Here is a 230686-nt window from a genome sequence, read left to right as displayed (position 1 = left end):
CAACTGCAGGAACATCTTCTTCCGTTTTCATCAATGTCACCATTTGTCGCTCTGCACGTCTTGTAATCGTACGCGCAATATGAAGGGTTGCCGCTGCTGGTGTTCCACCGGGTAAGATGAAGCGTTCTAGTAACGGGCCTTCTTCTACCAGCACATCAATACGTTTTTCCATCGCTTCAATTGGTTCGTCCGTCATTTTATACACTCGACGATTGGATACGTTTGCTAAATCTCCACCGCAGTCGAATAATTCGTGTTGAATCGTTTCTAAATCTGCTAACATATCCGCGAAGATGGCTGGATCTAGTTCGGTCACTGCTTTTCCGATAAATGAATTTACTTCATCAATCGTTCCGTACGTTTCTACGCGAATATCATCTTTGTCTGTTCTTCCACCTATTAATCCTGTTTGCCCTTTGTCACCCGTTTTTGTGTAAATCTTCATTCCAATCATCTCCCTTTATCGTTTGTGGAATTCCGTACCAAATCCGTGTTACATGGTCTGCCCTTGTAAAAAGCTTTTGATAAAATCTTCCGACGTCATCTCGCAATTTGCGCGTGCTTGCTTCCATGGGGACTATGCCACGACCAATTTCTGTTGCAATGACTATTACTTCTACTGTTTTGTTCCACTGTTCTAATTGTTCATGTAACTTACTGAGAGCTGGTTCCAAAAGGTTCTCCACTCCAAAAACAACGATTACTTCCGTTGCTGGCAATAAAACAACGGCATCTGCTGCAGCATCAACCCACTGCACGCTTCGCCTCCGAACATACTTTTCTACATACGCTCGTTTTCCATTAAATGCTCCACCGAAAATGACGTGCACCGTTTCCCCTCCAGTACGTCTTTTTTATCTGCCCATTGCAGCTTGTAGCTACTACCATGGGGAACTTCCCAATCCCAAAAATTCTTTTCAATAGGTGCAAATTTTGTTAATAAAAAGCGAATGGGTCCACCATGTGTAACCATAATTGGCTGTTCAAAATCTTTCACCACATCATAAAAAGCCTGTAATACTCGCTCTTCCATGTCGACTAGTGACTCTCCGTTTGGAGGTACCACTGCTCGAAAGTCATTTAGCCATTCCTTATATAAAGGAACTTCTTTTAATTCATTATATGTTTTTTCTTCCCAATCACCAAAGGAGCATTCTCGCAGTTGTCTATTTGGAAAATAAGGAACCTCTTTGAATATCTGTTTTGCCGTTTGCCTACAACGTAGCAGATCACTGCCGATAACTTGTTTCATTTCCTGTGAAAGGAATTTGGTTTTTATTCCAGAAATGATCGGTTCATCAGTCCAGCCAATATACTTTTTCTCACGATTTCCTTGTGTCGGCAAGTGCCTTATGAGAGTAATAATAAAAGCGTCAGCCATAGTGCCACCTCCGAAACTTCCACACTCGCACCAAGCAGATCACCTGAAACACCACCGAAGTTTTTCATGACCCAATTGCGGAATACACAAATAAATAATACGAAGACGACCGAAAAAGTAAGTGCAATCATCCCATTTGTCAGCCATCCTAGTACGAAGAGACCGACAAATAAATTACATGCAGTTGCTAGTATGACTATGTTCGCATGCATCTTCTGTTTAAAAAAATATGCCAAGCCACTGTCTTTTGCACTTCTAGTTAACCCAAATAGCATTACCAGTGTAGCCCTAGAGAAAAAAGGAATAAGTAATACAAAAACCCAATGAAACGTGTCAGTTGCCAGCACTTCCGCTACAATAATTACTTTACCTACGATTAATAAAACCACTGCCATCACACCAAAAGCTCCAACTCGTGGATCGTCTAAAATTTCAAATCGTTTCACTCGATCTCGGTAGGAAAAGAACGCATCCGATGTATCAATAAACCCATCCATATGAAGACCTCCAGAAAAGAGTATCCCTAGAAGTACAATGCCGAATCCCGTCATTAATGGACTCCATTCGAAGTAGAGCAGTGCACAAGTAATAGCCCCTATGCTAGCACCTATCCATGGAAAAAAACTGTACATGCCTGTAATTTGTCGGTTTTCCATTGGTAAATTTTTATGAACAGGAACGATGGTGAAAAATTGAAGTGCTAGTAAAAGGCTTGTCATTTATTTTCCTCATCGCACTCTAAAATAGCTACTATTTCTTCCCACTTTACGTGCTTTTTAAAATGATTTGCCCAATTATTTATTTGTTCATCGGTGGAAGCTTTAGTATCTTTTGCAACGCCGTCTTCTTCCTCCAGTTCATTCGGAAAGTAAGGGACAACTCCTAATACGTCGACTCCTGTATACGATTCGATGTAGTCAATGCCGTCTTGGAATAGCGAGATATCTCCTTGAAACTTATTAATAATAATCCCCTTCACTCGGTCTCTCTGTGCCTCTGGCAGTAGGGCAAGGGTACCAACGATGGATGCAAACACACCACCATATTCGATATTTGCTACTAATATAACCGGAACATCTGCCAAATCGGCAACCCGCATATTGACTAATTCTCGATCTTTTAAATTCATTTCAACAGGACTGCCTGCACCCTCTAAAATGAGGTATTCATAGGAATCGGATAGCTTCCTTAAACTGCTTATTATAAGCTGTTGGCCTTCTTCAAAAAACTGTTCGCGATAGCGCATTCCATTCATTCTATTTTCTTTTTTCCCAAGGATAATTAGGTCTGTTTCCATATTCCCAGAAGGTTTTAATAATATCGGATTCATGTCCGCTAAATAGGGAGTTTTGGCAGCTCTAGCCTGCAATGCTTGTGAAACACTAACCTCAAAGCCTTCTGCTGTATGAATGCTTAAGCTGGACATATTTTGTGATTTAAAAGGTGCCACACTTTTTTCTTCATTCGCAAGCAGTCGGCAAATAGCCGTACAGACCAAGCTTTTCCCTACACTAGAAGCGGTTCCTTGCACCATTAATCCTTTCACGTATATCCCTCATTTCCACTGATGGCTTATGCCGTATTCCATTTCAAATGCGTAATCTGCTTTTGCCACAAGCTGCTGATGAATTCGGCCAATCCACTTTTGATAGAGTACGACACTTTCATAGGTAGACAATGGTTCATCAAGCACTTCATTCGAAACGATGACGACTACCTTTGCTTTTTCTATTAATTGATCGATTGCATGGTAAAGTTGTTTTTCCACTTCTACCATATTGCTTTCGTAAAGTTCGTTGGCAAGCCATGTAGTAACACAATCCCAAAGGATGCCGTCCCCTTCTTGAATTTGCGAAACGATTTGTTCGAAGTGTCGTGACTGCTCGATCGTCATCCATTCGACCGGATAATTTTCACGATCCTCCTGATGTCTTTCAATTCGTTTCGCCATTTCACCATCTACTGCAACTCCAGAAGCGACATACACATTTCTTCTTGCTTGCTCGTTCATCAAATAATGTTCGGCGAAGCTACTTTTTCCACTCCGCACACCACCCGTTATGAAGACAAGTTTTCCTCGAACCATGCGGTCATCTCCTTTTGCAATTGCTCCATTTGCAGCTTCTCTTTCATGCCAACACGAAACCATTTCCCGTCTAAACCTTTAAAATTTTCGGTATGACGAAGGACACAACCCTTTGCTAATAAATATTCGAAAAACCCTTTCGATCGCGCAGGATTAGGAAGCTGAAAACAAATAAAATTCGTCTGAGATGGAAGAACAGTACAGTTCCACCTTTCAAGAAACACTGTGATTTGCTCTCTCATTTCTTTCGCAAAGGTAATTGTCTGTATTCGATATTCTTCTTCCTTTAAGCAATCGGCACCAATCGTCGTTGCAATAGCATTACTATTCCAGTGCGGCATTCTGCTACGAATTTCTTGAATGATTTGCTCGTCTGCAATAGCATATCCAAGTCGCAAACCAGGAATCGCATACATTTTTGTCATCGAACGTACGACAATGACATTCGGGAAATCCTTTAAATACGGTATAAATGATTCGCTTTCATCAATAAAATCAAGAAACGCTTCGTCTAAAATAACTTCACATTTATATCTTCTTGCATACTCTGCAATTTGTAATATTTCTTCTAATGGAATCAGGTAGCCGGTTGGATTATTCGGTCTGCATATATAAATAACTTCTGCAAATTCTACTTCATCTAACACTTCGTCCAAGGGAAGAGCTTGTGGTGCAATTATTTCTTTTATGTACACATGATAAGGTGCAAGCGTGGCTGCGTATTCCGAAAAAGTTGGGTGAATCAACACAGCCCGCTTGTTTTCATATCGTTTTGCAAGGCTTGCGAATATTTCTGCTGCACCATTTCCAACGATCACCTGATTGACATCCACTTGATGGTATTGTCCAGCTGCAGATAAAAATGGTCCTCCATGCGGATCTGGATATTTAGTTATTAACTCTGCATATGTGGACCATCTTTCATTTACAAATGCAGGCGGCCCTAATGGATTGACATTTTCACTAAAATCAATCACCATTTCTGGTATTTTCATACCTAGACGTTCATATACGTGATGCGCGTTTGCCCCATGATTAGGTAATGACAAATAAAACTCCTCCGATCACCATCATCCAAAGCCAAAATAGAAATACAGCTGTTTTTAGATGGGAGATGGCCCCTAAAATATGGCTAGGATTTAGTGGAACTTCTCCAACTCCCATTAAAGCTCGATTGGATACGATTCCTTTATATGTATTGATTCCACCGAGTTGTATACCTAGCTGATAGGCTGTAGCAGCTTCTAAGTAGCCGCTATTTGGACTTGGGTGCTTTTTCGCATCAAGCCACCAGCCTTTCATTCGCTGTCCAAAAGGTAATACACTTTCTTTCTTGCCCCATAGCATAATAATATAGCCCGTCAAACGGCTCGGAATGTAATTTGCAATGTCATCCAGCTTTGCAGATGCATAGCCAAATTCTTCATATTTCTCGTTTTTGTAGCCAACCATTGAATCGAGCGTGTTAATGGCTTTATAAAGCCACAACCCAGGTGCACCTGCTAAAAGAAATGCATAGAAAAGTGGAGCAGTAATCCCGTCACTAATATTTTCAGATACCGTTTCCACGACACCTCTCGTAATCTCTTTTTCGTCTAGTTTTTCTGTATCTCGTCCAACAATCCACGATAGTTTTTGTCTCGCAGCAGGTAAATCTTTCTTGATTAAAGGTCTATACACATCCATTGCCGCATCCTGTAAGCTTTTTTGAGCAAGTCCTGATGCGATGAGAATACTTTCCACAGCAATTCCAACGCCCATATGAATCGAATAAGCTCCAATTAAAATGGCTAATATAGCGAAAAATGTGATACCGACTACAATAAAAACTAGTAGAAATCCCTTTGATTTCCTTGCTCTTCCTTTATTCAACCGAGCAGTTAGCTTTAAAATAAGCGATCCGATCCATCGGACTGGATGCGGCCAATTCGGCGGGTCTCCGATGATTCGGTCCAGTAATAGGCCAATTGCTATGGCAATAATATGCGGACCCATCCTACACCCAACCTTTTGCTATTTTGTATATTTGAATTGCTTCTACTGTGCACTCATATACGCCTAATCCAATTTTTTTACCGATTTCCGTAATTGGACCAGCGTATGGAATATGCGTTCCTTTTTGAGTCGCAGCAACTAAAACACTATCCGTGGATGTTCCAGTTGCAATTGTACCTGTCCGTGGATCTTTTACTCCTTCAAAAGCTAGCGCTTTCGTTTTTGCTTCCGTTGCAGTAATAACAGACTGGATAAATGCTTCATCGGAAAGTTCTCCGTTGATAATAATCCATGTATTAATCGTACCGATAGCAGGCAACATCTCAACTTCATGTGCTCTTGAAACATCTACCGCATTTCCGACTCCGGCAGTAACCATGATGACAATACTTCCAAATGGCGTGTCATATTCTTTTATTACTGCGTCTTTTGTTTGGACCGCAGTCATCATTCCAATGGTATCTGCTTCCGAAAACCCCTTATCAGCTAAGTACGCTAACATTTCTTCTTGCACATTGTCGCAAGCATAATTAGCATCCACTCTTCGATTGACGAAGTTTCTATACCAGCCACTTCCCGCATTTATTACGGCAGAGGACCATGTTTTTAGCTGCGTTTCCGCTTGAAATACGACCAACTCTCCCGTGACTTGAAAGTTTTCTGTTGTAATGAGTTGTTCATCCTTCAGTTCCTTCACGTCTGGAAGAATTGTAATTTGTGGTTTTGGTCGCTCAGGATGTGGATTTGTGCTAACTCTAGCTTTGTACACAGTTTCAACCTGACTTTTCTTTACTACTTCATGTGGCTCACCGATTGCTTTTATTTCCCCTTGATCCATTAATAACAATCGATCACAGTATAGAGAGGCAAGATTTATATCATGAAAGACACTAATAATCGTGATGCCTTTTTCAATAGCTTGCGTTTTAATCGTATCGAGTAATTGCTTTTGGTGCGCAATGTCTAAATGATTCGTCGGTTCATCTAGCAATAAAATAGGAGCTTGTTGTGCAAGTGCTTGGGCAACAAATACGCGCTGTTGCTCCCCTCCTGACAATAGGTCTAACAACTGATGCTCATATCTTTCTATTGCGGTCAGTTTCATTGCCTCGGCAACTGCCGCTTCATCTTCACCCGACCACGAGGAAAACCAGCCACTTTGATGAGGATACCTCCCGAGTGAAATGGTATCTCTAACTGTATGTGAAAATGCATGACTATGTAATTGTGGAAGAACCGCCATTTTCTTAGCTAGTTCTTTGGAAGAATAAGATTGGAGAGATTTCTCGTCGATCAGAACTTCTCCTGATTTCATCGGTAAAATTCCACTCATCACTTTCAGTAAAGTGGATTTCCCGCTTCCGTTAGGTCCTAGGATGCCTAGCATTTCTCCTTTTTCAACTTCGAAGGAGACGTTTTTAACGATTAGTTGGTGTTCGTAACCACCAGATAGCTCTTTTATTTTCAACATATTAAACGCCTCCTTTTTTCCGTTGTCTAAAGAAAATAAATGCAAAAACTGGTGCACCAATAAATGCTGTTATGACACCAATCGGCAACTCGGTTGGCGAAATAATGGTGCGAGACACTAAATCACAAATGATTAATAACGATGCTCCATTAATGAAACTCAACGGTAACACATGTCTGTTATCTGAACCAAATAAAAGCCTTGTCATATGCGGAACGACAAGTCCCACAAATCCTATTGTTCCAGACACAGCAACCGCCGTTCCCGTTAGCATCGATCCTCCGATTAGTATCATCATTTTTCGCTTTTTCACATCTACTCCTAAATGCTTTGCACGCTCTTCTCCAAATAGCATCGCATTTAATTCTCTTCTGTTCCATGCTAATAAAGCCGAGCCAATCACAACAAACGGTAAAGCCATTTGCACAAAATCCCACCCACGCATCGATACACTACCAAGCAGCCATCCAATAATTTGGCGAAGCTCTTCCCCAGTTAGTGCAATCATCAAGGAAATAACGGAGCCTAAAAAGGAACTAACAATAATCCCAGTTAAAATAATGGTCTCCATCTTCATGGAACGGTCGACTAGTTTAGCAAATGTAATAACAAGGAGCATCGTAAGAAATGCACCAATCATACTAAAAACAGGTAATGTGTATATTCCTAAAAAGGGTACCGAAATACCGAAAAAGAGCGTAGCCACGGCACCTACTGAGGCACCGGACGACACTCCTAACGTATAAGGATCTGCAAGCGGGTTTTTTAATAAACCTTGAAACGCGGCACCTGCAATGGCTAGTGATGCACCAACTAGCCCTGCAAGTACAACCCGTGGCATACGAATTTTCCAAACTATATTGGTCGCGATTTCATCTGCTCCCGTATTCCATAATGTGCTGATCGGTACCTGAACGGATCCGACCGATACACCGAGCCAAATTGCTACTAATAGAGCAGCAATCGACAGGATGTAGCCGATCATGACTTTACTCACCAAATGCCTCTGGATAAATAGCTTTTGCTACTTCTTCTAATCCTTCTGCAAGACGTGGACCTGTACGACTAGTTAAGTTTTCATCTACTTGAACAACTGCATCATTTTTCACAGCAGTAATAGAAGCGAATCCATCACGAGCTTTTACGCTCTCTACAATTCCAGGTACGTAGCTATACATAACAATAATCACATCCGGATTGCGGCTTACAATTTCTTCTGGCTCAATTTTGAACCAACCTTCTTGATCTGCTGCAATATTTTCAGCATTCACCATATCTAAAATCTCTTGCATAAATGTTCCTTTACCAGGTGTGTAAATTTCAGGAACATCCGATGTTTCTACGAATACTGTTTTCTTCGTTTCTACTTTTGCAACTTTCTCTTTTACTTCTTCTACTTTTGCTTTCATATCTTCTACAATTTTTTGTGCTTCTGCTAATTTACCAGTAGCACGACCAATTTGTTCGATTGTTGTATAAGTTTCATTGAAATCTGCTGCATTTTTTACAACGAAAACTTTCACACCAGCGTCACGGATTTGTTGTAATCCTGCTTCGCCCATTCCAAGGCTTGACTCATGTGCGAATACGATGTCCGGATTCATGGATACGATTTTCTCCACATTGAATTCTTGCCCGCCGATTTTCTCTTTTTCAAGTGCTTCTTCTGGATAGTTATCGTAATCATTTACACCAATAATTTCCTCATTTAATCCAAGTGCAAACAAAATTTCTGTATTGCTTGGCATCATTGAAACGATTGTTTTTGGTGCTTCTTCTAGTGTAATATCATTGCCAACTGCATCTGTGATTGTGATCGGGAATTCTGTTTCTTCTACTGCAGTTTCTACTTGTGGACTTTCATTGTTTTCAACAGGTTTTGCTTCTTCTTGTCCACATCCTACTAATAGTAAAACTGCTAATGCGGATGCCATCCATAATTGCCATAACTTCTTCATTTGTCATTCCTCCTAATTCTTTGCAACAAAAAATCTCCCATCCATAGAATGAGAGATAGATATAGGTATAAATCTGCGAGGAAAAAATGGCCAAGCCGATCTACACCAAACCTATCCTCGTAGGCAATGGGTGTAATTTCATAAAGGCAGGTTTTCTGACTCATGATACAACCGTATCATTTACAGTGGCGGGACCGCGCTGGACTTTAACCAGCTTCCCTTTTAACTCAAGTAATCCGTAACTTGAGCACCTCTATGCAATAAAATATGTATTGTGCATTGCACTTATTATACCTTAAATTAATGGTTGTCGACAGAGGTTTTTATATTATTTGACCGATAATTAATACTATTCGACCAAATTGCGATGTTATTCGACCGATTCACATCTATGTTATGGAGAAACTTTTTTATTATAAGCCATCATCGAGAAAAAAAAGGGCTGTCCCTAAAGTCATATAGTGACTGAGAGACTGTCCCTTTTCCAATGTATTGATTCCGTTCCAGACGGACGCTTTCCGCGGGCATGGCTTCAGTCTCCTCGTCGCTTTCGCTCCTGCGGGGCCTTCAGCTCACGCTATTCCCGCTGGAGTCGCCGTCTTCCACTACAATCAATTGCCAACAAAAATAGTAGTTTAATAAAAAGTATACAAAAAACAGGTGTAGAAAAAGACTCGTTTTTCTACACCTGCTTCAATTTATGGGCTTATTGGACAGCTCCTTTAATACTACATATTACATTTTCTCTGGAGCATTTACACCAATTAAACGAAGTGCGTTTGCAATTGTTTGACGAGCAGATGTAACTAATGCAAGACGCGCTTCTGTTAGAGCTACGTTTTCTGCATCTAAAACTTTATCCGCATTATAGAAGCTATGGAATGTTGCAGCTAATTCTTGAATATAAGTTGCTACACGGTGAGGTGCACGAAGTTTTGCAGCATCTGCCACGACTTGTGGGAAATCACCGATTTTTTTCAATAAGTCTAATTCTTTTTCACTTTGTAATAGCTCAAGTGAATCCGTTGAAGCTTTCAACTCTTGTGTTTCAGCAGAACGTAGAATTGAGCAAATACGTGCATGGGCATATTGTGCATAATACACAGGGTTTTCATTTGACTGAGAAACCGCTAAATCTAAATCAAAGTCCATATGTGAATCGCCCGAACGCATACCGAAGAAATAACGAACTGCATCCAGTCCAACTTCCTCTACAAGCTCGCGCATCGTAACAGCTTTCCCTGTACGTTTACTCATTTTCATTTTTTCGCCGTCTTTATACAATTGAACCATTTGAATAACGGATACTTCTAATTTCTCACGCTCGTATCCAAGTGCTTCAATAGCAGCTTTCATACGTGGGATATACCCGTGGTGGTCTGCTCCCCAAATATTGATCAATTGGTCGAAACCACGAACTAATTTATCTTCATGGTAAGCGATGTCTGGTAATAAATAAGTGAAAGAGCCGTCGCCTTTGATCAATACACGGTCTTTGTCATCGCCAAAAGTAGTAGAACGGAACCATGTTGCCCCCTCTTCTTCAAAGATATGACCATTCGCACGCAATTTATTTAATGCTACATCGATTTTACCATCTTCGTATAATGAAGTTTCAGAAAACCAGTTATCAAAGCCAACACGGAAATCCGCTAAGTCTTTTTGTAGCTTCGCAAGCTCAACTTTTAACCCATGTGCACGGAATGCTTTGTAACGCTCTTCATCCGACACTTGAACAAATTTATCGCCATGCTCTTTTACAAGATTTGCTGCGATATCGATAATATCTTGCCCACGGTATCCGTCTTCTGGCATTTCTTTTTCTAAACCTAATGCTTCAAAATAGCGTACTTCAATCGAAACAGCTAAATTGTGGATTTGATTACCAGCATCATTTATATAATATTCACGAGCTACGTCGTATCCAGCAAAGTCCAAGACGTTACATAATGAATCCCCAACAGATGCCCCGCGTGCATGCCCTAAATGTAAATCACCAGTTGGATTGGCAGAAACAAACTCTACTTGAATTTTTTCTCCTTCTCCTGAGTTCGTACGTCCGTATTTTTCTTCTTCTGTTAGTACGGCTTTAATTACTTCTTGTAAATAATCTTTACGAACGGTAATATTCATAAATCCAGGTCCTGCGATGTCAATTTTCTCCATCATTGTTCCTGACATATCAAGGGTTGCTACAATTGCTTCCGCGATTTGACGAGGATTTTTTCTCGCAAGCTTAGTCAGCTGCATCGCAATATTAGTTGCATAGTCACCGTTTGCTTTATCTTTCGGTGTTTCTAAATGGATAGAAGGAATTTGCTCTTCTGTTACAAGTTCCGCCTTTAAAACAGCTTGTTGTAAAGCTGTTTTAATCGATTGTTGTACTTTTTCTACTGCGTTCATTTACTTCGCCTCCGTATAAATTAGTTCTAATGTATATGTACCAGCAACTTCTTCGTTTATAAGCAATTCGTATTCCACTTGAAAATGGCCATCTTCGAATTGCAGTTGCGTTGTATTTGTTGTAATCATCATTGTGCCATATCCCGTGTCATAGCTTCCTGTTTGAAGCTCACCTAGTTGAAATGGCAAACGCATTTTCACTCCACCGCTGCGTAAGATTAAAGCGGAATTATTATCTAACTTTACGGTTGTTCGAACTGCCTTCTCATTTTGCACTTCTTCATAAACTAAATAAGGCTGCTCTCCTTTTAAAGTTAGAACACCTGTCGTTTGCATATCAAATGATTCTTTTGCAATGTCTGGATGTTTTATTGTTGATAATAAACGAACATTGACTGATTTCTTTAGTGGTTGAGACATTGACTTCACCCTTTAGAGCATTTTCATAGTTAATTTACGTCATTAAAAAATAATCGTTAATAATAAACGATTAGTAAGCACTTTTTTATATGGTGCATGAATATATAACAATTTTTCACCGTGTTTTACTATAACCTTCACATTATATCTTAAAGTTTGCTTGTGTGACAACTAATCAAAAAGGAATCTATTATAACATTGCAATCCTCCCCCAGTAAATGGATGGACGAAATGATTTTACTCTTTTTGGTTATTTATAATTTGGAATTATTATACATTATTAGTTAAGATACGTCTTAATGAGACTATTTTTATGCTAACAGAGACCATTTCAATCCTAACCGCAACCATTTTTCGACAAGCGAGACCAATTTCGCCATAACCGAGACCAAATTTCACATTAATAAGTTTACTTGAAGTGAGATACCTTGGTTTTAAGAGTAATTTAGTGCATACGAGAGGAATCTACAGCTATGCGAGAGCATTTAGAGACTATCCTACAGCGGCTTTTCTGACTGGATCCTGAAAAACAAAAAAACGTAATGCCCATTTAAGGACATCACGCTTATTATTTAACCCAACCAAGTATCATTTCTCTAAGCAATTTGCTAGCTGTATTAGCAGTCTGTTCAGATGAATCATAAATTGGTGCAACTTCGACTAAGTCGAAGCCAACAACGTTTACTCCCGAGTTTGCGATTGCATGGATAGAAGCTAGTAGTTCACGGCTTGTAATACCGCCACAGTCTACTGTTCCAGTTCCAGGTGCATGTGCAGGATCTAACACGTCGATGTCGATTGTGACATAAACTGGTCGACCTGCTAGAGTTGGAAGCACTTCTTTCAAAGGCTCCAATACTTCAAATTTGGCAATTTGCATACCGTTTTCTTTTGCCCAGTCAAACTCTTCTTTCATTCCAGAACGAATTCCGAATGAATAGACGTTTTTCGGACCAATGTATTCGGCAATTTTACGAATCGGAGTGGAGTGAGAAAGCGGCTCTCCTTCGTATTCCACGCGTAAATCCGTATGCGCATCCATATGAATAATCGCAAGATCTTTATAGTTGTCTGCCACTGTTTTCATAACAGGCCAAGACACTAAGTGTTCGCCACCCATACCAACAGGAATTTTCCCATCTTGCATCAATTGACGAATAAAATCTGCAATTACATCCAAACTTTTTGATGCATTACCAAAAGGAAGCGGAATATCACCAGCATCAAAATAGTTCACATCATCTAGCTCGCGGTCTAAATACGGGCTATATTCCTCTAAACCAATTGATACTTCACGAATGCGCTGCGGGCCAAAGCGTGAACCTGGACGATAGCTTACTGTCCAGTCCATTGGCATACCGTAAATCACCGCTTGTGCTTCTTCGTAATTTTGCTTGCTTTTAATAAATACATTTCCTGAATAAGCTTCATCAAATCTCATCGGCCTATTCTCCTGCTAAGTCTTTCACAAATTTCGGTAATACGAATGCAGCTTTGTGAAGCTCTTTTGTATAATATTTTGTTTCAATATCAAAGAATTGCTCGTCCGGAACTTGAAGTGGATCGTATTTTTTCGAACCAATCGTGAAGCACCAAAGTCCACTTGGATACGTTGGAATATTAGCCAAGTACATATTTGTAATTGGGAAAATTTCTTTTACGTCCTTTTGTACTTGGCGGATTAAATCTGCTTTGAACCAAGGGTTGTCCGATTGTGCAACGAAGATACCATCTTCTTTTAATGCTTTTGAAATTCCAGCATAGAAACCTTTTGTAAATAAATTCACAGCTGGTCCAACTGGTTCAGTAGAGTCTACCATGATTACATCGTATTCGTTTTCTGACTGTGCGATATGCATGAAGCCGTCGCCAACTTGAACGTCCACACGTGGGTTTTCTAACTCACATGCAATTTCTGGTAAATAAATCTTCGAATACTCGATAACTTTTCCATCTATGTCAACAAGTGTTGCTTTTTTCACTTTTGGATGCTTCATAATCTCACGAATTACTCCACCGTCTCCTCCACCAACAACTAAAACGTTCTCAGGATTTGGATGTGTAAATAAAGGAACGTGCGCAACCATTTCATGGTACACAAACTCATCTTTTTGTGACGTCATTACCATTCCGTCTAAAAAGAGCATATTCCCCCACTCTTCTGTTTCTGCCATTTCTAACAGTTGAAAATCCGTTTGCTCTGTATGAAGTGTACGATTTACCTTCATTGTGATGCCAAAATTCTCGGTTTGTTTTTCCGTAAACCAAAACCCAGCCATGTATCTATCTCCCTTACCAATATGATTTAAGTGTAATGTATCAAAAAATTAAATACAAAGAAAGTATAGAGGTTTTTGACGAAAGTGCAATAGTTTTTTCTTTTTCCGTTTAATTTGAATCTATTGTTCTCATACTAATGAAAACATCAATTAGAACTGGGGAGATATTATGAGGCGCGCACAATACAGAAAAAAAACCACACGATCCAAACGCATGAAAAGGGTTTTTCTACTAAGTATTGTTGCTAGCTGTGCCTTTTTTAGTGCGTTTGTAACGCTTCGCATATATGCACAAATCGTTGGTGCGCCTATTATACAGGTACCCATCTCCTCTGTATTTTTAGATAATCAAGGGAATGTCATCGGTGACCGATTTGAGGAGCAGCGACGCTATTGGGTATCTCTAGACGAAATCTCACCATTCATACCGCAGGCCACAATTGCAGTAGAAGACCAGGAATTTTATGAACATCATGGATTTGATTACACCCGAATCGCTTCTGCACTTTTAAAGGATGTAAAAGCAGGAAAAAAAGTAGAGGGTGCAAGTACAATTACACAGCAATACGCTCGGAATCTATTTTTAACACATGATAAGACTTGGACTCGAAAATTAAATGAAGCATTGTACGCTTACCGGTTAGAAATTTTTTATGAAAAGGAGGAATTACTAGAAGGATATTTAAATACAGTTTACTTCGGACACGGAATGTACGGAGTCGAAGCAGCAAGTAGGTTTTATTATGGTAAGAGCGCGAAATCTCTTACTCTAGCGGAATCAGCATTACTAATGGGAATTCCTAAAGGACCTACTCATTATTCTCCATTAGTGAATGAAGAAAAAGCAAAAAATCGTCAACAATTAATTTTGACATTAATGAACAATCAACAATTTATAACCGCCGAGCAGAAGGAACGTGCAATGGAGGAAAATTTCGTATTAAAAACGGAAGATTCTGTTGTAACGAAAAAAACAGCTCCATATTTTTTAGAAGAGGTATGGAAAGAAGCATCGCAAATCATTAAAGAAAAAGGTCATCGAATTGAAGAAGGTGGTTGGACAATTACCACTACTTTAAATAAAAAGCATCAGCAGGCTGCAGAAGAAACCATTCAAAAATGGATGCCAGAAGGAGAGTTACAAATTGGTTTTATCAGTATGGAACCGAGAACGGGCTATGTGACAGCAATGGTTGGTGGTAGAGATTTCTCTACAAGTCCATTTAATCGTGTGACTCAAGCAAAAAGGCAGCCAGGATCTATCATAAAACCATTGTTATATGGCGCAGCACTGGAAAATGGATTCTCTCCCCTTACGTATTTGAAAAGCGAACGAACTATTTTCACTTATGATAATGGGCGGAGAGAATATGAACCAAAAAATGTAAACGGAGAATTTGCTGAAAATCCGATCTCGATGGCACAAGCCCTTGCAATTTCGGATAATATTTATGCAGTCAAAACATTAGAACATATTGGATACAAACCGTTTCAACAACTCATTGAACGATTTGATATTAAAATGAAAATTGATGATACGCCTGCGACAGCACTTGGCACATCAGAAGTTTCCCTTTTTGACATGACAAAAGCATACAATACGATTTCTGCAAAAGGAATTCAGAAAAAACCAACTTATATTACGAAAATTACAGATAATGACGGCAATACCTTGTATGATGTGCAGAAAGAAAAAGTGAAAGATAAAGTGGTAATGCAGGAACAAGATGCCTTTTTGTTGTCTCATTTGCTTACTGGCATGTTTGATCCAATTTTCAATGACTATTCCCCTTCAACTGGAATTAGTATTCGTGCCAAACAAACACGACCATATGCTGCAAAATCTGGGACTACTATTTCCGATCAATATTTAGTTGGATTCTCTCCTCAGCTGACTGCAGGTGTTTGGAACGGGTATGACCAAGGAAAACAAGTGAGTGATGCGGAAGCAAAGCAAGTGACGAAGCAAGTATGGATTGAATTTATGGAATCTGTTCATCGAGGTTTGCCTGTAGAACCATTTATTGCCCCACCTGGCGTTCGTGGAGTCATTGTCGATATTAAAACAGGTGGAATAGCTACCTCTGCTTGCGAAAAACAGCGTCTAATATATTTAAAAGAAAAAGATGTCCCTACAAAACTGTGCACAGATCCAAGCTTAAAGCAGCACACATTTGAAGAAAGCGATCCCGAAGAAGATAATTGGTCCATTTTCCCGTTCTCGTTCTTTGGAGAATAAATATTGGAAGAATGCGCTTTTCGCGCGGTAAAACTCTCCATTTGCATTCCAATAAATGGATGAATGAGACCAAATTAGCGTCAATCGAGACTAATTCCTTGGAAACCGAGACCAATTCGTCTGAAAGCAAGACCAACTCCCGTCAAACCGAGACCAAATTCAAAAATCAATTTTTTCCATAATATAAAAAGCTTTCTAGTACCTAAATTAGGTAATAGAAAGCTTTTTCTTAGTGTCGCGTTCTGCAAAAAGTATGCAATTATTGGATTGGGTTGTCGCAATTCTTCCACATCTCTACTTACTTGTTTAACTAAGTGTCCTAGCATTACTGTGAAGTAAGCTTTAAGTAAATTGTACTTTCTTTTAAAGATTAATTCAACCACTTAAACAGACTATATTGAGTTATGGCTATTTTTTTATTTAGCATTCAAGTCATTATGTAGCTTCTCGTCGCTTCTAGCCCACATTTCTCGATTATGAGATTGCAGAAAATCACTTAAAATATTTTTAGAACGTTCGTCCATAAAATCAACTAAAATTTGACGCTTCATTGATTTGTCCATTCGATTTACATGATCCGCAAGTATTTTAAAGCCTCGACGTTTTTCTCGATTTACGACCATTTCACAAGCAGTAACGCCCGCATAGTAAGGACCATCTACCTTGTGGTCAATTGTCACCCAAACGAGCCAATAAGGTTTTCCACCTTCTGAATCTTCTCGGTTCGTAGTAAATTTAATGCCACGCTCTGTATCACTTCTTGCATGCATCGCACCAATCTCTACTTTTGCAATACCTTCTTCTATATCAATAATGACTGGAGACACGTTCTCTAGAGATAAAGCTCCAATGCCAAAGCCTTTGTGTCCGTCCGTCGGATCATTTTTTATTATGGTGAATCCCATTTTTTGTTTCGGTTTTTCTTCATTTGTCATTCGATTGTTCCCTCCGTTCTGTTATGATATCTAGTATACAGATAATTTCACTAAAGGAGGAAATGAAATGCCATACGTAACAGTAAAAATGTTAGAAGGCCGTACTGAAGAGCAAAAAAAAGCCTTAGTTGAGAAAGTGACTGCAGCAGTAGTAGAAACGACTAATGCTCCAATTGAAAATGTCGTAGTATTCATCGAAGAAATGCCTAAAAATCATTACGCAGTAGCTGGCACACGTTTCAGTGATAAGTAATATTTGTAAGAAAAGCCACTAATCGCGCACTTTAAGAGCAATACCTGTTTCAGACGTTTCCGGATTGCATTGGAATGGACACTAGCTACACCATCACCGAGCGATTTTTAGGAGAGGAGGATTGTGACTAGTCACGATCCTCCTCTCCTTTTTCGGTAATCTTGTGGCTTTTCCCTTCCGTCGCCCTCCTGCAACTTTAGAAAACAGATTTGTTAGTGCTGTTTTTGATAACGAGAGAATAAATACTTTCTTACTCATGTTGGAGGCTCCCGAAGATGCAACTTCGGGAGCTCTAGTACCGATTTATAAGATAAATGCTATCTATTTTTCTGTCGTTTGCTCTGTTTACAAGTATCATAAACTAGGGAGAAATACTTTTCTTACATGTATTTATACCAACCATAACACTGAGTTCTTAGTAGGCTTTCTTATTTTAAAAAAAGAAAGAGCTGTCCTTATTGGATAGCTCTCAGCTTAACGACAAAAGTATTTTTTTAAACGGTTATGAATAATAATAAATACTCCTAAAGTGGTTGCTTTATATAATTAAAAGTAAGGATAGTGCATATCTATAAGGAATTGTTTATAAGGTAAGGACCACCACGAAGACTCCTGTGGGAACAGCTTGAGCAGAAGACCCCACAGGAACGCACAAAGGATCGAAGGCTAAGAACGCCGCGTCCTGCGGCAACGCCTTCATGACCAACCTCGTGTTGGCCCGAGGCTGAAGCCAAGCCCACGGAAAGCGAAGTGGTGGTCCTTGCCGAATTTACATTCAACTCTATGCACCCAAAATTGAGTTTGTCTACATTCTGAGAGCTGTCCTTATTGGATAGCTCTTTCATTCATTAAATTCATGACAAATAAAAAGGCTTCGTCAATTTCGGACTTTGTAAAATTTAGTTTTCCTTTTACCACATGAAGCTTTTCAATTTGCTCTTCTTTTGGCAAATGGTCGAAATATAACAGTGTCGAAACTAACTCTAAAAAGCGGGAGCTTTTATCTTTCATTTGTTCAATGCACGCTTGTAATGCACGACTTGCCACTGGCACTTGGGCCATCTGCGTAAAATGCTCACCTGCATCTGTCATTTGATATTTATACTGTACATAAGAGCCTTTGTCTTGTCTTTCTTCGTACAAAAAACCCATGCTGCAAAGCTCATCTACTCGCAATGTTAGCTCATGAGAATAAGGACCATAAATATGAAATTCGTATTTTTCTTTATAAGGAAACTGCAACTTTTTTGCGATGTAAACCATTTTTTGTAGTTTTTTTCTTCCGGTGATACCACCGTCAGCTGCTCCAATAAATTGTACAAGTTTTGCATGTTCTTCTAGCAATATAAACCCACCTCTACTATCAAATTCGCTTTGGCATATTTGCCGTCCAGATTTTACTTCCGCTTCACTTCGCTCAGTTCGACAGAAAATAATTGTTCCTTCGCAAGCTCATCGTAGAAAACAGTTAACCTAGCTTGCCAGGTTAACTCCATACAGAATCTGTGACATTTGCCTGAGGCTAGGGCCAACAGGATGTCGGTTACTTAGACGTTGCTGCAGGACGCCTCATACGGAATCAAGTTAACAATTCCAGTATTTGTTTTTTCAATGCTTTCTTTTTGCCGTCTGCTGTTAAGAAATCTTCAGGGAAATACAATTTATGATCAGTTCGGCGTTTTCCAGATATCGCTTCTACTACATCTGATTCTCGTGATAACTCTCTAATTTCTCCGGAAGGCATTTGTAAATGAATTGGGATTCGTTCTCCCTCTTCTCCAGGTCGATAAAAATCGTATGGTAAATCCGATGACGAATCGAACACTAAATAATACTCAGGATCGATACCTGCTCTTTTGAATAATTGTTCGAGTTCTTTCATTTTTACGTAGTCCTTCGCTAAATCGAACTCAATATATTGAAATAATTTACGATTAACAAATCGACTAGATAAATCAGCTAAAATCGGATCTTCTTCAGACATCCAAAGCTGAAAATAGGTCAATAAAACCCCTTCGTCTAAGGCAAGATAATCTTTTAGTGTAAATGTTCCATCAAAAAATCCTAGAAAATGAGTTGGTTGTTGTTCAAAGTGATATCCTATTTCGCTTAATGCTTTCGCACGATGTAAAATTTTTGTTAGGATAACTTCTGCACTGCGCGACACAGGATGGAAATACACCTGCCAATACATTTGGTATCTACTCATAATGTAGTCTTCTACTGCATGCATTCCACTCGATTTAATCACCACTTGATCCTCTAGAGGACGCATAACACGCAATATTCGCTCCATATCAAAATGACCATAGCTAACTCCCGTAAAATAAGCATCTCTTTGTAAATAATCCATGCGATCGGCATCAATTTGACTAGAAATTAAACTTACTACTTGTTTGTTTGGGTACGTTTTTGCGATTACATCCGCTACTTTTTGAGGGAAATCCTTGCTTACCCTTTTTAAGATTTCATTTACTTCCGTTTCCCCAAGTAATATCGCTCTCGTAAATTCTTCATGGTCTAAATCAAATACATTCTCGAAAGCATGTGAAAATGGTCCATGTCCTAAATCATGAAGAAGAGCCGCACATAATACTACTAGTCTCTCTGAAGCATCCCATTGCGGACGCTCCTTAAAACTATCATCTACGATTCGACGAACAATTTCATATACTCCTAACGAGTGATTGAAACGGCTATGTTCTGCACCATGAAAAACTAGATAGGCAGTTCCAAGCTGTTTAATGCGGCGAAGTCGTTGAAATTCTTTTGATCCAATAACATCCCAAATAACTTGATCACGAACATGAATATAACGGTGAACCGGGTCTTTAAACACTTTTTCTTCTGCTAGCTTCTGCGTAGCATAGCTCATTTTCCCACCCCCATAATGTTATAGCTTTAGCTCATTTCAATCTCCAGACAAAGAAGACGCTAAAGCTAAATATAAATTCAACTAAATAGTGTACATTTTATTTTCAGTATAAAGAAAAAAGCCGCTTCTGGAAAGGCGGCATTTTTTTGAAAGATATGCAAGTATAACTTTTCGATCTAGTAACTTTCTAGTCTTCAGAAGTCAGTCGATGAGGTCAAATTTCATCATCTTCGACTGTATTCCTATTAGATGGGCGCCTTGCGCTATTTTTAGTCTTCTAGCTTGGCGCGTACTTTTTCCATTAATTCGTCTTCTGATAAAGCTGCCACTGGACGATTATTAATAAAAGCAAACGTCTTCTTTCGTCCTGGTCCGCAGTATGATTGACATTCTTTTACTTCAATTTCTGCCTCTGGATCAATCGCTTTTAGCTTTGGAATTAATGTTTTTAAATTAACGGCCTGACACTCATCGCAAACTCGAAAATGGTTTGCCATCTGTCCACAACCCTTTCTATAAATAGTAATTGTCTACAGGTCATTGTATCTTAAAGTTTATATTGCTATCAAGTGTATTTTACGTGAATAAAAGAGCGATATGTTGACCATCATGTTAATAGAACAACGAAACTATGAACATGGTAGGAGGACAAACATGGTAAAAATTAGGCAAGATGCATGGATGAATGAAAATGATGAGATGTTAGCAGAAATGGTGCTTAGGCACGTTCGTGAAGGAAGTACCCAGTTAAATGCGTTTGAAGAAGCAGGTGATGAATTAAATCGAACTGCTGCGGCATGTGGCTTTCGATGGAATGCGGTCGTTCGTCATCAATATGAAACAGAATTAAAAGAAGCAAAAAAAGAACGGAAAGAAAAGCTTCGTATACTAGGGAAAGACTATCGTCGAAGAGGAAACGGTATTTATTTAGCCAAGCCTCAAGAAGAAGGAGGAGAACGTACTTCTTCGATCCCTGTTTCAGCATTATCCATTGATATTATTATTGCGTATCTCGTAAGACTACAGCATAGTGATTCCGATATTACTAGGTATCGTCACTTAGCAACGATCTCAACAGAAAAAATTCGTAAATTAGAAAGTGAACTTGCTAAACTAGAAAAAGAAAATGCTGCAATTAAACAAGACTACGAGCAATTTGTGCAGATCATGAACCGTGCAAGACGTCTCGTAACATTAAATGACGAAGATTTACCGACTGTTCCTGTTTTCCAAATGGAGAAGAACGGTAATCTCGTATCTAAAGAACCACCAACCGTCTAATGGATTGGTGGTTTTTTTTTATTTTTCATTTAGCATCTTTTTATTTCTATCTACTACGCGCTGCATATAAAATTGGTAGAGATCCATCTCATCTTGCGTGACAGATTGGGATACTACATTAGTAGACAGCTGTTGCAACAACTGTTGAATGCGTATAACAATATCTTCCACTGCAAAGGAAGCATTTAGCAACTCATTTAAAGAGGCCATTACTTCTGGTTTTATTTCTGGATAGCTAAATTTGGTCTCTTCCCCTTGCACACCGATTTCATAAAACTGACGAATTAATTCTGCTCGCTCACTTCCACTACCCTCCACACATAAATACACCTGCACAGCGATACCTTGTCGAAGTCTGCGTTGCGAAATGCCAGCGAATTTTTTACCGTTAATACTTAAATCATACGAACCTGGGCAGTACGACCCTACAATTTCATAAGCTTCTATTTTCCCTTCCGCTTCTGGGAATAAAAGCTGTATGAAAGCAAGCATCACTTCATATCCTGTTGGAATATCAATAGATTGTTGAATTTCGGACAAAACAATCGATAGATTGAGTACTCCATCATCTAACACAACTGCAAGTCCACCAGAATTTCGCACGATTGGCGTATAGCTTTGTGTACGTAAGAAATCCTGCGCATCTTCTACGAATGGAAGTCGATGATCTTGAATTCCTAATACTATCGTCTGACTATGTACCCAAGTTCGAACGGTTGCGGGAGATTGGCCCTGCCCAACTAACTGGCAAAGCAAGTCATCCGCCGCAAAGGATTCTAATGCTGAACGACTCTTACCACTAAGCGATTGATCCCAAAATCGCCACGTTTCTTGCTGTAATAAAACATCTATATCTGACATGCAATATACTCCTTAGTCTCAGTCTGTCGACAATCCTGAGAATACTCTTTATTCTAACGCTTGTGCAGCTGTAATATAGGAAAGTTTATAGACATCCTCAGCCGAACAGCCACGAGATAAATCATTTACTGGTGCATACAATCCTTGTAAAATTGGGCCAATTGCTTCGAACCCACCTAAGCGTTCTGCAATTTTATAGCCGATATTTCCTGCTTCAAGTGATGGGAACACAAAAACATTGGCATCCCCTTGCACAACTGCTCCAGGTGCCTTCTTTGCAGCAATTGCAGGAACGATACTAGCATCAAATTGGAGTTCCCCTTCAATCGCTATTTCAGGTGATAACTGTTTTGCAAGTTTAGTTGCTTGTACCACTTTTTCTGTTTCCTTTGATTGTGCAGAGCCCTTTGTAGAGAAGGAAAGCATAGAGACTTTTGGTTTTATTCCAAAGGCTGCTGCTGTTTTTGCACTTTCCACTGCTATTTCTGCTAAATCCTCACTAGTTGGAGCGATCGTTATAGCGCAATCTGCAAACACATAGCGAAGTTCATCTTTTACCATAAGAAATGCACCGCTTGTTTTGGAGATACCCGGCTTTGTTTTGATGATTTGTAGTGCAGGTCGAACGGTTTCAGCCGTCGTATGTACTGCTCCGCTTACTAATCCATTTGCTCGCATTGTATACACGAGCATGGTACCAAAATAATTAACATTTTTTAAAATTTCTCTTGCTTCTTCTGATGTTACTTTTCCTTTGCGACGCTCAACAAATGCTTCTACAAGCTCGTCCATTTCTTCAAAAGTCTCGGGATTTATAACAGTCAAATTGCTCGGGACCTCTTTTTCGGATCCAATGACAATCGGTGTAATAATACCTTCTTTTTGGAGTTTTAAAGCAGCTGCAATAATTCTTTCATCGTTGCCTTCTGGTAATACGATGGATATATTCGCACCCCGCAACTTGTCTTTGATTTCTTGAAATAAATCAGCCATTTTGCCGCCACCTATCCTTGTTTTTATTATGTTAAGCATACACGAGTTTGTCACAGATTGTCATGTGTTAATCGTGGCAAAAGGGGAAATATTGGAGGTTGTATGATACACTGAAGATGCGAAATTTTTATTCAAAGGAGTGTCTTATATAATGAATGAAGCAGCAATTACATTAGATGGTTGGTACGTTTTACATGATTTCCGCCAAATGGACTGGGCATCATGGAAGCAAGTCGATCCAGAACTTCGTAAACAAGCAACAGATGAATTCGTAGCATTTTTAGATGAATTACAACAAGCAGACGACGCTAAAACAGGAGCGCATGCTTTTTACACAATCGTTGGTCAAAAAGCAGACTTTATGTTGATGACATTACGTCCAACAATGGATGAGCTTCAAGAATTAGAAGCGAAATTTAATAAATTAACTATTGCAGACTTTACTATTCCTGCTTATTCTTATGTGTCAGTAGTAGAATTATCTAACTACCTAGCTGGTGAATCAAACGAAGATCCATACCAAAACCCACATGTACGTGCTCGTTTATATCCAGAACTTCAACGTTCACAGTACATTTGCTTCTACCCAATGGACAAACGTCGCGATGGAAACGACAACTGGTACATGCTTCCAATGGAAGAGCGTAAGAATTTAATGCGCAGCCATGGTTTAATTGGTCGCAGTTATGCTGGTAAAGTAAAACAAATCATCTCTGGTTCTGTTGGTTTCGACGATTTCGAATGGGGCGTAACTTTATTCTCAGATGATGTTCTTCAATTTAAAAAATTAATTTACGAAATGCGTTTTGACGAAGTTAGCGCACGTTATGCTGAATTCGGTTCTTTCTTCACCGGTACAATCCTTGAAGCTGAGAAACGCGAAACATTTTTTAATATTTAATTTATGAGAAAGGCTACAGCTTATGTAGCCTTTTTTCGAACGCAAAATTTGGCATGATTGGCTATTTATTTGCATAGTGTAATGTAGGAGGTGATGCATTGGCAGTAGTTCGTTCTACGGCAAAAGAATTGGATCCACTTGCAAGGCTAATGCGTGCTGAAGCTGAAGGTGAAGGCGAGCTTGGAATGCTTATGGTGGAATGTTGGTGTGAACCGAGGTCGTGCTGCTTGCTTAGACTTACTTCAATGATATCCTAAATTTGGAACAGATGGTTTTCAAAGCCCCGGTGGATTTGAAGCAACGCAGAAATCGTATTTTTATCAACGCGCACGGGAGGTTGATAAAAGATTAGCAAGGCGGGTTATTAACGGCGAACGCTTTTATCCAGCAACACGCTCATTATGGTTTTTTGACCCATCTGGCGATTGCCCAGCTTAGTGGTATAACCAATGGAACACTGGCCGCTTTAAAGCACATCGCTTCTTCTCCCCTTCAACAGCAGATTGCCCAGAACTCTAAAAAGAAAGGATGTATGAATGGTTCAATATTATTGGTACCCTGGAGGCTATCCACAACAGCAGCTACAACAGCAACAACAAATGACTCCACCACAGATACCCGCAACTGCTCGTCTACAAGAAGAGTCCTACATCGAAAACATTTTAAGAATGAATAAAGGAAAACTAGGCACATTCTATTTTACATTTGAGGCTAGTAAAGTGCATAATTCTGTAATAATTACAGGTTACGTAGAAGCAGCTGGTCGAGATCACATTATTCTGAGTGATCAAAATGGTAAGAGATACTTAATGCTTATGATTTATTTTGATTATGCAACGTTTGATGAAGAGATAAACTATAATATATAAGGAAGAATGGGCTTATTCGATTATGAGGATAGGCCTTTTTTTGTTTGGAAGGGTTTAGGGCTTAGTCGCTTTCAGTCGCATTCTAACTAACAATGTATGAGAAGTCATATTACTATCATTAGTAATATCTCGCGTAGAGAAAGCTCTTTATTATGAGATTTGGTCTCGGTTATGGGGTAATTGGTCTCGGTTTTCGAGAATTGGTTGCGATTCTGGCTGAATTGGTCTCAGTTATGCAGCAACTGGTTGCGGTAAGCCATATTCTAACTATTAATGTATAATAATTCCACCAAACGAACTGGCACTAACCCCACCTTCTGCACAAATCAAAAAAAAAGCCAAATCCTATTAAAGATTTGGCCTCTCCCTTAATTAATTTGCATACTTCACTGTTGCCACGATTAGCATAATCCAGCCTACTAAAAAGGCTACACCACCGATTGGCGTTATTGCTCCTAGAATGCTAATACCCGTTAAACTAAGTACGTACAAGCTTCCTGAGAATATAATAATTCCAGCAAGAATTAAGTACCCTGCTGTATTTAAAGAAGAAACATGTCCCAATAATTTACTGCTCATTAGTATGCCGATTGCCACTAAAGCCAATGCATGAAACATTTGATATTGAACCGCTGTATCCCATGTCGATAAATATTTGTCGGCAATTCTTCCTTCTAGTGCGTGTGCGCCAAATGCACCTAGTGCAACGGCTAGAAATCCATTAATAGCACCTGCTATAATAAAAAATTTCATGTAATTTTCCTACCTTCTATTAAAAATCAAATAATGACTCTCCATTTGCATCGTCTTCCTTCAATGCTATTGGTTGTGCAGGACTAATTTGCACCTTAGACAAATCGCGGCTCACTGGTGCCGGAGATGGTGACGAATCTAATGCAACATCACATAAAGCCCTAATTGCAGCTAATGACTCTCTTACAGATTGTTCATTGTCCATCATTTTTGCTTGATAAAGTTGTTTTTCTATTTGCATCAAGATTTGTTCATTCGATATCATCGATTTGGCCCCTCCTCTTGCTTCGGTTCAAATTTTAAGCATTCCATGCCAGAGGTACGTTTTACCAATGCGGATGGGAGCTCTTTCGTTTTAAACCCGTAAGCCTTACAGCCACGTGGATGACTTGCATCCCATGTAGTATAAAAGTGTCGGCATTTAAAACAGTTAACTGCCATGTATTCTCCCCACTTTCCACTTGTTATCGTAGCATAATCACAAGGAAAAATCGATTGGCTTATCGCCCCACGAGATGAGCTGAGCATTTATTTTGGAATATGGTTTACTTCCGAAAAATCCTCTATGCGCGCTCAACGGACTTGGATGAGGAGCTTGTAAAATCAGATGTTTTGTCGTATCGATTAGTTTCATTTTCGATTGTGCTGGCTTTCCCCAAAGTACAAAAATAACTGGTTTTTCTCGTTCCGATAATTTTTGAATTACTGCATCCGTCAATGTTTCCCAGCCCACCCCTTTATGTGAGTTCGCTTCCCCTGCACGGACCGTTAAAACCGTGTTTAGCAATAAAACCCCTTGCTCTGCCCAGTTTTCTAAATAGCCACTCATTGGAATGGAACAACCAATATCCTCCGCCAATTCCTTAAACATATTGCGTAAGCTTGGTGGAATCGCAACTCCAGGCTTTACAGAAAAGCTCATTCCATGGGCTTGTCCAGGGCCGTGATATGGGTCTTGCCCCAAAATGACCACCTTCACTTCATTAAATGGAGTGAATTGAAATGCACTTCCAATATCATTTCGATCTGGGTATATCGTATGTTTAGCATATTCCATATCTAAAAATGATTGTAGTTCTACAAAATACGGCTTCTTCATTTCTTCGGCTAAAACTTCTTTCCAGCTTGTCAACGCTGTCACTCCTTAAACTCTACTTGCACGTCATAATCGACTAATTGGAACATTTCTTTCACAGATTTTGCTGCATTCTCTTCTGCTAATTGAAGAATACCTTGTCCAGTTGTTTCTTCGATCATCATTTTCTTAGCTGTCTCTGCAAGTTCATACGCTTCCTCGATATCTGCTTTTTCCCGGAACAATCCTTCATATGAAAATACTTCTACTTGATCAAACAGTATCTCTGGCCCACCTAAAAATTGTGGCTTAGGTAATGTTAGCTTAGCAGTTTTATTGTCTTCATCTACTATAATATCTGACTCTGTCACTTGCGAAAAATCTACCCCTGCTTTGACGGATCCAGGTACAACAACTAGTAGCTGTCTTTTTGTCCCTGGTAAATCAACCCCAATTTCTTTTCCGAATAACGTATTATCTTGTCGTTCAATAATTACTTTTGTGTAGGCCTGTGCTGTCGAAAGTTCATTTAAAGCTTGAACTTGTTCAACAAACGAACCTTTCGTTTCTGTAAAAGTACTACCTTTAATTGCCCAAAAAGCGGCAAATGGCAAGGCTGCTATTAATAGAAGAACGACTAATCCAATCACAAGGAAGAATGACTTAGGGCCAAACTTGAATAAAAATAGGGGCAACTTCCAAGAACCGAAGCCTCGTCTAGCGGGACTTTCGACAATTGTTGCAGCTGTTTCATTTTGGGCTTTTAGTTCTTCCAAAAGCTTTTCCAATTCGCGGATTTTGTCATCTTTTCGCATATTATCCCTCTTTTCCTCTCATTCTATTAAGTTAAGAGTAACGAAAAGTTTCGCTATTAACAACTATTCCCTACGTGGTACGATGAAAAAAAGGAGATATGCACAATGGCTGATTTACATTATCGTGAAAAGTTGAGAAGTATTGAAAAAGCAGCTAGTTCAAATCAGGTTTCAGATAAAGCTAAGAACATTGGAATGGGCTGCTTCTCATTAGGGACTCTTATATTCATAGGATTCGTCATTTTTTTAGGTATTTCACTCTTTATAAATGGTCTTATTATTGGTTCTATTTTGTCATTTATTGTCGCCATTTTTTTCATCTTTATTTTAATAAAACTCTTGGCTGCACCAAAGCTTCCTTGATTGAAAATTTGCATCTATCTGATACAATTAGTTGAGATTAATTTCTATATAAAAGGAGATCTTTGAAATGTCTATTAAAAAAACATTAACAATTGCAGGCTCTGATACTTCAGGTGGAGCTGGAATACAAGCAGATTTAAAAACATTCCAAGAACACGGAACTTACGGCATGAATGTTCTTACTGTTGTTGCAACAATGGATCCCGACAATGGTTGGAGCCACGGCGTGTTTTCTTTACCTGTAGATGAGATTAAACGACAAGCTAAAACGGCGTTATCTACCAATGTAGATGCGATTAAAACAGGTATGCTAAGTACAGAAGAAATTATTGAAACTGCAGGTAATATCATTAAAGAGTCTGGAGTTACAAGTGTAGTAATTGACCCTGTTATGGTATGCAAAGGAGAAGATGAAGTACTTAACCCTGGTACAGTAGATGCTATGATTGCTTACTTACTTCCTCGTGCATTAGTCGTTACTCCAAATCTTTTTGAAGCTGGACAACTTTCTGGGCTTGGGGCACTTAAAACAATTGAAGATATGAAGGCTGCTGCTGAAAAAATTCATGCACTTGGTGCTAAAAATGTTGTTATCAAAGGCGGAAAGCAATTAAAACATGAAAAAGCTGTAGATTTATTCTTTGACGGACAAGTACATACCCTACTTGAAACAGAAAAAACAGATACAACTTATAACCACGGTGCTGGTTGTACGTTCGCGGCTGCTGTTACTGCTAACTTAGCTAATGGATTCACAGTGGCTGATTCGGTATTTGAAGCGAAAGAATTTGTTTCCGCTGCAATCGCACACGGATGGAAGTTAAATCAATACGTTGGACCAGTTCTTCACGGAGCAAAAGGAAAATTTGGTGCACCAACAGTAACTACAACAATCGTTTAATAAATATTACATTCAACTTGCAAAGTCAATTCCGACTTTGCGAGTTTTTTTCAATAGTTCAATCATTCGCTTCATGGACTTTTTTTCTTTATACTAATAACAGACAGTATGCTAGGAGGCAATATAAGATGGAACTTGTGAATGTGGAAAGATTACAAGAGCTTTTGAATAACTTTGCAAATGAAGATGTTTATATACATTTAGAGACTACAAATGGAGCTTATGCATCCCACTTTAACGAAAGTGTATTCAATGCCGGAGCCTTTATCCGAAATGTGATGCTACGCTATGAGCTTGGAAAAATAGCAGGAGAAGCTCCACATCGAGTAGGACTTAAGCTCCCACACGGATGGGTATATGCACAAGGCATTACGCATTTTGAATTAGATGAGCACGATCGTTTATTAATGGCTGGTCATGATCAAAGTGGAAAACTTGCAGTTGCACTTCAAATAAGCAAAACACCTTTTACCTATTAAGGAGGAAGAAAAATGACTTTACCAATGGAACGACATGTATTAGTCGTATTCCCTCACCCAGATGATGAGGCTTTCGGTGTTTCTGGCACGATTGCTACTTATATAAAACAAGGAATTCCAGTAACATATGCATGCTTAACATTAGGAGAAATGGGAAGAAATCTAGGAAATCCTCCTTTTGCTACACGCGAGACACTACCTCAAGTTCGTAAACAGGAGTTGCTTGCTTCTGCGGAAGCAATGGGGGTAACCGATCTTCGAATGATGGGCCTTCGCGACAAAACGATTGAATTTGAGGACGACGAAAAAATGGTAGGTATGATGGAACAATTAATAGCAGATACCAATCCATCTCTAGTAATTACCTTTTATCCAAACTATGCGGTACATCCTGACCACGACGCAACTGGCCGTGCTATGATTCGTGCTATTCGTCGCATGCCTGAAGAAACGCGCCCAACTATTTATGCTTTAGCTTTTTCAAATAATTCCAAAACAGATTTGGGAGAGCCAGACGTGGTTCATAATATTAAAGATGCAAAAGAAGAAAAAATGGGCTCTATGCGAGCGCATATATCACAAACTGCATGGATGTTAGAAGAAATGGATAAACGTTTAGCAGATGGTGAACCAGAAGCAGAAAATTGGCTCCATTTTGAACGATTCTACACTTATGATTTCAACAAAGATTTCGAATAATAGAACATAAACTATTGCTATAGACTTCCCTTTCTAATTGAATTATTATGTATCAATATCTCTTGTATACGCATAATTATTCAAATATAGAAAGTTGGTCTTGAACTTGAAAAAGTTTTCCTTATCCACCTGGCTTTTATTCCTCCTACCATCAATAGTAGGAGTTACTCTTTTTATGATCCCAATGCCAATTGCTGGTAGCTCGCAAATTCCAATTGCGTGGTTAGCAAAAGAACTTTCTAAAACACTAGAACCGGTCGTGCAATGGATTTCACTGGCTACATTGCTAATTGCAGCAATTGGTTCACTTGTATACTTATTCATACCTAAAAAGAATACTTTTGTTAACAACTTATTTAAAGTATCAATTTTTTGGACAATTACTCGTGTTGTTGGGGCGACTTTTGCCGTTTTAATTATTTTCCAATTTGGTCCAGAGGCTATTTGGAGTGATAATACAGGGGCATTATTATTAAGCCCAGATGGCTTAGTATCTTCTCTATTTTCACTTTTCTTATTCGCAGGTTTGTTATTACCTCTTTTGTTAAACTTCGGTTTACTTGAGTTTTTTGGAACGATGATGGTCAAAGTAATGCGTCCGTTATTCAAGCTTCCTGGACGTTCTGCTGTAGACGCACTTACCTCTTGGGTTGGTGATGGAACAATCGGAGTACTCCTAACTAGTAGACAGTACGAGGAAGGTTATTACACGAAAAAAGAAGCAGCGATTATTGGTTCTACTTTTTCCGTTGTTTCTATTACCTTCTGTATCGTTGTGCTTGAAGAAGTTGGATTAGGTACATACTTTGTGCCTTATTATTTAACGGTTTTACTTTGTGGGATTGTTCTAGCATTTATTATGCCTAGAATTTATCCACTTGCTAATAAAGAGGACAAGCATATTGACGGTCGTCCATTAGATTTAGACGCAGAAAAATATCCTGAAAACTATAATGCCGTTACACATGGCCTTGAAAAAGCACTTGAAATGGCCGATAAAAACAGATCTGTTTCTAAATTATTCTCAGATGGATTTAAAAATGTGATTGATATGTACATTGGCGTTACACCAGTAGTACTAGCATTTGGAACAATTGCTTTAATGCTTGCAGAATACACTTCTGTCTTTGTCATTTTAGGAAAACCATTTGAACCATTATTAATGTTATTTGGAATTCCAGAAGCTGCTGCTGCGGCTCAAACATTGGTTGTTGGGTTCGCCGACATGTTCTTACCTTCTATTTTAGGTGGGTCCATTGAATCTGAAATGACTCGTTTCTTTATCGCGACAATGTCTGTGACACAGTTGATCTATATGTCGGAAGTTGGTGGATTGTTACTAGGTTCGAAAATCCCGGTAAATATTAAAGATTTAATCATTATTTTCTTGCTACGTACTCTTATTTCCTTCCCAATTATTGCATTGGTTGCACATCTATTATTTTAACTATTGAAAGAAGCCTTCGTCTGAAGGCTTCTTTTTTATGGCAATTTAAGAAAAGCACAAGCGTCCATAATAAATATCCGCTAATTGGATTTAGCACGGCTCTGTTCGCTTTCCGTGGGCGAGCGCCAAGCCACCTCGGGTAAACACGATGTTGGCCATGAAGGCGTTGCCTCAGGACGAGGCGCTCTTAGCCTTCCTTCTCTTTAGCGCTTCGTGCGGGGTCTCGGCTGTCTCGCTTTCCCACAGGAGTCTCACGCCGCCGTGCTAAATCCTATAGTACACAGTATCGTCACATCAAATATTTATCATAAAGAATTCTGTAATAGAGTTTTTCAGTGCCCTCACACGCCTCACTACGGGGTCTCGACAGTCCGTTTTTCCGCAGGAGTCTCGCGCTTGCTTCTTCAAACAATAAAATAGCGACACTTTAAATGAACCTATATAAAAAATAGTAGTTGTGCATTACGGCCATTGTCCACAATCTATTGAAAGTAACTAGGTTATACGAGCTACGTTCAAAGGAATGATAAAAACAGGTCATTCTCATAAAAGAAAAGCGGCACTAGTGGCCGCTTCCAAACAATTATTTTTGATACGCTTTACTCAATTCATTTCGAAGGGTAGCTTTTAAGAATTTCCCTACAGAAGTTTTAGGGATTTCATTTAGGAAGACAACATCGTCTGGTACCCACCATTTTGCAAATTCCCCTTCTAAGTAGGTTAACAAGTCTGCTTTCGTAACTCGATTCTCAAATCCTGGTCGTAATACTACACAAGCTAACGGACGCTCCTGCCACTTCTCATCTGGAATAGCAATTACTGCTGCTTCAGCTACTGCTTCATGTGTCATCAATGAATTCTCTAAGTCGACAGACGAAATCCATTCGCCACCGCTCTTTATCAAATCTTTTGTACGATCTGTAATTTTAAGATAACCATTTTCTGTCATGACAGCAATATCACCTGTATATAGCCAACCGTCTTTGAATGCCTCTTGCGTTCGTTCATCCTTGTAGTATTCACTTGCAATCCAAGGACCTCGAACTGTTAATTCGCCCATCGTCTTGCCATCCCATGGCACCTCACCTTGTTCATTCACAACACGAGTTTCTATACCAGAGACAGTCAGCCCTTGTAGTGCACGCATGTCAATTCGCTCATCCATCGTTAAATTATCCATCGAGGAAGTAAAAGTGGATAAACTCACAATTGGCGTCGTTTCCGTCATGCCATAACCAACAATAAATGGCACATTGTATTTCTCCTCAAAAGCACGAATAAGTCCTTTCGGAGAAGCAGATCCTCCACAAACAATTACGCGTAATGACGATAGATCTCTTGGCCTTTGATCTTGTTCATTCAAAACACCCATCCAAATAGTAGGTACACCAGCAGTGAGCGTCACTTTCTCTTGTTCAATTAAATCGAGCAACAAAGCAGGGTTAAAACCTGGCCCTGGCATTACTTGCGTCGTTCCAAAGTTCACCGCTGCAAAAGGAAGCCCCCATGCATTCACATGGAACATTGGTACTACCGCCATCGCAATATCGCTTTCACGTACTCCAAGCGAATCCGCAAGACCAAGTGCATAACTATGAAGCACGAGTCCACGATGCGTATACACTACACCTTTTGGATTTCCCGTTGTAGCAGATGTGTAGCACATTCCTGCTGCCATATTCTCATCTAAATCCTCTGGGAACTCATACGTATGTGATGCCTCTTTTAACAACTGTTCATATGAATAGACATTTTCTAAACTCGTCTCAGGTAAATCCGTTCCATCCTTCATAATGACATAATGCTTAACAGTTTTTAACATCGGAGCAATCTTCTCTATAAGTGGAAATAAATCCGCATCAACTAGTAAAATCTCATCTTCCGCATGATTTATTATATACACAATATGCTCAGGGGATAATCGAATATTGATCATATGCAGCACAGATCCAGCACAAGGTACTGCAAAATATGCTTCTAAATGGCGATGATGATTCCATGCAAAAGACCCGACTTTCATCCCACGGCTCATCCCAAGTTTTGTGAGTGCATCTGCTAGTTTTCGAGTGCGTTTCACATACTCCTTATAAGGAATGCGATGAATCGAGTTTTCTCCTGTTCTAGAAATAATTAGCTTATTAGGAAAATACCTTTCTGCTCTCTTTAAGAAGTCCGTTAATAAAAGTGGCGTTTGCATCATATCTTCTCATCCTCCAATTAATAATTAGAATTTGTAGAATATTCTTACATTAATATTGTACTTAAGTTTTATTGTAAGAGCTACCAGTATTTTTGTATTAATTTCCAATAAAAAGTCGACTCACCAATTGGTAAGTCGACTTTTATTTAAAATCCTTATTTTGCTTTTAATTTCTCCAACATATCTATCGTCATAGAATCGAGGTCATACTTCGCTTGGAAGCCCCACTCTTCTTTTGCAGCAGTAGCGTCAATAGAATCTGGCCAACTATTTGCAATTGCTTGGCGTACAGGATCCACATCATAGTCTAGTGTAAAGGTTGGAATCACTTTTTTGATAGATGCAGCAATTTGCTCTGGCTCGAAACTCATAGCCGTCACGTTAAATGCATTTCGGTGAATTAATTTTGAAGGATCTGCCTCCATTAAATCTACAATTGCTTGTAGCGCATCTGGCATATACATCATATCCATAAATGTTCCTTCTGCGATGTAAGACGTATATTTTCCTTCTTCTAATGCTTTATAGTAAATATCCACTGCATAATCCGTCGTTCCCCCACCTGGTAATGTTTCATTAGAAATCAAGCCTGGAAAACGTACGCCACGAGTGTCTAAACCAAATTTTTGGAAATAATAATCACAAAGTAATTCTCCAGATACCTTGTTTACACCATACATTGTTGTTGGTCGTTGCAGCGTGTCTTGTGGTGTATTTTTTTTAGGTGTAGAAGGTCCAAAAGCACCAATAGAGCTTGGTGTGAAAAACTGCATACCTAATTCACGGGAAGCTTCTAGTGCATTCACCAATCCACCCATATTTAAATTCCATGCTAATAGCGGTTTTGCTTCTGCAGTCGCCGATAAAAGAGCCGCCATATGTATCATTGTATCTGCTTGAAAATCACTCGCAAGCTGATGCATTTTTTCACCATCCGTTACATCGAGAATCTCAAACGGACCATTTTCTGTTATTGGAGATGAAATATGTCGAATATCTGTTGCTAATACGTTATCTGCACCATACTCTTTTCGAAGTTTCGTGATTAATTCAGATCCTATTTGTCCTAATGCTCCAGTAACCATAATTTTTTTCATGATACCTTCCCCCATCTAAAAACATTTGTATTTTTCAAGAGTACAATTAAAACTTACAAAACGTTGATATAACAATATTTACATTTTTATCATTATACGATGTTCTGTGGTAAAATACAACAATGAGAAGATGGAAGTTTTTGATATAATAGAAAATTAAAGGAGTGTCAAATGAAAATACTTAAATATACAGTTATCTTTATGCTTGGGATAGCGCTAACAATTATTCTATTGTTTTTGGAGGTTCCTTTTTGGCTAATCTATGTAAGCATGCTCTTTGTGTCGCTAGTGTTGTTTGTTGCCCCACATATGTATACTCTCTACAAATCTAATAATCTCAAAAAAATAGAACGCTACTTAGAACAAAATAAACATAAGCCGATACCGGCCTACGCGCTTGCCGTTAAATCTGGTGATCACGATAAAATTATTGAGTCCGTTCAACGCATTTTAACCAAGCATAAACAAGCTTCCATACAAGAAGTGTATAAAACAAATTTAGCTTTATACGAACGTAATGTTTCTAAATTAGAACAGCATGCGAAACAAATTAGTAAGTTGCCCATTCGAACGTATTACATAGCATATGCAGAAGCATTAAAAGGAAACTTCGAGGAAGCCCGTACTTTAACAGGATATCTAACTGTCGACTGGATGCATCATGCAATCGAAGCAATAATTGCTCAAACAAAAGGAGATATGCATACATATCGTAAAGAAGCTGATGCTAGCATCGAACACTCGCGGGGCATTCAGAAGTTCATGAATGTATATGCATTTAAGAATATGGAGAATAACTATACTAAAAAGTCATGAATTTTTAGGTTTTGTAGCTTTTACTGACCACTCTAGCTCTTTTCTATAGTTGAACAATAATAAATTGTTAGCCACTGAAAACTGTTTAGTTTTTTTGAAGTACAACAATTATAGCGAAATCTTGTATTGTAAAAAACATCCAAGCCTCAATGACTTCGGATGTATGAGAGTGTCGACTCCTGCGGGAAAAGCCGGACAGTCGAGACCATGTACTGGACGCCGCGAGGGAAGCGGCTCGGCCCGCGGAAAGCGCCAGCTCGCAGTGGCAATCACCGGTCTGATTTATCTATATTTATTAAAAAAACTGTAGGCCCACTCGAATTTCTTCGAGTGGGCCTACAGTCTAAAACATTCGGAGTCGCAATGACTTCGGATGTTTCTTTATATTATGAAATTACCCCAAGCTCTTTACCAACTTTTTCGTAAATAGCTAGTGCTTCGTCTAGCATTTCTTTTGTGTGGGCTGCTGTTGGCATGTTACGAACGCGGCCAGTTCCTTTTTGTACGGTTGGGAAGACGATGGATTTTGCGTAAACGCCCTCTTCAAATAGTCGTTTAGAGAATTGCTGTGTTAGCTTTTCTTCTCCGATGATACATGGTGTAATTGGTGTTTCCGATGCACCGATGTTAAAGCCTAGTTTGGCAAGTCCAGCTTTCAAATAATCACCATTTTCCCATAGCTTATCGTGAAGCTCTGTTGAGTCGATAATGATCTGAACTGCTGCTGTAATTGCTGCTACATCACCTGGTGGTAGAGCTGTTGAGAATAAAAATGGACGTGAGCGAACTTTTAACCAGTCGATTAAGTCCTTTTTCCCTGCAACGTATCCGCCTACAACACCAATAGCTTTTGATAAAGTACCGATTTGGAAGTCGATTTCTTTTTCCAAGCCAAAGTGTTTCACAGTTCCTTTTCCTTTTCCAGTAACACCTGAACCATGTGCATCATCTACATATGTGATTAAGTCAAATTCTTTTGCGATTTCTACGATTTCAGGAAGCTTAGCAATATCTCCATCCATTGAGAATACGCCATCTGTAATAACCATTACTTTATTATACTGGCCTGATTCTGTTGCTTGTTTTGCTTTAGCACGTAAATCTTCCATATCGGAGTGGTTGAACGGGATAATTTTTGCTTTAGAAAGACGGCACCCATCAATAATAGATGCATGATTTAATTGATCTGATAAAATCGCATCGTTTTTATCCATAACCGCAGAGATTGCTGCCATGTTACAGTTGAATCCGGATTGATAAGAAATGGCAGCTTCTGTTCCTTTAAATTCTGCCAATTTTTCTTCTAGTTTGATATGAAGGTCCAGTGTGCCATTAATCGTACGAACCGCTCCTGCTCCAACTCCGTACTTGTCCACTGCTTCTTTTGCAATACGCTTAAGTTCTGGATTAGTTGCTAGTCCTAAGTAGTTGTTGGAAGATAAATTGATAAGCTCAGAGCCGCGAACATTTATCTTCGCTCCATTTGGTCCTTCCACAGGGTCGATTTCGTTATATAAACCTTGGCTTTTTAATGCATTTAAGTTTTCTGTTAAAAAATTATTTAATATGTTAGACAAAGTCATCTTCCTTTCAAACAAAATAGTCTCCTCTATCTTATCATGAATGGGTCAAAATACGAAAAAAAAAAGCGAGTAGGAGTTTCCCCTACTCACCCTAAAGTTTCGATCATTTTATCGTGCAGCGCACTCCACTCTTCTTCATCTATAGCAGAATCGTAAAGAGTTCTAATCACTTTTGATTCTGCCGCATACGTAGAAAGATAATTTTGAGCAATTTCCATTTCATTGGAATACGCTTCATGTACTTTTGCTATTGCCTCTTCATCCAGCAAAGTCTGATCGATATAAGGAAAGAAATCGACTATTTCATCTCCCTCCCGTTCCGGCTCGTAGACATGCGGACTTGTCGCATCTACTAAACATAATTGTAGCTCCGGAACAACAATGCCATCTACACTATTCGCATCCAATCCGCACCAAATGAAACGAACATCTAAACCATGCGTCTTTGCTTCTTCTCCAAACTTTTTCATAAAGGAAGACTTTCCACTACCAGGTAAGCCTTTTATATAAAGTCTTGATTTCAAATTTTTAGAAATGGAGCTTAGTGTATCCTTTGCTCCATATGGCGTAAGAGAACCCATTAGACGATGCGTCACTTTTGCATTCTTTTGAAGCTGAATGTTGCCTATGTCTTTCTTTTTTAATTCCTCTAATAGCGCATTTATTCCATCCCAATTAATTGCTGGCTGTATCAGCTGTTCCCAATCATCATGAATAACCTTTGCACGAGATAGTGAAAGAAGCCCTTTGGTTAACCAAACATCATTTGCAATTTGCTTATCACGAATTAGAGGACCTATATCTTTCAGTCTATTTTCCTTGTATGCATTATAATAAGGTACCCACTCATGCCCTGCCCCATAATAAGAAGGATCTACTGCGTCCGTCTGTAAATAAAGTGTTTTTGTATCAATAATGTATATTCCCTCTACTACTTCTTCGTGCAGTGGATCATAAAACCATTCCATATTTTTTCCTCTTCGAATCGCTGCGTATCCTATTTCTTTTAATATCTCTGATAATCGATAGGTTGTCGGTCCTTTGAAAAAGTAGACCCTTTTTGCTTCTTGAATGATTTCCTTGTAGAAGTTTTTAACACCTTGACCTGTATACGACTTCCCCATATAGTGCGTAATTGTTCCGTTCAAATTGTCACCCTTTCTATAATTCGTTCAGTGGATAATATATGTGAACGAACACATTTATATGAATCAGGATCTGTTAAACGATTATGCTGTTATCTGCCGAAAATCCGCTCGCTATCCAGGGAAGAACTGCCAAGCCTCTTCGGGCCAACAGATTGTTGGTCACGAATCCCTTGCCACATGGATGTGGCGAACTTAGGATTTGTTCCAATAGCCCCGCTATGGGGTCTTGGCAGCCCGTTTTTCCGCAGGAGTCTCACGGATTTTCGTCATAAAATATATTTTCCTAAAAAACAACAACCTAATTTATTTGAGCATGAAAAAAAGCCCTAAAAATCATTTCTGATTTTCAGCGCTCTTATTTGTAAATGGTAATGAGTACCCACAGATTTTAAATAATAACTTTTGAGCCATGGGCAAAGTGTAATGAACTAATTGTCCTAATAAAACCGCAATAAGTACTGTACCTAATCCTACTGGTCCTCCAAGTGCCCAACCAGCAAGGCCTGCAATAACCTCTATTCCAGTACGAACTTTTTTAATACTCCAACCCTTTTTCTTCATGATTAATAGCATAAGAGAATCACGAGGTCCCGCTCCAACATTCGGTGATACATAGACACCAACCCCAATTGCCGTGACAACAATTCCAAATATGAAACAAATCAATTGACCTAAGAAGCTCGTTACATCCGGCAATAGCCAGTTAAACATATCAATAAAAGATCCAAGGAAAAGTATATTCAACCAAGTACCCAGCTGTGGCAATTTCTTAGTTCCGATTATGGTTACGAGGACAATAACTAAACCTGTTAAAATAGCCCAAGTACCAATGGATAAACCTAAATGACGAAAGAGGCCCACATGTAAAACATCCCACGGTCCTACACCAAAACGTTGCCCTATTATCGTCATGGAAATACCTAAAGACATAGACATAATACCAACTACAAAAAATACCCAGCGCCAAACTAATTGTTTCATTTTTTTATCCTACTTTCTATAACCGAAAAAAATCCATTCGCAACAATGTTGGAATGGAATAAATTCTATTAAGTTCATTATAGCCTGTATGAGCTAAAATGCTAACCATTTTTAAATTTTACTAATAGTAGCAACTTGCCCCTTAGTCATCATAAGTAAATCTGATAAAGAAAGCTTTACCTGAAGTCCTATTCTTCCTCCACTCACAATAATAAAATCAAGATTTTGCGCGCTATCATCCACTATTGTAGGAAATAACTTTTTCATCCCAATAGGAGAGCATCCTCCACGAATATAGCCAGTAGTTGTTAGTAAATCCTTCAGGGGAAGTAATTCTACCTTTTTCTCTCCGATTACTTTTGCAACGTGCTTTAAATTTAATTCGTTACTTACTGGGATAATGCATACACAATATTTATTGGAACCTGCCGTGATTAGTAGTGTTTTATACACAACAGTTACAGAGTAGCCTATTTTTTTCGCTACGGTTACCCCGTCTACTTGATCACCTGTGAGCTCATATTCAATTAATTCAAATGGTATCTTTTGCTGTTCCAACAATCGAACCGCATTGGTTTTTTGCTTTTTCACCATTTATTTATTCTCCTAAGCTATACGGAAGAAGCTAGGTTGTAGGTCGGTAAAACCATAGCGCTTCAAATGTACTTGATATGAATATTTGGCAATCGCTTGTTCTTTTAATCGTCTTTTTTGTAAGTTCTCCATATCTTCTTCTATTGATTTGGGAGATTGAAAATCTGATTGGATCGAGCGATTGAATACAGCTGCTTCATCTTCTATTTGTCTTTTAGCTTCTAATGTAATTTGACGAGATGCTTCTTGATTTAACGTAATTTGAGATTGAACTCTTTGTATTTTTGCAGTTGCACTGGCAGCAACACGCAAGTCTTGTGGAGTTGGTTCTTTTGGTGCAAGTGCAGAACTTCTTACCTTCTCTAAAAGCTCAATCGTTTTTTCGAGCGTTGGCCCACCTAATGTTTGCACAGGAGTGCTAGGTCCTTTTATATCCAACATATTTTGGGGTCTATTATTTTGCTCTATTTGCTGATACTCTCTAACAGCCGCACTTAATTCAGGTGTGTCTTGTTCTTTTTCTTTATTTCCGAGCAGTAGATCTTCTAGTTCACCTAAAGAAGGCATTTTTGGTTGGAAATATTCCGCTTGTTTCCGATATGCTTCTCCAGCATCTTTACGCTGCAGAGCACGCTTCCTTTCCTCGAAGTTCGAAACACTATTGGACATACCGTTGCCTGTAGATTTTACTAAACTCATATCGTTCACCTCCATCTATAAAGTTCTCCTATATATCATTCTATCATTTTGTCAGAATAATCCAACTAACTATAGTCATAAGAAATATGAGAAATAAGATTCAAAATGAGATTTGCATTTCTATGTTTGTAATAGTTCCATATACTCAAAACAATATAAAATGGCGTTCATTAAGATACTGTTGTAACTTAATGAACGCCTGTTAGTTTATTATATCTATCTGAATCAATTTCATAATTAAAAGATTAAATTGGCATAATTTGCTCCATATAATTCTTAATCATTTCTTCATTCATTTCCCCTGTAATTATTTTCTCTATTTTACCTTCAGGGTTAATAAGTAAAGTTGTTGGTAAAGGATTGATATTGTAAGTCTCCATTACACTTTTATTGTCATCAATTAAAACTGGAAAAGTTAAGCCTTTTCGATCGATAAATTTTTGCACAACAAAATCAGATTCACCTACGTTTACAGCTAATATTTGAAGACCTTGGTCTTTATATTCTTGATATTGTTTGTCCATTAGAGGGAATTCTCTTTCACATGGTTTACACCAAGTTCCCCAAAAGTTCAAAAAGACACCTTGTCCTTTATATTCCGATAATTGATGCTTTTCTCCATTCATATCAACAAGTGCAAAGTCAGGAGCATCATCTCCTACCTGCAATATCGCTGTTCTCTCTTTCGTTACATTGGAATAAATAGTGAAGACGATTGCTCCAACCATTATTGCCAAAATGATCAGTCGAATGTAAAAGCGTTTTTTCTTTTTATTATCCACAGCTGCGATTGTCCTTTCTTCCCTAGAAGGAATATTTGAGAAAGTTAAGTTATTTGCGTTTCCAAAGTATCAGCATCATTACTGTAATGAACGTAAATGCGATGAGCGCTAAAAATGGGATTGTTACAAAACCTAACCAGTTAATATATTGGCCTGAGCATGGAACCCCACTCGTACATGAACTGAATTCATGCATGGAAGGAATCTTTTGCAGCGCATAATGATAACTTGAAATACCCATACCGAGCACAGACATCGGTAAAATGTATTTATAAATAGTTCGATCATTTCGATAAAAAGCAATACCTAGGAACATAACAAGTGGATACATCAAAATTCGTTGATACCAACAAAGAGTACATGGAATAAAACCCATTCGCTCGCTAAAAAACAAACTTCCCACCATTGCTATAATAGACGCTATCCACGCAAGGAGAAGGGGTTTATTTACCACTCGTATCCGCCTCTTCCACCATTTTTATCATATCATCCATTGTACTTCCAGTGAATTCTTTTCCACCAATATAGATCGTTGGCGTTGAGTTGACACCAAGATTATTTGCTGTACTCATATCTTTATCCCAAGCTTCCTTCCCTTTACCTTCACCGAAAGCTAGCATAACTTTTTCTGTTTCTTCAGGAGTTGCAACCTCTGATAATACTGCTTTTAAAAATTCCTCTGTCATTAAATTCGCTTGTCCGGATTCCGAATTTTGGTTTGCAAACAATAAGTGATGGAATTCCCAGAACTTTTCATTCCCTAGTTCCTTATAAACTGTTTCCGCAAATTGTGCAGAAGTCGTTGAATCGGGAGCAATAAATGAATAGTTCATAAAGTAAAACTTCGCTTTCCCCGTTTCAACTAATTCCTGGTTGATGATAGGAAAAAGACTGTTGTTGAAATCTCCACAGTGAGGACATTTGTAATCCCCAAATTCAACTATTTCAACAGGTGCTGATTCTTCCCCTAAAAATGGTTGACCTTCGTAATCTATCACTACTGACTCTTCCTTAGCATCGCTTAGCATTACAATTGCAATAAGGGCTACAGCCACAATACCGATTATCCAAAATATTTTCTTAGACAAATAAAACACTCCTATTATCATATTTACCTTGGCGAATTTGTGCTCAGATTTTGTATCCCGCTTGCCGGATAAACTCCTTTACAAAATCTGTACATCCGCCGGAGGCTACAACTTTATTCAGCAGGCTTTGTACTGCTCCTGCGTAAACTCGTCGCAAAAAAATATCTGCTGAATAAAGCTTCAACTACATTATGTAGTGTAATGGAATAAAAAATTTACGCTAGCGCGTAAATAAAAAAGATACAAATTAAGATAAAAATTGCGAACGACAAAAATGCGTCTTTCAATGGAATCTTCCACTGAACATCCGTCAATGGGTTTAACATATATTCAATCCGATAATTTACGGATGTATCCGCAAATGAGGCATAAGCAAAAGGCATTTTTTCTAACTTTCCTACTTTTAACATTTTCAAAAGTGCACTGCCTAAATTCACAGATGTCTCTTGTTTTTCAATTGCAAATTCGTCTGCTAACACTTCCTGAATGATTCTATATTTTTGGTTAAACCACTTCAGAATGGGAATATAGCCCAACGTAGAAGAAAAAAGTGATAACAAAAAGATTTTTAATGGATCCCGATTTACTTTATGATAGTTCTCGTGCGCTATGACCGCATTTAATTCATCTTCCGTTAATAGGCTTATCAAACCAGTTGTTACGATGATTTTAGGATGAATAAAGCCCATAGTTATCGCAAATGTTCCAGGATAGGAAATGACTAAAAAATCCTCATTTTTACTCTCATATGTCTCATTCATTTCGATTGTCAGCACTTTCTCTTTATATTGCTGAAATCGTTTTTTCATTCGTGTAGCATAAATCAATTGAGATACCAGTTTCCATAGTGAAAATAGTAGCGTATAGATGACTAGCGCATCTAGAACATATTCTAGGGATGACAAACCGAATGCTTTTAGCGTACTATGACAAACTTCAACGATGTTAAATTTGACGTTCCAGCCTGCCAACATGGAGATGACGTATAAAGCCATCTGTAGAAAAATTGTTCCTGAAATGACAAGAGAAACAATAAACATTAGCGATGATTGACGTTTTGTCATATGCTACATATCCTTTTTCAATTCTTTTATTTTTTGCTCGAGTTTTGCGACAAGATCATCATCCACGTCTTCAAGCGCATCTAACATATGGCTGACAACAACGTTTCCGAATTCATCCATCAATTCATTTGTCATTTCTTTTGACTGCGCACTCAAAAACTCAGCTCTAGATTGAACTGGTTTATAAAGGGAGGATCTACCTTCTACCCTCTTTTGAAGAATTCCCTTTTCGACTAATCGGTTCATGACGGTCATAACTGTGTTAAAATTCGTCACTTTTTCCAGGTCAAGGACTTGCTGAACATCTTTTATGGTCATTTCCACATCGTTCCATAAGATATCCATAATCTTTGCTTCAAGTGGTCCGAAAAAGCGATTCAATCCACTTTCGTTTATTTTAAATTTTCGAATCAACATGGTTTAATCACCTCACATTACTCATTGTAGTGTGAGTAACTTTTCCAGTCAAGATTTGTTAATCGAAAAATGATGAAATAAACATTTTTTAAAATCTTATAGCTGTATTTTCTTGCATCTCCTGTTACACTACGTAGTGTAGTTTATATGAAAAAGGAGATTTATGCAAATGAAAAACAAACGAATTATTATCGTTGGTATCGTCTTAGTGGTGGTGCTCATCTCACTTTTTTTCCTGTTTAAAAAGAATGTTACAACCTATGAAACATATAACACTGACTCTCCTTCTAGATTGGAAGGAGTACACCTGATTGTTTCTGATCTTGATAAAATCTCTGCATTTTATCAACAAGTAATCGGCTTTGATATTTTAACGGAAGAGCAAAGTAAAGTTACGCTAACTGCTGATGGACATACCCCTTTGCTAGTGTTAGAAGAAGTTGAAGACACAGTGGAAAGACCTTTAGGAACAACTGGTCTCTATCATTTCGCTATTCTGATGCCGGACCATGCCAGTTTAGGGACTATGCTTCTTCATTTGTCTGAAACCAAGTATCCGATGCAAGGAGCAGCAAATCATCAGTATAGCGACGCACTGTATTTAGCTGATCCGGACGGAAATGGAGTGGAAATTTACGCTGATCTCCCTCCTACTAGTTGGGAACGAGACAAGGATGGCGGATATGTAGGTGGTACTAACCCGATTGATTTCGAGAAATTGGTCGAAGAAGCATCCCCTTCATGGATGGGACTTCCGGAGGACACACGTGTTGGTCATATGCATTTGCAAGCCTCTGAACTTGAAATAACCGAACAATTTTACGTAGACGGGCTCGGTTTTGATATTACATCCAAAGGAAATGGAAGCTTGTTTTTATCAAAAGACAGCTACCATCACCACATTGCATTGAACACGTGGGCTGGCACCGGTCTCCCTGCACCTCCATCTAACTCGAGAGGATTAAAGAAATTCACGATTATTTTTACACAAGAGGAATTAGATGAAGCAAAGTTACAACTGAAACGTTTGGAGTTTCCTTTTGATGAAAAAGAAGATTCTATTATCGTTCAAGATCCTTCTGGAAATACCCTTCATATTGTAACCAAGTAATGCAAGGCTGCCACACCCTCGTTTATATCCGATGGTCGGGCAGCTTTCTTTTTAATTTGGCTACATGTCTTTCTACAAAACACTACGATTTATGCTATATTTAATCTCAATGGTTTCCGTGGAAAGGATGTTTTAACATGAAGAAAAGTGTAGTAATTGCAGAAAAACCTTCCGTAGCTCGTGATATCGCACGAGTATTAAATTGTCATAAAAAAGGGAATGGCTTTTTAGAAGGTGACAAATTTATTGTCACATGGGCACTAGGACATCTTGTTACACTAGCTGATCCTGAAGTATATGATACAAAGTATAAAACCTGGAATCTAGATGATTTACCAATGCTTCCAAATGACTTAAAGCTTGTTGTGATTAAGCAAACGAGTAAGCAATATAACGCTGTCAAAAGTCAGTTACTGCGCACGGATGTGAGTGACATTATCATCGCAACTGACGCAGGCCGTGAAGGTGAATTAGTTGCTAGATGGATTATTGAAAAAGCAAAGGTAAATAAGCCAGTAAAACGTCTTTGGATTTCCTCTATTACAGACAAAGCGATTAAGGAAGGCTTTCAAAATTTAAAACCAGGTAAGGCTTATGAAAACCTATATCATGCAGCAGTTGCACGTTCTGAAGCAGACTGGTATATCGGATTAAATGCAACAAGAGCACTTACTAGTAAATTTAATGCTCAGCTGTCATGTGGGCGTGTGCAGACCCCTACTGTTGCTATTATTGCGCAAAGAGAAGATGAAATACGTAATTTTAAACCAAAAACGTATTACGGATTAGAAGCACATACGGACCAAAATTTAAAACTAACATGGATTGACGGCCAAACAAACGATTCTAGAACTTTCTCTAAAGAAAAAGTCCAACAGCTACTTGCAAATGTAGATAAAAAACAAGGCACAATTGTAGATGTTGATAAAAAACAAAAGAAAAGCTTCGCTCCACAGCTTTACGATTTAACGGAATTACAACGGGATGCAAATAAAATATTTGGCTACTCCGCTAAAGAAACACTTAGCATTATGCAAAAATTGTATGAGCAACACAAGGTTTTAACCTATCCTCGTACAGATTCCAGATACATTTCAAGCGATATTGTAGAAACACTTCCAGAGCGCTTAAAAGCCTGTGGAATTGGTCAGTACAGACAGCTTGCGAATAAAGTATTACAAAAGCCTATTAAAGTAACTAAATCCTTTGTAGATGATAGTAAAGTTTCCGATCATCACGCAATCATTCCAACAGAAGAAATTGTTAATCAAGCAAACTTCAATGATAAAGAACGCAAAGTTTATGATTTAGTTATCAAACGATTTTTAGCAGTATTGTTCCCTCCATTTGAATATGAGCAAATTACAGTGAAGGCTTCTATTGGAACGGAAACTTTTGTAGCCAAGGGTAAAACAATTCTTTCATCCGGTTGGAAGGAAGTATATGAAAATCGTTTTGAAGAGGACGAAAACGCGGAAGATATGAAGGAACAAATACTTCCTCGTATTACAAAAGGCGATAAATTATCTATTAGATTAGTGACAGAAACTTCGGGTCAAACAAAAGCACCTGCCAGATTCAATGAAGGTACTTTACTTACAGCAATGGAAAGCCCAGCAAAATACATGGGTACACAAGATAAAGAATTAGCCAAAACACTTGATAAAACGGGTGGCTTAGGTACAGTTGCTACAAGAGCAGACATTATTGAGAAGCTCTTTAATTCATTCCTTATGGAGAAGAAAGGGAAAGACATTTACCTGACATCCAAAGGGAAACAGTTGCTTGATTTAGTTCCGGCAGATTTGAAGACCCCTGCTCTTACTGCGGAATGGGAGCAAAAACTAGAAGCAATTGCAAAAGGCAAGCTGAACAAAAATGTGTTTATTAACGAAATGAAAACTTATACAAAAACAATCGTCCATGATGTAAAAAACAGTGATAAGAAATTTAAACATGATAATATTTCAACGAAAAGCTGTCCTGATTGCGGCAAGCCGATGCTTGAAGTGAACGGCAAAAAAGGGAAAATGCTCGTATGCCAAGACCGTGAATGTGGTCACCGTAAAAATGTCGCAAGAGTGACAAACGCTCGCTGTCCGCAATGTAAGAAAAAGCTAGAGCTTCGTGGTGAAGGAGAAGGACAAATTTTCACTTGTAAATGTGGATATCGTGAAAAACTATCCGCCTTCAACAAACGACGTAAAACGGATTCTGGCGGAAAAGCAGATAAACGCGATGTTCAAAAATATCTAAAAAAACAAGATCAAGAAGAAGAGCCTATGAATAACGCATTAGCAGAAGCTCTGAAGAAGTTGAATTTGGAATAATAAAAGAGTGACGCTAAAACCGTTTATTACGGCTTTAGCGTCACTCTTTTTTTGATGTTGTGATTACCCTTTTTTGAGATGAGCGCTCTCGTTGCGATGCCGGTAGCTCTCGTATAACAACGGCTTCCTCTCGAATAAAATACGTTCTTTCGCAAAGCTTACATTTGAAAATCAACTATTTATTACGAAATAATTAACAACCAAACATACAGACCAACTAACGTGATGAATAACGTCGGGATCGTCAATACTATCCCTACTTTAAAGTAAGTCCCCCACGACACTTTGACCCCTTTATGGGATAAGACATGCAACCACAATAATGTTGCAAGAGAACCAATTGGTGTAATTTTCGGTCCTAAATCAGATCCGATGACATTCGCATAAATTAATGCTTCACGCATCGCCCCTGTTGTAGTTGTCTCCGCTATGGCAAGTGCATCAATCATCACAGTCGGCAAGTTGTTCATGACAGAAGATAGGATGGCTGCGATAAAGCCCATAGAGATTGTCCCTACGAACAGTCCACGATCCGACGCAGCTTGAATAATATCAGCCAAAACAGATGTAAGTCCCACATTTTGAAGACCGTATACTACTACATACATTCCAATAGAGAAAAACACAATATTCCAAGGGGCACCTTTCACAATCTTTGCCGATTGAATAGTCGGACTATCTCTTGTCATCCGTAAAAAGAATAACGCGATAATGCCCACGACAAACGATACAGGTATACCGATAAATTCACTGGAGAAGTATCCCACGAGTAAAAGACCTAACACGAACCAAGAAAGCTTGAACAATTTCATGTCCTTTATGGCATCCATTGGACGTTTTAAATTTGCGGTATCATATTTTTTCGGAATACTTTTACGGAAAAATAAAAACAACACGAGAATACTTGCAACTAATGAAAAAAGATTTGGCACAATCATTCGTGAAGCGTACTCGACAAATCCAATTTCAAAAAAATCGGCTGATACGATATTTACCAAGTTACTAACGATGAATGGCAGCGAAGTTGTATCCGCAATAAAACCACTCGCCATGATAAACGGAAACACCATTTTTTCACTGAAATTCAAATTACGAACCATCGCAAGTACAATTGGCGTCAAAATGAGTGCTGCGCCATCATTGGCAAACAATGCTGCCACCATTGCTCCTAAAATCGATACATAGATAAACATGCGAACACCATTGCCTTTTGCAGCGCGCGCCACATGAAGTGCGGACCATTCGAACAATCCAATTTCATCTAAAATTAGGGAAATAATAATGATTCCAATAAACGCGAGAGTTGCATTCCACACTATGCTCGTTACATCGAGCACATCTTGAAAATCAACTACCCCAACTAATAGTGCAATGACCGCTCCCCCACACGCTGACCACCCGATCGATAAATTTCTCGGCTGTAAAATAACAAGTGCAAGTGTGATAACGAATATTACGATTGCTAATACAGTAGAAACCAAGTGAAGCCCTCCAACACAAACGAATTCTCAAATACTACTACTATATAGGGAATTAATTATTCCGTAAACTGTGCTATTTGTGAATTGGAGTAAATTGATCTCGGTTGTTATTCTGGATATTTGTTACTTCGACTTTCTTGTTACTAGGTTGTGCCAAGACTTCCGGCTTTCCTGCAGGAGTCTGCGCAGATTCTATGCTAAAAAACAACAGTAAAATATAACAGCGCCTTTTAAATAAAGAAAAAAGGATGTCTCCACATTTTATGGGGACATCCTTCTATTAAATAATTAGTGCGTATCGATCGGTTCTTTGCTAAGCGTTTTGCTCATTTCTGCGTATTGTACAAAGACACGTGCTAATTCTCGAAGACGATTATGTACGTCTTCGTCTACTATTATATTATTTTGATCGAAATGGCTAGAATGTGTGTACACATAGTTTGGTGTCACTAGGCATCTGAAGTAGTCTAAAATAGGTTTCAGCTGATTTTCGATTACTAGGTGATGCTGATATGTTCCACCATTTGCAACGATGGACACTGGTTTGTATCGCATTGATTTAGGATGTAAAAAGTCGAACGTGTTTTTTAATACACCAGGAATAGATCCTTGGAAGATTGGCGTCGCAATAATAAAGCCATCTGCTTGATCGAACTTACTCACGAGCAATTTCATATCATCATTATATTGTTGAAATGGTCGGCCATCTACAAATTGATGCTCATAATTAGCAAGCTTAATTATTTCCAAAGTATGCTCTTTATTAATTTCTTCTATATAGTCTTTCACTTTTTCTAATATGACACCTGTTTTTGTGCCGATAATTGTTCCGTCTACAAGTAAAATTTTCATCTAACAGAACCTCCTTTATCCGTTCCTTATTGTATCAAAAAAGCAGCTATATTTAAGAAAAAAAATGTCTGTTTGACAAAGTTCATCCTTAAGGCTGAGAAATTTACTACTCATTAATGTCCATCTCGTCCTTGAAAAATATATAAACAGATTAATGCATTATATGCATCTATATCAGTAACGGCAATTGTTAGGACACTTCATCTTTATCGCTTTTTTTATCTTTGTCTACAAAAATATCTTTCCGTTTCTCCCAATTAAATAGCTCTTCTCTTGGAATCGGTATCTCCTCGTTTACAACACTCGGTTTTACATTTAAAATATCTATCGATTTATACAGATTGAGTTTATTTTTCCTTCCATGGACCGCATAATGATACATGGCAAATGCAAGTTGTTTTCCCTCCATCGAGCGCATTCTTTTGAATGGGCCTACTAAAATAGGATTTATTAACTTAAAAACGCCTTCTGATAGTCGTTCCGCCAATCGAAATTCCCCTCGATTTCCTGTTAATAGGGAGGGACGGAATATAGATAAATAAGGTAGCTTTAACGCGATAAGCTCCTGCTCCATTCTTCCTTTTACACGGCTATAGAAAAAAGGTGAATTTTCATTCGAACCGACTGCTGAAATGACATGAAAATTGGGAATCCCACGTTTTTTAGCTAAGGAAGCTATTTGTAGAGGATATTCTAAATCGACTTTTTCAAAGTTTTCTTTCGTTTTTGCTTTTTTCATGGTCGTTCCTAAACAGCAGAATAAATCATCCGCAATTTCTAAATCGTTCTCTTCTAACTTATCGAAATCTCTTATTTTCACATCTAGTTTTTTATGCGTATATGTAATATCTCTTCTCGCAATAACCGATATAGCTGCGTACTCTTCACTTTCACATAATTGTTTCACTAAATACTGCCCTGTAAATCCTGTTGCACCAACTACTATCGCAGTTCGCCTTACCATATCCATGCCTCCCTAATCGTAGAAAATAATTGTAATTGTAACGAATGTCTCGAACTTAAACGGCATTCCTCTTAGTCTCCTCCTACCACTTTTGTTAAAGAATAAGATAATACAACTCTTCTATAAAGTTACTGTCTAGTAACTAGGTTCCGTCAGCTCGAGGTCAAATGCCAATTTTCCTATTGTCATATACACCTGTCCGTTTCCATACAATAAAAAGATATCTTTGGAAAGGAAGATGATGAAATTGAAAATAGCCTATCTATTAAACACATTTCCACATCGTGGACTATATCCTGCCGCCCGAGCAAAAACGCTTCTCCCAGCGTTGAAAATGGAAGAATACAAAATTTTTGTGCCCAGCTCAAATACAAGCCTCATTCAATATTTAGAAAAAGAACAAATCAAACCAACTTTATTTAGAAATAATGCACATTTACTAGAAGAAATAAAATTATTTAACCCGAATTGTATTATTCATGATAGCGGTAATTCGGAAAAAGATTTAATTCGTCGCTTAAAAACAATCAATTGTCCGCTGATCCATTTCGACGATCATGGAGATGGCGGAATGTTAGCCGATCTTGTTTTCCAAACATTATATGAAAATCCAAAAGATCTTTCAAAAGAGCATTATATATACGATACTATCGGATATATTCCAGCTCATAAAATTGTATTTACAAATAATCACACGTCACATGATACACCGCATATCGTTGTATTCTACCCACATGAAGACCCAGAAAATTTAACTTACCGAACTTTGAGACATCTCGTACAATTGCATATACCTTTGCGTATTAGTGTTTTAGTAGATGAACACTACAAACATGATATAAACGAGCTTAAAAGATTTGCACTTACTCGTAAATCCATTCAAGTTATTTCAACGGGTGAACCTGAATCTATTATCCCTACTAGTGATATCGTCATTACTTCCGGAACTTATATGCCCTTCCTAATTGTACAACTTCAAATTCCTTGCATTATTCTTTGTGCACACGAGGAAGAAGTTAACTACGCATTTGCAACGGAGATGAATGGCTTTGCCAATCTAGGGTTAGGGAGAAAAATTAAACAATCATACTTACAAAATGCCGTAATGGAGATTATTTTACATGAAAATCGAAGAAATGCTTATAAGCATAAACAAAAACACTTCGACTTTAGCTCTAATCTTTCTACAGTAGTAGAACTTATCGAACAAACGATAGCGAATAAAAAAGAGGAAGAAGAAATCGCACACTAGGAAAGATTTTATGCTACAATGAATGCAAAAAGCTGAAGGTGAACATTCATGACAAAACAACAGCTACAAGCGGAAATTGCTGAGTTAAAAATGGACTATATTCGATTACAAGATGACATGGAAAAACTTGAATCCAATGGCCATCCCACTCAAGTAGAAAATGCTGAACGTAGACTAGCCAAAATGGAAGAAGCCCTTGCAGAACTAAACAAACAGCTCGCGGAATTAATATAAGCCGTAGAGCTTTCTTTTTGGAGGAAATAATAGATGAGCTTATTAAACGTAGAAAATTTGGGACACACATTCGGAGATCGTACGCTTTTTAAAGAGGTTTCTTTCCGCTTAGTTGAGGGGGAGCATGTTGGACTTGTAGGAGCAAATGGTGTTGGTAAATCGACATTGATGAACATTCTAACTGGTGAGATTATTTATGATGAAGGTCGTGTAGAATGGCTACCTGGAACACATTATGGATATTTAGATCAGCATACTCGTCTGCAGCAAGGACGCTCGATGTTTGATACGCTTCGAGATGCATTTTTACCTCTTTATAAAAAAGAGGCAGAATTAAATGATATTATTGCAAAAATGGCCGATGCAACTCCGGAAGAATTAGAAGTATTACTGGAGCAAATGGCTGATATTCAAGATACGTTAGATGCTGGTGACTTTTATTCGCTTGATATGAAAGTGGAAGAGGTTGCGCGTGGTCTTGGGCTAGATGCAATCGGTTTAGATCGTCCCGTAGAAGCACTTTCAGGAGGACAACGTACAAAAGTTCTTCTAGCAAAACTATTATTAGAAAAGCCCAAAGTTCTGTTACTAGATGAGCCTACTAACTATTTAGACGAAGAGCATGTAAACTGGCTATCTAACTATCTGAAAAACTATCCACATGCATTTTTATTAATCTCGCATGATACAGAATTTATGAATGGAATTGTAGATGTTATCTTCCACCTAGAATTCTCTAAATTAACTCGCTATACAGCATCATATGATAAGTTTTTAGAGCTTGCCGAGTTAAATAAAAGACAGCATATCGATGCATATGAAAAGCAACAAGACTTTATTAAAAAGCAAGAAGACTTTATTGCCAAAAATAAAGCACGATATTCTACGACTGGACGAGCAAAATCTCGTCAAAAACAACTAGACCGAATCGAACGCATTGATCGCCCTGAAACAGCAGCGAAACCTGAATTTAGCTTCAAGGAATCTCGAAGCTCAGGTCGCTACGTTGTAGAAGCAGACCATTTAGAAATCGGTTATGATAAAGCATTGCTTCCACCATTAACATTTACTATCGAACGCGGTGAAAAAATTGCACTTGTTGGGATGAATGGTATTGGTAAATCAACATTACTTAAAACGATGCTTGGTAAAATTCCTCCACTTGGCGGAAAAGTAATACGTGGGGATTTCTTATACCCTTCTTACTTTGAACAAGAAGTAAAAGCAGGAAATATCACACCAATCGAATCGATTTGGGAAACATACCCAAGCATGGAGCAAAACCAGGTTCGTGGTGCATTAGCTCGTACTGGTTTGAAAAGTGAGCATATCTCCCGTCCACTTTCTAGTTTAAGTGGTGGTGAGCAAGCTAAAGTACGCCTATGTAAATTAATGATGGAAGAAAGTAACTGGTTAATCTTTGATGAACCGACTAACCACTTAGATATACATGCAAAAGAAGAGTTAAAACGTGCGATGAAAGAATTCAAAGGCACGATCGTACTTGTAAGTCATGAGCCTGAATTCTATGAAGGCTTAGTAACAAAAGTATGGAATGTAGAAGAATGGTTCTCTACTGGAAAAGAAGTAATTGAATAAGACGTATGTCAGCCCCCTGCTCAGTTGCGAGGGGCTTTTTTTTATTATAAATTCCTGAACGAGACCAAACGTCTTCGAACCGAGACCATCTCTCAAAGTAAAGAGTTGCCTCTTTGAGAGTATGCTCTACTCACTGTAATTATTTTCTTTTATTAGTTACGAAATGGCTTAACGATACCAATTCATCAGTAACCGAGACCAATCGTCTTCGAACAGAGACCAATTCCCTGTAAACCGCAACCTATTTGCCCTAAACCGAGACCATTTCTCAAAGTAAAGAGTTGGCTCTTTGAGTGAATGCTGACTTTACGCCCAAAATAAAAAAGAGCCATCCAACAATTATTTGTTGGTTAACTCTTTCTTTTTACACTAAAATTAAGGAATCCATTGCTAGCTCATCATTCATAATTAATTCCTTTAAGCGTTGTTTTGCTCTGAATAATCTTGATTTCACTGTCCCAATGGAAACTTTCATCACTTCGGCAATTTCCACTAATGAATATTGGTGAACATAGAAATACATCACTGTCTTTTGATAAATGCCATCTAATTCCGCAACTTTCGAGCGAATAATTTCACCTACATCTTCTTTCTCTAGTTGCTCTTCTACAGTTAACACATCTGCAGCAATTAAATCCAATAAAGAAACATCCAATTGCTCTGGTTGATGCGCCACATACTTACTACGTCTTACTTGTTTACGGTATCGATCACGAAATGTATTCATACAAATTGTTGTTAACCATGCTTTTACATGTTCAACCTCTTTCATATAGGATTCATATCGTACCACTTTCATCCATACCTCTTGCATTAAGTCTTCTGCTTCTACTTGATTTTTAGTTAGCTTTAAACATAAGTAATATATATATCGATTATACTCTTCATAAATATCTTCAATTTTAACTTGCATGTTTTATTCCCCCGGTCGGCTAAACTTTATATTTCTATAATGCCAAACCTAAACCTTACCCTCTATCGTATTCTCTTTCAGAAAAATTACAAACGTGTAAGAAAGAAAAAACGCAAGAGGAAGTATTACTCCTCTTGCGCTTCGTTATTAATACGTTCTTCGTTTTTCGTAATCGTCAATTTTACAATTCGACTACGATCCATTTCATTTACTTCGATCAATAGGTTCTCGTAAGTGAACTGCTCATTTTCTTCTGGAACGTGCCCTAGCTGTTCTAAGACAAATCCACCGATTGTTTCATTTTCATTAATAATAGATATATTAAACAATTGGTTGACTTCTTCAATTTCTAAACGACCTGCGCAAATTAAGCGAATTTCCGTCATTTCATGCACTAATATTTCTTCATTGTCATCTGTTTCATCTTCAATTTCTTGCCCAATCATTTCCTCGATTAAATCTTCATGCGTCACAATCCCAAGTGTTCCACCGTATTCATCTAACACAATGGCCATATGTTTTTTGTGCGTAAGCATTAGTTTAAAGACTTTCTCCACACTTAGTGTTTGAACAACAAACAATGGATCTTTATCAATAATTGTTTCTAATTTAAACGTTGGAGTCATGGACCATTCGATTAATTTCTTCGAATAAAACATCCCGACAATCGTATCCAGACTATCGTCATACACTGGATACCTTGTGTAAAAATGCTCGAGAATGGTATCCCGCACTTCTTCATACGTAGCATCTACTGGAATACCAACAACTTCTGTACGATGTGTTGATAAAACGTCCGATACATCTTTGTTTGGGAAGTCGAGAATACCTTTAATACGCTCTGATTCCTCATCTTCAAATGTACCATCCGTGGAAGCAAGATCTACCATAGAAAGAAGCTCTTCTTTCGTAATCATTGTTTCTTTTACAGCACCCTTCGAGCCAACTCGAATAAGCATATTCGTTAATCCAGCGATGAAAAATGTTAATGGACGCATAATTCCAATAAGCAAACGAACAAGTGGTGCTACTAAATAGACAATTCTTTCTGAAAATGTTGCGGAAATTGTTTTCGGCAAAACTTCGCAAAATAAAATAATAAAAGCTGCTAATATGACAACGGACAAGCCAATATGCCATTTGTAATGCTCTGCAATTAATATTACTAGTAAAGTCATTGTAATATTTGCAATCGTATTCCCTACCAATATGGTTATAATCATTCGGTCCGGCTTCACTAGCTGAGCAAGTAATTTTTCAGCAGCTTTGTCCCCTTGCTCCGCTCTTAGCTGAACCTTCGTCCTATTTACTGTCATTAATGCAGTTTCACTACCCGATAAGAAAAACGAAGCGAGTACAGAAACGGCTAAAAGTACAAATTCTATGTACAATTTTGTATCCTCCTAAAATAAATTCGTGCAATATCTCTTCTTATAACTATAGCATACTGTGATTTTAGTTGTCATAAAACTTATGCTATACTATTTCCAAACACGAAATTATTAGAAAAGAGGGATCCTAGTGGGCCAATTACCTACATTAGACAAATACTTCACAGAAAAAAGAGAAGAACATCTAGAAGAATTAAAACAGTTTCTTCGCATCCCAAGTATTTCATCTTTATCTGAACATAAAGATGATATGCAAAAAGGCGCACAATGGTTAGCTGAATCCTTAACAAGAGCTGGTTTAGAAAACGTAATGGTGGATAAAACTAGCGGCCACCCTGTTGTATATGCTGACTGGCTTCATGCTGAGGGCAAACCAACCATGCTTATTTACGGACATTATGACGTTCAACCAGTGGATCCGTTAAACCTTTGGGAAACAGAACCTTTTGAACCACAAGTTCGCGATAATAAATTATATGCTCGTGGTGCTAGTGATGACAAAGGGCAAGTATTTATGCATGTGAAAGCTATAGAAGCTCTTCTTCAAACAGGGGGGTCCCTACCTGTTAATGTGAAGCTTTTAATTGAAGGCGAAGAAGAAGTAGGCAGTCCTAATTTAGAAGAATATATTGAAAATAATAAAGAAAAACTTGCAGCAGATGTTATCATCATTTCGGATACAGGTATGCAAGGTCCTGGCCAACCAGCAGTTTGCTACGGCTTACGTGGCCTTTGCGGCGTACAAATTGATGTAAAAGGTGCAAAAGGTGACCTTCACTCTGGTCTTTATGGTGGAGGGGTTCAAAACTCGATTCATGCACTCGTTTCCATTTTAGATTCTTTCCGCGATGCAGAGGGTACGATTGAAGTAGAAGGATTCTATGACAATGTCCGCCCTTTATTAGAAGAAGAGAAGCAAGCATACGCTGCACTTGGTTTTGATGAGGAAGAGTTGAAAAAAGAAGTCGGCGTGGACGAACTATTCGGTGAAAAAGGCTATACACATTTAGAACGCACTTGGGTCCGCCCAACTTTAGAAATTAATGGTGTATTCGGAGGATTCTCTGGAGAAGGTATTAAAACTGTTTTACCAAGTGAAGCCGGAGCAAAAATCACTTGTCGTTTAGTACCAGACCAAGACCCAGATGAAATTGTCGCTAAACTAAGAGCACATATCGAAAAGAATAAACCAGTTGGCGTCACGGTAACTTTAACTGAATTCGATAAAGGAAAACCGTTCATCACACCATTTGACCACCCTGCTATTCAAGCAGCTGGTCGTAGCTATGAAAAAGTATATAATGTACCAACTGCATATACGCGCGGTGGCGGATCTATTCCAATCGTTGCAGCATTTGATGAGATCCTTGGATTGCCGGTAGTGTTAATGGGCTTCGGATTATCTACAGAAAACTTCCATGCACCTAACGAGCATTTCCACTTAGAAAACTTTGATCAAGGATTGCGTGTAATCGGCGATTACTACTATGAACTTGCCGAACTTTCTAAGGAAGACTTAAAAAAATAATGTAACTAAAACACATGGGTATTCATACAATCCATGTGTTTTTTTATGTACTACTAGGGCTATCTACCATTGATTTATCTCTATACTATGAGAATTGGTCTCGGTCGTAAGGAAATTGGTCTCGTTTCAGTAGTTTTTGATCTCGGTTAGGAGTAAGTTGGTTGCGATTCTCTATGAATTGGTCTCGCTAAGCCATTTTATAACTAATAAAAGAAAATAATCTCAATAGAATTTATCATAAAAAGTGGCTATCTCTCCAAGAGATAGCCACTTACTTATTCTTATTCTCCAAATATAGTCACTAGTTGCTCGACACTTTTACGAGGTTTTGGTTTTGGCATTTCATCAAAATAACCAACTTGAAGCATACTAATAATACGTTCTCCTTGTTGTACACCAAGAGCTTCACGGAATTTAGGATTATCTAAAAATGCAGGTGTTTTCCAGCATGATCCAATCCCACGATCCCAGGCAAGTAACTGGATGTTTTGGATAAGCATACTTGCTGCTCCAAAGTCCTCTAAGCGTTCTTTTTGACGCGGATCCTCTGGCACAATGACAAATATGTACCCGCCAGGATTCGTAAATTTCTTCATTTGCTTCTCTAGGTCATCTTCAGATAATTCTCTCCATTTGGGCAGTGCGAATTCTCTCAATAGCTCATGCAATTCTGAATTTTCTTTTCCACAAGCGATAACAAAACGCCAAGGCTCTCTTAATTGATGATTGGCAGCCCAGAAAGAATCTTCCATAATGGACAGTAATAATTCTCTTTCCACTGGTTGGCCATTAAATGCTTTAATCGATCTTCTTTGAATAATTGCGTCGCGAACAGTTAATGATTGCTCTATCATGTTATGATAACTCCCTTTTTTCTTCATTCATAATTACTAACATCATACCAATTTATTCCGTACATTAAAAGAGGGACAACCTTCACAATAAGTAACCTGGTTTTTTCCATTACCCTTGGATGCATAGAATGCTTGATACAAGTGGTTCTTAATAAACTTATGACTTTCCGTAGTAGCATAAGAAAAATATTTGTTGAAAAATTAACTAAAGCTGCATGCCGTTTTCGATTACATGCTAAAATTAATACATATATTATGTAAAGAATAATTAATACTATTACTAGGTATCTAGGTTATCTTACCAGTAAAACATTCTTGTGCCAATTTTAGCTTCTCCATTTATCACAACTGCCATTCAACTGGATGCGCTTTACAAGAAGCAAATAATAAATATATGGTTCAAGTTGTGTTAACTCGCTTATTATTCATACACATATTTGGAGGTGATCGAATGCTTCTATACTGGTTTTTTAGTTACTTTATTGGCACTTTCCTAACCGCTTGGTGGATTGGCAAATGGAAAAAAACAGACTTACGTAAAATGCGCAGTGGAAATTTAGGTGCTAGAAACGCGGGCGCTGTCCTTGGAAAATCTGCGTTTTTATTAACCTTTTTAGGTGATGCACTAAAAGGAGTTTTCGTTCTATTCATTGGCTTTTATTATAGTTTTCCCGCTGTAATTATTGCAACTGGTGGATTTTGGGTTATTGTAGGGCACTTGTATCCTTTTTGGTTAAAATGGAAAGGTGGAAAAGGAATTGCTACTTTTGTTGGGGTCGCACTTCTCTTTAATCCATCGTTATTTGGGATTATGGCGGCTATTTTCATCTTTTTCATTGCTATATTAAGAAGTGCTACCTTAAGTATGATTATCGCGTTTAGTGCATACGCTATTTTATGTTGGGTAATTCCTACTTTTTGGAGTGCATGGCCTCTTTCACTTGCTGTTATCATTATTCTCATTCGCCATCGATTTGATATAGTTGAATCTTGGGATGAACGTTGGTGGAAAAAATAACGATAACTATTATCCATTCCATAACATTTGAGGAATAAAATGAAACACTACTATGCTATAATTATTATAAATTAAATAATAAATTAGATAGGATGTTCAGAATGATTATGAAAAAAATTGCTTGGGTAGTAGATAGTAGTGCATATGTAAATACCCTTTTAAAAAATCATCCGGATGTTTATGTCATTCCCCTTAATATTCACTTTGGTCATGAGCAGTTTGTTGATGGCGTTGACCTAACTCCTGAACAGCTTTATGATCGTATTCGAAATGGTTCTGATTCAGTCAAAACTTCTCAACCATCTGCTGGTGAATTTGCGGAGCTTTATACGAAGCTTAGTACGGAATACGAATCTATTATTGCTGTCCATGTTTCTAATAGTTTAAGTGGAACGATATCTTCTTCACAAAGCGGTGCTCAGATAGCTCAAGTACAAGTAGAATGTGTCGATTCCCTTTCTTTATCAGCTGGCATAACAGGACTAGTTGTAAAAGGACTCCATTTGCAAGAGCAAGGCTTATCATTTGAAGAAATTGCAGCTCAGTTAAGAACAGAAGCAACTAAATTTCGAAATTTCATTCTAATTGGCAACTTAACGCAGCTTTATAAAGGCGGAAGATTAAGTAGTGCACAGTTTTACTTAGGTAGTTTATTGAAAATCAAGCCAATTATTCAAATTAATAATAAAGGCGAACTACAAGAGCTTGATAAAGTAAGGTCTTATAAAAAGGCAATACAGTATTTAATTAATAAAGTTGTTGAATCCGTACAACAAGAAGAAACAAAAACAGTATACATTATGCATGCGAATGCTCTAGAACAAGCAGAAAGTTTGAAAGAAGCTATTTTACTTCAAGCACCTAATGTCGAATTAGTTATTGGAGAAATTAGCACCTCTTTAGCAGTTCATGCAGGGGAAGAAACAATTGCAGTCCTTTGGTACTTGCCATAAATGAGACAAATGCAAGCTACTATGTAGAAATGTTTATACTTTCTTTTCTATTGAAAAAGGGTAACTAAGAAAATTTTTAGTTACCCTTTTTGTTTTTCGCTTGAATCAATTTCATAATTCCAAATTACATGAAAAAACACGAACAATACTAAAGGAAACTAAAAATAGTTGATTTCCGCTATAGGCGGACGCTTTCCGCGGGGTGAGCGATAAGCCATCAACGCCGCTTACGCGTCGTTTGTGATGGCTTATCTGTCTCACTCATCCCGCTGGAGTCGCCGCCTGCCGTTTCAATCAACAAAGTGATAAATGTTCGTATTTTAATAACAAAGTGCTATTTATGAAATTAACTCACTTATTTCCCATTAAAAATGATCCTTAACATGGATAAATACATACTTCGTATTTGGTGTATGTGCATAGGAGTCCATATAATTCCAAAACCTATCTTTACTATTGTTTGTGTGTGCGTTTACATAGGGCATGCCATCTTGAATACTTGTTACAATTGTAGAATGATCGTATCTCCCATCTCCTTCAAAATCATAAAAAATAAGATCTCCTAAAAGAAGTTTAGTTGGCGAGTCTACCTGCGTTCCTTGTAATCCAATTGTGGAACCTGCAAAGTACCACCGTAATGAATGAGGAGTGCTCCAGCTAAGGCTCCACGTATTATTCCCTAACCACCACCCCTTCATTCTATTAGGTTGACCTCGCATAGGAGCACCACCTGCAAACAAACATTGAGAAATATAATTTGTACAATCGTCATCAAATACAGGAAACTTCGGATTATTGCTATTCCACCATTTTTGTGCATAGGCTACCGCAGCTTCTCGGTTATACGTTGTTGCCAATTTTCCACCTCCTTCTATTTTGTTTATATGTTTTGCGTGAAATAATATGCTAGTATTAATCTAAATAAAATAATTTTACATCGAAGAATTCTACTTTAAAGAAAGGAAGATGGCTAATGCGGCAGCATGCAGAGAAAGAAATTACAGTAGCGACTTTGCTATGTGATGAAAAAGGAAATTTGAATCCAAAAGCGATTGGATATGCAAAAAAACCACTCATCCAAAGTAACTTGAAAGGTCACTATATGCGGAAGAAAAAGTGGAATTACTGGTGTGTATTTGGAGATGAAATCCTCTTTTCTGCAACAATTAGTCATTTAGATTTTGCAGCTGTTTGTTATGTATACTTTTTAAATTATGAAACGCAGAGATATGTAGAAAAAACGATTACGATTCCCTTAGGGAATAAAATAAAAATGGCTTCCAACGTATTAGAGAGCATTCAGTTTCATTCAAAAGAAATGTCTATTCAACTTTTATATATTCAAAATGAAACACATATGACCGTGACAATACCTGACTTTGATGGCGACCTATTACATGCGGACTTACATATTTCGCATCCACCAGAAGATGAATCGTTGAATGTTGTAATCCCTTGGAACCGCACTCAATTTCAATTTACAGCGAAGCATCATTTATTACCTACTACTGGATTTGTAAAAGTAGGAGATGCTCGCTACACTTTCCAAGCAGAGGATAATTTCTCTGTACTCGATTACGGTAGAGGGGTTTGGCCACGTAAAGCTACATGGAATTGGGGGTTTGCTTCTCAGCGGGTAGGATCTAGGAGAATTGGATTAAACTTTGGTGGCAAATGGACAGATGGTACGGGTATGACTGAGAATGCCATTATTGTAGACGGCAAACTAACAAAAATTCATGAGGACTTATTGTTTACTTATAATACAAATGATTTTATGCAGCCTTGGAAAATAAAAACTAAATTTTCAAAGGACGTGAACTTAACCTTCACCCCCTTCTTCCATCGTATTGCCAAAACGGATGCAAAACTTGTGACCTCAGAAGTCCATCAAATGATGGGGTATTACAACGGGAACATTCAGTTAGAAAATGGGCCAACACTTCATATTCAACAGCTACTCGGATGTATTGAAGAGCATAAAGCTAAATGGTAAAAAAAGCTGAGCGAATTGCTCAGCTTTTCTCATTTTACGGCTCTGTTAAATTATATTGTTGTTATTTCGTAGAATCTGCTTGCTATTCGCGGGACTCTGGGCGGATTTTTCCGCAAATTATATGCTAAGAAACAACAGTAAAATATAACATCGCTTATTTTATAAGTTCTTTTATCATTTTTTTGTTTCTTTCTTTAAAGATTTCATTATGGGAAGAAACCATTGCTATTTCACTTGCATCTGGTTGAATAAATTGTTTTGCTTTGTTTACTGCATTTGCAGCATCTTGAAATGTTCCTGCTATCAGATGCAGCTTACCAGGATGAGCCAAAATATCACCCGCCGCATAAATACCTGCCACTGATGACTCACTCAAGCACGTACCGTCCACATAATAATCATCTTTAGTGGCGATTTGGACCGTACTATTACTCAGAAGCTCTGCGTCTCTTTCATATCCGTGATTAATAATGACTTCATCTATTTTTAAAAAGGACACTTCCCCAGTTTCATGATTTGTTAAGGCAACTCTCTCAATTTTATCATGGCTCTTAGAAGCAATTAATTTGGAAATAGATGTATTAAAAAAACATGTGGCAGAACTATCTAACAACTGCGTCACTTGCGCTTCATGACCATTTAATGCATCTTTTCGATATGTGACGTACACTTTTTTAGCAATAGGTTCCAGCTCATTTGCCCAGTCAATCGCAGCATTTCCTCCACCTGAAATAATAACCGTTTTATCCTTAAATCGTTGAATAGATTTCACGGTGTAATTTAAGTTACTTAATTCAAAACGCTCTGCACCTTCAATATTAAGCTTCAATGGATTCAGAATTCCCCCACCAATTGCAAGAATAATCGTTTTGGAAAAATGCATTTGTCCAGATGCGGTTTTCAAGCAGAAAATTTGCTGATCATCTCTTGTAACAGACTCGACTTTCTCATTTAACACTACCTCTGGATCAAAAGTTAATCCTTGTTGTACTAACTGACCAATTAATCGCTCCCCTGAAATAGGCGGTTGCCCTCCAACATCCCAAATCATTTTCTCTGGATATACATGTATTTTTCCGCCTAAGTGAGGTTGAAACTCAATAATTTTTGTTTTCAATTCCCGTAATCCGCTATAGAAAGCTGCATATAATCCAGCTGGTCCTCCGCCAATAATCGTTACGTCCATTATTTCATTCATTTTTTAGTCTCCTAAAATATATATATTGACATTAATCTTTTATTAAAATATAGTTACTTATGCGATAATGATAATCGTTATCACTTATTAATGCAATAATAAAGTTTGGAGGTTCAACATGGTTCGCTTATGCACAGATGATTTATCTATTGGTTACGGAGAACGTTTAATAGTGAAAGAACTATCTGTTCAAATACCTGATCAACAGATTACAACCATTATTGGCCCGAACGGATGTGGAAAATCTACTCTTTTAAAAGCTATTACTCGAATAATTTCTCATCAGTCTGGCTCCATCTTATTAGATGGGAAGAGTGTTACAAAACAAAATACGAAACAACTTGCAAAAAAAATGGCAATCTTGCCACAAACACCAGAGAGTGCAGCAGGTCTTACAGTTGGTGAGCTTGTTTCTTATGGACGTTTTCCTTATCAAACTGGTTTTGGACGTCTCACGACAAAAGATTATGAAATGATTGAGTGGGCTCTCGAAGTAACCGGAACACTTGATTTCAAATACTATCCTGTAGATTCACTATCAGGAGGACAACGCCAGCGTGTTTGGATTGCAATGGCTCTTGCCCAAGAAACAGAGATCATTTTTTTAGATGAACCAACTACTTATTTAGATATGGCTCATCAATTAGAAGTGCTCGAACTTCTACAAAAACTCAATCGAGAAGAAAAACGCACGATTGTTATGGTTTTACATGATCTCAATCAAGCAGCCCGCTTTGCTGACTATATTATTGCTCTTAAGGCTGGACAAATTGTGAAAGCAGGTACCTGTGAGGAAGTTATTACACAAGATGTATTACGAGATGTCTTCCAAATAGATGCTGAAATTGGATTGGATCCAAGAACAAATAAACCAATGTGTACTACATATAATTTACTTAAGGGAGAATAAAAAATGAAAAAGCTTTTACTACCAATGTTATTTTTATTTGTACTAGTATTAACTGCATGTAATAACGAATCCACTGAAACGAAAACAAACACTACATCTAACGATAAAAAAGAAGAGTCTACTACTATTACTTATCAGTCAGAAGAAGGCCCGATTGAAGTCCCTGCTGATCCACAACGTGTAGTTGTTGTATCCTCATTTGCAGGTAACGTTGCTGCCCTTGGTGTTAATTTGGTTGGGGTGGATTCTTGGTCTAAAAAAAACCCACGATATGATAGCTTTTTAAAAGATGTGGAAGAAGTATCTGATGAAAACTTAGAGAAAATTATTGAACTTGATCCAGACTTAATAATTGGACTTTCTACAGCACAAAATTTAGATAAGTTAAAAGAAATCGCACCTACTGTAACATTTACTTATGGTAAAGTAGATTATTTAACACAACAATTAGAGATTGGAAAACTACTAAATAAAGAAAAAGAAGCTCAAGATTGGATTAATGACTTTGAAAAACGCACAAAGGCTGCTGGAGAAGAAATTAAAGCTGCTATTGGTGAAGATGCTACCGTATCGGTAATCGAAAACTTTGACAAACAATTATATGTATATGGTAATAACTGGGGTCGTGGAACGGAAATTCTTTATCAAGCAATGGGCTTAAAAATGCCTAAAAAAGTAGAAGAAACGGCTTTAGCTCCTGGATATTATGCATTGTCGTTAGAAGTACTTCCTGAATTTGCAGGAGATTATGTAATTTTAAGTAAATCAGCAGCTACAGACAACTCATTCCAAGAAACAGAAACTTATAAAAATATTCCCGCTGTAAAAAATAATCGAGTTTTTGAAGCTCCAATGGAAGAATTTTACTTCAACGATCCACTTACATTAGATTATCAGCTTGAATTCTTCAAAGAACACTTTTTAAACAGTAAATAATGGTCGAGGAGGAATTCGAGTCTTGGATTCCTCCCTTCTTTATTATAGAAAGGAAACGAACGATGAAATCTTCTATTCTTTTTAGTATAAAGTTCATAATCGGATTATCTTTACTTTTTGCTATGTTTATCGTTGCTATGGTTTTTGGAGCAGCGGAAACCTCCATTCAAGATGTGTGGAATGCTTTATTTTCTAATTTGAAAAGTGATCAGATAAATTTACTTCGTGAAATTCGTTTTCCTAGAGAAGTTGGAGCTATCGTTGTTGGAGCTGCGCTTGCTGTTTCAGGAGCTATTATGCAAGGTATTACTCGGAATCCTCTTGCTGACCCTGGACTACTAGGGCTTACCTCAGGAGCGAATGCTGCACTAGCGATAACACTAGCATTACTTCCTACTACTAACTATTTAGGAATCACAATTGCCTGCTTTATTGGTGCTGCAGTAGGTGCCATTATGGTATTTAGTATTGGTGCAATAAAAAAAGGAGGATTTTCTCCTTTACGAATTGTGCTTGCTGGTGCGGCAGTTTCTGCGTTTTTATATGCAGTCGCAGATGGAGTTGGGATTTATTTCAAAGTTTCAAAAGACATCTCCATGTGGACTGCAGGAGGTCTAATTGGAACGAATTGGAGCCAACTGAATATTATAATTCCTTTTATTAGTATTGGTATTTTAATATCTCTCTTACTTTCAAGACAGTTAACCATTTTAAGTCTAAACGAAGAAGTTGCCGTTGGATTAGGTCAGAAAACTGTTCAAATCAAATTAATTTTGTTTTTCGTCGTAATATTACTAGCTGGAGCGTCCGTAGCACTTGTAGGTAATATGGCATTTGTTGGGTTAATGGTACCTCATATCGTTCGGGCGATTGTTGGAACTGATTATCGTTTTATCATTCCTATGTCTGTCATTGTTGGGGCTATTCTTATGCTAGTTGCCGACACACTCGGAAGAACGATTAACATTCCTTATGAAACGCCTGTTGCAGCAATAATTGCAATAATGGGGTTACCTTTCTTCCTACTCATTGTTCGTAAAGGAGGAGGCGCATTCCAATGATTCAAAAAAAGCTCATTCGCAAACAACGATTGATTGTTGTCATATTATCTTTCCTAGTTCTAGCCACTGCCATTATTAGCGCTGGCATTGGTTACTCTTCTTTGTCTTTTGATCGTCTTTTACCTACTCTCCTAGGACATGGTACGTTTAAAGAAGAATTTGTATTGTTTTCCGTTCGTTTACCGCGTATTGTTATTACACTCCTTGCTGGAATGGCACTCGCATTGTCTGGTGCAATTTTACAGGGGATTACGCGGAATGATTTGGCTGATCCAGGTATTATCGGTATAAACTCTGGTGCTGGTGTAGCAATTTCATTGTTTTTCTTATTTTTCCCTATTCAACCGGAATCTTTCGTATATATGCTTCCTTTCGTGGCATTTATCGGGGCTTTACTTACGGCATTCTTTATTTACCTACTTTCATACAATCGAAAAGTAGGTTTACAGCCAGTACGATTAGTTCTTGTAGGGATAGGATTTTCAATGGCTTTGTCTGGATTAATGATTGTTATTATCTCATCAGCTGAACGCCAAAAAGTTGATTTTATCTCTAAATGGTTAGCAGGTAATATTTGGGGGGCTGATTGGCCATTTGTTTTAGCCCTACTACCATGGCTAATTGTTCTTATCCCATTTATTTTTTACAAAGCAAATAAGTTAAATTTACTCGGATTAAGTGAACCAGTTGCGGTAGGTGTTGGGGTATCGATTGAGAAGGAAAGAATTGTTCTATTACTTGCTGCAGTAGCACTTGCAGCTTCTGCGGTTTCGGTTACAGGTGGGATTGCATTTATAGGATTGATGGCGCCGCATATTGCGAAATCATTAGTCGGTCCTAGATATCAATTGTTTTTACCTGTTGCGATTTTAATCGGTGGTTGGCTTTTACTATTTGCAGATACGATTGGTCGAAATGTAATCGAACCAAATGGCATTCCTGCAGGAGTAATGGTTGCTTTGATAGGAGCACCGTATTTTATGTATTTATTGATGAAAAAATGAAGAGTTAGTTGGAGAACACTCTATTCTCCCTATAGTTTGAAAAAAATAAGGATGTCTCATCAGTCGTTTGAATTCTGACTAATGGGACATCCTCTTTTTATTAATGTAGCGAACTATGGAAATTAATTTAATATATTCAAATGACGGTACATTTTCTCTGGATAATCTGTGAAAATTGCATCTACGCCTATTTCTTTCAGCGTATCTGCATAGAGTTCCTCGTTTACCGTGAATACACGGACCTTTCTTCCACTAGCAACTACCTCTTGTCCCATTGGACGAAGAACTGTTGGAAAAAATGCATGCACTGCGTCTGCTCCTACAACTTTTGCGTATTCATGTGGGGCAATCATTACTTCCACAAACAAGATAGCCGTTTCGATTTGAGGAGCTATTTTTTTAAAGTTTCTAACCATTTCATGATTGAAAGAAGAAATAACAACACGTTCCTCTAATCTGTAATCCTTCAGCATTTGTAAAACTTTCTGCTCCATTCCATCATAAGGAAAAATATCTGATTTTAACTCAATATTAAGATGATGATGCGTATCTTTAAATACATATAATACTTCTCTTAGAGTAGGAATTGTTTCTCCTTTAAATTTAGGAGAAAAGCCTTTACCAACATCATAGTGTTTTAGTTCTGCAAGCGTCATATCCTTAATAAAACCTTTTCCATTTGATGTGCGATCAATGGATTCATCATGAATGACTACAAGCTCCCCATCCTTCGTCATATGAACATCAAACTCTACACCATATACAGGAAGCACTGCTGCAGCTCTAAATGCAGCTATTGTATTTTCCGGATGCGTCCCAGACGAACCTCTGTGTGCATAAACTTTCAAATGAAGGCCTCCCATCAATTTATTCTTCATTTCTTTATATATTCTCTATTATACACAGTTAGAAAATAATAAAAACGCCATCTCCATAAGGGAAATGACGTATGATTCAAAATTTCCCTCGGTGTATTTGAGTCAACAGGAATTTGTTCACTCACGTATTGCCGCAAAAGTTCTTTTGGGGGTCTTAACTAGAAATCCCCGATTCAGCATTGGTTAAACCCTGCTGAATAAAGTTAGCTATTCTCTTGGTGGAATCGGGATATACTTCTTCTTTGGTGGACGCGCTTTTTTCAATAAAAACCATTGCAAACTAGTGCGTACTTTTTGTCTCACATAAGTGAATCGTATAGCATTCAACCGTTTATTCGAAACTTTCATTGTTACATTGCGTTCGTTTAAACCCAATAGTATCTCTCCTTTTCGATTGAACAATCTCTTCACCATTCATCCTATAACAAGTTTATGAAAATAATAGGTGTGTTATGTTTAGTCTTTGTAAATGTGATTCTTATTATCACACGTGATTAACCAAAAGTACCCAGTAAATTGCAGTGATAACACACTAGGCACTCTATGTATAGGTGCTTTTAAAGTGCGGGGAACTGAACGAGTTCTACACCATTACCTGGATTTCTTGATACGAAATAGATGCGACAAAGTCACATCCCTCCTCATTTTTTCGATGATCATGTGGTAGTCGTTCGTCCGTCACTCTCCATAGCTACTTGTAATAGTAGTGCCAAAGCTTTTGGAAATGAAAGAATAGGCCCTACAGTAAGCAGCCAAAGATGCAATTTTGGCTGCTCAGTCCTTCTCTATCGTATTTCCACCTTTTCGATTGGAAGGAAGTGTCCCTTTTCTATATAGCATCCCCATATTGCCGCTTTGCAAAAATAAGCAAGGAACGCCTGATAGAAAGCGATAGAATTAGCGAGAAATACTCTTCAAAACACCATGAACACTAGGTTCGCAGTAGTCTAATTTCATATACTTTCTTTTAAGAAAAGCGTAAGCGCTCTCTAAGTACAAAACCTGTTTTGTATAGTTTTCGGAGGTCTTTGGACAGACTTATTGCTATATCATTACCGATTGATTTTTAAGCGAGGCTGGTCGTGACAGATGTCACGACCAGCCTCTCTTTTCTCGGTAATCATATCGAGTTTGTCTGTCCGTCGCCCTCCTTTAACAGTACGAATAAGGTTAAAAATTTTTTGGATAATTAGTGAAAAGATGCTTTCCAGCTCATAAAGCTTCAGAGGAGGACAGTCTAAGTTCGCGACTTCGTGGTGCTCCTGCGCAAAGCTCGTCGCAAAATAAAAGAACATTTCGCAACGACTGCCTGACCCGCATCGTGCGGGCCTCCGAAGATGCAATTTCGGTTGCTCTAGTGCTCCTCTATACAATAGATGCTAACTATTTTTTGGTCATATACTCTTTTACCAGTAGAAGAAAATTAGCAGAAATGCTCTTCTTAAAGATTCTTGCTAGCTAACAGGTCCATCCCCTCTACCTTACCTTGTATACAATCCACTGCATTTTCCTATCGGTCAAAGTACCAGTGACTTTATGCACTCAAAAACTATATACTTTCTTATCTTTTAGTTGTCCTTTCTTTTATGATTGATTTGAAAACATTTACTTGATTGTAGTGGAAGGCGGCGACTCCAGCGGAGGCCAACAGGATGTTGGTCACGAAGGCGTTGCCACATGAGGTGGCGCACTTAGCCTTCGTTCCTTTTTAAACACTCTGTGGGAATATCACATTTCTCACTTTTTAGGTGATGGCTCATCGCTCACCCCGCGGAAAGCGTCCGCCTGCAACGGAAATCAACAGTAGTATTGAATCGATCTTTTTCTCCAAAATATCTGAAACACTGGATTTATGGAACGAAAAATTAAATACTTTCTTATTCTTCAAAAAAGGATGACCCAGTGGGTCATCCTTTTCGATAGAAATGTGTGAAGTTGATTGTTTTAAACCCTACTTTTTTATAAACAGAAATTGCATCTTCGTTGTCTGTTTCCACATCTAGCAACACTTCTGCCTTTCCCAAACGATGAGCTTCATTTTTAGACCAATTTAATATACTAGTTGCTATTCCTCTCCCACGTGCTTTTTCATGCACTGCAAGGCCCGTAACCCATAGTTTCTCGGTTTCTTCCACAATCGAAACAGTTCCTACTACTTCCTTATTAATTAAAGCAAGCATCATTTTACGATTGGGAGTTTGCGTATTAAATGCGATAAGCTCTCTTGCTTCTTCCTCCGTATCTCCAAATGCACTTGCTAACACTTCAATTAGCTCCAATTCTTCTGATGAATATGGGGTAATTTCGATTTCACTGATCATTTCACTTTCTACTGCGTCCGCTGCCATCGTTCTTTCCGAGAAGTCATGAACATATCCAAATTTGCTTATTAATTGTTGTCCCGCTTTCGAAGCTTTTGGTACCAACGCTATATCTTCCATTGCTCCCCTAAGGTCTAGATTTCTTGTAAGCTCCTTTATTAGTTGCTCCCCGATGCCTTGTCTTCGCACATTTGGTAAAACAACTGCACTCCACTCAAAATCTAATGTTGCTATTCGATCTATGGCAGATATTACACCCACTAATTTATCCGTGTCATCATCGTAAGCCAATACACAAAATCCCTTTAGAAAAGAATCGGATAGCTCATCAACACTTAATAATGCAGCGTAATCTACTTGATCTTCTATAAACGCACAATGAATTAACTCTTGTATTTCTTTCAAAGTATCGGTATCTACCGGAATCGACACTGTCATAATAGATATGTCCATACTTTCCTCCTTATATTTTTGAATTTGTAAGCATGCTGTAATATCGCCCTTGCTTTTGTAATAACTCTTCTTGCGATCCCGATTCTACTAGTTTTCCACTTTCCATAACAAATACTAAATCCGCTTTACGTACAGTATTTAATCGATGAGCAATAACGAAACTAGTGCGACCTTCCATTAAACGTTCCAGTGCTTCTTGTATTTTTAGTTCAGTTACTGTATCAATACTAGATGTCGCTTCATCTAATAACAGTATGGCAGGATCAGCTACAAGCGCTCGAGCAATCGATAATAATTGCTTTTGTCCTTGGCTAATTTCTCCACCATCTGCTGTTAAAGTCGTATCATATCCATTAGGTAACTTCATGATGAATTCATGTGCATTTGCTTCTTTGGCAGCATGTAATACTTCTTCATCTGTTGCATTTAATTTTCCGTATCGAATATTTTCTTTCACAGTCATTTCAAACAGAAATGGATCTTGTAATACAAATGCTGTTTGGCTGCGTAAAGTTTGCCTTGGCAACTTTTCCATAGGAATATCATCTATTAAAATTGTTCCTTCATTTACTTCATAAAAGCGCGAAAGTAACTGCATGATGGTTGTTTTCCCTGCACCAGTTGCTCCAACTAAAGCAGCAGTTTTCCCTGCTCCTACATGGAAAGAGACTTGCTCGATCGTCGGGCTTTCATCGTCTCTATTGTACCGAAATGTTACATCCTCAAACGTCACATTTCCTTTCAGTTTATAGTCTTTATTTTCTTCTGCTTGATCTAATTCTGCAGGTTCATCGATAATTGCAAACACACGCTCAGCCCCTGCAATTGCAGAAAGGACCGTATTAAATTGATTTGCTAAATCATTTAGAGGGCGAGTGAACTGACGGGCATACTCTGTGAAGATCACGATTTCTCCAATTGTTACTTGATCATAATATGCTAATATACCACCGGCAGCAGCTACCAACGTAAAGCTTATATTATTTAATAGATTCATTACTTTTGGAATAAAGCCTGAGTACGTTAATGCCCAGAATCCTGTTGTTTTCAAGCGTTCACTTTTTACTGAAAACTCTTCTAGCATACGACTTTCCTGCGAGAATGCTTTGACGATTCGTTGACCAGAAATCGTCTCTTCAATCATCCCATTTAATGCTCCAACTGCCTGCTGCTGCTCTTTAAACAGTTTAGAGGTACGTCTCGTAATCCAGCGCATTCCAAAATACATGAAAGGTACAATAATAAGCGTAATAGCTGTTAATAGCGGACTTAATAGAAGCATCACGCCCGTCGTTCCAACTAATGTTAGGATACTTGAAAATACTTGTATAAAGGAGGTATTCAATGTTTGACTGACATTTTCAATATCATTTGTCATTCGACTCATTAGTTCTCCGTGCTGTCGTTTATCAAAAAAGGTTACTGGAAGTTTTTGAAGATGATCAAATAAACCAGTCCGTAGTCTGTATATTGTTTGCTGTGAAATACCAATCATCCAATAATTTTGTAAATACATTGTGACCGATAAAAAGACATACACAATGATCAATATACCAATCATATTTACTAATCCTGCAAAAATACTTTTCGAAATATATTGGTCTATAATAATACCGATTATATAAGGTCCTAGTAGCGCTAAAGCAGAACTGACTACAACTAAGAGCAGTACAACAATTAATAAAAAACGCTGTTCATCTACTAGCTTCCAAATTCGACTAAGAACGCTTCTCCAGTCAGAAGCTTTCTCCACTTTCTTATTATTATCCTTCTTCAAATCTTCCTTTGTAATAACAGGTTCATATCCAAAAGGTTTACGAATGAATTTCATCATACTCGTCTCCCTCCTGCTGTGATTCTGCAATTTCTCTATATAAAGAGGAGCTTTCCATCAGTTGTTCGTGCGTACCATATGCCGAAACTTCGCCTTCTTCTAATAGAAGAATTTGATCGGCCCCTTTAGCAGTTCTAATTTTTTGTGTAATGACCAGCATTGTTGCTTTTTCTTGTTCTAAGGCTTCCCATAATGCATTTTCCGTCGACACATCTAGCGCACTTGTACTATCATCTAACAGTAAAATCTCTGGTTTTCTCACTAATGCACGCGCAATAGAGAGTCTTTGCTTTTGCCCACCAGATAAATTGACTCCTTTTTGACCAACTCTTGTATCATATTGATCTGGAAATTGCTCAATAGAATTGTGAATTTGCGCTTGTTTAGCAGCCTCTTTCAGTAATTCTTCCGTTGCAGTTGAGTCACCCCAACCTAAATTTTCTTCAATGCTTCCTGTAAAGAGAATCGATTGCTGGGGAACTAACCCAATTACTTGTCTTAATTCCTTTAAAGACCAATCCTTCACTTCAACCCCATCGATGAAAATCTCACCTTCTGTTGCATCAAAAAAACGTGGAATTAAGTTCAATAATGTAGACTTTCCAGAACCTGTCGCTCCCATAATCGCAAGTTTAGAACCAGGCTTAACCGTGAAGGATACATTCTTCAAAACGGGAGCATCTGTCGTAGGATAATGAAAAGAAACATGTTGAAATTCAATTTCACCTATTCCAGGAATAGCTTCCTTTAAGTCTGAGCTAAAGTCTTCTATTCCTTCTTCTTCGATTAATACTTCTTCCATACGTTCAGCTGAAGCTTTTGCTCTTGAGAAAAATATGATGATGAAGGCGAACATGGAAAAAGCACCTGTCATACGCATGGCGTAATTGACTATCGCGACAAGTTCTCCCATCTGCGCTCCCCCAGTTTGAATCTCTTTTGCTCCAAACCAAAGAACAGCCATTAAACTCACATTCATCACAAATAAAAGAACAGGTAATATTAACTCCATAATGCGGAATGCCTTCACATTATCCATTTTCAGTGTATCTGCAACTGTAGCAAATCGAGTTGATTCAAAATTGCCACGCAAATAGGCTTTTATTAAACGAACTGCTTGGAGATTTTCTTGAATTTTACGGGTAACTTGGTCTACACTTTTTTGTACTTTCCCAAAAAGGGTTAAACCTTTGCGACTCATCGCATACAGGAAAATAACTAAAAATGGTGTGCCGATTACAAGAAACATAGCTAAATAAGGATGTACAAAAAAGGACATGATGATACTTCCAACGACTACTAAAGGAGAACGAAGCATTATTCGAAGCCCCATAAATATGACGTTTTGTGTAATTGTTACATCCGTTGTTAGTCGTGTAATTAGGCTCGATGAAGGAAACTTTAGAAAAGTGGCCATTGTAAACGATTGAACCTTTCTAAATAGTGCTTGGCGTATGTCAAATCCATAGCTCTGCACCGTGTGAGAGGCGATAAATGTGTTTATGATTCCGGCAAAAAAAGCAATAACCGAAAGTAGAAGCATGATACTTCCCCAAAAAATAATCGTTTGCTGGTCACCTGCTAGAATACCATCATCAATAATTATTGCTATTAATAATGGTTGAACAAGTTCCACAGAAAGTTCGATTAGCATAAACAATAATGCAGTAACAACCAGCCACTTATAAGGCGATAAATAAGATAATACAGTTTTCACAATTACAACACCCCTAGATTCTTCGTCACTCGAATTAATCCTCTGTAAAACCTATTATGCCATATTCTTCTATTAAGATATAGAAAAAGGTTGCTTCATTATTAAAGTCATTTTCTCCTTTTAAATTCCCATTTTATTTCTCCTGCAACGGTTAGCCATGTGACAAATAAAAGCATTACTATTACTCCTATGTACTGCCAAGCTCCAAGTATTTGACCAAACCAAATGACCGATATAATCATAGCTGTTAATGGCTCTACACTTGATAAGATACTAGTTTCTACTGCTGTTATGTATTTCATACTCGATAAGAAGAGAACAAAAGCAATAGTACCTACAATAATAATGCATAACACCATTATATTTATTGGGTAATGTACAAGTTGATCCCACTCATTCGAACGCCATGATCCTGAAATAATTGCAAGTGTTACTCCTCCTATTAACATTCCCCACCCTACAACGACTAGCACTCCCCATTCTTTCATGAGTCGTGCTGGATACACCGTATAAATAGAAAACGTAACACCTACAGCTAACCCCCAAATTAATGCTTCGTTACTTATTAATAGTTGATCCAACTTTGCATTGGTTAGTAATAAAAACAATCCAACTAGCGTTCCAATAATACCAATTATTTGATATTTAGGGGGGTACATTTTATTTTTCCATGAAACAAATAAAATGATATAGATAGGTCCTAAGAATTGAAGTAAGGTTGCAATTGATGCATTACTTTCCTCAATTGCTGCTACGAACGTATATTGGACACCGAGCATTCCAAACACACCAAAAATAAGTAGTTGCTTCAGCCAAATAGTTTCTTTCCATATTGCAAAGATTTGTTTTCTCTGTAACTTCAAAAAGACTAATATACATATTCCAGCAGCAATTAGTCGAATAGTAAGGAAGTAAGAAATAGACAAATTACTATTGTTTAATACCCACTCCATCATCGGACCTGTTGCACCCCACATCATAGAACCCACTATAATAAGTAGTATGCCTTTCCAACGCTCCATTTACATCACCTTTTTCTCTTTTTTCAATAGTAAATTACATTGTTGTTATTTGGTAGAATCCGCTTGCTTTCCGCGGGAGTCTGCCGCAAATTATATGCTAAAAACAACAGTAAGATATAACAGCGCTTTCCATATAAATATACAAGGTATTTTAGCCTATAAAACAAATGCGCATGAATATATTGTTCTAGACTAATGACTATTTTCACTAAATTCTATATAATTAATAATAGTTAATTATATGGAGGCCGTGAATATGTATCTAAATGAAGAATTAATAGATTTAAGTAACACTGTGTTAAAACATTTACCTTATCCTACCTTTATAACAGATATAGATGGTCATATTATATGGTGGAGTAGTGAGGCAGAAAAACAATTTGGCTATCACTTTGATGATTTAAAAGGGTTAAAGTTACCGATATTTAATGAGTATACTAATGGACACCTATCCGCCAAATGGGAAACAATAGTACAAAATGTAGATCCCGTTCGTTTGAATCCAGTTGTTATTTATTCTAAAGATAGAGAAACTACTAAGACTTCTCTCATTGCAAAATCTTTCTCCATAGACGATAAATCTTATGTTTTATTTCAAATAGAGTCCAATACAATTCAAAATCAAGATTATTCATTTTTAGAATTACAGCTCCTGAAAAAAGGATTATCGGATTCTTTTATGGTCCTTTATTTAGACAATGAAGGACTTATTATTCATGCCAATGAATCGTTTCTAAAGAAAAGTAACTGGACACCTAAACGTATATTAGGAAAATCATTTTGGCAACTCTTCCCTAATACACCTGATCATATTAGCATTGCAGATGAAATTATCCATACTATCCAAAAAGGAAACAAGTTCCAGGGTACTGTCGAAAAAATGACAAAAGATGGTCTTAACTATTGGGTGAACATACTTGCAATACCGATTACCGATACTGAAAATAATACGCTTTACTATTTGTTATTGGAAGAAGAAATTACAGAAAAAAAATTATTACAATCTAGACTTGAGCAAATAGCTTATGTAGATACGGAAACAGGATTAATGAGTAGACATCGTTTAGAAGAAGTTGTCACGGAATATATTGAAGATAACAAACATTTTTCTTTTGTTTTTATTAGTATCGATCAATTCTATACCTTAAAAGATATCTTTAACGATCAAACGAAATCTCTTTTGTTGATCGAGTTTACTAAAAGATTGAAGATCTATTTCGAAGATTCCATTATAGCTCGAGCGGATGGAGATGATTTTGCACTCATTACACCTTTAAGTGATTGGTATATACAGGGATTTGTGAACTTTTTAAAACAAAATCCTATCTATCTAGACAGTAGAGTTATTCCTATCACAGTTAGTGGAGCCATTACAAGATTCCCTGAAGATCAACAATCTTACTTACATTTATTAAAAGCAACCAATTCTACTATCCAAAAAGTAAAACTAGAAGGTGGAGGAATGATTTCGAGTCTTTCCCAATCAGACCACTACAAGCTCACTCGAAGAATTCAAATCGAAAAAAGATTACTAGTAGCACTTAATCATAATGATTTGCATGTTATGTATTTACCACAACGAGATCTGGCGATAGGCAAAATTACTGCTGTAGAAGCGCTTGTACGTTGGGAAGATGATGTCCTTGGTGTTGTTCCTCCTGATGAGTTAATACCAATTGCAGAAGAGACTGGTTTAATTAATGATATCGGTACTTTTATTCTTGAGAAGTCCTGTGAGCAAGCCGCTATTTGGCAGCAACAAGGTATCCCAGTAAAAGTAAGTTTTAACTCTTCCATTCGAGAATTTCGAGATAAAAACATGGTAAAAACCATTCGAAAAGTTTTGAAAAAGTATAATTGCTCACCTGAATTAATACAAATTGAATTTACGGAAAAGTTTGCTTTGGAAGCAGAAGCAGAGAAATCAATCATTCAACAAATGCAAACGCTTAAGGAAGAAGGAATAGTTTTCATTTTGGATGATTTCGGAACAGGCTATGCCTCGCTAAGATATTTGCAGCTTCTTCCTATTAAAAAGTTAAAAATTGATAAATCGTTTGTAAGTTCCATTACTCAACAGGAAAAACTGCAAAAACTCGTACAAGGTTTAATCTATTTCGGACAATCTCTAAACGTCGGAGTAGTTGCAGAAGGAGTAGAAACGAAAGAACAGTATGATTTATTAACCCAAATGGGCTGTGACTCTGTCCAAGGCTATTATATTAGTCAGCCCATATCAGCTAAAGAAGTGGAAATGCTGCTTAAACTTAACTAAGAAAAGCGCAAGTGCCCTTTAAGTGCAATACCTGTTTGCAGACATTTCCGGATTGCTTTGGAATGGACTTTAGCTGCATCATTACCGAGCAATTTTAAAGAGAGGAGAATCGTGACTAGCGTCACGATCCTCCTCTCACTTTTTCGGTAATCTTGTGGCTTTTTGTCCATCCATCGCCCTCTTACAACTTTAGTCAACAGGTTAGTACTATTTTGGATAACGAGAGAATAAATTCTTACTTATCCTTTAGCTAAAAAAACCGTGAGTAAAGGATTTCCTTTTTCTCACGGTTTTAATTTTAATTTTCCTATAACTTTTACCCAAATTTGTGTAATAATTTCTGCAAAAACTAATCCCATTGCAATTGACCCCGAAATCATTAATGCTAGTGCTGCATATTCTACGGCTACTCCATAGTCTTTTTCCACCACATTGCGCATTGCATTATACGCTGAGCCTCCTGGGACTAGAGGGATAATTCCTGCTACACTAAAAATAATCATTGGCATTTTAAACTTTTTAGCCATTAAATGCGCAACAAATGCAACAGAAAATGAACCAGCAAAGGAAGCAATCACTTGGTCATTATTTAAATGGTTTACAAAAGAATAAACTAGCCATCCGGTCATCCCTACAAGCCCACAGTAAAAGAGGGACTTTTTCGGTGCGTTAAATATTACTCCAAATGCCGAAGCAGCAATAAAGCTTAGTATTCCTTGCAATAAATATGTCATGTTAATTCCTCCTTACAGTGATAGTACGAGCGCTACTCCTGCGCCAATCGCAAAGGCTGTAAGAAACGCTTCAGCTCCCTTTGACAAACCCGATACAAAATGACCTGCCATTAGATCACGTACTGCATTCGTTATGAGTAATCCAGGAACAAGAGGCATAACGGAACCAATAATTATCTTATCTATTTCATACCCTAATCCATATGCTACGGAAAAAGTAGCCATCACACTTATAACTAAAGCTGCTAGGAACTCCGCAAAGAACTTAACTCTTGTTTTCTCTTCTAACATCTCAGCAACGGAGTATCCAACACCGCCCGCGATCATAGCTGAAGGAACATCAAACAAAGGGGCTCCAAATAACAACAAAAACGCTCCTGATGCTATGGAGGCAGCAATTATTTTAATCCAAAAGGGATATGTTTTATGCTCTTCATCAATTTTTTTTAGTTCTTCATATGCTTCTTCTAGTCTAATTTCTGCACTTGCTAATTTTCTGGAAACCCCATTTACAAGCGCAATCTTTTCTAAGTCAGTAGTCCTTTTATTTATCCTAACTAACCGAGTAGGTAGATTTTTGTTTCCACTAAAAATAATTCCAGTTGGTGTAACAAAACTTTGCGATTGGGTTAACTGCTGAGAGATCGCCATACGGTCCATCGTATCTTCTGCTCGATACGTCTCCGCTCCACTTTCCATCATTAAACGACCTGCCATTAAACAGCATTCTACAGCTAATTCATAGTCTGGCATCAATCGAAACACCTTCCTTCTACCATGTAAAGTAATCTTATCGAACGTTGCACGTAAATACAATCCAGACTAAACTTTATCACAAATTCCTCTCGTTCATCTAATGAAATATGTATGTATTAGATAAGTAAAATAGTCGTGTTCACACGTTTAACTTACATTTGCAATTTGAAGTTATCATTTTATTATTTCCCCAAAATAAAGAAAGTGACCTTTACAGTCACTTTCTCATCTAATATGCTAGTTTTCCAATTTCTTCATATGTGTTCAGGTTGTACCTTTTAATCTCTTTCATTGCAATTGTATATAAAGAGTCTTCTACATACAGTATACGTTGAATCATTTCTTCCCAGTCCTCGTAAAGCTGAGCTGGATTTTCTGGTTTTAATAAATCCCCTTTTAGAACAATTCCTTTTTCGGGTGTTATTTCATATATTAATGCACCATCTTGTTTAAATTGATTATATTCTTGCCCTTCTTCTTTCCCATATATCGAAAGTGGAAAGCCGTATAAATTTTTATCCCGATGTTGGAACAGTGCACGGTGATCATGTTGAATCGCTGAATAAGTTCCTTGTTCACCTATTATTTCTGTGTCCAATTCTTTCGGGTTTGCAAGATCCGTTACATCAAATAAAGATATTTTCATTCCTTCTGTCATGATAAGTGGTTCTTTACTTCCTTCTTGTGGAACTACTTTTGTTTCATAGCCAAATCCTATTAAGTGGGTTTCATCTAATGGATGTAAATAGTTGCTAAACCCAGGAATTTTTAATTCTCCCAATACTTTTGGTGCTGATGGAGTTGCGACATCAATTACAAATAGCGGATCTGTTTCCTTGAATGTCACCATATATGCTTTATCTCCCATAAATCTCGCGGAATAAATTCTTTCGTCTTTCGCTAAACCTGTTAAGGATCCAACTTGTTTCATTTTTTTATCTAATATAAACAAATTGTTTTCTGAAACCTCATTTTCATCCCATCGGTTACCTTTCGTCGTTACTACTCGGAAATATCCATCATGTTCATCCATTGAAAACTGATTTAGTATCGTTCCACTTAAACGACTTGATCCTACGAATTCTACAGACGTATTATTCAGAGCAAATTTAAATACTTCTGTATCCATTTTACCTGGATTCCAAATCATTTCCCGGGCATTTTGATTCGTGTTAGATGAATCATAATAAGTAGAAGTTAAATATAAGTTGTCTTGTGACATGTATAGTTGTTCACTTCCGCCTAAATATGCTTTCGTTATCACTTTATTTTCCAACAAATTTTCTACGTCAATAGCTGTAATGACACTATAATTGGCTACTAAAGTACTCGGTAAAATAGAGATATTTGAATAGCTCAGAGGCTTCGGTAACAAATACCTACTAGAATCATGTGTATATGGACGAAGCTCTACATCTTCATTTCCTTCCATAATCGAGTATCTTGGATAAACAGATGTTACGTAATAGAGTACGTTATCCGTCAAACGCGCACCAACCATATACCCCTCTGTCGCAATTTCTCTTAGTAGTTGAGGATGTTTTGGATTGGAAATATCATAGAAATACACTGTCGTCATTGAATCTATTGGTTGGTCTATTTTCTTCATTTCTTTTGTACTTTTTGATTCCGTTTCTTCTGTATTATCCTCTTCTATTACAAGAGGTATATTATTTTTTTGACCAATAACCATTAATGTTTTATCCGATAATAATAGTTGATTAGGATAAAAATCATTTGTAAATCTAATTTTTGCTTCTTCTTTCATGTTTACTGAATCTTTCACATTTACGATTACCACATTATTTTCACTTATAGAGAATATATGAGAACCGTTTGTTTTGACCATATCGGCCTCATCTACCCCTTCAACCTGATTATTTGTAGTAGAATAATCCCCACCTCGAGAACTGGAGGAGTCTTTAGCTTCTACACTTAAAACGGATGATTCTTCCGTTTCTGTAGTTACTAAATCTTCCTTCCCATTTCCTTGTACCTTTTTTACTAAATCAAAATAAGCAGTTAACTCTGCTCTGGAATTCACTGGTTGAATGTCTTCAAATACATTGAATTGAACTCTCGTTTTTCCCATTCCATACTTTTTTTTCATAAACATTGTATACGTTCCTTCGCTTAATCCCGGAATTTCGATGTACTTTCCATTGTCAGATAGTTCGTAATCTACATCAATTTTCTTTCCTTGCTGATTCTTTACATATATATCTCCTTTTTCCCAGTCAGCATTACTTATTGCTGAAGAAAATGTTGCATTAAATACTTGGTTAGACAATACTACGTTATGCGCATTTACCGATTGTTTCGTAGAATAAAACATACCCACCGCAATTAGTAGACATAACGCAATAATTGAAATAATCCACTTTTTCATTTAAAACACCCTCTCTATTACATTGTTATACCATTAGACTCAAAATTATCCAATAGGTTTCACTAGGTATTATATAAAATTAGAAAAAATATGTACAAACTATTTAGCAATACTAGAGATCTGATATCTTAACAGGAAACAGCTAAAAAATTCACATGAATAAAAAAAGCTCATTTTACAAATAAAAAAGGTTTTCCCGAGTCTTTACTCAAGAAAACCTTTTTCAATTACTCTTCAAATGGCCATTTAGGTAACATATGAGAGAGCGTTTTATCCACTCGGTAGCCAAGTACATATTCGGCTTGCATAATCGTATGAATTTCTCGCGTTCCTTCATATATAACTGGTGCTTTAGAATTTCGCAAATATCTTGCCACTGGATAATCATCTGAATAGCCATAGGCACCATGAATTTGGACTGCATCATCTGCAGCTTTGTTTGCAAAATCACATGCTTGCCACTTCGCAAGTGATGTTTCTCGTGTATTGCGAACGCCTTTATTTTTTAATTCACCTACACGATAAACGAGTAAGCGACTCATTTGAAGACCTGCTTCCATTTTCGCAATCATTTGCTGCACTAACTGATGTTTGCCAATTTCTTTACCAAACGTTTCTCGTTCATGGCAATATTTTACGCTTGCTTCTAAGCATGCTAGCGAAAGACCTGCTGCTCCTGCTGCTACCGTAAACCGTCCATTATCTAGTGCAGACATAGCGATTTTAAAGCCATCTCCTTCTTTTCCAAGAAGATTTTCTTTAGGTACTCGCATATTTTCAAAGAATATCTCGCCTGTATTTCCTGATTTAATACCGTATTTACCTTTAATTGCTTTAGAAGAGAAGCCCTCAAACGTCCGCTCCACGATAAAAGCACTGATTCCATGATGCTTCTTGGACTTATCAGTATAAGCAAAAACAATAAAGTGATCAGCAGCGTCACATAAAGATATCCATGTTTTTTGTCCATTAATAACATAGTCTTCGTCATCGAGTACTGCTGTTGTGGACATCGCAGCAACGTCTGATCCCGCCCCTGGTTCGGTTAATCCAAAAGCTCCAATTTTTTCTCCTTTTGCTTGAGAAATTAAATATTTTTGCTTCTGCTCTTCTGTGGCCCACTGCATTAATGTCATCGAATTTAGTCCAGTATGAACGGAAACTGCCGTTCGAAAAGCAGTATCTCCCCGTTCTAATTCTTCGCATACAATGGCAAGTGAATTGTAGTCCATGCCACTTCCGCCATACTTCTCTGGCACGCAAACTCCCATTAATCCAAGATCCGCTAGTTGTTTCCATATCGCTGGATCAAATGCTCCTTGTTGCTCCCATTCAGCAATATTTGGGATAATTTCATTATCTACAAACTGCCGAACTGTTTTGCGGAGAAGCACTTGTTCCTCTGAGAATTCAAAATTCATCTTTACTCACCTCTTGCTACAGTTTCTTTTATTTTTTCAATTTCTTTTATTTCTTCAATTTCTTTTTGTTCATCACTTTCACTTATTTCAATACTTTCTTTTATTTCATCACTCTCTTTTATTTCAATACTTTCTTTTATATCAATTTCTTTTAATTCATCATTCTCTTTTATTTTAATACTTTCTTTTATTAAAACTCCTCTTGCAGCCATTTCTTTAATATATAGATCTCCAGGGACGATGAGCTCAGGAGCAAAAACACCACGACTACTAATAACACCATTTCCAATCATTTGTGCAACTACTGAAATAGTATTAGCTGTTGCTCGAGCCATCGCTGTAACTCCAGAAAATGGATCTTTTTTTGTTGCCAATTCATACGTATATGTGGTGCTTGCTCCATCCTTTTTCCCTGCCACGATTACTCGAAGCAGAACTGCATCTTCTTTATCACCAAGTAACAATTGTGGAGTAAGTACCTCTTTTAATACGTCTCGTACTTTTACAAATATTCCTTCTGCCTTAACAACTTTGTTTTTATTCGTTAAACCTAAATCCACGAGCAATTTAAATTTATCCGCATGCCCTTTATAGCGTATTGTTTTGTATTCGAGTGTTTCAACATGTGAAAATGATTTAGATAGTGTAGACGTACCTCCAGCTGTATGAAAAGCCTCTAACTCTCCGTAATTGTCAAAGTAGATAGGTTCTACTTCCGTCAGTGACTCCACTTCTTGTAACTGACCATTTCGGATGACATGGGAAGGATCTGTATAATGATCAAACACCCCTTCTAGCGAAAAAACGATATTGTATTTGAATACTCCTTCAGGCTCTATTGGAATTCCACCAACGAATAAACGAATGCTTGTTAGTTCGTCCAGCTTACTTGCACCGTAACCCGCTAAAATATTAATCATTCCAGGTGCTACTCCTAAATCTGGAATAAGTGTAATTCCTCTTTCTTTCGCCTTATCATTAAGTGCGAGAACTGCATCTGTCGCGCCACCAATATGGCCCCCTAGATCAATGGAATGCACCCCAGCCTCTACCGCTAGACGCGCAACCTTTTCATTGAAGGAATAAAATAATGCATTAATCACAACATCCACTTTTCTCATTATCTGAAGTATATTTTCATCATCATTTGCATCTAATCTTAAAACTTCAATCTTTGCATTTTGCATTTTTTCTTTAAACATATTTGCTTGTCCAACATCTAAATCGCATAATAAAACCTTTTCTACATTAGGACTTAATATTAAATCTCGAGCTGCTTCTTTCCCCATTAATCCTGCACCTAATACTGCTACTTTCATGTTGGTATCCCCCCTATTATTTTGTATCTATTTGTGCACGTTGTAATTTCCCGCTAAAGTCTACGTAAATACTTTTCCACTCTGTATATACATCGAGCGCTGCTACTCCTGAATCTCGGTGTCCATTCCCCGTTCCTTTTGTTCCTCCAAATGGCAAGTGGATTTCAGCTCCTGTAGTACCAGCATTCACATAGACAATACCAGTATCTAGGTCCCGCTGTGCTCGGAAGATCTTATTTACATCTCGCGAAAAAATCGAACTAGAAAGTCCAAATTTCACTCCGTTATTAACTTCAATTGCTTCTTCTAGAGAACCTACTTCAATTAGAGATACAACTGGACCAAATATTTCTTCTTGTGCAATTCTCATCTGTGGTGTGACATCCGTGAATAGAGTGGGTGCATAATAATTTCCGTTTGCTAAATCCCCCTCTTCTAATATATTTCCACCAGTTAGAAGTTTGGCTCCTTCTTCTTTTCCAATCAGTGTGTAGGAGTGAATCTTTTCTAATGCTTGTTTATTAATAACAGGTCCGATTTTAACCGATTCATCTAACCCGTCTCCAATCGTGAGCTTCTCCATTTGTGCAAGAAGCATTTCTTCTAAATCCTTCTTTACATCTTTATGCACAATGACACGACTACATGCCGTACAGCGCTGACCTGCTGTCCCAAATGCGCTCCACAATATACCTTCCACTGCAAGAGGTAAGTCTGCATCATCCATTACAATAACTGCGTTTTTCCCACCCATTTCAAGTGACACTTTCTTTAAATGTTTTCCTCCGAGCTCTGCTACTTTACTACCTGTTTCGGTCGAACCTGTAAATGAAATAACTTTCACTTCTGGGTGCTCTATCATGGCAGTACCTACTTCTGATCCGGAACCAAATACAATATTTGCAACACCTGCCGGTAGCCCAGCCTCCTCAAAAATCTTCGCCATTTCAAATGCCATCATTGGCGTTTCAGTTGCTGGTTTCCAAATAAATGCATTTCCTGCTACGATTGCCGGAAACGATTTCCATGTAGCAATCGCCACTGGGAAATTCCATGGAGTAATGAGTCCAACTACTCCTATCGGTGCGCGAACACTCATTGCAAATTTATCTGCAAGCTCAGAAGGAGTCGTTTCACCGAACAGTCGTCGTCCCTCTCCTGCCATGTAAAATGCCATATCTATCCCTTCTTGCACCTCTCCACGACCTTCTTCAATGACCTTTCCCATTTCTTTTGTAAGAACTTGTGCAAGATGTTCCTTCTTCTCTCTCATTAGTCTGCCAATTTCATATAAATAATCCGCTCGCTTAGGAGCTGGAACTAACGCCCATTTTTTTTGTGCTTTAACAGCTGCTGCAACCGCTAGATCCACATCCTCTTTTGTGGACATTCTAACTTCTGCTAACTGTTCTCCGTTCGCTGGATTATAAACACCTGTGTATGTTGCCTCTTCGTCGTTTTGCCACTTTCCATCAATAAAATTAGTTAAATTCATTTTCTAACCTCTTTTCCATTTGTTTGAAAATTCCGTCATAATAATACATTCTATACATGCGCTTGAATTCCTTTAAAATCTTACAAATTTATATGTGAAACTTTTCACTTCGCTTTTCGTATTAATAGTTAATTAAACATTTAGGAGGAAAGTAAAAATGAACAATCATGAAATAGATTACAAATTATACGGAGACGATATGCAATTTGTAGAAATTGAACTAGATCCACAAGAAACCGTAGTTGCTGAAGCAGGAAGCTTAATGATGATGGAAGACGGTATTGATATGGAAACTATTTTTGGTGATGGCTCCAAATCTGGCGGTAGCGGCATAATGGGAAAATTAATGGGTGCAGGTAAACGTATGATAACAGGGGAAAGTTTATTCATGACTACGTTTACAAATACTGGTAACGGGAAGAAGCATGTTTATTTTGCATCTCCATATCCAGGCAAAATAATTCCTATGGATCTAAGCGAATATCGCGGAAAAATTATTTGTCAAAAAGATGCATTTTTAGCGGCTGCTAAAGGTGTTTCAGTTGGAATTGAATTTCAACGTAAGTTAGGCACTGGATTTTTTGGTGGAGAAGGGTTTATTATGCAAAAGCTTGAAGGAGACGGCCTTGCTTTTGTTCATGCAGGTGGAACTATTCATAAAAAAGAGTTACAACCCGGTGAGGTTTTACGAGTGGACACTGGATGTTTAGTAGCGATGACTTCAGATGTAGACTACAATATCGAAATGGTAAAAGGAGTGAAAACAGCATTATTTGGAGGGGAAGGGTTATTCTTCGCAACTCTTCGTGGACCAGGTACTGTATGGATTCAATCGCTACCATTTAGCCGTTTAGCAAGTCGTGTGTTCGCAGCTGCCCCACAAACTATAGGCGGAGGATCTCCTGGAGAAGGTAGTATTGCTGGTGGACTATTTGACCTTTTAGGTGGGAAATAATATTTTTATTTTGAAAGAGGATGACTCACATCCTCTTTTTTTATATTTATCCTTATTCCGCGGTTTGTTTATAGTCTAGATCCTTCCCTTCATATACTAATTGGTAAGAACAAGCTCTTACTAAAAAGGCATGTACAGTCTTTCTATACATGCCTTTTATATTAATAAAGTTGTTGGAAAGGCTTTTCCTCACGCAGACATAAAACATTTAATAGAAGAACGAATTATGTTGTATCATTTCCAATTAAATAATCATATACATACAAAGAACAATCAGGAAATAAGAATACACAGAAAATCCTTTCTTACTATTTTTTTACAGAGTCAAAACAAAAAGAAATGGTTTACATGACTGCTCCTTTTGCTTTTCTAAAAATTTGAGTATATATGTAGGTAGCAATGCGATTAAATATTTTCAAATGAAAGATACATTATATAATTTTTATAAACTTGTACAGATATGCTCTATGGACGTTGGCATAGGAACTTAGCTGACGTACATATGGATCCCCCCTGGTCTTTGCCCCTATTCTAATAGATGCAGAAGTGTTGAAACTATATAAGTTGATAATTTTTAATAATATATTCTAAAGTAATGATTACCATATGGATCCATCTTAATTACATCTTTAATATCCTATCTTTTTAGTTTCTTCAAGTAGGATATAAGACGTTTTTAAAATGGGTTCTTTTTTCGTTAATAAACTTGAACCGGAAAAGAATTAGTTTTCCTAATAGATAATAGCAGGAAATATTTTACCCTTAAGATTCCCTGCTACACTAATTATTCCCATTAAATTAATAAAGTGAACTTCACACAGTAATCTTCTTAACTTGCGTCATTACCCATGTATTTAAATAATTCTTTTTCGAAGGAATATTAAGGAACCATACACTCAATTTTGGATCTTGTAAATAGGTGGTTTATTAGGTAAATACCATTTGCACCCAAAAGTATAACAATGTCAACGTTACAATTGTTGCTATTGGTATGACAATCAACGTTACACTTAAATAATCTTTCCACGTGATTTTTATCTTACTTTTCCTTAGAATATGCATCCAAATAAGTGAAGCAAGGGTCCCAATAGGTAACAGCAATGAACCCATATCACTACCAATAATATTGGCAAGGTAGATGGTCTTCAATGTGATTGGATCTAACCCCATTTCGGTTAAAGTGATTGTTCCAATCATTAGTGCTGGGTGATTATTAAAGAGGTTAGAAAGTACTGATACTAATCCCCCCATGATAAAACTAGCTTGGAATAAACCTTGATTTACGATTGGTTCAAACCATTGTACCAGCAAGGCCGTAAGTCCCACATTATTCAAGCCATATATAATCACATACATAGAGAAGGCAAAAATAAGAATGTGCCAAGGCGTCTTTTTCAAAATATCCACTGGGTTAGTACGTAAATGGTACCATCTCCATAAAAGTAGGACCACTGACCCAAGAACTGCAACGATTTCAATTGGGACATTGATATAAGATGCAACGAAAAGTAGACAACGCATGATAAAGACAAACAGCAATACCTTTAACATAAATTTAGTTCGTTTCTGTTTTGATTCTATAGAAATCTTCGTTTTTAAAGGGTGAAAATTTTGCGTGAAAAAGGATTCTTCTATATCAATAGCTGAATCCGGCAATGTTTTTGGCAGTTTTTTCTTTACTACGATATACATCAAGTAAGACATAAACAACAAACCTAATGTAGCGGGGACAAACATCATTGCTGTATGCATCCAAAGGGACATATGAACGATATTTAGTGCGATCAAGTTAACGATATTACTTACACCAATTGGGGCACTGGAAGCAGTGGCAATTAGTGCGCCACTTAACAAATAAGGAATTTGTTGATGAGGTTTTAGTCGCAGGTTTTTAAGTAGCAGAATTAATATTGGGGTAGTTATTAAAATACTCCCATCGTTATTAAATAATAGAGTCATTAAAAAACATAGCAACTGGATATACCAATAAAGACGATAGCCTGAACCCTTCGCTAAATTTGCAAGCCTCGCAGCTGCCCAGTTAAAAAATCCGAAACTCTCTAATATTACAGCCATGACAATCGTTGCCATAATCGTTATAGAGGCCCCACCAATTTTACTGATGATGTCCATAATGTCTGCTCTTGATACAATCCCTGCTAGTAAAATAATCACTGCTCCAATTGCCGCAGGCCATGCTTCGTTCAGTCCTCTAGGCCTCCAAAATATAATTAGCATAGTCGTTAGGAATACCAAACTGGCGATTCCAATCTGTAAACTCATACATATACCATTTCCTCTCTTTATAATCGTTTGTCCGTTTACTTGTATGTATATTCGCTTAAATCGTAAAGAAACGAGATGTCTGTCCTTAGCTATGAATAAATATAAATATTTCACCTGCATTTTACATTTTGCAAACGACAAAAAAGCGGCTGTCCCTAAAACATATAGTGACTGAGAGATGGTCCCTTTTCCAATGTATTGATTTCCTTTCCAGACGGACGCTTTCGGTGCAGAAAACATCTGCTATTCCCGCTGGAGTCGCCGTCTTCCACTACAATCAATTGCCTACAAAATAGTAGTTTAATAAAAAGTATACAAAAAACAGGTGTAGAAAAAGACTCGTTTTTCTACACCTGCTTCAATTTATGGGCTTATTGGACAGCCCCATTTGCTTCTGAATGAATAATCATTTTATGTATTATTTTCTTTAATCGGATAAAATGGACAAACTAATCGAACATTCTTTTTCATTTGGGGCTAGTCAATCAAATCAAAGGAAATAGGCTGTCGATATTTTCTCGTCAGCCAAAATGGTAGGTCACTTCTTATAAACTATAGCTAAACTTAGATGAACTGTCAGTTCACGCTAAAACCATCGCATCCTGAGCGGAATTTTATCAAATTTGTTTACACTTCGTGTAAAGTTTTAATATGATCCAGATTTAGATAATAAGAATTTGTTCTTGCTCCTTTAATCTCAACTATTTGTTCTTCTACATTATTTATTTTCCCGATATGACTTTTATCTCCGCCAATATTAAGCACGACGATTGAATTTTGAAACTTTTCAACTTGTTCTTTAAAGGTGTTTGCTAATAACTGTCCATTCGATTGTACCAAGTTAGTTTGGTTGTTCATGCCGTATGGGCTTTCATTTTGAGAATAAGGAATAAGCCATTTTAGATGCTTTATAGAAATATACATCGTTTTATAAATAGGAGAATAGAATATAAAGTAATCATTCATAAGACTCATAATATAGCCGTGAAGAGGCTGGCCATCTGTTACATAGATCTCAACATAAATTCCTTGCGCTTGTGTAAGAACCTCTCTAAAAGTTAACTCTTTTTCATTTTCTAATGCCGTAATGTTTGGAGACTCTGAAGGAGCCTGTATATCTTCTTCATTATCATCATAAACTCCAAAACGTTGTATATGGTCTACTGGAATATACACATAATTAATCCCGTTAAATAGAACAATTACGTCGCTACCAGAGTCAATAACCGTACCATTAATTAGTTTCTTCCCTGAAACCTCTACCCGAACAACTTCCTTTATAAGACTTTGAATAATATTATTCAAGGTTACCTCTCCTTTTAAATTATTATCCAAATTACTAATAGCTAAAGCCTCCAATTATCCCTGTAACTAATTGGGGAAGTACCAGTAATCTAATCTATTGCCTCACCATTAGTCATTTGGAGTGCTTCGTTTATTTACAGATGCTTTCAACGAATTACTGTAATTGTTCGCATCAAGATCTTTTCACTTTTCTTTCAGCTCTTAATTCTTGGTACTTCTTAAATGTATATTTCATTAAAGCATAGTACTGCTTCTCTATCATTGTCTCTTCTTGTAAATATACTTGTATTACATTTATATGGCGTTTATTGGCAAGCTCATTGTTTGGATTAGTACTAGAGACATTCGTTTGGACTTTCCCAACCTTGTTTTTGTTTGTTCTTTGTGAATGATCATACATTCTGGCTGCATGATTCATTAAAGAATAATACTGCTGCTCTAACATTTCATTTTCTTCCATTGGACTTAATTTTCTAACTGGGATTTTAGGTGTAATTAATTTAATGGGCTCAGTTTTTTCCTTAATACATGTATTTTTCTCCTCTTTCCCCAATTTACTAGTTGTATTTTTTTTATGCATGAGATGTTTACAAAAACGTTGTTTCATCTCAATAGTATTTCTGTCATGCAATAGAAATTGATTTACTTTAACGGATTTTTTTTGATTTTTATTTCCATGTAGGTGTCTATTAAATGTGTTTGGAAGGAATTTTTTTGGGGGGTGATTGTCGTTGGAACTACTAGGGATAAATTGATCCTTGCAAGTATGGCCTGTATTACCTTCTAAATCTTCGTTTTCCTTTAATTTTCCAGAGATTTGCTCTCTAAGAGGAACTACATCCTCTTTTGTCATTTCTTTTTCATTAGTTACTTCTATATGTGTATCAACAATTGACTTCTCTTGATGATTTTCTTTCTCTTGAATAGCAACTTCCTGTTTCATGCTCACTTCAAGTAAAAGTTCTTCATTTTCACTAGGTAAAACTTGTTCATCCAGTTGTAAGGCTTCGTAGTGTTCTTCAATTATTACCTCTTCATCAACCGGTAAATTTCCGTCTTCTTTTACTTTTTTAGAGATTTGTTCCGTAAAGGTTACTTCAACCTTTTTGTCCACTTCTATTTCATTCGTTACTTCTATTGGTGTATCAACAATTGGCTCCTGCTGATTTTCTTGATTTTCGTCTACTTCTTGATCAGTATCTTCCTGTTTGATCACTTTATAAATACTAGATATATTTGATTTTTTTACAAAGGTTACTTCCTTATCATTTATTAAGACAATACAATCCTTGGATATTTTGGTTAGCACCCCTATTAATGCGCGATTACTTAAACTATTAATGTTGACCCAGTTGTATTTCATTTCTTTTAATATATTTGTGAAGTAGTTACTGTCCAGATAAGGAACTACTTTAGAATAAATATGATAGTCTTTAGCGTTCTTTGAAATAGCCTGAATATGTTTGAGTGCTATATAATATACGTCTTTACCTACTTCAAAAATAATATGATCTTGTTTAAAATTTAACAAGATCCCTTCTACCAATTGATTTTCACTAAGAAACAAGGTAATTTTCATACCTTTAAGGGCGTCTAATACTTTTTCCAAGTTTTGAGCTTGCAATTTGGTAGTGCCTCCTTCATAGAATATTCGTCGGCTCTGACCTGCAGAAGCGACGAACGCATCTTTTAGCTATTCATTTTCATTTATTGCTTCTTAAGTTTTTCCCTCAACTTATTTATTTTTTTCTCATGATTCGGTTTTTCTTCTTTACTTATTATTTCCTCGTGATTCGGTTTTTCTTCTCCACTTATTATTTCCTCGTGATTCATTTTTACGTCCTTATTTACCTTTTCTTCTATATTTACTTTTTCATCATTACTTGTCTTTTCTTCTATTCCTTTTTCGTTCTTATTTGTTTGATTCTTGGAAATTTCTTTTTCATGTTGCTTCTGGTTTCCAACTATTGCTTTATGACTGACGTTACGCATATGGAACATCGAAAATCGAACTACTTCTTCGTTCGATATAATGGTTACAAAATGTTCATTAACCTCATCCATTATACCCTCTAGCATTTCAGGTCCACCGCGGTTAATTTTTACCCATCGATATCTTAAGCATTCTAAAACACTCGCAAAATCCTTAGCCTGTATAAACTCAAAATCCTCTAACTCCATATCGAGTTTTACTAAATTTTTAGTGTTATGCGTTAAACTCTTGATGTGGTGTCTATTATAATAGACAATTCCATCCTCTTTAGTAAGCAACGTAATGTAATCCTTTTCTACTGCAAGTAGCTTACCGACACGGGATTCTGGACCTCCCCTATCTACTTTAACTATTTCATTAACGAAGAATAGCATCATATCGTTATCCATAATATCCCTACCGCCTTTTTTATTATTCTAGTATCTATATGTATCAAGGGATAACTAGGTAGGGATAAAAGCCCATTTAAGCATAATAGGCCAAGAAATTCGAAATTATTATGTTTAGAATTCGCCGATTCTGACTAGCAGAAACGACGAATGAGTAAAAATCTATTTTTTCGCTCTTATTTTTTATTTCCCTCTTGTTTTTTTGCTTTTTCATCATTTTTATTTGCATTTTCATCATCTTTGGATTTCTCAATTTTTACCCCGTAACTGATGTTACGCATATGAAACATAGAAATCCTAATAACTTCTTCGTTAGAAACAATTGTTATAAAATCGTCATGTACTTCATCCATAATTCCCTCTAGTGTTTCTGGGCCACCACGATTAATTTTTACCCATTTGTATTGTAAACCTTTTAATACACTCCTATAGTCTTTAGCTTGAATGAACACAAAATCCTCAGGAACTTGAAGATCAAGTTGTACCTCATTTTTTGCATTAATCGTTAAACTCTTAATGTGATGTGTATAATAATAAATAACCCCGTCCTCCGCAGTAAGCACTGTAATATGATCTTCTGCTGCTGCAAGTAGCTTACCGACACGGGATTCTGGACCACCTCTATCTACTTTAATCGTGGAATTAACTAGAGAATGCAACATCTCTTTATTCATTTACTTTTAACCCCCTTTTTTGTATTATCCATGTATCTATATGTCTTGGGGGAATTCAAGTAACGGACATATGCCTACTTTAAGATAATTGGATAAGCATTATTTTTCCTACTAATAGGTATACTAATTCCAGATGAAATCTTAATTACTACCAAGGTAACAAGAAGAAAGCAGGGAAAAAGAAAATTGGAAAGCAATGGTTTCTCTTATTCATCTGAGATGAAGTCTTAAATTTTCAACTTGTATTTGGATATTTACCATGGTAAACTGATTTAAATTAACATTTAGAAAATTTAATATTTATTTCTTATCTAGAGAGACGGAGGGATTGGCCCAAAGATGTCTCAGCAACCAGCCAATAAGGTGTGGTGCTAATTCCAATAGACGGTAACCGTCTTGAAGATAAGAGGACTAACTTCAGTATATTATTGGGGATTCTCTTCTTATTAGAGAATCCTCTTTTTGTTGGTCCGAAAGTATAGCTTTTCTACCTAGTAACTATCCAGACCCCAGCACCTATTAATGAGAGCACTGAAAAAGTGGTGTTCTAATAAAATTCCTAATAAATATCCGCTAATTGGATTTAGCACAGCTCTGTTCGCTTTCCCACAGGAATCTCACGCCGCCGTGCTTAATCCTATAGTACACAGCATCGTTACATCAAATATGAGTTTTTCAGTGCCCTCCTAATACTCGTGTGGTTACTCGTTTCTGTAGAATGTAGCTACACTGGCTGGGTAGTCGCCTCATAGCAGTAATAGGCACTTACGATTTCTTATTTTAATAGTAGAGGATGAATAGCATTGACTAAAAAGAGTATAGAAACACAGTTAGTTCAATTAGGTAACCACAGTGATGCAAAGACTGGTGCAGTTAATCCACCGATTTATTTATCCACCGCATATAAACATAACGGACTTGGTCAGTCTACAGGCTATGACTATACACGTACTAAAAACCCTACTCGAGCAATTTTAGAAGAAGGAATTGCAAAACTGGAAGGTGGAGATGCTGGTTTCGCCTGTAGTTCCGGTATGGCAGCCATTCAATTAGTATTATCTCTCTTCCGTTCTGGAGATGAATTAATCGCTCCAGAAGACCTTTATGGCGGGACGTATCGTTTGTTTAATCAGTACGCAAATTCCTACAATATTCATACTACATATGCAAAGTTCGAATCCGTAGAAGAAGTGGAATCGTTACTTACTAAAAATACAAAAGCAATTTTTATTGAATCACCTACAAATCCCTTAATGCAGGAAATTGATATTCTTCAATATGCAAAATTAGCTAAGCAGCAGCAATTATTACTCATTGTGGATAACACATTTTTAACCCCCTACTTACAACGCCCTATTGAACTAGGTGCACATATCGTCATGCATAGTGGTACGAAATATATTGGTGGACACAACGACGTGCTTGCTGGCCTTGTTGTGACAAAAGGTTTGGAACTAAGCGAAAAATTACAAGCGAATCATAACGCTGCTGGTGCGGTTCTTTCTCCATTTGATTCATGGTTATTAATTCGTGGGTTAAAGACACTTCACTTACGAATGAAACAACATGACGCAAATGCAAAAAAAATTGTAAAATTCCTACAAAATGAATCAGTAGTTAAAGATGTTCTTTATCCCGGAAAAGGCGGTATGCTTTCCTTCCGCTTACAAAAAAGTGAGTGGGTTGGGCAATTCCTAGAAGGACTTCAATTAATCGTCTTCGCCGAAAGTCTTGGTGGAGTTGAAAGCTTCATCACATATCCAGCTACTCAAACGCACGCGGAGATTCCAGAAGAAGAACGTAATGCACGTGGTGTGGATAATAGTCTTTTACGCTTCTCGGTTGGCGTAGAGGAAGCAGAAGATTTAATCGCAGATTTGAAACAAGTTTTCACAGCTCTAGAAAGTGAAGTGAAAATATAATGAAGGGCCCTAATAAACATTTAGAAACTAGCCTAATAACCGCTTCGACACGAGGAGATTTTGAACAAAAAACTGGTGCAGTGAATGTACCGATTTACTTATCGTCTACTTTTCATCAAGAAAATTTCGACAGTTTTGGTCCTTATGACTATAGCCGATCCGGGAATCCTACTAGAGATGCATTAGAAAAAACAATTGCGGAACTGGAAGGTGGTACAAGAGGATTTGCCTTTGCTTCTGGTCTTGCAGCTATCTCCTCTGCTTTTATGTTGTTATCAGCTGGAGATCATATCGTCATCACGGAAGATGTATATGGTGGTACTTTCCGATTTGTCACGGAAGTATTGCCTCGTTTCGGTATTGAGCATACATTTGTGGATTTATCCAATTTAGAAGATGTTAAACACGCAATTAGATCCAATACAAAATTAATATATGTAGAAACCCCATCTAACCCACGCTTAGGGATTACGGATATTTCTAGTATGGTTGATTTAGCAAAAGCACATGATTGTCTTACATTTCTAGACAACACATTTATGACACCGCTCTACCAACGGCCGTTAGATTTTGGCGTAGATATAGTATTACATAGTGCTACAAAATTTCTATCCGGTCATAGTGATATTATTGCCGGACTTGCTGTTACCAATGATGAAGCGTTAGGCAAAAGATTAGCATTTATCCAAAACTCTTTCGGTGCTATTTTGGGAGCACAGGATTCGTATTCTTTAATTCAAGGCATTAAAACAACTAGTGTTCGTTTCGAGAAATCAACGGAATCTGCTAAGAAAATGGTAGACTATTTAGTTAATCATCCTTTAGTAGAAGAAGTTTTTTATCCTGGATTACCTACTCATCCAGGAAATGAAATCCATGCAAAACAATCTTCAAGTTCTGGAGCAGTGCTTTCCTTCCGTCTACCAGATAAAGCTACAACTAAAGCATTTGTTGACCATGTACAAATCCCAGTATTCGCTGTAAGCCTTGGGGGCGTGGAATCTATTCTTTCTTACCCTGCAACAATGTCCCATGCTGCAATGCCACAGGAAGAACGGGAAAAACGAGGAATTACAGATGGGCTTCTTCGATTCTCTGTCGGTGTAGAACATGTAGATGATTTAATCGCAGATTTCGAGCAAGCACTTCAAGCAGCTACAGAACAAAAACAGAAAGTTGGAATTTAACATGACAAAGAATTTAACTCTAACAGCGCCTTCTATCTGTTACTGATGGCGAATTTCGTCGTAAATGGTGGCACTTCGATTTCCTTGGTGGATTAGATAGCGTCGAATTTTATGAAACGGACAAAGGACTTACATTCAAGGGCGTACAAGCAAAATGATTTTGGAAAAGAGATACAGACGAACGTTAGTTACGAGATTACATCCCTTGTCCGTACAACTCCTCGGCATTTAAAACGCATCATACAAAAACTCTCAGATGCCAAAATACTTTTAATAGAACAGAAAAAGTTAATTGTATTAGACTAGGAACGATTAGATAAGCTTTCAAATGGCCTGCGAAATGAATAAAGGACTGGTTATATTTCACCAGTCCAATATATAATCAATTACGCCTTTGCTTAAAGTTAAAATATTTCTATTAAGTCTACTACAAATTCAAATACAAAATACCCTGCAAACCCAAACAAGATAAGGCCAGCAACAGTGGAAATCCATTTAATCATAGTACGACTCATTACTTTTCTAGTGGTTGCAACAATTGCTAACAAGCCAATATCATGCAGTAAGATACCAGCTAAAATTCCCGCTCCAACTACTAAAAATTTCTCTGGTTGTGTTGTATCAAATGAATCAGATAAAACAGCTCCAAAAACAGATATCCAAAACACCAGATTTCCTGGAGAAATGGCTACAAGTAGACCATTTCGATAGCTGCTGAAAAACGATTTGTTTGGTTTTTCTCCCGCTAATGTAATATCATGATCTGCATTTTTGATCGAATCATATCCTAGAAACACAAGGAAGAAGGCCCCTATAATCCACATAGGGATTTGAATAATGGGTAACGACAAAACCGAAGCAAGTCCCAAGTACAAAGCGATAATGAGGAAAAAATCAATTGTCATACCTCCTAATCCTACCGCCCATCCATGCATAAAACCATTCTTTAGCCCTTGCTTGGTCATCTCAACAGTCATTGCACCTATAGGCATTGCAATTATTAAACCTGCTACTAAATAAGTAAAAAATAAAGTCAAACTAACACTTCTTTCAAGTTTGATGCTTCTTACGTCCGTTTCACAAAATTATATCAAAATATTCTAAAAAACGAAACAATAGTTTAGAATAATCCTTTCCATTAGCCGTTTTTAAGGACTTTTAGCAAATATGTACAATCGTTTCTTTCCTTGTACTTTAAAATATTTTTCTTACATATGTAACTGTCAAATCTTGCAAAAATAAAAATAGTAACCATCCACAAAATCCCAAAGCAATTGACACAAAGAGATGCATTGAATTTTGTAAAGCTACATAAAAAATTAGTAACATTGCAGCTGTAGCAGGAATCCCCCACAGTACTCCTAAAGCAAACTTACTTAACGTTGCAGTTTGTTCACCCTGCACATATAACCAAATGATACTTAACAAGCTAACTAAAGGAAGTGCAGCAATCACCCCACCATACGAAGGAAATCGTCTTGAAACTTCCGTCACAATTCCAATTATGATAGCGGATATCATTACCTTGATTAATACATACATTTCTTCGCTCCCTCACTTAATATTTCTAAAGCCTTTTCTATCATGACCTTTTCAGAATCAGATAACTTCTCTAGCACAGTTTGCAATTTATCTTCATCTAAACTGGTATTTCGATGTAATATGTTTTTTCCTAGTTCGGTCAAACATATAATCACTTTCCTTTGATCTTCTGCATTCTTATCTTTGATGATATACTTCTTCTCCAACAATCTCTTCACATGCTCGGATGCAGTGTTAGGAGATATATGTAAAAAAGATGCCACTTCATTCACTCCAACTTGTGGTTGTTTTTCTATTAGCTGAAGTATGCGTACTGCTTGATGCGAGATTTTATCCTCATGTGGATAATGTAAATAAAAATAAATATCCGTCCAATAATGATTTAATTTAGTTATTTGTTCCATCATTTTGCACTCTCCTTTACCGACTATATTATATCGTATAATGCGATATAATTACATTGATTTCAATAAAAACCTTGAGAAATTAAAAAACCCTAGTGGACCAAATAAATACAAATTCGGCCAACTAGGGATTTTCAATTGCTATGAAATTCGACATGATTACGCTGTTCTTTCGCTTTATAGAGCGCATTATTTGCTTTTAGCATTAATACTTTTGAACTTTCTCCGTCAACTGGATACATAGCAATCCCGATACTAGTTGTGGAAAGAAAGCTCTTGGTCTTTGATTAAATACGGCTGGCTAAAATGATCGTGCATTCTCTAAACCTATTCTGGTCTTTCAATAGCAAATATTTCACCTATTTTTGCATAATTAGAACCTGCTAGGCGACTTACTGCCTTTAAGGAGTCGTGATTAATTCTTCCTTCTTCATAAATAGACTCATCTATATGATAACGAACTATTTTCCCGATAATAAGATCCGTTCCAACTGAATCTCCTTCACCCAATTCTAAAATTTGCTCTAGTTTACATTCGAATCGTACTTTCGCTTCTTTAATACCTGGCACAGAAATACCTTCACTTGGAATAGGTGTAAGTTCCGCTAGTTCTATCTCACTTTCATTAGAAGGCAGTGGTGCTGCCGTAATATTAATCTTTTCCACATTCTCTTCATCCACAATGTGGATAACAAATTCACGTTTTCCTAAAATATTTCGTGTTGTATCCTTTCGTTCGCCATTCTTCCGCTGAATTGCGAGTGAAATCATCGGAGGGTTGGACGACACAATATTAAAATAACTAAAAGGAGCGCCATTTATCGTTCCGTCTTCTGCAACACTTGTCACAAATGCAATTGGCCTAGGTATTATATTCCCAGTTAGCAATTTATAATTTTCTCGTTCTGTATTATTCTTCGGATCTATTGAAAGCAAAGGTATTCCTCCTTTAGTTAGTCAAAGTTTCTTACTTTAATCGGAATAAGTGAATCATTTAATCGTTCACGGTACTGCTCATATTGAGGTGGTAACATTAAGTTCTCACCCATTGTTTCAAGTGACTCATCATGTGCAAATCCTGGTGGATCCGTTGCAATTTCAAATAAGATTTCTCCGTGCTCTCTAAAGTAGATTGCATTAAAGTAATTTCGATCCTTTACAGGTGTTACACCATATCCATTTTGTCCTACGAATTGTTGCCATTCCAACTGATCAGCGTCATCCTCTGCTCTCCATGCAATATGGTGGACCATTCCTACACCTATTTGTCCTTTTCCACTTGAAGTTGTTTTCACATCAATGACGTTTCCGATATCCCCATATGATTTAAATCGGATTAAGTCACCTTCTTCACCAATTTTTTCTAATCCCATTACTTCTTCTAATAATTCCGCTGTTTTAGCTGGTTGTGCGGAAAATAGTGTAGCCCCTCCGAAGCCTTTAATCGCAACCTTTGGAGTAATGTCACCGAATGTCGTATTGTTTTGGTCGCCTTCTTCTCTTTCCACTATTTCTAATCGTAGTCCATGCGTATCTTCAAAAGTTAAATATGTTTCACCAAATCGAGTTTCTTTATTAAAATTAACTCCTAGTCTCTCTAATCGTTTTTCCCAAAATGACATTGCACCAACTGGCACAACATACGAAGTCACGCCAACTTGACCGTCACCGATTTTCCCTTGATATGCTTCAGCCCATGGAAAGAATGTAATGATTGTACCTGGCTTACCACCTTGATCTCCAAAATAGAGATGGTAGGTTCCTGGATCATCGAAGTTAATTGTTTTCTTCACTAATCTTAAACCTAAAATTCCCGCGTAAAAATCGACGTTTTCCTGTGGATGGCCAACAATCGCTGTAATATGATGTATTCCTGCTGTTTTTTTCATGTACTTCCTCTCCTTATACGTATGATACAAATTCACTGACTGGTTTACGGTAACCTCTAGGCTTTCTGCTTTCTACTCTTTCTTTACCCATGGTAATCATGAGTGCAATTTCATATTGATCACTTATCTTTAATACTTTCTTTACTTTATCTGGGTCAAAACCAATCATTGGACAAGTGTCCCAACCTTTTTCTTTCGCTACAAGTATGAACATCATTGCGGAAAGAGATGCATTTCGAATGGCCTCGTCTCTTTGAAAATTTTCTCCTCTTGTTTCATATAAAGAAACTGTATCTTCTACCATCAAATCATATTCTTGCTTGGTGACGATACCTAGCATCAGTAATCCTTCATTAATAGCAGCTGAGTTTTTATAAGCAAATTTATCACCTAAAACTAAAATAACTGCCGAAGCGGAATGTACTTTATATTGCCCATTTGCAGCTGCTCTTAGCTGTTCCTTTACTTCAGGGTCTGTCACTACTATATACTTAGTATGCTGAAGGTTAAATGCAGATGGGGTAAGCTTCACCATTTCAAATATCTCACTAAATTCTTTCTGTGAAATTGGTTTATCTTTCAAAAAATTAGATGCCGAACGTCGCTCTTTTATTAATTCTTGAAATTCTGTCAAAACTTACTCCTTCTTTCCTACTCTTTTTAACAGTTCTATTAATACTTTCTTTTCATCATCTGTAATATCTTGAAAGACATTTTCAATTACCTGTTGATGCTTTGGAAAAGTTTCCTCCATAAATTGTTTTCCTTCTTCCGTCATTTGGATATAAACAACTCGACGGTCTTCTATGCAATCCGTTCGTTCCAATAAACCCTTTGCTTCTAATTTATCCATTACATAGGTGATGGATCCTGAATTAATAAGCACCGCATCTGATATCTGTCGAACCGTTTGTTTTCCTTTACTATACAAAGCTTCTAACACTGCAAATTCAGAATTGTACATACCATAGTTATTAATATCTTTTTTCATGCGTTCTTGAATTGCTTTTGATGATTTAGTCAGTACTACAAATAATTTTAATGATAAATTTTGACTCACCCTAGCAACTCCTTGTAGTGAATTTACCTTGAATTTAATTATCTTGAATTAAAGATATTATAAAACTAATTTTTATTGTTGTCAAACTTATACTTTGGGATGTCTATCTAATTTTCTATTAGACTATGTTAAACGATAATGTAGTTATAGACGAAAATCCGCTCGCTTTCCGCGGACGAACTGCCAGGCCTCCTCGGGGCAACAGGTTGTTGGTCACGAATCCGTTGCCACATGGATGTGGCGAATGCATGATTTGCTCCAACAAGCCGCTACGGGGTCCGCTAAGCCATGTAGTCGCCACCTGTCGCTTCAATCAACAAAGTAATAAATGTATTTTATGACAAAGTACTATTTCTGAAATTAACTCACCTATTATTCTATATTGGATTTTACAACTCACCCTATATCGTTCCCTGAAATATGGCGTAAAGTTGGAGAAGGAAATCTCGTAATAAAAGCATCAGTATAATTCCATACGCTTCGGTGAATAATAATTTGAAAGGTAAAATAGCTCTAAAACAAGCTTCTGCCAAATTAGTAAGGCTAGGTGGTTTTTTTTATGAAGACTTTAGTAATTAAAGTTTTGATATTAATTATTTTCATTTTTTGTATTGCTTATGCATCCTCAGCAATGGACAAAGGGAGACCCTATTATGAAAAGAAAGGTTATGTCCTTTGGGGTATTAAAACAGATGAAAAAGTCATTGCACTCACCTTTGATGATGGACCCCACATCACATATACCACGCAAATTTTAGATTTACTTGAACAATATGATGCAAAAGCAACCTTCTTTGTTATTGGCGAGCGTGCAGAAAAGTACCAAGATCTAATTTATCAAATGGCACATGATGGTCATGAAATAGCAAACCACACGTATACACATCCTTTAAAGATCACCCCAGGTAAGCTTGAAGAAGAATTAAAAAAGACGAATGAAATTATTCATGATATAACCGGTACTTATCCAATATTTTATCGTCCTGTAGGTGGTAGCTATAATGATCGCATTATTAATACAGCTATTGATAATGGATATAAAGTAATTATGTGGTCGTGGCATCAGGATACAGAAGACTGGAAAACTCCTGGAGTAAAAAAAATTGTATCTAAAGTATTATCTGGAGCAAATCCAGGAGATATTGTTCTATTCCATGATGCAGGTGGTGATCGAACACAAACAGTACAAGCACTTGAGGAGATTCTTCCAGAGCTTCAAAAGCAAGGGTATAGATTTGTTACTATCTCAGAGCTTATAGAAGTCCATACGATGAGTCTAAGTGAAAATAAATAACTACCCGCAAATTCCGTACTATGTAGTCTGAACAATTCGTCCTAAGCATATCCACTTCTAAAAATATTGCAGGGATGTTACTGGTGCCAGGCACCAGTAACATCCCTGTAATAAAAACGCTTGGTTATTAGAATATGTCTAATGACCAAGCGTTTTTTTATTTTTTATCTTTTTCAAACAAGACAATGAGCGATGGTAGTAAAATACCGCGGATTAAGAACGTATCCAAGATAATTCCAACTGCCACGATGAACCCAAATACAAACAGTAATTGAATTGGTTGCGTCATTAAAACTGCGAAAGTGGCTGCAAGTAAAATACCTGCGGAAGAAATCACGCCTCCTGTATGAGAAACTGCTATTTTTACTGCTTCTTTTACGGAATGTTTTTCGCGTTCTTCCAAGAATCTTGAGATCAAAATGATATTGTAATCTATTCCGAGTGCTACTAGGAACACAAATGAGTAAAGTGGAACTCGGTTACTAATTGTATCAATGTCAAAGAATAGGTTTGATAAGAACATCCCAAGACCTAGTGCTGCTAAGAAAGATAATAAGATCGTTCCCATCATATAAATTGGCATTTTAATCGATTTTGTGAGCACAATCAGCAAGATAAAAATAAGAATTGTTTCCAGCAATACAATGACAAGTAAATCACGATCGTTTACGGATCGATCATCTACTTGAACGGCTGTTTCCCCAGCAAAGTAAAGCTCCCCTTCTACATCGCTCTCTTTTACTATTTTGTCGGCTTCTTCAATCATTTTCTCTAAAGCGTCCATTGATTCGGTTGAATAAGGACTTTCTTCAAAAGTTAATTGGTACTGAACAGCACTGCCATCTTCGGAAACTCCCGTTGGACGAACAGAGCTAACTAAGTCTTGCTTGGCTAGCTGCCCTAATAAACTAGCCTGGGCTTCCTCGTTAATTTCACTTTCGGATTCAAATAAAACCGTTGTTGGGGCAAGATCCCCTTTTTTAAATTTTTCTTCAATGATTTCATACCCTTCACGTGAAGGCATATCGCTTGGGAAAGATTTCATTGTATCAAACTCGTATTTCATGTTGGACATATTTAACGCAGAAATTACTAAAATAACTAAAATAGAAAGTGCAGAAACAATTGGCTTTCTCACAACAAATGAACCAATTTTGCTCCATAAAGAGTTCAATTTTACTTCTTTTACTCCAAATTTCGGGATACGAGGCCAAAATGACTTACGTCCGAAGAGCGTAAAGAGTGCTGGTATGAATGTTACTGAAGCGAACATAATAACGAACATTGTCGTTCCGAATATTGGTGCAAAGTTTTTATAGTCACCAAATGTCGCAAAGAATAACACTAGCATGGCTGCGAGCACCGTACCACCGGCAAAAAATACAGGAATCCCTGTTTCACGCATTGCCCATTTCATGGCATCAAATTTACTTTCATAATGCTTTAATTCCTCCCGATAGCGAGAGAATACAAAAAGAGAGTAATCAATCGTCGCAGCAAATAACAAAATGGACATAATAGATAATGATTGACTTGCTAAATCTAATCCATTAGCACCCATAATCCCTAGTAACTGGTTCACAACTTGATATACAATCCCAGCTGCTAATAGTGGAATTAGTGCTAATAATGGAGAACGATAGATTAGGATTAATAAAATTAAAATAATACCGACTGTAGATAATAATAAAACAATGTCCGCACGTTCAAATAAGTTTGTAGTATCTACTGCAATTCCGGCAGGTCCAGTCATATAAACGGTTGAACCTGTCTCATCTAACATAATTTTCTTTATTTCATCTAAAGCTATTTCTAAATCTGCCGTTTCTAATGATGTGACAAAACTTAATGGAATAACTGCCGTTTCTTTGTCCTCCGAGAAAAATCCAACTAGTGCTTGAGGAGGCATACTGCTAAATGGGATTACTTCTTTCACCCCTTGAATATTTGCAGCACTTACTTTATTTAAAGCAACTCCAAGTGCTTCTATATCTATTTCTCCTTCTTTCGATTGCAAAACGAGAATTCCTGGAAGGCTTTCTGCGTCTTTAAAATTCTCATCCGTTTTCTTTTGAGCTATAACGGATTTTGCATCCTCTGGTAAAGAAGCAACACTCGATACCTTATGTTCACTTGCCGCTGGTGCAAAAACAGTTAGCAATACTGTTAGGACTACCCAAAACCCTACAGTCAGCCACATGCCTTTTCTAGTTGTAACAACATCTGTTACACGACCTAATATTTTCTTCAAAAATTCCACTCCCCATTTAAAAATATATAGTGACACAACTGTCACTTTGATTAAAAAAAGATAACTGTCATTCATATTATGTTTAATCGTGACAGTTATGTCATTTACTCTTTATCGAACATTCCATGACTTAATATTTCTTTTATTGAAGTAACCCATTCCGTTTGAGGAATACCGTAATGATTGGGAATTGCAATTATTTGAAAAATCATTCCTAATATTACACTAGTCGGTAAATAACTTTTTATCACTTTTTCTTTTCTACCTAACTCGATAAATCCTTGGAACTGCTCATACATTTCAACATGATATTCACTTAGCTTTGATTTGTTATTTTCTACTCTTTTGGTTGAATTCCCTGGAATTTGATTGATGATTTCTACTACTTCGTATATGTTACTATGCTCAAAAATAAAATCTATTAAAACATTAAATTGCGTTTGGAAATCGCCTATTTTCTCAAGACTATTAAAATCAGTTAGAAAACGATTCATCTCAAACATAAGAAACTCAGATATTAGTTCATCTCTATTTTCATAATACTTATATATACTGCCTCTGGATACTTGTAAGATAGCTGCTAATTTACTAAAAGTGAATGCTTCATACCCCTCACTAATAATCAGTTGTTTCGTCACTTGAAATAGACGCTCATCTGTAAATTTTCGTTCGCGCGCCATCTTCATCACCTCACTACATCATTAAGTATAGTACATGACAACTCATACTTAAACAATTCCTACAAATATTATAAATCACAAAGGTGTTACTGGTGCCAGGCACCTGTAACACTTTTGTAATATCACTTCTATCATTACTTGTGGTTGGTGATGGTTATAGCAATTTGATCGATGACTGGAATGGTACTTGTTTTGTTCTTTTCCGTTAGGACTGTAAAAATTAAAGTTTCTCCATTTTTCGTATATGCATAGCCGGCAAGCGATTTTATATTTTCTAAGCTACCTGTTTTCGCCATCACATTACCCTTTGCTGGAGCTATTTTTAATCGATTTCGAAGTGTTCCCCCAATGAATCGATCGGATAATCCAGCGATCGGAAGGCTTTTACTATATGTGCTAAACCAAGGTTCAGAGCGGACAACATATAGTAATTGGGACATTTGTTTTGAAGTGATTTTATTGGAATAAGACATTCCCGATGCATCTTCGAAATTCCACTTTCTACTATCCAGTCCAATGGAATCCGCATATTCGCGCATCACTTTTAGACCAGCATCCCAACTACCTTCTCCGTATACAACTTTCCCCATCTCTTTAGCTAACATTTCTGCATGTGTATTATTACTCAACTTCATAAATGGAATGATTAAATCTTTCAATGGCATGGATTTTCTTGATACTAGAGATTTTGCAGTTTTTGGTGTCTTCCCCTGAACAACTTTTGAGGAAGATTCGAATGTAACACCCTTTTCTGACAATGATTTTTTAAAAACATCCAGCGCATAAAGGGTTGGGTTTGTCACAGAGATCCACTCTTTTTTCCCGAAGGTCCCAATTGGTGAGTTTCCTGTAATTACTACTTTATTCGAACCAACTTGACGGGTTATTTTCAACGTATTTTTATATCCTTTAGGAACAGTTTTCGATTTATTGACCACTTGCAATACGTTCGTCTCAGGAGTTAACGTCACTTTAGTAGAATTTCCATTACTAGTAGGTTTCGCTTCCACAATAACAGATCCTGCATCAAAATCTTCATTTGGCGAAAGAGTCAATGCAGAAATTGCCGCTGCATAATAGTAAGGCTCATCCTCTGCTAAGATTCCCGCAGACAATCGAACAGAGTCAAACCACGTATCATCTCCAACTAAATTTCCCGATATTTTTTTTATACCTTGCTTCACTAATCCATCTGCAAAATTATCGAAGTGTATTTTTAATAAAGTAGGATCCCCTTGACCTCTTAAATACAAATTTCCTTTCAATGTTCCTTTTTGCACCTTTCCATCTGTTAACACAGCAGTAGAGAAACGATAATTCTCCCCAAGTGTCTCCAGAGCAGCTGCACCAGTTAATAATTTTAGTGAAGATGCAGGTGTTATACTTCTGTCTCCGTAGTATTCATATACTACCTCTCCTGTAGATGCCTTTCTTATTGTCACACTGGAGGAGGCGTTCTTCATTCTACTATCCAACATAATACTATCTATTTTATTTTTTAAACTTACATAAGAAGTAGCAGCTTCCACGCTAGAATCGTCTGTAATTGGAATAAACACTGAACCACTTATCATAATAACAGCAAGAATACTTATAAATAATTTCTTCCGAATTTCCACTATTTACCTCCCAATTATTTCATGTTAATATTGGTAGTGTACCACTAAATTATCAGATAATAAGGATTTTTTTAAGGTTTTATAAAAAAAACTGCTCATTTTCCTAGGGGATTTTAGGAATATTCCCCAAATATAGATCCATACCAGCGAGATAAAATTATCCTAATTTGTTCCATATGGAAGAAGGAAGAAATCAATTGATTCTGTGTGAATCTATTAAGAAGTTAAATTAACTTGCTAAATGCTGCTCAGTTTTTGATCTGTATTAATTCAGCCACGCTCACCTCACTTTTTCACTATATTTTTCCACAACCTAATTTCTTCAAAGTCTATTAATTTTTATCTGAGCAATAATAAGGAGGAAATTGGTTTGTTTAAGACATTTAAGGTATTTAAGGTATTTAAGGTATTTATTATTTTATCTCTCTTACTTTCTATTGATTTACTTTCTGTCAGTAACAAAGCAGAAGGAAGTACACTGTTTCCAGATGTAAAGAGTTATCGTAAAGAGATTATTTTTCTGACGGATCGCAAAATTATTAACGGGTATCAAAACGGGAATTTTGGACCAGAGGATCCGATCAAACGAATTCAAGCCGTTCAAATGATCTTGAGAGAATTGGGTGTTAAAACAGGTGATGCACCTAATCCTCAATTTAAAGATGTTCCGCCTGGCAGCTCAGGATATAATGAGATTGCAAAAGCTGCTCAACTTGGGATTATCTCAGGTAAAGATGACGGTACATTTGACCCAAATGGAAAGTTAACAAGAGGTCAGATGGCGACCATCCTTGTAAATGCCTACAAACTAAAAGGTACATATTATTCTGACTTTAAGGATATCAGCGATAAAGGAAAGGTCTATCCATTTATCCAGGCTTTAGCAGCTCACAATATCACAACAGGTTATCCTGACGGAACCTTCCGTCCGAATGAAACCTTAAAAAGAGCACATTTTGCTGCTTTCATGGCACGCTTTTTAAATGAAGATTTTAAACCGAATGATATGGCGAAAGCTCCTGCCCGTAGCACAGAACAGATTGTAAATAATGAACAAAGTGTTGTAGTCATTGAGCTGTACGATGAAGACGATGAACTGGTATCACAAGGGAGCGGTTTTATCGTTGCGAATCAGCTTGTAGCCACAAACTTCCATGTGATCAGCGGGGGTACTAGAGCAGTGGCCATTACAAAAAGCGGTGAGGAGATAGAACTTGAAGGAGTAGTTGCTTATGACGACTACCTAGATGTAGCTATCTTGAAGCCTGAAAATAGAATTGGTTTTCCTTCTTTGCCGCTGACTAGCTTCAGCTCGGTGAAAAAGGGTGAAAAAGTAGTTGCAATAGGTAATCCGTTCGGATTGATAAATACCATTACAGAAGGTATTGTATCAGGAACGCATACCTTCGAGGATGAAATGGGCACTCTAAAGGCAATTCAAACGACAGCGGAAATTAATTTTGGAAGCTCGGGCGGTCCGCTTCTAAATAAGAAAGGTTTTGTTGTTGGGATTAATTCTTTCATTTTTGAGGATATTAATTTCGCTATATCATCCGATTATCTAGATCAATTTTTGGCAGATTACAAAAAAGTAGACTTTAAAAAGATTCAAACAGAAAGCTTTATCGACATGCCAATTATTGATTATGAGGAAGATATATGGGGTGAGGATAGTGAAGATCTCCTGGAGACGATTGATTTAGAGCCTCTTCAAGGTACGAAACAAACTCTTTCCGATATCTTCCTGGATGCAGTTCATGACCCTGAACTCCCGATTGTATATGGTATTAATGAAAATGGAGAACTGATTTCATTTAACTATGAGACAAAAAGCATTAACAGACTCCCATTCAGCAACCCAGCGGAAACAATCTTCTATAATAATGGTGAGCTTTATGTCACCCTGTTAAAAGGAGAACATAGTTCTTATTGGTCGGAAGAAACACAAAAAGGTGCCGTTGCAATTGTGGATCCTTCTACATTTAAAATAAAGAAGCTTTTCGATATAAAAATAGACCCTTACGATATTGTAGCGGATAAAAATTATTTCTACGTTTCATCAGGATCGGGACAACGGACGGACTTAAAAAGCTTTGATAAAGAAACAGGCGCTGAAGTGTCAACACAATCGATCAGACAGCAAAGTAACATCTTCCTCCATCCTAACAAGGATCGAATTTACGCCGTAGACTCTGATAGAAGCCCAAGGGACATGGAAGTATTCCCAATTAATAATGGCGCTATTTCACAAGGCTACGATTCACCTTACGATGGAGATTACGATCTAGTACCATACATGATGATCTCTCCAGATGGCAGATATATCTTTAATCCTGCTGGCTCGATTTTCAGAGCGAGCCCTTTAAAGGAAACTAACATGCAATTTGTTACCGATCTTAAAACTGAATTCTATGATGTAGCCTTTAATAAACAATTAACGAAATTTTATCTAGCGATTGCTGACAGAATTTATGTTTATGATTATGAAAACTTTACACCTGTAAAAACATACAGCTTGGACGGAGAAGGGTATTTCCTTTTTAACTATAAAGGCAGTCTAGTGGTTTTAGGAGAAGAATTCTCACAAAAAACAGGAATTGTTAAGACTTTTATTCTCAAAACAGCTATGCAATAAGAAATGATTTCAGTCATTTATTGAAGTAAATAGACTAGAGAAAAAGAGTTGTTGCTGCGGCAGTAGCTCTTTTTTTGTGCCTTTGTTTCTCTATTCTTATATGTATAGAGGTGAAAGGGCTTTGGTTTGGTCCAGATAAATAAATGCATCATAACGGCTTCCAATTTTGGAAGGGATATAATTTCCATATGCTTCAAAATTAGGATGATACACTACGCCTATTGCTCGATGACCAATCCAATTGCTAAATAAGGGACGGTTTTCTTCATTAAAAATAATCAGTTTATCAAATGCACCAGCGTTATGTAGTGCATCTTCCCAGGAGTCTTTTCTCGCGGGTGGTACGTCTATCTTTTTATATGGAACTCCCCATTCATTCGCTGCAATTACCGTTCCCCTATGTGTACCAAATCCAACAGTATAAACATTTTCCTTTCTATTTTGCAATCGAATAATCTGCCCGACATTCACCATTCCCGATGCTTCCATATCCGTAGCCGAGGCATCACCAATATGTGTGTTATGTTCCCAGATAATCATTTTCGATTCTTTTCCATGGTAGTCCATTATTTCATTGATTGCCTCAACCATATGCTCATCACGAACGTTCCATGACAACTCATCACTACGAACCATTGCACGATAGTATTCTTCCGCATTCCTCGCAACTATTGCATTTATTTTTAAGTTTAAGTCGGCTTCTTTTTCATCTTGATAGTTATCTTCATGGGTACGAATAGAAGCCAATAACTTTGAAACTTCATCCACACAAGCTTCCGAGATGTTAGTAGAAGAAATTGCATAGGTTTCAGGGTGTCTGTTAAATGGTTCAAAACAAGAGAAAGCTTTTTTCGCGAACGCCAAATCTGTGCCATTTGGATTTGTTTTACTTAAATATGTAATCACTTCATCTAAAGATTCCCACAAACTATATACATCTATTCCGTAAAAACCTACTTTCTTGTTCACCTCTATTTGGCTGTTGTGCAACTTTAACCACGTGACAAATTTAGCAATCTCTTCGTTTGCCCACATCCAAGTCGGCCATCGTTCAAATGCCTTCAATACATCGCGGACGTCCATTTGCTCATTGTCGTAAGCTTTAATAAACCTATTTACATGTTGAGTCGATGGCCAATCTCCCTCCACAGCAATTAAATTGAACCCTTTCTCTTCAATCAATCGTTTAGACAATTCTGCCCGAACTGTGTAAAACTCAGAAGTGCCGTGACTCGCTTCTCCCAATAGAACAATCTTTGCATCACCAATTGCTTGTAGAAGAGGTGTTAGATCATCCGTGGATTCGTATGATAAAGCACATTTCTTAATAGCTTCTTCCAGAGGCTTCATGGAAATCACTCCTTTTCCCTTATAGTTTGAGATATATGAATTTCTTTTATGCATATTAACAAAATGTATGATATGATGTTCAAAATAAAAAGCTATGAAGAGAAGAGTAAGTAATCCAATTTTTTTATAGAGAGCCCTGGTAGCTGCAAAGGGGTAAGAATACGGTTACTGAAACAAGCCTCTGAGCTTCACATGGGACTTGCAAATTTGCAAGAGATTGTGTGACAGGTGCTCCTGTTATCGAGCTAAAGTATAAGCATGTATTCATTCATGCCGTACTTGAAAAGGCACTAATGGTGACATTAGAGCAAACTGGGGTGGCACCACGACATGTTAATCTCGTCCCCAAGACAATTGTCTTGGGGGTGGGATTTTTTTTGTTCAACTAAACATGTCGGAGGTAGATTAAATGAATTTACTAAAATGGAAGTTTCCTGCTTTATATTTAAGTGCAGTTGGGATTGCTAATATTGGTGGATGGATCTATTTATTAGCTCTTAACTTAATCATTTTTGACAGGACTGGATCTGCTCTTGCAGTTGCAGGTCTGTATATGATTAAACCTTTTGCCAATATGTTAGTTGGATTTTGGGCGGGTAGTGTTATTGACCGTGTTTCAACTAAACATTTAATGATTACTTTAGATGGGCTAAGAGCGGTATTAGTCGTGCTAATTCCTTTTCTTGATTCCATCTGGTTCATCTATACACTTGTATTACTTATACAAATGGCAGGCGCGATGTTTGAACCAGCATCTTTTACGTATATGACATTATTGTTACCCGAACAAGACCGTAATCGGTTTAACGCTTTGCTTAGTTTTGTGCACTCCGGGGCTTTTGTGACTGGTCCACTCGTTGCTGGGATTTTATTTATGATAGGTAGTCTTGAAAATGCTTTATTTGTGAACGTGGGGATTTTTATGATATCTGCTACATTGACACTTCTGCTCCCTAAACTGAGTAATAGAGATACTACTGAAAGTACTAGCATAACCTGGCGAGATGTTCGAACAGATTGGAAATTGGTATGGGATTTCAGTAAAAAGGCAATGCCTTTTGTGGTGATGTATATGGGATTTCAAGGGGTTATGTTACTGACAGCTGCTCTAGATTCAATGGAAGTCGCATTTGCAAAGGAGGTCCTACACTTATCTGACGCAACTTATGGGTCACTTGTAAGTATGGCCGGTATTGGGTTCTTAATGGGTGCTGTATGTACAAATGCCCTTGTTAAATTTGCTTCTGCTAACCTTTTAATGAGTATGGGAACACTCCTAGTTTCAATCGGCTATGTTATTTACAGTTTTTCAACCACATACTTAATGGCCAGTACCGGGTTTTTCGTACTTTCATTTTTCCTTTCCCTTGCAAATACAGGATTCATGACATTTATACAAAAGAAAGTCCCGATTGATATGATGGGACGAATTTCAAGCTTGTATGAAATGGCATCTAGCTTTATTCAAATACTTACTGTTTTGTTTTTAGGATTTGCCGCGCAAATGCTTTCCGTAAAAGAAGTCGTAATTGGTGGATCTTTATTAATGTTTGCAGTTGCTTGCTACTTAGCATTACTTATAGGAAGATATTCTAACTTATCTACTAAAATAATAGGCTCTGTTAAACGATAATGTTATTACCTGCCGAAAATCCGTTCGTTTTCCGTGGACGAACTGCCAAGCCTCCTCAGGGCAACAGGATGTTGGTCACGAATCTGTTGCCACATGGACGTGGCGAATTTAGGATTTGTTCCGATAAGCTCGCTGCGGTTTCTTGGTAGCCCGTTTTTCTACAGGACTCTCGCGGATTTACGTCACAAAATATGCTTCTAAAAAAACAACAGCCTAATTAAACAGATACAAATAATAAAATAGAAGAACTTGTCACTTTGTCTCTTTCACACAAGCAAAAGCTAATACAACGGGAATTCTTTGTCTTCTTTTAAATTCTTCTTCACTACTAAAGTGTTCACGTTTTGGTGTACCTTCCCGCAAATCTAATATAGAGAAGCCTTCTTTTCTTAGTGCGGTGAAATACTGCTCGATTGTCCGATGATACTTAACTACTACTTGGTCAATCCATGGTTCTTTTCTTTCACCGTCCAAAAAATAATCGTCCACAATCCAATTCTCACGTCTATCTCCTGATTGCTTACTTGCAAAAGAAGAAGTCGTTAGTGGATGTTGGACACTAAACACAAAATTGCCACCATACTTTAATGCATGATGTACGTTGTTGAACAGCTTACAGATATCTTCTACATAGTGAATGGCGAATCGAGATGTTATGATATCAAATTCGTTTAACGGAAAATGAAAAGACTCCATCGTGTTCAAATAGACATGCCCATTTAAATTAGATAAATTCATATTTGCAGCAGCGGCCATTTGTTCTGAACCCTCTACACCCACGTAGTAATCTGCTCCGGTTTCAAGTAATTGTTTTCCAAAAGCAGCATCCCCACAACCTAAATCTAATATGTGCTTATTCTTGTAATCACCAATTAGTTCGTACATAATTGGTCCTTCTATTGCATTGTTTGGACTATCCTGCCTGCCTCTTCTTATCATATAATTAGAAAAAAAGTCAGATTGATCATAAGCACTTGCACCTTTAAATTCCAATTAACTCACCCCACTATTACCCATTCTATTCTTATCAATTTAAGATAGCAACGCTCAAAAGTTTTTACAAAGTTTAAACAATGGTACGATTGAATAATAAATCACTTTCAGCTGTAAAATAGTAAGAAAGAACAGGTGACTAATGAAAAAGATACAAAATAAGTTATCAAATAAACATTGGGTGATATTAAGTAGTGTACTTTTCCTTTTATTATTTTTTATTTTAAATCTAGACTTAATAAAACTGCTCCTTGATGGAGATGTAGAAGCAATTCGTGCTTTTTTAGACAGAAATATGGGCTATGCATTATTCTTTATGTCTTTAGTTATGCTTATTCAACATTCGTTTACAGTATTTCCGCTAATCTTAGTTATTACAATTAACATTACGTTATTTGGTTTTATAAGTGGATTTTTGTGGAGCTGGTTCACAAGTATTATTGCTTCTATTATCGTTTTTTATGGAGTTCGCTATGTTTTTCAAGGAATGATTATTAAAAAATTTAACTCAAAATTAATTGAAAAAATGGACGCAAATGGATTTACTTACGTATTTCAAGCACGGCTCTTCCCTCTTGTACCTACAAGTTTAATTAACATTTTAGCTGGACTAAGTACGATTCGTATTATACCTTTTACTGTTGCAACGACCATAGGAAATTTTCTATATTTCTTTGTGCTTGCTCTTATACCAGCAGGAATATTATCCACAGAATTAGACGAGTATGTTATTATGTTTATCATCTTAGCTACAGTCCTCCTTTATTATTTTATTAAGCTATTACGGCATAAAAGAAAATCTGTAGTCGAAACGGATCATAATGATTTTCCTAACTAATTAATATGTATTCCTTATAAGTAATAATTAAATATCAATACAATTTACATGCAAAAAGGTTGTCCTGCAATACAAGGACAACTTTTTTTACATATAGAAATAGGAACAAAAGTATTTCAATGGTACATTATAAAAAATAATAAATAGGAGCAAATACTATGAAACTTGCCATTCTTACAGATATTCATGGAAACGGACTAGCACTAAAAGCCGTCCTTCAAGAAATTGATGCACTTGGTGACATAGAAGAAATTTGGTGTCTTGGGGATATGATCGCGATGGGGCCAGATACTAACGAAGTACTTGACTTACTCTTTGCCCGATCTGATATTCATATGATTACTGGGAATCACGATGAGGCAATCTTGTCTCTCTTAACTGGAGAAGGACATCCCGAAAGCTATAAACATACGCGTGAACATCATGAATGGATTGCAGCGCAATTATCTACGGACAATATTCACAAGCTTAAAAAACTTCCACGATGGATTGAAAAAGAAATAAACGGAACTCGTGTGATTGGCATTCATTATCATATTAAATCAGATAAACGAAATGCCCATATTAAAGATGAGCCCTTTTATAGCATTCTTGAACCAACTTTAGAAAATATGGAAAAAATGTATGCCGACTATCCTGTAGAGATTATATGCTTTGGTCACCATCATCCAGAGCATTTTTTTCACAATGAGCATCAAGTCTATTTAAATCCAGGTGCTCTTGGTGTCTCTACAGGAAATACTGCTCCATATGCTATTATTAATTTTTCTCAAACAAAGCCGGACATTCGCATTCACCATGCCACATATGATAAAGAAGCTTTTTTACAAAAGTTTGAAATACTACAAGTTCCACAAAGAGATATCCTGTTTAAGCTTTTCTTTGTAGGAGAATGATATGTCTCAAAAATAAAGGTATTTCTCAGGTGACTTTCTACTCTAGGAGATAACTCTTTTATTGTTTAAATTTTCCACATCATTGCTCCACTAAAATATTCTTCCTATCGCTTTGAACCTTGGTCTTATTTTAATATTCTCCCGAAAATTAAAACTGATTAAAGCAGAAGACTATAAATTAGATTTTGAGTAACTTAAATAAAGAAGGATATCCACATGTGGATATCCTTCTTTATTACAATTAATGATAAAACTCTTCTGGAATAGCTCCAATAGTTCTTCTATGGTATAGAAGCGGTTCTTTACTGTCATTTTGAATATCTAGAACCTCACCAATCATAATTGTATGATCTCCCGCTTCAACTTGTTTAAACACTTTACATTGTAAAATAGCTAGAGAATTAGATAGTACAGGTAAGTTCAATTCTGATTCCTTCCAGTCACATTGGCTGAACCGGTCTTCTACTTTACTTGAAAATAACGTACATAAATCCCCTTGATCGGCTGCTAAAATGTTCACTGTAAATTTGTCTACTTTTAAAAAGTTTTCATAAGAATACACTCTTTTATCAATAGACCATAGGATAAGTAGTGGTTCTAGAGAAACCGATGCGAAAGAATTAACTGTCATTCCCATCGGCTTACCTTCTTGATTAAATGCTGTTACGACAGTGACTCCTGTAGGATAATTTCCCATTGCTTCTTTAAAACTCGCTATTTGCTCCAGTTTATTTTCCATTTGTGCAACATCCATTCTCTTTTTCTTACATCATAACAAACGCATCTCATTCTTTCACACTTTAGGATTTTCATTATGTTTAAAACATCTCGGTTTGGGGAAAAAATAAATGTATCACAAAACTGGAGGGATTTTAATGACAGTCAAATTAACTGTAGAAAATGCCGTACAGGCGAAACAAGAAATCGAGAAACTAGAGACGCAAGGATATTCAAAAGATCACATCCATATCTTCGCCCATTTTAAAGAAAGAGCCGACGATATTAACGACGCTCTGGATACTTCAGACGTAGGAATGAAGGAGCAAGGCTTTCTTCAATCTATGAAAAATATGTTCACTTCTCGTGGAGATGAACTTCGCAGCAAAATGGAAGCGGCTGGACTTACCAAACAAGAAGCGGCAGCGGCAGAACAAGAACTTGATAAAGGCAAGTTAATTATTATTGCCCATAACTAAAAAATGTAACTTGGACCTTTTCCCATTCCTCTTTCTCGAAGGAATGGGATTTTTAATTAGTGAAGAAGGAAGATGACCCTTTAATTCATCCGGGGGAACCGGCCAATGCATGAATAAGAAGATTTTTTTGTATCATTAATCTTAATAGATTCTCTATTGGTGTTTCAGATAAAGCTGGTACCTTTCGGAGTTTAAAACGGGTCTAAATTTATCCTTAAACCCCCGACTGCCCACTTTCACACCGCTTTCAATTCCTAAGTTGATCAACTCCACATTAGGATTCACTTTATGAATTTCACGGGCAAATTCTACATTTAGAAGTTCAGATAACCCATTATATCCCTCTCGCCGTTTTAAAAAGGCACTCCATGCCTGCCCATGCGGGAGGACTCCCCCTGTTACCATGCCAATTATTTGCTTCCCTGTTTCTACAACAAGTATAATATGCTCCAATTTCTGATGATTCTTGATGATTTGCTGGAAAAATCGATCATCCCAAATCCTTGAATATTTATTACCTAAAGTCTGATTCCAAGCCTGTTTCAAGTTTAACAAGGCCTCATAATCTTCTGTTTTAGCTCTTCTAATCACAACATCTGGGTAGTCCCTTAGAAAGCGATTTCTATTTTCTCTTACCTCTTTGAATTCTCTACCGCTTAAATCTAGCACCTTGTTAATGCCAATGTGCTTATCAACACCCCTTAATTTCATATAACGAAAGTTCTGATCAAAAAGATGGGAAGTCTTTAAAAAATCAAGCTGCTGCTTAGTAGCAGCCCTCACCCGGGTTTTTCCGCCGTTTCTTTCGTTCCATTGTTGGCAATAATGCATGCACTGTAATAAACCTTCTGCAATTTTATCAGAGCTTCCTCGTCCAAATGGAGGAAAGGCAAGCTGAAGTGTTTGATTTTTTGAAAGCTTAAATGTGACTAGCATTTCATTGATGACTTTCCATAAAACAAGTACTGATTTAGGATTGGAGACACCCCAAAGGTAATCAAAGTTAGATGACCATAAGTCGGTTGGATATTGCGTGTCTTTTATAAATTTCGTATAAGTCTCTTTGTCTCTAATATCTATCTGATTAAACTTCCAATCTCCCAGAATAATCTCTCGTGAGTGATTGTTCATCTCATTTGTCACCTCTTACCTACAGCATTTTTAGTATCTATCTATGCTATGTTGGAGTCCTTCATTTCGTTTGTTCATTTGTGTATATTTATATTTATCTTTCTCAATCAACCACCTAAGCTTTTAGTTCAAAACAGCATATTCTGTAAATAAAATCTATGTAAAAGGGTTGATTGAAATGCAAATAAAATGGATAACTGGATCGACCAATCAGGTTCATCTGTCAATAAAATCAGCAGATGAGTATGGAATAACCCCGGACCTTATGACGTTTCAATTCGGTTCTTGGGAACAACTAGTACAAGTTCACATAAGTACTGATATCCCAGAAGATATGATCGGTTTACCTGAACAATGGAAGAACATATTCACCATTCCTGAAACGCTTCCCTACGAGTTGAACAGAACTGACACCACCCTTAGACTTGGACCAGTTATTGCCTTGATTGTATTTTCTCATTTAAATGATATGACATTATCAAAGTTGGATCATTACCGCGATTATTTTTCTGATTTCGAGAATATTCAGGGACTTATCTATATATGCGCATGGAGCACAATTGATATTGAAAAGAAACAAATTCAAGGATATTATTTTGACCCAAATGCCAGCAACACCTCAAATCGCTGGAAGCTTGGCACGTTTCCCTTTCCAGGCTCAGCTTATAATCGCACAGCTATGCCAGAAACTGTATTCAACTCTTTGTTAACTGTGATGGGGGATCGTGTTTTCAACAGCTTTTCCAATGGCTCTTTCAATAAATGGGAGCTATGGAAACGTTTGTCCCCAGACTTCAAACTTCGATCTCACCTCCCAGCTACAGAACCCCTAACAGATGTAACTGTGTTAAATAACATGTTAGGCAGATTTGGCTCAATCTATCTAAAGCCGGCAGGAGGAACCCTTTCAAAAGGAATCACGAAAGTGGAGAAAAGGAAAAACGGATACCTTGTTACGTATCCCCAGCAAAGAATCGGAGAGGAAAACTTTCAAAGGTTTATAGAAAATAGCAAATCTATTGAGCAATGGTTATTTAAGCTTAAAAATAAAGAATACCTTGTTCAGCAGGCCATCACGATGAAACGGCATGAAAACAGACCTATAGATTTCCGAGTCATCATGCAAAAAGATGGAAAAAACCAATGGGATTGCACAGGCATATTCGGGAAGTTCGGTCGAAATGGAAATATCATTACAAACTTTACACAGAATGGCTTTATTCGCTCCGGAATGGACACTTTTCGGAGCGCATTCCGCATGAATGATAAAAAAGCTCAAAAGAAAATAAAGGAGTTAAAAAAGATATCCTTTAAAATTTGTCGTGCATTTGACCAATATGGCAATTATGGGGACCTTGGAATTGACCTCATGGTGGATCACAAAGGGAAGGTATGGATTCTAGAAGCGAATACACTAGATACGTACCATCGCTTTCCCCTCCTTATAGACGATCGGGCACTATATGAGAAAGTGGTTACTTCACCATTTCGATATGCCAAATATCTTGCAGGATTCGAACAATAAGCACAATTTCTTACCATTAAACAAAGGACACCTTCATAATAGGTGTCCTTTTGCAAGTATTTTAGCTTCCTCCATACTCTCTCCTGCTACAATGACATATGCAGATCGATGACCCAGGGATTAATTTAGTTCCTTTTCTAGGTTTCACGTAAACTTCAATTAATCCAACTCTTTATAATTTATGAAATAATCGTTTTTTGTATGGTTATGTATCCCGAATATAGGAATAAAAAAAGAAGTATAGTTAATCATTTTTTCTATTCTCTCGGGATCAAAATCCCTTCCTCAGCAAATAAATATTTTTAAAAACTGTGACCATACCCTGGTTAATCGTACAAGCAAATTGTGCACACAAACATAATATGTCTTAAGTGAAAGGAGTGAAAACATTATTATGAACCCCCTCTCGGTTAAGCAAATAAGAACCACTTTTGATGGCGAATTGGTCCAAGGGTCTGATGATTAGGCAACATAAAGTGGTTAGGGCCTTGGGGTGACATTATTCATAAACAAGTAGGGGAAATGACCGCTTATCAAAAGGGAGCCTTTTTTGTACAAGTTTTGTTCTCATGGAGCTGTTAAACAAATTTTGACGAGGTACTCATGGGTAGGAGAAGTACATTGCCACATTTCTAAAACCAATAATATATTTAATTATTCAAATTGAAATTGAAAGGGGGAATAATCAATGGGGTTAACTCATTTATATATTGATACTCATGGATCCAAAATAGAAGAAATTTGTATTTCTACTTCCTTTCAGCTTGAAGAAAATAAACCAGTAATAAAGATAATCAGCTTTGATTCCGGAATTACCCTTCAAAAGGACATATGCGATTGAAGGAAATTATGTCCCAGAACTCTCCATGTTTTATAGATTGAAAGATCATAACATGGATCTGAATATATTGAAGGCTAAAAGGACTTACGTGAATACTCACCCTACGTTCCCCCCACGCTATCCCCGTCTGTCATTTGCGCTTAATCTTTGAGGAGGAATGAAAAATGAATCAACAATCTCTCTCGTATGATCAAATTAACAATTTGTTAAACAATTTGAATAACCCAAATGTTTCAGTTGAAACCATCGGAAAGTCTGTACAGGGCAAAGATATTTTATGTGCTGTTATCAGTAAGGATCCAAGGAAATACGGAATCGCCTATTGCAAAAGTCTGTATGAGGAGCTGAAGAACAACAAAGAACCATTAAGTACTGGTTCTATGAGCGAAAGAAAAATCCCTATTGTCATAAACGCATCCATTCATGGTCATGAACCAGTTGGAACACAGGCAGTTTTAGATCTCGTTAAATATCTTATTTCGACCGAAAAAGCAGAGGTACAAGAATTACTTGAACGCTTTATTTTCCTTTGTGTTGTTTGTGCTAATCCTGATGGACTTGATGATGTTACAAGATGGAACGAAAATGGATTTGACTTAAACAGGGACTTTATTTTTCAAACACAACCAGAAACACAAGCAATTGTTAAACTAATAAAAACATGTAACCCTATCGTACTTTTTGATCTTCATGGTTACGTCAGTAAAGATAAGGAAAAAATTGGATTAATTGAACCATGCACCATCCCACATAACTCCAATTATGAGTATGATTTATATATTAAATGGGCCCTTCCGATGGCAAAAGGAATAGAAAACTTTATACTAAATAAGAAAGACCATTTTTCATCAAAACATTATAAAAATATAAAAGGTATCTGTATCCCTTATAGAGATTTATCTAATGGTTGGGATGATTATTCTCCCTTTAGCACAGCGATGTACTCCATGTTGCATGGTACAATTGGGATTACAATAGAGGCACCTTCAGTAGGAAATGATGGAATCCGATGGATGGTAAATGCAATATTAGGTGCTTGTCATTTTCTTAAGAATAAAAGAAAAGAAATCCTATTTGACTATCATACTTTCCTTCAGCGTGGGATTAATCAAACACATCCAAACCACTCAAAAAAATTTTTCCCCTATGCCTATGTTTTCCCTAAACCTGAGCATGACTGTAACGCGATGAATAAGCTTGTTGAACATTTACTCGATAATGGGATAGATGTAGACATCACCTTAGAGGAGATAATAGTAGATGATCAACTTGTACCTAAAGGGTCATTTATCATACAGATGAATCAAGCGAAAGCGAATCTTGCCAATACATTTCTTAGCAAAGGTGATAAGGACTTTACTGTAAAGATGACAGATTTATGTGTATGGTGTTTACCGCTTTTGTGGGGAGTAGAAAGTATTGCTATTTCATCACAAATAGCCGTTCCAACAAAAAAAGCATTTAATGCTAGTAATAAACCACAGATTTCTAAAACAGGTCCATACGAAATAAACCCTTTTTCTACCGAGAGCCTTCGTCTTATTCAAAAACTACTTTTAAAGGACGTGAAGATATACCAATCTATTTCTGGAAACATCATTATTGACGATGAAGGTAACAATCGGATTAGAAGTATGATTGAAGCTGCTGGGATTTCTGCTAACTCTGTTGATGAACAAACGATACAAAGTTCAAAAATATGGAGAACGAAAAAAATTGGGATTATTTACGATGGTGGGCTATATTATAGACAATCCCATGCAGGGCTAAAAATGAGTTTATTAAAACTTGGATATCAAATAAAGGAAATTCATCCGCAGGAATTAACAAACAAGAATTCATTAATGATGATAGATGTTCTAATATATAGTGGTTTTGAGCATTTATTCCTTACAAAAAACGAATTGAAAGATCCCTATAAAAAATATGTACTTGCCTCAAAAGACCAATATAAAGCGTGTCAGGACACAATAAACCATTTCCTTAATAATGGAGGAAAGTTGATTGCAATAGGCGCTGGTCCATCAAAAGTAACCAAAAAAATGCTTAAGTTAACAAATTTAAATGTTAATATTAGCGGTTGGAATGATAATGCAATTGTCCAAGTTGATTATCATCAAAATCCGATAACAAATGGCTATTCACCAAAGAATATTGGTTTTGTTTATCGTCCTGTATGGTATACAAACACAGATAACATGGAGGTGTTAGCAAGCTTTTCATCATCCCCCCAATCATTTATAGCTGGATATTGGCCGGATTTCAATAAAGCTAAAGGACTACCCGTAATCATTAAAGATAAAAATCTGGATGTGATTTTAATTGGCCTAGAAATTTGTCATCGGGCTCAGCCCGAATATTTATTCCGCCTATTAGTGAACGCAATTCATGCATGATTATGTCTAGCAATGTTCAAGAATTGTGGCCGAGAAAGACCGTTATATGTAACAGCCAAGTAAGTCAGTCCCCCATTGTATTATAACCTTGGAGGACTGATCTTATATGGACCAAGAAAGTAACTTAGATAAACCTGCGACGCTTTAACCTGCTTTTCAAATTAATAATAGAATGATTCGTTGCAGAACATTTGATAAGTAATATACTATTCTCATCCAATATCTTCTCTAAGAATAAATAAACGCCATGGATGTCAGGAAAAGAATAGACTTCACCAGATAGTCCTTCCTTTTGGGCCTGTTTTCCAATCTCGGCAGCCAAAGAACCAACTGTAATCAATACGTCTACTCCATTTTCCGCAATCATCTCACCTACTTTACGATGAAGATCAAGGCTTAGTTCACCTAAAGCATTAATATCGCCAATAAGCGCAATCCTTTTTCTCCCCCGTGATATCCCATTCAATACCTGAAATGCAGCCTTTAGAGAAATAGGATTTGAATTCCAAGTATCATCCACAATGATACACTTTCCCATTCCTATGCTACATTCAAGATGAGCAGGTAAGTTGCGAAAAGACTCTATCCGTTTTACTGCTTCTTCTATACTAATTCCCATTTCATATACCGCTGCAAAGGCAGCCAGTGCGTTTAGAACTTGATGCTGCCCATAACCGGGCACAAAAGCGGGATAAGTTTTTTCTCTAAATGTAAGTACAAACTCCATTCCGTTATTGCCGTATTGAACATTAGTTGCTCTAAAATTTGCACGATGAGTTATACCAAAAGTCAGCACCTTTCCTTGTAAATTCTCTAATCCAATTTTTTGTGTATTCTCATCATCAGCGTTAATAATAAGAGTGCCTTTTTGCCCTACTGCTTGAACCATTTCCGCTTTTGCTCGAAGATAAGCTTCCGGTGTTTTGCATCCATCAAGATGAGTAACGCCTATATTTGTGATAATACCAATCGTTGGCTTAAAGTACCGTGAAGCGAGCAGCACATCTCCTGGGCTTCCTACTGCCGATTCAAACACAGCAGCATCTGTGTTTTTTTCAATAGAAAGCAAATAGGTTAGATGCTGGGTCCTTGAGTTTGCTGATGTTTTGGTACCAGTGACATTACGGTCAAAAGCAAGGATATGTTTAATCATATCCTTCGTTGTCGTTTTTCCACTTGTCCCTGTTACAGAAACAACGGGAATAGAAAATTGGTTTCTATAATACATAACGAACATCCAAAATGCCTTCTCGATGTCTTGAACCTTGATAACAGTACACTTTTCAATATACTTTAATCTATCATAAGCTTCATCTGTTACGACTACGCAAGGAACTGAATTGGCGATTTTCTCCCAATCAATTTGCCATCTCTGTTTTAAGAAAAGTAGTTTGTTAGGCCCCATCTTTTGATAAAGATGAATAATATCGTTAACCATGAAGTCATCAGATCCTTGAATTAATTGTCCTTTCACGCATTGTCGTATATTTTTCACTGACATTGGCTTCATTCTTTGATTCCTCCAATTCTTTTAATAACTTTATACTATGTCGAATATGAGCTTTTTGCTTGTGTATAAGCCTTCACTACAGGACTCAAACATACTATAGTTGATAAGAACTCTCAGAAATCAGAAATAGAAATTGTTTTGCATCTCCGCTGCTAAACAACTTGAAATTTGCTTGTAAGAATAAAGAAGCACTCGTTGCGTATCGCAACGAATGCTTCTAATGTGTATCATTATTAGTTCTCCTAATAGGAATTTATAGAACACGTCTGGCTGTAACATAGTTTTTCTTTGACCAATCTGAGTCAAGGCTTGCTTTCACTACACTGCCATTAGTAGGGAGCGAAATATATTGATTTCCGCCAATATAAATTCCTGTTTGTGTAATTTTAGAACCACTATTATTTGTAGAGAAGAAAAGAAGATCACCCTTTTGCAGGTTAGCTTTTGAGACTGCTTTACCCATTAGTGCCTGACGGTTTGATAGTTTAGATTCTAAATCAATGCCTTGTTTTTTATAGACATAGTACGTAAATCCAGCACCCGTAAATGATAAAGTGTTTTCATTATAAACATAACCAAATTTCGCTTTTCCAATGAGACTTGAAGCCAGATTTACAACTTTATCAGCTGATGTGGCACTCGCTGGAGGCGCTTCTACCTCTGGAGTCGTGTTTGATGGGAGTAAAGTTGGCAAAACTCTGCGAGCAGTAAAGTAATAATCTTTATAATACGCCTTTCCATCTACTAAATCAGAAATGATAATATTTTGTTTTGAGTCCGCCATATGAATAATTTTATTATCACCTATATACATTCCTACATGGTCTGGATCTGTTCCTGTTGCTTTTCTTTTAAAGAAGACTAAGTCCCCTTTTTGCAATTGACTTTTGGGAACATATGTCCCTAACTTCACCATTTTATCTTCCGTTTTACTACCAAGATCTATTCCGTTTTTATCGAAAATAAACCACATAAACGATGCACATTTAAATTGATATGGATAAGTAAAACTATAATTGGAGCCATATGTTGCCTTACCTATTATACTCTTAGCAAATTTAGTAATTTCATCAGCCTTTGCCTCAACCGCCTGTTGATTATTTTGAACATTAACTGTAGCAGCTGAAGCCTTTATTGGCTGAATTGTTGAAGGAACTATTCCTAGAGAACTAAGACCTATTGTTACTGCAAGTGTTGTTGTAACCATACGTTTTTTCATATGTTACCTCCTGGTGAAATTTTTATTTTTCTCTCACCGAGCTTAACATACAAAATTGCATGTCCCTTATGGGAAATCCCTCCAACCCACTTCACTGTATGCCCCCAAGTCTTGCTCTCAAAGGGATCAACGGAATAATTTACAGTTTCATTACAACGTTACATTTACGTAACATTCTTTTCAGTGAGGTTCCTGCACAGGTAAGCACACAATTCAAAAACAGTCATGAAATTCATAATAAACGTGAATGTTTGTGCACCTGGCACCAATCCCGCTTGATTGGATAGTAGTGAGATTTCTTCTAGATTAAATTATGCGCGAACTGCAACTTTCGTAAGGTTAGTCGGATGTTCGCATCTTATTCATATATCCATTTTTCAATTATTGGTAGTTTATCCATACCTAAAAGGCTTCGGTTCCCTTTTTTATCGTACTCATCTATTTAATTACTTTTTTTCCGATTCAAAGTATCGTTGGCTATAGAAACAACAATCATAGAGAAAAATCCTTATATATAATTAGTTGTATTTATAGAAGTTTTGATAAACTATAATAAGATATTTCTTCAACAAAAATTCTAAGTTAGTTATTCACTTAAAACATTTATTTCAATGTACAAAATATTAACGATGAAGAAGTGATAATATATGAGCAAAATAGCAATCCTTGCAGAAAAGCCATCACAAGCAAAGGCATATAGTGAGGCATTCTCAATAAAAAATCGCACCAAAACTCACATAGAACTAAATCCATGCAACACATTTCCCTCAGGTGCAATTATTACATGGGGAATCGGTCATCTGGTTGAATTAAAAGAACCAAAAGCCTATGATCCCCGTTGGAATCGCTGGACGCTTGGCAGCTTACCAATTTTGCCAGAGCGGTATGAATTTCAAATCGCCAAAGGAAAATATGAGCAATTTCAAGCGGTTAAAAAGTTAATTCTTTCGGCAAATGTGGTCGTCAATGCATGTGACGTGGACCGCGAAGGATCGAATATCTTCTATAGTATTTACAATCAAACAGGAGCAAGAGGAAAAACGATTAAACGGTTATGGATTAATTCACTTGAAATAGATGAAGTACGAAAAGGATTTGCTAATTTACAAGACAATCGTAAGGACCTCCTTTTATATGAGGAAGCTAAGGCCCGACAAATTAGTGATTGGTTAGTTGGAATGAATGGTTCGCGTCTTTATACCCTTCTGTTAAAAGAGCAAGGTATTCAGGAAGTATTTCCGATTGGTCGAGTACAATCGCCAACTATTTATCTCATTTACCAAAGACAACTAGAGATTGAGAACTTTGTTTCTGAGCCATTTTTTGAAGTCGAAGGTACATTTAGTGCAGAAAAAGGGACTTATAATGGAAAAGCGAAAGCGAAGGAGTCAAAAAGAGAAATCATTCAAGCGCTTCTCGCTAAACATGTGATTCAACCAAATTCACCTGGGGTGATTACTTCTCTAGAGAAGTTGGATAAACGGATTCCTCCTCCACAACTTCACTCTTTATCGACTTTGCAGGCAACTGCAAATAGACTATGGAAAACGAGTCCGGCGGATGTATTGAAGACGATGCAAGGTCTTTATGAAAAGAAGCTAGTTTCTTACCCACGTACCGATTCTCGATACATAACACCAAGTGAGTTTTCTTATATCGCTGGACAAGTAGGAGATTATCAGCAGCTTGTTAATCACCCTTTCCCTGTGGCTTCACTTGCTCCCAAAAAGCGATACGTTGACAGTTCAAAGGTTCAAGAGCATTACGCAATTATACCGACGAAAAAAATTCCATCACAAGCCGTACTCACTAAGCTGTCGAGTATCGAAAGAAATCTCTATGAAGAAGTTGTCCGAACGACACTTGCTATGTTTCATTCCGATTATTTATATACTGAAACGAAAGTAACGACCGACGTTAATGGACTATCTTTCTTCACAACTGGCAAGACTGAAAGCGATAAGGGTTGGAAAGCTTTATTTATTCGCTCTTCTATAGAAAAGGAAAAAGATGAACCTTCTCTTCCATCTTTAATGGAACAGGAAAAAGTCGAGAGTGATATTAGGATTAAGGAAGGAAAAACAGTTCCTCCTAAACCTTATACAGAAGGTCAACTCATCGCCATGATGAAGACTTGCGGAAAGCTTGTGGAGGACAAAAATGAAACAGAAATTTTAAAAGAAGTAGAGGGTCTTGGAACAGAAGCAACCCGAAGCGGAATTATTGAAACAATAAAACGTCATGAGTATATTCAAGTGAACAAAAATATTGTGTCTATTACCGATAAAGGTCGTGTTCTTTGCCAAGCAATTGAAGGAAATCTTCTAGCTAGCCCATCTATGACTGCAAAATGGGAAACTTATTTGCGAAAAATTGGCAATGGCGAAGGATCCCAAGAGCGTTTTCTCGGAAGCATTGCAAAGTTCATTCATAGCTTAATAGAAGAGGTTCCCAATCAATTAAAAACTAAAAACATTAATATACAGCTACCTCCAAAAGCAGCTAGTTCAAAGTATGCGAAATACAAACAAGAGCCAATTGCACCTTGTCCAAAATGTGGACAAGGCTCTATAGTTGCAAGAAAAAATTTCTATGGGTGCTCGAATTATAAAAATGGCTGCACTCAAACGTTTAATGGCTTCTTTTTAAAGAAAAAAATTACCCCGAGTCAGATTAAACTTCTCTGTACAAAGGGTAAAACGAATACTATTAAAGGCTTTGAGGCAGAAAATGGTCAGAAATTTGATGCTAGTCTAGCACTAGAAGAAGGAAAATTGAAGTTAGAATTTAAATGAAGTAACCATTTTTGAAAAGAGGTTGACCCAAAGGTTGTTAAAAAAACTTTGTGGGTCAACCTCTTTTAGATGCAAAATAACTCCACTTAACGTGGGATTATTATCCATTAAAAGTTAGAAAATGGCTAAACGAGACCAATTTGGTTGTGACCAAGACCATTTCATTCGAAACTGCAACCATTTGCTATAGAACCGAGACAGAATCTCACTCTACAAAGACCAAATGCAAAAAGGCGATCTATTTCCCTTATAGAATCCTTTTTGGAACTTCATTCAAATGGATATGCATATGCTACTTCTCCCATGCGACCTACTGTAGTTTCTGCTTGGGACAATGAATTTAATATGGCTTCTTCTGTCACTTCCACCGCTCCAAGGAAAAGATCATTCATAATTACATGATCATCCCTCAGTTGCTTTCTAGTCTCCATACTTTCCTCTGAAAAATGGGCAATCCTCTGAGCTGTAGAAAAAGCAATCACAATATCCCCACTACCATTGCTGAAATGACTCCCCGTTCTTCCAAGCCCTATACCACATCTTTTAGCCAACCTCTTTAACTGTCTACTACTAAGTGGAGCGTCCGTTGCCAACACAATGATAATGGAACCGTCTGCTGGCTTTGGAAAAGTAGGAACCTCTCTCTGTTTCACAACTTTATAGAGAATACTTTGAAAATCTTCTTTTCTCCCAAAATTACTAAGAACTAAACAACCTATTGTATAGGTAGCACCACTCTCTTCCTCTTGGACAATGCGTGAAGAAGATCCTATACCACCCTTGTATCCAAAACAAATCATCCCTTTGCCTGCTCCTATTGCACCTTCCGGAGATATGTCTGATGAAGCTTTTTCAATGCACTTTATTGCATCATTTGGCTGAACTGGAAGTTTGCGAATCGAGTTTAATCTACTATCATTGCATTCTCCTAATACTAAATTAATCGTTCCTGTAGTATCTCCTATCTCAGGATTGCCCTCAAGCATATATTCTAATGTGCCCTGGGTAACTGCTGGAATTGCAAATGTATTTGTCAGCATAATTGGTGATTCAATCAAACCTAGTTCATCCACTTGAACAAGTCCAGTAGTTTTACCAAATCCATTTAATACATAACTTGCCCCTACTACTTTTTGCTGAAATAGATTATCCCCATGTGGCAATATAGAAGTAACCCCGGTGCAAGCATACTCCCCTTCACCTAGAGGATGATCGAGCGTAACATGACCTACTTTTACACCTTCAACATCTGTTATACAATTCTTTTTTCCGACAGGAAGACGACCGATTATGATTCCTCTTTGTCTAATTTTTTTGGGATCAGATTGCTTCAATATACTACCCCCACTTTAGAAACTTCTTTCCATCTATTAATATACGCTTGCTCGTTAAATTCCGGTTCATTTGCATATAAACGAATAACATCTTTGATTTCTTCTGCTAAATACATTTCATTTCGATTGTTTGCAAGGCTTTCATATCCTGAGCCTCGTTGTAAATAATCGGAGCTAGCCACTGTATACCATATATCATCTTCTAGTAATCTTTTATTCACATAAACAGCATGTACTTTTTTCCCATCGTGCTCGATTTTTGCTCCAGAAACATGTAATCGACCTACAAACCTCCCTCTAAACCCTGGTCCACGTCCATCCGCTAAGCAAATTTGTGCATCAAGTGATTGTTCCAAAGCTTGTTTAATATATTTCCCTTGGATTTCAAAAGAAGTTGGATTTAAAGGAGAAGGACAGACTTCGATTAGTTTTTTATTCGATAGTTCATTAAAAATACCCAAATTGCAAATACCGCTATTAATTAGACCAATGTCGCAGTTGAGCATATCTTTCAATCCATCTGCGATTAAATTGGTTAATGGATTTTCTTCTATCACGTCATGCCATAACGATTGCGCAAGTGGATAAAGCGGCTGACCCAATACTTCAATTGCTTTTTCTTTATTCATTTTTAATAAAGATAGAATTTGTTCATCTTTTTCCACATCTATGGAGGAAATTGTTGTAGAATGGAGCAGCTTCACTTCTCCCTCATTGATTTCAAGTTCGAGTATTCCTAAATGCTCTCCGTAATTTCCTGCACTATTCATAATCGTATTATTTATCACTTTTGCTTCGTTAAATAGTTTATGGTCATGTGCAGAAATAATGATATCAATTTCTGGGATATCTATAGCAAGAGGTTCATCCGCAAATGTTCCAACATGACTCAAAAGGAGACAAATATCGTATTTCCCTTCATTTCGTTTAATTTCTTCTATAATGGCTTCTTTATAATCAGTCATATAAATTCCAAGTCCATCATTAAATTCTCCCATATGAGGAGAGGATCCAGTAATTAGGATTCGGAGCCCATTTTTATTTAGAATAGCGCTTTTGAAAACACCATTAATCTCTGTTTTATTTTTTTTATATAAGTTATTGCTAATGAAAGGAAAAGGACTATTACTCGCCATATGCTCAAGTGTTTCAATACCATTAAACATTTCATTGTTTCCTATAGTAAGCGCATCGTAACTAATAGCTGCTAATAATTCAATCGCAGCTAATCCTCTAGTACCTTGTAGCTCGATGCTTTTGAAATCGGCAAAATCTCCACCGTCTAGAATAATTGTATCCTCATCTTTATGTTCCTTGATCAGCGTGGCAACTTTTGCGAAGTTTTCAAAATTACTATGTACGTCATTTGTATGTAGAATCTTTAATCTCATCATTACCTCCGAAAATTCTTCTATTTACCGCTCTCATTATATCATGTTCTGATAATTCTATTAAATAGAGAAACATTACTTCAACAATCTTAAATTGAAAAATATTGCTTTCTTTGATAGTAAACAGAAGCAAATAACAACAGGATTCGAAGAGCACTTCATTATCGTTACAGAAGGTAAGAAACCTACCCTTGAAGGTGCTTACTACGACGCTAAATCAAAGAAGTGGAAATTCAAGAATATTAAATAAGTAACCAAAAATACTTCGATTAAGCAAATGCTTAGTCGAAGTATTTTAATTATTCTCGTAAAAAGAAATGAACAATTGAGAATTTTTGTTATAATTACTTAGCGTGTATTTAATTTTTTTGGGGGGATTATGAGAATGGAGAACAACAAAATTTCAATGATGGATGCTTTTTTGATAGAAACCCTACGAAGCAATGGCGTTTCAAATGATGAAATTCTTACAAAACTAGAACAAAATGATCTTCGAACGTGGGAAAATGAATATCCTAATAATAGATTCAGTGCACTTATCACATTGTTTGAAGAAGACCAAACTAAATTTAAGTCCATTTTATTGGACGGTTACTCAGTGAAGTTCATTACGATGAACGGGCTTAAAAACTTATTGAAATTGAAGTACGATAAAATTGCTGACCGCGATTATCAGCTTCACGAAAACGGGATAGATTGTTTAGATATCGATGAGCAGCAGCTTTTATCACTAAATCAACTACTTTCAATGAATTGGGTTATTCAAGGACAGCCACTAGAAAACAACAAGCCTACTTCAAAATTAGTTAATATTGTAGCTGCGGTTACAATTTAAGCACTACCTGAAAATGTTCAAAACATTTTCATTTATTTTTTATTAAAGAAATTGACATTAACTTTTCTATTTGGTAAATTCAAATACAATATCTAAGATAAAGAGAGTAACAACATCGGATCATCAAGCGAGCTAGGGATGGTGTAAGCCTAGTTAAGAAGAGTTGTGAACCGCACTTTAGAGATGCTTTTTATAATAAAGCCGGAGACTCACCGTTATGGAGAAAGTGGCCTAAAATAGGCAAATTGAGTGGTACCGCGGAAGTTCAAGCTTTCGTCTCATTTTTATAATGAGACGAGGGCTTTTTTATTTTTAGGGAGGAATATAAATGAAGCAGACAGTTGTAGAAATTCTTCAAAATTTCACTACGGAATTAATCGAGGAGCAAATGATTGAGGCGCCTGCATATGCACATTTAGGAGACTATGCACTCCCCTGCTTTTCATTTGCAAAAAAGCAAAGAAAATCACCTAATTTAATAGCGCAAGAACTCGCTACTAGTATCCAGGACGAAAACATTGAAAAAGTAGAAGCAGTTGGAGGTTATGTGAATATTTTTATGAAACGAACAAAATTTACAACATCTGTATTGACTACCATTCATAAGGAAGGAAATCAATATGGTTCTTCGAATATAGGGGGCGGTGGTGTTGTTACAATTGATATGTCCTCACCAAACATTGCCAAGCCCTTTTCTATGGGGCATTTAAGATCTACTGTTATTGGAAATTCCATTGCTTTATTACACGAAAAAAATGGATATCAACCGATTAAAATTAATCATCTAGGTGACTGGGGTACACAATTTGGGAAATTGCTAGTAGCTTATCGATTATGGGGGGATGAAAAGAAAGTCCAAGCAGCTCCTATTCAATCATTACTATCTCTTTACATTCGTTTTCATGAGGAAGCTGAAATTGATGACACGCTAAATGACAAAGGAAGAGCAGCATTTAAGTCGTTGGAAGACGGTGATTCCGAAGCTTTGAAGATATGGGAAGGCTTTCGAACAGAATCGTTAAAAGAATTTCAAAAAATATATAACCTACTTGGCGTAGCTTTTGATTCTTTTCAAGGCGAGGCTTATTATAATGACAAAATGGATCCAATTGTAGAAAAGTTACAACAAAAAAATCTCCTAATTGATTCGGATGGTGCACTTGTCGTAGACGTTGGTGAAAATATGCCACCTTGTCTAATTAAAAAATCAGATGGCGCGACCTTATATGCAACTAGAGATATCACAGCTGCTATTCATCGCAAAAAGAATTATCATTTCGTAAAGTCTTTGTATATTGTCGGAAATGAACAAAGTTTACACTTTGCACAGTTAAAAATTGTATTAAATAAAATGGGCTATGACTGGTCGAAGACAATGCATCATATTCCCTTTGGATTGATATTGAAAGATGGTAAAAAATTATCCACTCGGAAAGGAAAAATTATTTTATTAGAAGAAGTGTTAAACGAGGCAATTCGACTAGCAGAAACAACGATAGAAGAAAAAAATCCTTTATTAGTTAATAAAAAAGAAGTGGCTAAAGAAGTAGGTGTAGGAGCAATCATCTTTAGTGATTTAAAACAACACCGGAAGCATGACATCGAATTTGACTTGAAAAAAATGCTCCAAACTGAGGGAGAAACAGGACCTTATATCCAATATACTTACGCAAGAGCATGTTCTATTTTAAGAAAAGTGCATAAAGTTGACATGTTTGAAGTTACAGACGTGAATAATTATGAGTGGGAAGTCATTAAATCACTACAACAATTTCCAAACATTATTAAACGTGCGACTGATGAGTTTGATCCATCTTTAGTAGCAAAATATGCGATTGATTTAGCACAATCATTCAACTCTTTTTACGGAAATGTCCAAGTAGTGAGTGATTCAAGCCAGTTATCTTATCGCATTACACTTGTCCAGTCTGTCGTTATTGTATTAGAAGAAGCATTACGTTTGCTTGGAATTAAAGCACCAAGTGAAATGTAATTACATTATAGAGAAGCACTTTTACTATTAGGTTCTTATCGATGTAATACCTGATTACACGGGGGAAAAACGTTACTAGTTATTATCAGGAAACTCAAATTACTTGCTAAATGTATAACGTCTGTTGATTAACCAATTTTCACCATTAAAATTTCACGAAATGCGCAAGAATCCCATTTTGCACTTGTACGTTCTTGGTTCACTTTGGACGAAATGATTACTACATCATTACCGAGGGCTAAGTGTAGCAGGAAGTGACCGCGTCACTTCCTGCTACACTATTTTCGATAATCCTGTTGTGGATATTTAAAGGAGCACAGTCTAAGTACGCGACATCGTGTCGCGACGACTGTGTGACCTGCCTCGTGCAGGTCTCCGTTATGTACCTACAATGCTCAAAAGAATGGATTTGGAAAAGGAAAGAATAGCAACCTTTCTACTCATAGTGGAAGTGCCCGAAGATGCAATTTCAGGCACTCTATCACTTTCTATCATGCGTTCCTTGCTTATTTTCTAGGTAATGGTCTAGAACTCGTTCAGTTCCAAGCAATCCAAAAGCACCTTTACATAGTATGCCTATTGTGTTATCACCATTTTAATAAGCAATTCACTGGGTACTTTTTGGTTAATCAACACTTGTGTAAATGTATATACTTCAAAAAAAACTTCCTACTAGTTTAAATGACTAGTAGGAAGTTTTGTAGATCAAATACGCCTCGGCGAATTTGCTTCCGCTTCTCTTCGTTCATCTCCGCAGAAGTTATTGATCCTGCGCAAGAAGCTCGTTGCAGAAAACAGTGCGCCCAGATTTTTATCGAGCTTGATCGATAAAAAATCTGTGACATCCGCCGGAGGCTTTGGGCCGACAGGATGTTGGTCACTCAGGCGTTGCCGCAAGCAAGACGCGGCAACCTTAGCCAAAGTTCCTCGATATTCAGCTGGGGTTTGTGGACCCCTGCTGGATAAAGCTAAATTTTAAATCGATGCACCATATCGTTCAATGCATCAGAAATAGTTGTTAACGATTGAGCAGCTGTTTGAATTTCTTCCATGGACGCTAATTGCTCCTCTGTAGCTGCTGCAATTTCATGGGTACTTTCAGAGTTCTCCTTGAATAACCCAGAAACTTCTTCATATTTTTGTGCAACCATCGTGAAATCCGTTGTTAGTTGTTCTGTTGACGCAGCTATTTCTTGTGTTTTTCCAGATACTTGTGAGATAGATTGGATGATTTCCTTGAATTGGACAGAAGTAACAGATGTTAAATGAATTCCACTATCCACATTCGCTTTCACCACTTCAATGGTATTGACGGTTTCAGTTGTCGTCCCTTGAATACGAGTGATTAATGTTCGAATTTGATTGGCTGATTGGCTTGATTGTTCCGCTAATTTACGTACTTCTTCGGCTACAATAGCAAATCCTTTTCCATGTTCTCCAGCTCTTGCAGCTTCAATTGCAGCATTTAAAGCTAGCAGATTGGTCTGATCTGAAATCTCATTAATAATCGCTGTAATCTCACCAATTTTAACTGCATCAGCAGCCAATGAATTAATATTTTTGTCAGTTTCACCTACGGATTGATGAATCACTTCCATGGAAGAAACAATTTCCTGAACGGATTTTTCCCCGTTATCTGCTTTTATACTAACTTCACTCGTCTCTTCAGATACCTCTGCTGTATGAAGTGTCATGCTTTGTAATCTGCGCAGAGATTGCTCGACGGCAGTAGTACTTTCACTCAAAATTTGCAGTTGATCATTCATACTTACTGAGACATTGTAGACATTCTCTGCAATTTGATTGGATGTTAGTTTTGATTGCTCTGCACTAGCTGAAAATTCTTCCGAAGATGCTGCCGTTTGTCCTGATGAAAAACTAATTTGCTTAATCATTTCTCTTAAAGAAGTTAGGAACTGGTTAAACGAAGTGGCTACTTCCCCCAACTCATCTTTGTTTTTCACATGAATGATTTTAGTCAAATCGCCGTCGCCATTAGCTATATCATTCATTTGCTCTTTTAATTGGCGTAAAGGAACTAATATGGCTTTCAGAAGGATAGAACTTAATATTAGACCAAACACTACCGCTACAATAGAAATTCCTATTAGAATCCCTTGACTTAATTTTGATTGAGACTCTAAACTTTCATTTGTCTCTGCAGTATTTTTATCTAATTGGTCAATAAATCCCTCAAAAGCTGGATCTAATACTTCTTTACGAATTCTTCGTTCTTCTCCAAAATGAATTTCTTCCGACTTCGCTCGATTAATTGTACTATTTTGAATAACTAGCTGACTTTGGCTCCAAAATTGCTCGTAGTCTATCTTGATATCATTAATCATTTGTTGATCCGAAGATGTGCTAGATAACTCCCCTAATTTATCGAATTGTTCTTTAATATCTGCTGACTTTTCTTCCATTTGCTTGGCATAAGTGTTATCGCCTGTAAGAAGTAATGCTCTCTCGTCATTAGAAAGACCGGCAAGACGATATTGAATTTGTTTAGCTACCGTTTGCATTTCCATCAGCTTATTCAACTCGTTATTTTTCGTAACAGTATGAGATAAACTCCATATAGCAAATCCACCAACCGCAATAATTGATAAAACTAAAATGGAAGTAACAAGAATAAGCCTTGTTTTAATGCGCATAATTTTCTCCTTTAACATTAGAAATTTTTTCATTCTAAAGTATAACAGAGAAAAACAGTAAATAGTTCCACCACACGGGTCGTTTTCCTAAAATTAACGATTAAATTACTTGTTAATTTTGTGATAAAACACTAGGTACTTTCTGTATAGGTGCTTTTGGATTGCTTTGGACTGAACGAATTCTACACCATTACCTAAATTTCTAGATGTGATAAAAGTGTCATATTTCTTTATATCATCACAATATCGCAAGTATTTCTTTTTCTAAAAAAAGAAACGTATTGTAGAAAGTGAGAAAGTGTAATTTAAATAAAATAACAGTCAATTCAAAATTACCCGACTTGACTGTTTTCATTTAAAACTTTACTAATCTTAAAAAATCTTGTTCCCCTACAATTTCAATTGGGTATCCTTGTCCAATTAGATTTTCGACTTTTTGCATTTTCGAACTTTTAATCCCTTGCACATATTTCTGCAAAGCCTGATCTCCTACTACTAAGAAGTTTGTATCTAAATCTACTTGGCCTATACATTTTGCACCACAATTGGCTGCATATTGAGCAGCTAACATTCTCGTCATCGAAATCATTCTGCCTGTAAACACAATATTCGCCCCACAAAACGGATGCTTCGGATTCGGTGTAGTATTTTGCGTCACAACTGATTGGAGAGACGCATCTTCCGGACTTTTTCTTGAACGAGTAGTTGGTTTACTAAAAGTAGAAGAACTACCTAGCTTTATCTTATGTAGACTAGTTAGTTCTTGAATGGACCTCATTTGTGTTGTTTTCATCGCTTCTAGTGTAATTAATGCAGAAGCACGCGCATCTTCTAGCGCATCATGGTGCCGTAAATCAATATTTAAGTATTTTGCAATTGTAGAAAGCTTATGATTAAATAAATTCGGCCAAACTTTTTTTGCAATTCTATAGGAGCAAGAATAATCATATTCTGGTTGTTTTTCATGAAATCGTCCTAACGATTCTCGAAGAACTCCGATATCAAAGCTTGCATTATGGGCAATCAAAGTTTGATTTTCGATATACCCTTTCAAGTTTGGCCAAAATTCTTCAAATGTTGGAGCATCTTGGACCATATAATCTGTTATGCCATGTATTTTCGTATTGTAGAAATTAAATTCACTTAATGGATTAATCAATGTATGTGTTTCTTCTTGAATTTTCCCATTTTTTACTTTTACAATTCCAATAGAGCATACGCTTGATCGTAAGCTATTTGCTGTTTCGAAATCAATTGCAACAAAATCCATATTAATTCCACCTCGCTAATCTTGAACACTCTCATTATCTCATAGATGGATACACAGACAAAACCCCTCGCATCATGGGGATTACATTGCGAGGGGAAACACTACTATTCATTTAATAAAGTCGTTGCGTGGGTACCTTAATAAGCATCTGTAGCAAAGGTTTCTCCTCGTGCAAAACGATCTTGTGGCTCATCAAAGCGGCCATCTGTTTCATTAACTAATTCATTTGTAGAAGGAGTGAAACCATTCTTTTTGGCATAATCACTCATTGGTTCTTCTTTCTCTATAAACGATTTTTTACGACATCTGTTCCAACTGTATCTGTATATTCCTTCTCCAATTCGCTTTCATTAAAGTCATGGATAGGATCATCGGCATTTGTTAATAAATCTGTATACAGAACAATACTGCCTCCTGCTACTTCCCGTGCATAACGTTCTCTTTCCACTTCATTTAAATCTAATTTTCGTAATCCTTCTGTTACTGCACTTTCACCAGTAAACCATGACTTAAACGTATCCATAAACGATCCCGCCTCGTGTGTGGATACTTCAGAATGACGATTTAATTTATTTAAGTGAGCATTTTCTTTCGATATCACATGGACATCACTTTCCGCGTATCCTTGTGTTTGCAGGAGTTCCAATTTTTCATACATCTCTTCCTCGGTACGAGCTACTTCAATTCGTCGATTCGATTTTATGTTCATTGTTCATCCTCCTAATATTTCATTATTTTTAACTTGCTTACTAATGAAATACCCGGATTCCCTATCCCTCTAAACTCCTTTATTCATATTTAATCTATTTGTGATAAAAGACATATAACCTTATTTTTTACGTATATTCGCTTTTCGAAATCCATGAATTATATCGATCACTGCAAAAATAATATAAAGTATAATTCCTAGCATGATAGGTACCTTTAGTTCAAGGGAAATATTAAATATATCTTCCAAATACGCAATGAAGTTTGGATTAAACAAACTAGTATTACTAAATATAATAATAAACACAATGGAAGATACAACATTACGAACGAAGTTAAATATGGCTACATTTTTAGTCCACTGTCCAACAATAAGCTTATAGAATACTAATGCAACTTCAACAGAGATAGCAACTAAAACTATTATCCAATAGGAATGTAATACTACTTGGTTAAAGGTTGGCATTACTATTACTAGTTTACCTTGGATCTTTTCATACACACCAATTAGATGAACTGCATTAAAATATACAGCTGCAAAAATTGCAATTCCTAACGAACTACCAAAAATAGCCCCTTTCGAAATTTTCTTTTCAGTTAATATAAACGGAATATGGTTTAAGTCATCTGGTGTCCATTCTTTCAAACTGGTTGTGAGTGGCGATTTATCCTTCGAATTATCCGTTCGTTCTAAAATTGCAAAGGTTAAAGTGATCCAAAAGAACGTTTGGGTGGAAGTACTTAATATTTCCCAAATACCCTTCCCAATAATCGCGAGAATTGTATTTATCACGTCTTGTTCTCCGCTATGAGAGAAAATAAGTTCAGCAATTAATATAATAAGCGAGATAGAAGCAGCAATCGGTATAATCATTTTCAATAAAGTTACATACATATCGAAGTATCTCGGTCCTATCAAATACATAGGTCGATTTGAATAACCACTTGCAAGTGTTACTGGACTACCAAGCTTAGCTAAGATTTCCTTTATTTCTTCCTCAGTATATTTTTCAGGTAACATATCCTCAATTGTTGATCGAAGCTCGAGTGCAATATCTTCCCGATTCTTTTCGGGAAGTCTGCTAGTAACTTCCTGGATATAAATATCAATTAGGCGCATTCCCTTCTTCTCCTTTCAATAAAGTGTAAAGCTCTCTTGACGATTGCTCCCATTCTTCTTTTAGCTGCTCAAAAATTTCTATCCCATACTCACTTAACACATAATACTTGCGTGGTCTACTTTCAGAAGTGTCCCAGCTACTTACAACTAACTCTTGTTTTTCTAAACGACGAAGTAATGGATACAGAGTACTTTGATCTATTAAAACGTTTGATTTCTCTAATGATTGAACAAGTGAGTAGCCATATTGGGGAGTTCGCAGCTGACTCAATACAGCTAATGTCAAAGTTCCTCTTCTTAATTCTGTAATGAGGGAATTTAATAATTTGTTCACACTTCATCTCAGCTCCTTTTACTGTATAACGTACACTATATATTATGCTATGCATCATACACTATTTTGGTTCACACATTAATATTTTTATAACAAAAAAAGCCAAGCCATGTATTTATCCATGATTTGGCTACTAGTTTTATTATTTTTTATCATTGTAATCTTTATATTCTCCATCCGAGTATTCAACTTCTAATTCAAATTCTGTATAGTCTTCTACACCGAAAGCCTTGGTAACTTTTTCAATTACTTCATCCTTACTCATATCCTTTGTTAGAGCTAAATCTTTAAAGATCGGCTCCAATTCAGCATACGCCTTGTCACCTGATAACTTAACAGGTTCTATTCGGTTCACATATTCCGCTTCTGTTTCCGATATATCTACATCAAACGAAGCTTCAATTGCATCTTTGTGATCAGGTGTATCTATGTCTAGATCAAAAGAATGAAATCCAAATTCTTTTTTTGCTGCATCTGCAGTTGGGGGATCTTTCACCTCGTCTTTATCTGCACAGGCTCCTAAAAGTAAAGCAGTTGACAATAACACACTTCCGATTATTGAATATTTTTTAATTCTCATATAATATCTCCTCTCTTGATTAACTATGCCTAGTTATAACCAAGAAATAATTTACTAAACATTTGGCTTTGTTAGATGATCATATTGTTACTTGCCGAAAATTCGCTCGCTTTCCACGGACGAACTGCTAAGCCAAAGGTTTCTTTGCCATCTTAATCGCTCCTTTCGTTGTTTTTATTTGTTTATCCTATTTCGTGTTTACTAAACATTATTGTTAAGCTTCTCCTAATAGGAGGAACAAGTCTTAGCCTAATAAAACAATGAAGAGATACAAACCTTCAAGGTCACAAATAATGATAAAGTAATATTACTTGAGTTAATTTCTTAAATAGTACTTTGTCATTAAAATACTAACTTTTATCACTTCGTTGATGAAAGCGGTAGGCGGTGATGGCTTATCGCTCACCCATGCGGAAAACGTCAGCCTATAGCGGAAATCAACTATACTTTATTCCGTGTAAAATATATATTTCGTTAGTATTGTTCGTGTTTTTTCATGTAATTTAGAATGATGAAATTGATTCACTTATGCAAAAAATACCTTATCTCATATGAAAAACGCCAAGTAGAATACTTACTTCTACTTGGCGTTTTCTATTCTACTTAGAAGACTTTGTACCTTCATAGTAAACATTTAAATCATTGTAGTATTTATTTAATGATGAAGTGGATACACTAAACGACTCTGCAATTTCTTTTACTGTTATTTCTAACGGTTCAAATAGACCGTTTTCCTGACCAAATCGAATAGCTCCAGCAGCAATTGCTACTTCTTTACGTGCCTTTGGCTGTTGCTCAAATAAATAATCTTCCACTATTTCTATTAGTTCTTTATAGGCACGATTATTCTTTTCTAGGAACTCCATAGCTACTTGTAAAACACCTGCTTCAAAGTGCGTGTATTCTCCGCCCTCATAGCCATTTTCTCCAAGTAAGCTCCAAAATGTTGTCCCATTCTCTTTTAGAAATTCTTGTGCTGCCAGTTCATTTTGAGTCTCAAATTGCTTCACAAAATTGTCGAATACATTTTTATGATCTGTTGGGAAGAAGATTAGGCTGGAAACTGCCAAATAATGATTTTCTTTGAAAGTTCCATCTTCCAATATGAAGCAAAACAAATGCATACCCACTGGTACTGGCTTTTCACTTTCGCGTCTTAGTTGGATGATTTCATTCGTCAAAATGTTTTTAGCAGTTAAATATTGCTCTTCCACTTCCACTACTTCACCAACAAATACTCGTGGACTATTCCACTGTTCTAATGCTTTTAATGTGGAAGGACGCAATACTTTCTTTTGCTGTTTTTCTAGATAGCTTGCCCAAATTTCAGGTTTATAATGGAAAAAGAATTCATCTAGAGCAATTGCTTCAATCATTTCATGTTCCAAGTATTCTTTTAAATTATCGCTCCAGTGTTTCACAAGTTCTGCAAACTCTTGCATATCTTTTCTTTCTGGATATTCATCATAAAACGTTTGCAAAATACGCTCTAATTCTTCTGATTGCACATCTTTTATTGAAATAGCCTCTTTAGACTCACAACATTTTTTATATTTTTTTCCACTACCACATGGACACGGATCATTTCGCCCTACCATACAAACACGTCCTTCTTTTTTATGCTGAAAGCTTATTTTAGCACGAATCACAAGGAAAATTAAGGACCGGATAAGTTATTGGAATAAAATTACTAAATAAGACCAATGTGGTAGTAAATAATCCCGGTTTTCAAAAAAGAAGATTACACTCCATTTTCGGGTAAAAAGAACTCTTGAAGTAAAATATCACTACTCCAAGAATTCTCTCTCTACCTGCAATATAACCGCCTTCTATTATATATTCTTCCCCCCTAAATTCTTTAATTCCAAATAAGTGGTGCAGTCTCTTCTTGTTTCAATCCTCTCATTAAAACTGATATAGGGTAATCTAAATGTCTAATTTTCTGATAATACAATACTTTTATTAAAAAAAATTGTAGATTTTTATTTTTCTACATTTGAGTTAATTTCATAAATAGTACTATGTCATTAAAATACGAACATTTACCACTTCGTTGATTGAAGCGGTAGGCGGCGACTCCAGCGGGATGAGTGAGACAGATAAGACATCACAAACGACGCGTGAGCGGCGGTGATGGCTTATCGCTCACCCCGCGGAAAGCGCCCGCCTATAGCGGAAATCAACTATACTTTATTCCGTGTAAAATATATATTTCTTTAGTTTCCTTTAGTATTGTTCGTATTTTATTATGTAATTTGGAATTGTGAAATCGATTCATTTACTGAGGAATTACAGACATATAAAAGCATGCAAATTACTTTAGTAAATAAGTAATCTTGCATGCTTTTCTATTATTGTAAATTCAATTGTTCCATCATTTCTTTGGTGGACTCGATAATTATTTCTGGTTGTTCCAACATAATATTATGTCTGCTATCTTCTGCAATCAGTAGTTGACTGACCTTAAAAGAATCCGCCAATTTTTGCTGGTACATTTGCCATGATTGCTCCACTTGATCATTTGATAATCCCATTTCGCTCATATCCTCGGGAATACCATGGCTAATAACTATAACAGGTACATCAGGCAGGCTTTCAATTGCTAAGACTTCTTGATCAACCTCATCCATCGCGAGCATTTCATTACGAATTGCATCAAAAGAAGCACCTTGGAAACCAATAGCCTGATTGATAAGTTTACTCTCTTCCGAATACCCAGGGTGAATAGCACCCCCAGAAAGAAGTCGAACTATGCCGAAATTGGAAAGAAACTTATAGAGTTTCATTTGTTCAGCTTGGTTCGCGTAATTTTCCTTCATTTCTGGGAACTCATTTTCAAAGTTTGGAGGTCTTGTATCAACTAGAATCATTCCAGCTACTTCATCTGGATACTTACTTGCATAAAGTTGGGTATACAAACCACCCATTGAATGACCAATGAATATGTACGGTCCCTCATACCCTGTCTTTTTTAAGAGAGCATTCAGCTCAGTTATCACTTGGTCTCCAGTTCGAGAAGTATGGCCTTCTGTACTCCATCCTAGACCAGCACGATCATAGGTTACGACCGTTGCATATTTAGAAACTTCTTTTTGTACTTCATCCCAGGACAATGACCAGCTACCAAGTCCTGATTCTATAACAACTGTCGGCTTTTTGTTTCCCTTAGAATGGATGTGCAAAGTGTTCTCATCTACTTGAACAAGTTTACCTGGAGCAGGATATTCATTAAGTGCTTGTTTTTGGGCACTTCTTTCATAAATCAAACCAATAATTGCTAACAGTAAAATAATACTTATAAGACTAATCGTAATGTTTTTAATAATACGCATGGCTTTTTGCTTTTTCGTTTTAGTGTCTCTCATTATCCTATTCCCCTTCATAAATGACGTTATTTTCATAGAATTATTCTATTAAAATACTATAAGTAATTTACAACAGATTCATGAATAATAATTTTCTTTAGATACATCTATTCTTGATGTTCTATAGGTTTTCTAAAAAACAAGGATCCTCCTACTAAAAAGACGCCACTAAATAGAAACACACCAACCATCCCCACAGAACCTCCAATAAGTCCAAAAATAGATGGTGCTACTAACTGAAAAAAACGATTCGTAGCTATACGGAGCCCTAATACTTCTCCGGTCCTCGAAGGAGGAGAAGCATTATATGTAGTCGTCATGGAAATAGGTTGACCACAACCTAAGCCAAGTCCGATGATAATGGACATTAAAGCAATCAAATAAGTCGATTGACTTAGTGGTAATATTAAAAAGGCGATACCTGCCACCAGGATGGACATATATAAGATATAATCTCTCTTATACATTTCCAATAGCTTCGGCAATAAAAACCTCACAAACATTGTGGCAAGTCCCTGTAAAGCAATAATCCAACCAATTGTTGAAGTAGACAAGTTCAATTGTTTACCTAACAAAGGAAAATAGGCCACAAAAATATCCTTAGAATATAAAACAAGTGCACTTGAAAATAATGCTCTCCTTATTAAAGGATTTTCAAATAACTTAAATGAATCTATTAGTTTGGAAGGAGAACCTAAAACCTGTTGCTGTACCTTTGGAATTCGTAATGAAAAAGCAATGGAAATAAACCCTATTACTATACAAAAAATATAAACCATTTGAAACGAAACATGTTCGGATAAATAGCCACCAACCAAAGGACCAATAACGGCGCCTAAAGCGACACATAGACTAAACATACTAAAATAATAATCTCTATTTCGTGGATTAGATTGATGACCTAACTGATTTTGTAATCCAATTGGAATACATATATTTGCAACTCCTAATAATAACTGGCTTGTAAATAGCGCCCATATTGTTGGAAAGAGTGCTGGAACAATCATTCCTGCAATCAAAGCTATAAAACCAACTATTATTGGTATTCGATCTCCAAACTTATCCATAATTTTTCCTGCATGAATAGAAAAGATCAATGGTAATAAAGCAAACGATGATGTTAAGATACCTATAATAACTATGGATGCCCCATAGTCATCAGCCGATAGTGTGATGACTGGCCTCGTCGCATTAACGACAGTTTGAAACAAAAAGATAAGCAATAAAATACCCCGTAAATTCATATGTCTCCCTACCCACACTCTTTTTTAATGGCGCCAAGCTACATTGTTATTTAGTAGAATCCGCTCGCTTTCCCGCAGGAATCTGCGCGGATTCTACCGTAAATTATATGCTAACAAAACACACCTTTTTATCAAATGAAATACCTATAACTAATCATATTATACCAATATAAAAAGTTGTAGTTATTATTTTTAAAAATATTCTGTATATTTCCGTGAGTATAAAAGACAAAAGCCAACCTATCGGTTAGAAAGGCTGGCTTTTCATCATGTGGCTATTAATTATTTTTACGGTCCGCTATTAATCGACGTTAATGCAACATTCGTTTCAAACATTTTCCATTTACATCAGTAATTCCAAATCCCGCTAAATGATTTGTAAAGTTATACATTTACTAAAAGTGCTATTTCCAAGTGGAAGATTCTGAAATTAACTCGACTTCTGCAAAGAGCATGCTAAAAACGGAAAAAGCCCCGGATATAAGAAAACTTAACCAAATTGTTTGCAATGATGTTAAACCTCCAAATAGTGTTGCACTTAACAACCATCCAACAACAATCGAATAGGGCATTAATCTTGATATCTTACGTTTGGATAAAACGATAAATAACATTACTGGGATAGAAGCTGCATAGAGATGGCCATAGAAAAATAGGAAATCTAATAAACTAAATTTTACAAAATGAGTAATAACTAATATGGAAAATAATAATATTCCAGAAAAAATATACGATTCTTTTCTCATCTGCTTATCTGACATAGTCTTCTTAAACGGAAGACGTATATGCTTAATAAAGTGAATCGTCGTAGCATGAACCTCTCCATTAATTGTTGTAGATAAAGCACCAAAACAGAATAAAAAGAATAAAACAGATAAAAATATAGGGTTTATTTTTGTAATAAGTTGAAATAAAAGCGTATAAGTTTCTCCAAAGGGCCCTTCAAATATTACGATCATAAGCATTGCAGACAGTGCTATCGGTACAGTGCTCCATACAAAAGCTGTTGACCAAAAAGTAAGTCGAACTTTTTTGGGTTCAATCATGTAAAGCCTTTGCCAAGTCGATCGATCCGTAAATACTTGTCCAAAACCTACTAGCATAAACGTTGCAATAAAGGCAAAAGCTTCTTGGTTTTTTGCAAACAATAAATAAGGATGATATAAGCGAATACCATCATAAACTTTAAAAGACCCCTCTTGTATGAAAAAATACAGTGGGATAAAAATAATGGCAGAAAAAATAAAAAATATACAGATGCCTTCAATCCTATGTATCCACTTCATCCCTCCAAGCCCCGCAATAGCAAAACAATAGAGGAAGAAGATCAATAGAGAGATTGTATATGGAATATTAAATATTAAATCAAATAAAACGGCTGCCCCAATTGCTTGCATGAACAATGAATCTAACCCTAAAAAAAGAATGACAATGGTCATGAACAAATAGCCATCTTTTCGTAGCCGCTTCTGCAACACATCTCCGATTGTTTCAATTTCAGGAAATCTTTTTCTAATTTTATTTGCAAATACACCGAACATAAATATAGAAAATGCTCCAACTAAAGAGTAACCAATTCCTCCTAGCAATCCGTATTTCACTAATGATTCCGGAGAAGATAGAATTGTGTTTCCTGTAATCCATCGTGCTAATAGACTAATCATTCCTGTTGAAACACCAAAAATTATAGAACCCGTAATATAGTGACGATACGTTTTCATATCCCTAATCCTTTAGCTTTTTTAGGATTTGCTCGATACTCGGATGGAGTTATCCCAAATTGTTTTTTAAACATAGCACTAAAATAGTGTTGGCTATTAAAGCCTGCTTTTTCTGAAACAACAGCCATACTCATATCCTTACGATCTAATAATAGCTTTTTAGCCATTTCCAATCGATAGGCATTTAAATAATCAGCAAAACCAATTCCCACTTCTTCATAAAATTTACGACTTAAATAAGTAGAATTCATATGTATGCGATTGGCTACAATGCTTAAGCTTAACTTTTCATTAAATTCTTCTCGAATTATTCGTATTACTTCTTGAATGGAATCATTCTGAGAGCTCCATTTTCGATACTTTTCAAGCAAACCTAACAGTTCTTCTTCTACTATGGGTTTAGTTAAATAATCGTTTACTCCTATTCGTAAGGAAGATTGTGCATACTCAAATGATTGATAGGCTGTAACCATAATAATATCCATTTCATAGTTCTTCTTTAATTCTTTAGCTAGCTCCAAGCCGCTCTTTCCAGGCATTTGAATATCTAAAAATGCTAAAGATATATTAACCTTTCCAGCTATTTGAAGAGCAATAGATGCATCTTGGGCTTTGTAGAACGTCCAATTAGGAAACTGGGGTTTCATAATATACTCCAGTTGTTCTAATTCCAGAGCTTCATCGTCCACAAGTAAGATATTCATGTTTTCTCCTTTCTACCGCTTCTATTAAGAGACGGGAACATTTTTATTTAGTTAATGGAAATTTTACTTTAACTAGCGTTTCGTTTTCAATGTATGTCATATGGAGATAGTGAACTTGCTCTGGAAATAACAAATCTAATCTCTTTTGGATATTTCGAATTCCGTAACCTTCTTCTTCCGGGCTATAATCTTTCTTTTCAATAAGCTGTTCAATATGATATGTATTCCATACTTCTATGTACATAAAATCATTTGAGTGATAGACGTTTATTTTCAATCTTGCAGGACCCACGTTTTTCTCAAAGCCATGTTTAAAAGCGTTTTCAACAATAGTTTGTATCATAAACGGAGGCAATAGTGCATCTTCACATAAGGCTTCTATTTTTTGAATTACTTCCAGCCTTTCTCCAAAACGCAATCTTTGAATTTCTAAATAATTATTCACATAGGCGATTTCATCTTTCACTTTTATAAGGGAAGAATGCGTAATATATTTAAACTTAAAAAACTTGGCCATTACTTCCAACCCTTTTATCAATTCTTCTTTTCGGTCAAGACGTGCTAAACTTAACATCGTATTAAGCGTATTGAAGAAAAAATGTGGTTGTATTTGCTGATTTAACTGATCGTAATTTGCATGTTGCAACTCTTTTTCTAATGTGAGTTTTGACGCTTCTTTTTGAAGATTATCTATATGTCGCTCAAAAACCATTACAAATGAAAGTGTAAAAGCTCCTACAAGAGGAGCTAATACACAGATCAAGACGTATAATGAAAAAGATTCCAAGGGCATCATGATGCATACGTCCTTTCTCAAATATCCTTGTTCTTTATAGTATCTTGATAATAATGAATAGTAAATCATTTATAGGGCGATTTATGATGTAAATAATTCCTCCGCAAAATGACAAGCGACTGAATGAGTTGCACTTAATTCTCTTAGCAAAGGCTCCTCTTGTGAGCAACGTTCTGTTGCAAAAGGACAACGGGTATGAAATCTACATCCTGTAGGTGGGTTCAAAGGAGATGGAACATCGCCCTTCAAAATAATTCTTTCGCCCCTCTTCGTTTCATCTATTACAGGAATAGCGGAAAGAAGAGCTTTCGTGTATGGATGCATTGGCTTATTAAATAAGGAAGATTTATCAGCTATTTCTACCACTTTCCCTAAATACATGACCATCACACGATCCGAAATATGTCGAACTACACCTAAATCATGCGAAATAAATAAAAACGTTAGATCGAATTCCTTTTGAAGCTTCTTTAGTAAGTTTAATATTTGAGCTTGAATCGATACATCAAGTGCAGAAACTGCTTCATCACAAATAATGATTTCTGGATTTACCGCTAGCGCTCGTGCTATCCCAATTCGTTGTCTTTGCCCACCTGAAAACTCATGTGGATATCTTTCTAAGTATTCTGGTCGCAAACCAACATGGTTCATAAGCTCTAACATTCGAGCCTCTCGCTTATTTGGAGGGAGAACTTTTTGAATGGCCATTGCTTCTTCTAACATTTGGCGTATCGTTCGTCTTGGATTTAAAGAAGCATATGGATCTTGGAAAATCACTTGAATATTTCCTCTTATGCTCCGTAGCTCTTTTTTGTTCATTTGCAGGAGAGATTGACCTTTAAATAATACGTCCCCACTGGTTGGTTCATCTAATCGTAAGATAGATCTTCCTGTTGTCGATTTACCACAGCCTGATTCGCCTACGATACTTAATGTTTCCCCAGGATACAGGTCAAAATCAATTCCATCGACCGCTTTTACAACCTGTTTCGGTTGGAACATCACTTCTTTTTTCAATTCAAAGTGCTGCTTTAGTTCTGAGACTTGTAATAATGGACTTTTCTCTTGGAGGACATTACTCATGGTGCTACCACCTCTTTTGCTAAACTATCTTGCCATTCATCTGAATACTTCCAACATCTTACTTTGCTATTCTCATCAAATTGGATTAAATTTGGCTGCTTTTGAATACAAATATCTTGTGCAAATGGACATCTTTCCGCAAATCGACAACCCTCTGGATAGTCATATGGACTCGGCACAGTTCCTTCAATGATTTGGAGTTCTTCTTGATCTTCATATAGCTTCGGCAAGGATCCGATTAGCCCTTGTGTGTATGGATGCAAAGGATTTTTAAATAGATTTTTTGCTTCTTGGTGCTCTACAATTTGTCCTGCATACATGACACCAACTTGATCACACATCTCGGCAACAACACCTAAATCATGCGTAATAAAAATAATCCCCATGCCAATTTTCTTCTGTAAATCTTTCATGATTTCTAAAATTTGTGCTTGAATGGTAACATCTAACGCTGTAGTTGGTTCATCCGCAATTAGAACCTCTGGAGTACAAGCTAACGCCATGGCAATCATGATTCGTTGTCTCATACCGCCACTAAGCTGAAATGGTTCCTGCTTTGCTCTCTTTTCAGGGGATGGAATACCAACCAAACCAATCATTTCAACAGATCGATCCCATGCTTGTTTTTTAGACAGGCCTTGGTGTAATCGTAATGCCTCCGCAATTTGCTCCCCTACAGGAATAACTGGGTTTAAACTAGTCATGGGTTCTTGGAAAATCATCGAAATTCGATTTCCTCTAATTTTTCTTAACTCCTCGTCAGTCATTTTTACTAAATCCTGACCTTTCAATAGAACTTGCCCGTCTACGATTTTCCCAGGTGGAGAAGGTATTAATCGAAGAATGGATAACGAAGTCATTGATTTACCACATCCGGATTCTCCAACGATCCCTAGCGTTTCTCCTTTTCTTAAAACAAAATCTATGCCATCGACAGCTTTTGCTGTACCTTTGTTGGAAATAAAATGTGTCTTTAAGTTTTTTACTTCTAAAACAACTTCCTTTTCCATTTTTTATCCCCCTTAGTTCAAATCAATTCGTTTATTGAAAACTCTATACATAACGTCTACTAGTAAATTCACGAATACGAAAACTAAAGAAGCTACTAATACGCCACCTTGAACCATTGGAATATCTCGTGTGCGTATGGAATCTACTATCATTCTACCTATACCATTTATGGCAAATACAGATTCTACTAGAACAGTTCCGCCTAGTAAGCTACCAAATTGTAATCCTACAACTGTAATAACAGGAATTAACGCATTTCTTAAAGCATGTTTATAAATAATGACATGCCCTTTTAGTCCTTTGGCTTTTGCCGTACGGATATAATCTTGTCCCACAACTTCAAGCATGCTTGAACGAGTCATACGAGCAACAATTGCTGCTCCCCCCGCCCCTAGAGTAATAGCTGGCAAAATAATATGTGCCGTACTGTCCCAACCAGCTACAGGTAACCATTGTAATTTTACAGAGAAGACATACATTAAAAGAAGACCTAACCAAAAGCTTGGTAATGATATACCGATTAACGCTACTACCATTACACTAATGTCTGAGAAGGAATATGGTCGTACAGCTGATATGATTCCCGCTATTAACCCAAGGACAATGGTGATCATAATACTAAAGAAAGCTAGCTCCATAGTAATAGGTAAACGAACCATGATTTCATCCATTACAGGTTGGTTATTTTTCAATGAGTTTCCTAAATCTCCTTGAAAAACATTGCCGATATATGAAAGATACTGTTCATGAAGTGGTCTGTTCAAACCTAAATCTTCTCTTAGTTCATTAATTGTTTCCTTTGATGCTCCTTCACCGGCCATAATAACCGCAGGATCACCTGGTACCATTTGCATAATTAAAAATACAACTAATGTGACACCTAAAATAACAGGTACTATTTGCGCTAAACGTTTTAAAATAAATAAAAACATAAGAACCCCCCCTTTATTTTTTCGATCTAGGATCTAAAGCATCACGTAAACCGTCGCCAAATAAATTAAACCCTAGTACTAAAATTGCTATCATAAGACCTGGAAAAATGGCCATATAAGGTGCACTGAAAATGAAATCTCTTCCACTAGACAACATTGCTCCCCATTCCGGAGATGGTGGTTGTGCACCTAATCCTAAGAAAGATAATCCTGCTGCTGACAAGATAGCTGTCGCAAGTCGCAACGAACCTTGTACAATGATTGGTGACAATATATTAGGTAAAATATGTCGGAAAATAATGATAAAATCATTTGCTCCTAACGTTCTAATAGCATCTATATATTCTAGTTTTTTCACTTCCATCGTTGAACCTCGAACGATTCTAGCAAATAGCGGTATGGAGAAAACTCCTACAGCGATTGTTACATTTATAAGACTTGGTCCCAGTGCACTAATGATTGCTAGTGCTAATAGAATTCCTGGGAAAGCAAGCATTACGTCTAAGCAACGGCTAATGATTGTATCCACCCATTTTCCGTAATAACCAGCAATCAATCCTAATACTATTCCAAAGAATGCTCCGAAAGTCACTGAAGAAAAACCTACCCCCAGAGATAATCTAGAGCCGTATAAAATTCTACTTAATATATCTCGCCCTTTATCATCAGTCCCCATCCAATGCGCCAAAGATGGAGATTGTAACTTATCTTGTAGATTAATCTCATATGGATCATACGGAGCTAATATAGGTGCTAAAAATGTAAGTGATATATATAGGAGAATTATCACCCCACCAACCACCGCTGCTTTATTCTTTCCTATTGATGAAAAAAACGTTTTCCATTTTTCTCTTCGAAGTTTCTTTCTCGCTAAAATCAAATTTACTGACTCTACTTCCGCACTATTAATCGTCATTTTACAAACCCCCTCGTTCTTCTTCCTTTTCGTAATAAGGTAACATCACGATATATAAGAAAAGAGATATTGTAAATAGACATAAAAAGAATAGTCGAAATTCTTTAAAAAATAGTAAATATTTTAAAAATATTATTAATTCTTTTATTTATAATTGGGAACTAGCAACAAAAATAAGAAACAGTTAGAGGGGGAACAGAATGAAGAAATTTAAATGGATTCAAATGATCGCTTTTGTTTCTGTTTTAGTACTTCTTTTACAAGGGTGCTCAACAGGAAATTCAGCGGAAAAAGAAAATAAAAGCGGGAAAGAAACAGCAAGTGGCGATAAAACAGGTGGAGAACTAGTTGTTGTCCGCTTATCAGATGCTACTGGTCTTGACCCACATTTTATTACAGATATACCTTCTGCAAATGTGGTTCACGGAAAAGTATATGAAACGTTACTTGCATTCGATAAAGATAGAAATTTTGTTCCTTTACTTGCAACTGAATGGAAGCAAGTAGATGATTTAACGTGGGATTTCACATTAAGAGAAGGTGTTAAATTCCATGATGGCACTCCTTTTAATGGTGAAGCGGTAAAAGCTACATTTGACCGATTACTAGACCCTGCAACAGGATCACCTCAAAAAGATAAATTAGGAATGATTTCTGAAGTAGTAGTAGTTGATGACACTCATGTAACAATTAAATTATCTACACCATATGCTCCATTGCTTTCTATTTTAGCAAGTAATGAAGGCAGCATACTAAGTCCTAAAATGATTCAAGAAACACCTGACGAATTAGCAACACATCCAGTAGGTACTGGACCTTTTGTATTTGATTCATGGAAATCAGGTCAAGCAATCACCCTAAATAAAAACAAGGATTATTGGGGAGAAAAAGCGAAAGTTGATAGTGTAGTATTTAAAGTAGTGCCGGAAGATGCTACTCGTCTTGCAATGATTGAAAGTGGAGAAGCACATATTTCTGATCAGGTTCCTGTTACTGAAATTGAGCGAATTGAAAATTCTGATAAGATGAGCCTTTTCAGAACAGATGGTTTAGCTGTTGAATACTTAGGATTTAACACGACAGTAGCTCCTTTTGACAACGTGAAAGTCCGTCAAGCAATTAGTTATGCTATTGAAAGAGAAGCTATTATTTCAGGGGTTTACAATAACGTTGGAACACTTGCAAATGTTGCGATGAGTCCACAAGTATTTGGATATAGCGCAGAAGTTAAAGCTTATCCATATGATGTAAACAAAGCAAAAGAATTATTACAAGAAGCTGGTTTCGATAAAGGTATTAAAGTTAAGCTATTAACAAGTGACCGTAAAGAACGAATTAATATGGCTGAAGTTGTTCAATCTCAACTTAAAGGCATTGGTGTAGATGTAGAAATTCAAGTAATGGAATACGGTTCATATATCCAACAAATCGAAAATTCAGAACACCAAATGCTTATTGGTGGATGGGGTAACGCTACTGGTGACGGGGACTACAATCAATACAACCTGTTCCACTCAGCATCTGTTGGTGCACCAGGAAATCATTTTTATTACCAAAACCCTGTAGTAGATAATCTTATCGAACAAGCTCGTGTAGAAACTGAACCGAGTAAACGAGAAGAAATCTATAAAGAAGCAATGCAAATTGAAATGGACGATGCTGTGTATGTTCCAATTAGAAACTATGAGCTTTTAGCTGTTTATAGTAATAATGTAGATAACTTTTGGTTAGACGCTTCGAATTACCTAATGCTAAAAGACGTAACTGTAAAATAAAACACTTCAAAGAGACTGGTAGTTAGCTATTCCAGTCTCTTTGAACTATTGGGAGGATAACAAATGAAATCGCTACTTATTAAAAATGCGCGCCTTGAAACTGGCTTTGCATATGAAAATGGACGTATCGTTCAAACAAATACAGAGCTTTTCGATGTGCTAATTCAGGATGGAAAAATTGCAGAAATAGAACAAAATATACAATACGCTGGTTACGAAACTATCGATGCTAACGGAAAATTATTAATGCCTTCCTTCCGAGAAATGCATATTCATGTAGATAAAACCTATTTCAGCGGACCATGGAAAGCTTGTAAACCAATTACAAACGGTATTTTAACGAGAATTGAAGAAGAGCAAGAATTGCTACCAGCTCAACTTTCTTCTGCTTTAAACCGAGCGGAAAACATGATCGAGTGGCTAATCTCTCAAGGTCATACACATATCCGCTCTCATTGCAATGTAGATCCTCAAATTGGAACGAAGCATATTGAAATTACAAAAGAAGCTTTCAAAAAGTTTGAAGACCAAGTAACTTATGACATTGTTGCTTTCCCGCAACACGGGCTATTACGTTCAAAGGTAGAACCTTTGATGCGCGAAGCGATGAAAATGGGAGGAACATTAGTTGGTGGTGTCGATCCAGCTACTATTGACCGTGATATCGACCGCTCCCTTAACCTTACAATGGATATTGCCGTAGAATCTGGTCATGGAATAGACATTCATATTCATGATCCAAACTCCCTTGGTGCTTTCCAATTTTACAAGCTTGCCGAGTTAACAAAACAAGCTAGAAAACAAGGTCAAGTGACAATTAGCCATGCAATCGCCTTGGGTGATCTCCATGGAAAAGAATTAGAAGAGTTAGTGTCTGTCTTAGCAGAAACAACAATTGACGTTACGTCAACTGTCCCAACTAACCGCCCTACTATTCCTATACCTTACTTATATGAAAATGGTGTAACTGTTTCCGTTGGTCATGATAGTTTAACAGATCATTGGTCCCCTTTTGGAACAGGTGATACGGTTGCAAAACTAAGTACTTTAGCAGAAAGATTCAAGTTCATCGATGAATACTCCTTAAACCGTTGTTGGAAATACGCATCAGGTGGAATTACTCCTCTTAATGATGCTGGAAGTCGAGTATGGCCCCAAAAAGGAGATGCAGCAAACGTGCTTCTTCTCGATGCGGTATGTTCTGCACAAGCAGTAGCTAGAAGACGTCCTATTACACATGTTATTTCAAAAGGAAATATTGCTTATACAAATGAGGGAGCTTTAGCGAAGGAGATTACAAAATGAGTAAAGTTAAATGGCTTTCTAATGTGAAATTAGAAACTGGAGAAAAATTACTAGCTAATGGAACAGTTGAAACAGAAACTGCTTTATTTCATCTAAAAATAGAAGATGGAAAAATTGTAGATCAATTAACAGCAAATGAAGTAATCCCAGCTGGACATGAAGTGATGGACATGCACGGGAAGCTTGCCTTACCTACTTTTAAGGAAATGCATAATCATTTAGATAAAACGTATATGACGTTAGACTGGAAAGCTTGTACTCCAGTTGCAAACCTTAAAGAGCGTTTAGATTTCGAAGCAAAAGAATTATCTATTTTAGCGGATAGTGCGGAGCAACGAGCAACGAAAATGATTGAGACTCTTCTTCAATATGGATCTACGCATATTCGCACGCATGTGAATATCGATCCGTATATTGGGTTAAAAAATTTAGAAGGCGTTATTGCTGCACTAGATTCATTTAAAGGCAAAGTAACTGCTGATATCATTGCATTCCCACAACACGGACTGTTACGTGAATCCGTTCCCCAATTAATGCGTGAAGCTATGAGAAGTGGCGCAACAATGGTTGGTGGGTTAGATCCTGCAGGAATCGATAATGCCATCGAGAAATCACTATATGAAGTGATGGATATCGCAACGGAATTTAACGCGGATGTGGACATCCACTTACACGATGGAGGCTTCGTCGGTTATTATACAGCGGACAAATGGATTGATATAGTAGAACAAGCAAACTATCAAGGTAGAACAGCTTTGAGCCACTCCTTCTGTCTTGGGGATATCCCTGTTCCACAACAAATAGTTGTTGCCAACCGTCTTGCAGAAGCAGATGTAGCCATTATGTCTACTGTCCCGATTACGATTAATCGAGTAATCCCTCCGATCGACCTGTTAGATGCTCACGGAGTAAAAGTACACTTCGGCTGCGATGGTTTTTATGATTCATGGAGTCCATATGGAACTGGTGATGTATTAGAAAAAGCGACTCGTTTTAGTGAACTCACTCGTAAGATTGATGAAAAATCACTAAGAAACGCACTTAAATGGGTAACTGGTGGAGTATTAGCCCTAAACGAAGAGGGTCAAAAAGTTTGGCCAGAAATCCAAGATGATGCAAGCTTTGTGTTTTTTGACGCTGCTTCTTCTGCAGAAGTTGTTGCTCGAAAACCAAAAAACCGTCTAATAATGGTCAAAGGTGAATTAGTATAAGAAAAGCGCAAATCGCGCACTTAAAAGCCAAATCTGTTGCACTTGTTTCAGAAGTGCTTTGGACTGACTTTCACTACATCATTACCGTAGGGTAGCTAGATGGGAGGAAAGTGACTGGTGTCATTTTCCTCCCATCTTTTTTCGGTAATTTTGTGAAGTTCGTCTTTCCTTCGCTCTTCTACAACTTTAGGCAACATGTTAGTGTTACTCTGGTTAATGAGAAAATTAATACTTTCCTATTCGTAAATTTAGCTCCCGAAGATGCAATTTCGGGAGCACCGCTTTATATGATATGATGGATGCTTACTATTTTTGCTGTCATTTGCTCTTTTACACGTTTGAGAAATACTTTAAATAACTGTTTATCAGTGCTTAACAAATAGAGGAAGAGCCTCCCCCACATTCTCTATTCAACTTTCATCCGAGCGAAAGAAAGGAACAAAACTAAACATGAATAAACAATGGATTACTTACTTAATACTTTTAGGATGCGTCATTGCTTGGGGAAGTAACTTTGTTTTTGGATCTATTTTAGTTGCTGTATTTGATCCTAGCATTATCGCATTTTTCCGACTCATATTTATACTTATTTTCCTTTTCTTCATGACATACAAAGATGTTAAAACTCAGAAACTAACCGTACAAGACTACATATGGCTAGCGGTAGCTGGATTTATAGGAGTTTCTTTGAACCAATGGAGCTTTTACGCTAGCCTTCAATATACAGAGCCTGTCACTGCTGCATTAATTCTAGCTTTATCACCGATAGTTACTGCACTACTCTCCTCCTATTATTTCAAAGAGAGAAAAACTCTCCCGTTTTGGCTTGGTTCTTTTTTAGCTTTGCTTGGTGTTTGGCTAGTAATAACAAAGGGTTCATTACTTGTACCGAACTTTGGTAAAGGGGAAATCTTAATTAGTTTAACAATGATATCCTTTTCTATATTCTTGATTTTTGTTCAACATTTATCTAAATCTATACACCCTTCTACCATTACTTTGTACAGCAATATATTCGGTCTTTTAGGGCTACTTCCTTTCGTCCCTTGGAATAAAACCCACCTTGTTTTATCTGTACCATTTTCTTATTGGTTGTTACTTATCATTACAGCAATTATTATGCATGGGTTATGTACATACTTGTGGAATAATTCCATCTATAAAGTTGGAGCTTCAAAAGCAGCACTTTTATTAAACCTGGAACCTTTTGTTGCAATGATATTTGGACTACTCCTATTAGGAATTGGTATTGACCTCCTTCAATTATTAGGTGCTTTTGTTATTGTAATAGGTGTAACCATATCACTTCGAACAAGATCACACAGTAAACCTTAAACAAGCTCTTTTTACATTAGAGGTGCTCCTTCATATTTGCTAACTCATTTAAAATGCCCCTACTTTTAGAAACATTGTAGGAGCTTTTTTCATTTACAGCACCCTATAAAATAAAATGAATTATTATTTTTTTCTAATAATTCATATAACTAGTTCCTCTTCTCCGTGTAAAATACATGTATAAGGGGTGAAGGTATGAATAATCGAAATATAGAAGAAATTGTTAAGTGTATGCCACCAAACGAATTCGATCCAACTATTCAAAAAGTGCAAACAGAACATCGAATGAAACTAGTGGATTTTTGGAATATTAAAGCTGGCAGCAAAGTATTAGAGATTGGCTGTGGGCAGGGCGATACTACTGCTGTTTTAGCATATATCGTTGGAGATGAAGGTTATATTCATGGAATTGATATAGCTTCACCTGATTATGGAAGCCCTGTTACTTTAGGGGATTCTATTAACTTTTTGAAAAATTCACAGGTAGGTAATCGAATACGGGTTGATTTTGAAACAAATGTACTCTCAAACGAAGTAGAATTTCCAGAAAAGTCCTTTGACTACATTGTTTTATCTCATTGTTCTTGGTACTTGAAAACCCCCGAAGAACTACATGACATACTGAAGAAAATAAAAAAATGGGGGAACATATTATGCTTTGCTGAATGGGACACGAGAATTCAGACAAATGATCAACTTCCCCACTTCTTATCGGTACTAATCCAAGCACAATATGAATGTTTTAAAGAAAGTAGCCTATCCAATGTTCGAACACTCTTCACACCTAAAGACCTGCAAAATATTGCAGAAAGAGCAGGATGGAAAATTACTGCTGAAACTACCCTTGACTCTTCTCAGCTTCAAGATGGAAAATGGGAAATAGAGTATACACTAGCTGAATATAAAGAAGAGCTGAATTTAGTTAATCATTTACCCTCTAAATTTACTACTTTGCTCCATTCAGAGATATTTTTATTGGAATCTGCAAGGAATCACGGTAATGTTAAATCGATGTCTACTTATACTTTTTTAGCAAAGTGAGGAAATCAGCATGAAAGAATTGACAGCAGAAATATTAAAGTTTCGAGATGATCGAGGCTGGGGTGGAAATCATGACGCGCGAAGCCTCGCTATTTCCGTTTCTTTAGAAGCAAGTGAACTTTTAGAACACTTTCAATGGGTTTCTGCAGAGGAAGCCATTCAAAAAGACAAGCAAGCAATCGTAGATGAAGCAGCAGATGTTTTCATTTACCTTTTACAATTGGCAAATGTGTTAGACATTGATTTAAAAGAAGCGGCACAGCAAAAAATGTTAAAAAATGCTCTGAAGTATCCAGTACCTGTTTCTGTGGAATAACATTTAGATTAATCCAAATAACTGAAATAAGAAACCATTTTGGACATATAATAATAGGAAAACTGCAGCAATACTCGAGTAATTCGAGTAGCTGCAGTTTTTTTTACGAATAATTCCTATCAATACATACTATTAATAATAGGGTGAGTTAATTTCATCAATAGTACTTTGTCATTTAAATAAGAACATTTATCACTTCGTTGATTGAAGCGTCCGCCTATAGCGGAAATCAACTATATTTATTCCGTTATATTCCTTTAGTATTTATTGTTCATGCTTTTTCATGTAATTTAGAAATATGAAATTGACTCTGGTGAAAATTTTTTTTTAGTTGTAACGGAACTGTATTCTTTACGTCTAACTAAATGTTAACAATAAAAACAATTTATGGAGGTTTTATTTAATGATTGGAATTTTTAAGAAGGTTTTGATTACTGGATTAACCGTTATCTTATTATGCATTCCATTTTCACAAAATGCTCATGTGTTAGCAAAAGAACACTCGAAAGGGGAACATAAGGGAAAATATAAGAATGAATTAACTACAAAACAAGCAATTAATCTGGCTATTGAATTGAATAAAATATCCAATTATGTACAGCGTGGTGGTGACTATAAGAAAGATGAGTATAAAACATTTTCACATAATAATAAAACATATCGCTATTTATCTAGCTCTATAGATACAAAAAAAGAGTTAAAAAAATACTTGGAAAAGGTTTTAGTTCCTTCAGAAGCAGAGCAATTTGTGAAAAGTCGAGGAATTATTGAGTATAGGGGCAAACTAGCACAAGTCGAAGAAGTGGATGGCGGTTCTTTATTGCAATGGGAAAGAGCTTCTGCACAGTATGTGAAAACAGAAAAGAATACTTTCTACTATCAATTAACTGTTCCTGTTTGGAGTACAAGTGAAAATCAAGACTTCATAGTCGAGTATCAATATTTCAAAAAAGATGGATGGAAAATTAGTAAAGAACCTGAACAAGAGAAAATCACGGCTATTTCAAATAAACTAGCTGTCGAACTGGCTGCAAAATTTGAAGAAGCTTCACGCTATGTTCAAGCTGGTGGAGAGTATGGACGCGGTGAATACAAAACATTTTTCTATAATGGATACACATATCGCTACCTATCTAGCAAAATCGATACAAAAACTAAGTTGTTGAACTATTTAACACAATCGATGACACAAGCTGCTGCCGAGCAGTTTATCAAAGACCGCGGAATTATCGAATACAATGGAAAACTCGCACAAGTTGAAGCAGACGGTGGATCTTTAGCACAATGGTCAAAAGCTACCGCTGAATTTATGAAGACGGATATGAATACAACGTTTTATCGAGTAACTGTTCCAATTGGAAACACAAAGGAAATTCAAACATATATAGTAGAATATCAATATATTGATCGAGCTGGATGGAGAGTTAGCAAAGAGCCTAAACTAGAGCAAAGTACAGCAATCACAGACAAAATAGCAGTAGAACTTGTAGCTAAGTATAAAGCAGCCACAAGCTACGTTGAAGCCGGCGGAGAATATGGATATGGTGAATACAAAACATTTTTCTATAATGGATACACGTACCGCTATCTAGCAAGCAAAATCGATACAAAGACTAAGTTGTTGAACTATTTAACACAATCGATGACACAGGCTGCTGCCGAGCAGTTTATTAAAGACCGCGGTATCATAGAATACAATGGGAAACTTGCACAGATTGAAGCAGACGGTGGTTCAATGGCGCAATGGTCAAAAGCTACCGCTGAATTTATGAAGACAGATAATAATTCAACATTCTATAGAGTAACTGTTCCGATTGGAAACACGAACGAAAAACAAATGTACATTGTGGAATATCAATATGTTGACAAAGCAGGTTGGAGAGTTAGTAAAGAGCCTTATGGGAATTTAGATATTCCTGGCAATATAAATCCAATTTCAACGCTATTCAATTATTTACTCGTTGACTCAAAAGTAGCACAAAATCAGTTCCTTCCCTACTCTTCTTTTCAAGTGACAGAATTTAAAAAAGGAATAAAAAAAGTAGAATTGACTAAATTAAAGGAAATCGGAAGAAGCAATTCACAAGTAGAATTTATTGCGTATTTTAACGCCGAGCTAGAAAATAATTATAGAGGTCTACTAAAGAATGGTGAAAACAAAATGTATTTCACTGTTCAACCGACTGGATCGATGGAATATAAAATAGACCGAGTGGGCATTGTTAATATGTATTAAATAAACATAACAAAATATCGATAAATAAAAACGAGGTTCTTGAACAATGAAATATTGTTTAAGAACCTCGTCTTTTTTTTTATTTTATTTCCACTTCTACATCCTCTTCTATCCACGATGGGTAAAAATTAAGATTCAACCGAATTGGATTTGTAAAATTTGTAATAGATTTATCTGGTAGTTCAAATTCTATTTTCTTTCCCACTCCAGGAACGTTTATCATTGAACCTTTCACATAATTAGAAACACTTGGTGTACGCCCTCCAGTAATTATAGAAAATTCATTTCCTTTAGCATCTATAAATTTATGAAAGTTAACCATATTCTTATCGTAATCCTTATCGACTTGCACTATAAAACTGACTTTATTATCCTTCACTTGCAGGTTAGAGAATATCGATTTTGAAGGCTCTTCCAAAAACTCCTTAGATTCGGTATCGATTAAAATATGCGCTTCATCTTTATCCATCGCTGCAATTTTCCCAAAGGTTAATGTCAATTCTTTCGGATCATGGAAATAAAAGCTCTCCTTAAGTGGAACCTCCCACAAGTCCCCTTTCGAAAGTACCTTAAATGAATTTCCAGACATAGCAGACCAAGTCCTGCCCGTCTCGTCCACTAGCTTTAATTCATCAAATGCTCTAGAAAGAAGTTTCTTAGAGTTATTAGGATTTTCCTTTATTCTAACTGTAGTTTGTATTGGATCAACGATGAGATTCTTTACTATGAATTTTTGACCTTCAATGGTTACTTCTTTGTTGACTTCAATTTCTTTACTTTTCACAGTCATTTTTTTATAAGAAAATGGAATTCTAAAGTGTTCTATTTTATTACCATTTTTCAAACCTACTACCCACGAGAGATCTTTCCCTTGTTTTACGTTCCAAATATGTTCTGATGTACTAAAAACATCGGAATTTTCCTTAGTAGTCAAAGGAAGAGAATTATTACCTAAGTCAAAACTAAAATATTTGGTGTGTAATCCCGACCATAATTGAATATATTTTAGTTCAAGGGAGCTTAAATCTATTTCTTTTGACTGGACAGAATAGAATACAACCATTCCTTTATTATCTGCAATTACTCCATCAAGAGTTACTGTAATACCGTTCTTTTCTTGAGACAGATTTATAGGTTGATAGAAGTCATTTTCTACCGCTGCGGTTAAACCTCTATCTTGCTGTATAAGAGAAACAATCTTATCCAGACCAGGAATCGAAGCAACTTTACTTGCGAATACAGGAGATACAGAGATAGATGTAACAAATGAGATGAGAAGGATGGCAGCTATCGCTATCGACCATGTACTTCGTTTTCTAATCATACTTCTTTTTAACGCTCGTTCATTTTTCGCTTTCTCGAACCCACTTTGTACGGCAACATACAGTTTGTCCTTTGGTACATCAACTTTATCAATTAAACTTTTCCTCTGCTCCAATTTCTTTTTTTCCTCCTCAAACACGTTTCATCTCCCCTTTCTCTTCAAAATTGTGCCTAAATGCTCGCAACGCCTTATGTAGTCGTGTTTTAATCGTTCCTTCTGGAGTATTCCACATAACGGCGATGTCCTTTATTTTGACATCTTCAAAGTATTTCAAGTGCAATAACTCTCTATTGTAATCAGATAAATTTAATAGAGCTTCTTCCACTTCCAAAAAAGTGAAATCTTCACTTACTCCCTGCATTCCAAGTATCCTTTCCTCCAGCACTTCCCTCTTACTTTTCTTTATGACATCCTGACAATAGTTCATCATTATTCGGATGAGCCATGTCTTAAAGTAAGCAGGCTCCTTCACTGTTTTCAAACTGCGATAAGCCCTATACGTTACTTCCTGGACTGCTTCTAATGCATCTCCTTCGTTTTTTAAATAAGATATTGCTGTTCGATACAATGCTTCTTGATAGGAATGGATTAGTTCTAAAAACGCATCTTCATTACCTTTAATCGCTTTCTCCACCAATTTCTTTTCGCTCAAGATTTCACCTCATTTATTTACCCTTATCTATTAGACACGCAATTACGAAAAAAGTTTTAGAAATTAAATGCACCTATTTTTTCTAGGTGTATGAGTATTCGATCACATACAATTGTTAATTTTACCTATCTCCAACTATATCTGAGTCTACAGTAGGAAGTATAAAAAACTTCAGCAAATCTAATAAGTTATCGTTAAATAAATGACGAGGATCGTGAACAATTTTAAATTGTTCACGATCCTCGTCTTTTTATAATATAGGTAGTTAAAATTAATTAATCTTTCTATAGACACACATACAAAATTTATTACTATACGAAAAACGGGCTACCAATACCCCGGAAAGCGAGCGGATTTTCGGCAGATAACAACATGATTGTTTTAACAAAGCCTTGTATTAAACTTCTTTATTACGTAAAAAGCAATAATTTTCTCCTTTATTAAGAAAGTATTCCCAAAATTAAAGATATTACTTGCAAAATGGGGTATACTTATAGTATTAGTCCGTGTACAAGTAGAGGAGGTACTATATGTCTGTCGCTAGTGAAGCATCCCAAGTAAACCTGGATTTTCTAATAAATGATTTAGGTCTTAGTCAAGTATCTAACACTGCCCTATTTCGTAAGGGAAATATCTTTGTTATTTCACCATCTGTTCAAAATAAATCCAACACGTTTGAATTAGGTGAATCACTGATGAAGAAATTTAATCCTGAGACCGATGAAGGTTATTTACTTATTCGAATAAAAGAAAAGTTCCTAATGGCAAAACTTCATTCTTTCCAAAGAAAAATGATGACCCCAGAAACGGAAAAAAGCACAAAAAGCAAGCCCTCATTTTGGAAATTCAACGTTATTGAATCCATTATTCCACGTATAGAAAATAGTGGAGATAGAGAGTTAACGTATAAAATTCAAGCCCCAACTCAAAAGCAGTTAGTTTCTTTTTTTAACAAAGAAAAGTAAATAAAATGCAAATGCACCCAGGCATATACCGATCATGTATATACCTGGTTTTTTTGTTCAATTTAAATAAATTTTCAAAATAATTAATATAAACTATTGAATATTACTTTTCCTCTAGTTACTATTAACCTATAAACAATTGGGAAGAGGTATACCCGTGGGAACTATAACGATGAACTTTCTATTCAATCTTTCCTTATTAATAATCTTGTTTTTCCTTTGTTTTTCTGTATTCAGGAGATCCGGTAGTATTCTTATACACAAACGAACTGCGCTATTATATTTTACTGTGTCATTGGTTCTTTGCAACATATTTACCTATCCATTCGGTGATGAATTTGTATTAGATTTAAGAATAATACCATTTTTAATTGGGGGACTTTATCTAAGGCAAAGTCCTGCTTTGGGTTTATTGGTCATTTTCATGCGTGGATTTCACGGAATTGATTTTGGTTTTATGGTAGGATGCGTCATTTACACGACTTTCAGCATTTACTTATGGGTTATTTCCCCGTGGTTTATGAGGCTCACTTCAAACCATCGAATTCTTTTTTCTATGGGACATGCTTTTTTTCTGAGTGTTGGTATCCTAATCCTTGTGTTAAAAATTGCACCATCTAATGATATACCTGATTTGTTTTTTGCTTATTTAGTTGTTCCTCCTCTTGGGGTAGTGATAATTGCATATATTATAGAAATGATTGAAAAAAACAATCTTTTACGTCATCAGTTAATTATTGCTGAAAAATTAGAAGCAATTGAACAAATGGGTGCTGCTATCTCACATGAAATTCGCAATCCATTAACAACAGCACTTGGTTTTGTCGAACTGCTACATAAAGACAATCATGACATGGAAAAAAGAACACAATACCTTGCTATCCTAAAAGATGAATTGGATTCAGCCGAAAGAATTATCCAAGATTATCTATCCTATTCCAAACCAATACTTGAATCAGTAGAACCATTAAATGTACAGGAAGAACTAATGCACGTTATTAAGTTATTACAGCCGTTAGCTAACTATCATTCTGTTAAATTATCCACTAACTTCTCTTCGACTAGATTAATGGAAGGAGACCGTTCTAAGTTTCAACAATGCTTTATAAATATTATTAAAAATTCTATTGAATCTAGACCAAACGGTGGTACATTACTAATAGAAGCAGTAGAAACGACAACTCATATAGTCATTACTATACAAGATAATGAAACAAGCATTTGTAGCGAAGAATTAAAACAAAAAGACTTCTCTATGACACTTTCTTTCAGTATCGTGCGTGCGATGAAAGGGACGATTGATGAAGTAAAAAGGGAGAACGGAAAAGGGGAATTTTTGAAATTTTCTTTTAAACCGATAAAACCTCATTTGAAGCGTTGAGTAAACTAACACATTTTTAGACAGTATCTGCCCATTCTGTTGTTGAAGAGAGGTAATACGTTGGAATTGACTAAACACTTTTTTTTTAACCTATCTTTGTTAATAGTATTACTTTTTTTAGGTTTGTTATGGGTTGAAAGGCTGAATATTACAAGGTCTATTAAAAGAGTAGCCTTCTTTTATCTTGTTATTAGTTTCTTCATCTGTCTCGCATTTAGCTATCCTATACACGAAGGCTTCTATTTTGATTTAAGAAATATTCCTATTATTATTGGCGGTCTCTATATGGGACTAGGCCCTTTATTGGGGTTAGTTACCATTGGGATTAGTGGAATGAATGGTGTTGACTTCGAATTTTGGCTTACCGCAATATTCTATAGTGCTATTTCTTTCTCGTTATGGAGGCTTTCTCCATTTTTTTTAAAACAATCATCTAATCAACGAATCCTATTTTCAGTTGGATTTACATTTTTGCTTAGTTTAATACAAACAGTTTTGGAATTTGTACATCTGCCTTACCCTTTGTACGATGTATATTTTGCTTTTTTATTCATCCAACCATTAGGAGTTGGAATGATTGCATACTATATCGAGGAAACAAGAAAATCCACCATTTTGAGCGAAAAACTCTTAAAAGTAAACAGGCAGGAAGTAATCGAGAAAATGGGTGCTGCTATTTCTCATGAAATAAGGAATCCACTGACAGCAGCAATCGGCTTTGTCCAGCTTTTGCAAAGTGAGAATATTTCTGATGAAAATCGATTGCAATACCTTTCCATTTTAAGAAGAGAGCTTAAATCAGCGGAAAGAGTCATTCAAGATTATTTGAATTTATCTAAACCTGAAATAAAGTTAGTCGAATCCCTTATCGTCCAAGAGGAAATACAACAAGTTATCCAATTACTGCAACCTTCTGCAAATCGGAATTCCGTTCAAGTAATAACTAACTTTTCACATGAGGCAACTATTGAGGGTGACCGGCAGAAATTCCATCAATGCTTAGTGAATATAATGAAAAATGCCATTGAAGCAATGCCGAATGGTGGAATATTAAAGGTTGAGACACACTCCACACAAACAAATGTGAGTATAACAATTGGGGATACAGGGTCTGGTATGACATCTGAACAAGTGGTTCGGTTAGGAGAACCTTATTATTCAACAAAAGGCGATAAAGGAACAGGCCTTGGTATGATTGTTGTTTTCAGCTTTATCCGTGCAATGAATGGAACTATACATGTAGAAAGTGAACTAGGTGTAGGTACGACATTTGAAATTATGTTTAGTTCACCTTCTATTTCCGTTGCACAAACAGAAACGAAGAATACAACAAGGGAATTGGTTTTGAGATAAAATTCCATACTACCTAAAGCACTGGGAAAAAAACCCTCAGTGTTTTTTTTTATTTTATGAGTAGAAACAAACCTTCCATGCCATATTAGTTAGGTACGTAATATACGAAAGGAGGATTTGCATGGGTAGAGATAATAAACAAGGGAAAAGTCAGAACAAAGATACGCTCCCTCAAACGCCTAAAAATCAAAAAATTAAACCAAATGAAATTCAAGAAGAATTTGCTCGAGAATTTGGTGAACTGGAACATAACGAATCGTTTAAAAAACGAAATAATAAAAAGAAATAAATTTAACGGAACAATAATTATACAAATCCTCCCCCACTTTGATTATTTCTAGTGGGGTTTTAATTTTCAGGTTATTTTGCAGTCTACACTGAAGTATTTTAAATAGATGCCTCTGTTAAATTGAGGCACTGAAAAAGTGTCATTCTAATAAATTATCTATCAAATAGCCCCTAAGAGAATTTAGCGCTTTGGCATTCGCTTTCCCGCAGGAGTCTCATGCGTCCCGCTAAATTCTCTTAAATTAAATACAGCAAATAGTTCCAACAAAAATACTATTTTCTAGTTTTTCAGTGCCCTCGTTAAATTAAGCTGTTGTTTTTTAGAAGCATATATTTTGTGTTGAAAATTCGCGAGACTCCTGCGGAAAAACAGGCTGCCAAGACACCAGAGCGAGCTTGCGAGAAAAGCGAGCGGATTTTAGCCGATAACAACACCATCGTTTAACAGAGCCAAAAAGGTAAGTAAGCAGAACCTTTTAATAAAGTAGCTGTAAAGGCTCCAGCTACCTTGTGTTTTCTAAACTCACCTTAACGTACCTGTACTAACAATTGACGTTTCAACGTGAATGTCCCATTGTAATTTACTTATTGTTTCTCTCGTCATAGTTTTATCCCAATCTCCATGGTAGTGCATGCGAAATTTTTCGGTTAAACCTATTGGATCAACCTTTAGTTCTTTTAAACTCTCCAAAAATTTACTGATGTCTTTTTCAATTTCTTTGTTTACATCTTCTTCAAGTTTTAATATTTCCTCAGGTGTGCTCAGACGACCTTCTCTTTCCCCTTTATACTCCACAAGTGTACCTTCAATTTTCAAAGAAACAGTTAATTTTGGTGAATCCACACTTTTATTACCTTTCATCCTCACCTTACTGTTAATTAAATCGAGCATCATTTTTTCTTCTTTATTATTATCATTCAATTTTATATATAATGGAGCAAGTTTTTTACGCCCTTGTAATGCTTGAATGATGAGAGCATCATCTTTCGATAAACTTCGTAGCATTTTTTCTCCTTTAAATAAAGCAATTCCATTTATCTCTATTTTACCTTCTTTTTTTTCTAGTAAAGGGACAATCGAGTCAAATACTGGATTTGTTTGTGTATATACAAAATCATGGATATTGGTGTTCGGATTAAATGCAGTATTAATACTTGGTTGTAATAAATCATTTAAATAAAAGTTAATATTAGGCTTATCAGGATATTCCTCTTTTAATATTTCTTCACCACTCTCTTTAACTACTGCAATTAGCACCTTATTACCAACTTCTGCATTTCTAAATAAATGCTTTATTATTTCTCTAGCTTTTCCATGCCTTGCAAACTCTTCATTGAGAAGGACAACCCGTAATTGGTTCAATACTACCTTTTTATCAGAAAGTGCTTCTATATCGACAATTCCTTGTGAAACTAATTCTGTGGTCACGGAGAAAATTTGGGTATGTTCTTTCGCTACAGGCGAATATTGAGGAATCGCCACTGTTAACTTCAACGAGTTTTCATCAATATAGTCAATTGCCATAACCCCAACCATCCCTACATCTTCCAAAGGAATTTTCTTTACTTTTGCTGAACAACCTGTTAAAAATGCCATAGCAAGAATAATAGCAAGTATTATAAATTTTACATTCATTGTTGCACCTGCTTTTTTCTAAGTATATGGACAACACTTAAAAATATCGGCCAGACTAAAAGTAAATAACCAACATAATGACTTCCCTCAAATAATTTCTTCTGAGATTCATGAGAAATAGGCATTACCACAACAGCAAAAATCACGATAGTTATTAAATATACATGGTATTTCTTTTTTTTCGATCGAAGGGAATCTAGACCTTTCTTAGCACTCCATAAATATCCAGCTGCCGTAGATAAAATTAAAAATATCCACAATGTGATACCAATAATATCAATTCTCTCAATAAAGGAAAATTCGCCTGCCTTAAACAAATGCAAAACAGAAAATTCGATATTTTCCAACTGCCATTCTGAGTAGTATAGAACACTCACTATAGTTGTTATAAAGCAAAGAATAATACTTATCCAAATTCCAACAAGAGCATGTTTATATGCTTTCTTTTGATTCACAATATACGGGAAATAAAACATGATAACCTCATATCCCAGTATAGATAAATATCCTTTTCTCAAAGCTTCAAAAAATTCATGTCCATTGTAATTAAATAAAGGAAATAAATGACTCATTTCACCTTTCTCAATTGCCCAACGTAAAAAGTACAACATTGGTATAGTGATGAAAAATGCCATGATACAAAACCTTGCAACGGATTTTATTCCACCATTTACAATGTAGGTAAGTAACAGCAAAAAAAATAGTACGGGGATCGTCATAGTCTGTTCAGGAAGCGCTGTAGTTTGTATAAGATTCATATAACTACTAATAATTGCTGCTAAAAAAAGAGTAAATTGAAGAACTATAAATAAATTGATACTTTTACCTATCCACTTCCCTAACAATATTTCATTTATTCTAAACAAATTTTCATTTTTATACTTTGAGTTAATCCAAATCATTGGCCAAATCGACAGACTTGCAATGACACCAAACAATAATGGGAAAAGTGCTTGACTATACCCTAGAGAACTCAGTCTCTGAGGGAGTGAGAGGACTCCAGTACCAAACATCGTACTTTGTACCAAAAAAACAACATGATATCTATTCAAAAGTTTCCGCTTGTTTGTACTCACTCCAACACCTCCCCCAAAACATTCTACTTTTTCTGTGACCTTGAGATTCCCATTTTCTCTTTTAGATAAGCCATTGGAAACCTAACAATACTATCCATTAAATCTGACGCTTTTCGTGGAATAACCGGTGTCATAAAAGGAGTTCCTAAAGAATTTAATCTTAATAAGTGAGTAATTAGCCAAGCAAAAGCTAGCATTTGTCCAAACAACCCAAATAACCCTGCAGATAGAATAAAAATATATCGAACAAATCTACTCGTATTACTCATTAAAAATATAGGAGGCAAAAAAGAAAGTAACGAGGAGGTTGCAACTAAGACAATTAAAATATTACTAATGAGACCCGCCTCAACTGCTGCCGTACCAATTACAATACCTCCTACGATACCAATGGTTTGCCCTACTTTTGTAGGCATTCGAGACCCAGCTTCCCTTAAGACTTCTATAATTAGTTCAATAAACAACACTTCAAAAAGCGGTGGAAAAGGTACTTTACTTCTTGACTCCTGCAAATTCAATAGAAGTTCATAAGGAAGAATTTCCGGATGAAATGTTAAAGCTGATATGTACATAGGTGTTATCATGATTGTCAAGAAAAATCCAAAAAAACGGAGCATTCGAAGTAAAGATGCGGTAGTCCATCTATTATAATAATCCTCTATGGAAATGAACATTTCCAAAAAAGAGGTCGGACAAACAAGGGCATCTTGACTATTATCCATAAAAACAACCATTCTTCCATCGAGGAGATAATACGCTACAGTGTCCGGTCTTACCGTCATATAGTATTGTGGAAAAGGAGATAAAGGGTTATCTTCGATTAACTGCTTTAATACGGAAATATCGAAGTATGCCGGATAATCAATATGATCAATTCGATTCCTTAGTCTTTCTAAATTTTCTTGATTGACAATATTATCTATATATAATATCGAAATCTTCGTGTTCGTTTCTTTTCCTATAGTACGTTCTTCATTTTTCAACATTGGATTTTGGATACGTCTTTTTACTAAAGATATATTTGTTTCTAGCGATTCCGTAAAAGCATCTTGTGGACCAATAACTGTCGACTCTGTTTCAGTATTCGTTATGGAACGAGTAGGTGCACTGTATGTATCAATGCTTAATAATAAATTCGACTGGTGGAAGTACAGAAGTGTTTGACCGGAAATGAGCTTTGATGTAATTCCATTGACATCTGTCGTTTTTATAACTTCAGCTACTTGGTGAATTTGATTCAAATGATTTGCTAAGGGAATAAATATCATTAATTGCATAGTTATTTTATCTACAAGTGAACTGGAATAAATGACTGTTACAACACTTTCACTTGTAGGTATTTTTTTGAAAATAACATCATTCATTTTACTTGTATGGTTTTTTAAGTCTTTAATAAATTGCTCTGCTTTTGTACTATTCCCTACTTCCGATTGTGCTTTTTTTTGGTACTTCACACCAATTGTGGAACGAACGAATTTTAGGTTTTTCACAAGTACCACATGCCTTCCCTTTTTATTCATTTAGTTTGTCCATTTAAAAAAATAGTATTCAAATGAACCATCGCAAAGGTGCAACTGGTATCATAGCCGCAAAGAAGCACTTCTAAACTTCATCATAACAATTGAACTTTATTCATCGAATTTCGTTGAATTAATAAGCAAAGAAAGAGGCGATTATGCAAGTGACAGATTCGAAGCAATGGTTAACAGAAGAGTTAAAAAAAGTCGAGGTTTGGGAAAAAGACCAAAGTGATTTATGGTTTTGGGAAAAGCTTGGGCGTTTACCATTTAAATTCATTGATAAATGGACACCTACATTTATCCAAAATAAAATCGGAACACTATTGGATGAGCTTGGACAATACATTCAATCAGGAGGTAGCTATTTAAGTTCCTCTTCCAAAATCCCTTCTTATTATCCTAAATTAGAGGTTCAAACATTAGAAGATGTGAAACAACTCCCTATTTCCAAAATGGACAATGCTGTAGAAGGTCTTACAAAAAACAGAAAAAAAATTGCTACATTTCAAGGTGCTAGTACTGGAATTGGTGGTATTTTTACATTTTCAATTGATATTCCACTTCTCTTAGGATTACAGTTAAAAACCTTACAGGACATCGCTATTTGCTACGGCTATGATCCTCATGATAAAAAAGAGCGTCTATTTATCGTCAAATGCCTACAATTCATTTCTGCTGACATTGTTGGAAAGCGAACGATTCTTACCCAATTATCTATGTTTGATATTCAGGACGAAGCTGCTAAACGAGAGGTGGTATCTGAAATCCAAGGATGGCGCGAAGTTGTTTTCTCCTACCGCGATCAGTTTGGTTGGAAAAAGCTTTTTCAAATGATACCAATTGCCGGACTGGTCTTTGGTGCCATTGTTAATCGTTCCGCTGTAAATGATATTGCAGAAGCAGGGATGATGCTTTATCGAAAGAGAAGGATTGTTGAAAGACTCGGCAACAGCGCTGACCCTATCATTTAAAGTTTTCCAATTAATTCCTTATCCTCTATAAGTGGGGATAAGGCTTTTTTTGTATAAGAAGGCCAAAATATTTAAAGAGAAGACAGGAATTTTCTGTGGAAAGAAACGTTTTTGGTAAAGCTGATGGTAAGATTTTTTTAAATGAGTCCATTGCATACAGTCATTGGTTTGTCTAAATCGTGCAACATCAATTATTCTTATCTCTTCATTAGATGTAATAATAATATTTTTCAAATGAATATCAGAAGGATTTAATCCCCGTTCTGAAGCCAATGATAATGCAGAATCAATTTCATCGATGTGAACGGATGTTATTAGCTTTCCATTAGTCAAACACTCAAAAAGTGTTTGACCATCAATGTAGTCCATCACAATATAATTCGAGCCAAGCTCATAAACGGAAGGATAATAATGAATCGTTTGAAGTGCATCATAAATTTCACCTTCTGTTTTTGCAAGGTGCTCAAAATTAGAGAAAAATACTTTCATAGCTTTATTAGTTTTCTTTAATTTAAAAACAAAAGCACTTCTTCCCGCCCCAATAAGATTTAAAGATTCATCGTAGCTAATGAGGCGATTTTTTTTATTAATGATTACTGTTCTTGCAAGTTTTTGATATGTGTCCACCATTTAACCTCCAATCAAGTATATGAAATACAATGACATGTTAGGAACTATTCTTTATTCCTAACGCTTCTAATATAGAAAAGACCTTACCAAATTAATTGGCAAGGTCACACAAACATCTTTTGTTTCCATCAAAGTAGAGAGATTCGATGACAAAATCATTAGCCTACAATTCAACGATCTGTGGTTCAAGACCCTTTGTATTCATGACACGAATATGTGTAGGCGTTATTTTTAATATGATGAGAGTAGGATCTTCTGGTCCATCGAACCACCCTTTTAAAGCTTTATTCCATACTTTTTCCTTCATCGTCTCATCATCTGAAACTGTTACAGTTCCTTCAATTTCTAAAAAAGCGTCTCCAAATCCTTTTCCGTCGTAACCTAATAAAATATGGGTATTTGGATTTTTTTTAACTTCTTCGACTTTATGTGTGTTATTACTAGTAGCTGTATATAGAGTGAAGTCATCATTAAAAAAAGTCATATAACGGGAGTGCGGTTTATTTTGCTGAATCGTTGCCATCGTGCCAACCATATTATTGTTTAAAATTTTTAGTGCTTGCTCTTTCGCAGTTTTCGTCATGAATAATCGTCTCCTTTATTAACGCTCTCCCTTCTAGTATTCCTTTGCTAAGAGGAATTAAACATATGCGATTCACTTAATTACCACGTTTTTAAAAATTGAGTAGCACTCTTTCGGCCTTTTAATAACAGATCGGCTTTCATCTCATCACTCAGATCAAACTGAGTAGCACTGTATTCATCGACAGGAATAAAGATTACATTCTTTTCAATTTTGCGTGAAATATATCTATCATCATGTGCATTTTTCATTGTAGAAAAGAGCGCTTCAAATAAATTTAGGCCATTTTTTATTTTACGCGGTTCTATTTCTTCTGAACTACCGCTCAACTTAAGGCCAACTACAGGGCGCTCTTTTTGTCCGTTATCAAAAATCCACATTGGAAAATTACTTAACACACCACCATCTACAACGATCGTATCCCCTGAACTTACCTTTAATCTCACTGGTTCAAAGAAGAAGGGAATGCCACAGCTCATGCGTAACGCTCGACTAACAAGAAACTTATCTGGAGATAATCCATACTTGACTAAATCATCCGGAAGAACCAACATTTTTCCGTTCGTTAAATCCGAAGCCACAAGCTTCAAAGTTCCCGGTGCTATATCCGAAAATGTATAAACCCCTTTTTTTGCAAGCTTTTCCAGAAACCAGTTTTCTAATGCCTTCCCTTGATATAAACCTAGACCCCAATACAGATTTAACCACTTCATAAAAGGAACCGGAATGACTGTCTTACGAGGATCTAAGAGGGCTTGAAAGTTTTGATTGACCATCAATTCTTCTATTTCCTTGCTTGTAAATCCAGCTGCTATAAAACACGCAAGAATCGCCCCCGCACTTGTTCCTGCCACACGTTTAAAACGATAGCCCTTTTCTTCTAGCACTTGATAAGCACCTACTAATCCAATCCCTTTCATTCCACCACCTGAAAACACCCCATCTATTAACATACATGACCTTCTCCCTTTTTCATGTCGTTATATTAATGTAGGAAAAAGGGTTGGTAATTAGAACAAAATTCGACATTTAAATTCATATTAATCTATATATTTAAAAATTTTGATTGCAATAATAAATCTGTCTAGTTATAATAAGTTAAATTCATTATTCGTACACACGTACGAATATCGTACAAAATTAAATGTAAGGGGTTTCATCTTTTATTTAAGATGCAATATAGGGGGATAATTTATGACAATGGAGATTAATCAACAACTACTTCCACCAAAAACATTTGGTGAAAAACTTAGAAATATTGGTCCGGGAATTGTTGTTGCAGCCACTGGGGCAGGGACAGCGGATTTAATAACGTCACTCGTAATAGGTACACAATTCGGGATGACATTTGTTTGGGCAATCATTGTAGGATCTGTTTTAAAATATTTTTTAAATGAAGGAGTTGGAAGATGGTACTTAGCTACTGGACAAACTATATTAGAGGGCTGGCATCAACTAGGTAAATGGGCTACGGGCTATTTCGGCGTATATTCGATTATTTGGGGATTCGTATATGGGGCTGCCGCAGCCTCCACATCAGGGATGGCCATGCATGCTATGTTCCCTATCATGCCAATTTGGGCATGGGCAGTTGTCCATTCACTTGTTGGATTTATATTAATCTGGGTAGGACGCTATCTCTTTTTTGAAAAAGTAATGGCTGTCCTGATCGCAATTATGTTCGTTACAATTATTGGTACTGCAGCTTTATTCCTACCGAGTATCGGTGAATTCAGCTATGGATTAGTTCCACGAATTCCTCAAGGGTCCTTTATTCTAATGCTCGGACTTGTTGGGGGCGTAGGGGGAACTATTACAATGGCATCTTATGGTTATTGGTTAACTGAAAAAGGTTGGAAAGGAAAACAATGGATTGCTGCAATGCGTACGGATGCAAAAATTGCTTACCTTCTGACTGGACTCTTTACTTTAGCTGGACTAATTATTGGTGCACAGTTCTTAATGGGTACTGGTGTCAGTATTCGAGATGATGAAGGTTTAGTTAAGTTAGCGCACATGCTTGGAGAAGAGTTCGGTACTCCAATGAAATGGATGTTCCTAGTGGCTTTTTGGTCTGCTGCTTTTTCTTCACTTCTAGGCGTTTGGAATGGAGTTCCTTATCTGTTTGCTGACTTCGTTAAAACAGTACGTAAAAAGAAACTACCAGGAAAACAAGAAGTATCTGTAAAAGATCCTGCGTATCGCTTTTACTTATGCTGGCTTACATTCCCACCAATGATTTTGTTTTACTTTGGTAAACCAGTTGAACTTATTATCCTGTATGGTGCTTTAGGGGCATTATTTATGCCATTTTTAGCTGCGTCTTTACTTTTGCTATTAAACTCTAAAAAGGTAGAAGTAGAAGCGAGAAACAAATTGGTTCCTAATGCTGTGTTAGTAAGTTGTCTCATTATGTTTGGTTACCTTGGAGTACAAGAACTAGTTAAAGTTTTTGATAAATTCCTTTAAAATTAGGCTCTGTTAATTTAGGCCACTGAAAAACTTACGTTTTTAAAACAGTAAATTCTTATTAAACAAAAATCCGACACTTCTTGTTCCAATTTCGAACAGGAAGTGCCGGATTTCTTTGTCTATTTCTCCTCTTTTTCGTTCAGCAATTTCAAAATCCGTTTCAGATTAACGGCGAACATCGTTGTGGCACCTCGTATTTCAATGCCAAATAAACCCGCAGAGGATGCTGTATTGTATCCGTGAGAATTCTTCCATTCACTATTTTCCGCTTCGATTTTATAGCGCTTTCTTTGTTTGAATCAATTTCATATTTCCAATTTACATGAATAAAACATAAAGAAATATATATATTTTTACACGGAATAAAGTATAGTTGATTTCCGCTATAGGCGGACGCTTTCCGCGGGGTGAGCGATAAGCCATCACCGCCGCTCAGCGGCGTTTATGATGTCTTATCTGTCTCACTCATCCCGCTGGAGTCGCCGCCTGTCGCTTCAATCAACAAAGTGATAAATGTTCGTATTTTAATGACAAAGTATTATATATGAAATTAACTCGATTGTATAAATAAAATTGTCTTTTCATGAATAGGCTGTATCGGCAATATCCGTTTCCACTTCCATGCCCGTTTCCTTACTTTTTTAAATTACTTCTTGTAGATATTGCCTGTCCTTTTTTCGCCTGTTGTCACCACTGCTGCTGTAATAATACGTTCAACGATCATCGAAATATGTGTATTAAAGCCTAAGAAAGAAGAATCCTCTATCTTATGCCCCACCGGTCATCTGCATTATCTTTTGGCACGATTAAATCGTACAGTGCCATGTAAGGGCTTAAGTGAAGGAATACTTGATTCGAAATCACTAGGCACATCACCTAAATTAGTTCCTTCTATTATAAAGGAAACACGCTTCTTTTTTAGTTTAAAGCCTATTCATTTTATGGTGATGGGAGTGGAAGGCGGCGACTCCAGCGGGAAAAGCGCGTCCAGGTGAGACCCCGCAGGAGCTTGCGACGAGGAGGCTCACGGACCGCCCGCGGAAAGCGTCCGCCTGCAACGGAATCACCTTGATGTTATTTTTCATCAAAAAACGAGCGGATTTTCGTCCATATCGTTTAACATAATAAAAATTAAAGTGCCCGTATGCGAACAATTAGTCATTGGTCGCATACGGGCACTTTTACATTCAAAATACTATTAGATATTTAATCTTGAGGGGCTGTCTTTCTTTGAGGGTTTACCTTTATTTTCATTATCGTTATTTTTCTTCGCATTTTGATTTTGACCTATTACATCCAAATCATCTGGACTAAGATCGTGTCCGAAACCATATTCTTCTCGGTCTAATGACTTCCTCACATTTTTATCTTTTGGCATGAACATTCACCTCCATGAAAAGTAATTTGTGCAAATGGTTAGGTTTTATTCATAGTTGACATGTTTTTTGAAAAGAATTAGTAACCAGAACTCTTCATTTTCTCATCAAGCAACTGGAAGACATGTTTCACTTTTTCTTCGAGTAGTTTGGCATACTGATCTCCAATACTTACTTCGTAAGAACACGTATCCTTCGTTACTTCCCGTAAGTATCCTGTTAAACCAATACTTGTTTCCTTATATATCTCTACTAGCAAAGATTCCATTCGCTCTTTCGGTGCATGAAAATGAACATGAAACATATTTGAAACGGGTTCAATCGGTATTGTTGAAACCGCATGACAAGAGTTGAAGAATTTAGCCAGCTCTTTCGCATCTTCGTAGTACTTCTCCATTTTTGAAGATCTTTCATCAAAATAATAATTTGCGCTAACAATATATGGATATAGGCTAATTAAATCTCCACCGTACCGTCTTTTCCATACTTTCGACTTCTCTGTAAACTCTTTATCACCTGCAAGAATTGCTCCAGCAATTCCACCGATTCCTTTGTAAAAGGAAATATATACGCTATCAAAAAGTCTACAAATTTCCGCAGCTGTTTTTTGATAATATGGAAGAACCTCCAGAAGTCGTGCTCCATCTAAATGCAACTTAATGCCTCTTTGACGGCAATAGTTAGAAATGGATTCCAGCGTTTCAAAATCTGCTAACTGTCCACCTATCTCGCGTTGAGGTAATTCAAGTAGTATGGATGCAACTTCCTCTTTCATACTCAACACATCATCCAATTCTATTAATCTGCTTTTATCTGCTAGCAAAATAGACTCGATGTGATGTAATTCCTTTAAGCCATCTTCCTCATGGATCTCTAAATGGCATAATGGATGATAAGCAACTTTTTTCAAGCCTTTTTCATCACACCATATACGTAGCGCGATTTGCTGTGCCATTGTACCACTTGGGAAAAATACAGCTGTTTCTTTTCCTAAATACGTAGCCATTTTCGCTTGAAATTCTTCGATAATCTGTCCACTGCCATATACGTCGCTTTCTTGTTGTCCATCAACTTCTTGCAAAGCTTCTTTTAGAATTTGGACGTTTCTCTTTCCATGGCCTGCTAGTTGATCGTTGGTTTGTTTAAATGCTTCTAGTAAAAAATTAGTTTCACTCATTTCATCTATCTCCTACCATTTTTCGAATACTTACAATAAGTTTAATGGTAAATCATTATATCTTGGAAAGGTAATAAGATCTAAAATCCCTTTTCATAGTTTGTTTTCGTCCAGGAAGGGAAGAATAGGATGAGTGACTATTAAAGGAGGATTTCCATGATGCCAGATAAATATAAGAAAATCCATAATGAGGTTTCAGGACAAACCCAAAACCAACAACCGGGTATCGAAGAAGAAATGTCACCTACTCCTATTTTTGATGACAAAGACTATAAAGGTTCTGGTAAGCTAAAGGAAAAAGTGGCGATTGTTACAGGTGGTGACAGTGGAATTGGTCGAGCTGTTTCTATTGCTTTTGCAAAAGAGGGTGCGAATGTCGCTATTGTTTATTTGGATCCAAACGAACAGGAAGACGCTGAGAAAACAGTGGTACTCATAGAAGAATTCGGAGTGAAGGCAATCAAAATTGAAACTGATTTGAGCGATGATGAAAACTGTCGAAGTGCTGTGGATCAAGTAATTCAAAATTTTGGCCATATAAATATAGTAGTCAACAATGCCGGAAAACAATTTCCTCAGAAAGACTTTTTGCAGATCACTCCTGATCAATTACAAGAAACTTTTTCAACGAATATTTATTCTATGTTTTATTTAACACAGGCAGCTCTTCCTCATATGTCAAAAGGTGATACGATAGTAAATACCTCTTCTGTTACTGCATATAAAGGAGCTCCGGAGCTCATTGATTATTCAGCTACAAAAGGAGCAATTACCTCCTTCACAAGGTCCCTTGCACTAAATTTAGTTGAGAAGGGAATTCGTGTAAATGCTGTTGCACCGGGGCCGATATGGACTCCGCTAATTCCTGCAACTTTCGATAAAGATAAAGTGAAGAAACACGGTGATGACACCCCAATAGGTAGACGTGGGCAACCCGCTGAAAATGCAGCCGCTTATGTGTTTTTAGCTTCCTCCGATTCAAGCTACATGACCGGACAAACCATCCATGTCGATGGTGGGGACTTTGTCGGTTCTTAAATACGGGTAAAGCAAGTCAACTTGAAAAAGAAGCTTTTCGCTTATGGAAAGAGCTTCTTTTTCTGGTCGTCTTTTCGAAGGTGTGTTTGAAGCGTTCGGACTGCAAATATATCATTCCTTCATTTTCATCCAACTATACGTTCCATTTTACTCAAATGAAACTGCGTGAGGCTTTTTTTCCATCATAGGAATAGAGGGTTAGTTTATTCTCTACATATGTTTCCAAATGCACAGTACGCCCCCAAAGTTGATAAATATAAGGGAGCACATTTTCTAAATAGCGAGAATCCAGTTCCGTTCCCTCATACCCATGTTTTAAATATAGTTCTCCGTTACGCGAGTAATCTCCATCTTCCACTACAATATATGGAAAACTTCCATTGACTCGCATGGAAACGAGTTGGTCTCTTACATGCTCGTAATCTTTATCTGTTATTTGATAGTTTCCGTTCTTTTTTTCAAACAAATACAGGTCTTCTTTCTTCATCAAGTCTTTTGTTAAATAGTTTCGAATAAAGGAAATATCCGATTCAATTTCTCTTACTTCGAACATTTTTTCTCGGCCAGAGTTAGGCTTTATCCCTATTCTTTTCATTTCTTCATTAGGATGGTCATACCTCTTTTCGATGTCTTCAAAAATTTTCAACCCTAAATAATATGGATTTATAGTCGTTCGAGATGGCTGAACAACATTTGCATTTAATTTCGCAAATTCTATCGTTTCATCAGATGTTAAATCCATTTCCCTTAAGATTCGTTGATGCCAATAGGAGGCCCAACCCTCATTCATTATTTTCGTTTCTAGTTGTGGCCAAAAGTAAAGCATCTCCTCTCGCAACATTGTTAAGATATCACGTTGCCATTCTTCTAATTCACGACTATACTCTTGGATAAACAACAATAAATCTTTTTCGGGATTTGGAGGAAATTTTTTTCTTTTTAGAACAGTTGACTTCTTATCATTTGTTGGTTGATCAATGTTCCATAGATCATCATAGGCTGTTTTACGTACTGCCTCTACTTCTTCCTCCTCCAAATTATAGTCTGGCAGTTTTGGCCTAATAATGGAGGGATCTATATGCTCTTGAATAGCTAAGACAGCGTCTAAAAAGCTTTCTATCTCTTCTTTACCATGAAGCATTTCATAAACCGCAATTCGTTCAGCTGTTGCCGTCATACTTTCAACCATGTCTCTTCTCGTATTGGAAAAACGAACATTATTTTTAAAAAAATCACAGTGAGCAAGTACATGAGCAATAATGAGTTTATTTTGAATAAGACTATTGGTATCCAGTAAAAACGCATAACAAGGATTTGAGTTAATGACAAGCTCGTATATTTGACTTAGTCCAAAGTCATATTGCATCTTCATCTTGTGAAATTGCTTTCCAAAACTCCAATGAGTAAAGCGTGTTGGCATTCCATACGCGCCAAATGTATAAATAATATCAGCAGGGCAAATTTCATAACGCATAGGGAAATAATCAAGTCCAAAACCTGATGCAATCTCCGTAATCTCTGCTATTGCATGATGAAGCTTCTTATCCATCACCTTACCCCCTTCCAACTCAAACTGTAGCTTTAAAAAGGCTTTTCAATGCTTCATATACGTCACGATTTCCCTTCAATACATAATGACGAAATTTCGGATTATCCAATTTTTTATATGTGTTCATTAGAGTAGAATATCGACTATGTGCATTCACTTCTCCGTATCCAAACATACTAGAAACTTCCATTAGTTCATTAACAAGCTTTAAACATTTCTCATTATCACTTGTCATATTTTCTCCGTCTGAAAAGTGAACAGGATAAATATTGAAGCGGGTTGGATTGTACTTTTGAGCTATAAGCTCTAATGCTTTTTGATATGCAGAGGAACAAATAGTTCCACCACTTTCTCCTTTCGAAAAGAATGCTTCTTCTGTCACGACTTTTGCCTCTGTGTGATGAGCAATAAATTCAATTTCGACCGTTTCATATTTGGAGCGTAAAAATCTTGTCATCCAGAAAAAGAAACTTCTTGCGCAATACTTTTCAAATGCCCCCATGGATCCACTTGTATCCATCATTGCCAGCACAACTGCCTTAGATTCGGGTTTTGTCACTTCATCCCATGTTTTGAAACGCAAATCATCATTATTCAGAGGGGAAATTTCCGCTTTTCCTTTCATTGCATTTCGTTTGATAGCTGTAATAATTGTCCGCTTTTTATCGATATTCCCCATAAGCCCTTTTTTACGTATATCATTAAATTCCACTTTATCGATTGTAATGTCTGCTTGTTCTTTTTGCTGTAAATTTGGTAATTCCATCTCTTTGAATAAAACATTTTCTAGTTCAGCAATAGTGACTTCTGCTTCATAATAATCTTGCCCAGCTTTATCTCCAGCTTGCTTCCCTTGACCTGATCCACTTTCTCCGTCTTCTGAACCACGAGCAATGACATCCCCTACTTGACTATCGCCATCCCCTTGACCTACATGTTTTGTTTTATCATAATTGTAACGAATTTTATATTCATCTAGAGAGCGAATGGGTATTTTAATCACATCTCGTCCATTCGACATAATAATACTTTCTTCACTTATTAATTCTGGTAAGTTATCCCTAATAGCTTCTTTTACTTTATCCACATGACGTTCCTGATCTTGATACCCTTTTCGATGCAAGGACCAATTTTCCTGTGAGATGACAAATTGTTTTTCTTCTTTTTCGCTCACTCTCATCAACACCTACCTATTTTTTATCTTATGCCAGGTATACAAAGTTATTGCCAATGTATATAAAAAAACAAGACTAATGAAAAATAATCAGTCTTGTTTTTTTCCTTATCGATTGAGCAGGCTACCTACGTAACGTAATAATTCGTTTGCTGAAGTGGAGTTATATCCATGTTCATCTATTAATCTAGCCACTACTTCATTAACCTTTTTAAGATGCGCTTCATCCGGTGTTTTGGAAGAAGTAGTAATTTTGACAACATCTTTTAAATCTGCGAAGAGTTTCTTTTGAATCGCTTCACGTAAACGTTCATGGGAGTTATATTCAAATCGAATTCCTTTTCTAGCATAGGCTGAGAGACGAATTAGAATTTCTTCTCTAAACGCTTTCTTCGCATTTTCAGATATACCAATTTGTTCTTCAATCGAACGCATCAGTTTTTCATCTGGATTCATTTCTTCACCGGTAAGTGGATCTCTCATTTTGTTTTTATTACAATATGCCTCCACATTATCTAAGTAGTTATTCATTAACGATATAGCAGACTCTTCATAAGAATACACAAAAGCTTTTTGAACTTCTTTCTTCGCAATTTCATCGTATTCTTTTCGAGCAATAGCAATATAATTCATGTATTTATCTCGGTCTTCTTGGGATATGGATGCGTGCTGGTCAAGCCCATCTTTTAAAGCACGTAAAACATCCAGTGCATTGATTGATGGCACTTCTTTGCGAATGATAGCGGAAGAAATTCTATTAATCACATACCGAGGATCTATTCCTTTCATCCCTTCGTTAAGGGATTCTTTTTTCAATTCTTCCACGTCAATTTCATTAAATCCTTCTACGCTTTCTCCGTCATATAGGCGCATTTTCTTCACAATATCAATTCCTTGTTTTTTAGGAACTTCTAGTCTTGTTAAAATGGAAAAGATTGCAGCAGCTCTTAATGCATGCGGTGCAATATGAACATGTGTCATATCACTTTCCTTAATCATTTTTTCATATATACGTTCTTCCTGACTTACTTTTAAGTTATAAGGAATTGGCATTACGATAATTCTCGAGTGTAGTGCTTCATTCTTTTTATTGGAAATAAACGAACGGTACTCCGTTTCGTTCGTATGCGCTACGATCAGTTCATCGGCACTGATTAAAGCAAATCTACCTGCTTTAAAATTTCCTTCTTGCGTCAAGGATAATAAATGCCAAAGAAACTTCTCATCTAATTTGAGCATCTCTTGAAATTCCATCATCCCACGATTTGCTTTATTTAATTCACCATCGAAACGGTAAGCACGAGGGTCTGACTCTGAACCAAATTCTGCAATTGTTGAAAAATCAATACTACCCGTTAGATCAGCGATATCTTGCGATTTAGGGTCAGAAGGTGTAAATGTACCGATTCCTACTCGTTTGTCTTCTGAGAAAAAAATCCTCTCTATTACTACATGTTCTATGCGATCATCATACTCTTTTTCAAGCCGCATCGTGTTTAGTGGTGACAAACTACCTTCTATACGAATTCCATACTCTTCTGTAAAATCCTCACGCAAATGATGTGGAATCAAGTGCAGAGGATCCTCATGCATTGGACAACCTTTTATTGCGTAAACTGCTCCTTCATCTGTCCTTGAATACTGTTCAAGACCACGTTTTAACAGTGTCACAATGGATGATTTCCCTCCACTAACCGGCCCCATTAACAAAAGAATTCGTTTACGAACATCTAATCTTTTGGCAGCGGGATGAAAATATTCTTCCACTAGTCGTTCAATCGCCGTTTCCAGTCCAAATATTTCTTTTCCGAAGAAACGGTACATCTTAAGCCCATCTCTTTCCGTTAACCCCGAGCTTTTAATCATATTATATACACGTGAGTGTGCCGTTTGCGCAACTTCTGGTCTATCCTTCACAATAGCTAAATACTCCTCGAACGAGCCTTCCCACTTAAGTTTATTCTCTTCTTCACGGTAGCTTTTGACCTTGTTTAAAATATCCATCTTTTCCCTCCATCTAGGGGCTTTCTTTTATACATAGTATGAAAAGAGTGAATTTATGATACCAATTACTTTTGTGAATCATGTACAAACATTTATTATTTTTTTCAAATTTACTCTTGAATGGTTAGTACATCTTAAGAAAGTCGAACATGAAAAAAAACAAAAGATCAGAACGATTCTTTCAATAGGTTTGGCGGATTGGAACTGGTGAAAACGAATAACAATTTAGAAGAAAATTAGAACATGTAAAAAAAATTAATATGAATTAAGGTGCTTTAGTAGACATTTTTTACATATTTTCTATAAATAGTAAACTCCACACTTTAATACATTTGAAACGTTTGTAATCAAATTGTAAACTTCCCTTAGGGATCCTTTAGTTGCTGTGCTTACACTCACCTCTCGCACACTGTGGAAGGATTTCCCTTAACAACATTTGTTGTTGAGTCAAAATCCCGTAACAGCTAAAAGTATTCCAGAAACTACTATTTACAGTGTTACAAATCTATTGGACTTTATCAGTCGCGCCATTTTCCTAGTTTATTTTTCAAGAAATCCACCTCATTCGTTTTTTTTTATTGATTCAAGGAACGAATAGATTTAAAATTAAATTTTTTGATATTCAACATATTCATATAAACCTGTTGATCTTCGAGTTCCTTGAACATAGTAAGGTCAGGTACATAATTCCCTTCAATAATCCATATATCTCCTTGATCTGTAATACCAACGTCAAAGCCGATAATTGATAGTTCCATATTTTTTTCATCCAGTTTTTTTGCAGCGGATATACAAATCCCTTCTATTTTGGCTTCGAAAATTTCATACTTTTTATGTGATATAGTGGATTCTTGAATGCCATTCTCTAGAGTTAGTAGTTTCTGAGCCGCATTCGTAATGATAAAATTATCTCCTGCTACTTTAACCATTTTGCCAGTTACACTCCATGTGGAATCAACTTTTTGAGTAATTACCCTTACGTCTATTGGACAGTCATATATCGTTGCCAGCTGTACTCTTTGCTGAACGATATAATCCTTCTTAGAAAGGAAGGTTTCTTTAATATAAGAAAAAGCTTCTTCAAGATTCGGTTTTGTTATTTTCCTTATTCCATAGTGAATTTCATAAGTAAAGGAATCTTTTCTTTTTATTTGTACTACTCCTATTCCATGCTGACCGGTACAAGGCTTAATGATAATTTCGTTAAATCTCTTTAATAAATCGCTAAAGGATGCATGTGTGAGTAAATCCGTCTTTGGTACATAAGATAAAATTGTCTTACTCGTACGAAATGTTTGGTATTGATCCCACTTACTAATAGAAAAATGAAGGCTTGTGTCATAAATCCATATGCCTTTTGTAAAGTCAGACATGATTTCGATTACAATTGTGTTACAACTAGGAAATGATCTTCCAAGTTTTTCAGCTGCAAGAATAGGTATGCTCCTGATTTTTTTTAATAAATACTTTTGAAAAAACTGTCTAAGATGAGAGTAATAGTCGTTATCCGTTATGGAAACTATTCGCCAATTGGCTGAAGATGACTTTCGATGAACAGTAACGAAGGAGTGATAAGGGTTTTGGAAAATACTGGAAGTAAGTTTTTGGACCTGAATAATATAGTATTTTTGTTTTATTTCATACAGATTTATATATTCATACATTTCCTCCATGTTATTAACTGTAACTATTTTCCTTTGCGATTTAATTTTGTATTTATTATTTTCTAGAGAGATCATGAGATCACCAGGACCAAAAGAAGGCTTTAGAACAACCGCTTTATGCTTTTCTAAAAGAGCAAATAGTGATTCTTTCGTGAATAACACCGTTTCAACTAGATAATTACGTAATTTTTTTTCATCCTGTAATATTTTATATTGACTAAGTCTTCCCCTGCTGGTCTTCAATTTGCACACCTCCCTTAAATGCTCCTTTTATATTCTATTCAGCCAAACAACTTTTCTCTGGATATATTGTTAGAGATTCAATAAAAAAACTCTCGGCATTGAATACCGAGAGTTTCTTTATCATTACAATTCCTGACAACCTAAAGCCATGATTGAACCTTGTTCAACTGGTGCAGCACCATTTTGGTCAAAGAAACCAGTTATCACGAAACTTTGTACATTATCATTTGCCGCTGACGCTACTTGATCTCTAAACACAGCTTCAAACTCCAATTTATCACCGTTAATAGTTCCAGTACCTGTCACTGTAATTACACAGTTCTGTCCCTCCTGATTACATTCAACAGTTGTTATCTCGTTAGCTGTAAATGTGAAGTCGTTTAGGCCAGGAGTTTCCGTGTCTTCAAATTCTAATGATAGAGTTGAAGTAGCAAGTGTAGTAATACACACGTCCGCCATATACGTTAAGTTTCCTTCGATCGTACCATTCTGCCCTTCAAATTTAACATTATTATCTTCAGAAAAAGCATCAACGTGCACACCACATGGACATATTCTTCCCATTTGTCATCCCTCCTTTCTAGTAGAATATTGTAAGATATTATAAAGAGTAGTAATGTGGCACAGTTGTTTGTCCATATTATCAATATAATTTGCGTACTTAATCAATTATTATGGGTTATTACAGCTTTCTCCGTAGTTTAGAAGCTAATTCGATGATGGTCTTGCTATACATATCACCCTTTATGAGAATAATGGTATCAGAATCAACTATCTTATCTAACAAATCATATACAAGCGTATTATTGTTAAATGTATAGACAGGTGAGTTAAAGCCTAATTTCACTGCATAGTCCGCAATTATGCGTGCATGCTGACCAATCGTAATTAGCACATCTACACCGATTTGATAGACTAATTCTCCAGCTTGTTCATGTATAACATATCCCCAAGATCCTAAGTCCGTAATAGTACCTATAATTGCAATCTTTTTTTTCGTTTTTCCCACTTCATTCAGCACTTTTAAAGCGGCTTCTAATGAAGTCGTTGTAATACTCCATGTATCATCCAGAATTTCAGAGCCATTGATTCCATCTACCAATTGAAGCTGCTTTTTATACTTCTGAAAAGATTTTAAATGCTTTGCCGCCTCTGGAATACTTACTCCTATTTCATGAACAGCAGCAATTGCACAAAGAGCATTATAAACCTGATGCTCTCCTAACCCAGGAACAAACATTTGATAATTTCGATTCTTGTGTTGAAGACTAAATTGCATACCGTCTAAACTATATTGAATGTTACTCGCTCTAAAGTGGCACGACCAATGACGTCCAATTTTGATGATTTTCCCAGGAAAGTTTTTCACATCGATTTTTCTCGTATTGTTATCCTCTGGATTTATAATCAATACACCTGACGATTCAACAATTTGAAGCATTTCTCCTTTTGCTTTAATATAACCTTCCAAAGTTTTGCAATAATTTAAGTGATGAGATCCTATATTTGTAATAATTCCAATCGTAGGTTTGAAATACTCTCCTGCTTTTAGTATATCTCCAGGGGCACCGACAGCAGTCTCGAAGATAGCCGCTTCCGTATCCTCCTCTATGTTTAGGAGATATTGCAAATAGGCCGTTCGGGAGTTACTGCTAAGATTCGTAGCCGCTACTTTACGATCAATAGATAGGATATGCCTAATCATTTCTTTGGTCGTTGTTTTTCCAGAAGTCCCCGTAATAGCAATCACAGGAATTTCAAACAAGCTTCGGTAGTAACGTACAAATTTCCAATAAGCTTCTTCTACATTCAGAACTTGGATAATAGTTATATGCTCAGGGATTTCTTGTAAATTATAATCCCTGTCTGTAGCAAGAACTAAAGGGAAATATTCCCTTAATCCTTCCCAATCTACTATTCTCCTACTTGTAAAAAGGATCGTATTCTGATTTTTAATTTGTTTTAAACGGTATGCACCATAATGGACACTCAATTCATCCGTCCCTTGTACCAATTCACCGGAAATGACATTTCTTATCGTACCAACTGTATGTGGCTTCATTTTTTATTCACACTCCCTTCACTTACATAATATGTTTTTTTACTAAAGTTGATTGTACGAAGATATGTAAATTGTATGATATCTAACCATACCAATTTTTTTTCGCGTCATACATATATAAAGTACATTAAAAAAAGATAGTATAAGGACGTGAAAGGATTGAGAGCAATTGTTTTTATCAGTACAAATAAATCCGGATCCAGCAGAGAGGCTATTAAAGCAGCGGAGTGGTTGGGTTACTTTACCATTGTATTTACAAAAAACGAAAAGCAACTACAACAAAGGGAGGAGTATACAGATGTTCACGAAATGATTTTTGTAAACACAGATAATCTTGAGGATATGAGAAAAGAAATTAAAAAACTACAGTCAAAAGGGATGAATATAAAAACAATCGTCAGTTTTATTGATCCGTTTGTTCATATCGCATCCATTCTTTGTGATGAATTCTGTCACAATTATACTTCCTCAAAAGCTATTGAAATAATGGAAGACAAGGAGCAGACACGACTGTTTCTAAAAGATCAACCTTATACCCCTAAATTTATCTCGATTCAGCCTAACGAATCGATGTCTACTAAAAAGATATGTGCTCAGTTAGATTTTCCGATTATTGTGAAATCACCAAAATCAACAGGCTCCAAAGACGTACTCTTAGCAAAAGGAAAAAAACAGCTGGAAAAACATTTTGAAAATCTTCGGAATAGGAACCCAGATGAATCAATTATGATTGAAGAATATATAGACGGCGATCAGTATCTGGTTGAGGCGCTCGTTTATAATAACAATGCGCATATTATAGGAATTATTGAACAGGAAATTACAAAGGGCAAGAGGTTTATTATTACTGGTTATGGAGTGCTTGCTTCTGTTCCCGAAACGATCAAATCTGGAATTGAAGAGGTTCTGAATTCAATCATTGCAGCATTTGAAATTGTAAATGGAGCGCTGCATTTGGAAATCCGTTTAACTAAAAAAGGTTGGAAACTCATTGAGATCAATCCAAGGATTTCTGGAGGGGCAATGAATAAAATGATTCAAGCTGCATTTGGGTTTAGTTTAGTGGAAGAAACGCTTAAATTATTTTTAGGAGAACGCCCTGCCATTTTACCGAAACATAAGAAGTATGTCTTCACCAAATACGTTATTGTTAAAAATAATGGTATTTTAGAAAAAGTGACTGGAAAAGGGAGAGCTAACAAGTCGCCAGGAGTCCTTGAAGTTTACGTGAAGCCTAAAAAAGGAACGCTTTTAATCCCGCCATTATCCATGGGTCATCGATATGCTTATGTAATTGCAGAAGGAAGTAGTTTAGAAGAAGCTAAAGATTGTGCAAATAATGCAGCAAAGGAGATTACATTCCATCTAAAAGAAGAATAAAAAATTAGAACACCTTGTAGGTGCTCTTTTTTTTTGCCCTTTATTTGAATAAAATAAAACCCGAATAATAGCCCTATAAGAAGAGCTTGTTATCCAGGGTTTGTATTATTCTTTAAAAGTTTGATCTAAAAACTGGACAGTATCAAACATATTCGTTTTACTAGCTCCTTTGACTAAAATGGTATCATCTCTTTTGACTATCTTTTTCAATAACTCATGTAACTCTTCCTTCTTGATGAAATGATAAATGTTTGTAGACGAAAATCCTTTTACTGCTGCTCTATTACCAATTTCCTCCGTCCGATATCCGTAGGTGATTAAGATATCAATTCCTTTTTCATACACGTATTCGCCAACTTTGCAATATTCTTGCTCCCTTAGCTCCCCTAGCTCTCTCATTTGTCCGATAATAGCTATTTTTCGATGCTTTCCTATATTAGAGAGAACATCAAGTGCTGCCCGCACTCCTTGAGGGTGAGAGTGAACGGTGTCGTCGATAACAGTAATGTTATCTCGGCAGTTATAGATCGTTAATCTTCTTGGTGGCTTTCTAAAAATTAGCCCTGCTTTAATTTCCATCGGTGTGAATCCTAGGTGATCAGCAACAGCAATTGCATTTAAGGCATTATATACATGATGCTCCCCTAAAATAGGAATAAACAGCAGAATTTCTTGTCCTTGTAACTTCATCTTGAAACTCATTCCGTTGTCTTCATATTTAATGTCATATGCTCTATAGTCTGCTGGCGATTTAATACCAACAGTCATTATTTTTCCTTTGAATTTCTGAGTCTCCAAATACTTAGAGTTTTCATCGTCTTTATTTATAATGAGAATTCCTTTTTGATCCATCCCATGGATTAATTCTGATTTTGCATGCGCAACTTTTTTGATATCACCGTCAAAGTTTCCAACATGCGCAAGTCCGATGTTTGTTACTATACTAATAGTAGGCTGAATAATACTACAATGCTCCGTAATGACCCCAGGATAAGCCATTCCATACTCTAATACTACTGCTTCATGATGATTATTATTAATTTCTTCAGCATGTTTTTTTGTATGCTCAGTAGTATTCCAATAATCTTTAGACTCAAAAATGTTCCATTTTTTCGATAGTATTGATGCAAGGAATGCCTTAGACGTTGTTTTGCCAGCACTTCCAGTTATTGCAACGATAGGTATTTCAACTTTTTCTTCAATTTTTTTATTCTTTATTATTCTTATTTCTCTTTTTATTTTTGCTTGGTTTTCTGCTACGTACTTCGCATATTGAATAGAATGAATCACTACATCCAATTCCAAATAAAAGGCTGGAGGACACCCTGGGCGCCAGTTTACTTCATAAATCCAAATTTTAAAATCTTCATCCATCCCAACGTCTACACCAATTTCATCAATTACTTCTCCGAATTGGACCATTTGTATTTCATCTAAGTGACTCGCTAATGACAAAGAAAAGTGCTCCAGTGTACGTCTAATATTAAACGCTTCCTCTTTAAATTCCTGTTGTAAAAATGGATCTAAGTAATTAGTGAATCCTCCATTATTTATATTTGGAATGATGGACCCTTTTGGGGCAATTCGTGGATATATAGTAGTAATCACCCATTTTCCTTCTCCATTTTTTTGAACATGCAACCTAAAATCATATACTTGACCGGATTTAGTGATGGATTGTATATAAGGCTGAACAATAAAATTTCCTGAAGATAGCTTATCCGTCAGAAACTCGTTCAGTTGTTGCTTTGAATAGAAGCTATTGTTAGAATCCTTTCTTACCTCATAACCATCTTTTATTTTTGAAATAAAGTAGATTCCTTTTCCCTTTCTTCCATCAGTCGGTTTGAAAACAACTTTTTGAAATGAATTGATAAACTTGAAAAAGGTCTCACCGTTTCTCACAATTTCTGAAGGAATCAGGTAGGTTGAAAAATCCTTTGCTTCCATTAATCGTTCATTTATACTCCACTTATTACCAATAGAGTTCGTAGTAAATGGAATTTCACTTTTCAACCTATCAATAATTTTTTTTGATTTTGCTAATTTTTCTGGACTTCCCGCGTTATAAATTACATCTGGAAACGGCATAATTCTCTCCTGCCATATTCCATTCTCATAAACTTTTCCTTTAATGGAACGGTTCACAAAATTCACTGTGGCAGGTGAAAAATAAAAAAAATTAATTCCCTCAGCCTTAGCTACGGCTGCATAGGCATAAGACTTTATAACAGTTTTGGGATCTTTACGATGATGTAACATACCTATTATTGTCATATAATATTCTCCTTTAATATTCTTACAATCATACTTTTATTAAATTCATCCACTCTGCTTTGCATATGGACAAATGTTCAGTTTTATAAAACTTCAATAAAAAACACCTTAAGCGGATCTTAAGGTGAAGATGTGTCAATTACCATTTCGGTTCAATAATAATTTTTCTAGTTAACAATTCGGTATCTAACAGTTGGACCGCACAGATACAAGATAAATCAACGACTTTACAATTAGACGTTTTTTCTAATCTAACCACATCGCAAAAAGAATTAGTAAGTTTGCCCTCAATATCTAGTGGTCGCAGTAAAGAAATTGTAGTACAGCACTTTTCTAGGGATGTGGACTCGATACGAAGAAAGCTTGTTTCAAAGCACTCATCCAAATTAATGAAAACTAAAGGTGTTCCTTTTTTTGTTATTAAAAAGAAGGGGATGGTATCAGTTCCTACTAATTTGGAAAGTAAATGACCAAAATATTTAGTGGGGGTATTTGCTAATACATCCTGGAGTAATTTCAATTCGACCAGGGCTTCACATATACTATTGTTAATTTCAACTCCCTCCTTACACTTTTTCTAATATTATATTAAGTTTTAAAAAGTGTGTACGGGTCAAAAATTTTTCCTATTAACTAAAATTGGCATCAATAGGGTTCTAAATAAAATTTAATTTCTCTGGCAGCTGCTAACGCTATTTCTTTCGCTCGTTCCTCCGAATCTGAGGAAGCAACGACGCATGCATACCGATTCCCCATAGAATATGGATTGGTTAAAATTCTTCCTAGGAGAGGTTTTATATAAACGTACTTGACTCCTTCATGCGTTAAAGCCAATTCTTTACCGGTTACTTTGAGAAGTCTGCCACTCGATCCTATAGTTAAATATCTGGCGTACACATGCTTTTTTTCCGTTTCAATTAATGTGGGCTCCTCCCCTAAATTTACCTTTAATATTTCTTTGACCAGATTAATTCCTGTTCCTTCCTCAATTATTTGATTCATCACTCCACCTGACATTCTCGGATTGATTTCAATCATTTTCCATTCACCATGAACAAATTTCATTTCTAAATGACAGGAACCGGTTGAAAGTCCAGTTTGTTCTACTATGCTTGAAACACATTCATAGAGGTCTTTATATTCATCCATGCTTATCATCGCTGGAAATTTATATCCAATAACAATAAATCTGCCATTATATAATACTTCCTGCTCAATTACTCCAACGACCTTTATGTCATTGTTGTAAACTAAAATCTCCAATAAATATTGAGGACCTAGCAAAAACTCTTCTATTAATAATGGGCTGTTTGGATATTTTTGATGTAAGTGGTTTAAAGCTTTTTCAAACTTCTCTACATTTTCCACAAATAACACATCTTTGGAACCATTTGAAATAGGTGGTTTTATTATGATGGGGTAAAATGATTTACACTTCTTTTCAACCTCTTTTAAGGAGTCACCGGGATGAAAAACTGTGTAAAACGGGGTAATCGGAAGGTTATTTAGTCTTTCTCTGACTGCTACTTTATTTTCCATTAGTAATAGTGATTCTACTGAAATTTGTGCCAAACCAAGATGCATAGATATTCTCGCAGCATAAGAAATGTATGGATCAATAAAACTAACGCATGCATCTATTTGTTTACCCTTTTCCTTCAATTTTGAAATTTCTTCTATAACACAACTTTCATTCAATAAGTTTTTCATGACAACAATCTGACTCACTTCTGACAATTCATGATTAATTTTTGTGTAGCTGGTCTTTTCCGTTAATAAAACAACGTAATACCCCATTTTCTTTGCTGTGATCAGTGCTTCTTTACTAGTCCCGAACTTATTGCATTCAATAAAAACAATCGTTTTCATCTAGGCATCCATCCATTCAAACACATTTGTATTTATAAAGTATGCAAATAAAAAATAATATGGCAAATTATATAGCGTACTTTGTTGATTGAAGCGGCAGGCGGCGACTCCAGCGGGGTGAGTGAGACAGATAAGCCATCACAAACGACGCGTGAGCGGCGGTGATGGCTTATCGCTCACCCCGCGGAAAGCGTCCGCCTATAGCGGAAATCAAACATACTTTATTCCATTAAATATAAATATTTCTTTAGTTTCCTTTCGTATTGATCGCGTTTTTTCATGTAAATTGGAATGATGAAATTGAATCAACTAAATCATTTTTTTATATTCCTATTAAATAATAAGACTATTAAAGGGATCCTGCTAAAAAGACAAGACCCCCTTAATAGTATCTTCAATATTTTCTATTTATTTCTTTTTCTTCGTTTGATAATCCAATACACAGTAGATGAAATAACACCTAAAATTATAAGCACAGGCATATTCCCAATAACAAACACAATAATAGCAGATCCTGCAGCCAAGAGACCGTTCATACTTGTCACAAATTGTTTCTTCGTTTTTTCCCAAGTATTTAAATCTTCACTATCTAGACCAGGAACAATTACACGATTTTCATACATAGTTAGTTCGATTGTTGCAAAAGATGTTTGGTTTTCTAGATATTTCATCTTCCCTACAGTTACTTCAATTTCTTCTTGTACCTTTGCTAAATCGGATGAAATTTTTAACAGGTCTTCCGTTTTTTCCGCTGTGCTCATAAATGCAAGTAAACGTTCTTCAACTACTCGCTTGGATTTAATTCGAGAGGCTAGATCTACATATTGCTCTGTCACATCCTGTCCTGTGACATTGCGTTCTAACACTTTGGATGCTTCCTCTTCTGCGTCTGACAAAAATGTTTCAAAATGCTTCTCTGGAATTCGAACAATTATGTTTCCGCTACTTCTCTGGTCATCTTCTTGATACACATTGGACTCCACAATATAGCCACCATACTTTTTAACCTTCTGTTCGATGTTACTCTGCGCCTTTGCAAGTTCTTTCACATTTGTCCTTATGATAGCTTTGTGAATGATCATACGCTCAGTATTCACCTCAGAAGGAGCTTCTGCACTGGTCTCCCCTTCTACATCTACCGTACTCTTTTCTTCCTCAACCGAGTAGTTTGCAGAGTCATTTGCAACCTCCATTTTGCTCTCCTCATCACTCGCACTACATGCGGTAAGCAACAAAAATACACTTGAAACTAGCAAGCAGTATATTATTTTTTTCATTCCCAGTTGTCCCCCTGTCTTTGCATATACAGACGTCTGAAAAATTAAGAAGGTTGCACTTTTACTGAAAATTCGTACAATTAATACTCTATCATGCTAATAAAACACCTAATTAGCAGATGAGAAATTTTTACTTTTTTCTGAAAAACACTTAATTTTTAAAAATATTCCGATAAAATATAGATATTAAAGGAGGGTTTTACATGGGAAAAGCAAGTGAAAAAGTAATTCGATATAGAGGATCAGAATTGAATACGAAAGGCTGGCTTCAAGAAGCAGCACTAAGAATGCTAATGAACAATCTAGACGCAGAAGTGGCCGAACATCCGGATAATTTAGTTGTATATGGAGGTATCGGAAAAGCTGCTCGTAACTGGGAGGCCTTTGATGCTATTGTCCGCTCACTGAAGGAATTGGAAAACGATGAGACATTACTAGTACAATCCGGAAAACCAGTTGCTGTTTTTAAATCGCATGCAAATGCCCCTCGCGTTCTTATAGCAAACTCTAACTTAGTACCAGCGTTTGCTACATGGGATCATTTTCACGAACTCGATAAAAAAGGTCTTATGATGTATGGCCAAATGACTGCAGGTAGTTGGATTTATATCGGCTCACAAGGTATCGTGCAAGGCACATATGAAACATTTGCGGAGCTAGCAAAGCAACATTTTAACGGTACTTTGAAGCATACTATTACACTTACAGCGGGCCTTGGTGGAATGGGCGGTGCTCAACCTCTTGCAGTTACGATGAATGGTGGAGTATGTATCGGTATTGATATAGATGAAACACGTGTTGACCGTCGAATTGAAACACGCTACACAGACGTGAAAACGCATTCATTAGATGAAGCGATTCGATTAGCGGAAGAGGCTAAACAAGAAGGTAAGGCTCTATCGATCGGACTTGTTGGAAATGCATCCGATATTTTACCAGAAATGATTACACGTGGTTTTATTCCAGATGTACTTACCGATCAAACATCTGCTCATGATCCTTTAAATGGCTATATTCCTTCTCGTATGTCTTTGGAAGAAGCGGCTTCTTTACGAAATAGCGATCCTGTAGAGTATGTGAAGCGTTCAAAAGCTTCTATGGCACAGCATGTTCGTGCAATGGTAGACATGATGGACAAAGGCTCAGTGACATTCGACTACGGTAATAATATTCGCCAAGTGGCTAAAGATGAGGGATTTGAACGTGCATTCGACTTCCCTGGATTCGTACCTGCTTATATTCGCCCTCAGTTTTGTGAAGGTAAAGGACCTTTCCGTTGGGTCGCATTATCTGGTGATCCGGAGGACATTTATAAAACGGACGAAGTGATTCTTCGCGAGTTTAGCTACAATACTCATTTATGTAATTGGATCAAAATGGCTAGAGAGAAAATTCAATTTCAAGGGCTCCCTTCCCGTATTTGCTGGCTAGGATATGGAGAACGTGCACGCTTCGGAAAAATTATCAATGATATGGTAGCTTCTGGTGAATTAAAAGCTCCGATCGTAATCGGACGTGATCATCTGGACTCAGGGTCCGTTGCCTCCCCTAACCGAGAAACGGAAGCTATGAAAGACGGTTCAGATGCAGTAGCTGATTGGCCAATATTGAATGCGATGATTAACGCTGTCGGCGGTGCAACTTGGGTTTCTGTTCACCATGGCGGCGGAGTTGGAATGGGGTATTCCCTTCATGCAGGGATGGTAATTGTTGCAGACGGAACGAAGGAAGCTGAAGCGAGACTTGAACGTGTGCTAACTTCAGACCCTGGAATGGGTGTTGTGCGCCATGTCGATGCTGGCTATGAGCTTGCAGAGAAAACTGCACGTGAAAAAGGCGTTCACATTCCAATGATGAAACAGGAGGACTGATTAGCAATGGGTAAACCCGTTTGGATTAAGCATGCATCGCAATTGGTGACCTTGGCGAATGAAAAAGCAGGACCTCGCGTAAAGAAATTAATGAGCGAGTTAGCGATCATTGAAGACGGCAGTGTATGGCTGGAGAATGGAATTATCAAAGCGGTAGGCAAAACGAATGAGCTTCAAGCAAAGTATGCGGAGCGCGCTTTCGAGGCAGACATCATTGATGCGACAGGACATCTCGTGACACCTGGTCTTGTGGACCCTCATACACATGTTGCATTTGGTGGAAGCCGTGAACGAGAGTTTGAAATGCGTCTTGAAGGTGCTACATATATGGAAATCATGAATGCTGGAGGCGGAATTCACGCAACGACAAGTATGACCCGTGCGGCAACAGAAGATGAACTTGTTTTTCAAACTTCTAAAAGGTTAGATTCTTTTTTATCACACGGTGTTACTACTGTGGAAGGAAAAAGTGGATATGGTTTAGATCTCGAGACAGAGTTAAAACAGCTTCGGGTGATGAAACGATTACAAATGGAACATCCTGTGGATATTGTCCCGACGTTTATGGGAGCTCACGCTGTTCCAACAGAATATAAAGACCGGGAAGAAGAGTACGTCGATTTGATTGTAAATGAAATTATTCCAATAGTTGGAAAAGAAAAGCTCGCTAAATTTAATGATGTATTTTGTGAAGTAGGTGTCTTTACTCCAGAACAATCCGAGCGCATTTTAGAAGCAGGAAAACTGCACGGTCTTATTCCGAAAATACATGCGGATGAAATTGAGCCATATGAAGGAGCAGAGCTTGCTGCAAAAGTAGGGGCCATTTCTGCTGAGCATTTATTAAAAGCATCGGATAAAGGTATCCAAGCAATGGCCGAACAAGGAGTTATCGCATGTTTATTGCCTGCAACAGCATTGTACTTAAGAGAAACAGCTGCGAGAGGAAGAGCTATGATCGATTCAGGTGTGCCTGTCGCTATATCTACCGATTGCAATCCGGGTTCATCCCCAACGACATCTATGCCACTTGTGATGAACCTTGCTTGTATTTCTATGCGCTTAACTCCGGCCGAAAGCTTATGCGCTGCAACTTACAATGCTGCTTGCGCAATAAAAATGGAGGATAAAGTTGGTTCTTTAGAAATTGGCAAGCAAGCCGATGTCGTGCTTTGGAATGTGAAAAACTATCAAGAACTACAATACTTATTTGGGGTAAATCATGTGAAAACCGTTTGGAAAAAAGGGGTAAAGGTGGTTGGTTAGCATGGGGCTTCTACAACCTGATTGGCAATGGAAAAAAGAAAAAGGTTCTGGTGTACACCAATGGATCGAACAAAATCCATTCCCAGTAAATCCGGATGTTGTCCTTTTTGCCGCTCCCCTTTCCCGTTCCTCGATTAGCGTTTCTGGAGCATCTCTTTATCCAGATGCATTTAGACGAGGCTGGAAAGGATTTAGCGTTTACAATCTTGATGAACATATTGATTTATCTAGTCTACATGTGGCTGATTTAGGAGACGTTCCGATGCATACGACCGATATTAAAGAGTCGCATCGTCGAATCGAAGCTGCAGCTGCACAAGTGGCTTCTACCTTTTCAAACAGTTACACATGTTTAATAGGAGGAGATCATTCGATTACCGCCTGCTCCATTCGAGGAATTCAAAAGGCTAATCCAAATGAGCGAATCGGCATTATTCAGTTTGATACACATTTGGATGTTCGAAATCCCGATGAACTCGGACCAGCAAACGGGACACCTATTCGGCAGCTTATTGAAGGTGGTGTTGTAAATGGCAGCAATATTTATAACATTGGACTGCACGGCTTTTTTAATGCACCAGAGCTTGTTCAATATGCAGTCTCTCAAGGTATCCATATGATTACCTTACGCACTGCACGTGAGCAAGGTATCATTCCAACTATTCGTGAGGTACTTAATGCACTTAATGAATCTGTTGACCGCATTTACGTGACTGTGGACATGGATGTGCTCGATATATCCGTTGCACAAGGAGTCCCTGCATCTACACCAGGCGGAATGACTGCATACGAACTTTTTGACGCACTTTGTGAGGTCGGAAAAGCAGACAAAGCCAAGCACATTGACTTTGTCTGCCTAGATCCCACGAAAGATACACTCGCACAAGCAACCGTCAAAACAGGCGTATACGCATTTTTACAATGGCTTACTGGAATTCAATTACTAAGACAAGGAACGTGATTAATAATGATTAGCTTAAGAGGAAATGGGCTCACTTTGGAAGATATGCGAGCTATCTTATATCAAAATAAACTAGTGACACTCGATAACCAAGCGATAGAAGAAGTCCAAAAAAGTAGAAAAGCCGTTGAAGCTATTGTGAAAGAAGGGAAAATAGTTTACGGCATTAACACAGGGTTTGGAAAGTTTAGCGATGTGAGCATAGAAGAAGCAGATGTTCACGCGCTTCAACTCCATCTTATACGGTCACACGCTTGCGGCATCGGTGTGCCGTTTGATGAAATCGTTTCCCGTGCAATGGTAGTTCTTCGATTAAATGCATTGTTAAAAGGATTTTCAGGCATTCGTCTGGAAGTTTTAGAGAGACTTTCATTCATGGTAAACAATCGTATTCACCCAGTAATTCCGCAGCAAGGATCACTAGGGGCTTCTGGAGATTTAGCTCCTCTCTCTCATCTAGCACTAGTACTCATTGGCGAAGGTTTTGTTTGGATGGATGGGAAACATGTACCTTCCATTGAAATTTGGAAGAAGCATGGTTTAAAACCCATCGTATTAGAAGCAAAGGAAGGTCTAGCACTTATTAATGGAACGCAAGCCATGACTGCACAGGGGGTTGTAAACTGGTTAGAATCAGAAACTCTTGCCTATCAATGCGAGTGGATTGCCGCTATGACAATGGAAGCTCTACATGGAATTACAGACGCATTTCATCCTGCAATCCACGAAGCACGAGGATACCCTGAGCAAGTAGGAGTTGCTCAACGAATGCTCGAATGGCTAGAAGACAGTAAGCTCGTTACAAAACAAGGTGACAAAAGGGTGCAAGATGCTTATTCATTGCGATGCATTCCCCAGATTCACGGAGCTAGTTGGCAAGTACTCGCATACGTCAAAGAGAAACTAGAAATTGAGATGAACGCTGCAACAGATAATCCACTCATTTTCGAGAATGGGAAAGTTGTCATATCAGGGGGTAACTTTCATGGCCAGCCAATTGCCTTTGCAATGGACTTTTTAAAGATTGGTATCGCAGAGCTTGCTAACGTTTCGGAACGACGAATTGAGCGATTAGTCAATCCACAATTAAACGAAGGATTACCACCCTTTTTAAGTCCACAACCTGGTTTACAATCCGGGGCAATGATTTTGCAATATGCAGCTGCAAGCCTTGTATCTGAAAATAAAACTCTTGCACATCCAGCATCCGTAGACTCAATACCTTCCTCTGCAAATCAAGAAGATCATGTCAGCATGGGGACAATTGGTGCAAGACATGCCTTTCAAATTATCCAAAACGCTCGTCGCGTTGTTGCAATCGAAGCCATTTGCGCTTTGCAAGGAGTGGAATATCGCGGAACACACCTCATGTCACCAGCTCTATTGGAAAAGTGGCATGAGATAAGATTATTTATCCCGTCTATAAAAGAAGACCGCATCTTTAGTGAGGATATAGAGAAAATGAATAATTATTTAATAAAAGAGACTGCAGGTAGAAAAGTTTTACAAGTATAAAAAAAGTTGCCCTCTCGTAATTTTTTTAGCGAGAGGGCAACTTTTTTTGGTCTTTCAAATTGTCTTTTCTTGTTACAGAAGTGTTACTGGTGCCTGGCACCAGTAACACTTCTGTAACAAGAATCTTATGGGTTTATGTTTACGTTTATGTACAAGTAATTTAGGGGTAAACACAAAATAGAACACTAAAATGGACAAAGACCGAGAATAGTCATTTAAAAAACCGCCGATTTCGGCGGTTTTTTTATTTACCACATTTGCAAACTCCAGCACCAGTTTTTTTACATTGTTTACATTTCTTAGCCAATCACATCACTCCTTCATTCGATTGATATAGGATATGAGGGTGTGTGATTGTCCTATGCACAGAAAATATAAGCAATTTCTCTAAGAATTTATACAATTTTTTCTCCATCATTATACGATTGTCACGTACCAATTTCTTTCCATATATATAAGATAAGACTTATTTGGGGAGCTGGTACTGTGACTCTTTGGATTGATGTATCGGTAAGTAAATTACAACTTAAACTGTACAATGCAAGTCTGTTACTTAAGACGTATTCAATCTCTGTAGGAAAAATACTGACTCCTACCCCAAACGGGAATTATATCATTATAAACAAAGAACTTAATCCCGGAGGACCTTTTGGTGTCTTATGGATGGGATTATCTAAGCCACATTACGGCATTCATGGAACCAACAATCCAGCATCTATTGGAAAAAAGGTTTCACACGGATGCATTCGGATGCATAACGATGACGTGCTCGAGCTTTCTTCTATTGTACCAATAGGTACCAATGTATATATTCACAAGTGAACATCTATAAGGAAGACACGCCGAAGTTAGAGCGTGTCTTTTATTCATTTATTAATTCTCTGCTTCATTACTTAGTTTTTTGATACACATGTGGACAAAGCCATTTTTTCCGTATTCAACATATTAATAAAAGAAAAGATGAATTGGAGAAAAGAAATGAAAGCAAATAGTGTAAACACTTTTACCATGTTTTCAACGGAACATTTATCAGCAATTGGTGTGCTTTTCTTGTGTTTATTTCTCTTATATTTCTTGAATAAGAATGGCTATTTACAAAATAAACATTCCCTGCTTTTTGATCGTCTTTTTGCCCTTTCTTTATTAGCAATGGAAATTTCCTATCATCTTGTGCTAGTGCAAGCTAGAGACTGGACTTTAAGCGAGTCTATACCGATTCACCTTTGCAGCATTAGTTTATATTTTTCGTTCATCGTTTTATGGACTGGTACAAAACGATTTCATCATTTTGTCTTTTTTGCAGGTATTGGTGGTGCACTTCAAGCTGTACTTACCCCATCATTAGAAGTAAATTTTCCAGACTTTCTATTCATTCAATTCTTTTATATTCACATAGGAATTATCGTAACAGGCTTTTATATTCTTTTGGCAAAAGGATATCGCCCAACTTTTAAAGGAATCATTCAAACAATGATTACATTAAATGTACTATTTCCTTTCATTTTTGCAGTAAATATTCTTGTGCAAGGCAACTATATGTTTTTAAGAGAGAAGCCTGTAAATGGTAGTCTTTTAGATTTCTTAGGTCCATATCCTTGGTATATCGTTTCACTTGAATTCGTAGCATTCCTTTTGTTTATTCCTCAATGGCTAGTTTTCAGGAAATGGAATAATCCACAAAAATAACTTATTAGGAAACCGCCAATCTTACTACTCTAATATTTGTTCTATACTACTTTTAATCTCTTCAAGCTTTTCTATCCTAGCTTTTTGTGTCTCTATTAAGTGTTCATAAATTCTATTTAAGCCACTAAGTGTATTTTCGATTCGATCGATGGACGAATGAATTTTCGAATGAATGGACCATGCTGAGAATATATCATCAAAAAAGTAATCTGCAAACGTGACAAAACTATCTCTGTCTATCTTTAAAGATCTAGTATCGATTTCTTGGATATCTAATAGTTCTGTTTGAAATCTTTGTAGAGCTAATTGAGCATCATGTATGGCATTCTCCGATTCGTCTAACTCGCTATGCTTTAGTGCCGTAGCTAGTAAACCACCACCTAAATAAGTATCCCACGTCGAAAATCCTTCTGCACTTTCAAGTGATCTTAATGCTCTCTTTAATGCTTTTTTTGCTTCATTACATGCATAAACCGCTTCTTTTAGTTCACGAATATATGTCTCTTCAGCTGTCTTCCATTCATATAGAATTTCTAGTTGTCTTGACTCTTCTTCATTATATTGAAATATCCATTGCTCTTTTTCTATTCTTAAATGGTCCCACTCAGCATCAAGTGATTGCCATTCTATCTTTTGCAATTGTATGTCATTACTTTGAATATCGCTTTCTAAATCGGTTATCATTTTTTCTACTTCCCGAAATTTTGCTTCTACAGCAGCAAGCTCCAATAATTCTTTTTCTCTTTTCTCATCCTGCTTGCCTGTCCAAGTTCTAACTAGATTTAAAATAGAAAAACGATCTAAATCATCAACATCTTTTTGTTCACCTTTCAATTCTAGTAAGTAACTTTGTTTTCTTTGCACAGCATTTTTTAACTGTTCTTCTATTGCTTGTTGCTTTCTTAGTACTTTATCTCTTTTATATATCTCCGTTCTCAAAATCTCTTGGCGCTCCTGTAATTTTTCCCACATAGCTATCCCCTCCTAGCTTGAATACGACTGATTGCAAAGAAAGTTTCAATTACATGGAATAAAGTATAGTTGAGTTCGGCTATAGGCGGACGCTTTCCGCGGGGTGAGCGATAAGCCATCACCTCCGCTCCGCGTCGTTTGTGATGACTTATCTGTCTCACTCATCCCGCTGGAGTCGCCGCCTGCCGCTTCAATCATAGAAGTGATGAATGTTCGCATTTTAATGACAAAGTACTATTGAAATTAACTCAATCTATAACAATTTATTAAAAAATCTATTAAATAGGTTTATATATACGTAAAGTAGGGGTAATTACTTAATAGCAAGCTAATAAAAACTAATTATTGGGAGGAATTAAAAATGACGACGAATTCAATTGCAGGACAAAAATGGTGGAAAATCGGAGCAGCAGCATTTCTTTCAGTAGGTTTGTTAGCAGCATGTGGAGACGGTGAAAATGAATCGGATGTAGACGATAACATCGAGCAAGATGTAGAACAAGAACTTGATGAAGAAGATAAAGACGGAGAATAAGAAAGATTAGCCACCTACTTGGTGGTTTTTTCTTTACCTTCTAATAAATATAGTAATTATCTAAATAAAGCACTGTGGATAAAGTTATACACAGATAAATCACTTATATATTTGGAATTAAAATGTATTTTCAATATTAATCCACATATTATCCACCGTTTTTTGTGGATAAACTTAAGTTATTCACAAGTGATTTTAAAATAAATAAAATATTTAAACTACAATATATTTACTTCCCATTTACATAGCATAAAATACCTAATATATGCCTACTCAAACCATTTTAGAAGCATTGAAACAGTACATTTTTATAAAATGTTTCGACAAAATTCGCAAAAATTTTCGGTGTGGATAAAGTTGTGCACAATACTCACACTACAGGTAATAGAAACCAATACTATTATCAACAAGTTATTAACAACTTATCCCTAATCTACTGTGGATAAAGGAACGGTTGTTCTAAAGTAGACTATTTGGTAAATTAAATATACAGCTAATTGATTCTTAATATATAAAATATAAATTCCACGTATTAAACGGAGGTGAAAAGAAATGAGTAAAATGTCGGATGAATTATTAATTGAATCTTATCTTACAGCAAAAGAATTAAAATTGTGTCCTGATTTTTTAGCTCTTTTAGAAAAGGAAATTCTTCGCCGATCTTTAAAGTTTAATTTATAAACATACGTGTTGATTAACCAAAGGTACCCAGTAAATTGCTTATTTAAATGGTAATAACACACTAGGCACTCTATGCAAAGGTGCTTTTGGAGTGCTTGGAACTGAACTAGTTCTATACCATTATCGATATTTCTTGATGCAGAGGGATGCGACTTTGTCGCATCCCTCTGCATTTTTTCGATAATCGTGTGGTAGTCGCTCGTCTGTCACTCTCCATACTACTTGTAATACAAGGGCAAAATGGAATCCTTGCGCATTTCTTGTAAAATTTTAATGGTGTAAATTGGATAATCAACAGCCGTGAATAAATATACTTAATTAAAAGTGAAACTTTCTTTCCATTAAAACGTATATAGTATAAGGTAAGATGGTATGTCCTTACTTGGATTATCTCATACTAAATATACGGAGGTTTTATAAATTGAAAAAATTGGTAGCAGCTTTACTTACTGTAACACTTGTATTTTCATCTGTCGGAAGCTTTGTATTTAACGACGATACGATTACTGCCGAAGCGAAAAAGTATAAATCTGGAAAGAAAAGTTATAACTCGAATACGAATACAAACACCACTAATTCAAATATCAAAAAAAACAACGAGGATTCTACGACAGCTACAAACAAATCCACAACTAACACTAAAACTAAAGGTGGATTTAAATCAGGTGGTTTGATGAAAGGTCTCTTTGTAGGTGGGCTTGCTGGACTATTATTCGGTAGCATGTTTGCCAACATGGGTATGCTCGGTTCTCTTCTTGGGTTTGCAATTAACGCTGCAGCGATAATTTTAATCGTTGTTATGATACGCAAAATCTTTGGCATATTTAAAGAAAAGAAGAAAAAAGAGGATGCTAATTCATGGAGAAACTAATAATTCCCGAACAGAACATTATTAATGCAGTTTGCGTATATATCGGTCGCCAAAACAATGCTGCTCCAGAAGAAGTGGAAGTAGAGCTTATGTACGATGACGATTCTGGTTTTTCCGCTGAAGCTAATGTTAATGGACAAACACAAATACTTACGACATTAAATTTAATTGAAGCACTTCGTCAAACTATTAAGGAATTTTTAAACCTGGATCCAAATGCCACAGGAATAGAATTAATTTTAGATGATGAAGAAGGCATTATTGCCGCTGTCCGATAACAACAAAAAGTCGAGGAATGTTCCTCGGCTTTTTATTATGATTGGGCATAATAAAACCGGTGGCAAAAATGCCACCGGCCAAATATTTAGTTATTATTTTTGTATTCCACTCATTTGTGATTGGGCTTGAGCCACTAAACGCTTTGTAATTTCTCCGCCAACGGATCCGTTAGCACGCGCTGTAGCATCTGGTCCAAGTTGAACACTGAATTCTTGAGCAATTTCATATTTCATTTGATCAATTGCTTGTTTAACTCCTGGTACAACTAGTTTATTGTTATTTGGCATGTCTCTCACCTCCTTGTGAAATTAGAATGTGCAGATTTACAACAGATATGCACAAATACAATAAGGTGAATAATGTAAATTAGGAAAAGGAAAACTTAAAGCGCTTGTTTAGTGCTCTTTGAGCATCCATTTATTTTTCTAATACCTGATGGACTACCTCATCTGCGTTACTGTTATTTAAGTTTTTGTAGATGCAGCTTGCAGGTAAATCCCTTAAATTTTCTGCAAATGCATTTGCCATTTCAGCTTCTCCTGCTACATGAAACTCTCGCCAACCTCGTTTTTTCTTTAATTGTTCAATGGTCTCCCGCATTCCTCTATAAAAACTACTTTTATTTACTTTATATCGCGTGTCTAATTTAGCGGTTTTATCTTTCAAAGCTTCACGCCTGTTACTTATATCAACCTTTTCACTTTCTTTCCATTGCTCAGACACTAAATCAAATCTATACGTTATATCATCTCGAACGAATCCCAATGCAGTATCCAATACTCGAACTTCTCCGAAGCTTGGCATGATAATTCCCGCTTCTGGATATGCTTTATACATATACTCCAGTTGCTCAACTACTGGATGATTTTCCCAGTAAAAATTTGTTTTAACCGGGACTTGAACATAGTTCACATACCATAAATCACCGTCAGCAGTAGCAAATATTACTACGCCTTTATGAAGTTCTAGTTTATGTTCTTCCATTTCCTTAATAATTTTATTCTTTATTTCATCGAGATCTTTTATTTCTTTTTCATCTCCAGAAGCTTTTAAATACTCTCCAATTCGCTTTAATCCACTTTTTAAATGAATTTTCCAAGCACCATTTAATTGCTCTGGATCCCCGGGATTCGTATTTAAATAAACGCTTAACACACACCGATCACTAGAGCTATACGCTTTTAATTCTTCAAGTTCTTTACTTATCGTCATGTATCTTTCCGCCTCCTTTTTTAATACATGCTTAGCATTTCCCTCAAGTGGATTGATTAATCAGAGGTTAAAGTGTTATGTTTTGGGTGAAAATAAAAAAAGTAAAGCACTTTCCAAGAAAAATTGGAATAACAACTTTACTCTTCTTATCAAGAACCATTATTGTTAATAACTGAGGTACCGTCACGAATTTGTATTTTTCTATTAATGGTACTGTACGCTGCTTTCTTCTATCCAATACGCTTCAAGAACTTCTCCTTTTTCCTATACCCTATACGTTTAATTGCATTTTTTTTAAACAAATATAGGCTTGCTAATTGTCTCTACGTATATTTATGTGAAAAATATTAAACTTACCTATATGAAAGGAGATAGCAAATACTGACTTCTAACTTTATTAAAGAAAATAAAACCCAATACCAATGACTAAATATGCAGCAAAGAGCGTAAGACCTTCAAACCAATTAGATTCACCATCATTGGAAAGATTAATAACAAGAAGCGTTGCCGTAATCATTGCTACAAGTTCAGGTAATGTGAATACAAGCGCCATGGATTGTGGTGTGAATAGAGAAATAATGACGAGGATTGGAGCCACGAACATAGCTATCTGCAACGTCGATCCAACTGCAATCTCCACCGACAACTCCATTTTATTTTTATACGCCATCGTGATGGCTGAAAAGTGCTCCGCAGCATTCCCCACAATTGCAACAATTATGACACCTATGAACAGCTCGGTCCAACCAAATTGTTCACCTAATGTCTCAAATGTGTGGACAAGTTGTTCAGACACAAAAGCAACTGCTCCAGTCGCTAGTATCAGGATTAATATCGATTTACTTTTTGTCCACTCTGGCTCTTCTGTTTCGACCTCTGGTTCATCCGATGATGTAAAAATACCTCGGTGGGTGACAAGCTTGAAAAATAACCCCGCCAGATAAAGAACGATTAAAACAACCGAAATGCCAATACTCAAGTTCAATGTTTTTTCAGCATTCATGGACATAGAAAATACTTCTGGGATGACAAACGCAACAATAATAGCAAAAATGAGTAAGCCCGAATTGTACCTAGCATCATGAACACTAAATTTTTGTCGTTTAAATTTGATACCACCTACAAAAAATGAAAGCCCTAGGACGAGTAGCAAGTTACCAAGGACTGACCCAGTTAGAGAAGCCAATACTATTCCCACCATACCGGCCTTTAAAGTAAAAATAGAAATAATAAGTTCCACAGCATTACCAAATGTAGCGTTTAGTAAGCCTCCAATTCGTGGACCGCTCACAATCGCAAGACTTTCCGTTGCTCGTCCGATGAATGCCGAAAGTGCAATAATACTAAGACAACATAAAAAAAACATGACCATCTGTGCCCACTCAAGAAATGCCCCCACAATAACAAGTGGAACACCAACAAAAGTAAGAATAGCAAACAACTTATTCACAAAACCCACCTCTTTATTAAGATATGTCACGACTCCTCTTTATCTTTCCCATATACGAAAAATTAAAAACATTCCTTGTATATGAAATGACCGTTTCAGAATGGAAACAGTTCGAATCTGTTTTATATTTTGAAAAGCTGCCCAATGAACCATTTATCCATTTCTTTAAAGTGAGATAAACACCCTTTTCCTTCAACTTACATAAAGTGTAGGGATAAGAAAAGGAGTGATGTTGTAAAATGATTAACCTTCATCCAATTGATATTGAAGGAAATACATTCATTGCAGTTTCTGTTTTGTTACCAAAAACAAATCTACTTACTGTATCCAACGATAAAGGATATATTATGTGCGGTGCACTAGACGTTGGGCTATTGAATGAAAAATTAAAGGACCGGAAAATAATTGCAGGCCGGGCTGTTGGTGTGAAGACAATTGAACAGCTTTTAGATGCACCATTAGAATCAGTCACATATGAAGCAGAGGAACTTGGGATTACTCGTGGAATGATCGGTAGAGAAGCACTCTTAAAGATGATCTAGCGGAAAGAAGAGTCTGCAATTTTACGCAGACTCTTCTTTGACTTTATCGTTTGTAAGTTAGTACAATGGTCGATCTATTATTTGTCCTCTACATATACAAGAGGAATGTTCAAAAATCTTACTTTTGAATTCAATCCTCGTTGTATATCTGTGACATAATTATCTCGCTTAATGGTAAGCATCTCGCCATCTTTAAAATAAAATTCATAATAGGACAAGTCCTTGTCTTCAGGCAACTTCTCATAGTACAGAACCTGACCGAGCTCCTCCCAATCATAGTTTTTCTTCTCCTGTGAAAATAGTTTTCGATAAGAAATTTCCTCATCTGATAATGTCACATAAGATAATGTCACATAATAAAAAACAACACCACTAGCTATCAAACAAGTAATTGCTAATCCAATCGAGGCCTTACGTATATCTAGCAACCAAAGTAAAGCACATGCAAGAACAACCAAAAATATACTGAATCCATACGCCAAATAATTTTCACTCGGAGCATACAATATCCAAATGTCTCTCTGATAATATAGTGCATTGACTAAAACTAAAGGCATAAGCAATATAAAAACTGGTGAAATTAACGCAATACAAGCTCCAATCGCTAAGAAAATATGCCTCGCATCATATCTCCTATCCATCTCATTTCCCCCTTTTAATTTGTATTTCTCCCCCTATATAAATAATACCCTTTCTATTCCAAATAATCTAATTATTACTAATTTTCAAAGTAATGTAGGTGCTCTTAAATAGACAACCTGTTTTCTCTCGTTTTCCGATGCGCTTTGCACTAATTTTACTACATCATTTCCTACCTTCTATTTTTCGGTAACTTTGTGACTGTCGTCTGTCCGTCTCCCACCAGAAACATTAGATAACTTAATTCTTTCCTATTCGCAAATGCAGCTCTCCAGGATGCAATTTCAGGAGCCTTAGTACCGCTTAATTAGATGTATGCTAACTATTTTTCTGTCATTCCGCTCTGTTCAAAAACAGGAAAAATCCTTCCCTAATGGCATTTCTTTAAGTCAAAACACCTTGAACTCTGGGTTTACGGCAAGAAGAAAATTACATTCAAATTCACAGAAAACGCATTGTAACTACTACCATTTCTATCCACATTAGAGGCGATTTCTCAACATTCCCAACAATTTTGTTATCAACTTTTTATTTTGTACATATCTTCATGAACTTTTTGTGACGGCTATTTCTTTCCATTGTTTTTTAAAAATACGGTACTAAGATAGAGACTAAGAATAAAAAATGCTTTAAACACATTTGACTTACATTTATACAACTTCAATAAATTTGAAAGGGGTACAACTATGAAATTAAAAATGAAATGGGCATTATTCACAATGATTTTCACTATTGCCACTGTGCTAACTGGTTGTGAGCCACTATTAGTTTTAGATCCAAAAGGACCTCAGGCAAAAACGCAGGCTGATGATATCATGCTTTCCATTTGGCTTATGTCAGCTATTGTCCTCGTCGTTTTCGCCATCTTAATATTTGTGTTAATTAAATACCGTGCTTCTAAACAGAGTGAAGATTACGAGCCTCCTCATATTGAAGGAAGCCCCATTGTAGAAGCAATCTGTGTTGGAATTCCTATTATTATTGTTGTTTTTCTTTCCATAGTTTCTGTTAAAAGTAACTACGAAGTAGAGGCAATTCCCGCTGCATATGAGGATCAAGAACCATTAGTTATTTATGCTTCTTCTTCCAACTGGAAGTGGCATTTTAGTTATCCAGAAGAGGATATCGAGACAGTTAACTACTTATATATCCCTGCAAACCGTCCGATTGAATTTAAATTATATTCTTACGGACCTATCACTAGTTTTTGGATTCCACAACTAGGTGGCCAAAAATACGCGATGTCTGATATGGTCAATACTTTACACTTAGCCGCTGACCTTCCTGGGGAATTCATGGGAAGAAACGCAAACTTCAGTGGTGAAGGATTCGCGGAAAATACATTTGAAGTGACTGCAATGTCTCAAGCCGACTATGATGAATGGGTTGAGGAAGTGCATGAAACTGCCGCACCTCTGACAGAAGAAACGTTCGAGGAGTTATTAGAGCCTGGACATCTTGGCCGCTCCACATACACTGGAACACATTTAGAATTCTCCCCTGCACCTGATCATGACCATGGGTCAACTAATTCGGACGCAGAAGAATCTGAGCACGAAAATCATGGATCAACTAGTTCGGATGAGCAATCCACTCACGCTCATCATTGATACAAAATTTACAAGCTAAAGTATCGTAACAAACAATAGATTCTCGAAAGGAGTTACAAAAGTATGGATTTCTTTGAACGCTTTGCCGTACCACATCCAAGCTTTTTAATATACGGAGCAATGGTTAGTATTGGTCTAACCATGATTGCTATCGTCGTAGGTATTACCTATTTTAAAAAATGGGGTTACCTTTGGCGCGAATGGATAACCACTGTTGACCATAAACGAATCGGTATTATGTATTTGCTCACTGCTTTACTCATGCTATTTCGTGGGGGTGTAGATGCTATCATGTTACGTTATCAGCTATCTATGCCTGATAACAAATTTCTAGAATCCCAGCATTATAATGAAATCTTCAGTACACATGGGGTTGTGATGATCCTGTTTATGGCTATGCCATTCATCACGTTCTTCTTTAACTACCTTATACCGTTACAAATTGGTGCACGTGATGTAGCATTTCCACGCTTAAACGCACTAAGTTTTTGGTTATTCTTTATGGGGATGGGGTTATTCAACATCTCCTTCATCATCGGTGGATCACCTGATGCAGGTTGGACTTCTTATTTCCCACTTGCAGGTAATGAATTTAGTACGTCTGTAGGTACGAATTATTATATGATTGCGATCCAAATCGCTGGTATTGGTACGTTAATAACTGGTATTAACTTTATCACGACTATTCTTAAAATGAGAGCACCTGGGATGACATTGATGAAAATGCCTATGTTCACATGGTCTGCTTTTATCGCCAACGTCATCGTTGTATTTGCTTTCCCTGTTTTAACCGTAACACTTGCCATGGGAACCATGGATCGACTGTTTGGAACAAATTTCTTTACAACCGTTAATGGCGGGATGGATATGCTTTGGGCGAACTTGTTCTGGGTTTGGGGACATCCGGAAGTATATATCTTAATCTTACCGGCGTTTGGTCTTTATAGTGAGATCATTTCCACTTTTGCACGTCGAAATTTATATGGGTATAAATCGATGGTCGCTTCGATGGTCGCTATTTCTTTACTTTCCTTCCTTGTATGGGCACATCATTTCTTTACGATGGGTCAAGGAGCACTTACGAATAGTTTTTTCTCCATTACAACGATGATCATTGCTGTTCCAACCGGAGTTAAAATCTTTAACTGGTTGTTCACGCTTTGGAAAGGGAAAATTGAATTTACTACACCTATGTTATATTCGATGCTTTTCATTCCACTGTTTACATTAGGTGGAGTTACAGGGGTAATGCTTGCGATGTCCGCAGCAGACTACCAATATCATAATACGATGTTCTTAGTAGCTCACTTCCATAACGTTATTATTCCTGGGGTAGTTTTCGCCATGCTAGCAGGTCTCACGTACTATTGGCCAAAAATGTTCGGCTTTATGTTAAATGAGAAACTTGGAAAATGGACCGCATGGTTACTTTCTGTCGGCTTTGTCTTAGCCTTCATTCCAATGTACATTACTGGATTAGACGGCCAAGCACGTCGTATGTACACGTACTCTGAATCCACTGGATTCAGCATGTGGAATATGGTTTCATTTGTCGGTGCGGCTATTATGGCAATTGCCTTTGTCTTACTTGTCTACAATATCTACTATAGTATTCGGTATGCTTCTAGAGATATCGGTAGTGACCCGTGGGATGCACGTTCGCTTGAATGGGCTACACACACGCCAGTACCAGAGTACAATTTTGCTATTACACCAAAAGCTGTATCAACTCAAGCGTTTTGGGATGCGAAGAAAAATGGACATGAATTATTCCCAGGAAAATTGGAAAAAATTCATATGCCAAATAACAGCGGCTGGCCATTTATCATGAGTTGTATCTTCTTCGCGTTTGGATTTGCGATGGTATTCAGCATATGGCCGCTTGCGATTATCTCGTTAATTGGTATTTTAGGTTGTTTGACTTACCGTTCATTCGAGAAAGATCACGGACGCTACATTTCTGTTAAAGAAATTGAAGAAACAGAAGCAAAATTGCGAGGTGCTAAAAAATGAAGGTAAATAACTCTATTCCACTTGAATATAGTACGGAAGAAAATAGTTTGAAAATCTTAGGGTTTTGGATCTTCCTTGGTGCGGAAATTATGCTTTTCGCCACACTTTTCACATCGTATTTCACTTTAGTGAATCGAACTGGTGATGGACTTACTGGAGCAGAAGTATTTGAAATTACACCAGTATTAGTCGAAACCATCTTGCTTTTAACAAGTAGTTTTACAATTGGTCTAGGAATCCACGCGATGCGTCTAGGTAACAAAAAAGCAATGATGACATTCTTCTCCATCACTTTGCTTCTAGGTGCAGGATTCATAGGGTTCGAAGTTTTTGAGTTTGTTCATTATATCCATGAAGGCTTGACTCTACAAACGAGTGCTTTCTCTGCCATTTTACTAACCACACTAGGAACACATGGATTGCATGTTACGGTTGGTTTCTTTTGGGGATTATTCATCCTGTTACAAATCAAAAAACGAGGCTTGACTCCTGAGACAGCCAATAAATCTTTCATCTTTTCGCTTTATTGGCATTTCTTAGATGTTGTTTGGATCTTCATCTTTAGCTTCATCTACTTGAAAGGAATGATGTAACATGAAAGAATTATTCCCTCTTAAGCAAGTAATGGGCTTTGTATTTTCATTGATCCTTACCGCAGTGGCACTTTTGGTATACTTCATGGATATGTCGTTTTCAATTGGTATGACGGTTCTTCTCCTAACAGCATTTATACAAGCTGGACTTCAATTAGTTGTATTCATGCATGCCGGAGAAACAAATGATAAAAAATCTATCTACGCAAACATCTATTATGGATTAATCATCGCCTTGATAACCATTTTTGGTACACTGTTAGCATTGATCTGGGATATGTAAATAATCGTTTCAAAGAGGGCGTCTCTTCAGGCGCTCTCTTTTTTACATTTTCTAGAGTTTATAATCATTTCTTCTGAAGCAACTAGAATAAGTCCAATTAAAAAAATAAAAACTGCTCCCATTACCGTTCCAATACCTACCCCTATAACATTACTGTAGTCGCTTAGGAAAGCTCCGTACAAGAAAATAGCAATTCCAATAGTAAGCACTGTACCAGCTACGTACCTTGTTGCATTTAACATCTTCATATATGATTCCATTTCATCCATCCTCTCTCTCTTTATATTATTCACTTCGTTCACAAAATTGTCAATTTTTCTTTTTTGTAAGACTTTGTACAATAAAAAAGAACTGCTTCACCGTCTAATGACTCTGTAGCAATTCTAATCCTCATAATTCAGTTAGGCGTTAAATCTTCCCCAAAGATAGATACAGTTTGTCGGTCTGGTACGAAATCATGTCCGTTCCATTTCAATACATTTTGCACATATCCTATCCCATCGGCATGGTATCTCCCTGCGATTTTTTGTATGGCAGTTAGCTCATAAGTACCATCCCTTGCAAAGTCGATAGGATACAGGCCACTGACTGGGTCTACCCAACCCTCAATTGGCTCTTTCAGCGTTCCATCTTCGTTATAAATCTCCGATAAATATTCCTTCCCTTTATACATTAAATCCACTGTGTACTTCTTCTTTGGATTAGAGCTTATCACCGCTACTTTATATTGATTTTGATAATTCACTTCATACTTAGATTGTTCATTATATTCCTCTACATCGAACACTTGACGCATTTGTCCTTCCAAAGATGAAAAAACATATGCGTAAATGATGCCGCCGCTTCCTCCCGTATCTATGACGATTAAAATGTCATCCACTAGGTCTCCTGTAAAATCACCAAGAAATATTGTTGGGTTGTAGCCCACATTTTCTTTGAGAGAAATACTTTCGTACATATTGGTTTTTCCATTAAGTATATTTAGCGATATGTTTTGCCAGAACGGACTTCCCTGAGTCTTATCGCCTGTAAGGTAAACGGTGTCCATGAAGCCATCACCGGTCACGTCCCCTCTTTTCAAATCTATTACCTCTTGACCAGTAGAACTTAAGCGACTTAAAACCTGTTGTCTTTTGTCTAATAATTCTTCACTTGATGGATACTGCGAACGAAATGAAAGTACTTTATCATTGGAAGCTAAATTTTGTTCCAAATCTCCGACCTTCTTCTGAGCATCCAATAAATAATACAGATAATAAGCGAAGTCATTCGTTTGCATTAATCTCTCGTAATAGGCTTTTACTTTTCTAAAGTAATAAGGATAAACATCTCTTGCTATATCTAGTCTACCTTCACTAAAGCGATATACATCTACTTTGTAAGCCTCACCAGTATCATGTATCCAAACAGCAAGCTCGTATTGCCCATCCTCTCCATATTCCCCGGGCATATCTTCTACTTCTAATTTACTGTAAACAATATTATTAGTAGGCAATCGTACAAACCCACTATTTGTCCATTGCAATAAATCCAATTCTGCCCACACGGTACCTATTTGCCAACCCACAACTAAGGTACTCACCCAACTATCCGTGATTGGTGCTACTATTAAATCTAATATACCGTATCCATTTCCTTTTATATGGATTAACGGAAGCCATTGATCATTGATCATTTTTAATATCAAAATATAATTCTGTTCTTCATACTTGTAAGCTCCAATTAATTCGTTGAAATGATCGCCGTCGATATCTGCCAGTAATACAGCAAGTCTCTCTTGGGGCTTTGGTAATTTTAAAATCGTGGCATTCGGCGGTAAAAAGTTCTTTAGCACATCTACATAATTGTTCATGGTACACCCCTCTCAAATTATCATATGCTTAGAAATGAAAGGATTGAACATTTTTTGTAACGACATAACACTTACTATATATGTAAAAAAACAAACAGAAGCCAAAGAGGACTTTCATACTCTTTGGCTTCTTCGTTTCATTCAATCTCCATATTATTCTGCTGGATTTTCAATAGGAGTAACTACTGGTGCCTCTTCTGATTCCTTAGCTGGTTCTTCTGCTGGCTGTTCAACAGATGGTTGTGCTGATGGTGCCGCTACGTTGATATACAGTTTACCGGCAGCTAATTGGCGTGTTTCATTGTTGAAACTGTCAAGAGCTTTTACTTCGATTTGTGCACCGTCTGCTACTGTTCCGTATGGTACTGTCCAGTAACCAACGTAATGACCTGTGCTTTGCTCCATCATTGGTAATTCAGTTGCATTTTGAACTTGTCCACCTACATTTGTTAGTGGCATGTGGATAACGAATGTCGCTTTCAATCCAGGCTCACTATCAAATTCGATTTTGACGCTTCTACCTGTTGTAAGGTAAAGGTCTCCTTCAGGTTTCAAGTTCCCAATGACTGGTGCATCGAAGTCTGCTTGAACTGTGATTTTTGTCGAGATACGGTTGTTTGCTTTGTCGCGTGCAACAACTGTTATTTCATTTGCGCCGTTATCAAGGATAATACGCTTTGAATATTTCCCGTTGACGACTGGAGCGTCTTGACCGTTAACTCGTACCCAGTCAAGGTTTGCATCTGTAACCGTTCCTTCGACTGTAACTGTTTCACGGTTTGTTTTGTCACCGTTTTTCGGACTTGTAATTGTCAGATTAGGCTTCACCGTGTCTAAGATGACTGTGACAGGAGCTGATTCACCTGTTACTTTGCCATTTAATTTAGAAACTGCTGTGAATTCATTGGAACCTTCTACTAAGGTAGCAGGGATTGTGAATTTACCGTCGTTACCTACGACGATAGATGCTACTTCTGCACCGTTTTGTTTCAACTGGAGTGTCGTTGTTGGTGATGCAGTACCTTCAATTGTAATAGCCGTATCACTTGTTGTTACATTAACTGCTGGTGAAGTGATGACCGGCGCATTTACTTCATAGCTTACGCGAGCACGGATCATGTAGTTTCCTTCAGCAGTTGGTGATGGAGACCAAGCACCAGATACGCCTTGGTAGCTTCTTCCCGCGTTCGTACCGTCTTCATCCGTTGCAAGACCAGGGGTATTTGGATTTGCAAATGTTTGACGGTATACCATGAAGAAATCGCCATTTACTACGATGTTGTGATCAGTTAAGTCCACAACTGTCCACTGACCGTTTCGTAATGCTGTTGCATTGACAGGACCCGCAAGCATTTTACCAGGAGTTCCGTCCGCACCCGTTGCATCCCATACTTCGACTGCGAATGCAGTTCCACCAGGGACTGGCCATTCAGTTGTCCAGAAGCGGAATACGCCATCTGTTACAATACCACTTTCTTTTCCTTCTGGAAGTGACATTTTCACTGCCCATGCATTTCCTGCAGCGTTGAAAGCACGTGCGTTTTCAGGTGTACCATCGTCATAACCGATTTCTCCACCAGGAACTGTGTAGAATGGCTCGAGCGTGATGTTTTGTGTTGTTGCTTCATCACCGATTATCACTGCTACTTCTTGGCCATGGTAGCCGCGAGCGATAACTTTCAATGTGTAGTCGCCTTCGTATGCAGTGATGGAGTAGTTACCAGCTGCATCTGTTGTCACAGGTGAGATATTTGCATCTTCGACAAGTAGAAGCGTTGCTCCTTCAATGCCTTCACCCGTTGATTGGTCAGTAATTGTACCACTCACAGTATTTTGAGCTACTTCGTCCAAAGTGAAATTGGCAGTTGTTGTGCCATCTGCTTCGATTGTGACAGCTTGTTCTTCCGAAGTAAATCCGTAAGCTTCTGCTTTCACTGTGAATGTTCCTGCCCCGAGTGTTAATGAATAGGAACCGTCAGCTGGGTTTGAATAAACTGAACGTCCAGATTCTAGTACACTAACTTGAGCACCTAAAGGTAGAAGTGTTGGATTATTAATTGTTTCTACTACTGGTGGCGCTTCTTTTACAGGTAAAACAGGTTTAATTGATTTTGGATCGATTGTTTCTTTTAATGCATCTTTATCTTTACCATTTCCGTTATTACCTTTATTTCCATTGTTTACACTGTTTTTATTGTTACCGTTGTTACCATTGTTGTTGCCTTTTCCTTTTGAAACTTTGCCAGTTTGCGAAATGTCAGTTAGAGCAACATCATCAATATACCAGCCGTCTCTTTGTACGCTACCATCAGAGAATGCATTGAATCCAATATAGATACGTTGACCTGCATATGCAGACAAATCAACTTCTGCACTAATCCAACCATTGGATAGACCTTGAACCATTAGTAATTGGGTCCAGTTTTGCTGATCTGTAGAAACGAATACGTGACCGTAATCCCAAGCTCTTCCTGAAGAAGACTGCTCGAAGTTATGCCACTGTTTGAACTGCAAGAAAGAATTTCCTTCTGGCAGGTCGATTGGAGGTGCAACAAGTGTTGCGTTCATACGGTTTGCGTACAGCCCAGATAAGTTTGTAGCGTATACCTTTTCTCCAGAAGCAGCATTTCCTGGGCCAGATGTTGGTACGCCCCAATCCCAACTGTTTTGATCTCCAAAGGAATACCAACCAATTGGCTGTGCTTCGAAGTTTTCAAAGTATCCAACCGTAATACCTGGTTTTACTTGAATGACATATTCTTCACTACTTACTTCATTGTTACCAAAGTCATTGATTGTCCATTTGTACTTGAATGCGTTACCTGAGATTAAATCACCTGGAATCACAACTCCGAACACACCAGATTTGTAATCGCCAGATTTACGTCCAGCTTCGATTGCTTGCCAAGCACCATTTGCATCCTTGTAGTTTAGTACAACAGATGCAACGCTGATGTTATCACTAACTGTAATTGACAAATCTAAATCCATACCTGCATATGTTTCACGAGGTGCTGTATGCTCGAATACCGGGGCTTCACTATCATCACCTTGTTTTGTTACTTGACCTTTCAATGTTCCAAGTCCAGTGATGATAGAAGATACAGCCTCATAAGCATCTACTAGTCCATAGCCATATCCATGGTTAGGAACTGTTGTATATTGAGCATCTGTTAATGGATTTGCTGTGTTGAGTAGGATTTCTTCCATTTCATCCACTGTTAGGTTTGCGTCAACTTGTCGAAGGAGTGCCGCAACGCCCGAAACAGCTGGTCCTGCCATAGATGTCCCGTTCCAACCACCTTCATAACCACCACCTGGTATAGATGAACGAATGTTCACGCCTGGTGCTGAGATGTCTGGTTTAATTTCAGCGTATGGTGAAGGTCCACGAAGGGAGAAGCTTCCCACTTTGTTATTAATGTCAGTTGCACCTGTTGCAAATGACTCAGGATAATTTGCTGGTGCCGCTACAGATCCAGCACCACCTGGATTTGAAAGCGTTGTGTTTCCTGCAGAGAATTCAGGGAAAATTTCTGCTGCGCGCCAGTTGATGACAACGTCACGGTACCATTCATCAAGACCAGGTCCGCCTCCCCAGGAGTTATTGACAACGTCTGGAGCCATGTCAACTCGTGCATTTCCATTGGCATCAGTCGGTGCTAAAATCCATTGTGCAGCTTCCAGTAGATCTGCGTCTGTTCCCCCGTTTGCTGTAAATGCCTTTACTGCGATAAATTTAGCTCCAGGAGCAACACCAATTTGATTCGTTCCATTTGGTTCACTACCAACCATAGTTCCCGTTACATGCGTACCGTGGTCATTATCGTCATACGGCGTAGCTCGTCCAGCTGTTGCATCAAACCAGTTAAAGTTATGAGAGACTTGACCATTTGCTGCATTGTAGCCTCGGTACTTTTCTTTTAAAGCCGGGTGATCCCATTGAACCCCAGTATCAATGCTAGCTACAACAGTTCCTGCTCCGTCAATACCCATTGCCCAAACGTCAGGAGCTTTGACACGTTCAATGCTCCACTCTATGTTTGCGATTTCTGCTTTAGGAGCAACGGCATTCTCAGTTTTTGTTGTAAATAACTGACGAGTTTCATTCGGTAAAATCTTTTCAACTTCAGGGAATGTTGCTAGTTTCTCAGCAACTTCTTTTGTTGCTGTTACTGCCATCCCATTCACAATATAATATGACTCTATATCTTTTGCATTTCCCTTAGCTACTTCTTGTTCTAAGAATTGTTTAACTGTTTCTTGTGACTCAAGAGAAGTTATCTTCAATTCGCTTACTACTGAGGAGCGCTGAAGAAGTTTCGCATTGTGCGCAGATAAGTTTGCAGCATCCGCACCTTTTCGAGCTTCCGTAGCCACTTCTTTTACATCTGCTTTTTCTTTAAATTTGATTAAGAAAGTAACTTTATCATCTTCTTTAAAGTTTGCCAGTAAACGGCTACTTAACTTATCTTTTACGAGAATCGTGCTAGGACTTGAATCTCTAAAAGATTGGTGAAGCTTACTAGTGGTTTCCGCACTCACTACATTTGGAGCAATTAATGAAAATGTTAAAAGTAAAGATGCTGTCATACTAAGTGCCTTAGTTGAACTGTTTCTCCTTCTCAAATTCCATTCCTCCCTTGAATTTTACTAAGATTTTATTACTGTACGAGAAACTAATGGTCTTTTATATTAATCTAAAAAGACCGCAAAAAAACACCTTCTCCCCCTTTCCTAAACAGTCATTTAGGTAAACAGAATCAATGGTGTGGATCAAGAATCTCTGGTTGTAAACAAAACTATATATGAATAGAAATAGAAATTTTGTCGAATTAGGTCGTTATTTTTTGTATTTTTCAGAAATAATAGTTTCTTACTATTTTATGCTATTTATTTTATAGGTAATAAGTGATGCATACAATACTTTTGGAAATATAAAGAAGATATTAGAATCGTTGGTACGATTAGTAAATCAAATATAATCATTTTCTTATTAATATAATTTAATTTTCTTGCTTTTTAAAAAAATAATCATTTAAACCTACTTTTTTTAAGTAGGATATTTCACTATTTTTTAACTTCAACGAAATTAGTGCTTTATTCCCATATAAACAGATTTAGTTCCTGTTTGCTTTTCATTTATAAAATCCTTTAAATAAACGATCATGCTAGAAAATTTTGTATTTTACTTTTCACTATTATGGTTATTTAATCACTATATTTATCTACATGTCTTTTTATCCAATTAATATTTTATAAAAATATGGTCCATCTCAAAGCAATGATTATTTAATGTACAACGAAGATTAATATACTCAAGCTTAGTAGTAATTTTATTTATTAAATTAGTTAGATTCGAGATTGATCCAGACGAAATTTCCTTTCTTCAACACTTATATTCCTGTATTCGGACTAGGAAAGCAGATTTCTTCGTCAGCCGCAGTCTTTCGGTTCTCACGTATGTTATACGTTCCGAGCCTCTCTTCTTTGCTTCCTCGAACTCTTTGCCCCTCCACTTTCTCGCACACTTTTCTATAAATAAAATAAATGTTGCCTTCGATTTTCTTTTCGAACACAAAAAAAGCCGCTACCGATTACTCGGTAACGACTTCTTGGTGCCCAGCGACGTCCTACTCTTGCAGGGGGAAACCCCCAACTACCATCGGCGCTGAAGAGCTTAACTTCCGTGTTCGGTATGGGAACGGGTGTGACCTCTTCGCCATCATCACTAGACTTTGAGTTGTTCACTCAAAACTGGATAAAAGACATTGAATTCTTCAAATTCTATTTTGGTTAAGTCCTCGATCGATTAGTATTCGTCAGCTGCACGTGTCGCCACGCTTCCACCCCGAACCTATCTACCTCATCGTCTTTGAGGGATCTTACTTACTTGCGTAATGGGAAATCTCATCTTGAGGGGGGCTTCGTGCTTAGATGCTTTCAGCACTTATCCCGTCCACACATAGCTACCCAGCGATGCTCTTGGCAGAACAACTGGTACACCAGCGGTGTGTCCATCCCGGTCCTCTCGTACTAAGGACAGCTCCTCTCAAATTTCCTACGCCCACGACGGATAGGGACCGAACTGTCTCACGACGTTCTGAACCCAGCTCGCGTACCGCTTTAATGGGCGAACAGCCCAACCCTTGGGACCGACTACAGCCCCAGGATGCGATGAGCCGACATCGAGGTGCCAAACCTCCCCGTCGATGTGGACTCTTGGGGGAGATAAGCCTGTTATCCCCGGGGTAGCTTTTATCCGTTGAGCGATGGCCCTTCCATGCGGAACCACCGGATCACTAAGCCCGTCTTTCGACCCTGCTCGACTTGTAGGTCTCGCAGTCAAGCTCCCTTCTGCCTTTACACTCTTCGAATGATTTCCAACCATTCTGAGGGAACCTTTGGGCGCCTCCGTTACACTTTAGGAGGCGACCGCCCCAGTCAAACTACCCGCCTGACACTGTCTCCTACCCGGGTTACGGGTATGGGTTAGAATTTCAATACAACCAGGGCAGTATCCCACCGACGCCTCCTCCGAAGCTGGCGCTCCGGGCTCTAAGGCTCCTGCCTATCCTGTACAAGTTGCACCAAAATTCAATATCAAGCTATAGTAAAGCTCCACGGGGTCTTTCCGTCCTGTCGCGGGTAACCTGCATCTTCACAGGTACTATAATTTCACCGAGTCTCTCGTTGAGACAGTGCCCAGATCGTTACGCCTTTCGTGCGGGTCGGAACTTACCCGACAAGGAATTTCGCTACCTTAGGACCGTTATAGTTACGGCCGCCGTTTACTGGGGCTTCAATTCGCACCTTCGCTTGCGCTAAGCACTCCTCTTAACCTTCCAGCACCGGGCAGGCGTCAGCCCCTATACTTCACCTTACGGTTTTGCAGAGACCTGTGTTTTTGCTAAACAGTCGCCTGGGCCTATTCACTGCGGCTCTTCTAGGCTATTCACCCAAAAGAGCACCCCTTCTCCCGAAGTTACGGGGTCATTTTGCCGAGTTCCTTAACGAGAGTTCTCTCGCTCACCTTAGGATTCTCTCCTCGACTACCTGTGTCGGTTTGCGGTACGGGCACCTATCACCTCGCTAGAGGCTTTTCTTGGCAGTGTGAAATCAGGAACTTCGGACTAAGTCCTCGCCATCACAGCTCAATGTTATAGAATGCGGATTTTCCTACATTCACACCTTACTGCTTGGACGTGCATAACCAACAGCACGCTTACCCTATCCTTCTGCGTCCCCCCATTACTCAAACGGTGGTTTGGTGGTACAGGAATATCAACCTGTTGTCCATCGTCTACGCCTATCGGCCTCGACTTAGGTCCCGACTAACCCTGAGCGGACGAGCCTTCCTCAGGAAACCTTAGTCATACGGTGGACGGGATTCTCACCCGTCTTTCGCTACTCATACCGGCATTCTCACTTCTAAGCGCTCCACCAGTCCTTCCGGTCTGACTTCAACGCCCTTAGAACGCTCTCCTACCACTGATACCAAAGGTATCAATCCACAGCTTCGGTGATTTGTTTAGCCCCGATACATTTTCGGCGCAGCGTCACTCGACCAGTGAGCTATTACGCACTCTTTAAATGATGGCTGCTTCTAAGCCAACATCCTGGTTGTCTAAGCAACGCCACATCCTTTTCCACTTAACAAATACTTTGGGACCTTAGCTGGTGGTCTGGGCTGTTTCCCTCTTGACTACGGATCTTATCACTCGCAGTCTGACTCCCAAACATAAATCATTGGCATTCGGAGTTTGTCTGAATTCGGTAACCCGGGATGGGCCCCTAGTCCAAACAGTGCTCTACCTCCAAGATTCTTAACGTTTGAGGCTAGCCCTAAAGCTATTTCGGAGAGAACCAGCTATCTCCAGGTTCGATTGGAATTTCTCCGCTACCCACACCTCATCCCCGCACTTTTCAACGTGCGTGGGTTCGGACCTCCAGTAAGTGTTACCTTACCTTCATCCTGGACATGGGTAGATCACCTGGTTTCGGGTCTACGACCACATACTCATTCGCCCTATTCAGACTCGCTTTCGCTGCGGCTCCGTCTTCTCAACTTAACCTTGCATGTAATCGTAACTCGCCGGTTCATTCTACAAAAGGCACGCTATCACCCATTAACGGGCTCTAACTACTTGTAGGCACACGGTTTCAGGATCTATTTCACTCCCCTTCCGGGGTGCTTTTCACCTTTCCCTCACGGTACTGGTTCACTATCGGTCACTAGGTAGTATTTAGCCTTGGGAGATGGTCCTCCCAGATTCCGACGGAATTTCACGTGTTCCGCCGTACTCAGGATACACTCAAGAGAGAATGAACTTTTGACTACGGGGCTTTTACCCTATCCTGCGGACCTTTCCAGATCGCTTCGTCTAGCTCATTCCTTTGTAACTCTATGTAGAGTGTCCTACAACCCCAAGAGGCAAGCCTCTTGGTTTGGGCTATTCCCGTTTCGCTCGCCGCTACTCAGGGAATCGATTTTTCTTTCTCTTCCTCCAGGTACTTAGATGTTTCAGTTCCCTGGGTGTGCCACAGATACGCTATGTATTCACGTAAATGTACTGCTCCATTACGAACAGTGGGTTTCCCCATTCGGAAATCTCCGGATCAAAGCTCACTTACAGCTCCCCGAAGCATATCGGTGTTAGTGCCGTCCTTCTTCGGCTCCTAGTGCCAAGGCATTCACCGTGCGCCCTTATTAACTTAACCTAATATGGCTTCCAATTACTTGGAGTCCATTCAAAATTAGTAGTTAAAAGTACTACACAATCTATAATCACCGAAGTGATTACAAATTGAATTTCTTGAATTTGTTTCTTTCAATGTCGTTTTATCCAGTTTTCAAAGAACAAGTTTTCAAATGCTCATAAAAATGAACATTCAAAACTGAACTGCAAAACGTTAAGATACAGATAAAAATCTGTATTCCGTAATATATCCTTAGAAAGGAGGTGATCCAGCCGCACCTTCCGATACGGCTACCTTGTTACGACTTCACCCCAATCATCTGTCCCACCTTCGGCGGCTGGCTCCCGTAAGGGTTACCCCACCGACTTCGGGTGTTACAAACTCTCGTGGTGTGACGGGCGGTGTGTACAAGGCCCGGGAACGTATTCACCGTGGCATGCTGATCCACGATTACTAGCGATTCCGGCTTCATGTAGGCGAGTTGCAGCCTACAATCCGAACTGAGAACGGTTTTATGGGATTAGCTCACCCTCGCGGGGTTGCGACCCTCTGTACCGTCCATTGTAGCACGTGTGTAGCCCAGGTCATAAGGGGCATGATGATTTGACGTCATCCCCACCTTCCTCCGGTTTATCACCGGCAGTCACCTTAGAGTGCCCAACTGAATGCTGGCAACTAAGATCAAGGGTTGCGCTCGTTGCGGGACTTAACCCAACATCTCACGACACGAGCTGACGACAACCATGCACCACCTGTCACCGCTGTCCCCGAAGGGAAAGATCTATCTCTAGAACGGTCAGCGGGATGTCAAGACCTGGTAAGGTTCTTCGCGTTGCTTCGAATTAAACCACATGCTCCACCGCTTGTGCGGGCCCCCGTCAATTCCTTTGAGTTTCAGTCTTGCGACCGTACTCCCCAGGCGGAGTGCTTAATGCGTTAGCTGCAGCACTAAGGGGCGGAAACCCCCTAACACTTAGCACTCATCGTTTACGGCGTGGACTACCAGGGTATCTAATCCTGTTTGCTCCCCACGCTTTCGCGCCTCAGCGTCAGTTACAGACCAGAAAGCCGCCTTCGCCACTGGTGTTCCTCCAAATCTCTACGCATTTCACCGCTACACTTGGAATTCCGCTTTCCTCTTCTGTACTCAAGTCCCCCAGTTTCCAATGACCTTCCACGGTTGAGCCGTGGGATTTCACATCAGACTTAAAGGACCGCCTGCGCGCGCTTTACGCCCAATAATTCCGGACAACGCTTGCCACCTACGTATTACCGCGGCTGCTGGCACGTAGTTAGCCGTGGCTTTCTAATAAGGTACCGTCAAGGTACGAGCAGTTACTCTCGTACTTGTTCTTCCCTTACAACAGAGTTTTACGATCCGAAAACCTTCTTCACTCACGCGGCATTGCTCCATCAGACTTTCGTCCATTGTGGAAGATTCCCTACTGCTGCCTCCCGTAGGAGTCTGGGCCGTGTCTCAGTCCCAGTGTGGCCGATCACCCTCTCAGGTCGGCTACGCATCGTCGCCTTGGTAGGCCGTTACCCTACCAACTAGCTAATGCGCCGCGGGCCCATCCTGTAGTGACAGCCGAAACCGTCTTTTAACATTTCCACATGTGAGGAAATGGATTATTTGGTATTAGCCCCGGTTTCCCGGAGTTATCCCAATCTACAGGGCAGGTTGCCCACGTGTTACTCACCCGTCCGCCGCTAAATCAGAAGAAGCAAGCTTCTTCGTCATTCGCTCGACTTGCATGTATTAGGCATGCCGCCAGCGTTCGTCCTGAGCCAGGATCAAACTCTCCATAATAGAGAACTTAAAAAGCTCATTTGTTTTGCTGGCATCATCATTAAATGATGTCAAAAATTGTTGCTATCAAACTAACCGAAGTTAGTCTTTCAAGCTATATGTCTTAACGTTTTGCATGTTCAGTTTTCAATGTTCATGTTGTTGTCTCGTTTTGACGACTTTTATATCATAACAAATTCCGTTATTAATGTCAATAACTTTTTTAATTTGTTTTTTCTAGGAAAGTCATTAATTAAAAAGAGAACTTTATTAATATACCACCCTTTGAATGCATTAGCAAGCTTTTTTTACAATAACTTTAAAATACTTTCAAGACCCTAACTGACACAGTATATAGGGGAATTTATTAAGCGAGATACTACTAGTAGAACCTTATAATTTCTTATATCAAGTATGAAAAGGTCACTCTAGACATCTTTTCTTTCAGCTGTAGGATAATTCAATACATAATCTACTATAACATTTGCTAACGTTATATCCTCGAAGACTTCGTCCTCTGCTTTCAAGTTCACCTATGTTGTCAACATTAGACTGCACTTCCCGTTACGCATGTAATTAGCAAAGAATAACTTTTCACCTTCCGGCTTAATTCGTAGTAGACAACCTTATAAGTAATATACTTTCTGTGTAGTAGCTCATTTACAACATCTTCAAACTTTCGTAACAGCTACTAATTGGAAGGAAGACGAGACCAAATCATGTTTAACCGAGATCACTTCACCTGCAACTAAACAAAAAAAGCCGCTACCGATTACTCGGTAACGACTTCTTAGTGCCCAGCGACGTCCTACTCTTGCAGGGGGAAACCCCCAACTACCATCGGCGCTGAAGAGCTTAACTTCCGTGTTCGGTATGGGAACGGGTGTGACCTCTTCGCCATCATCACTAGACCTTGAGTTGTTCACTCAAAACTGGATAAAAGACATTGAATTCTTCAAATTCTATTTTGGTTAAGTCCTCGATCGATTAGTATTCGTCAGCTGCACGTGTCGCCACGCTTCCACCCCGAACCTATCTACCTCATCGTCTTTGAGGGATCTTACTTACTTGCGTAATGGGAAATCTCATCTTGAGGGGGGCTTCGTGCTTAGATGCTTTCAGCACTTATCCCGTCCACACATAGCTACCCAGCGATGCTCTTGGCAGAACAACTGGTACACCAGCGGTGTGTCCATCCCGGTCCTCTCGTACTAAGGACAGCTCCTCTCAAATTTCCTACGCCCACGACGGATAGGGACCGAACTGTCTCACGACGTTCTGAACCCAGCTCGCGTACCGCTTTAATGGGCGAACAGCCCAACCCTTGGGACCGACTACAGCCCCAGGATGCGATGAGCCGACATCGAGGTGCCAAACCTCCCCGTCGATGTGGACTCTTGGGGGAGATAAGCCTGTTATCCCCGGGGTAGCTTTTATCCGTTGAGCGATGGCCCTTCCATGCGGAACCACCGGATCACTAAGCCCGTCTTTCGACCCTGCTCGACTTGTAGGTCTCGCAGTCAAGCTCCCTTCTGCCTTTACACTCTTCGAATGATTTCCAACCATTCTGAGGGAACCTTTGGGCGCCTCCGTTACACTTTAGGAGGCGACCGCCCCAGTCAAACTACCCGCCTGACACTGTCTCCTACCCGGGTTACGGGTATGGGTTAGAATTTCAATACAACCAGGGCAGTATCCCACCGACGCCTCCTCCGAAGCTGGCGCTCCGGGCTCTAAGGCTCCTGCCTATCCTGTACAAGTTGCACCAAAATTCAATATCAAGCTATAGTAAAGCTCCACGGGGTCTTTCCGTCCTGTCGCGGGTAACCTGCATCTTCACAGGTACTATAATTTCACCGAGTCTCTCGTTGAGACAGTGCCCAGATCGTTACGCCTTTCGTGCGGGTCGGAACTTACCCGACAAGGAATTTCGCTACCTTAGGACCGTTATAGTTACGGCCGCCGTTTACTGGGGCTTCAATTCGCACCTTCGCTTGCGCTAAGCACTCCTCTTAACCTTCCAGCACCGGGCAGGCGTCAGCCCCTATACTTCACCTTACGGTTTTGCAGAGACCTGTGTTTTTGCTAAACAGTCGCCTGGGCCTATTCACTGCGGCTCTTCTAGGCTATTCACCCAAAAGAGCACCCCTTCTCCCGAAGTTACGGGGTCATTTTGCCGAGTTCCTTAACGAGAGTTCTCTCGCTCACCTTAGGATTCTCTCCTCGACTACCTGTGTCGGTTTGCGGTACGGGCACCTATCACCTCGCTAGAGGCTTTTCTTGGCAGTGTGAAATCAGGAACTTCGGACTAAGTCCTCGCCATCACAGCTCAATGTTATAGAATGCGGATTTTCCTACATTCACACCTTACTGCTTGGACGTGCATAACCAACAGCACGCTTACCCTATCCTTCTGCGTCCCCCCATTACTCAAACGGTGGTTTGGTGGTACAGGAATATCAACCTGTTGTCCATCGTCTACGCCTATCGGCCTCGACTTAGGTCCCGACTAACCCTGAGCGGACGAGCCTTCCTCAGGAAACCTTAGTCATACGGTGGACGGGATTCTCACCCGTCTTTCGCTACTCATACCGGCATTCTCACTTCTAAGCGCTCCACCAGTCCTTCCGGTCTGACTTCAACGCCCTTAGAACGCTCTCCTACCACTGATACCAAAGGTATCAATCCACAGCTTCGGTGATTTGTTTAGCCCCGATACATTTTCGGCGCAGCGTCACTCGACCAGTGAGCTATTACGCACTCTTTAAATGATGGCTGCTTCTAAGCCAACATCCTGGTTGTCTAAGCAACGCCACATCCTTTTCCACTTAACAAATACTTTGGGACCTTAGCTGGTGGTCTGGGCTGTTTCCCTCTTGACTACGGATCTTATCACTCGCAGTCTGACTCCCAAACATAAATCATTGGCATTCGGAGTTTGTCTGAATTCGGTAACCCGGGATGGGCCCCTAGTCCAAACAGTGCTCTACCTCCAAGATTCTTAACGTTTGAGGCTAGCCCTAAAGCTATTTCGGAGAGAACCAGCTATCTCCAGGTTCGATTGGAATTTCTCCGCTACCCACACCTCATCCCCGCACTTTTCAACGTGCGTGGGTTCGGACCTCCAGTAAGTGTTACCTTACCTTCATCCTGGACATGGGTAGATCACCTGGTTTCGGGTCTACGACCACATACTCATTCGCCCTATTCAGACTCGCTTTCGCTGCGGCTCCGTCTTCTCAACTTAACCTTGCATGTAATCGTAACTCGCCGGTTCATTCTACAAAAGGCACGCTATCACCCATTAACGGGCTCTAACTACTTGTAGGCACACGGTTTCAGGATCTATTTCACTCCCCTTCCGGGGTGCTTTTCACCTTTCCCTCACGGTACTGGTTCACTATCGG

Annotated in this window: 197 protein-coding genes, 5 rRNA genes, 4 pseudogenes, 2 riboswitches and 2 other annotated features (2 of these 210 only partly in view); of the genes and pseudogenes, 72 read left to right on the top strand and 134 right to left on the bottom strand. The window is 37.3% G+C overall.

Annotated elements, in window-relative coordinates:
• From MHB48_RS03120 to speE, 15 genes are all read right to left on the bottom strand, one after another.
• Window positions 1–445: the 5' portion of a cob(I)yrinic acid a,c-diamide adenosyltransferase gene (locus MHB48_RS03120; protein ID WP_342600107.1), read on the bottom strand. It extends 146 nt beyond the left edge of the window; 445 of the gene's 591 nt are visible here — the first part of the coding sequence; the start codon lies at window positions 443–445; its stop codon lies off the left edge, out of view.
• The gene (locus tag MHB48_RS03115) at window positions 420–830 is read right to left on the bottom strand and encodes a bifunctional adenosylcobinamide kinase/adenosylcobinamide-phosphate guanylyltransferase (RefSeq protein WP_342600106.1); all 411 of its coding nucleotides are present in this window, start codon (window positions 828–830) and stop codon (window positions 420–422) included. Before MHB48_RS03115 ends, MHB48_RS03120 begins: the two co-directional genes overlap by 26 nt.
• Complete coding sequence (locus MHB48_RS03110; protein WP_342600105.1) at window positions 782–1381, bottom strand: histidine phosphatase family protein; 600 nt, start codon at window positions 1379–1381, stop codon at window positions 782–784. The genes MHB48_RS03115 and MHB48_RS03110 overlap by 49 nt, the downstream gene beginning before the upstream one ends.
• Window positions 1351–2100 (bottom strand): adenosylcobinamide-GDP ribazoletransferase, encoded by a 750-nt coding sequence (locus tag MHB48_RS03105; protein ID WP_342600104.1) that lies wholly within the window; start codon window positions 2098–2100, stop codon window positions 1351–1353. Before MHB48_RS03105 ends, MHB48_RS03110 begins: the two co-directional genes overlap by 31 nt.
• Window positions 2097–2927, bottom strand: coding sequence for a cobyric acid synthase (locus tag MHB48_RS03100; RefSeq protein WP_342600103.1), 831 nt, complete (start codon window positions 2925–2927; stop codon window positions 2097–2099). Before MHB48_RS03100 ends, MHB48_RS03105 begins: the two co-directional genes overlap by 4 nt.
• A 9-nt stretch (window positions 2928–2936) precedes the next feature.
• Window positions 2937–3467 carry a bifunctional adenosylcobinamide kinase/adenosylcobinamide-phosphate guanylyltransferase gene (locus tag MHB48_RS03095; protein ID WP_342600102.1) on the bottom strand — a complete coding sequence of 177 codons (531 nt, stop codon included), beginning with the start codon at window positions 3465–3467 and terminating at the stop codon, window positions 2937–2939.
• A complete protein-coding gene (locus tag MHB48_RS03090) occupies window positions 3440–4516 on the bottom strand; it encodes an aminotransferase class I/II-fold pyridoxal phosphate-dependent enzyme (protein ID WP_342600101.1) in 1077 nt (358 codons plus the stop codon). The genes MHB48_RS03095 and MHB48_RS03090 overlap by 28 nt, the downstream gene beginning before the upstream one ends.
• Entirely contained in the window at window positions 4503–5462 is a 960-nt protein-coding gene (gene cbiB / locus MHB48_RS03085) for an adenosylcobinamide-phosphate synthase CbiB (RefSeq protein ID WP_342600100.1), read from the bottom strand. Before cbiB ends, MHB48_RS03090 begins: the two co-directional genes overlap by 14 nt.
• 1 nt (window position 5463) lies before the next feature.
• On the bottom strand, window positions 5464–6933 hold the full coding sequence (locus MHB48_RS03080; RefSeq protein ID WP_342600099.1) for an adenosylcobinamide amidohydrolase: 1470 nt from the start codon (window positions 6931–6933) through the stop codon (window positions 5464–5466).
• A 1-nt stretch (window position 6934) separates the two neighbouring features.
• Window positions 6935–7918, bottom strand: coding sequence for an iron ABC transporter permease (locus MHB48_RS03075; protein WP_342601287.1), 984 nt, complete (start codon window positions 7916–7918; stop codon window positions 6935–6937).
• Window positions 7919–7922: 4 nt separating this feature from the next.
• Window positions 7923–8891: an ABC transporter substrate-binding protein gene (locus MHB48_RS03070; RefSeq protein WP_342600098.1), complete on the bottom strand. Its 969-nt coding sequence runs from the start codon at window positions 8889–8891 to the stop codon at window positions 7923–7925.
• A gap of 127 nt (window positions 8892–9018) precedes the next feature.
• Window positions 9019–9161, bottom strand: a riboswitch (cobalamin riboswitch).
• 465 nt (window positions 9162–9626) lie between these two features.
• Window positions 9627–11294: an arginine--tRNA ligase gene (argS, locus tag MHB48_RS03065; RefSeq protein WP_342600097.1), complete on the bottom strand. Its 1668-nt coding sequence runs from the start codon at window positions 11292–11294 to the stop codon at window positions 9627–9629.
• A complete protein-coding gene (locus tag MHB48_RS03060; protein WP_342600096.1) occupies window positions 11295–11714 on the bottom strand; it encodes a DUF1934 domain-containing protein in 420 nt (139 codons plus the stop codon).
• 568 nt (window positions 11715–12282) lie between these two features.
• Window positions 12283–13155 carry an agmatinase gene (gene speB, locus MHB48_RS03055; protein ID WP_342600095.1) on the bottom strand — a complete coding sequence of 291 codons (873 nt, stop codon included), beginning with the start codon at window positions 13153–13155 and terminating at the stop codon, window positions 12283–12285.
• A 4-nt stretch (window positions 13156–13159) separates the two neighbouring features.
• Entirely contained in the window at window positions 13160–13993 is an 834-nt protein-coding gene (speE, locus tag MHB48_RS03050) for a spermidine synthase (RefSeq protein ID WP_342600094.1), read from the bottom strand.
• A 214-nt stretch (window positions 13994–14207) separates the two neighbouring features.
• Between speE and MHB48_RS03045 the strand changes: the two genes are divergently transcribed.
• On the top strand, window positions 14208–16232 hold the full coding sequence (locus MHB48_RS03045; protein ID WP_342600093.1) for a PBP1A family penicillin-binding protein: 2025 nt from the start codon (window positions 14208–14210) through the stop codon (window positions 16230–16232).
• Between the two features lie 80 nt (window positions 16233–16312).
• On the opposite strand, the gene MHB48_RS03040 is transcribed toward MHB48_RS03045, so the two are convergent.
• Entirely contained in the window at window positions 16313–16615 is a 303-nt protein-coding gene (locus tag MHB48_RS03040; RefSeq protein ID WP_342600092.1) for a hypothetical protein, read from the bottom strand.
• A 33-nt stretch (window positions 16616–16648) separates the two neighbouring features.
• Entirely contained in the window at window positions 16649–17167 is a 519-nt protein-coding gene (locus tag MHB48_RS03035) for a YwhD family protein (RefSeq protein ID WP_342600091.1), read from the bottom strand.
• A 67-nt stretch (window positions 17168–17234) separates the two neighbouring features.
• Here MHB48_RS03035 and MHB48_RS03030 point away from each other — a divergent pair, with 67 nt between their 5' ends.
• Window positions 17235–17420 carry a 2-hydroxymuconate tautomerase gene (locus MHB48_RS03030; RefSeq protein ID WP_340917722.1) on the top strand — a complete coding sequence of 62 codons (186 nt, stop codon included), beginning with the start codon at window positions 17235–17237 and terminating at the stop codon, window positions 17418–17420.
• An 825-nt stretch (window positions 17421–18245) separates the two neighbouring features.
• On the opposite strand, the gene MHB48_RS03025 is transcribed toward MHB48_RS03030, so the two are convergent.
• From MHB48_RS03025 to MHB48_RS03015, 3 genes are all read right to left on the bottom strand, one after another.
• Entirely contained in the window at window positions 18246–18764 is a 519-nt protein-coding gene (locus tag MHB48_RS03025) for a YwgA family protein (RefSeq protein WP_342600090.1), read from the bottom strand.
• A 235-nt stretch (window positions 18765–18999) separates the two neighbouring features.
• Window positions 19000–20295 (bottom strand): HD domain-containing protein, encoded by a 1296-nt coding sequence (locus MHB48_RS03020; RefSeq protein ID WP_342600089.1) that lies wholly within the window; start codon window positions 20293–20295, stop codon window positions 19000–19002.
• Between the two features lie 269 nt (window positions 20296–20564).
• Window positions 20565–20792, bottom strand: a complete 228-nt coding sequence (locus MHB48_RS03015; RefSeq protein ID WP_342600088.1) for a DUF1450 domain-containing protein — start codon at window positions 20790–20792, stop codon at window positions 20565–20567.
• Between the two features lie 157 nt (window positions 20793–20949).
• Between MHB48_RS03015 and MHB48_RS03010 the strand changes: the two genes are divergently transcribed.
• Complete coding sequence (locus MHB48_RS03010) at window positions 20950–21576, top strand: RsfA family transcriptional regulator (RefSeq protein WP_340917713.1); 627 nt, start codon at window positions 20950–20952, stop codon at window positions 21574–21576.
• 18 nt (window positions 21577–21594) lie between these two features.
• Here the strand turns inward: MHB48_RS03010 and MHB48_RS03005 are convergent, their stop codons facing one another.
• Together MHB48_RS03005 and pta are read right to left on the bottom strand one after the other, a co-directional pair.
• On the bottom strand, window positions 21595–22428 hold the full coding sequence (locus tag MHB48_RS03005) for a lipoate--protein ligase family protein (RefSeq protein WP_342601286.1): 834 nt from the start codon (window positions 22426–22428) through the stop codon (window positions 21595–21597).
• A gap of 57 nt (window positions 22429–22485) precedes the next feature.
• On the bottom strand, window positions 22486–23430 hold the full coding sequence (pta, locus tag MHB48_RS03000; protein ID WP_342600087.1) for a phosphate acetyltransferase: 945 nt from the start codon (window positions 23428–23430) through the stop codon (window positions 22486–22488).
• A gap of 151 nt (window positions 23431–23581) precedes the next feature.
• Here pta and hemQ point away from each other — a divergent pair, with 151 nt between their 5' ends.
• The 3 genes and pseudogenes from hemQ (at window position 23582) to gerQ (ending at window position 25200) form a co-directional block, all read left to right on the top strand.
• The gene (gene hemQ / locus MHB48_RS02995; protein ID WP_342600086.1) at window positions 23582–24331 is read left to right on the top strand and encodes a hydrogen peroxide-dependent heme synthase; all 750 of its coding nucleotides are present in this window, start codon (window positions 23582–23584) and stop codon (window positions 24329–24331) included.
• A 98-nt stretch (window positions 24332–24429) separates the two neighbouring features.
• Window positions 24430–24850: pseudogene (locus tag MHB48_RS02990) on the top strand (cell wall hydrolase).
• Between the two features lie 17 nt (window positions 24851–24867).
• The gene (gerQ, locus tag MHB48_RS02985; protein ID WP_342600085.1) at window positions 24868–25200 is read left to right on the top strand and encodes a spore coat protein GerQ; all 333 of its coding nucleotides are present in this window, start codon (window positions 24868–24870) and stop codon (window positions 25198–25200) included.
• Between the two features lie 372 nt (window positions 25201–25572).
• Here gerQ and MHB48_RS02980 read toward each other — a convergent pair whose 3' ends face one another.
• From MHB48_RS02980 to MHB48_RS02960, 5 genes are read right to left on the bottom strand one after another with little or no spacing between them, the layout of a single operon-like run.
• Complete coding sequence (locus MHB48_RS02980) at window positions 25573–25953, bottom strand: DUF423 domain-containing protein (RefSeq protein ID WP_342600084.1); 381 nt, start codon at window positions 25951–25953, stop codon at window positions 25573–25575.
• A 19-nt stretch (window positions 25954–25972) separates the two neighbouring features.
• On the bottom strand, window positions 25973–26218 hold the full coding sequence (locus tag MHB48_RS02975) for a YwdI family protein (protein WP_340917701.1): 246 nt from the start codon (window positions 26216–26218) through the stop codon (window positions 25973–25975).
• The gene (locus MHB48_RS02970) at window positions 26215–26394 is read right to left on the bottom strand and encodes a uracil-DNA glycosylase (RefSeq protein WP_342600083.1); all 180 of its coding nucleotides are present in this window, start codon (window positions 26392–26394) and stop codon (window positions 26215–26217) included. The genes MHB48_RS02975 and MHB48_RS02970 overlap by 4 nt, the downstream gene beginning before the upstream one ends.
• A gap of 37 nt (window positions 26395–26431) precedes the next feature.
• Window positions 26432–27085: a uracil-DNA glycosylase gene (locus tag MHB48_RS02965; RefSeq protein WP_342600082.1), complete on the bottom strand. Its 654-nt coding sequence runs from the start codon at window positions 27083–27085 to the stop codon at window positions 26432–26434.
• A 5-nt stretch (window positions 27086–27090) separates the two neighbouring features.
• Window positions 27091–27843 carry a DUF4230 domain-containing protein gene (locus MHB48_RS02960; RefSeq protein WP_342600081.1) on the bottom strand — a complete coding sequence of 251 codons (753 nt, stop codon included), beginning with the start codon at window positions 27841–27843 and terminating at the stop codon, window positions 27091–27093.
• 105 nt (window positions 27844–27948) lie between these two features.
• Between MHB48_RS02960 and MHB48_RS02955 the strand changes: the two genes are divergently transcribed.
• From MHB48_RS02955 to MHB48_RS02935, 5 genes are all read left to right on the top strand, one after another.
• Entirely contained in the window at window positions 27949–28206 is a 258-nt protein-coding gene (locus tag MHB48_RS02955) for a hypothetical protein (RefSeq protein WP_342600080.1), read from the top strand.
• A gap of 67 nt (window positions 28207–28273) precedes the next feature.
• Entirely contained in the window at window positions 28274–29107 is an 834-nt protein-coding gene (thiD, locus tag MHB48_RS02950; RefSeq protein ID WP_342600079.1) for a bifunctional hydroxymethylpyrimidine kinase/phosphomethylpyrimidine kinase, read from the top strand.
• A 128-nt stretch (window positions 29108–29235) separates the two neighbouring features.
• Complete coding sequence (locus tag MHB48_RS02945) at window positions 29236–29586, top strand: YojF family protein (protein WP_340917689.1); 351 nt, start codon at window positions 29236–29238, stop codon at window positions 29584–29586.
• Between the two features lie 12 nt (window positions 29587–29598).
• Complete coding sequence (gene bshB2 / locus MHB48_RS02940; RefSeq protein WP_342600078.1) at window positions 29599–30285, top strand: bacillithiol biosynthesis deacetylase BshB2; 687 nt, start codon at window positions 29599–29601, stop codon at window positions 30283–30285.
• 106 nt (window positions 30286–30391) lie between these two features.
• On the top strand, window positions 30392–31732 hold the full coding sequence (locus tag MHB48_RS02935; RefSeq protein ID WP_342600077.1) for a YjiH family protein: 1341 nt from the start codon (window positions 30392–30394) through the stop codon (window positions 31730–31732).
• Window positions 31733–32315: 583 nt separating this feature from the next.
• Here the strand turns inward: MHB48_RS02935 and MHB48_RS02930 are convergent.
• Window positions 32316–33932 (bottom strand): long-chain fatty acid--CoA ligase, encoded by a 1617-nt coding sequence (locus MHB48_RS02930; protein WP_342600076.1) that lies wholly within the window; start codon window positions 33930–33932, stop codon window positions 32316–32318.
• A gap of 155 nt (window positions 33933–34087) precedes the next feature.
• A complete protein-coding gene (locus MHB48_RS02925) occupies window positions 34088–35029 on the bottom strand; it encodes an L-threonine 3-dehydrogenase (RefSeq protein WP_342600075.1) in 942 nt (313 codons plus the stop codon).
• A gap of 171 nt (window positions 35030–35200) precedes the next feature.
• On the opposite strand from MHB48_RS02925, the gene MHB48_RS02920 reads away from it, so the two are divergent.
• Window positions 35201–35845 (top strand): hypothetical protein, encoded by a 645-nt coding sequence (locus MHB48_RS02920; protein WP_342600074.1) that lies wholly within the window; start codon window positions 35201–35203, stop codon window positions 35843–35845.
• A 386-nt stretch (window positions 35846–36231) separates the two neighbouring features.
• Here the strand turns inward: MHB48_RS02920 and MHB48_RS02915 are convergent, their stop codons facing one another.
• The 10 genes from MHB48_RS02915 to MHB48_RS02870 all read right to left on the bottom strand — a co-directional run bounded on the left by MHB48_RS02915 (window position 36232) and on the right by MHB48_RS02870 (window position 44201).
• A complete protein-coding gene (locus tag MHB48_RS02915) occupies window positions 36232–37422 on the bottom strand; it encodes a glycine C-acetyltransferase (protein WP_342600073.1) in 1191 nt (396 codons plus the stop codon).
• Between the two features lie 92 nt (window positions 37423–37514).
• Complete coding sequence (locus tag MHB48_RS02910; protein WP_342600072.1) at window positions 37515–38576, bottom strand: hypothetical protein; 1062 nt, start codon at window positions 38574–38576, stop codon at window positions 37515–37517.
• Window positions 38577–38909: 333 nt separating this feature from the next.
• Complete coding sequence (locus MHB48_RS02905) at window positions 38910–39557, bottom strand: YitT family protein (protein WP_342600071.1); 648 nt, start codon at window positions 39555–39557, stop codon at window positions 38910–38912.
• 111 nt (window positions 39558–39668) lie between these two features.
• Window positions 39669–40151 carry a Cys-tRNA(Pro) deacylase gene (ybaK, locus tag MHB48_RS02900; protein WP_342600070.1) on the bottom strand — a complete coding sequence of 161 codons (483 nt, stop codon included), beginning with the start codon at window positions 40149–40151 and terminating at the stop codon, window positions 39669–39671.
• Window positions 40152–40163: 12 nt separating this feature from the next.
• Window positions 40164–40850: a hypothetical protein gene (locus MHB48_RS02895; RefSeq protein ID WP_342600069.1), complete on the bottom strand. Its 687-nt coding sequence runs from the start codon at window positions 40848–40850 to the stop codon at window positions 40164–40166.
• A gap of 245 nt (window positions 40851–41095) precedes the next feature.
• A complete protein-coding gene (gene resA / locus MHB48_RS02890; protein WP_342600068.1) occupies window positions 41096–41632 on the bottom strand; it encodes a thiol-disulfide oxidoreductase ResA in 537 nt (178 codons plus the stop codon).
• A gap of 49 nt (window positions 41633–41681) precedes the next feature.
• A complete protein-coding gene (locus MHB48_RS02885; RefSeq protein ID WP_342600067.1) occupies window positions 41682–42086 on the bottom strand; it encodes a disulfide oxidoreductase in 405 nt (134 codons plus the stop codon).
• Window positions 42076–42729: a DsbA family protein gene (locus tag MHB48_RS02880; RefSeq protein WP_342600066.1), complete on the bottom strand. Its 654-nt coding sequence runs from the start codon at window positions 42727–42729 to the stop codon at window positions 42076–42078. Before MHB48_RS02880 ends, MHB48_RS02885 begins: the two co-directional genes overlap by 11 nt.
• Before the next feature lie 206 nt (window positions 42730–42935).
• Window positions 42936–43784 carry a M56 family metallopeptidase gene (locus MHB48_RS02875; protein WP_342600065.1) on the bottom strand — a complete coding sequence of 283 codons (849 nt, stop codon included), beginning with the start codon at window positions 43782–43784 and terminating at the stop codon, window positions 42936–42938.
• Between the two features lie 3 nt (window positions 43785–43787).
• A complete protein-coding gene (locus MHB48_RS02870; RefSeq protein ID WP_342600064.1) occupies window positions 43788–44201 on the bottom strand; it encodes a BlaI/MecI/CopY family transcriptional regulator in 414 nt (137 codons plus the stop codon).
• 169 nt (window positions 44202–44370) lie between these two features.
• On the opposite strand from MHB48_RS02870, the gene MHB48_RS02865 reads away from it, so the two are divergent.
• Both MHB48_RS02865 and MHB48_RS02860 read left to right on the top strand, forming a co-directional pair.
• Complete coding sequence (locus tag MHB48_RS02865; protein WP_342600063.1) at window positions 44371–45312, top strand: VOC family protein; 942 nt, start codon at window positions 44371–44373, stop codon at window positions 45310–45312.
• A gap of 137 nt (window positions 45313–45449) precedes the next feature.
• Complete coding sequence (locus MHB48_RS02860; RefSeq protein ID WP_342600062.1) at window positions 45450–47642, top strand: DNA topoisomerase III; 2193 nt, start codon at window positions 45450–45452, stop codon at window positions 47640–47642.
• Window positions 47643–47824: 182 nt separating this feature from the next.
• Here the strand turns inward: MHB48_RS02860 and MHB48_RS02855 are convergent, their stop codons facing one another.
• The 3 genes from MHB48_RS02855 to MHB48_RS02845 all read right to left on the bottom strand — a co-directional run bounded on the left by MHB48_RS02855 (window position 47825) and on the right by MHB48_RS02845 (window position 50939).
• A complete protein-coding gene (locus MHB48_RS02855) occupies window positions 47825–49123 on the bottom strand; it encodes an arsenic transporter (RefSeq protein ID WP_342600061.1) in 1299 nt (432 codons plus the stop codon).
• Window positions 49124–49411: 288 nt separating this feature from the next.
• Window positions 49412–49975 carry an NADPH-dependent FMN reductase gene (locus MHB48_RS02850; RefSeq protein ID WP_342600060.1) on the bottom strand — a complete coding sequence of 188 codons (564 nt, stop codon included), beginning with the start codon at window positions 49973–49975 and terminating at the stop codon, window positions 49412–49414.
• Between the two features lie 190 nt (window positions 49976–50165).
• Complete coding sequence (locus MHB48_RS02845; protein ID WP_342600059.1) at window positions 50166–50939, bottom strand: NAD(P)H-binding protein; 774 nt, start codon at window positions 50937–50939, stop codon at window positions 50166–50168.
• 238 nt (window positions 50940–51177) lie between these two features.
• On the opposite strand from MHB48_RS02845, the gene MHB48_RS02840 reads away from it, so the two are divergent.
• Genes MHB48_RS02840 through MHB48_RS02830 form a run of 3 tightly spaced genes read left to right on the top strand, consistent with a single transcriptional unit; the run spans window position 51178 to window position 54024 of the window.
• A complete protein-coding gene (locus MHB48_RS02840) occupies window positions 51178–52191 on the top strand; it encodes a hypothetical protein (RefSeq protein WP_342600058.1) in 1014 nt (337 codons plus the stop codon).
• A gap of 48 nt (window positions 52192–52239) precedes the next feature.
• A complete protein-coding gene (locus MHB48_RS02835) occupies window positions 52240–52425 on the top strand; it encodes an SE1832 family protein (protein ID WP_340917643.1) in 186 nt (61 codons plus the stop codon).
• A 33-nt stretch (window positions 52426–52458) separates the two neighbouring features.
• Window positions 52459–54024: an ABC-F family ATP-binding cassette domain-containing protein gene (locus MHB48_RS02830; RefSeq protein WP_342600057.1), complete on the top strand. Its 1566-nt coding sequence runs from the start codon at window positions 52459–52461 to the stop codon at window positions 54022–54024.
• Between the two features lie 364 nt (window positions 54025–54388).
• On the opposite strand, the gene MHB48_RS02825 is transcribed toward MHB48_RS02830, so the two are convergent.
• Both MHB48_RS02825 and MHB48_RS02820 read right to left on the bottom strand, forming a co-directional pair.
• Window positions 54389–54937, bottom strand: coding sequence for an RNA polymerase sigma factor (locus MHB48_RS02825; protein ID WP_342600056.1), 549 nt, complete (start codon window positions 54935–54937; stop codon window positions 54389–54391).
• A 125-nt stretch (window positions 54938–55062) separates the two neighbouring features.
• On the bottom strand, window positions 55063–56328 hold the full coding sequence (locus MHB48_RS02820) for a hemolysin family protein (protein WP_342600055.1): 1266 nt from the start codon (window positions 56326–56328) through the stop codon (window positions 55063–55065).
• Between the two features lie 130 nt (window positions 56329–56458).
• Here MHB48_RS02820 and MHB48_RS02815 point away from each other — a divergent pair, with 130 nt between their 5' ends.
• Entirely contained in the window at window positions 56459–57856 is a 1398-nt protein-coding gene (locus tag MHB48_RS02815; protein ID WP_342600054.1) for a dipeptidase, read from the top strand.
• Between the two features lie 281 nt (window positions 57857–58137).
• Here the strand turns inward: MHB48_RS02815 and MHB48_RS02810 are convergent, their stop codons facing one another.
• Window positions 58138–58710: a nitroreductase gene (locus tag MHB48_RS02810; RefSeq protein WP_342600053.1), complete on the bottom strand. Its 573-nt coding sequence runs from the start codon at window positions 58708–58710 to the stop codon at window positions 58138–58140.
• A 451-nt stretch (window positions 58711–59161) separates the two neighbouring features.
• Between MHB48_RS02810 and MHB48_RS02805 the strand changes: the two genes are divergently transcribed.
• The gene (locus tag MHB48_RS02805; RefSeq protein WP_342600052.1) at window positions 59162–59728 is read left to right on the top strand and encodes a glycerol-3-phosphate acyltransferase; all 567 of its coding nucleotides are present in this window, start codon (window positions 59162–59164) and stop codon (window positions 59726–59728) included.
• 101 nt (window positions 59729–59829) lie between these two features.
• Window positions 59830–60681, top strand: a complete 852-nt coding sequence (locus MHB48_RS02800; protein ID WP_342600051.1) for a DegV family protein — start codon at window positions 59830–59832, stop codon at window positions 60679–60681.
• A 365-nt stretch (window positions 60682–61046) separates the two neighbouring features.
• Here MHB48_RS02800 and MHB48_RS02795 read toward each other — a convergent pair whose 3' ends face one another.
• On the bottom strand, window positions 61047–61538 hold the full coding sequence (locus MHB48_RS02795) for an amidase domain-containing protein (protein ID WP_342600050.1): 492 nt from the start codon (window positions 61536–61538) through the stop codon (window positions 61047–61049).
• A gap of 116 nt (window positions 61539–61654) precedes the next feature.
• On the opposite strand from MHB48_RS02795, the gene MHB48_RS02790 reads away from it, so the two are divergent.
• Window positions 61655–62677, top strand: coding sequence for a DUF2804 domain-containing protein (locus MHB48_RS02790; protein ID WP_342600049.1), 1023 nt, complete (start codon window positions 61655–61657; stop codon window positions 62675–62677).
• A gap of 154 nt (window positions 62678–62831) precedes the next feature.
• Here the strand turns inward: MHB48_RS02790 and MHB48_RS02785 are convergent, their stop codons facing one another.
• Entirely contained in the window at window positions 62832–63875 is a 1044-nt protein-coding gene (locus MHB48_RS02785; RefSeq protein WP_342600048.1) for an NAD(P)/FAD-dependent oxidoreductase, read from the bottom strand.
• A gap of 118 nt (window positions 63876–63993) precedes the next feature.
• Between MHB48_RS02785 and MHB48_RS02780 the strand changes: the two genes are divergently transcribed.
• The 4 genes from MHB48_RS02780 to MHB48_RS02765 all read left to right on the top strand — a co-directional run bounded on the left by MHB48_RS02780 (window position 63994) and on the right by MHB48_RS02765 (window position 67786).
• Window positions 63994–64785 (top strand): ABC transporter ATP-binding protein, encoded by a 792-nt coding sequence (locus tag MHB48_RS02780; protein WP_342600047.1) that lies wholly within the window; start codon window positions 63994–63996, stop codon window positions 64783–64785.
• A gap of 3 nt (window positions 64786–64788) precedes the next feature.
• Entirely contained in the window at window positions 64789–65721 is a 933-nt protein-coding gene (locus MHB48_RS02775; RefSeq protein WP_342600046.1) for an ABC transporter substrate-binding protein, read from the top strand.
• A gap of 62 nt (window positions 65722–65783) precedes the next feature.
• Window positions 65784–66782, top strand: a complete 999-nt coding sequence (locus tag MHB48_RS02770; RefSeq protein ID WP_342600045.1) for an iron ABC transporter permease — start codon at window positions 65784–65786, stop codon at window positions 66780–66782.
• Window positions 66779–67786 (top strand): iron ABC transporter permease, encoded by a 1008-nt coding sequence (locus tag MHB48_RS02765; RefSeq protein ID WP_342600044.1) that lies wholly within the window; start codon window positions 66779–66781, stop codon window positions 67784–67786. Before MHB48_RS02770 ends, MHB48_RS02765 begins: the two co-directional genes overlap by 4 nt.
• Before the next feature lie 122 nt (window positions 67787–67908).
• Here MHB48_RS02765 and MHB48_RS02760 read toward each other — a convergent pair whose 3' ends face one another.
• From MHB48_RS02760 to MHB48_RS02735, 6 genes are all read right to left on the bottom strand, one after another.
• Window positions 67909–68634 carry a glycerophosphodiester phosphodiesterase gene (locus MHB48_RS02760; RefSeq protein ID WP_342600043.1) on the bottom strand — a complete coding sequence of 242 codons (726 nt, stop codon included), beginning with the start codon at window positions 68632–68634 and terminating at the stop codon, window positions 67909–67911.
• Window positions 68635–68871: 237 nt separating this feature from the next.
• The gene (locus MHB48_RS02755; protein WP_340917606.1) at window positions 68872–69039 is read right to left on the bottom strand and encodes a hypothetical protein; all 168 of its coding nucleotides are present in this window, start codon (window positions 69037–69039) and stop codon (window positions 68872–68874) included.
• A gap of 1532 nt (window positions 69040–70571) precedes the next feature.
• The gene (locus tag MHB48_RS02750) at window positions 70572–71438 is read right to left on the bottom strand and encodes a GNAT family N-acetyltransferase (RefSeq protein ID WP_342600042.1); all 867 of its coding nucleotides are present in this window, start codon (window positions 71436–71438) and stop codon (window positions 70572–70574) included.
• Between the two features lie 10 nt (window positions 71439–71448).
• Complete coding sequence (locus MHB48_RS02745) at window positions 71449–73269, bottom strand: ABC transporter ATP-binding protein (protein WP_342601285.1); 1821 nt, start codon at window positions 73267–73269, stop codon at window positions 71449–71451.
• The gene (locus tag MHB48_RS02740; protein WP_342600041.1) at window positions 73253–74989 is read right to left on the bottom strand and encodes an ABC transporter ATP-binding protein; all 1737 of its coding nucleotides are present in this window, start codon (window positions 74987–74989) and stop codon (window positions 73253–73255) included. The genes MHB48_RS02745 and MHB48_RS02740 overlap by 17 nt, the downstream gene beginning before the upstream one ends.
• 107 nt (window positions 74990–75096) lie before the next feature.
• Complete coding sequence (locus MHB48_RS02735) at window positions 75097–76011, bottom strand: EamA family transporter (protein WP_342600040.1); 915 nt, start codon at window positions 76009–76011, stop codon at window positions 75097–75099.
• A 256-nt stretch (window positions 76012–76267) separates the two neighbouring features.
• On the opposite strand from MHB48_RS02735, the gene MHB48_RS02730 reads away from it, so the two are divergent.
• On the top strand, window positions 76268–78286 hold the full coding sequence (locus MHB48_RS02730; protein WP_342600039.1) for an EAL domain-containing protein: 2019 nt from the start codon (window positions 76268–76270) through the stop codon (window positions 78284–78286).
• Window positions 78287–78570: 284 nt separating this feature from the next.
• Here the strand turns inward: MHB48_RS02730 and MHB48_RS02725 are convergent, their stop codons facing one another.
• From MHB48_RS02725 to MHB48_RS02700, 6 genes are all read right to left on the bottom strand, one after another.
• Entirely contained in the window at window positions 78571–79020 is a 450-nt protein-coding gene (locus MHB48_RS02725) for a threonine/serine exporter family protein (protein WP_342600038.1), read from the bottom strand.
• A gap of 12 nt (window positions 79021–79032) precedes the next feature.
• On the bottom strand, window positions 79033–79773 hold the full coding sequence (locus MHB48_RS02720; RefSeq protein WP_342600037.1) for a threonine/serine exporter family protein: 741 nt from the start codon (window positions 79771–79773) through the stop codon (window positions 79033–79035).
• 232 nt (window positions 79774–80005) lie between these two features.
• Window positions 80006–82165, bottom strand: a complete 2160-nt coding sequence (locus tag MHB48_RS02715) for a beta-propeller domain-containing protein (RefSeq protein WP_342600036.1) — start codon at window positions 82163–82165, stop codon at window positions 80006–80008.
• Between the two features lie 227 nt (window positions 82166–82392).
• Window positions 82393–83586 carry an acyl-CoA dehydrogenase family protein gene (locus tag MHB48_RS02710; RefSeq protein WP_342600035.1) on the bottom strand — a complete coding sequence of 398 codons (1194 nt, stop codon included), beginning with the start codon at window positions 83584–83586 and terminating at the stop codon, window positions 82393–82395.
• 2 nt (window positions 83587–83588) lie between these two features.
• A complete protein-coding gene (locus MHB48_RS02705; RefSeq protein ID WP_342600034.1) occupies window positions 83589–84905 on the bottom strand; it encodes a saccharopine dehydrogenase C-terminal domain-containing protein in 1317 nt (438 codons plus the stop codon).
• Between the two features lie 16 nt (window positions 84906–84921).
• Window positions 84922–86400 (bottom strand): aldehyde dehydrogenase family protein, encoded by a 1479-nt coding sequence (locus MHB48_RS02700; protein WP_342600033.1) that lies wholly within the window; start codon window positions 86398–86400, stop codon window positions 84922–84924.
• Window positions 86401–86557: 157 nt separating this feature from the next.
• Between MHB48_RS02700 and MHB48_RS02695 the strand changes: the two genes are divergently transcribed.
• Window positions 86558–87355 carry a TIGR00266 family protein gene (locus MHB48_RS02695; protein ID WP_342600032.1) on the top strand — a complete coding sequence of 266 codons (798 nt, stop codon included), beginning with the start codon at window positions 86558–86560 and terminating at the stop codon, window positions 87353–87355.
• A gap of 927 nt (window positions 87356–88282) precedes the next feature.
• Here the strand turns inward: MHB48_RS02695 and MHB48_RS02690 are convergent.
• From MHB48_RS02690 to MHB48_RS02670, 5 genes are all read right to left on the bottom strand, one after another.
• A complete protein-coding gene (locus MHB48_RS02690) occupies window positions 88283–89638 on the bottom strand; it encodes an arsenic transporter (protein ID WP_342600031.1) in 1356 nt (451 codons plus the stop codon).
• Between the two features lie 630 nt (window positions 89639–90268).
• Complete coding sequence (locus MHB48_RS02685; protein ID WP_342600030.1) at window positions 90269–90946, bottom strand: DUF2642 domain-containing protein; 678 nt, start codon at window positions 90944–90946, stop codon at window positions 90269–90271.
• A gap of 172 nt (window positions 90947–91118) precedes the next feature.
• Window positions 91119–92570 (bottom strand): hypothetical protein, encoded by a 1452-nt coding sequence (locus MHB48_RS02680; RefSeq protein WP_342600029.1) that lies wholly within the window; start codon window positions 92568–92570, stop codon window positions 91119–91121.
• A gap of 83 nt (window positions 92571–92653) precedes the next feature.
• Window positions 92654–93328 carry a hypothetical protein gene (locus MHB48_RS02675; protein WP_342600028.1) on the bottom strand — a complete coding sequence of 225 codons (675 nt, stop codon included), beginning with the start codon at window positions 93326–93328 and terminating at the stop codon, window positions 92654–92656.
• Window positions 93329–93504: 176 nt separating this feature from the next.
• Window positions 93505–94002 carry a hypothetical protein gene (locus tag MHB48_RS02670; RefSeq protein WP_342600027.1) on the bottom strand — a complete coding sequence of 166 codons (498 nt, stop codon included), beginning with the start codon at window positions 94000–94002 and terminating at the stop codon, window positions 93505–93507.
• Between the two features lie 304 nt (window positions 94003–94306).
• Window positions 94307–94411: riboswitch (SAM riboswitch) on the top strand.
• A gap of 394 nt (window positions 94412–94805) precedes the next feature.
• On the opposite strand from MHB48_RS02670, the gene MHB48_RS02665 reads away from it, so the two are divergent.
• The 3 genes and pseudogenes from MHB48_RS02665 to MHB48_RS02655 all read left to right on the top strand — a co-directional run.
• The gene (locus MHB48_RS02665; RefSeq protein WP_342600026.1) at window positions 94806–95924 is read left to right on the top strand and encodes a methionine biosynthesis PLP-dependent protein; all 1119 of its coding nucleotides are present in this window, start codon (window positions 94806–94808) and stop codon (window positions 95922–95924) included.
• On the top strand, window positions 95924–97111 hold the full coding sequence (gene metC / locus MHB48_RS02660; RefSeq protein WP_342600025.1) for a cystathionine beta-lyase: 1188 nt from the start codon (window positions 95924–95926) through the stop codon (window positions 97109–97111). Before MHB48_RS02665 ends, metC begins: the two co-directional genes overlap by 1 nt.
• Before the next feature lie 29 nt (window positions 97112–97140).
• Window positions 97141–97266 (top strand): annotated as a pseudogene (locus MHB48_RS02655) (5-methyltetrahydropteroyltriglutamate--homocysteine methyltransferase); the annotation flags it as partial.
• Between the two features lie 249 nt (window positions 97267–97515).
• On the opposite strand, the gene MHB48_RS02650 reads toward MHB48_RS02655, so the two are convergent.
• The 7 genes from MHB48_RS02650 to MHB48_RS02620 all read right to left on the bottom strand — a co-directional run bounded on the left by MHB48_RS02650 (window position 97516) and on the right by MHB48_RS02620 (window position 102006).
• On the bottom strand, window positions 97516–98148 hold the full coding sequence (locus tag MHB48_RS02650; RefSeq protein ID WP_342600024.1) for a LysE family transporter: 633 nt from the start codon (window positions 98146–98148) through the stop codon (window positions 97516–97518).
• Window positions 98149–98305: 157 nt separating this feature from the next.
• Window positions 98306–98653: a DUF3147 family protein gene (locus tag MHB48_RS02645; RefSeq protein WP_342600023.1), complete on the bottom strand. Its 348-nt coding sequence runs from the start codon at window positions 98651–98653 to the stop codon at window positions 98306–98308.
• Window positions 98641–99060 carry a MarR family winged helix-turn-helix transcriptional regulator gene (locus MHB48_RS02640; protein WP_342600022.1) on the bottom strand — a complete coding sequence of 140 codons (420 nt, stop codon included), beginning with the start codon at window positions 99058–99060 and terminating at the stop codon, window positions 98641–98643. The genes MHB48_RS02645 and MHB48_RS02640 overlap by 13 nt, the downstream gene beginning before the upstream one ends.
• Window positions 99061–99384: 324 nt before the next feature.
• Window positions 99385–99993, bottom strand: coding sequence for a flavin reductase family protein (locus tag MHB48_RS02635; protein ID WP_342600021.1), 609 nt, complete (start codon window positions 99991–99993; stop codon window positions 99385–99387).
• A 17-nt stretch (window positions 99994–100010) separates the two neighbouring features.
• Window positions 100011–100946, bottom strand: coding sequence for a ring-cleaving dioxygenase (locus MHB48_RS02630; protein ID WP_342600020.1), 936 nt, complete (start codon window positions 100944–100946; stop codon window positions 100011–100013).
• A gap of 13 nt (window positions 100947–100959) precedes the next feature.
• Window positions 100960–101580 carry a nitroreductase family protein gene (locus tag MHB48_RS02625; RefSeq protein ID WP_342600019.1) on the bottom strand — a complete coding sequence of 207 codons (621 nt, stop codon included), beginning with the start codon at window positions 101578–101580 and terminating at the stop codon, window positions 100960–100962.
• A gap of 3 nt (window positions 101581–101583) precedes the next feature.
• A complete protein-coding gene (locus tag MHB48_RS02620; RefSeq protein WP_342600018.1) occupies window positions 101584–102006 on the bottom strand; it encodes a MarR family transcriptional regulator in 423 nt (140 codons plus the stop codon).
• Window positions 102007–102565: 559 nt separating this feature from the next.
• Between MHB48_RS02620 and MHB48_RS02615 the strand changes: the two genes are divergently transcribed.
• On the top strand, window positions 102566–103300 hold the full coding sequence (locus MHB48_RS02615; RefSeq protein WP_342600017.1) for a polysaccharide deacetylase family protein: 735 nt from the start codon (window positions 102566–102568) through the stop codon (window positions 103298–103300).
• A 157-nt stretch (window positions 103301–103457) separates the two neighbouring features.
• Here the strand turns inward: MHB48_RS02615 and MHB48_RS02610 are convergent, their stop codons facing one another.
• The 3 genes from MHB48_RS02610 to dacB form a co-directional block, all read right to left on the bottom strand.
• The gene (locus tag MHB48_RS02610; protein WP_342601284.1) at window positions 103458–105500 is read right to left on the bottom strand and encodes an MMPL family transporter; all 2043 of its coding nucleotides are present in this window, start codon (window positions 105498–105500) and stop codon (window positions 103458–103460) included.
• A gap of 155 nt (window positions 105501–105655) precedes the next feature.
• Window positions 105656–106231 carry a TetR/AcrR family transcriptional regulator gene (locus MHB48_RS02605; protein WP_342600016.1) on the bottom strand — a complete coding sequence of 192 codons (576 nt, stop codon included), beginning with the start codon at window positions 106229–106231 and terminating at the stop codon, window positions 105656–105658.
• A 134-nt stretch (window positions 106232–106365) separates the two neighbouring features.
• Window positions 106366–107850 (bottom strand): D-alanyl-D-alanine carboxypeptidase/D-alanyl-D-alanine-endopeptidase, encoded by a 1485-nt coding sequence (gene dacB / locus MHB48_RS02600; RefSeq protein WP_342600015.1) that lies wholly within the window; start codon window positions 107848–107850, stop codon window positions 106366–106368.
• 370 nt (window positions 107851–108220) lie between these two features.
• On the opposite strand from dacB, the gene MHB48_RS02595 reads away from it, so the two are divergent.
• A complete protein-coding gene (locus MHB48_RS02595) occupies window positions 108221–110485 on the top strand; it encodes an S-layer homology domain-containing protein (protein ID WP_342600014.1) in 2265 nt (754 codons plus the stop codon).
• Window positions 110486–110581: 96 nt separating this feature from the next.
• On the opposite strand, the gene MHB48_RS02590 is transcribed toward MHB48_RS02595, so the two are convergent.
• Window positions 110582–111835, bottom strand: a complete 1254-nt coding sequence (locus tag MHB48_RS02590; RefSeq protein ID WP_342600013.1) for an erythromycin esterase family protein — start codon at window positions 111833–111835, stop codon at window positions 110582–110584.
• Window positions 111836–111920: 85 nt separating this feature from the next.
• Window positions 111921–112185: a binding site (T-box leader), on the top strand.
• Between the two features lie 59 nt (window positions 112186–112244).
• Between MHB48_RS02590 and MHB48_RS02585 the strand changes: the two genes are divergently transcribed.
• Window positions 112245–113468, top strand: coding sequence for an MFS transporter (locus tag MHB48_RS02585; RefSeq protein WP_342600012.1), 1224 nt, complete (start codon window positions 112245–112247; stop codon window positions 113466–113468).
• Window positions 113469–113720: 252 nt separating this feature from the next.
• Here MHB48_RS02585 and MHB48_RS02580 read toward each other — a convergent pair whose 3' ends face one another.
• Complete coding sequence (locus tag MHB48_RS02580; RefSeq protein WP_342600011.1) at window positions 113721–114461, bottom strand: methyltransferase domain-containing protein; 741 nt, start codon at window positions 114459–114461, stop codon at window positions 113721–113723.
• Between the two features lie 142 nt (window positions 114462–114603).
• Between MHB48_RS02580 and MHB48_RS02575 the strand changes: the two genes are divergently transcribed.
• Together MHB48_RS02575 and MHB48_RS02570 are read left to right on the top strand one after the other, a co-directional pair.
• On the top strand, window positions 114604–115299 hold the full coding sequence (locus MHB48_RS02575; protein WP_342600010.1) for a VTT domain-containing protein: 696 nt from the start codon (window positions 114604–114606) through the stop codon (window positions 115297–115299).
• A gap of 158 nt (window positions 115300–115457) precedes the next feature.
• Window positions 115458–116195, top strand: coding sequence for a metallophosphoesterase family protein (locus MHB48_RS02570; protein WP_342600009.1), 738 nt, complete (start codon window positions 115458–115460; stop codon window positions 116193–116195).
• A gap of 241 nt (window positions 116196–116436) precedes the next feature.
• Here the strand turns inward: MHB48_RS02570 and MHB48_RS02565 are convergent, their stop codons facing one another.
• Window positions 116437–116934 (bottom strand): flavin reductase family protein, encoded by a 498-nt coding sequence (locus MHB48_RS02565; protein ID WP_342600008.1) that lies wholly within the window; start codon window positions 116932–116934, stop codon window positions 116437–116439.
• 136 nt (window positions 116935–117070) lie between these two features.
• Here MHB48_RS02565 and MHB48_RS02560 point away from each other — a divergent pair, with 136 nt between their 5' ends.
• The gene (locus tag MHB48_RS02560) at window positions 117071–117391 is read left to right on the top strand and encodes a general stress protein (protein ID WP_342600007.1); all 321 of its coding nucleotides are present in this window, start codon (window positions 117071–117073) and stop codon (window positions 117389–117391) included.
• A 153-nt stretch (window positions 117392–117544) separates the two neighbouring features.
• Here the strand turns inward: MHB48_RS02560 and MHB48_RS02555 are convergent, their stop codons facing one another.
• Window positions 117545–118522 (bottom strand): phosphatidylglycerol lysyltransferase domain-containing protein, encoded by a 978-nt coding sequence (locus tag MHB48_RS02555; protein ID WP_342600006.1) that lies wholly within the window; start codon window positions 118520–118522, stop codon window positions 117545–117547.
• A gap of 178 nt (window positions 118523–118700) precedes the next feature.
• Between MHB48_RS02555 and MHB48_RS02550 the strand changes: the two genes are divergently transcribed.
• The 3 genes from MHB48_RS02550 (at window position 118701) to MHB48_RS02540 (ending at window position 123284) form a co-directional block, all read left to right on the top strand.
• Window positions 118701–120047, top strand: a complete 1347-nt coding sequence (locus MHB48_RS02550; protein ID WP_342600005.1) for a YheC/YheD family protein — start codon at window positions 118701–118703, stop codon at window positions 120045–120047.
• Between the two features lie 688 nt (window positions 120048–120735).
• Window positions 120736–120888: a hypothetical protein gene (locus tag MHB48_RS02545; protein WP_342600004.1), complete on the top strand. Its 153-nt coding sequence runs from the start codon at window positions 120736–120738 to the stop codon at window positions 120886–120888.
• Between the two features lie 164 nt (window positions 120889–121052).
• Window positions 121053–123284 carry a M14 family zinc carboxypeptidase gene (locus MHB48_RS02540; protein ID WP_342600003.1) on the top strand — a complete coding sequence of 744 codons (2232 nt, stop codon included), beginning with the start codon at window positions 121053–121055 and terminating at the stop codon, window positions 123282–123284.
• A 124-nt stretch (window positions 123285–123408) separates the two neighbouring features.
• Here the strand turns inward: MHB48_RS02540 and murF (MHB48_RS02535) are convergent, their stop codons facing one another.
• Both murF (MHB48_RS02535) and MHB48_RS02530 read right to left on the bottom strand, forming a co-directional pair.
• Window positions 123409–124794, bottom strand: a complete 1386-nt coding sequence (gene murF, locus MHB48_RS02535; protein ID WP_342600002.1) for a UDP-N-acetylmuramoyl-tripeptide--D-alanyl-D-alanine ligase — start codon at window positions 124792–124794, stop codon at window positions 123409–123411.
• Window positions 124795–125047: 253 nt separating this feature from the next.
• Window positions 125048–126013, bottom strand: coding sequence for an NlpC/P60 family protein (locus tag MHB48_RS02530; RefSeq protein ID WP_342600001.1), 966 nt, complete (start codon window positions 126011–126013; stop codon window positions 125048–125050).
• 647 nt (window positions 126014–126660) lie between these two features.
• Between MHB48_RS02530 and MHB48_RS02525 the strand changes: the two genes are divergently transcribed.
• Window positions 126661–128808 (top strand): DNA topoisomerase 3, encoded by a 2148-nt coding sequence (locus tag MHB48_RS02525; RefSeq protein ID WP_342600000.1) that lies wholly within the window; start codon window positions 126661–126663, stop codon window positions 128806–128808.
• A 269-nt stretch (window positions 128809–129077) separates the two neighbouring features.
• On the opposite strand, the gene MHB48_RS02520 is transcribed toward MHB48_RS02525, so the two are convergent.
• Both MHB48_RS02520 and MHB48_RS02515 read right to left on the bottom strand, forming a co-directional pair.
• Complete coding sequence (locus tag MHB48_RS02520; protein WP_342599999.1) at window positions 129078–130142, bottom strand: P1 family peptidase; 1065 nt, start codon at window positions 130140–130142, stop codon at window positions 129078–129080.
• On the bottom strand, window positions 130139–131536 hold the full coding sequence (locus MHB48_RS02515; protein ID WP_342599998.1) for a 5'-nucleotidase C-terminal domain-containing protein: 1398 nt from the start codon (window positions 131534–131536) through the stop codon (window positions 130139–130141). Before MHB48_RS02515 ends, MHB48_RS02520 begins: the two co-directional genes overlap by 4 nt.
• Window positions 131537–131918: 382 nt before the next feature.
• Here MHB48_RS02515 and MHB48_RS02510 point away from each other — a divergent pair, with 382 nt between their 5' ends.
• Both MHB48_RS02510 and argS (MHB48_RS02505) read left to right on the top strand, forming a co-directional pair.
• A complete protein-coding gene (locus tag MHB48_RS02510) occupies window positions 131919–132368 on the top strand; it encodes a hypothetical protein (RefSeq protein ID WP_342599997.1) in 450 nt (149 codons plus the stop codon).
• A gap of 85 nt (window positions 132369–132453) precedes the next feature.
• Window positions 132454–132652, top strand: a binding site (T-box leader).
• A 44-nt stretch (window positions 132653–132696) separates the two neighbouring features.
• The gene (gene argS / locus MHB48_RS02505) at window positions 132697–134361 is read left to right on the top strand and encodes an arginine--tRNA ligase (protein ID WP_342599996.1); all 1665 of its coding nucleotides are present in this window, start codon (window positions 132697–132699) and stop codon (window positions 134359–134361) included.
• 968 nt (window positions 134362–135329) lie between these two features.
• Here argS (MHB48_RS02505) and MHB48_RS02500 read toward each other — a convergent pair.
• The 17 genes from MHB48_RS02500 to MHB48_RS02420 form a co-directional block, all read right to left on the bottom strand.
• Window positions 135330–137015 carry a methyl-accepting chemotaxis protein gene (locus MHB48_RS02500; protein WP_342599995.1) on the bottom strand — a complete coding sequence of 562 codons (1686 nt, stop codon included), beginning with the start codon at window positions 137013–137015 and terminating at the stop codon, window positions 135330–135332.
• Window positions 137016–137370: 355 nt separating this feature from the next.
• Complete coding sequence (locus tag MHB48_RS02495) at window positions 137371–138285, bottom strand: exonuclease domain-containing protein (protein WP_342599994.1); 915 nt, start codon at window positions 138283–138285, stop codon at window positions 137371–137373.
• 137 nt (window positions 138286–138422) lie between these two features.
• Complete coding sequence (locus MHB48_RS02490; RefSeq protein ID WP_342599993.1) at window positions 138423–138554, bottom strand: hypothetical protein; 132 nt, start codon at window positions 138552–138554, stop codon at window positions 138423–138425.
• 14 nt (window positions 138555–138568) lie between these two features.
• Window positions 138569–138994, bottom strand: coding sequence for a general stress protein (locus MHB48_RS02485; protein WP_342599992.1), 426 nt, complete (start codon window positions 138992–138994; stop codon window positions 138569–138571).
• Window positions 138995–139114: 120 nt separating this feature from the next.
• Window positions 139115–140113: a hypothetical protein gene (locus MHB48_RS02480; RefSeq protein WP_342599991.1), complete on the bottom strand. Its 999-nt coding sequence runs from the start codon at window positions 140111–140113 to the stop codon at window positions 139115–139117.
• Entirely contained in the window at window positions 140100–140447 is a 348-nt protein-coding gene (locus MHB48_RS02475; RefSeq protein WP_342599990.1) for a PadR family transcriptional regulator, read from the bottom strand. The genes MHB48_RS02480 and MHB48_RS02475 overlap by 14 nt, the downstream gene beginning before the upstream one ends.
• Before the next feature lie 142 nt (window positions 140448–140589).
• Window positions 140590–141027 carry a YusW family protein gene (locus tag MHB48_RS02470; protein WP_342599989.1) on the bottom strand — a complete coding sequence of 146 codons (438 nt, stop codon included), beginning with the start codon at window positions 141025–141027 and terminating at the stop codon, window positions 140590–140592.
• 599 nt (window positions 141028–141626) lie between these two features.
• The gene (locus MHB48_RS02465; protein ID WP_342599988.1) at window positions 141627–142625 is read right to left on the bottom strand and encodes an SEC-C domain-containing protein; all 999 of its coding nucleotides are present in this window, start codon (window positions 142623–142625) and stop codon (window positions 141627–141629) included.
• 753 nt (window positions 142626–143378) lie between these two features.
• A complete protein-coding gene (locus MHB48_RS02460) occupies window positions 143379–144392 on the bottom strand; it encodes an alpha/beta hydrolase (RefSeq protein ID WP_342599987.1) in 1014 nt (337 codons plus the stop codon).
• 107 nt (window positions 144393–144499) lie between these two features.
• Window positions 144500–145636, bottom strand: a complete 1137-nt coding sequence (locus MHB48_RS02455) for an MFS transporter (protein WP_342599986.1) — start codon at window positions 145634–145636, stop codon at window positions 144500–144502.
• A gap of 404 nt (window positions 145637–146040) precedes the next feature.
• Window positions 146041–147357 (bottom strand): hypothetical protein, encoded by a 1317-nt coding sequence (locus tag MHB48_RS02450; RefSeq protein ID WP_342599985.1) that lies wholly within the window; start codon window positions 147355–147357, stop codon window positions 146041–146043.
• Window positions 147354–148061, bottom strand: a complete 708-nt coding sequence (locus tag MHB48_RS02445; RefSeq protein WP_342599984.1) for a DNA-binding response regulator — start codon at window positions 148059–148061, stop codon at window positions 147354–147356. Before MHB48_RS02445 ends, MHB48_RS02450 begins: the two co-directional genes overlap by 4 nt.
• Window positions 148062–148104: 43 nt before the next feature.
• Window positions 148105–148857: a histidine kinase gene (locus tag MHB48_RS02440; protein WP_342599983.1), complete on the bottom strand. Its 753-nt coding sequence runs from the start codon at window positions 148855–148857 to the stop codon at window positions 148105–148107.
• 81 nt (window positions 148858–148938) lie between these two features.
• Entirely contained in the window at window positions 148939–149940 is a 1002-nt protein-coding gene (locus MHB48_RS02435) for a dipeptide ABC transporter ATP-binding protein (protein ID WP_342599982.1), read from the bottom strand.
• Window positions 149937–150950: an ABC transporter ATP-binding protein gene (locus tag MHB48_RS02430; RefSeq protein ID WP_342599981.1), complete on the bottom strand. Its 1014-nt coding sequence runs from the start codon at window positions 150948–150950 to the stop codon at window positions 149937–149939. The genes MHB48_RS02435 and MHB48_RS02430 overlap by 4 nt, the downstream gene beginning before the upstream one ends.
• 12 nt (window positions 150951–150962) lie before the next feature.
• Window positions 150963–151883: a nickel ABC transporter permease gene (gene nikB, locus MHB48_RS02425; protein ID WP_342599980.1), complete on the bottom strand. Its 921-nt coding sequence runs from the start codon at window positions 151881–151883 to the stop codon at window positions 150963–150965.
• Between the two features lie 13 nt (window positions 151884–151896).
• Window positions 151897–152799: an ABC transporter permease subunit gene (locus MHB48_RS02420; RefSeq protein ID WP_342599979.1), complete on the bottom strand. Its 903-nt coding sequence runs from the start codon at window positions 152797–152799 to the stop codon at window positions 151897–151899.
• Window positions 152800–152999: 200 nt separating this feature from the next.
• Here MHB48_RS02420 and MHB48_RS02415 point away from each other — a divergent pair, with 200 nt between their 5' ends.
• From MHB48_RS02415 to MHB48_RS02385, 7 genes are all read left to right on the top strand, one after another.
• The gene (locus MHB48_RS02415) at window positions 153000–154574 is read left to right on the top strand and encodes a glutathione ABC transporter substrate-binding protein (RefSeq protein ID WP_342599978.1); all 1575 of its coding nucleotides are present in this window, start codon (window positions 153000–153002) and stop codon (window positions 154572–154574) included.
• A 63-nt stretch (window positions 154575–154637) separates the two neighbouring features.
• A complete protein-coding gene (locus MHB48_RS02410; protein WP_342599977.1) occupies window positions 154638–155879 on the top strand; it encodes an amidohydrolase family protein in 1242 nt (413 codons plus the stop codon).
• The gene (locus MHB48_RS02405) at window positions 155876–157090 is read left to right on the top strand and encodes an amidohydrolase (protein WP_342599976.1); all 1215 of its coding nucleotides are present in this window, start codon (window positions 155876–155878) and stop codon (window positions 157088–157090) included. Before MHB48_RS02410 ends, MHB48_RS02405 begins: the two co-directional genes overlap by 4 nt.
• A gap of 450 nt (window positions 157091–157540) precedes the next feature.
• Window positions 157541–158425, top strand: coding sequence for a DMT family transporter (locus MHB48_RS02400; RefSeq protein ID WP_342599975.1), 885 nt, complete (start codon window positions 157541–157543; stop codon window positions 158423–158425).
• A 195-nt stretch (window positions 158426–158620) separates the two neighbouring features.
• Complete coding sequence (locus tag MHB48_RS02395) at window positions 158621–159466, top strand: class I SAM-dependent methyltransferase (RefSeq protein ID WP_342599974.1); 846 nt, start codon at window positions 158621–158623, stop codon at window positions 159464–159466.
• A 10-nt stretch (window positions 159467–159476) separates the two neighbouring features.
• Window positions 159477–159782, top strand: a complete 306-nt coding sequence (locus MHB48_RS02390) for a nucleotide pyrophosphohydrolase (protein WP_340917449.1) — start codon at window positions 159477–159479, stop codon at window positions 159780–159782.
• Window positions 159783–160185: 403 nt separating this feature from the next.
• Entirely contained in the window at window positions 160186–162018 is a 1833-nt protein-coding gene (locus MHB48_RS02385) for a DL-endopeptidase inhibitor IseA family protein (protein ID WP_342599973.1), read from the top strand.
• A 79-nt stretch (window positions 162019–162097) separates the two neighbouring features.
• Here MHB48_RS02385 and MHB48_RS02380 read toward each other — a convergent pair whose 3' ends face one another.
• A complete protein-coding gene (locus MHB48_RS02380; protein WP_342599972.1) occupies window positions 162098–163456 on the bottom strand; it encodes a DUF4179 domain-containing protein in 1359 nt (452 codons plus the stop codon).
• Window positions 163457–163472: 16 nt separating this feature from the next.
• A complete protein-coding gene (locus tag MHB48_RS02375; RefSeq protein WP_342599971.1) occupies window positions 163473–163994 on the bottom strand; it encodes a sigma-70 family RNA polymerase sigma factor in 522 nt (173 codons plus the stop codon).
• 530 nt (window positions 163995–164524) lie between these two features.
• Between MHB48_RS02375 and MHB48_RS02370 the strand changes: the two genes are divergently transcribed.
• From MHB48_RS02370 to MHB48_RS02355, 4 genes are all read left to right on the top strand, one after another.
• On the top strand, window positions 164525–164959 hold the full coding sequence (locus tag MHB48_RS02370; protein ID WP_342599970.1) for a hypothetical protein: 435 nt from the start codon (window positions 164525–164527) through the stop codon (window positions 164957–164959).
• 598 nt (window positions 164960–165557) lie between these two features.
• Entirely contained in the window at window positions 165558–166340 is a 783-nt protein-coding gene (locus tag MHB48_RS02365) for a HAMP domain-containing sensor histidine kinase (RefSeq protein ID WP_342599969.1), read from the top strand.
• A gap of 60 nt (window positions 166341–166400) precedes the next feature.
• Entirely contained in the window at window positions 166401–167693 is a 1293-nt protein-coding gene (locus MHB48_RS02360; RefSeq protein ID WP_342599968.1) for an ATP-binding protein, read from the top strand.
• A gap of 121 nt (window positions 167694–167814) precedes the next feature.
• Window positions 167815–167982 (top strand): YfhD family protein, encoded by a 168-nt coding sequence (locus MHB48_RS02355; RefSeq protein ID WP_342599967.1) that lies wholly within the window; start codon window positions 167815–167817, stop codon window positions 167980–167982.
• Between the two features lie 522 nt (window positions 167983–168504).
• Here the strand turns inward: MHB48_RS02355 and MHB48_RS02350 are convergent.
• From MHB48_RS02350 to MHB48_RS02340, 3 genes are read right to left on the bottom strand one after another with little or no spacing between them, the layout of a single operon-like run.
• Complete coding sequence (locus MHB48_RS02350) at window positions 168505–169617, bottom strand: Ger(x)C family spore germination protein (RefSeq protein ID WP_342599966.1); 1113 nt, start codon at window positions 169615–169617, stop codon at window positions 168505–168507.
• Window positions 169614–170693 (bottom strand): GerAB/ArcD/ProY family transporter, encoded by a 1080-nt coding sequence (locus MHB48_RS02345; protein WP_342599965.1) that lies wholly within the window; start codon window positions 170691–170693, stop codon window positions 169614–169616. Before MHB48_RS02345 ends, MHB48_RS02350 begins: the two co-directional genes overlap by 4 nt.
• 23 nt (window positions 170694–170716) lie before the next feature.
• Window positions 170717–172213 carry a spore germination protein gene (locus MHB48_RS02340; RefSeq protein WP_342599964.1) on the bottom strand — a complete coding sequence of 499 codons (1497 nt, stop codon included), beginning with the start codon at window positions 172211–172213 and terminating at the stop codon, window positions 170717–170719.
• Window positions 172214–172368: 155 nt separating this feature from the next.
• On the opposite strand from MHB48_RS02340, the gene MHB48_RS02335 reads away from it, so the two are divergent.
• Window positions 172369–173184: an EcsC family protein gene (locus MHB48_RS02335; protein ID WP_342599963.1), complete on the top strand. Its 816-nt coding sequence runs from the start codon at window positions 172369–172371 to the stop codon at window positions 173182–173184.
• An 18-nt stretch (window positions 173185–173202) separates the two neighbouring features.
• Here MHB48_RS02335 and MHB48_RS02330 read toward each other — a convergent pair whose 3' ends face one another.
• The 3 genes from MHB48_RS02330 to MHB48_RS02320 form a co-directional block, all read right to left on the bottom strand.
• Window positions 173203–173814, bottom strand: coding sequence for an RIO1 family regulatory kinase/ATPase (locus MHB48_RS02330; RefSeq protein ID WP_342599962.1), 612 nt, complete (start codon window positions 173812–173814; stop codon window positions 173203–173205).
• Window positions 173815–173977: 163 nt separating this feature from the next.
• Window positions 173978–174397 carry a pyridoxamine 5'-phosphate oxidase family protein gene (locus tag MHB48_RS02325; RefSeq protein WP_342599961.1) on the bottom strand — a complete coding sequence of 140 codons (420 nt, stop codon included), beginning with the start codon at window positions 174395–174397 and terminating at the stop codon, window positions 173978–173980.
• Window positions 174398–174477: 80 nt separating this feature from the next.
• Entirely contained in the window at window positions 174478–175350 is an 873-nt protein-coding gene (locus tag MHB48_RS02320) for a patatin-like phospholipase family protein (RefSeq protein WP_342599960.1), read from the bottom strand.
• 241 nt (window positions 175351–175591) lie between these two features.
• On the opposite strand from MHB48_RS02320, the gene MHB48_RS02315 reads away from it, so the two are divergent.
• Entirely contained in the window at window positions 175592–176866 is a 1275-nt protein-coding gene (locus tag MHB48_RS02315; protein ID WP_342599959.1) for an Nramp family divalent metal transporter, read from the top strand.
• A gap of 122 nt (window positions 176867–176988) precedes the next feature.
• On the opposite strand, the pseudogene MHB48_RS02310 reads toward MHB48_RS02315, so the two are convergent.
• From MHB48_RS02310 to MHB48_RS02295, 4 genes and pseudogenes are all read right to left on the bottom strand, one after another.
• Window positions 176989–177165 (bottom strand): annotated as a pseudogene (locus MHB48_RS02310) (IS5/IS1182 family transposase); the annotation flags it as partial.
• 288 nt (window positions 177166–177453) lie between these two features.
• Window positions 177454–177647: pseudogene (locus MHB48_RS02305) on the bottom strand (IS5/IS1182 family transposase); the annotation flags it as partial.
• A 420-nt stretch (window positions 177648–178067) separates the two neighbouring features.
• Window positions 178068–178247: a hypothetical protein gene (locus tag MHB48_RS02300; protein ID WP_340917415.1), complete on the bottom strand. Its 180-nt coding sequence runs from the start codon at window positions 178245–178247 to the stop codon at window positions 178068–178070.
• Window positions 178248–178324: 77 nt separating this feature from the next.
• On the bottom strand, window positions 178325–179422 hold the full coding sequence (locus MHB48_RS02295) for an aminotransferase class I/II-fold pyridoxal phosphate-dependent enzyme (protein ID WP_342599958.1): 1098 nt from the start codon (window positions 179420–179422) through the stop codon (window positions 178325–178327).
• 156 nt (window positions 179423–179578) lie between these two features.
• On the opposite strand from MHB48_RS02295, the gene MHB48_RS02290 reads away from it, so the two are divergent.
• Window positions 179579–180460, top strand: a complete 882-nt coding sequence (locus tag MHB48_RS02290; protein ID WP_342599957.1) for an SDR family oxidoreductase — start codon at window positions 179579–179581, stop codon at window positions 180458–180460.
• Between the two features lie 151 nt (window positions 180461–180611).
• Here MHB48_RS02290 and MHB48_RS02285 read toward each other — a convergent pair whose 3' ends face one another.
• From MHB48_RS02285 to murF (MHB48_RS02260), 6 genes are all read right to left on the bottom strand, one after another.
• Window positions 180612–182009, bottom strand: a complete 1398-nt coding sequence (locus tag MHB48_RS02285) for a SpoVR family protein (RefSeq protein ID WP_342599956.1) — start codon at window positions 182007–182009, stop codon at window positions 180612–180614.
• Between the two features lie 19 nt (window positions 182010–182028).
• Window positions 182029–183183, bottom strand: a complete 1155-nt coding sequence (gene yhbH / locus MHB48_RS02280; RefSeq protein ID WP_342599955.1) for a sporulation protein YhbH — start codon at window positions 183181–183183, stop codon at window positions 182029–182031.
• Window positions 183184–183291: 108 nt separating this feature from the next.
• Window positions 183292–185187 carry a PrkA family serine protein kinase gene (locus MHB48_RS02275; RefSeq protein ID WP_342599954.1) on the bottom strand — a complete coding sequence of 632 codons (1896 nt, stop codon included), beginning with the start codon at window positions 185185–185187 and terminating at the stop codon, window positions 183292–183294.
• A 575-nt stretch (window positions 185188–185762) separates the two neighbouring features.
• Window positions 185763–187094 carry a YheC/YheD family protein gene (locus MHB48_RS02270; protein WP_342599953.1) on the bottom strand — a complete coding sequence of 444 codons (1332 nt, stop codon included), beginning with the start codon at window positions 187092–187094 and terminating at the stop codon, window positions 185763–185765.
• Between the two features lie 123 nt (window positions 187095–187217).
• Window positions 187218–187658, bottom strand: coding sequence for a hypothetical protein (locus MHB48_RS02265; protein WP_342599952.1), 441 nt, complete (start codon window positions 187656–187658; stop codon window positions 187218–187220).
• A gap of 118 nt (window positions 187659–187776) precedes the next feature.
• Window positions 187777–189156 (bottom strand): UDP-N-acetylmuramoyl-tripeptide--D-alanyl-D-alanine ligase, encoded by a 1380-nt coding sequence (gene murF / locus MHB48_RS02260; protein ID WP_342599951.1) that lies wholly within the window; start codon window positions 189154–189156, stop codon window positions 187777–187779.
• Between the two features lie 159 nt (window positions 189157–189315).
• Here murF (MHB48_RS02260) and MHB48_RS02255 point away from each other — a divergent pair, with 159 nt between their 5' ends.
• Complete coding sequence (locus MHB48_RS02255) at window positions 189316–190536, top strand: ATP-grasp domain-containing protein (protein ID WP_342599950.1); 1221 nt, start codon at window positions 189316–189318, stop codon at window positions 190534–190536.
• A gap of 105 nt (window positions 190537–190641) precedes the next feature.
• Here MHB48_RS02255 and MHB48_RS02250 read toward each other — a convergent pair whose 3' ends face one another.
• The 4 genes from MHB48_RS02250 to MHB48_RS02235 all read right to left on the bottom strand — a co-directional run bounded on the left by MHB48_RS02250 (window position 190642) and on the right by MHB48_RS02235 (window position 195959).
• Window positions 190642–192813: a YheC/YheD family protein gene (locus tag MHB48_RS02250; RefSeq protein ID WP_342599949.1), complete on the bottom strand. Its 2172-nt coding sequence runs from the start codon at window positions 192811–192813 to the stop codon at window positions 190642–190644.
• A gap of 139 nt (window positions 192814–192952) precedes the next feature.
• Window positions 192953–193333, bottom strand: coding sequence for a CotY/CotZ family spore coat protein (locus tag MHB48_RS02245; RefSeq protein WP_342599948.1), 381 nt, complete (start codon window positions 193331–193333; stop codon window positions 192953–192955).
• Between the two features lie 125 nt (window positions 193334–193458).
• Window positions 193459–194523, bottom strand: coding sequence for an ATP-grasp domain-containing protein (locus MHB48_RS02240; protein WP_342599947.1), 1065 nt, complete (start codon window positions 194521–194523; stop codon window positions 193459–193461).
• A 563-nt stretch (window positions 194524–195086) separates the two neighbouring features.
• Window positions 195087–195959: a DUF4349 domain-containing protein gene (locus tag MHB48_RS02235; protein WP_342599946.1), complete on the bottom strand. Its 873-nt coding sequence runs from the start codon at window positions 195957–195959 to the stop codon at window positions 195087–195089.
• A 203-nt stretch (window positions 195960–196162) separates the two neighbouring features.
• On the opposite strand from MHB48_RS02235, the gene hutU reads away from it, so the two are divergent.
• The 6 genes from hutU to MHB48_RS02205 all read left to right on the top strand — a co-directional run bounded on the left by hutU (window position 196163) and on the right by MHB48_RS02205 (window position 203258).
• Complete coding sequence (gene hutU, locus MHB48_RS02230) at window positions 196163–197830, top strand: urocanate hydratase (RefSeq protein WP_342599945.1); 1668 nt, start codon at window positions 196163–196165, stop codon at window positions 197828–197830.
• Between the two features lie 6 nt (window positions 197831–197836).
• On the top strand, window positions 197837–199096 hold the full coding sequence (gene hutI, locus MHB48_RS02225) for an imidazolonepropionase (RefSeq protein WP_342599944.1): 1260 nt from the start codon (window positions 197837–197839) through the stop codon (window positions 199094–199096).
• Window position 199097: 1 nt separating this feature from the next.
• Window positions 199098–200057: an agmatinase family protein gene (locus MHB48_RS02220; RefSeq protein WP_342599943.1), complete on the top strand. Its 960-nt coding sequence runs from the start codon at window positions 199098–199100 to the stop codon at window positions 200055–200057.
• 6 nt (window positions 200058–200063) lie between these two features.
• On the top strand, window positions 200064–201572 hold the full coding sequence (gene hutH, locus MHB48_RS02215; protein WP_342599942.1) for a histidine ammonia-lyase: 1509 nt from the start codon (window positions 200064–200066) through the stop codon (window positions 201570–201572).
• Window positions 201573–202058: 486 nt separating this feature from the next.
• Complete coding sequence (locus MHB48_RS02210; RefSeq protein WP_342599941.1) at window positions 202059–202394, top strand: L,D-transpeptidase; 336 nt, start codon at window positions 202059–202061, stop codon at window positions 202392–202394.
• A 156-nt stretch (window positions 202395–202550) separates the two neighbouring features.
• Window positions 202551–203258, top strand: coding sequence for a TIGR02206 family membrane protein (locus MHB48_RS02205; RefSeq protein WP_342599940.1), 708 nt, complete (start codon window positions 202551–202553; stop codon window positions 203256–203258).
• 24 nt (window positions 203259–203282) lie between these two features.
• On the opposite strand, the gene MHB48_RS02200 is transcribed toward MHB48_RS02205, so the two are convergent.
• Entirely contained in the window at window positions 203283–204230 is a 948-nt protein-coding gene (locus MHB48_RS02200; protein WP_342599939.1) for a hypothetical protein, read from the bottom strand.
• A 361-nt stretch (window positions 204231–204591) separates the two neighbouring features.
• On the opposite strand from MHB48_RS02200, the gene MHB48_RS02195 reads away from it, so the two are divergent.
• From MHB48_RS02195 to MHB48_RS02180, 4 genes are all read left to right on the top strand, one after another.
• Window positions 204592–204765: a hypothetical protein gene (locus MHB48_RS02195; protein ID WP_342599938.1), complete on the top strand. Its 174-nt coding sequence runs from the start codon at window positions 204592–204594 to the stop codon at window positions 204763–204765.
• Window positions 204766–205317: 552 nt separating this feature from the next.
• Window positions 205318–205446, top strand: a complete 129-nt coding sequence (locus MHB48_RS02190; RefSeq protein ID WP_340917357.1) for a sporulation histidine kinase inhibitor Sda — start codon at window positions 205318–205320, stop codon at window positions 205444–205446.
• 421 nt (window positions 205447–205867) lie between these two features.
• Window positions 205868–206317 carry a hypothetical protein gene (locus tag MHB48_RS02185; RefSeq protein WP_342599937.1) on the top strand — a complete coding sequence of 150 codons (450 nt, stop codon included), beginning with the start codon at window positions 205868–205870 and terminating at the stop codon, window positions 206315–206317.
• Window positions 206305–206595, top strand: coding sequence for a YxcD family protein (locus tag MHB48_RS02180; protein WP_342599936.1), 291 nt, complete (start codon window positions 206305–206307; stop codon window positions 206593–206595). Before MHB48_RS02185 ends, MHB48_RS02180 begins: the two co-directional genes overlap by 13 nt.
• A 93-nt stretch (window positions 206596–206688) precedes the next feature.
• Here MHB48_RS02180 and MHB48_RS02175 read toward each other — a convergent pair whose 3' ends face one another.
• From MHB48_RS02175 to cax, 3 genes are all read right to left on the bottom strand, one after another.
• On the bottom strand, window positions 206689–206883 hold the full coding sequence (locus MHB48_RS02175; RefSeq protein ID WP_342599935.1) for an alpha/beta-type small acid-soluble spore protein: 195 nt from the start codon (window positions 206881–206883) through the stop codon (window positions 206689–206691).
• A gap of 130 nt (window positions 206884–207013) precedes the next feature.
• Window positions 207014–207808: a VLRF1 family aeRF1-type release factor gene (locus MHB48_RS02170; protein ID WP_342599934.1), complete on the bottom strand. Its 795-nt coding sequence runs from the start codon at window positions 207806–207808 to the stop codon at window positions 207014–207016.
• A gap of 397 nt (window positions 207809–208205) precedes the next feature.
• Window positions 208206–209258 carry a calcium/proton exchanger gene (gene cax, locus MHB48_RS02165; RefSeq protein ID WP_342599933.1) on the bottom strand — a complete coding sequence of 351 codons (1053 nt, stop codon included), beginning with the start codon at window positions 209256–209258 and terminating at the stop codon, window positions 208206–208208.
• Window positions 209259–209497: 239 nt separating this feature from the next.
• On the opposite strand from cax, the gene MHB48_RS02160 reads away from it, so the two are divergent.
• Entirely contained in the window at window positions 209498–209800 is a 303-nt protein-coding gene (locus tag MHB48_RS02160) for a DUF1805 domain-containing protein (RefSeq protein WP_342599932.1), read from the top strand.
• 77 nt (window positions 209801–209877) lie between these two features.
• Here MHB48_RS02160 and MHB48_RS02155 read toward each other — a convergent pair whose 3' ends face one another.
• Window positions 209878–210441 (bottom strand): hypothetical protein, encoded by a 564-nt coding sequence (locus MHB48_RS02155; protein ID WP_342599931.1) that lies wholly within the window; start codon window positions 210439–210441, stop codon window positions 209878–209880.
• A 684-nt stretch (window positions 210442–211125) separates the two neighbouring features.
• Here MHB48_RS02155 and qoxA point away from each other — a divergent pair.
• The 4 genes from qoxA to qoxD all read left to right on the top strand — a co-directional run bounded on the left by qoxA (window position 211126) and on the right by qoxD (window position 214938).
• The gene (gene qoxA, locus MHB48_RS02150; protein ID WP_342599930.1) at window positions 211126–212049 is read left to right on the top strand and encodes a cytochrome aa3 quinol oxidase subunit II; all 924 of its coding nucleotides are present in this window, start codon (window positions 211126–211128) and stop codon (window positions 212047–212049) included.
• Between the two features lie 63 nt (window positions 212050–212112).
• Window positions 212113–214062 (top strand): cytochrome aa3 quinol oxidase subunit I, encoded by a 1950-nt coding sequence (gene qoxB / locus MHB48_RS02145; RefSeq protein WP_342599929.1) that lies wholly within the window; start codon window positions 212113–212115, stop codon window positions 214060–214062.
• Window positions 214059–214655, top strand: coding sequence for a cytochrome aa3 quinol oxidase subunit III (gene qoxC / locus MHB48_RS02140; RefSeq protein ID WP_342599928.1), 597 nt, complete (start codon window positions 214059–214061; stop codon window positions 214653–214655). Before qoxB ends, qoxC begins: the two co-directional genes overlap by 4 nt.
• A gap of 1 nt (window position 214656) precedes the next feature.
• Window positions 214657–214938, top strand: coding sequence for a cytochrome aa3 quinol oxidase subunit IV (gene qoxD, locus MHB48_RS02135; RefSeq protein WP_342599927.1), 282 nt, complete (start codon window positions 214657–214659; stop codon window positions 214936–214938).
• Window positions 214939–214964: 26 nt separating this feature from the next.
• On the opposite strand, the gene MHB48_RS02130 is transcribed toward qoxD, so the two are convergent.
• The 8 genes from MHB48_RS02130 to MHB48_RS02095 form a co-directional block, all read right to left on the bottom strand.
• Entirely contained in the window at window positions 214965–215198 is a 234-nt protein-coding gene (locus MHB48_RS02130; RefSeq protein WP_342599926.1) for a hypothetical protein, read from the bottom strand.
• A 137-nt stretch (window positions 215199–215335) separates the two neighbouring features.
• Entirely contained in the window at window positions 215336–216217 is an 882-nt protein-coding gene (locus MHB48_RS02125) for a VCBS repeat-containing protein (protein ID WP_342601283.1), read from the bottom strand.
• Between the two features lie 726 nt (window positions 216218–216943).
• A complete protein-coding gene (locus MHB48_RS02120) occupies window positions 216944–221419 on the bottom strand; it encodes a S8 family serine peptidase (RefSeq protein ID WP_342599925.1) in 4476 nt (1491 codons plus the stop codon).
• 991 nt (window positions 221420–222410) lie between these two features.
• Window positions 222411–222526, bottom strand: a 5S ribosomal RNA gene (rrf, locus tag MHB48_RS02115).
• A gap of 56 nt (window positions 222527–222582) precedes the next feature.
• Window positions 222583–225511: ribosomal RNA gene (locus tag MHB48_RS02110) — 23S ribosomal RNA — on the bottom strand.
• Between the two features lie 235 nt (window positions 225512–225746).
• Window positions 225747–227300, bottom strand: a 16S ribosomal RNA gene (locus MHB48_RS02105).
• A 774-nt stretch (window positions 227301–228074) separates the two neighbouring features.
• A 5S ribosomal RNA gene (rrf, locus tag MHB48_RS02100) occupies window positions 228075–228190 on the bottom strand.
• Window positions 228191–228246: 56 nt separating this feature from the next.
• A 23S ribosomal RNA gene (locus tag MHB48_RS02095) occupies window positions 228247–230686 on the bottom strand (it continues 489 nt past the right edge of the window).
• The 16S, 23S and 5S rRNA genes sit together here, the layout of an rRNA operon.

Source organism: Psychrobacillus sp. FSL H8-0483 (assembly GCF_038637725.1).
Classification (GTDB): Bacteria; Bacillota; Bacilli; order Bacillales_A; family Planococcaceae; genus Psychrobacillus.
The sequence above is the reverse complement of the archived record's forward strand: the minus strand, read 5'-3'. Positions and strand labels throughout refer to the sequence as shown.

Coding starts and splice junctions, on each gene's coding strand:
- speB (WP_342600095.1), bottom strand. CDS start 13,155: ATGAGATTTGATGAAGCTTATTCAGGAAATGTATTTATTAAAAGCAAG.
- MHB48_RS02250 (WP_342599949.1), bottom strand. CDS start 192,813: ATGACAATAATAGGTATGTTACATCATCGTAAAGATCCCAAAACTGTT.
- MHB48_RS02205 (WP_342599940.1), top strand. CDS start 202,551: ATGAAAGCAAATAGTGTAAACACTTTTACCATGTTTTCAACGGAACAT.
- MHB48_RS03060 (WP_342600096.1), bottom strand. CDS start 11,714: ATGTCTCAACCACTAAAGAAATCAGTCAATGTTCGTTTATTATCAACA.
- MHB48_RS02640 (WP_342600022.1), bottom strand. CDS start 99,060: ATGATGGAACAAATAACTAAATTAAATCATTATTGGACGGATATTTAT.
- MHB48_RS02430 (WP_342599981.1), bottom strand. CDS start 150,950: ATGGAAAAGGAAGTTGTTTTAGAAGTAAAAAACTTAAAGACACATTTT.
- MHB48_RS02570 (WP_342600009.1), top strand. CDS start 115,458: ATGAAACTTGCCATTCTTACAGATATTCATGGAAACGGACTAGCACTA.
- MHB48_RS02980 (WP_342600084.1), bottom strand. CDS start 25,953: ATGAAATTTTTTATTATAGCAGGTGCTATTAATGGATTTCTAGCCGTT.
- MHB48_RS02930 (WP_342600076.1), bottom strand. CDS start 33,932: ATGATGCAAACGCCACTTTTATTAACGGACTTCTTAAAGAGAGCAGAA.
- MHB48_RS02530 (WP_342600001.1), bottom strand. CDS start 126,013: ATGAAAAAACGTATGGTTACAACAACACTTGCAGTAACAATAGGTCTT.
- MHB48_RS02610 (WP_342601284.1), bottom strand. CDS start 105,500: ATGTGGCTGACTGTAGGGTTTTGGGTAGTCCTAACAGTATTGCTAACT.
- MHB48_RS02945 (WP_340917689.1), top strand. CDS start 29,236: ATGGAACTTGTGAATGTGGAAAGATTACAAGAGCTTTTGAATAACTTT.
- MHB48_RS02335 (WP_342599963.1), top strand. CDS start 172,369: ATGCAAGTGACAGATTCGAAGCAATGGTTAACAGAAGAGTTAAAAAAA.
- MHB48_RS02330 (WP_342599962.1), bottom strand. CDS start 173,814: ATGGTGGACACATATCAAAAACTTGCAAGAACAGTAATCATTAATAAA.
- MHB48_RS02515 (WP_342599998.1), bottom strand. CDS start 131,536: ATGATGAGATTAAAGATTCTACATACAAATGACGTACATAGTAATTTT.
- MHB48_RS02710 (WP_342600035.1), bottom strand. CDS start 83,586: ATGAATTTTGAATTCTCAGAGGAACAAGTGCTTCTCCGCAAAACAGTT.
- MHB48_RS02725 (WP_342600038.1), bottom strand. CDS start 79,020: ATGACATATTTATTGCAAGGAATACTAAGCTTTATTGCTGCTTCGGCA.
- MHB48_RS02295 (WP_342599958.1), bottom strand. CDS start 179,422: ATGAGTGAAACTAATTTTTTACTAGAAGCATTTAAACAAACCAACGAT.
- MHB48_RS02785 (WP_342600048.1), bottom strand. CDS start 63,875: ATGAATGAAATAATGGACGTAACGATTATTGGCGGAGGACCAGCTGGA.
- MHB48_RS02235 (WP_342599946.1), bottom strand. CDS start 195,959: ATGAAAAAAATAATATACTGCTTGCTAGTTTCAAGTGTATTTTTGTTG.
- MHB48_RS02835 (WP_340917643.1), top strand. CDS start 52,240: ATGACAAAACAACAGCTACAAGCGGAAATTGCTGAGTTAAAAATGGAC.
- MHB48_RS02410 (WP_342599977.1), top strand. CDS start 154,638: ATGAAATCGCTACTTATTAAAAATGCGCGCCTTGAAACTGGCTTTGCA.
- MHB48_RS02130 (WP_342599926.1), bottom strand. CDS start 215,198: ATGGAATCATATATGAAGATGTTAAATGCAACAAGGTACGTAGCTGGT.
- MHB48_RS02455 (WP_342599986.1), bottom strand. CDS start 145,636: ATGAATTTACGGGGTATTTTATTGCTTATCTTTTTGTTTCAAACTGTC.
- murF (WP_342599951.1), bottom strand. CDS start 189,156: ATGAAGCCACATACAGTTGGTACGATAAGAAATGTCATTTCCGGTGAA.
- MHB48_RS03080 (WP_342600099.1), bottom strand. CDS start 6,933: ATGTTGAAAATAAAAGAGCTATCTGGTGGTTACGAACACCAACTAATC.
- MHB48_RS02715 (WP_342600036.1), bottom strand. CDS start 82,165: ATGAAAAAGTGGATTATTTCAATTATTGCGTTATGTCTACTAATTGCG.
- hutU (WP_342599945.1), top strand. CDS start 196,163: ATGGGAAAAGCAAGTGAAAAAGTAATTCGATATAGAGGATCAGAATTG.
- MHB48_RS02780 (WP_342600047.1), top strand. CDS start 63,994: ATGGTTCGCTTATGCACAGATGATTTATCTATTGGTTACGGAGAACGT.
- MHB48_RS02325 (WP_342599961.1), bottom strand. CDS start 174,397: ATGACGAAAACTGCGAAAGAGCAAGCACTAAAAATTTTAAACAATAAT.
- hemQ (WP_342600086.1), top strand. CDS start 23,582: ATGAATGAAGCAGCAATTACATTAGATGGTTGGTACGTTTTACATGAT.
- MHB48_RS02840 (WP_342600058.1), top strand. CDS start 51,178: ATGATGAAATTGAAAATAGCCTATCTATTAAACACATTTCCACATCGT.
- MHB48_RS02920 (WP_342600074.1), top strand. CDS start 35,201: ATGAAAATACTTAAATATACAGTTATCTTTATGCTTGGGATAGCGCTA.
- MHB48_RS02800 (WP_342600051.1), top strand. CDS start 59,830: ATGATTATGAAAAAAATTGCTTGGGTAGTAGATAGTAGTGCATATGTA.
- MHB48_RS02460 (WP_342599987.1), bottom strand. CDS start 144,392: ATGAGAGACACTAAAACGAAAAAGCAAAAAGCCATGCGTATTATTAAA.
- argS (WP_342599996.1), top strand. CDS start 132,697: ATGAAGCAGACAGTTGTAGAAATTCTTCAAAATTTCACTACGGAATTA.
- qoxA (WP_342599930.1), top strand. CDS start 211,126: ATGAAATTAAAAATGAAATGGGCATTATTCACAATGATTTTCACTATT.
- pta (WP_342600087.1), bottom strand. CDS start 23,430: ATGGCTGATTTATTTCAAGAAATCAAAGACAAGTTGCGGGGTGCGAAT.
- MHB48_RS02420 (WP_342599979.1), bottom strand. CDS start 152,799: ATGACGATTAATAGTGCGGAAGTAGAGTCAGTAAATTTGATTTTAGCG.
- MHB48_RS02805 (WP_342600052.1), top strand. CDS start 59,162: ATGCTTCTATACTGGTTTTTTAGTTACTTTATTGGCACTTTCCTAACC.
- MHB48_RS02175 (WP_342599935.1), bottom strand. CDS start 206,883: ATGCCAAATAACAATAAACTAGTTGTACCAGGAGTTAAACAAGCAATT.
- MHB48_RS03070 (WP_342600098.1), bottom strand. CDS start 8,891: ATGAAGAAGTTATGGCAATTATGGATGGCATCCGCATTAGCAGTTTTA.
- hutI (WP_342599944.1), top strand. CDS start 197,837: ATGGGTAAACCCGTTTGGATTAAGCATGCATCGCAATTGGTGACCTTG.
- MHB48_RS02285 (WP_342599956.1), bottom strand. CDS start 182,009: ATGGATAAGAAGCTTCATCATGCAATAGCAGAGATTACGGAGATTGCA.
- MHB48_RS03105 (WP_342600104.1), bottom strand. CDS start 2,100: ATGACAAGCCTTTTACTAGCACTTCAATTTTTCACCATCGTTCCTGTT.
- ybaK (WP_342600070.1), bottom strand. CDS start 40,151: ATGGTGAAAAAGCAAAAAACCAATGCGGTTCGATTGTTGGAACAGCAA.
- MHB48_RS03045 (WP_342600093.1), top strand. CDS start 14,208: ATGAAAAGGGTTTTTCTACTAAGTATTGTTGCTAGCTGTGCCTTTTTT.
- MHB48_RS02765 (WP_342600044.1), top strand. CDS start 66,779: ATGATTCAAAAAAAGCTCATTCGCAAACAACGATTGATTGTTGTCATA.
- MHB48_RS02825 (WP_342600056.1), bottom strand. CDS start 54,937: ATGCAAGTTAAAATTGAAGATATTTATGAAGAGTATAATCGATATATA.
- MHB48_RS02830 (WP_342600057.1), top strand. CDS start 52,459: ATGAGCTTATTAAACGTAGAAAATTTGGGACACACATTCGGAGATCGT.
- qoxB (WP_342599929.1), top strand. CDS start 212,113: ATGGATTTCTTTGAACGCTTTGCCGTACCACATCCAAGCTTTTTAATA.
- MHB48_RS02675 (WP_342600028.1), bottom strand. CDS start 93,328: ATGGATAACGATATGATGCTATTCTTCGTTAATGAAATAGTTAAAGTA.
- MHB48_RS02220 (WP_342599943.1), top strand. CDS start 199,098: ATGGGGCTTCTACAACCTGATTGGCAATGGAAAAAAGAAAAAGGTTCT.
- cbiB (WP_342600100.1), bottom strand. CDS start 5,462: ATGGGTCCGCATATTATTGCCATAGCAATTGGCCTATTACTGGACCGA.
- MHB48_RS02670 (WP_342600027.1), bottom strand. CDS start 94,002: ATGAATAAAGAGATGTTGCATTCTCTAGTTAATTCCACGATTAAAGTA.
- qoxD (WP_342599927.1), top strand. CDS start 214,657: ATGAAAGAATTATTCCCTCTTAAGCAAGTAATGGGCTTTGTATTTTCA.
- MHB48_RS02465 (WP_342599988.1), bottom strand. CDS start 142,625: ATGGTAGGGCGAAATGATCCGTGTCCATGTGGTAGTGGAAAAAAATAT.
- MHB48_RS03110 (WP_342600105.1), bottom strand. CDS start 1,381: ATGGCTGACGCTTTTATTATTACTCTCATAAGGCACTTGCCGACACAA.
- MHB48_RS02550 (WP_342600005.1), top strand. CDS start 118,701: ATGCAAATAAAATGGATAACTGGATCGACCAATCAGGTTCATCTGTCA.
- MHB48_RS02925 (WP_342600075.1), bottom strand. CDS start 35,029: ATGAAAAAAATTATGGTTACTGGAGCATTAGGACAAATAGGATCTGAA.
- MHB48_RS02395 (WP_342599974.1), top strand. CDS start 158,621: ATGAATAATCGAAATATAGAAGAAATTGTTAAGTGTATGCCACCAAAC.
- MHB48_RS02895 (WP_342600069.1), bottom strand. CDS start 40,850: ATGAGTTTAGTAAAATCTACAGGCAACGGTATGTCCAATAGTGTTTCG.
- MHB48_RS02575 (WP_342600010.1), top strand. CDS start 114,604: ATGAAAAAGATACAAAATAAGTTATCAAATAAACATTGGGTGATATTA.
- MHB48_RS02435 (WP_342599982.1), bottom strand. CDS start 149,940: ATGAGTAATGTCCTCCAAGAGAAAAGTCCATTATTACAAGTCTCAGAA.
- MHB48_RS02180 (WP_342599936.1), top strand. CDS start 206,305: ATGGAGAAACTAATAATTCCCGAACAGAACATTATTAATGCAGTTTGC.
- MHB48_RS02390 (WP_340917449.1), top strand. CDS start 159,477: ATGAAAGAATTGACAGCAGAAATATTAAAGTTTCGAGATGATCGAGGC.
- MHB48_RS02750 (WP_342600042.1), bottom strand. CDS start 71,438: ATGGACATATCTATTATGACAGTGTCGATTCCGGTAGATACCGATACT.
- MHB48_RS02525 (WP_342600000.1), top strand. CDS start 126,661: ATGAGCAAAATAGCAATCCTTGCAGAAAAGCCATCACAAGCAAAGGCA.
- MHB48_RS02445 (WP_342599984.1), bottom strand. CDS start 148,061: ATGAATATCTTACTTGTGGACGATGAAGCTCTGGAATTAGAACAACTG.
- MHB48_RS03030 (WP_340917722.1), top strand. CDS start 17,235: ATGCCATACGTAACAGTAAAAATGTTAGAAGGCCGTACTGAAGAGCAA.
- MHB48_RS02770 (WP_342600045.1), top strand. CDS start 65,784: ATGAAATCTTCTATTCTTTTTAGTATAAAGTTCATAATCGGATTATCT.
- MHB48_RS02315 (WP_342599959.1), top strand. CDS start 175,592: ATGACAATGGAGATTAATCAACAACTACTTCCACCAAAAACATTTGGT.
- MHB48_RS02440 (WP_342599983.1), bottom strand. CDS start 148,857: ATGATGCCCTTGGAATCTTTTTCATTATACGTCTTGATCTGTGTATTA.
- argS (WP_342600097.1), bottom strand. CDS start 11,294: ATGAACGCAGTAGAAAAAGTACAACAATCGATTAAAACAGCTTTACAA.
- MHB48_RS02960 (WP_342600081.1), bottom strand. CDS start 27,843: ATGCGAAAAGATGACAAAATCCGCGAATTGGAAAAGCTTTTGGAAGAA.
- MHB48_RS02585 (WP_342600012.1), top strand. CDS start 112,245: ATGAATTTACTAAAATGGAAGTTTCCTGCTTTATATTTAAGTGCAGTT.
- MHB48_RS03015 (WP_342600088.1), bottom strand. CDS start 20,792: ATGGCAAACCATTTTCGAGTTTGCGATGAGTGTCAGGCCGTTAATTTA.
- MHB48_RS02560 (WP_342600007.1), top strand. CDS start 117,071: ATGACAGTCAAATTAACTGTAGAAAATGCCGTACAGGCGAAACAAGAA.
- MHB48_RS02415 (WP_342599978.1), top strand. CDS start 153,000: ATGAAGAAATTTAAATGGATTCAAATGATCGCTTTTGTTTCTGTTTTA.
- MHB48_RS03020 (WP_342600089.1), bottom strand. CDS start 20,295: ATGAGCTATGCTACGCAGAAGCTAGCAGAAGAAAAAGTGTTTAAAGAC.
- MHB48_RS03010 (WP_340917713.1), top strand. CDS start 20,950: ATGGTAAAAATTAGGCAAGATGCATGGATGAATGAAAATGATGAGATG.
- MHB48_RS02615 (WP_342600017.1), top strand. CDS start 102,566: ATGAAGACTTTAGTAATTAAAGTTTTGATATTAATTATTTTCATTTTT.
- MHB48_RS02735 (WP_342600040.1), bottom strand. CDS start 76,011: ATGGAGCGTTGGAAAGGCATACTACTTATTATAGTGGGTTCTATGATG.
- MHB48_RS02125 (WP_342601283.1), bottom strand. CDS start 216,217: ATGCAAACGAATGACTTCGCTTATTATCTGTATTATTTATTGGATGCT.
- MHB48_RS02645 (WP_342600023.1), bottom strand. CDS start 98,653: ATGTATGTATTAATCAAGGTAATGATATCCGCTATCATAATTGGAATT.
- MHB48_RS02565 (WP_342600008.1), bottom strand. CDS start 116,934: ATGGAAAATAAACTGGAGCAAATAGCGAGTTTTAAAGAAGCAATGGGA.
- MHB48_RS02470 (WP_342599989.1), bottom strand. CDS start 141,027: ATGAGAATTAAAAAATATTCAATAATCGGAAGTGTGTTATTGTCAACT.
- MHB48_RS02605 (WP_342600016.1), bottom strand. CDS start 106,231: ATGGCGCGCGAACGAAAATTTACAGATGAGCGTCTATTTCAAGTGACG.
- gerQ (WP_342600085.1), top strand. CDS start 24,868: ATGGTTCAATATTATTGGTACCCTGGAGGCTATCCACAACAGCAGCTA.
- MHB48_RS02870 (WP_342600064.1), bottom strand. CDS start 44,201: ATGTTGATTCGAAAATTTAAAATAAACGAAAGTGGATTGAATCGCTTT.
- MHB48_RS02200 (WP_342599939.1), bottom strand. CDS start 204,230: ATGTGGGAAAAATTACAGGAGCGCCAAGAGATTTTGAGAACGGAGATA.
- MHB48_RS02860 (WP_342600062.1), top strand. CDS start 45,450: ATGAAGAAAAGTGTAGTAATTGCAGAAAAACCTTCCGTAGCTCGTGAT.
- MHB48_RS02370 (WP_342599970.1), top strand. CDS start 164,525: ATGTCTGTCGCTAGTGAAGCATCCCAAGTAAACCTGGATTTTCTAATA.
- MHB48_RS02495 (WP_342599994.1), bottom strand. CDS start 138,285: ATGGATTTTGTTGCAATTGATTTCGAAACAGCAAATAGCTTACGATCA.
- bshB2 (WP_342600078.1), top strand. CDS start 29,599: ATGACTTTACCAATGGAACGACATGTATTAGTCGTATTCCCTCACCCA.
- MHB48_RS02745 (WP_342601285.1), bottom strand. CDS start 73,269: ATGAAATTCATTCGTAAACCTTTTGGATATGAACCTGTTATTACAAAG.
- MHB48_RS02845 (WP_342600059.1), bottom strand. CDS start 50,939: ATGGTAAGGCGAACTGCGATAGTAGTTGGTGCAACAGGATTTACAGGG.
- MHB48_RS02485 (WP_342599992.1), bottom strand. CDS start 138,994: ATGAACATAAAATCGAATCGACGAATTGAAGTAGCTCGTACCGAGGAA.
- MHB48_RS02865 (WP_342600063.1), top strand. CDS start 44,371: ATGAAAAACAAACGAATTATTATCGTTGGTATCGTCTTAGTGGTGGTG.
- MHB48_RS02160 (WP_342599932.1), top strand. CDS start 209,498: ATGATTAACCTTCATCCAATTGATATTGAAGGAAATACATTCATTGCA.
- MHB48_RS02300 (WP_340917415.1), bottom strand. CDS start 178,247: ATGCCAAAAGATAAAAATGTGAGGAAGTCATTAGACCGAGAAGAATAT.
- MHB48_RS03095 (WP_342600102.1), bottom strand. CDS start 3,467: ATGGTTCGAGGAAAACTTGTCTTCATAACGGGTGGTGTGCGGAGTGGA.
- MHB48_RS02450 (WP_342599985.1), bottom strand. CDS start 147,357: ATGAAAACGTATCGTCACTATATTACGGGTTCTATAATTTTTGGTGTT.
- MHB48_RS02555 (WP_342600006.1), bottom strand. CDS start 118,522: ATGAACAATCACTCACGAGAGATTATTCTGGGAGATTGGAAGTTTAAT.
- nikB (WP_342599980.1), bottom strand. CDS start 151,883: ATGTTTTTATTTATTTTAAAACGTTTAGCGCAAATAGTACCTGTTATT.
- MHB48_RS02400 (WP_342599975.1), top strand. CDS start 157,541: ATGAATAAACAATGGATTACTTACTTAATACTTTTAGGATGCGTCATT.
- MHB48_RS02340 (WP_342599964.1), bottom strand. CDS start 172,213: ATGAATAAAAAGGGAAGGCATGTGGTACTTGTGAAAAACCTAAAATTC.
- MHB48_RS02875 (WP_342600065.1), bottom strand. CDS start 43,784: ATGACAAAACGTCAATCATCGCTAATGTTTATTGTTTCTCTTGTCATT.
- MHB48_RS02275 (WP_342599954.1), bottom strand. CDS start 185,187: ATGGATATTTTAAACAAGGTCAAAAGCTACCGTGAAGAAGAGAATAAA.
- MHB48_RS02170 (WP_342599934.1), bottom strand. CDS start 207,808: ATGACGATAAGTAAAGAACTTGAAGAATTAAAAGCGTATAGCTCTAGT.
- murF (WP_342600002.1), bottom strand. CDS start 124,794: ATGAAGCCAATGTCAGTGAAAAATATACGACAATGCGTGAAAGGACAA.
- MHB48_RS02355 (WP_342599967.1), top strand. CDS start 167,815: ATGGGTAGAGATAATAAACAAGGGAAAAGTCAGAACAAAGATACGCTC.
- MHB48_RS03075 (WP_342601287.1), bottom strand. CDS start 7,918: ATGATCGGCTACATCCTGTCGATTGCTGCTCTATTAGTAGCAATTTGG.
- MHB48_RS02705 (WP_342600034.1), bottom strand. CDS start 84,905: ATGAAAGTAGCAGTATTAGGTGCAGGATTAATGGGGAAAGAAGCAGCT.
- MHB48_RS02265 (WP_342599952.1), bottom strand. CDS start 187,658: ATGGGAAGAATATGTCCATGTGGTGTGCACGTTGATGCTTTTTCTGAA.
- MHB48_RS02850 (WP_342600060.1), bottom strand. CDS start 49,975: ATGAAAATTTTACTTGTAGACGGAACAATTATCGGCACAAAAACAGGT.
- MHB48_RS02510 (WP_342599997.1), top strand. CDS start 131,919: ATGGAGAACAACAAAATTTCAATGATGGATGCTTTTTTGATAGAAACC.
- MHB48_RS02480 (WP_342599991.1), bottom strand. CDS start 140,113: ATGCGCCTAATTGATATTTATATCCAGGAAGTTACTAGCAGACTTCCC.
- thiD (WP_342600079.1), top strand. CDS start 28,274: ATGTCTATTAAAAAAACATTAACAATTGCAGGCTCTGATACTTCAGGT.
- MHB48_RS02630 (WP_342600020.1), bottom strand. CDS start 100,946: ATGAAAAAAACAGCAGGAATACATCATATTACAGCGATTGTTGGCCAT.
- hutH (WP_342599942.1), top strand. CDS start 200,064: ATGATTAGCTTAAGAGGAAATGGGCTCACTTTGGAAGATATGCGAGCT.
- MHB48_RS02405 (WP_342599976.1), top strand. CDS start 155,876: ATGAGTAAAGTTAAATGGCTTTCTAATGTGAAATTAGAAACTGGAGAA.
- metC (WP_342600025.1), top strand. CDS start 95,924: ATGAAGGGCCCTAATAAACATTTAGAAACTAGCCTAATAACCGCTTCG.
- MHB48_RS02490 (WP_342599993.1), bottom strand. CDS start 138,554: ATGAGTGATTATGCCAAAAAGAATGGTTTCACTCCTTCTACAAATGAA.
- MHB48_RS02695 (WP_342600032.1), top strand. CDS start 86,558: ATGAACAATCATGAAATAGATTACAAATTATACGGAGACGATATGCAA.
- MHB48_RS02730 (WP_342600039.1), top strand. CDS start 76,268: ATGTATCTAAATGAAGAATTAATAGATTTAAGTAACACTGTGTTAAAA.
- MHB48_RS02720 (WP_342600037.1), bottom strand. CDS start 79,773: ATGCCAGACTATGAATTAGCTGTAGAATGCTGTTTAATGGCAGGTCGT.
- qoxC (WP_342599928.1), top strand. CDS start 214,059: ATGAAGGTAAATAACTCTATTCCACTTGAATATAGTACGGAAGAAAAT.
- MHB48_RS02590 (WP_342600013.1), bottom strand. CDS start 111,835: ATGAAGCCTCTGGAAGAAGCTATTAAGAAATGTGCTTTATCATACGAA.
- MHB48_RS02190 (WP_340917357.1), top strand. CDS start 205,318: ATGAGTAAAATGTCGGATGAATTATTAATTGAATCTTATCTTACAGCA.
- MHB48_RS02240 (WP_342599947.1), bottom strand. CDS start 194,523: ATGAAAAACTTATTGAATGAAAGTTGTGTTATAGAAGAAATTTCAAAA.
- MHB48_RS02810 (WP_342600053.1), bottom strand. CDS start 58,710: ATGATAGAGCAATCATTAACTGTTCGCGACGCAATTATTCAAAGAAGA.
- MHB48_RS02690 (WP_342600031.1), bottom strand. CDS start 89,638: ATGAGTTTACAGATTGGAATCGCCAGTTTGGTATTCCTAACGACTATG.
- MHB48_RS02500 (WP_342599995.1), bottom strand. CDS start 137,015: ATGCGCATTAAAACAAGGCTTATTCTTGTTACTTCCATTTTAGTTTTA.
- speE (WP_342600094.1), bottom strand. CDS start 13,993: ATGGCTGGGTTTTGGTTTACGGAAAAACAAACCGAGAATTTTGGCATC.
- MHB48_RS02790 (WP_342600049.1), top strand. CDS start 61,655: ATGCGGCAGCATGCAGAGAAAGAAATTACAGTAGCGACTTTGCTATGT.
- MHB48_RS02545 (WP_342600004.1), top strand. CDS start 120,736: ATGGGGTTAACTCATTTATATATTGATACTCATGGATCCAAAATAGAA.
- MHB48_RS02970 (WP_342600083.1), bottom strand. CDS start 26,394: ATGGCAGTTAACTGTTTTAAATGCCGACACTTTTATACTACATGGGAT.
- MHB48_RS02385 (WP_342599973.1), top strand. CDS start 160,186: ATGATTGGAATTTTTAAGAAGGTTTTGATTACTGGATTAACCGTTATC.
- MHB48_RS02955 (WP_342600080.1), top strand. CDS start 27,949: ATGGCTGATTTACATTATCGTGAAAAGTTGAGAAGTATTGAAAAAGCA.
- MHB48_RS02700 (WP_342600033.1), bottom strand. CDS start 86,400: ATGAATTTAACTAATTTTATTGATGGAAAGTGGCAAAACGACGAAGAG.
- MHB48_RS02195 (WP_342599938.1), top strand. CDS start 204,592: ATGACGACGAATTCAATTGCAGGACAAAAATGGTGGAAAATCGGAGCA.
- MHB48_RS02540 (WP_342600003.1), top strand. CDS start 121,053: ATGAATCAACAATCTCTCTCGTATGATCAAATTAACAATTTGTTAAAC.
- MHB48_RS02905 (WP_342600071.1), bottom strand. CDS start 39,557: ATGAAACAATTAGTTTGGCGCTGGGTATTTTTTGTAGTTGGTATTATG.
- MHB48_RS02775 (WP_342600046.1), top strand. CDS start 64,789: ATGAAAAAGCTTTTACTACCAATGTTATTTTTATTTGTACTAGTATTA.
- MHB48_RS02155 (WP_342599931.1), bottom strand. CDS start 210,441: ATGGATAGGAGATATGATGCGAGGCATATTTTCTTAGCGATTGGAGCT.
- MHB48_RS02320 (WP_342599960.1), bottom strand. CDS start 175,350: ATGTTAATAGATGGGGTGTTTTCAGGTGGTGGAATGAAAGGGATTGGA.
- MHB48_RS02975 (WP_340917701.1), bottom strand. CDS start 26,218: ATGATATCGAATGAACAAATCTTGATGCAAATAGAAAAACAACTTTAT.
- MHB48_RS02350 (WP_342599966.1), bottom strand. CDS start 169,617: ATGAATGTAAAATTTATAATACTTGCTATTATTCTTGCTATGGCATTT.
- MHB48_RS02290 (WP_342599957.1), top strand. CDS start 179,579: ATGATGCCAGATAAATATAAGAAAATCCATAATGAGGTTTCAGGACAA.
- MHB48_RS03035 (WP_342600091.1), bottom strand. CDS start 17,167: ATGACAAATGAAGAAAAACCGAAACAAAAAATGGGATTCACCATAATA.